Source organism: Microbacterium sp. JZ37 (assembly GCF_035188445.1).
GTDB classification, from domain to species: domain Bacteria; phylum Actinomycetota; class Actinomycetes; order Actinomycetales; family Microbacteriaceae; genus Microbacterium; species Microbacterium barkeri.
This window is the reverse complement of the sequence record NZ_CP045253.1, coordinates 1,081,241-1,311,926: the sequence shown is the minus strand read 5'-3', so window position 1 is coordinate 1,311,926 and position 230,686 is coordinate 1,081,241. Positions and strand designations below refer to the sequence as shown.

General features: G+C 72.0%; 185 protein-coding genes and 1 tRNA gene (2 of these 186 cut by a window edge). 94 read left to right on the top strand and 92 right to left on the bottom strand.

What is annotated here, in order from left to right:
* Positions 1–48: the start of a sensor histidine kinase gene (locus GC092_RS05780; RefSeq protein ID WP_309299973.1), read on the bottom strand. The gene continues 1,449 nt to the left of window position 1, outside the view; 48 of the gene's 1,497 nt are visible here — the first part of the coding sequence; the start codon lies at positions 46–48; its stop codon lies beyond the left edge, outside the window.
* A complete protein-coding gene (locus GC092_RS05775; RefSeq protein ID WP_271173807.1) occupies positions 45–785 on the bottom strand; it encodes a response regulator transcription factor in 741 nt (246 codons plus the stop codon). The genes GC092_RS05780 and GC092_RS05775 overlap by 4 nt, the downstream gene beginning before the upstream one ends.
* Before the next feature lie 170 nt (positions 786–955).
* Here GC092_RS05775 and GC092_RS05770 point away from each other — a divergent pair, with 170 nt between their 5' ends.
* Complete coding sequence (locus GC092_RS05770) at positions 956–2,416, top strand: ABC transporter permease (RefSeq protein WP_324014395.1); 1,461 nt, start codon at positions 956–958, stop codon at positions 2,414–2,416.
* 26 nt (positions 2,417–2,442) lie between these two features.
* Complete coding sequence (locus tag GC092_RS05765; RefSeq protein ID WP_324014394.1) at positions 2,443–3,126, top strand: ABC transporter ATP-binding protein; 684 nt, start codon at positions 2,443–2,445, stop codon at positions 3,124–3,126.
* A 51-nt stretch (positions 3,127–3,177) separates the two neighbouring features.
* Here the strand turns inward: GC092_RS05765 and GC092_RS05760 are convergent, their stop codons facing one another.
* The 6 genes from GC092_RS05760 to GC092_RS05735 all read right to left on the bottom strand — a co-directional run bounded on the left by GC092_RS05760 (position 3,178) and on the right by GC092_RS05735 (position 8,720).
* Positions 3,178–4,725: an FAD-dependent oxidoreductase gene (locus GC092_RS05760; RefSeq protein WP_324014393.1), complete on the bottom strand. Its 1,548-nt coding sequence runs from the start codon at positions 4,723–4,725 to the stop codon at positions 3,178–3,180.
* Complete coding sequence (locus GC092_RS05755) at positions 4,722–5,585, bottom strand: FAD:protein FMN transferase (protein WP_324014392.1); 864 nt, start codon at positions 5,583–5,585, stop codon at positions 4,722–4,724. Before GC092_RS05755 ends, GC092_RS05760 begins: the two co-directional genes overlap by 4 nt.
* A 1-nt stretch (position 5,586) precedes the next feature.
* Positions 5,587–6,039 (bottom strand): hypothetical protein, encoded by a 453-nt coding sequence (locus GC092_RS05750; protein ID WP_324014391.1) that lies wholly within the window; start codon positions 6,037–6,039, stop codon positions 5,587–5,589.
* 108 nt (positions 6,040–6,147) lie between these two features.
* Positions 6,148–7,182, bottom strand: a complete 1,035-nt coding sequence (locus GC092_RS05745) for a ribose-phosphate diphosphokinase (protein WP_324014390.1) — start codon at positions 7,180–7,182, stop codon at positions 6,148–6,150.
* On the bottom strand, positions 7,157–8,617 hold the full coding sequence (gene glmU, locus GC092_RS05740) for a bifunctional UDP-N-acetylglucosamine diphosphorylase/glucosamine-1-phosphate N-acetyltransferase GlmU (protein WP_324014389.1): 1,461 nt from the start codon (positions 8,615–8,617) through the stop codon (positions 7,157–7,159). The genes GC092_RS05745 and glmU overlap by 26 nt, the downstream gene beginning before the upstream one ends.
* A gap of 31 nt (positions 8,618–8,648) precedes the next feature.
* Positions 8,649–8,720: transfer RNA gene (locus GC092_RS05735), tRNA-Gln, on the bottom strand.
* Between the two features lie 101 nt (positions 8,721–8,821).
* Between GC092_RS05735 and GC092_RS05730 the strand changes: the two genes are divergently transcribed.
* Complete coding sequence (locus tag GC092_RS05730; protein WP_271173815.1) at positions 8,822–9,325, top strand: MarR family winged helix-turn-helix transcriptional regulator; 504 nt, start codon at positions 8,822–8,824, stop codon at positions 9,323–9,325.
* Positions 9,326–9,331: 6 nt separating this feature from the next.
* Here the strand turns inward: GC092_RS05730 and GC092_RS05725 are convergent, their stop codons facing one another.
* Complete coding sequence (locus tag GC092_RS05725) at positions 9,332–10,276, bottom strand: aldo/keto reductase (protein ID WP_324014388.1); 945 nt, start codon at positions 10,274–10,276, stop codon at positions 9,332–9,334.
* 53 nt (positions 10,277–10,329) lie between these two features.
* On the opposite strand from GC092_RS05725, the gene GC092_RS05720 reads away from it, so the two are divergent.
* On the top strand, positions 10,330–10,692 hold the full coding sequence (locus tag GC092_RS05720; RefSeq protein ID WP_324014387.1) for a MerR family transcriptional regulator: 363 nt from the start codon (positions 10,330–10,332) through the stop codon (positions 10,690–10,692).
* Positions 10,693–10,810: 118 nt separating this feature from the next.
* On the opposite strand, the gene GC092_RS05715 is transcribed toward GC092_RS05720, so the two are convergent.
* Entirely contained in the window at positions 10,811–11,254 is a 444-nt protein-coding gene (locus tag GC092_RS05715) for a hypothetical protein (RefSeq protein WP_324014386.1), read from the bottom strand.
* 240 nt (positions 11,255–11,494) lie between these two features.
* Entirely contained in the window at positions 11,495–12,955 is a 1,461-nt protein-coding gene (locus GC092_RS05710) for an HNH endonuclease signature motif containing protein (protein WP_324014385.1), read from the bottom strand.
* Between the two features lie 142 nt (positions 12,956–13,097).
* Here GC092_RS05710 and GC092_RS05705 point away from each other — a divergent pair, with 142 nt between their 5' ends.
* Genes GC092_RS05705 through GC092_RS05695 form a run of 3 tightly spaced genes read left to right on the top strand, consistent with a single transcriptional unit; the run spans position 13,098 to position 14,803 of the window.
* Positions 13,098–13,550, top strand: coding sequence for a GNAT family N-acetyltransferase (locus GC092_RS05705; protein ID WP_324014384.1), 453 nt, complete (start codon positions 13,098–13,100; stop codon positions 13,548–13,550).
* Between the two features lie 54 nt (positions 13,551–13,604).
* On the top strand, positions 13,605–14,258 hold the full coding sequence (locus GC092_RS05700; protein WP_324014383.1) for a GNAT family N-acetyltransferase: 654 nt from the start codon (positions 13,605–13,607) through the stop codon (positions 14,256–14,258).
* Complete coding sequence (locus GC092_RS05695) at positions 14,255–14,803, top strand: GNAT family N-acetyltransferase (RefSeq protein ID WP_324014382.1); 549 nt, start codon at positions 14,255–14,257, stop codon at positions 14,801–14,803. Before GC092_RS05700 ends, GC092_RS05695 begins: the two co-directional genes overlap by 4 nt.
* A gap of 11 nt (positions 14,804–14,814) precedes the next feature.
* Here GC092_RS05695 and GC092_RS05690 read toward each other — a convergent pair whose 3' ends face one another.
* The 3 genes from GC092_RS05690 to GC092_RS05680 all read right to left on the bottom strand — a co-directional run bounded on the left by GC092_RS05690 (position 14,815) and on the right by GC092_RS05680 (position 18,952).
* The gene (locus GC092_RS05690) at positions 14,815–16,620 is read right to left on the bottom strand and encodes an ABC-F family ATP-binding cassette domain-containing protein (protein ID WP_324014381.1); all 1,806 of its coding nucleotides are present in this window, start codon (positions 16,618–16,620) and stop codon (positions 14,815–14,817) included.
* A 67-nt stretch (positions 16,621–16,687) separates the two neighbouring features.
* A complete protein-coding gene (locus tag GC092_RS05685) occupies positions 16,688–17,788 on the bottom strand; it encodes a ScyD/ScyE family protein (protein WP_324014380.1) in 1,101 nt (366 codons plus the stop codon).
* A gap of 144 nt (positions 17,789–17,932) precedes the next feature.
* Positions 17,933–18,952 (bottom strand): ABC transporter substrate-binding protein, encoded by a 1,020-nt coding sequence (locus GC092_RS05680; protein ID WP_324014379.1) that lies wholly within the window; start codon positions 18,950–18,952, stop codon positions 17,933–17,935.
* Between the two features lie 92 nt (positions 18,953–19,044).
* Between GC092_RS05680 and GC092_RS05675 the strand changes: the two genes are divergently transcribed.
* From GC092_RS05675 to GC092_RS05665, 3 genes are read left to right on the top strand one after another with little or no spacing between them, the layout of a single operon-like run.
* The gene (locus GC092_RS05675; RefSeq protein WP_271172690.1) at positions 19,045–20,106 is read left to right on the top strand and encodes a FecCD family ABC transporter permease; all 1,062 of its coding nucleotides are present in this window, start codon (positions 19,045–19,047) and stop codon (positions 20,104–20,106) included.
* Positions 20,103–21,173 carry a FecCD family ABC transporter permease gene (locus GC092_RS05670; RefSeq protein ID WP_324014378.1) on the top strand — a complete coding sequence of 357 codons (1,071 nt, stop codon included), beginning with the start codon at positions 20,103–20,105 and terminating at the stop codon, positions 21,171–21,173. The genes GC092_RS05675 and GC092_RS05670 overlap by 4 nt, the downstream gene beginning before the upstream one ends.
* Positions 21,170–21,961 carry an ABC transporter ATP-binding protein gene (locus tag GC092_RS05665; protein ID WP_324014377.1) on the top strand — a complete coding sequence of 264 codons (792 nt, stop codon included), beginning with the start codon at positions 21,170–21,172 and terminating at the stop codon, positions 21,959–21,961. Before GC092_RS05670 ends, GC092_RS05665 begins: the two co-directional genes overlap by 4 nt.
* 60 nt (positions 21,962–22,021) lie before the next feature.
* On the opposite strand, the gene mmsB is transcribed toward GC092_RS05665, so the two are convergent.
* From mmsB to GC092_RS05620, 9 genes are all read right to left on the bottom strand, one after another.
* Entirely contained in the window at positions 22,022–23,239 is a 1,218-nt protein-coding gene (gene mmsB, locus GC092_RS05660) for a multiple monosaccharide ABC transporter permease (RefSeq protein ID WP_271172693.1), read from the bottom strand.
* Complete coding sequence (gene mmsA, locus GC092_RS05655) at positions 23,226–24,752, bottom strand: multiple monosaccharide ABC transporter ATP-binding protein (RefSeq protein WP_271172858.1); 1,527 nt, start codon at positions 24,750–24,752, stop codon at positions 23,226–23,228. The genes mmsB and mmsA overlap by 14 nt, the downstream gene beginning before the upstream one ends.
* Before the next feature lie 99 nt (positions 24,753–24,851).
* The gene (chvE, locus tag GC092_RS05650) at positions 24,852–25,970 is read right to left on the bottom strand and encodes a multiple monosaccharide ABC transporter substrate-binding protein (protein ID WP_324014376.1); all 1,119 of its coding nucleotides are present in this window, start codon (positions 25,968–25,970) and stop codon (positions 24,852–24,854) included.
* A gap of 176 nt (positions 25,971–26,146) precedes the next feature.
* Complete coding sequence (locus tag GC092_RS05645; protein ID WP_271172859.1) at positions 26,147–27,136, bottom strand: LacI family DNA-binding transcriptional regulator; 990 nt, start codon at positions 27,134–27,136, stop codon at positions 26,147–26,149.
* Positions 27,137–27,290: 154 nt separating this feature from the next.
* Positions 27,291–28,223: a 4-(cytidine 5'-diphospho)-2-C-methyl-D-erythritol kinase gene (locus GC092_RS05640; RefSeq protein ID WP_324014375.1), complete on the bottom strand. Its 933-nt coding sequence runs from the start codon at positions 28,221–28,223 to the stop codon at positions 27,291–27,293.
* Positions 28,220–29,092: a 16S rRNA (adenine(1518)-N(6)/adenine(1519)-N(6))-dimethyltransferase RsmA gene (gene rsmA / locus GC092_RS05635; RefSeq protein ID WP_324014374.1), complete on the bottom strand. Its 873-nt coding sequence runs from the start codon at positions 29,090–29,092 to the stop codon at positions 28,220–28,222. The genes GC092_RS05640 and rsmA overlap by 4 nt, the downstream gene beginning before the upstream one ends.
* Positions 29,089–29,982: a TatD family hydrolase gene (locus GC092_RS05630; protein WP_271172699.1), complete on the bottom strand. Its 894-nt coding sequence runs from the start codon at positions 29,980–29,982 to the stop codon at positions 29,089–29,091. The genes rsmA and GC092_RS05630 overlap by 4 nt, the downstream gene beginning before the upstream one ends.
* 19 nt (positions 29,983–30,001) lie before the next feature.
* Positions 30,002–31,579: a methionine--tRNA ligase gene (gene metG, locus GC092_RS05625; RefSeq protein WP_324014373.1), complete on the bottom strand. Its 1,578-nt coding sequence runs from the start codon at positions 31,577–31,579 to the stop codon at positions 30,002–30,004.
* Positions 31,580–31,621: 42 nt separating this feature from the next.
* The gene (locus GC092_RS05620) at positions 31,622–32,635 is read right to left on the bottom strand and encodes a LacI family DNA-binding transcriptional regulator (protein ID WP_324014372.1); all 1,014 of its coding nucleotides are present in this window, start codon (positions 32,633–32,635) and stop codon (positions 31,622–31,624) included.
* A gap of 139 nt (positions 32,636–32,774) precedes the next feature.
* On the opposite strand from GC092_RS05620, the gene GC092_RS05615 reads away from it, so the two are divergent.
* From GC092_RS05615 to GC092_RS05595, 5 genes are all read left to right on the top strand, one after another.
* A complete protein-coding gene (locus GC092_RS05615; RefSeq protein ID WP_324014371.1) occupies positions 32,775–34,778 on the top strand; it encodes a beta-galactosidase in 2,004 nt (667 codons plus the stop codon).
* 103 nt (positions 34,779–34,881) lie between these two features.
* Positions 34,882–36,111, top strand: coding sequence for a sugar ABC transporter substrate-binding protein (locus GC092_RS05610; RefSeq protein ID WP_324014370.1), 1,230 nt, complete (start codon positions 34,882–34,884; stop codon positions 36,109–36,111).
* Between the two features lie 58 nt (positions 36,112–36,169).
* Positions 36,170–37,768, top strand: a complete 1,599-nt coding sequence (locus GC092_RS05605; protein WP_324014369.1) for an ABC transporter permease subunit — start codon at positions 36,170–36,172, stop codon at positions 37,766–37,768.
* Complete coding sequence (locus GC092_RS05600; RefSeq protein WP_324014368.1) at positions 37,765–38,664, top strand: sugar ABC transporter permease; 900 nt, start codon at positions 37,765–37,767, stop codon at positions 38,662–38,664. The genes GC092_RS05605 and GC092_RS05600 overlap by 4 nt, the downstream gene beginning before the upstream one ends.
* Before the next feature lie 58 nt (positions 38,665–38,722).
* Entirely contained in the window at positions 38,723–40,678 is a 1,956-nt protein-coding gene (locus GC092_RS05595; protein WP_324014367.1) for a glycosyl hydrolase 53 family protein, read from the top strand.
* A gap of 6 nt (positions 40,679–40,684) precedes the next feature.
* On the opposite strand, the gene GC092_RS05590 is transcribed toward GC092_RS05595, so the two are convergent.
* Positions 40,685–41,545: a LysR family transcriptional regulator gene (locus GC092_RS05590; protein ID WP_324014366.1), complete on the bottom strand. Its 861-nt coding sequence runs from the start codon at positions 41,543–41,545 to the stop codon at positions 40,685–40,687.
* 70 nt (positions 41,546–41,615) lie between these two features.
* On the opposite strand from GC092_RS05590, the gene GC092_RS05585 reads away from it, so the two are divergent.
* The gene (locus tag GC092_RS05585; RefSeq protein WP_324014365.1) at positions 41,616–42,947 is read left to right on the top strand and encodes an FAD-binding protein; all 1,332 of its coding nucleotides are present in this window, start codon (positions 41,616–41,618) and stop codon (positions 42,945–42,947) included.
* Between the two features lie 15 nt (positions 42,948–42,962).
* On the opposite strand, the gene rsmI is transcribed toward GC092_RS05585, so the two are convergent.
* Complete coding sequence (gene rsmI / locus GC092_RS05580) at positions 42,963–43,778, bottom strand: 16S rRNA (cytidine(1402)-2'-O)-methyltransferase (protein ID WP_324014364.1); 816 nt, start codon at positions 43,776–43,778, stop codon at positions 42,963–42,965.
* Positions 43,775–45,232: a DUF4407 domain-containing protein gene (locus tag GC092_RS05575; protein WP_324014363.1), complete on the bottom strand. Its 1,458-nt coding sequence runs from the start codon at positions 45,230–45,232 to the stop codon at positions 43,775–43,777. The genes rsmI and GC092_RS05575 overlap by 4 nt, the downstream gene beginning before the upstream one ends.
* A 113-nt stretch (positions 45,233–45,345) precedes the next feature.
* Between GC092_RS05575 and GC092_RS05570 the strand changes: the two genes are divergently transcribed.
* On the top strand, positions 45,346–46,893 hold the full coding sequence (locus GC092_RS05570) for a dolichyl-phosphate-mannose--protein mannosyltransferase (RefSeq protein WP_324014362.1): 1,548 nt from the start codon (positions 45,346–45,348) through the stop codon (positions 46,891–46,893).
* A gap of 57 nt (positions 46,894–46,950) precedes the next feature.
* On the opposite strand, the gene GC092_RS05565 is transcribed toward GC092_RS05570, so the two are convergent.
* The 9 genes from GC092_RS05565 to GC092_RS05525 form a co-directional block, all read right to left on the bottom strand.
* Positions 46,951–48,126: a glycoside hydrolase family 1 protein gene (locus GC092_RS05565; RefSeq protein ID WP_324014361.1), complete on the bottom strand. Its 1,176-nt coding sequence runs from the start codon at positions 48,124–48,126 to the stop codon at positions 46,951–46,953.
* A 44-nt stretch (positions 48,127–48,170) separates the two neighbouring features.
* Positions 48,171–49,874: an ABC transporter ATP-binding protein gene (locus GC092_RS05560; RefSeq protein ID WP_324014360.1), complete on the bottom strand. Its 1,704-nt coding sequence runs from the start codon at positions 49,872–49,874 to the stop codon at positions 48,171–48,173.
* Complete coding sequence (locus tag GC092_RS05555; RefSeq protein WP_282978545.1) at positions 49,871–50,785, bottom strand: ABC transporter permease; 915 nt, start codon at positions 50,783–50,785, stop codon at positions 49,871–49,873. The genes GC092_RS05560 and GC092_RS05555 overlap by 4 nt, the downstream gene beginning before the upstream one ends.
* A complete protein-coding gene (locus GC092_RS05550) occupies positions 50,782–51,762 on the bottom strand; it encodes an ABC transporter permease (protein WP_282978547.1) in 981 nt (326 codons plus the stop codon). Before GC092_RS05550 ends, GC092_RS05555 begins: the two co-directional genes overlap by 4 nt.
* Positions 51,759–53,420, bottom strand: a complete 1,662-nt coding sequence (locus GC092_RS05545; RefSeq protein ID WP_324014359.1) for an ABC transporter substrate-binding protein — start codon at positions 53,418–53,420, stop codon at positions 51,759–51,761. The genes GC092_RS05550 and GC092_RS05545 overlap by 4 nt, the downstream gene beginning before the upstream one ends.
* A gap of 154 nt (positions 53,421–53,574) precedes the next feature.
* Entirely contained in the window at positions 53,575–54,675 is a 1,101-nt protein-coding gene (locus GC092_RS05540) for a LacI family DNA-binding transcriptional regulator (RefSeq protein ID WP_324014358.1), read from the bottom strand.
* 145 nt (positions 54,676–54,820) lie between these two features.
* The gene (locus tag GC092_RS05535; RefSeq protein ID WP_282978551.1) at positions 54,821–55,657 is read right to left on the bottom strand and encodes an aldo/keto reductase; all 837 of its coding nucleotides are present in this window, start codon (positions 55,655–55,657) and stop codon (positions 54,821–54,823) included.
* A gap of 49 nt (positions 55,658–55,706) precedes the next feature.
* Complete coding sequence (locus GC092_RS05530) at positions 55,707–56,981, bottom strand: glycosyltransferase (RefSeq protein ID WP_282978552.1); 1,275 nt, start codon at positions 56,979–56,981, stop codon at positions 55,707–55,709.
* Between the two features lie 136 nt (positions 56,982–57,117).
* Positions 57,118–59,388, bottom strand: a complete 2,271-nt coding sequence (locus tag GC092_RS05525) for a glycoside hydrolase domain-containing protein (protein ID WP_324014357.1) — start codon at positions 59,386–59,388, stop codon at positions 57,118–57,120.
* A gap of 85 nt (positions 59,389–59,473) precedes the next feature.
* On the opposite strand from GC092_RS05525, the gene GC092_RS05520 reads away from it, so the two are divergent.
* On the top strand, positions 59,474–60,202 hold the full coding sequence (locus tag GC092_RS05520; RefSeq protein ID WP_324014356.1) for a ribonuclease H family protein: 729 nt from the start codon (positions 59,474–59,476) through the stop codon (positions 60,200–60,202).
* On the opposite strand, the gene GC092_RS05515 is transcribed toward GC092_RS05520, so the two are convergent.
* Positions 60,168–61,058, bottom strand: coding sequence for a DUF817 domain-containing protein (locus GC092_RS05515; protein WP_324014355.1), 891 nt, complete (start codon positions 61,056–61,058; stop codon positions 60,168–60,170). The two genes, GC092_RS05520 and GC092_RS05515, sit on opposite strands and share 35 nt — an antisense overlap.
* Before the next feature lie 61 nt (positions 61,059–61,119).
* Between GC092_RS05515 and hrpA the strand changes: the two genes are divergently transcribed.
* Positions 61,120–65,079 (top strand): ATP-dependent RNA helicase HrpA, encoded by a 3,960-nt coding sequence (hrpA, locus tag GC092_RS05510; protein ID WP_324014354.1) that lies wholly within the window; start codon positions 61,120–61,122, stop codon positions 65,077–65,079.
* A gap of 5 nt (positions 65,080–65,084) precedes the next feature.
* Here the strand turns inward: hrpA and GC092_RS05505 are convergent, their stop codons facing one another.
* From GC092_RS05505 to GC092_RS05495, 3 genes are read right to left on the bottom strand one after another with little or no spacing between them, the layout of a single operon-like run.
* Positions 65,085–65,807 (bottom strand): DUF1361 domain-containing protein, encoded by a 723-nt coding sequence (locus GC092_RS05505; protein ID WP_324014353.1) that lies wholly within the window; start codon positions 65,805–65,807, stop codon positions 65,085–65,087.
* Between the two features lie 23 nt (positions 65,808–65,830).
* Positions 65,831–66,628, bottom strand: a complete 798-nt coding sequence (locus GC092_RS05500) for a MerR family transcriptional regulator (protein WP_271172723.1) — start codon at positions 66,626–66,628, stop codon at positions 65,831–65,833.
* Positions 66,618–67,157 carry a VOC family protein gene (locus GC092_RS05495; RefSeq protein WP_282978558.1) on the bottom strand — a complete coding sequence of 180 codons (540 nt, stop codon included), beginning with the start codon at positions 67,155–67,157 and terminating at the stop codon, positions 66,618–66,620. The genes GC092_RS05500 and GC092_RS05495 overlap by 11 nt, the downstream gene beginning before the upstream one ends.
* A 161-nt stretch (positions 67,158–67,318) precedes the next feature.
* Between GC092_RS05495 and GC092_RS05490 the strand changes: the two genes are divergently transcribed.
* From GC092_RS05490 to GC092_RS05405, 18 genes are all read left to right on the top strand, one after another.
* Complete coding sequence (locus tag GC092_RS05490; protein ID WP_271172725.1) at positions 67,319–69,529, top strand: NADP-dependent isocitrate dehydrogenase; 2,211 nt, start codon at positions 67,319–67,321, stop codon at positions 69,527–69,529.
* Between the two features lie 147 nt (positions 69,530–69,676).
* The gene (locus tag GC092_RS05485; protein WP_282978560.1) at positions 69,677–70,642 is read left to right on the top strand and encodes an acetylxylan esterase; all 966 of its coding nucleotides are present in this window, start codon (positions 69,677–69,679) and stop codon (positions 70,640–70,642) included.
* Between the two features lie 111 nt (positions 70,643–70,753).
* The gene (locus GC092_RS05480; protein ID WP_324014352.1) at positions 70,754–71,758 is read left to right on the top strand and encodes a LacI family DNA-binding transcriptional regulator; all 1,005 of its coding nucleotides are present in this window, start codon (positions 70,754–70,756) and stop codon (positions 71,756–71,758) included.
* 131 nt (positions 71,759–71,889) lie between these two features.
* The gene (locus GC092_RS05475) at positions 71,890–76,887 is read left to right on the top strand and encodes a rhamnogalacturonan lyase family protein (RefSeq protein ID WP_324014351.1); all 4,998 of its coding nucleotides are present in this window, start codon (positions 71,890–71,892) and stop codon (positions 76,885–76,887) included.
* 128 nt (positions 76,888–77,015) lie between these two features.
* A complete protein-coding gene (locus GC092_RS05470) occupies positions 77,016–78,782 on the top strand; it encodes an ABC transporter ATP-binding protein (protein ID WP_324014350.1) in 1,767 nt (588 codons plus the stop codon).
* Between the two features lie 97 nt (positions 78,783–78,879).
* The gene (locus GC092_RS05465; protein ID WP_324014349.1) at positions 78,880–80,004 is read left to right on the top strand and encodes a Gfo/Idh/MocA family protein; all 1,125 of its coding nucleotides are present in this window, start codon (positions 78,880–78,882) and stop codon (positions 80,002–80,004) included.
* The gene (locus tag GC092_RS05460) at positions 80,001–80,927 is read left to right on the top strand and encodes a DUF6807 domain-containing protein (protein WP_324014348.1); all 927 of its coding nucleotides are present in this window, start codon (positions 80,001–80,003) and stop codon (positions 80,925–80,927) included. Before GC092_RS05465 ends, GC092_RS05460 begins: the two co-directional genes overlap by 4 nt.
* Before the next feature lie 110 nt (positions 80,928–81,037).
* The gene (locus GC092_RS05455) at positions 81,038–82,315 is read left to right on the top strand and encodes an ABC transporter substrate-binding protein (RefSeq protein ID WP_324014347.1); all 1,278 of its coding nucleotides are present in this window, start codon (positions 81,038–81,040) and stop codon (positions 82,313–82,315) included.
* A gap of 170 nt (positions 82,316–82,485) precedes the next feature.
* Positions 82,486–83,790 carry an ABC transporter substrate-binding protein gene (locus tag GC092_RS05450; protein ID WP_324014346.1) on the top strand — a complete coding sequence of 435 codons (1,305 nt, stop codon included), beginning with the start codon at positions 82,486–82,488 and terminating at the stop codon, positions 83,788–83,790.
* A 54-nt stretch (positions 83,791–83,844) separates the two neighbouring features.
* Complete coding sequence (locus GC092_RS05445; RefSeq protein ID WP_271172733.1) at positions 83,845–84,828, top strand: carbohydrate ABC transporter permease; 984 nt, start codon at positions 83,845–83,847, stop codon at positions 84,826–84,828.
* Positions 84,825–85,724, top strand: a complete 900-nt coding sequence (locus tag GC092_RS05440) for a carbohydrate ABC transporter permease (protein WP_324014345.1) — start codon at positions 84,825–84,827, stop codon at positions 85,722–85,724. Before GC092_RS05445 ends, GC092_RS05440 begins: the two co-directional genes overlap by 4 nt.
* A 2-nt stretch (positions 85,725–85,726) precedes the next feature.
* Positions 85,727–86,368: a DUF624 domain-containing protein gene (locus GC092_RS05435; RefSeq protein ID WP_324014344.1), complete on the top strand. Its 642-nt coding sequence runs from the start codon at positions 85,727–85,729 to the stop codon at positions 86,366–86,368.
* Positions 86,369–86,395: 27 nt separating this feature from the next.
* A complete protein-coding gene (locus GC092_RS05430) occupies positions 86,396–88,462 on the top strand; it encodes a beta-galactosidase (RefSeq protein WP_324014343.1) in 2,067 nt (688 codons plus the stop codon).
* A 163-nt stretch (positions 88,463–88,625) separates the two neighbouring features.
* Positions 88,626–89,753: a Gfo/Idh/MocA family protein gene (locus tag GC092_RS05425; RefSeq protein WP_271172862.1), complete on the top strand. Its 1,128-nt coding sequence runs from the start codon at positions 88,626–88,628 to the stop codon at positions 89,751–89,753.
* A 5-nt stretch (positions 89,754–89,758) separates the two neighbouring features.
* Positions 89,759–90,964 (top strand): dihydrodipicolinate synthase family protein, encoded by a 1,206-nt coding sequence (locus GC092_RS05420; RefSeq protein WP_271172737.1) that lies wholly within the window; start codon positions 89,759–89,761, stop codon positions 90,962–90,964.
* The gene (locus GC092_RS05415) at positions 90,961–91,827 is read left to right on the top strand and encodes a sugar phosphate isomerase/epimerase family protein (RefSeq protein WP_324014342.1); all 867 of its coding nucleotides are present in this window, start codon (positions 90,961–90,963) and stop codon (positions 91,825–91,827) included. Before GC092_RS05420 ends, GC092_RS05415 begins: the two co-directional genes overlap by 4 nt.
* Positions 91,828–91,885: 58 nt before the next feature.
* Positions 91,886–92,917 (top strand): LacI family DNA-binding transcriptional regulator, encoded by a 1,032-nt coding sequence (locus GC092_RS05410; RefSeq protein WP_324014341.1) that lies wholly within the window; start codon positions 91,886–91,888, stop codon positions 92,915–92,917.
* An 86-nt stretch (positions 92,918–93,003) separates the two neighbouring features.
* Positions 93,004–93,678: a nucleoside/nucleotide kinase family protein gene (locus GC092_RS05405; RefSeq protein WP_324014340.1), complete on the top strand. Its 675-nt coding sequence runs from the start codon at positions 93,004–93,006 to the stop codon at positions 93,676–93,678.
* A gap of 216 nt (positions 93,679–93,894) precedes the next feature.
* On the opposite strand, the gene GC092_RS05400 is transcribed toward GC092_RS05405, so the two are convergent.
* Positions 93,895–94,872 (bottom strand): LacI family DNA-binding transcriptional regulator, encoded by a 978-nt coding sequence (locus tag GC092_RS05400; RefSeq protein ID WP_324014339.1) that lies wholly within the window; start codon positions 94,870–94,872, stop codon positions 93,895–93,897.
* A gap of 47 nt (positions 94,873–94,919) precedes the next feature.
* On the bottom strand, positions 94,920–96,245 hold the full coding sequence (locus GC092_RS05395; RefSeq protein WP_324014338.1) for an MFS transporter: 1,326 nt from the start codon (positions 96,243–96,245) through the stop codon (positions 94,920–94,922).
* Positions 96,246–96,511: 266 nt separating this feature from the next.
* On the opposite strand from GC092_RS05395, the gene rhaI reads away from it, so the two are divergent.
* From rhaI to GC092_RS05370, 5 genes are all read left to right on the top strand, one after another.
* The gene (gene rhaI / locus GC092_RS05390; protein ID WP_324014337.1) at positions 96,512–97,690 is read left to right on the top strand and encodes an L-rhamnose isomerase; all 1,179 of its coding nucleotides are present in this window, start codon (positions 96,512–96,514) and stop codon (positions 97,688–97,690) included.
* Between the two features lie 33 nt (positions 97,691–97,723).
* Positions 97,724–98,491, top strand: coding sequence for a DeoR/GlpR family DNA-binding transcription regulator (locus GC092_RS05385; protein WP_324014336.1), 768 nt, complete (start codon positions 97,724–97,726; stop codon positions 98,489–98,491).
* Between the two features lie 120 nt (positions 98,492–98,611).
* Complete coding sequence (locus tag GC092_RS05380; RefSeq protein WP_324014335.1) at positions 98,612–100,648, top strand: bifunctional aldolase/short-chain dehydrogenase; 2,037 nt, start codon at positions 98,612–98,614, stop codon at positions 100,646–100,648.
* Positions 100,649–100,736: 88 nt separating this feature from the next.
* The gene (locus tag GC092_RS05375) at positions 100,737–102,149 is read left to right on the top strand and encodes a rhamnulokinase (protein ID WP_324014334.1); all 1,413 of its coding nucleotides are present in this window, start codon (positions 100,737–100,739) and stop codon (positions 102,147–102,149) included.
* On the top strand, positions 102,146–103,105 hold the full coding sequence (locus GC092_RS05370) for a serine hydrolase domain-containing protein (RefSeq protein ID WP_324014333.1): 960 nt from the start codon (positions 102,146–102,148) through the stop codon (positions 103,103–103,105). Before GC092_RS05375 ends, GC092_RS05370 begins: the two co-directional genes overlap by 4 nt.
* 56 nt (positions 103,106–103,161) lie before the next feature.
* Here GC092_RS05370 and GC092_RS05365 read toward each other — a convergent pair whose 3' ends face one another.
* Complete coding sequence (locus GC092_RS05365; protein ID WP_324014332.1) at positions 103,162–104,763, bottom strand: HNH endonuclease signature motif containing protein; 1,602 nt, start codon at positions 104,761–104,763, stop codon at positions 103,162–103,164.
* Positions 104,764–104,940: 177 nt separating this feature from the next.
* Positions 104,941–105,855 (bottom strand): pseudouridine synthase, encoded by a 915-nt coding sequence (locus GC092_RS05360; RefSeq protein WP_324014331.1) that lies wholly within the window; start codon positions 105,853–105,855, stop codon positions 104,941–104,943.
* Positions 105,856–105,924: 69 nt separating this feature from the next.
* Here GC092_RS05360 and GC092_RS05355 point away from each other — a divergent pair, with 69 nt between their 5' ends.
* The 11 genes from GC092_RS05355 to GC092_RS05305 all read left to right on the top strand — a co-directional run bounded on the left by GC092_RS05355 (position 105,925) and on the right by GC092_RS05305 (position 118,445).
* Entirely contained in the window at positions 105,925–106,659 is a 735-nt protein-coding gene (locus GC092_RS05355) for a FadR/GntR family transcriptional regulator (RefSeq protein ID WP_324014330.1), read from the top strand.
* A complete protein-coding gene (locus GC092_RS05350; RefSeq protein ID WP_282978589.1) occupies positions 106,628–107,902 on the top strand; it encodes an alpha-hydroxy acid oxidase in 1,275 nt (424 codons plus the stop codon). The genes GC092_RS05355 and GC092_RS05350 overlap by 32 nt, the downstream gene beginning before the upstream one ends.
* A 62-nt stretch (positions 107,903–107,964) precedes the next feature.
* Positions 107,965–108,906 (top strand): quinone oxidoreductase family protein, encoded by a 942-nt coding sequence (locus GC092_RS05345; RefSeq protein ID WP_324014329.1) that lies wholly within the window; start codon positions 107,965–107,967, stop codon positions 108,904–108,906.
* A gap of 79 nt (positions 108,907–108,985) precedes the next feature.
* Positions 108,986–110,293 (top strand): O-acetylhomoserine aminocarboxypropyltransferase/cysteine synthase family protein, encoded by a 1,308-nt coding sequence (locus tag GC092_RS05340; protein ID WP_324014328.1) that lies wholly within the window; start codon positions 108,986–108,988, stop codon positions 110,291–110,293.
* A gap of 211 nt (positions 110,294–110,504) precedes the next feature.
* On the top strand, positions 110,505–111,566 hold the full coding sequence (locus tag GC092_RS05335; RefSeq protein WP_324014327.1) for a M24 family metallopeptidase: 1,062 nt from the start codon (positions 110,505–110,507) through the stop codon (positions 111,564–111,566).
* A 105-nt stretch (positions 111,567–111,671) separates the two neighbouring features.
* Positions 111,672–112,667: a LacI family DNA-binding transcriptional regulator gene (locus GC092_RS05330; RefSeq protein WP_324014326.1), complete on the top strand. Its 996-nt coding sequence runs from the start codon at positions 111,672–111,674 to the stop codon at positions 112,665–112,667.
* Between the two features lie 71 nt (positions 112,668–112,738).
* Positions 112,739–114,076 (top strand): Gfo/Idh/MocA family protein, encoded by a 1,338-nt coding sequence (locus tag GC092_RS05325; protein WP_324014325.1) that lies wholly within the window; start codon positions 112,739–112,741, stop codon positions 114,074–114,076.
* The gene (locus GC092_RS05320) at positions 114,073–115,014 is read left to right on the top strand and encodes an NAD-dependent epimerase/dehydratase family protein (protein WP_324014324.1); all 942 of its coding nucleotides are present in this window, start codon (positions 114,073–114,075) and stop codon (positions 115,012–115,014) included. Before GC092_RS05325 ends, GC092_RS05320 begins: the two co-directional genes overlap by 4 nt.
* Positions 115,007–115,918: a 5-dehydro-4-deoxyglucarate dehydratase gene (locus tag GC092_RS05315; RefSeq protein WP_324014323.1), complete on the top strand. Its 912-nt coding sequence runs from the start codon at positions 115,007–115,009 to the stop codon at positions 115,916–115,918. Before GC092_RS05320 ends, GC092_RS05315 begins: the two co-directional genes overlap by 8 nt.
* Positions 115,915–117,003 carry a mandelate racemase/muconate lactonizing enzyme family protein gene (locus tag GC092_RS05310; RefSeq protein WP_324014322.1) on the top strand — a complete coding sequence of 363 codons (1,089 nt, stop codon included), beginning with the start codon at positions 115,915–115,917 and terminating at the stop codon, positions 117,001–117,003. The genes GC092_RS05315 and GC092_RS05310 overlap by 4 nt, the downstream gene beginning before the upstream one ends.
* On the top strand, positions 117,000–118,445 hold the full coding sequence (locus GC092_RS05305; protein ID WP_324014321.1) for an aldehyde dehydrogenase (NADP(+)): 1,446 nt from the start codon (positions 117,000–117,002) through the stop codon (positions 118,443–118,445). The genes GC092_RS05310 and GC092_RS05305 overlap by 4 nt, the downstream gene beginning before the upstream one ends.
* Before the next feature lie 79 nt (positions 118,446–118,524).
* Here GC092_RS05305 and GC092_RS05300 read toward each other — a convergent pair whose 3' ends face one another.
* The 5 genes from GC092_RS05300 to GC092_RS05280 form a co-directional block, all read right to left on the bottom strand.
* Positions 118,525–119,688, bottom strand: coding sequence for an ROK family protein (locus tag GC092_RS05300; RefSeq protein ID WP_324014320.1), 1,164 nt, complete (start codon positions 119,686–119,688; stop codon positions 118,525–118,527).
* A gap of 160 nt (positions 119,689–119,848) precedes the next feature.
* Positions 119,849–122,254 (bottom strand): beta-xylosidase/alpha-l-arabinosidase, encoded by a 2,406-nt coding sequence (locus tag GC092_RS05295; protein WP_324014319.1) that lies wholly within the window; start codon positions 122,252–122,254, stop codon positions 119,849–119,851.
* Positions 122,255–122,280: 26 nt separating this feature from the next.
* Positions 122,281–123,174 carry a carbohydrate ABC transporter permease gene (locus GC092_RS05290; RefSeq protein WP_374727737.1) on the bottom strand — a complete coding sequence of 298 codons (894 nt, stop codon included), beginning with the start codon at positions 123,172–123,174 and terminating at the stop codon, positions 122,281–122,283.
* Complete coding sequence (locus GC092_RS05285) at positions 123,171–124,163, bottom strand: carbohydrate ABC transporter permease (protein WP_282978610.1); 993 nt, start codon at positions 124,161–124,163, stop codon at positions 123,171–123,173. Before GC092_RS05285 ends, GC092_RS05290 begins: the two co-directional genes overlap by 4 nt.
* Positions 124,164–124,171: 8 nt before the next feature.
* Positions 124,172–125,449 (bottom strand): ABC transporter substrate-binding protein, encoded by a 1,278-nt coding sequence (locus GC092_RS05280; protein ID WP_271172765.1) that lies wholly within the window; start codon positions 125,447–125,449, stop codon positions 124,172–124,174.
* A gap of 188 nt (positions 125,450–125,637) precedes the next feature.
* Between GC092_RS05280 and GC092_RS05275 the strand changes: the two genes are divergently transcribed.
* Complete coding sequence (locus tag GC092_RS05275; RefSeq protein ID WP_324014318.1) at positions 125,638–126,681, top strand: LacI family DNA-binding transcriptional regulator; 1,044 nt, start codon at positions 125,638–125,640, stop codon at positions 126,679–126,681.
* A gap of 495 nt (positions 126,682–127,176) precedes the next feature.
* On the opposite strand, the gene GC092_RS05270 is transcribed toward GC092_RS05275, so the two are convergent.
* From GC092_RS05270 to GC092_RS05250, 5 genes are all read right to left on the bottom strand, one after another.
* Positions 127,177–130,056: an endo-1,4-beta-xylanase gene (locus GC092_RS05270; RefSeq protein WP_324014317.1), complete on the bottom strand. Its 2,880-nt coding sequence runs from the start codon at positions 130,054–130,056 to the stop codon at positions 127,177–127,179.
* A gap of 176 nt (positions 130,057–130,232) precedes the next feature.
* Positions 130,233–132,560 carry an alpha-xylosidase gene (gene yicI, locus GC092_RS05265; RefSeq protein ID WP_324014316.1) on the bottom strand — a complete coding sequence of 776 codons (2,328 nt, stop codon included), beginning with the start codon at positions 132,558–132,560 and terminating at the stop codon, positions 130,233–130,235.
* A gap of 105 nt (positions 132,561–132,665) precedes the next feature.
* Positions 132,666–133,673, bottom strand: coding sequence for a LacI family DNA-binding transcriptional regulator (locus GC092_RS05260; RefSeq protein WP_324014315.1), 1,008 nt, complete (start codon positions 133,671–133,673; stop codon positions 132,666–132,668).
* 75 nt (positions 133,674–133,748) lie between these two features.
* Entirely contained in the window at positions 133,749–135,869 is a 2,121-nt protein-coding gene (locus tag GC092_RS05255; protein WP_324014314.1) for a beta-galactosidase, read from the bottom strand.
* A 146-nt stretch (positions 135,870–136,015) separates the two neighbouring features.
* Entirely contained in the window at positions 136,016–138,349 is a 2,334-nt protein-coding gene (locus GC092_RS05250) for a glycosyl hydrolase family 95 catalytic domain-containing protein (protein WP_324014313.1), read from the bottom strand.
* A 56-nt stretch (positions 138,350–138,405) separates the two neighbouring features.
* Between GC092_RS05250 and GC092_RS05245 the strand changes: the two genes are divergently transcribed.
* The 3 genes from GC092_RS05245 to xylB are packed head-to-tail and all read left to right on the top strand — an operon-like array spanning position 138,406 to position 141,777.
* Positions 138,406–139,134: an alpha/beta hydrolase gene (locus tag GC092_RS05245; RefSeq protein WP_324014312.1), complete on the top strand. Its 729-nt coding sequence runs from the start codon at positions 138,406–138,408 to the stop codon at positions 139,132–139,134.
* Positions 139,135–139,183: 49 nt separating this feature from the next.
* Complete coding sequence (xylA, locus tag GC092_RS05240) at positions 139,184–140,374, top strand: xylose isomerase (RefSeq protein ID WP_282978627.1); 1,191 nt, start codon at positions 139,184–139,186, stop codon at positions 140,372–140,374.
* Between the two features lie 11 nt (positions 140,375–140,385).
* Positions 140,386–141,777: a xylulokinase gene (gene xylB, locus GC092_RS05235; protein ID WP_324014311.1), complete on the top strand. Its 1,392-nt coding sequence runs from the start codon at positions 140,386–140,388 to the stop codon at positions 141,775–141,777.
* Positions 141,778–141,837: 60 nt separating this feature from the next.
* Here xylB and GC092_RS05230 read toward each other — a convergent pair whose 3' ends face one another.
* A complete protein-coding gene (locus GC092_RS05230; RefSeq protein ID WP_416383294.1) occupies positions 141,838–144,312 on the bottom strand; it encodes a rhamnogalacturonan lyase in 2,475 nt (824 codons plus the stop codon).
* A gap of 195 nt (positions 144,313–144,507) precedes the next feature.
* Between GC092_RS05230 and GC092_RS05225 the strand changes: the two genes are divergently transcribed.
* The 3 genes from GC092_RS05225 to GC092_RS05215 all read left to right on the top strand — a co-directional run bounded on the left by GC092_RS05225 (position 144,508) and on the right by GC092_RS05215 (position 146,976).
* On the top strand, positions 144,508–145,527 hold the full coding sequence (locus GC092_RS05225) for an NYN domain-containing protein (protein WP_324014310.1): 1,020 nt from the start codon (positions 144,508–144,510) through the stop codon (positions 145,525–145,527).
* Positions 145,527–146,276, top strand: a complete 750-nt coding sequence (locus GC092_RS05220; protein ID WP_374727774.1) for a sulfite exporter TauE/SafE family protein — start codon at positions 145,527–145,529, stop codon at positions 146,274–146,276. The genes GC092_RS05225 and GC092_RS05220 overlap by 1 nt, the downstream gene beginning before the upstream one ends.
* A 97-nt stretch (positions 146,277–146,373) precedes the next feature.
* Entirely contained in the window at positions 146,374–146,976 is a 603-nt protein-coding gene (locus GC092_RS05215; protein WP_324014309.1) for a DUF624 domain-containing protein, read from the top strand.
* Positions 146,977–147,047: 71 nt separating this feature from the next.
* Here GC092_RS05215 and GC092_RS05210 read toward each other — a convergent pair whose 3' ends face one another.
* From GC092_RS05210 to GC092_RS05185, 6 genes are all read right to left on the bottom strand, one after another.
* Positions 147,048–148,811 carry a type 2 periplasmic-binding domain-containing protein gene (locus GC092_RS05210; protein ID WP_324014308.1) on the bottom strand — a complete coding sequence of 588 codons (1,764 nt, stop codon included), beginning with the start codon at positions 148,809–148,811 and terminating at the stop codon, positions 147,048–147,050.
* A gap of 28 nt (positions 148,812–148,839) precedes the next feature.
* A complete protein-coding gene (locus tag GC092_RS05205) occupies positions 148,840–149,805 on the bottom strand; it encodes a carbohydrate ABC transporter permease (protein WP_271172779.1) in 966 nt (321 codons plus the stop codon).
* Between the two features lie 10 nt (positions 149,806–149,815).
* Positions 149,816–150,817 (bottom strand): ABC transporter permease, encoded by a 1,002-nt coding sequence (locus GC092_RS05200; RefSeq protein ID WP_324014307.1) that lies wholly within the window; start codon positions 150,815–150,817, stop codon positions 149,816–149,818.
* Between the two features lie 279 nt (positions 150,818–151,096).
* Entirely contained in the window at positions 151,097–152,044 is a 948-nt protein-coding gene (locus tag GC092_RS05195) for a nucleoside hydrolase (protein WP_324014306.1), read from the bottom strand.
* Positions 152,045–152,053: 9 nt separating this feature from the next.
* Positions 152,054–153,130 (bottom strand): 3-deoxy-7-phosphoheptulonate synthase, encoded by a 1,077-nt coding sequence (locus tag GC092_RS05190; protein WP_324014305.1) that lies wholly within the window; start codon positions 153,128–153,130, stop codon positions 152,054–152,056.
* A 223-nt stretch (positions 153,131–153,353) separates the two neighbouring features.
* Entirely contained in the window at positions 153,354–155,879 is a 2,526-nt protein-coding gene (locus tag GC092_RS05185) for an ATP-dependent Clp protease ATP-binding subunit (RefSeq protein WP_324014304.1), read from the bottom strand.
* A 180-nt stretch (positions 155,880–156,059) separates the two neighbouring features.
* Here GC092_RS05185 and GC092_RS05180 point away from each other — a divergent pair, with 180 nt between their 5' ends.
* The 3 genes from GC092_RS05180 to GC092_RS05170 are packed head-to-tail and all read left to right on the top strand — an operon-like array spanning position 156,060 to position 157,545.
* A complete protein-coding gene (locus tag GC092_RS05180) occupies positions 156,060–156,545 on the top strand; it encodes a DUF2975 domain-containing protein (RefSeq protein ID WP_324014303.1) in 486 nt (161 codons plus the stop codon).
* Positions 156,546–156,755: a helix-turn-helix domain-containing protein gene (locus GC092_RS05175; protein WP_271172785.1), complete on the top strand. Its 210-nt coding sequence runs from the start codon at positions 156,546–156,548 to the stop codon at positions 156,753–156,755.
* Positions 156,756–156,789: 34 nt separating this feature from the next.
* The gene (locus tag GC092_RS05170; RefSeq protein ID WP_324014302.1) at positions 156,790–157,545 is read left to right on the top strand and encodes an EI24 domain-containing protein; all 756 of its coding nucleotides are present in this window, start codon (positions 156,790–156,792) and stop codon (positions 157,543–157,545) included.
* On the opposite strand, the gene GC092_RS05165 is transcribed toward GC092_RS05170, so the two are convergent.
* Entirely contained in the window at positions 157,521–157,916 is a 396-nt protein-coding gene (locus GC092_RS05165) for a histidine kinase (RefSeq protein ID WP_271172787.1), read from the bottom strand. The genes GC092_RS05170 and GC092_RS05165 overlap by 25 nt on opposite strands.
* 222 nt (positions 157,917–158,138) lie before the next feature.
* Between GC092_RS05165 and GC092_RS05160 the strand changes: the two genes are divergently transcribed.
* On the top strand, positions 158,139–158,387 hold the full coding sequence (locus GC092_RS05160; protein ID WP_271172788.1) for a WhiB family transcriptional regulator: 249 nt from the start codon (positions 158,139–158,141) through the stop codon (positions 158,385–158,387).
* A gap of 82 nt (positions 158,388–158,469) precedes the next feature.
* Here the strand turns inward: GC092_RS05160 and GC092_RS05155 are convergent, their stop codons facing one another.
* The 3 genes from GC092_RS05155 to GC092_RS05145 are packed head-to-tail and all read right to left on the bottom strand — an operon-like array spanning position 158,470 to position 161,924.
* The gene (locus GC092_RS05155; RefSeq protein ID WP_271172789.1) at positions 158,470–159,963 is read right to left on the bottom strand and encodes a sensor histidine kinase; all 1,494 of its coding nucleotides are present in this window, start codon (positions 159,961–159,963) and stop codon (positions 158,470–158,472) included.
* 9 nt (positions 159,964–159,972) lie between these two features.
* A complete protein-coding gene (locus tag GC092_RS05150) occupies positions 159,973–161,271 on the bottom strand; it encodes a CpaE/TadZ family protein (protein ID WP_324014301.1) in 1,299 nt (432 codons plus the stop codon).
* On the bottom strand, positions 161,268–161,924 hold the full coding sequence (locus tag GC092_RS05145; protein ID WP_324014300.1) for an SAF domain-containing protein: 657 nt from the start codon (positions 161,922–161,924) through the stop codon (positions 161,268–161,270). Before GC092_RS05145 ends, GC092_RS05150 begins: the two co-directional genes overlap by 4 nt.
* 98 nt (positions 161,925–162,022) lie before the next feature.
* Here GC092_RS05145 and GC092_RS05140 point away from each other — a divergent pair, with 98 nt between their 5' ends.
* Positions 162,023–162,286: a helix-turn-helix domain-containing protein gene (locus GC092_RS05140; protein WP_271172792.1), complete on the top strand. Its 264-nt coding sequence runs from the start codon at positions 162,023–162,025 to the stop codon at positions 162,284–162,286.
* A 4-nt stretch (positions 162,287–162,290) separates the two neighbouring features.
* Here the strand turns inward: GC092_RS05140 and GC092_RS05135 are convergent, their stop codons facing one another.
* On the bottom strand, positions 162,291–162,905 hold the full coding sequence (locus tag GC092_RS05135; RefSeq protein WP_324014299.1) for a hypothetical protein: 615 nt from the start codon (positions 162,903–162,905) through the stop codon (positions 162,291–162,293).
* 130 nt (positions 162,906–163,035) lie between these two features.
* Here GC092_RS05135 and GC092_RS05130 point away from each other — a divergent pair, with 130 nt between their 5' ends.
* Positions 163,036–163,476 (top strand): Rv3235 family protein, encoded by a 441-nt coding sequence (locus GC092_RS05130; protein WP_324014298.1) that lies wholly within the window; start codon positions 163,036–163,038, stop codon positions 163,474–163,476.
* On the opposite strand, the gene GC092_RS05125 is transcribed toward GC092_RS05130, so the two are convergent.
* From GC092_RS05125 to GC092_RS05115, 3 genes are all read right to left on the bottom strand, one after another.
* Positions 163,477–164,706 (bottom strand): pyridoxal phosphate-dependent aminotransferase, encoded by a 1,230-nt coding sequence (locus GC092_RS05125; RefSeq protein ID WP_271172795.1) that lies wholly within the window; start codon positions 164,704–164,706, stop codon positions 163,477–163,479.
* A 90-nt stretch (positions 164,707–164,796) separates the two neighbouring features.
* Positions 164,797–167,571 carry a preprotein translocase subunit SecA gene (gene secA, locus GC092_RS05120; protein WP_282978643.1) on the bottom strand — a complete coding sequence of 925 codons (2,775 nt, stop codon included), beginning with the start codon at positions 167,569–167,571 and terminating at the stop codon, positions 164,797–164,799.
* A gap of 116 nt (positions 167,572–167,687) precedes the next feature.
* A complete protein-coding gene (locus GC092_RS05115; protein ID WP_324014297.1) occupies positions 167,688–168,161 on the bottom strand; it encodes an SRPBCC family protein in 474 nt (157 codons plus the stop codon).
* 246 nt (positions 168,162–168,407) lie between these two features.
* On the opposite strand from GC092_RS05115, the gene GC092_RS05110 reads away from it, so the two are divergent.
* Complete coding sequence (locus tag GC092_RS05110; RefSeq protein WP_324014296.1) at positions 168,408–169,388, top strand: epimerase; 981 nt, start codon at positions 168,408–168,410, stop codon at positions 169,386–169,388.
* Between the two features lie 205 nt (positions 169,389–169,593).
* A complete protein-coding gene (locus GC092_RS05105) occupies positions 169,594–171,126 on the top strand; it encodes a stealth family protein (protein WP_324014295.1) in 1,533 nt (510 codons plus the stop codon).
* Between the two features lie 3 nt (positions 171,127–171,129).
* Here GC092_RS05105 and GC092_RS05100 read toward each other — a convergent pair whose 3' ends face one another.
* Positions 171,130–172,098, bottom strand: coding sequence for a phosphodiesterase (locus tag GC092_RS05100; RefSeq protein ID WP_324014294.1), 969 nt, complete (start codon positions 172,096–172,098; stop codon positions 171,130–171,132).
* A 141-nt stretch (positions 172,099–172,239) separates the two neighbouring features.
* Between GC092_RS05100 and GC092_RS05095 the strand changes: the two genes are divergently transcribed.
* The 10 genes from GC092_RS05095 to GC092_RS05050 all read left to right on the top strand — a co-directional run bounded on the left by GC092_RS05095 (position 172,240) and on the right by GC092_RS05050 (position 182,972).
* The gene (locus tag GC092_RS05095) at positions 172,240–172,833 is read left to right on the top strand and encodes a PadR family transcriptional regulator (protein WP_324014293.1); all 594 of its coding nucleotides are present in this window, start codon (positions 172,240–172,242) and stop codon (positions 172,831–172,833) included.
* A 198-nt stretch (positions 172,834–173,031) separates the two neighbouring features.
* A complete protein-coding gene (locus GC092_RS05090; protein ID WP_271172802.1) occupies positions 173,032–174,345 on the top strand; it encodes an ABC transporter substrate-binding protein in 1,314 nt (437 codons plus the stop codon).
* A 23-nt stretch (positions 174,346–174,368) separates the two neighbouring features.
* Positions 174,369–174,518 (top strand): hypothetical protein, encoded by a 150-nt coding sequence (locus GC092_RS05085; protein ID WP_324014292.1) that lies wholly within the window; start codon positions 174,369–174,371, stop codon positions 174,516–174,518.
* A 26-nt stretch (positions 174,519–174,544) separates the two neighbouring features.
* On the top strand, positions 174,545–175,363 hold the full coding sequence (locus tag GC092_RS05080) for a carbohydrate ABC transporter permease (RefSeq protein WP_324014291.1): 819 nt from the start codon (positions 174,545–174,547) through the stop codon (positions 175,361–175,363).
* Positions 175,360–176,217, top strand: a complete 858-nt coding sequence (locus GC092_RS05075; RefSeq protein ID WP_282978652.1) for a carbohydrate ABC transporter permease — start codon at positions 175,360–175,362, stop codon at positions 176,215–176,217. Before GC092_RS05080 ends, GC092_RS05075 begins: the two co-directional genes overlap by 4 nt.
* On the top strand, positions 176,214–178,682 hold the full coding sequence (locus GC092_RS05070; RefSeq protein WP_324014290.1) for a glycoside hydrolase family 2 protein: 2,469 nt from the start codon (positions 176,214–176,216) through the stop codon (positions 178,680–178,682). The genes GC092_RS05075 and GC092_RS05070 overlap by 4 nt, the downstream gene beginning before the upstream one ends.
* Complete coding sequence (locus tag GC092_RS05065; protein ID WP_324014289.1) at positions 178,679–179,620, top strand: glycoside hydrolase family 113; 942 nt, start codon at positions 178,679–178,681, stop codon at positions 179,618–179,620. Before GC092_RS05070 ends, GC092_RS05065 begins: the two co-directional genes overlap by 4 nt.
* Positions 179,621–179,637: 17 nt before the next feature.
* Positions 179,638–180,543, top strand: coding sequence for an N-acetylglucosamine kinase (locus GC092_RS05060; protein WP_324014288.1), 906 nt, complete (start codon positions 179,638–179,640; stop codon positions 180,541–180,543).
* Positions 180,544–180,577: 34 nt separating this feature from the next.
* On the top strand, positions 180,578–181,624 hold the full coding sequence (locus GC092_RS05055; protein WP_282978656.1) for a LacI family DNA-binding transcriptional regulator: 1,047 nt from the start codon (positions 180,578–180,580) through the stop codon (positions 181,622–181,624).
* A 10-nt stretch (positions 181,625–181,634) separates the two neighbouring features.
* Positions 181,635–182,972, top strand: coding sequence for a hypothetical protein (locus GC092_RS05050; protein WP_324014287.1), 1,338 nt, complete (start codon positions 181,635–181,637; stop codon positions 182,970–182,972).
* Positions 182,973–183,036: 64 nt separating this feature from the next.
* Here the strand turns inward: GC092_RS05050 and hpf are convergent, their stop codons facing one another.
* The 5 genes from hpf to mtrA all read right to left on the bottom strand — a co-directional run bounded on the left by hpf (position 183,037) and on the right by mtrA (position 188,629).
* Positions 183,037–183,702, bottom strand: coding sequence for a ribosome hibernation-promoting factor, HPF/YfiA family (hpf, locus tag GC092_RS05045; protein ID WP_271172810.1), 666 nt, complete (start codon positions 183,700–183,702; stop codon positions 183,037–183,039).
* 110 nt (positions 183,703–183,812) lie between these two features.
* The gene (locus tag GC092_RS05040; protein WP_271172811.1) at positions 183,813–184,484 is read right to left on the bottom strand and encodes a ComF family protein; all 672 of its coding nucleotides are present in this window, start codon (positions 184,482–184,484) and stop codon (positions 183,813–183,815) included.
* Positions 184,485–184,581: 97 nt separating this feature from the next.
* Entirely contained in the window at positions 184,582–186,285 is a 1,704-nt protein-coding gene (locus GC092_RS05035) for an LpqB family beta-propeller domain-containing protein (RefSeq protein ID WP_324014286.1), read from the bottom strand.
* Positions 186,282–187,943: an MtrAB system histidine kinase MtrB gene (mtrB, locus tag GC092_RS05030; RefSeq protein WP_324014285.1), complete on the bottom strand. Its 1,662-nt coding sequence runs from the start codon at positions 187,941–187,943 to the stop codon at positions 186,282–186,284. Before mtrB ends, GC092_RS05035 begins: the two co-directional genes overlap by 4 nt.
* A gap of 5 nt (positions 187,944–187,948) precedes the next feature.
* Entirely contained in the window at positions 187,949–188,629 is a 681-nt protein-coding gene (mtrA, locus tag GC092_RS05025) for an MtrAB system response regulator MtrA (RefSeq protein ID WP_271172814.1), read from the bottom strand.
* A gap of 179 nt (positions 188,630–188,808) precedes the next feature.
* Between mtrA and GC092_RS05020 the strand changes: the two genes are divergently transcribed.
* From GC092_RS05020 to GC092_RS05000, 5 genes are read left to right on the top strand one after another with little or no spacing between them, the layout of a single operon-like run.
* Positions 188,809–190,245, top strand: a complete 1,437-nt coding sequence (locus GC092_RS05020; RefSeq protein WP_324014284.1) for a DUF7847 domain-containing protein — start codon at positions 188,809–188,811, stop codon at positions 190,243–190,245.
* The gene (locus tag GC092_RS05015; RefSeq protein WP_324014283.1) at positions 190,242–190,919 is read left to right on the top strand and encodes a DUF4129 domain-containing protein; all 678 of its coding nucleotides are present in this window, start codon (positions 190,242–190,244) and stop codon (positions 190,917–190,919) included. The genes GC092_RS05020 and GC092_RS05015 overlap by 4 nt, the downstream gene beginning before the upstream one ends.
* The gene (locus GC092_RS05010) at positions 190,916–192,094 is read left to right on the top strand and encodes a DUF4350 domain-containing protein (RefSeq protein WP_324014282.1); all 1,179 of its coding nucleotides are present in this window, start codon (positions 190,916–190,918) and stop codon (positions 192,092–192,094) included. Before GC092_RS05015 ends, GC092_RS05010 begins: the two co-directional genes overlap by 4 nt.
* 41 nt (positions 192,095–192,135) lie before the next feature.
* Complete coding sequence (locus GC092_RS05005; RefSeq protein WP_324014847.1) at positions 192,136–193,059, top strand: AAA family ATPase; 924 nt, start codon at positions 192,136–192,138, stop codon at positions 193,057–193,059.
* 16 nt (positions 193,060–193,075) lie between these two features.
* On the top strand, positions 193,076–194,380 hold the full coding sequence (locus tag GC092_RS05000) for a DUF58 domain-containing protein (RefSeq protein WP_324014281.1): 1,305 nt from the start codon (positions 193,076–193,078) through the stop codon (positions 194,378–194,380).
* A gap of 187 nt (positions 194,381–194,567) precedes the next feature.
* On the opposite strand, the gene katG is transcribed toward GC092_RS05000, so the two are convergent.
* Both katG and GC092_RS04990 read right to left on the bottom strand, forming a co-directional pair.
* Positions 194,568–196,832 (bottom strand): catalase/peroxidase HPI, encoded by a 2,265-nt coding sequence (gene katG, locus GC092_RS04995; protein ID WP_324014280.1) that lies wholly within the window; start codon positions 196,830–196,832, stop codon positions 194,568–194,570.
* A 33-nt stretch (positions 196,833–196,865) separates the two neighbouring features.
* Positions 196,866–197,327, bottom strand: coding sequence for a Fur family transcriptional regulator (locus tag GC092_RS04990; RefSeq protein ID WP_416383293.1), 462 nt, complete (start codon positions 197,325–197,327; stop codon positions 196,866–196,868).
* A 127-nt stretch (positions 197,328–197,454) separates the two neighbouring features.
* On the opposite strand from GC092_RS04990, the gene GC092_RS04985 reads away from it, so the two are divergent.
* Positions 197,455–198,210: an aquaporin gene (locus GC092_RS04985; RefSeq protein ID WP_271172821.1), complete on the top strand. Its 756-nt coding sequence runs from the start codon at positions 197,455–197,457 to the stop codon at positions 198,208–198,210.
* A gap of 7 nt (positions 198,211–198,217) precedes the next feature.
* Here the strand turns inward: GC092_RS04985 and GC092_RS04980 are convergent, their stop codons facing one another.
* Positions 198,218–199,039, bottom strand: a complete 822-nt coding sequence (locus GC092_RS04980; protein ID WP_324014279.1) for an RDD family protein — start codon at positions 199,037–199,039, stop codon at positions 198,218–198,220.
* Between the two features lie 16 nt (positions 199,040–199,055).
* Between GC092_RS04980 and GC092_RS04975 the strand changes: the two genes are divergently transcribed.
* Entirely contained in the window at positions 199,056–200,051 is a 996-nt protein-coding gene (locus GC092_RS04975) for a stage II sporulation protein M (protein WP_324014278.1), read from the top strand.
* Positions 200,052–200,068: 17 nt separating this feature from the next.
* Here the strand turns inward: GC092_RS04975 and GC092_RS04970 are convergent, their stop codons facing one another.
* On the bottom strand, positions 200,069–200,275 hold the full coding sequence (locus GC092_RS04970) for a DUF3499 family protein (RefSeq protein WP_271172823.1): 207 nt from the start codon (positions 200,273–200,275) through the stop codon (positions 200,069–200,071).
* 71 nt (positions 200,276–200,346) lie between these two features.
* On the opposite strand from GC092_RS04970, the gene GC092_RS04965 reads away from it, so the two are divergent.
* Positions 200,347–200,805, top strand: coding sequence for a hypothetical protein (locus GC092_RS04965; RefSeq protein WP_271172824.1), 459 nt, complete (start codon positions 200,347–200,349; stop codon positions 200,803–200,805).
* A gap of 4 nt (positions 200,806–200,809) precedes the next feature.
* Here GC092_RS04965 and GC092_RS04960 read toward each other — a convergent pair whose 3' ends face one another.
* From GC092_RS04960 to manA, 4 genes are all read right to left on the bottom strand, one after another.
* On the bottom strand, positions 200,810–202,186 hold the full coding sequence (locus tag GC092_RS04960) for a DUF5719 family protein (RefSeq protein WP_324014277.1): 1,377 nt from the start codon (positions 202,184–202,186) through the stop codon (positions 200,810–200,812).
* Positions 202,183–204,972, bottom strand: a complete 2,790-nt coding sequence (locus GC092_RS04955) for a glycosyltransferase (RefSeq protein WP_324014276.1) — start codon at positions 204,970–204,972, stop codon at positions 202,183–202,185. The genes GC092_RS04960 and GC092_RS04955 overlap by 4 nt, the downstream gene beginning before the upstream one ends.
* A gap of 74 nt (positions 204,973–205,046) precedes the next feature.
* Positions 205,047–205,367, bottom strand: a complete 321-nt coding sequence (locus tag GC092_RS04950; protein WP_271172827.1) for a WhiB family transcriptional regulator — start codon at positions 205,365–205,367, stop codon at positions 205,047–205,049.
* Between the two features lie 197 nt (positions 205,368–205,564).
* The gene (gene manA, locus GC092_RS04945) at positions 205,565–206,722 is read right to left on the bottom strand and encodes a mannose-6-phosphate isomerase, class I (protein WP_324014275.1); all 1,158 of its coding nucleotides are present in this window, start codon (positions 206,720–206,722) and stop codon (positions 205,565–205,567) included.
* A 49-nt stretch (positions 206,723–206,771) separates the two neighbouring features.
* On the opposite strand from manA, the gene GC092_RS04940 reads away from it, so the two are divergent.
* The 5 genes from GC092_RS04940 to GC092_RS04920 are packed head-to-tail and all read left to right on the top strand — an operon-like array spanning position 206,772 to position 212,946.
* Entirely contained in the window at positions 206,772–208,199 is a 1,428-nt protein-coding gene (locus tag GC092_RS04940; RefSeq protein ID WP_324014274.1) for an O-antigen ligase family protein, read from the top strand.
* Positions 208,196–209,509, top strand: a complete 1,314-nt coding sequence (locus tag GC092_RS04935) for an O-antigen ligase family protein (protein ID WP_324014273.1) — start codon at positions 208,196–208,198, stop codon at positions 209,507–209,509. The genes GC092_RS04940 and GC092_RS04935 overlap by 4 nt, the downstream gene beginning before the upstream one ends.
* A 56-nt stretch (positions 209,510–209,565) precedes the next feature.
* Positions 209,566–211,476, top strand: a complete 1,911-nt coding sequence (locus tag GC092_RS04930) for a glycosyltransferase (RefSeq protein ID WP_324014272.1) — start codon at positions 209,566–209,568, stop codon at positions 211,474–211,476.
* A complete protein-coding gene (locus tag GC092_RS04925) occupies positions 211,473–212,486 on the top strand; it encodes a glycosyltransferase family 2 protein (RefSeq protein ID WP_324014271.1) in 1,014 nt (337 codons plus the stop codon). Before GC092_RS04930 ends, GC092_RS04925 begins: the two co-directional genes overlap by 4 nt.
* Positions 212,487–212,490: 4 nt before the next feature.
* On the top strand, positions 212,491–212,946 hold the full coding sequence (locus GC092_RS04920; protein WP_324014270.1) for an acyltransferase: 456 nt from the start codon (positions 212,491–212,493) through the stop codon (positions 212,944–212,946).
* Between the two features lie 8 nt (positions 212,947–212,954).
* Here GC092_RS04920 and GC092_RS04915 read toward each other — a convergent pair whose 3' ends face one another.
* From GC092_RS04915 to GC092_RS04900, 4 genes are read right to left on the bottom strand one after another with little or no spacing between them, the layout of a single operon-like run.
* On the bottom strand, positions 212,955–214,112 hold the full coding sequence (locus tag GC092_RS04915) for a glycosyltransferase (RefSeq protein WP_324014269.1): 1,158 nt from the start codon (positions 214,110–214,112) through the stop codon (positions 212,955–212,957).
* Positions 214,109–215,830, bottom strand: a complete 1,722-nt coding sequence (locus GC092_RS04910) for a DUF6020 family protein (RefSeq protein WP_324014268.1) — start codon at positions 215,828–215,830, stop codon at positions 214,109–214,111. The genes GC092_RS04915 and GC092_RS04910 overlap by 4 nt, the downstream gene beginning before the upstream one ends.
* On the bottom strand, positions 215,827–217,713 hold the full coding sequence (locus GC092_RS04905; RefSeq protein ID WP_324014267.1) for a DUF6020 family protein: 1,887 nt from the start codon (positions 217,711–217,713) through the stop codon (positions 215,827–215,829). The genes GC092_RS04910 and GC092_RS04905 overlap by 4 nt, the downstream gene beginning before the upstream one ends.
* Positions 217,714–217,716: 3 nt before the next feature.
* Positions 217,717–219,531, bottom strand: coding sequence for a glycosyltransferase (locus tag GC092_RS04900; RefSeq protein ID WP_324014266.1), 1,815 nt, complete (start codon positions 219,529–219,531; stop codon positions 217,717–217,719).
* A 145-nt stretch (positions 219,532–219,676) separates the two neighbouring features.
* Between GC092_RS04900 and GC092_RS04895 the strand changes: the two genes are divergently transcribed.
* Both GC092_RS04895 and GC092_RS04890 read left to right on the top strand, forming a co-directional pair.
* Positions 219,677–221,323, top strand: a complete 1,647-nt coding sequence (locus GC092_RS04895) for a glycosyltransferase (RefSeq protein WP_271172838.1) — start codon at positions 219,677–219,679, stop codon at positions 221,321–221,323.
* An 8-nt stretch (positions 221,324–221,331) separates the two neighbouring features.
* Positions 221,332–223,368: an acyltransferase family protein gene (locus GC092_RS04890; protein ID WP_324014265.1), complete on the top strand. Its 2,037-nt coding sequence runs from the start codon at positions 221,332–221,334 to the stop codon at positions 223,366–223,368.
* Between the two features lie 4 nt (positions 223,369–223,372).
* Here GC092_RS04890 and GC092_RS04885 read toward each other — a convergent pair whose 3' ends face one another.
* From GC092_RS04885 to GC092_RS04870, 4 genes are read right to left on the bottom strand one after another with little or no spacing between them, the layout of a single operon-like run.
* Positions 223,373–224,782: a glycosyltransferase 61 family protein gene (locus GC092_RS04885; RefSeq protein ID WP_324014264.1), complete on the bottom strand. Its 1,410-nt coding sequence runs from the start codon at positions 224,780–224,782 to the stop codon at positions 223,373–223,375.
* Positions 224,783–224,809: 27 nt separating this feature from the next.
* Complete coding sequence (locus tag GC092_RS04880) at positions 224,810–225,556, bottom strand: ABC transporter ATP-binding protein (protein ID WP_324014263.1); 747 nt, start codon at positions 225,554–225,556, stop codon at positions 224,810–224,812.
* On the bottom strand, positions 225,556–226,353 hold the full coding sequence (locus GC092_RS04875; RefSeq protein ID WP_271172842.1) for an ABC transporter permease: 798 nt from the start codon (positions 226,351–226,353) through the stop codon (positions 225,556–225,558). Before GC092_RS04875 ends, GC092_RS04880 begins: the two co-directional genes overlap by 1 nt.
* Positions 226,350–227,327, bottom strand: coding sequence for a glycosyltransferase (locus tag GC092_RS04870; protein WP_271172843.1), 978 nt, complete (start codon positions 227,325–227,327; stop codon positions 226,350–226,352). The genes GC092_RS04875 and GC092_RS04870 overlap by 4 nt, the downstream gene beginning before the upstream one ends.
* A gap of 133 nt (positions 227,328–227,460) precedes the next feature.
* Here GC092_RS04870 and GC092_RS04865 point away from each other — a divergent pair, with 133 nt between their 5' ends.
* Complete coding sequence (locus GC092_RS04865) at positions 227,461–227,922, top strand: GtrA family protein (protein WP_324014262.1); 462 nt, start codon at positions 227,461–227,463, stop codon at positions 227,920–227,922.
* A gap of 201 nt (positions 227,923–228,123) precedes the next feature.
* Here the strand turns inward: GC092_RS04865 and GC092_RS04860 are convergent, their stop codons facing one another.
* Positions 228,124–230,175: a DUF6541 family protein gene (locus tag GC092_RS04860; RefSeq protein WP_324014261.1), complete on the bottom strand. Its 2,052-nt coding sequence runs from the start codon at positions 230,173–230,175 to the stop codon at positions 228,124–228,126.
* A gap of 28 nt (positions 230,176–230,203) precedes the next feature.
* Positions 230,204–230,686 carry the 3' portion of a UDP-galactopyranose mutase gene (glf, locus tag GC092_RS04855; RefSeq protein WP_324014260.1) on the bottom strand. The gene runs 657 nt beyond the window's last position, so 483 of the gene's 1,140 nt are visible here — the last part of the coding sequence; its start codon lies off the right edge, out of view; the stop codon is at positions 230,204–230,206.

The following is a 230,686-nucleotide window of genomic DNA, read 5'->3' as shown; positions in this document are numbered from 1 at the left end:
CTGCCGGCGCGGCGGCGCGGCCAGCTCGTCGCGCGGCGCATCGGTCACTGCGGTGCCTTGATCATGTAGCCGGCCCCGCGCACCGTGTGGATGAGCGCCTCGCGTCCGGCGTCGATCTTCTTGCGGAGGTACGAGATGTAGAGCTCGACGACGCTCGACTTGCCGCCGAAGTCGTAGTGCCAGACCCGATCGAGGATCTGCGCCTTCGAGAGCACGCGCCGCTGGTTGCGCATGAGATAGCGCAGCAGCTCGAACTCGGTGGCCGTGAGCTCGATCGGCGTCCCCGCGCGCTCGACCTCGTGGCTGTCCTCGTTGAGGGTGAGGTCCGCGACGCGCAGGATGGGCTCGACCTCGGCCGCGAGAGCCGTGCCGGAGCGGCGCATGAGGGCGCGCAGACGCGCGACGACCTCCTCGAGGCTGAACGGCTTCGTCACGTAGTCGTCGCCGCCGGCCGTCAGCCCCGCGACCCGGTCGCTCACGGCGTCCTTCGCCGTGAGGAAGAGCACGGGCACGTCGTTGCCGTTCTGGCGCAGCCGCTGGAGGACGCCCATCCCGTCGAGATCGGGCATCATGACGTCGAGGATGAGCGCGTCGGGATCGAACTCGCGCACCGCCTGGAGCGCCTCGAAGCCGCTGCCCGCTGCGCGCACCTCCCAGCCCTCCATGCGCAGCGCCATCGACAGCAGGTCGGTGAGCATCTGCTCGTCGTCGACGACGAGGACGCGCACGGGGCTGCCGTCGGGACGGGTGAGGGCGGGCGACGGAGTGCGAGCGGGCGTTGTCATGCGACCCATTGTGCTCCGCTTCCTATGGGTCTGCTATGGCACGCGCTATGCGCGGGCTGTGAGTGCGCGCGGCGCCGCATAGCCCGTTCATACGCCGCTCATGCCCCCTCCATCGCCGCGCTCCCTACGGTCGCAGCTGGCCGCTCGCGGGGAGCGGCGAAGGGAGATCCATGTTCGGAACGTACCTGCGACGAGAGCTCGCGGGCCGGAAGCGGCAGACGATGATCGTCGCCTCCGGACTCGCGGTGGCGATCGCGCTCGTGATCATCGTGAATGCGCTGTCTGCCGGCGTCCGCGACGCCCAGAACGCGGCCCTCGAGTCGGTCTACGGCGTCGGCACCGACCTCACGGTCAGCGGGGCGGCGGCCGAGCCCGGCGAGGGCCGCGGCCAGCGCTTCGAGTTCGGCGAGGACGACGGCGAGACCGCCGAGGACGGGACCACGCAGGTGAGCCAGTCGCGCCTCGCCGTCGAGATGGGCCGGAGCACACTCGCGTCGTCCGCGGTCGAGACGGCGGCCGGCACCGAGGGCGTCTCCGCCGTGTCGGGCGCGCTCGCGCTCACCAACATCACGTTCGACGGCGAGCTCCCGAGCGCGCCGGAGGACGCCGGGGACGCCACGCAGGCCGCGCCCGCGGAGGGAGAGGCGCCTCCGGGCGGCGGAGGCGGGGGCTTCGGCGGCGGCGCCTTCGACCTCGACTCGATCAGCGTCCTGGGTGTCGACGACGCCGCGACGACGGTGGGCCCGCTCTCGTCGGTCGAGGTGTCCGACGGGCGGGCGCTGGAGGCATCCGATGCGGGTGCCGCCGTCGCCGTCGTCGACGCGACCTACGCCTCGACGAACGAGCTCGCGGTCGGAGACGCCGTCGAGCTGGGCGGCGAGGAGTTCGAGATCGTCGGGATCGCGGCGTCCGCGACCGACTCCGCCGACACCGCGGCCGACGTCTTCATCCCGATCGACATCGCGCAGGAGCTCTCGGGCGCGGGCGACGTCGTCTCGACCGTCTACGTGCAGGCCGTGTCGGCGGGCGACATCGCCGCCGTGCAGGCCGCCCTCGAGGAGGAGCTGCCCGAGGCGACCGTGAGCTCGCAGTCCGACCTCGCGTCGACGGTCTCGGGGTCGCTGTCGAGCGCCTCGAGCCTCATCTCGAGCCTCGGCACGTGGCTCTCCGTCATCGTGCTCGCGGTCGCCGTGCTGCTCGCGGTGCTGTTCACGCTCTCGGGCGTCTCGCGCCGCACGCGCGAGTTCGGCACGCTCAAGGCGATCGGATGGACGAACGCGCGCGTCGTGCGCCAGGTCGCCGGCGAATCGGTCGTGCAGGGGCTCATCGGCGGCGCGGCCGGCGTGGCGCTCGGCGTGATCGGCGCCGTGATCATCGACCTCGTGCGGCCGACGATCTCGACGTCGTCCGCTGCGACGGCCGCCGGCCCCGGTGCGGGAGGCGGCATGGGCGGTCCGTTCGGCGCGATGGCCGAGACCGCGAGCGACATCGCGCTGACGGCACCGCTCGACGCCGTCGTCATCATCGCCGCCGTGGCCCTCGCGGTCGCCGGCGGCCTCGTGGCCGGGGCGATCGGCGGATGGCGCGCCGCGCGCCTGAGCCCCGCCGAAGCGCTGCGCTCGGTCGGCTGAGCGCGGACGGAACAGAGGAGAACATCATGACCACGCTGTATGCGCTCGAGGGCGTCCAGAAGACCTACCGGGCGAAGGGGCGCGAGATCCGCGCGCTCGCCCACGTCGATCTCTCGATCGAGCAGGGCGACTTCGTCACGATCCAGGGGCCGACCGGCGGCGGCAAGTCCACGCTGCTCCAGCTGCTGGGAGCGCTCGACACGCCGACGAAGGGCTCGATCTCGATCGCCGGATCCGAGCTCGGCCGGGCGTCAGCCGGGGAGCTCAGTGCGCTCCGCGCGGGCGAGATCGGCTTCGTCTTCCAGGGGTTCAACCTCATCCCCACCCTGACGGCGCGGGAGAACGTCGCCATGGGTCTCGAGCCGCTGCGCCTGTCGAGGGACGAGCGCGACGCGCGCGTCGCCGAGGCCCTCGCGCAGGTCGGGCTGGCCGAGCGCGCCGACCATCGTCCCGCTGAGCTGTCGGGCGGCCAGCAGCAGCGCGTCGCGATCGCTCGTGCGATCGCGAAGCGGCCCCGGGTGCTGCTCGCCGACGAGCCGACCGGGAACCTCGACGAGCGCACGCGCGACGAGATCATGGACCTGCTCGAGCGCCTGAACGCCGATGGCCTGACCCTCGTCCTCGTCACGCACGACTCGGCCGTCGCGCGTCGCGCCCGCCGTCGGCTCCGCCTCGACCACGGCGCCGTGCATGACATCACCCGGCGCTGAGCCGGGCCGAGCGGCGGCGCGCCCTCTCGTCGGGTGCGCCGCCGCTCAGCGTCAGTAGCCGGCGAAGGCGTCGGTCGTGAGCGACCGCGCCCTGCCGAGCGCGGGCGCGAGATCGGCGATCAGGGCCGGCGGGCCGGAGACGTACGCGTGATGGGCCGCGATGTCCGGGACGGCAGCGGCCAGGCCATCCGCCGTCAGCCGCTCCCCTCCTGCCCACGCCCAGTGCGCGGGCAGGCCCGCGGGCTCATCCGGGGTGAACACGACCGTCCGGACGCCGGTCTGCTCGAGCTCGCGTCGATACGCGAGCTCGTCGGCGCGGGAGGCCACGAGCACGAGCACGGCATCGCGCCGCGCGCCCGAGAGCTGCAGGTGCCGCAGCTGCGACACGAAGGGCGTCACGCCGATGCCGGCGGCGACCATCAGCACCGGCGCATCCGCCGACCGCGGCAGCACGAAGTCGCCCCACACGCCCGTCACCGCGAGCACGTCGCCCTCGCGCGCCTCCGCGAGGGCGCGCTTGTAGCTGGAGAGCGCTCCCCCGCGGCTCTCGCGGAAGGCGATGCGGATGGTCGGGAGCTCCTCGGGCGCCGAGGAGATCGAGAACTCGCGGCGCGTCCCGCGCGCATCGGGCCGACGGTGCGGAACGTCGAGCTCGAGGTACTGCCCCGGCACGAAGGCCAAGCGCCGCTGGGCGGCGAACGTCAGCTCCTGAACCGTCGGCGTCAGGGCGACGCGCCGGACGAGGGCGAGACGGACGGCGCCGCGCGCCGCGAAGGCGAAGGCGATGAGGTTGCCGATGAGGAGCGCGCGCTCCTGGCCGAGGGTGATGATCCCCAGCGGTATCGGCCAGCCGGCGAGCACGCCGACCACGACCGCGACGAGGTACTGCTGGCGTCGGCGCGGCGGGAGCGTGAGCGGCTCGGACAGCATGAACGCGCCGAGGAAGAGGAAGGGCGACTGCACCACCAGGCCCTGCAGCAGGGTCTCGAGCGGAAGCGAGAGACCGGCGGCGAGGAGCTGCACGATCATGCGGGCAGCGCCGACGACCATCGCCACGACGAGGAAGAGGCCGACGACGCGGAGCTTCTCGGTGCGCCAGAGCACGAGGACGGCGAGGACGAGGAGCGGGGCGAAGAGCGCGGGGGTGCCCACCCACCACGCCGAGGTCGTGAGCGTCGAGAGCGTCGCGACCGTCGCCCCGACCGCCGCGGGATTCAGGATGTGGCGCCCGCGCCAGACGATCAGGTACTTCGAGAGCGACGCGGCCGCCGCGGCGATCGCCGCGCCCGCCAGGCCTGCGGCGTTGAGACCGGGGCGCACGACGAAGAGCAGGATGCCCGCGGTGATGAGCGTCGACTCGGGCCGCCAGACGAGCCCGAGGATGCGGTGCGCGGTGGCGTCGACGATCGCGCCGACGCCGACGAGGACGGCGGCGGTCGCCAGGAGGGCTCCCGGTGAGGGCAGCACCAGGCCGAACACGGACAGGGCGAGCGCGATGGCCGCGAGCACCGCGAGGGCGACGAGGACGAGCCGGTACATCGAGAACCGCCCGAGCGCGCGCATCCCCCGCTGGTAGACCGAGGTGAGTCGTCCGATCATGTGAACAGCTCCGCTTCTCCCCGCTCCCCGCGGGAGCCCCAGGACCACTCGGCGCGGCCATCCGACAGCACGCGCACCCAGTGCACGCCGTGCGCGTGCGCGTACTCGGGCCCGCCGTCGAAGAACAGCGCGGTCGCGGCGGCGTCGGCGACCATCGCCGTGGGGGCGATCGCCCACGTGGCGACGACCGTGCGCACCGGAAGACCCGTCCGCGCATCGAGAACGTGGTGGAGCCCGTCGCCCCACGTGCGGCGGTTGGCGGCCGACGCGCACAGGGCCTCGTCCTCGACGGTCACGATGCCGATCGCGCGCCGCGGGTCGTAGGGGTGCTCGAGGGCGACGCGACGGCGGCCGCGGACCCGCAGGTCGCCGCTCGCGTCGACGACCCCCTCACCCGGAACGCGGTCGGCGACGAGATCGACGAGGCGCCCCTTGCCGAGCGCCCCCACGTCGACGACGCCAGGGCCGCGCAGGCGGAGCTCGCCGTCGCCCCACGTCAGCCGCGCACGCCAGTCCGCCGGAGCCGGGAGGGGCTCCCCCGCACGCAGGCTGTACGACGCGTCGTACCCCAGCTGCTCGAGCGAGCCGCCGACGAGCGGGTTCACCGCGCCATCCGTCGCCGCGGAGAGCTCCGCGCACGCGTCGAGCATCGCCCCGGCGTCGGGCGGCGCCGGCGCAGCGCCGCCCGCGGGGGCGAGCCGGGAGACGAGGGAGTCGGGGCGGAAGCGCGACCAGGTCGCATCGAACGCCTCGACCTCCGCGGTCACCGCGTCGCGCACGTGCGCGTCGAGCGGCTGCGCCGACTCGATCTCCCAGCTCGTGCCGATGGCGTCGAAGCGCCACACGGCCGACGCGGACACGTCAGACCGCCGCGTCCTGCTTGATCTGCTCGATCGCCGCGTTGAAGCCGCCGCTCGTGAGCGACGACCCGGCCACGCGGTCCACGGCGAGGTCATCGAGGGCGACCCCCACGACCTCGTCGGCGATGCCGCCGATGAACTGGGACTGGTACTGCCGGCTCTCGGCCGCCTGCGGGTCGCCGGTCACCTCGACCGCCGTCACCACGTCGTCCTGGATCGTCACGGTCACGCTGACCGTCTCGACCGTCTCCGGAGTCTGGTAGCTGCCCTCGGCCGTGTAGGTGCCGTCGGCGTACGCCACCGTGCCGGAGTCGGTCGCCTGGCCGCTCGACGCGTCGGTCGTCGCGGTCTCGTCGTCCGCAGTGGCTCCCACGGTGACGGCGCCGCAGCCCGCGAGCGCCACGACGCCCGCGACTCCTGCGAGTGCGGCGCCGGTGCGAATGGATCGGTTCATGTCGGTCCCCTGTTCATCGGTGCCGCGGTGCGGCCGTGTGAGGCAACCCTAACCAGGCACGATGCGGGAACCGCTTCGCGGACCTTATGAGTCTGCTGTGACGGTCGCTCAGGCGGCGCCGTCGAACATGCTCGTGACCGATCCGTCGTCGAACACCTCGCGGATGGCACGCGCGAGCAGCGGCGCCGCGGAGAGCACCGTGAGCTTCTCGAAGCGGCGCTCCGGCGGGATCGGCACGGTGTCGGTGACCACGACGCGGTCGACGGACGCATCCTGCAGCCGCTCGACGGCGGGGTCGCTGAAGATCGCGTGGGTCGCGCCGACGATGACCTTCTTCGCGCCGTTGGCCTTGAGCGCCTGGGCGGCCTTCACGATCGTTCCGGCCGTGTCGATCATGTCGTCGACGAGGAGGCACGTGCGGCCCGACACCTCGCCGACGATCTCGTGCACGGAGACCTGGTTGGCGACCTTCGGGTCACGGCGCTTGTGGATGATCGCGAGCGGCGCCGAGAGGCTGTCCGACCACGTGTCGGCGACGCGGACGCGGCCCATGTCGGGCGAGACGACCGTGAGCGTCTCGCGCTCCTCCTCCGTGAGGGTGTCCTCGAAGTGGCGCAGCAGCACCGGCTTCGCGAAGAGGTGGTCGACGGGACCGTCGAAGAAGCCCTGGATCTGGGAGGCGTGCAGGTCGACGCTCATGATGCGGTCGGCGCCGGCCGTCGTGATCAGGTCGGTGACGAGGCGCGCCGAGATCGGCTCGCGGCCGCGCCCCTTCTTGTCCTGGCGCGAGTACGGGTAGTACGGCACGACCACGGTGACGCGCTTCGCCGACGCGCGCTTGAGGGCGTCGAGCATGATGAGCATCTCCATGAGCTCCTCATTGACGCTCTGGCTGAACGACTGGATGAGGAAGACGTCGCTGCCGCGCATCGAGACCTCGAAGCGCGTGTAGATCTCACCGGACGCGAAGGTGCGGTGCTCGGTCGGCGCGATGCCGATGCCGAGCTGCTCGCCGACGGCCTGGGCGAGCTCGGGATGCGAGCGCCCCGCGACCACCACCAGCCGCTTCTTCGTCTTGGTGACGACTCCCGGGGCGATGCCCCGTTCGAGGTCGAGGTCAATGGTCTTCTTCGTGCGCGCCATCGGCTGCTTTCTCCGCCGCTCGGGCACGAGCCGCGGCCTCTGCCGCTGCGGTGCCCGCCCTGTTCGTCTCGACCCACCCGGCGATGTTCCGCTGGGGTGCCACGCTGAGAGCGAGAGCGCCCGCCGGCACATCCTTGCGGATGACCGCGCCCGCTCCCGTCTTCGCGCCGTCACCCAGTGTAACGGGGGCGACGAAGACGTTGTGCGAGCCGGTGTGCACCTCGTCGCCGATCACCGTGCGGTGCTTGGCGATGTCGTCGTAGTTCGCGGTGATCGCGCCCGCGCCGAGGTTGACGCCGCGGCCGATCGTCGTGTCGCCGACGTACGAGAGGTGCGGCACCTTGCTGCCCTCGCCGATCGTCGAGTTCTTCACCTCGACGAACGTGCCGACCTTCGCGTCCGCGGCGAGCTCCGCGCCGGGGCGCAGGAAGGCGAACGGACCGACGGTCGCCCCCGCGCCGATCACGGCGAGCGTCGCGTCGGTGCGCCGGACGGTCGCGCCCTCGCCGACCTCGCAGTCGAGGAGGGAGGTGTCAGGGCCGATCGTCGCCCCCTCGCCCACGCTCGTCGCGCCCAGGATGAAGGTGCCGGGCAGCACGGTCACGTCAGGGGCGAGCGATGCGGTGTCGTCGATCCACGTGGACGCGGGGTCGAGGATGGTCGCGCCCTCGACCTGCCAGCGGCGCACGATGCGCGCATTGAGGATGGCCGCGGCCTCCGCGAGCTGCACGCGGTCGTTCACGCCGAGCGCGATGCGCGCGTCGGGTGCCGTCTGGGCGGCGACGCGTGCGCCCTCCTCGCGGAGCAGGCGGACGACGTCGGTGAGGTACATCTCCCCCTGCGCGTTCGCCGTGCCGATCCGCGCGAGCTGCGCGCGCAGCGCCGGCGCACGGAAGACGTAGACGCCCGCGTTGATCTCGGCGATGGCGAGCTCGTCGTCGCTCGCGTCCTTCTGCTCGACGATGCGGGCGACCGCGCCGTCGGCGTCGCGGACGACGCGCCCATAGCCCGACGGATCGTCGAGCGACGCGGTCAGGAGGGTCGCCTCGGCGCCCGAGCTGCGGTGCGTCTCGATGAGCGACGCGAGGGTCTCCGCATCGAGCAGCGGCACGTCGCCGCTCAGCACGAGGACATCGCCGCCGAACGAGTCCGGGAGGTTCTCGACCGCGACCTGGACCGCACGCCCCGTTCCCGGGATGTCGTCCTGGTCGACCGGCTCCACGCCGGGGAAGTCGGCGATCGCCTCGACCACCCGGTCGCGCTCGTGGCGCACGACGACGCGCGTCACGACCGCGTCGAGCTGCTGCGCCGTGTGCAGGACGTGCCCGACGAGCGGGCGGCCGCCGATCCGGTGCAGCACCTTCGGGAGCTTCGATCTCATGCGCGTCCCCTGCCCCGCGGCCAGGATGACGATCGCCAGTTCGCTCTGTGTCACGTGGTTCTCCGTCACGTCGCTCTCCGTCACGCTCCGCCACCAGGATTCGAACCTGGTCCTCACAGCTCCAAAGGCTGTCGTGCTGCCGTTACACCATGGCGGACCACGGCCCCTGGCCGCCCCACAAGTCTGCCACGTGGCGTCGTCGGGCTCGGGTCGTCGGCCGGCGTCTGACCGATGGCGCGCGTGCGTGATACTGGACGGATGGCCACGGATACCGACGAAGTCGACCGCATCGTGGGCGCCTGGGCGACACAGCGCCCCGATCTCGACTTCTCGCCGATGGAGGTGCTCTCGCGTGTCGACCGTCTCTCGCGGCATCTCGACCGCGCGCGCCGCGAGGCGTTCAGCCGCACGGAGATCGAGCCGTGGGAGTGGGATGTCCTCTCGGCCCTGCGCCGGGCCGGAGCCCCGTACCAGCTGAGCCCCAAGCAGCTGCTGCAGCAGACGCTCGTGTCGAGCGGCACCATGACGAACCGGATCGACCGCCTCGTGACGCGCGGGTTCGTCCGCCGGGAGTCCGACCCCGGCGACGGCCGCAGCGTGCTCGTCACGCTCACGGACGACGGCCGCACGCGCGTCGACGCCGCCATCACACGACTCATGGACGCCGAAGCCGAGCTGCTCGGCCGCCTGTCGGCGGCCGAGCGGACGCGGCTGGCCGCGCTGCTGCGCCGCCTCAGCCTCAGCTTCGACGGCGGGGTCTGACCGGGCTCAGCCCTCGACGTCGAGCCGCTCGAGCTGCGCGGCCGTGAGCTCGAGCGCGACGCCGTCGAGAGCGGCGTCGAGCTGGTGCAGCCGGCTCCCGCCGAGGATCGGGCGGATGCCCTGCGACACGAGCCACGCGAGGACGACCTGCCCGCGGGTCGCGCCCGTGTCGCGGGCGACCTCGTCGAGGGCCTCGAGTCGGCGCGCGTTGCCCGGGTGGTCGTATACCGGGTCGATCTCCTTCTCTGGGTCGTCGTAGGCGCCCCCGAGGAGGGGTGTGTAGGCCCAGATCTCCATGCGGTGCTCGCGCGCGATGTCGCGCTGCTCGTCGCTCAGGAGGCCGAAGGGGTGCACGACTCCCGCCGGCCGCACGCCCGGGCGCGCCCGCAGGTAGGTCGCGTTGAGCTGGAGCGCGTCGATCGGAAGGGCACCCGACGCCGATGCGTGCCGCCTCGCGCGCTCGACACGCCAGGCCGGATGGTTCGACGCCCCGACCCTGCGCACCTCGCCGCGCTCGACGAGCTCCTGCAGGGCGTCGACGGTCTCCTCGATCGGCGTCTGCCGGTCCTCCTGATGCAGCCAGAGGAGATCGACGGAGTCGACGCCGAGGCGCGAGAGGCTTCCCCGGAACGCGTCGTGGATCGCGCGACGGCTCAGGCCCGCGCGGTGCTCGGGCCAGGACCCGGCCCAGAGCGGCTCGGCGCCGACCTTCGTCGAGAGGCGGACGCGCTCGCGCATCCCCGGCCGTGCCGCGAGCCACCGGCCGAGGACGGTCTCGCTCGCGCCGCCGCGGCCATCCGCGCTCTCCCAGAACGCATAGCAGTCGGCGGTGTCGATCCACTCGCCGCCGCGTTCCACGAAGCGGTCGAGAAGGGCGAAGGACGCCTCGTCGTCGAGACGGGTTCCGAAGGTCATGGCGCCGAGGACGAGGGGCGTGGTGGTGACGGTCATGAGGACACGATGCGACCTGGAGCGCGCTCCAGGTCAAGCGCTATCGTGCGAGCATGACGACCTACTCCCCGGCAGAGGCCTCCACGCGCTCCGGCCTCTCCATCGACACGCTCCGCTACTACGAGCGCGAGGGGATCCTGCCGCCGGTCGCACGCGACGGCGGCGGGAGGCGCGTGTACACCGACGGCGACCTGTCGACGCTCGACTTCCTCAAGTGCCTGCGCGACACGGGGATGCCGATCGAGCGGCTGCGCCGGTACGGAGAGCTCTGCCGCGACGCGTCCACCCTGCGCGCCCGCGTCGACCTGCTGCGCGAGCACGCGGACGACGTCGATGCGCAGCTGGAGCTCCTGCGGCAGCGCCGCGCGAGACTCGACGAGAAGATCGCGTGGTACGAGGAGCAGATCGGCGCGTGATCGACGACGCCCCGAACGCCGCGACCGCCGACGCGCTGACAGCCGGACGTGCGGGAGCCTCGCCGGATCCGATCCGACGAGGCTCCCGTGCGGGATCGGCCTCACGGCCGCGAGCTCACTACTCCTCGTAGGAGCCGCTCTGCTCCGAGGATCCGCCGAACGACGACTCCGATGACGACTCGCCGCCGTATGCGGAGCCGCTCTCCTCGCCCGACGACTCGCTGCCGTAGGAGGACTCGGACGACTCATCGCCGAACGCGGTCGACTCGCTGCCGTAGGAGGACTCCGACGACGACTCACCGCCGTACGAGGACTCGCTTCCATACGACTCGCCGGACGACTCGCTTCCGGTCGACTCGCCCGACTCGCCGCCGTACGACGACTCCGACGACGCGCCGCCGTATGACGAATCCGACGAACCCCCGTCGTAGGAGCCGCCCTGCTCCGACGACTCGCCGTACGACTCCGAAGCCTCTCCGGAGTACTGGTCGCCCGACCCGAACTCCTCAGCCCCCTGCCCCTCGGACTGGTCGTTCTGCCCGAACTGATCCGAATTGCTCATGTTGTTCCCCCAACTGATCTGGATGTGAACGGCGCCGACGACGAGCGGTCGTCGTCAACCGACGCGAGCACGCCGATCCGAGCGATTCCCCCTCGCCTGGGTCAGGAAGACCCCGGCTCCCCCAGGCCTACTCAGGGCGCACGGGAGCGTCAACCCCTCCCGCGCACTGTTCCCCGAACCTTCAGTCAGGTGCCCGCTCGTACACCGCGCAGGCTCACCGGGCAGCCCCTCCTCCACCGTTCAGAAGGGTGGCGGGTCGCCGTCGTGGATGAAGCGGACGACGGGCGGCGGCATGTCGGTGCAGGTGCGTCCCGTCGGCGACGTCCATTCGAGGACGCCGCCGGGTCTCTGCACGACCGTCCATGCGGAATGGTGCTTGAGGGTGTGGTGATATTCGCAGAGGTAGGCGAGGTTGCACACGCAGGTGGGCCCGCCGAGGCAGTGATCGATCGTGTGATCGGCGTCGGAGAGGCGCTTGCGGATGGGGCGACGGCATCCGGGGAACCGGCAGTGCTCGTCGCGCGCTCTCAGGTATCGACGCTGCGCGGCGTTCGGGAAGCGCAGATCCACCGCGAGCAGCGCTCCGGTGTCGGCGTCGACGAACAGCCGCTCCCACACAGGGGCGGTCGCAGCGAGCTCAACCGCCTGCACGACGGGGATCACCCCGTGCCCGCACAGCACGGCCGCCCCGCCCACGAGGCGCTCCGTCGGGCGTCCGAACGCGTCACGCCCAGACCCCTGAGGGGTCGCGTCCGCGGTGTCATCGTCGGGACACGGGTCGGCGAGCTCGTCGTCGCCCTCTCCGCCGATCTCCGCGGCGCCGGCGGCGCGGTGCTCCGCAGCGGCGATGAACGCGCGGGCGGGGATCGTGATCTGCACGCTCGCGCGGATTCCCGCGAGTCCCGTCGGCACTCCCTGCGGGCCGGCTGTGGGCGCCCCCGCGAGAGCGAGATCGCACAGCACATCCACCTGCCGCTGCTCGGCGGTGCGCTCGTCAGAGCCGTCGACATCCGCCGCCGCGAGCTCCTCAGCCAGCCGCCGGGAACGATCCACGATCCCCTCGCCGACCAGCGCGGACACGTACATCCGCACCCAGCCCATCCCGTGCCGGCCCCGCTGGAACACCACTCGACGCCGCCCAGCCTCCTCCTCGTGCCGCTCTCGCAGCGACCGCGGCTGCAGCCGCTCCGCCACGGCCTCCGCCACGGGACGCAGCCGGCCGGGTGTCAGCGCGTGCTCGGCCAGCACGCCCAGCACCAGCTCCTCGAACCGCGCCCGCGCCGTCGCGGACTCCAGCTCATCCCCGAGCTCCACGATCACGCGCGCCTGCCCTGCCGAGACGCGCCCCGCCTGCATCGACGCGAGGACCCGCGGATACCGATTCACCAGCGCGACCGCGTCGGCCATCCGCGCCTCGGCCGTCGCCCGCGCGCATCCCAGCACGCCCGCGATCTCCTCTGCCAGCGCCCGGAAGGACCACCCTCGGCCCTCCTCGCCGTCGGCCAGAGCCCGCGCCTCCCGCGCGTACTGCTCCTGCGCGACCTCCACCATGTGCGCGATCAGGAGCGCCTGCATCGCCTCCAGCGACGCCAGGGACCGCCCGTTCACCTCCAGCGCATCCGCGAGCGCCCCCAGCCGAGCGCGCTCATCCGACGTCGGCAGCCACCCCGCCGACGCCCGCGCACTCGAACTGATCTCCATATATCCATCATCACAAGGACCACCGACATTCGCAGATCCAGACGACGCAGGCTCGGTGGAGATCGATCACGAAACGGCAACGGATCGTGCGGCGAGGGCACTGCCGTCGGGGTCAGCCCCCCGTGCAGGGGACGATCTGAGGATGACACTGAGCGTTCGCCCCGTCGATGCGCGTGACTCCGACGAGTGGGCCGCCCTCTACCGCGGATATCGCGCCTTCTACCGGCTCCCCGATGATCCCGACGCCGTCGCCACGACGTGGACCTGGGTCCGCGAAGGAGCGCATGGCCTCGTCGGGCTCGTCGCCGTGGATGAGCGCGATCGCCCCGTCGCGCTCGCGAACCTGCGATGGTTCGCTCGGCCATCCACCGCGACGACGGGCCTCTACCTCGACGATCTCTTCACCTCTCCGGATGCCCGCGGAGCCGGCGCGGCAGGCATGCTGCTGAAGCACGCTGCCCAGCTCGCCGCTGCGGGAGGGGCGAGCGTCGTCCGCTGGATCACGGCGGCGGACAACGAGGTCGCCCGGTCCGTGTACGACGCCCATGCTGTCGCGACGCCCTGGGTGACCTACGACATGACGCCGTCGGGGTGAGCGCGACGCGCGTCCTGATCGCACGCACGCCGCCGCGTCGCATAGCCTGACCGGATGGGGATCGAGACCGTCTGGCCGCTGTTCGCGCTCGAGCTCGCCACGCCGCGCCTCACCCTGAGACCGCTGCGCGACGAGGATCTCGCACCGCTCACGGATGCGGCGATCGAGGGGATCCACGATCCGGACCGCATGCCGTTCAGCGCGCCATGGACCGACGCTGAGCCCGAGGTCCTGCGGCGCGAGTTCGCGCGGTTCCACTGGAGCCGGCGCGCGCAGCTCCGGCCGGAGGCATGGGGCATCAGCTTCGCCGTCCTCGAGGACGGCAGGCCCATCGGGATCCAGGATCTCGACGGACGCGACTTCCCCGCCCTGCGCACGGTGCACACCGGCTCGTGGCTGACCCGCTCCGCGCAGGGGCGCGGGCTCGGGCGCGAGATGCGGGCCGCGGTCCTGCTCTTCGCCTTCGACGTGCTCGGCGCGGAGTGGGCGGAGTCCGGAGCCGCCAGCTGGAATGCGGCGTCGCTCGGGGTCTCGCGCGCACTGGGCTACCGCGAGAACGGCATCGAGCGCGTCCGGGCGCGTCCCGACCAGGTCGACGATCTCGTGCGCCTGCGCCTCTCGGCCGCGGAGTTCGGGCGCCCCGACTGGGACCTCCGCGTGAGCGGCGCGGAGGCGGCGATCGGCGCGCTCATGCCGGACCAGGCATGAACGCGCTGCCCGATGAGGTGATCCCCGTGCGGGCAGGGGTCGCCCTGACAGCCTTCGCGTCCGACGACGCGGCCGCCATCCACGCCGCGGTGGACGACGTGGAGATCCGCCGCTGGCTCCCGCTCCCCCGTCCGTACCCGCTCGAGCTCGCAGCCGACTGGAGCACCCGCGTCGCCGAGACCATCCGCGCGTCGGGATCCGGGCTCGTCCGCTGCATCAGAGAAGGCGAGCGGATGGCCGGCTGCATCGACGTCAAGCGCGTCGACTGGCGGGCGCGCACCGCCGAGCTCGGCTACTGGCTCTCGCCTGCGCACCGAGGCCGCGGGCTCGCCGCAGGCGCCGTCGATGCCCTCGCCTCCTGGCTGATCGACGCGCAGGCGTTCGAGCGCGTCGAGCTCCGCATCGCGACCGGCAACGCGGCGTCCACGCGGGTCGCCGAGCGCGCCGGGTTCGTCTACGAGGGCACGGCGCGCAATGCGGGGTTCACGGATGGCGGCCGCGTCGACCTCGGGATCTGGTCGCGGATCGCCTCCGACCGGCGCTGACCGCGGGCGCGCTACTCGACGAGCTCGCTGAGCTCGAGCCAGCGCTCCTCGATCTGCGCCGTCTGCTCTTCGAGCGCCCGGATCTCGGCCGACAGCGCGCCCAGGCCCTCGTAGTCGCTCTGGTCGTGCGCGGCCATCCGGTCGTGCACCTTCGCGATATCGGCCTGGAGCTTCTCGAGCTTGCGCTCCGCGGCGGCGAGCTCCTTCTGCGCGGCCCGCAGCTCGGCGCCTGACAGCCCCGCGGCAGGCGTCGCCGCGGCGGCCCCCGCCGCGGCAGCCGGGGCACGGTCACGCGCGGACTCCTGCGCATCACGCAGTCGGAGGTACTCGTCGACGCCGCCGGGAAGATGCCGCAGTCGCCCGTCAAGAACCGCGTACTGCTGATCGGTGACGCGCTCGAGGAAGTACCGGTCGTGCGAGACGACGAGGAGCGTGCCCGCCCAGGAGTCGAGGAGATCCTCCATCGCCGCGAGCATGTCGGTGTCGAGGTCGTTGGTGGGCTCGTCGAGGATGAGTACATTGGGCTGATCGAGGAGGATCAGCAGCAGCTGCAGGCGCCGCTTCTGCCCGCCCGAGAGGTCCTTGACGGGCGTCGACAGCTGCACCGACGAGAAGCCCATGCGCTCGAGCAGCTGGCCCGGGGTGAGCTCCTGCGCCTTCGAGCCCGACCCGATCGTGTAGCTCGTGCGCAGGTTCGAGATGACCACGCGCACCGGGTCCTGCATGTGCGGCTCGAGCTCGTCCATCCGCTGCGTCAGCGTCGCGACCTTCACGGTCTTCCCGCGCTTGACCCGGCCTGCCGTCGGCTCGACGGTGCCCGCGATCAGACCGAGCAGCGTCGACTTCCCGGCGCCGTTCACGCCCAGGATGCCGGTGCGCTCGCCCGGTGCGATGCGCCACTCGATCCGGCGGAGCACCTCGCGGTCGCCGTACGAGACGGAGGCGTCGAGCAGGTCGACGACGTCCTTGCCGAGGCGCGAGACGGCGAGCGACTGGAGCGCGACCTTGTCGCGCACGTCGGGGACGTCGGCGATGAGCTCGTTGGCCGCGTCGATGCGGAACTTCGGCTTCGACGTGCGCGCGGGCGCTCCCCGGCGCAGCCACGCGAGCTCCTTGCGGGCCAGGTTCTGGCGCCGCTGCTCGATCGCCGCGGCCTGCCGGTCGCGCTCGACGCGCTGGAGGATGTACGCGGCATAGCCGCCCTCGAAGGGCTCGACGATCCGGTCGTGGACCTCCCACGTCGTGGTGCACACCTCGTCGAGGAACCACCGGTCGTGCGTCACGACGAGCAGCCCGCCCGCGTTCGCGGACCACCGGCGCTTGAGGTGCGCGGCGAGCCACGCGATCGCCTCGACGTCGAGGTGGTTCGTGGGCTCGTCGAGCGCGATGACATCCCAGTCGCCGGCGAGGAGCCGCGCGAGCGCCACCCGTCGGCGCTGACCGCCCGAGAGCTCCGCGAGCCGGGCATCCCACGGAAGGTCGCGCAGCAGGCCCGCGATGACATCGCGCACGCGGGCGTCGCCCGCCCACTCGTGCTCCGGGGCGTCGCCGACGACGGCGCTCCCGATCGTGTCGTCGTCGTCGAGCGTATCCGCCTGGTCGAGCACGCCGATCCGCACGCCCCCGCGCACCGTCACGCGGCCGCTGTCGGGTTCGAGACGACCCGCGAGCATCGCGAGCAGACTCGACTTTCCGTCGCCGTTGCGGCCGACGATGCCGATGCGGTCGCCCTCGTTCACGCCCAGCGTGACGGAGTCGAAGACGATGCGGGTGGGGAACTCGAGATGCAGGGCCTCGGCCCCGAGAAGATGCGCCATGTCCCTACCAGGGTAGGCGACCGGCCTGGGCGGAGGGGATGGCCGGGGCCGGCCATCCCCTCGCGCATCAGCGGTTCACGTGTCCGATCACCTTCACGGCACCGTCCGAGATGCTGACGATGGTGCCGGGAGCGGGCGGCTCCTCGCCGCCCATGGTGGCAGCCCACAGCGTCCCGTCCGCCGACGTCGCGACCGCGAGCGCGCCGGGGAGCTCGGCGACGGTCGAGACGCTCCCGCCGTGCACCGCGGATACCCGCCCTCCGAACAGCTCGGCGACGTACACGGTGTCGCGCACAGCGGCGATGCTCGTCGGGCCAGCGAGACCGGATGCGAGCCGGGTCGCCGCTCCCGTCTCGGCGTCGATACTCCAGAGCCCGCCGCGTGCGCCGACCTCGGGCCCGCCCGGCAGGGTGCTGACGAGGATCTCGCCGCCGCGGCCGACCGCGACGCCCGTCGGCACCGACTCGAAGGCGTAGGTCACCCCGACGACGCAGTCCGGCATGCCGAACATCGCCGCCATGTCCGCCGTGATCTCCATGGGCTGGGGCGGCAGCACGGCGAGGGGCTCGATCGCCCCGTCGTCGGTCACGGCGTAGACCGTGTTGGCCCCGGCATCCGCGACGATCCACCCGCCCTGTCGTGCGGTGACGCCGTAGACATGCGAGTCGACGATGCCCGTGTAGCTCGCGGGGATGCCCACCTCCGCGAACGCGTCCTCGACGCACGGGCTCGGGTCGGAGACGCCGTACGACACCTCGCCGTCGGGGTTGTGCGCGCTCTCGAACGCGTGCAGGTCGACGTACACGGTGTCGCCCTGCGCCGACCGGATGTTCAGGCCGCTCTCGAGGTTAGTGAAGGTGCCGAAGTCGGTGACGGTCGATCCGTACGCGGTCCGCCCGCCGCGGATCGCGAGACCGGCGAGCCCGGGGACGCCCCCGACGATCGGGACGACCGATCCGTCGGGCTGGAGCTGGCCGACCGCTCCCGTGCCCCCGTCGGCGACGAGGACGCGCTTGCCGTCGACCGCGAGGCTGAACGGCGCCGCGAGCTGCGTCGACCAGACCCGGGGTTCCGATGGCGCGGGCGGCGCGGCGGATGCGGCAGGGGGTGCCGTGAGTGCGAGCGCTGCGGCTGCGGCGGCCGCGAGAAGCGCGCGGGATGTGCGCATGGTGCCCTTCCGTTCCCGGTCCAGCGGCACGCTGAACCGTGCTCGACCGGGCGGTGCCCCCTTGCGTCCGGGTGCGGTGGAGCGCCGGTCGGCGCTCCACCGCAAGTATGCTCCCGGGCGACGGCCCGGGCAACGGATCCGGCGTCAGTCCTCGAGCTGCGGGTCGACCCCGAAGTGCTCGGCGAGCGTGGTGATGACCTCGTGCGCGCCCTGGATCGACACCGACGCGAGGAAGACCGCGTCGTCGACGTAGAGCTTCTCGCCCTCGAGGCGGTCCCACAGGGGGTTCGACTCGAACTGCTCGCGCTGCGCGCGCGACGCGTCACCCTCTGCTCCCTCGGGCTCCCACGAGCTCACGAGGATGAGCCCGGCGTCGACGTCCAGGATCTGCTCCTGCGAGATGGGGACGAAGATCTCCTCCGTCGTGTCGGGCGCCGTCTCGGGGCGCGGGAGGCCCATGTCGGTGAGGATCTCGCCGATGAAGGAGTTGCTCGAGTAGAGCCGCGCGGTGTCCTCGCCGGCGAAGCGGACGAGGTCGACCGTGAGGTCGGGCTGCGCCTCGAGGATCTCGGCGCCGACCGCTGCGGCGCGCTCCTCGTAGGCGGCGACGGCGGCCTCCGCCTCGTCCTTCTTGCCGAGCGCCTCGCCGAGGAGCACGACGTTCTCGCGCCAGGTCGGGCCCGTGCTCTCCGAGAACACGGTCGGCGCGATCTGCGACAGCTGCGGGTAGAGCGCCTCCTGGCGCACCTTCGCGGAGATGATGAGGTCGGGCTCGAGCGCGAGGATCGCCTCCAGGTCGGGCTCGGCCATCGTGCCGACGCTCACGGCGTCGCCCGCGAACTCGCTGACGTCGCCGAGGTAGGGGGCGAACGGGTCGTCCGGGTCCTGGCGGTACTGGGCGTAGCCGACGAGGTGCGAGCCGAGCAGCAGGGTCGCGTCGACGTAGCTCGGGTCGAGCGCGACGATCCGGAGGGGCTCCTCGGGGATGGTCGTCTCGCCCATGGCGTGCTCGATCGTGATCGGGAACTCGGACGCCTCGGCGCTGGCCGCCGGGCTCTCCTCGGGGGCGGATCCGCTCTCGGCGGTCGCGGGGGCGCAGGCGAGAAGGCCGAGCGCGAGGCCGGCGATGCCGAGGGCGGACGCCGAGGTGCGCAGGGTGTTCATGCGGTCTTCCTCTATCGGGTGTCAGGAGGCCGTCGCGGGGACGGCGCGCGGACGGGGTCAGCGCGAAGGGTAGACTAACCTAAGAACTCCCGATGTCCCGACCGCCGGAGGCTCCCCTGACATCCGTCTCCGCGATCGCGCGCCCGAGCGAGCGCCGTGCCCGACCCCGCTCCCGACCGGCGGCCGCGCTCCTGTGCGCACTGCTCCTCCTCGTCGCGGTCGTCCTGAGTCTCGCCGTCGGCGGCCGGGTGACGTCCGTCGGCGAGCTCCTCGGCGCCCTGTTCGCGCCGACCGGAACGGACGCCGACGTGACGATCCTCGGCCTGCGCCTCCCCCGCACCGTGCTCGGGCTCGTCGTGGGTGCGTGCCTCGGCATCGCCGGCACGCTGACGCAGGGGCACACGAGGAATCCGGTCGCCGACCCGGGACTCCTCGGCATCTACCAGGGGGCGGCGCTCGCGATCGTCGTCGTCACGGCGTCCGGAGCGAACCCGCCGGCCCTCGCCCTCGCTCTCTGCGCCTTCGCGGGCGCCCTCACCGTGGCCGTGCTCGTCTTCGCGATCGCGCGCGTCGCCCCCGGGCGCGAGGGCACCCTGTCGTTCGTGCTCGCTGGCGTCGCGATCTCCGCGCTGGCGTCGTCGCTCGTGACGGCGATCTCGCTGCTCGATCTGCAGGCGCTCGACCAGCTCCGGTTCTGGCAGGTCGGCTCCCTCGCCTCGCGCAGCGGCGCGATCGGCGCCGTCTGGCCGCTCATCGTCATCGGCCTCGTCCTGGCCATCGCCAACACGCGCGCCCTCAACGTGCTCGCGCTGGGCGACGACGCCGCATCCGCTCTCGGCCAGGCGCCCTGGCGCGCCCGCGCCGTCGGCATCGCCGCGATCGCCCTGCTCGGAGCATCCGCCGTGACCCTCGCCGGGCCGATCGCGTTCGCGGGCCTCATCGTCCCGCATCTCGCGCGCTCGCTCGTGGGGCCCGACTACCGATGGCAGCTGACGGTGTCGGCGCTGCTCGGACCCGCGATCGTCCTCATCGCCGATACGGTCGGCCGCGTCGTCGCACGGCCGGGCGAGATCTCGGTCACCGTCGTCCTCGCGGTCGTGGGCGCCCCGCTGTTCGTCGCGATCGCCCGCTCGCGCAGGAAGATCGCGCTGTGAGCGCGCGGATGGCCGTGCCCGCGCCAGTCAGGATCGGGCGCCTCTCGGCGCTCGTGCGGATGCGCGCCGTGGTCGCGACGGTCGCCCTCGCGCTGCTCGCGGGCGCCGCGTTCGCGCTGCATCTCTCGATCGGCACGACGGTGATCCCGCCTTCCGAGCTCGTCGCGACACTGCTCGGGAACCCGCCCGACGATGCGACGGCCCTCGTCGTCCACGGCTTCCGGCTCCCGCGCGCGACGGCCGCGCTCACCGCGGGCCTCGCGCTCGGCATGTCGGGCGCCCTCACGCAGACCATCGCCCGGAACCCTCTCGCGAGCCCCGACATCCTCGGCGTGACCTCCGCCGCCGCGCTCGGCGCGGTCGCCGTCCTCGTGCTCGCGGGCGGCGCGAGCGCGGGCGCGAGCGGCATCGCGGCGTCCGTGCTCATGCCCGCCGCCGCCCTCGGCGGCGGCATCCTCGCGGGACTCGCGACCGCCGTGCTCGGATGGCGCGGCGGAATCGACCTGCACCGCACGGTGCTCGCGGGCATCGGAGTGTCGTGGCTTGCCACGAGCCTCACGACCTGGCTGCTCACGCTCGGCGACGTCACGAACGCCGCGATCGCCGTGACCTGGATGAGCGGCTCCCTCAACGGGCGCGAGTGGAGCGCGATCGCGCCGAGCGTCGCCGCGATCGCCGTCCTGCTCGTCATCGGATCGGCGCTCGCGCACCAGCTCGCGCTCACCGCATTCGACGACCAGACGGCAGCCGGCATCGGCGTGCGCCTGGGCCCCGTGCGTCTCGCCGTGCTCGCGACGGCCGTGCTGCTCGCCTCGTTCGCGGCCCTCGTCGCGGGCCCGATCTCGTTCGTCGCGCTCGCGGCGCCGCAGATCGCGCGCCTCGCGACGCACACGCCCACGCCTCCCCTCTGGGCGAGCGCGCTCGTGGGCGCCGTCCTGCTCCTCGCAGCCGACGTCGTGACCGCTCATCTCTTCCCCATCCCGCTTCCCGCGGGCATCGGCACGGCGCTCGTCGGCGTTCCGTACCTGCTGTGGCTCATCGTCCTGAACCGGAGGAGGATCGCATGACGTCCGCTCGCCTCGAGGCCTCGGCGCTCTCGCTCGCCTACGACGGCCGCGTCATCGTCGGCGACCTGTCGCTGGCCATCCCCGCCGGTCGCGTCACGGCGATCATCGGGCCCAACGGATGCGGCAAGTCCACGCTCCTGCGCGGGTTCGGGCGGCTGCTGCCGCCGGCCGCGGGCGAGGTGCTGCTCGACGGCGTCCCGCTCGCACGGCTCGGACACCGCGAGATCGCGCGTCGCATCGCGCTCCTCCCGCAGGCGCCGTCCGCGCCATCGGGGCTGACCGTGCTGGAGCTCGTCGCGCGCGGACGGACGCCCCATCAGCGCTGGTACGACCGGTTCTCTCGGGAGGACGAGCACATCGTGCGCGAGGCCCTCGCCGCGACCCGGCTCGACGACCTCGCGGACGCTCCGCTCGACGAGCTGTCGGGCGGGCAGCGTCAGCGCGCGTGGATCTCGCTCACGCTCGCGCAGCAGACCGAGACCATCCTGCTCGACGAGCCCACGACGTACCTCGACGTCGCGCACCAGCTCGAGGTGCTCGAGCTCGTGCGGTCGCTCAACCGCACGTCGGGGCGCACGATCGTCATGGTGCTCCACGACCTGTCGCTCGCCGCGCGCTACGCGGACTGGCTCATCGCCATGCGCGACGGCGCCGTCGTCGCCGCCGGCGAGCCCTCGGAGATCGCGACGCCCGAGACCCTGCAGCGCGTGTTCGGCATCCGCTCGGCGCTCGTCGCGGATCCCGACGGCGGCGCGCCGCACGTGCTCCCCCTCGGCCTTCCGGTCTGACGGACGCCGAAGGGCCGGAGCGTCCGAAGACGCCCCGGCCCTTCGCGGTCGGATGGCCGATCAGCTCGCGCGCGTGCGGCGCTTGTTCCAGACGTCGAACGCGACGGCCAGCAGGAGCACGAGGCCCTTGATGAACTGCTGGTAGTCGGTGCCGATGCCGAGCAGCGACATGCCGTTGTTCAGGACACCCATGATGAGACCGCCCGTGATCGCGCCGATCACGGTGCCGACGCCGCCCTGGACGGCCGCACCGCCGATGAACGCCGCCGCGATCGCGTCAAGCTCGAACAGGTTGCCCGCGCCGGGGCCCGCCGAGTTGAGGCGGCCCGTGAAGACGAGGCCAGCGAGCGCGGCGAGCACGCCCATGTTGACGAAGAGGTAGAAGTCCACCTTCTTCGACTTGATGCCCGACAGGTCGGCCGCGTGGCGGTTGCCGCCGATCGCGTAGATGTGGCGGCCGAAGACCGACCGGTTCATCACGAGCGAGTACGCGAGGATGAGCACCGCGAGCACGATCAGGACGATCGGGGTGCCGCGCGATCCGGGGGCCACGCCGAGCAGGTACGTCATGTAGGCGATGAGCGCCGAGATGAAGACGAGCTTCGTGTAGAACCACGACGCGGGCTCGCTCTCGAGGCCGAGCTTCACGCGCTTGCCGCGCTCGCGCAGCGAGTTGCCGATGTAGAGCACGAGGGCGAGGATGCCCAGGCCCACCGTGATCCACTCGGCGGGCGAGCTCGACGCCGGGAAGAGCTCGGGGAAGAGGTAGCCGCCGCCCAGCTGGCGGTACTCCGTCGGGAACGGGGTGATCTGCGTGTTGCCGAGCACGATCTGGGTGAGACCGCGGAAGAGCAGCATGCCCGCGAGCGTCACGATGAACGCCGGGATCCCCACGTACGCGACCCAGAAGCCCTGCCAGGCTCCCACGAGCGCTCCGATGAGGAGCGAGACGAGGATGCCCGCCCACCACGGCCATCCCCAGTGCACGATGAGCACACCCGAGACGGCGCCGACGAAGGCCGCGACCGATCCGACCGACAGGTCGATGTGGCCGGCGATGATGATCATCACCATGCCGATCGCGAGGATGAGGATGTAGCTGTTTTGGACGACGATGTTCGAGACGTTGCCGGCCGTCAGGAGGCGACCGCTCGTGACGATCTGGAAGAACAGCACGATCGCGATCAGCGCGATGAAGATGCCGATCTGCCGGAGCCGTGAGGTCAGGAACGCGATCGCACCGCGCACGGGCGATTCGGTGGCGCTAGCTGAGGACATGGTCGGCTTCCTTCTCCTTGGTCATGAGCTGCATGAGCGACTCGGGCGTCGCCTGCTCGATCGGCAGCTCGCCGGTGATGTGCCCCTCCGAGATCGCGTAGACGCGATCGCTGATGCCGAGCAGCTCGGGCAGCTCGGACGAGATGACGATGATGGCCTTGCCCTGCGCCGCCAGCTCGTTGATGAGGGTGTAGATCTCGTACTTCGCGCCGACGTCGATGCCGCGCGTGGGCTCGTCGAGGATGAGCACCTCGGGGTCGGAGAACAGCCACTTCGAGAGCACGACCTTCTGCTGGTTGCCTCCCGAGAGCTTGCCGACGACCGAGGCGACCGACGGCGCCTTGATGTTCATGCTCTTGCGGTACCGCTCGGCGACGGCGAACTCCTCGTGCGCGTCGACCCACCCGCGTCGGGCGAGCTTGCCGAGCGACGCGAGGGAGATGTTCCGCTTGATGTCGTCGATGAGGTTGAGCCCGAAGACCTTGCGGTCCTCGGTCGCATACGCGATCCCCGCGTCGATCGCGTCGGCGACGGTCTTCGTGTTGACCTCCTTGCCGCGCACGTACACGCGGCCGCGGATGTTCGATCCGTAGGAGCGGCCGAAGATGCTCATGCCGAGCTCCGTGCGCCCCGCGCCCATGAGGCCCGCGATGCCGACGACCTCTCCCGCGCGGACCGAGAGGTTCGCGCCGTGGATGATCGTGCGACCGGACTCGGTGGGGTGGTCGACCCACCAGTCCTCGACGCGGAAGACCTCTTCGCCGACATCGACCGTGCGGTCGGGGTACCGGTGCTCGAGGTCGCGTCCGACCATCCCCTTGATGATGCGATTCTCGGAGACGTCGTCGGTCTTGAGCTCGAGCGTCTCGATCGTGCGGCCGTCGCGGATGATCGTCACCCGGTCGGCGATCGCCTTGATCTCGTTGAGCTTGTGGCTGATGATGATCGACGTGATCCCCTGGCCCTTGAGGTGGCGGATCAGGTCGAGCAGGTGAGCGGAGTCCTCGTCGTTGAGGGCCGCGGTGGGCTCGTCGAGGATGAGCAGCTTCACGCTCTTCGACAGGGCCTTCGCGATCTCGACGAGCTGCTGCTTGCCGACGCCGATCTCCTTGACCGGGGTCGCGGGGTTGTCGCCGAGCCCGACGCGTGCGAGGAGCTTCTGCGCCTCGACGTTCGTGTCGTGCCAGTCGATGAAGCCGTTCTTCTGGCGCTCGTTGCCGAGGAAGATGTTCTCGGCGATCGACAGGTGCGGGCTGAGCGCGAGCTCCTGGTGGATGATGACGACGCCTGCGCGCTCGGAGTCGCGGATGTCGCGGAACTGGGCGGTCTCGTTCTCCAGGACGATCTCGCCGTCGTAGGTGCCATGCGGGTAGACGCCCGACAGCACCTTCATGAGGGTCGACTTGCCGGCGCCGTTCTCGCCGCAGATGGCGTGGACGGTGCCGCGCTCGACCTCGAGCGTCACGTTCTGCAGTGCCTTGACGCCCGGGAACTCCTTGGTGATGCCGCGCATCTCGAGGATGGTGTTCACAGGTTCGCTTTCTCGCCGTGAGGATGAGGGGTGACGGGCGCGCGGGTCCGCCCCGCCGTCGAGGCGGACCCGCGCTCCGTGCTACTCGAGCTCGCCGGCCTCGTAGTAGCCGCTGTCGATGAGGACCTCCTCGTAGTTGTCGGCCGTGACGATGACCGACTCGTGGAGGTACGAGGGCACGACCTTGACCGTGTTGTCGTACGTCTCGGTGTCGTTGACCTCGGGCTCCTCGCCGTGCATGAGCGCATCGACCATGTCGGCCGCGGTTTCGCCGAGCAGGCGCGTGTCCTTGAAGATCGTCGAGTACTGCTCGCCCGCGAGGATCGACTTCACGCTGCCGACCTCGGCGTCCTGGCCGGTGATGACCGGCAGCGCGTCGGCCGAGTAGCCGCCGCTCGTGAGCGCCGAGATGATGCCGATCGAGAGGCCGTCGTACGGCGAGAGCACGCCGTCGAGCTTCGTGTCGCCGATGATCGTGAGGATGTTCTCCATGCGCTCCTGGGCCGTCTCCGGCAGCCAGCGCAGGATCGCGGCCTGGTCGAAGTCGGTCTGGCCGGACGGAACCGCGAGAACACCCGAGTCGAGGTAGGGCTGGAGGGTGTCCATCGCGCCGTCCCAGAAGAAGTTCGCGTTGTTGTCGTCGGGGCTGCCCGCGAAGAGCTCGATGTTGAACGGGCCCTTCTCGCCGGTCTCCTCGCCGTTCTCGTCGAGCACGCCGAGACCGGTCAGCAGGCTCGTCGCCTGCTGCACGCCGACCTCGTAGTTGTCGAACGTCGTGTAGTAGTCGACGTTCTCCGTGCCGTTGATGAGGCGGTCGTATGCGATCACGGGGATGTCCTGATCGGCGGCCGTCTGCAGGACGTCGGTGAGGGTCGTGCCGTCGATCGAGGCGATGATGAGCGCGTCGGCGCCGCTCGAGATCATGTTCTCGATCTGCGACACCTGGGTGGGGATGTCGTCGTTCGCGAACTGGAGGTCGACCTGGTAGCCCATCTCCTCCAGGGTGGCCTTGACGTTCTCGCCGTCCGCGATCCATCGCTCGGACTGCTGGGTCGGCATCGCGACGCCGATGGTCAGCGAGCTCGTGTCGACCTCGCCGCCCTCCTCAGCGGCTCCGCCTCCGGTGCGGTCGCCGCTGCAGCCGGCGAGGGCCAGTCCGCCGACGGCCACGATGCCGACGAGCAGAAGGTGCTTCTTCACGGGTGTTCTCCTCTGAATCCAGGACGTGTGCCTCCGCGTCACAGCGGGGGGATGCGCCGTCGAGGAGTCGCGGGACATCCTCGTCGGGGTCGCACGTCTCCGTGTGACCGTTCACATCGCGTCTTATCGTGCACCCGCCGCGCCGGCCTGTCAAGCCGACGCCGTGTCACATCTCGCTAACGGCGCGGTGCGGCCGAGTCGCGCACGACGAGGGCGGGAGCCGGCGGCTCCTCCGCCGAGGGGGCCTCGCCGCGGAGGGATGCGAGGAGTCGCGCGATCGCGCGACGGCCGAGGTCCGCGAAGTCGATGTGGACCGTGGTGAGGGGCGGCCAGACATGTGCCGCGACGGGAATGTCATCGAAGCCCACGATGCTCACATCGCGCGGCACATCGAGGCCCGCATCGCGGAAGCCGTGCATGAGCCCGATCGCCATGAGGTCGTTGGCCGCGAAGACGGCGGAGAAGTCCTGCCGCCGCGCGAGCTCGAGCCCCGCGTAGTGGCCGAAGTCCGCCGTCCAGTCGCCGCGGATCGGCGGGATCGTGGGCAGATCCGCGTCGCGCAGAGCCTGCAGGTACCCGCGCATCCGCGAGTCCGCCTCGATCCAGTCCTGCGGGCCGGACAGATGGAGGATGTCGACGTGCCCCAGCTCGATGAGGTGCCGCGTCGCCATCCGCGCCCCCTCGAGCTGGTCAGGTGCGACGCTCTCCTCGAGCGCGCCGGATGCCGTCTGCAGGCTCACGAACGGCACGCCGATCGCCATGCCGCGAAGGACATGGAACACGCGCACCTGGGGGGCGAGCACGACGATGCCGTCGACCTGCTCGCGCAGCAGCTGCCGCACGGCGCCGCCGATCGCCTCCGGCGACGTGTCGGGGAGGTTGAGGGTGGTGACCGAGTAGCCCTCCTCGCGCGCGGCCTCCTCGATCGCCGCGATCGACGCGGTCGGGCCGAACTCGCCGACCGTGGCCGACAGGATGCCGATGAGATTCAGCTTGCTCGTGACGAGCGCGCGCGCGGCCTGGTTCGGCCGGTAGTCGAGCTGGCGGATCGCATCGAGGACGCGCTGCTTCGTCTCCTCGCGGATCGACGGATGCTCGTTGAGCACGCGCGAGACCGTCTGATGGGACACGCCGGCGAGGCGCGCCACATCGCGGATGCTCGGCATCCGCGGTCGCTCCGTTGCGTGGGCCACAGCCGTCTCGTCCTCACCTGATTCCACGATGCGCACGGTCACATCGCCTCCCACAGTATGGCGCACGGACGCGCACGAGGCCATCCCGGGCACGACGGGGCGTGGCGCGAGGGCGCCGCGGCGGCGCTCAGCCGACGATGCGCGCGCCGCGCACGGGGCCGTGCGCGAGGAGCACATCCCGACCGGCGGCGTCCAGCACGTCGCGGAGCTCCGCGGCATCCTCGGGCGATGCCGCGAGGAACGCGACGGTGGGTCCTGAGCCCGACACGAGACCCGCGAGCGCCCCCGACGACTCCCCGAGCTCGAGCGTCTCGGCGAGATCGGGGCGCAGCCCGAGCGCGGCCACCTGGAGGTCGTTGCGGAGCGTCTCGGCGAGCATCGCCGCGTCGCCCGCGCGCAGCGCCTGCAGCACGCCGGCGTCGACCTCGGGCACGGCGCGCGTGGGGGCGATGTCGAGCCGGTGCCGTTCGCGGTGGCGGTCGAGCGCCCCGTACACGTCGGGCGTCGAGAGGCCCTCCTCGTTCACGACGAGCACCCAGTCGAAGCGCCCGCGTGCGAGGGCCGGGCTCAGCTCATCGCCGCGACCGGTCCCGATCGCGGTGCCGCCCTTGAGCGCGAACGGCACGTCGGCGCCGAGCTGCGCTGCGAGGCGATGCAGCTCGGCCTGCCCGACCCGCGTGCCCCAGAGCGCGTCGCACGCCACGAGCGCGGCCGCGGCATCCGCCGAGCCGCCGCCCATGCCGCCAGCGACGGGGACCTCCTTGAACACGTCGAGATGGACGCCGCCCGCGTACCCGGTCTCCGCCGCGAGCAGGCGGGCTGCTCGGAGCGCGAGGTTGCGGTCGTCGACCGGCACGCCCGAGACATCGACGGTGCCCTCGACCGCGAGCGTGAAGCCGTCGGCATGCGTCGCGACGACATCCTCGTAGAGCGAGACGGCCTGGAAGGCGGTCGCGAGCTGGTGGTAGCCGTCGCTCTGACGGCATCCGACCTCGAGGAAGACGTTGATCTTGCCCGGTGCGCGCACGCGCACCTGCGGCTCCGACGACGCGAGGCTCATGGCGCCGTCGCCTCCGCGCCGCTCGTCTCGGCGAGCGCGCGTGCGATCCGCAGGAAGTCGTCGATGTCCAGCGACTCGCCGCGCGCGGTCGGCGCGACGCCCGCGCGCTCGAGCACCTCGGTCGCGCCCGCCGAGCCGCCGAGCTCGCCGGCGAGCGCCTGGCGCAGCATCTTGCGTCGCTGCTGGAACGCGAGATCGACGATCCGGAAGGTCCGCAGCCGCTCATCCTCCGTGCCGCGCGCCTCGGCGTCGCGCTGGAACGCGACGAGCACGCTGTCGACGTTCGGCACCGGCCAGAAGACCTGCCGGGAGATGTTGCCGGCGAGCCGCCACGCGCCGTACCAGGCGGCCTTCGCGCTCGGGGCCCCGTAGACCTTGCTCCCCGGCTCGGCCGCGAGGCGCTCGCCGACCTCGGCCTGCACCATGACGACGCCGCGGTCGAGCCGGGCGAACGTCTCGAGGAAGTGCAGCAGGACAGGCACCGACACGTTGTAGGGCAGGTTCGCGACGAGGATGGTCGGATCGCCGGGCAGCTCGGTGACGCGCAGCGCATCGGCGTCGACCACCGTGAGCGCGCCGTCCGGGACGCCGCGCTCGGCCGCCGTGCGCGGCAGCCGCTCGGCGAGCCGGTGGTCGATCTCGACGGCGGTCACGGTCGCGCCGGCCTCGAGGATGGCCAGCGTCAGCGAGCCGAGCCCTGGGCCGATCTCGACGACCCGCTCCCCCGCCTCGACGCGCGCGGTGTGCACGATGCGCCGCACGGTGTTGGCGTCGACGACGAAGTTCTGGCCCAGCTTCTTCGTGGGCGTGACATCGAGCTCGGCGGCGAGCTCCCGGATGTCGCCGGCCCCGAGGAGCCGCACGGTCATGTCCACTCCCCGTACACGGCGCGCGTGTTCGCGGCCAGCTGCGCGGAGAGCTCGTCGACGTCGGCACCCAGCTCCGCGGCCATGAAGCGGACCGTGACGGGCACGAGGTACGGCGCGTTCGGGCGCCCTCGGTGCGGCGTCGGAGTGAGGAACGGCGCATCCGTCTCGACGAGGATGCGGTCGCGCGGCGTCACCCGCAGGGCGTCGCGCAGGTTCTGCGCGTTCTTGAACGTGATGTTCCCCGCGAACGACACCCAGTAGCCCGCGTCGGCCGCCTCGTGGGCCATGTCCTCGTCGCCCGAGAAGCAGTGGAAGACCGTCCGCTCGGGGGCGCCGACGCGCCGCAGCGTGTCGAGCACGTCGCGATGGGCGTCGCGGTCGTGGATCTGCAGTGCGACGCCGTGGCGCTTGGCGATGTCGATGTGCGCCTCGAAGGAGGCGTGCTGTGCCGGTCGCCCCTCCTCGCCCGTGCGGAAGTAGTCGAGCCCCGTCTCGCCCACGGCGCGCACGCGCGGGTGCCCCGCGAGCTCGTCGATGACTCCGAGCGCCTCCTCGAGGCGCCCCTGCTCGGCGTACGTCGGCGCGTCGTTGGGATGGATGGCGACGGCCGCGAGCACGCGCGCATCCCGCTCGGCGGCGGCGACGGCCCACCGCGAAGAGTCGATGTCGCCCGACGACTGCACGACGCCGGCGATGCCGACCGCGCTCGCCCGATCGAGCTGCTCCTCGAGCGAGAGCGGCTCGTCGCCGTCCTCGATCTCGAGGTGGCAGTGGTTGTCGTACACGGGCACCGCGAGCGGCTCGGGCGCGGCCGGGTAGCGCAGGTCCTTCCGCCCGTCCCGGCTCCGCTCGCGCACGTAGACGGTCGGGTCCGCCCCGTTGTCCTTCACGCCATCCCCCTCGATCGGATCACTCCGGCTGCTCGACCCGCGGGAAGAGCGGCTGGAGCGTGGACGTCGCCGTGCCGGCGGGGATGCCGCCCCACGCGCCGGCCTCGCGCACGGGCTGCTCGACGAGCGCACCCAGGGCGCTCTCGACGCCCAGTGCGTCCCAGAGCTTGCCGGTGGCCTGCGGCATCACGGGCGAGAGCAGCACGGCGAGCGCGCGCAGCCCCTCGGCGCACGTGTAGAGCACGGTCGCCAGGCGGTCGCGCTGCGCGTCGTCCTTCGCGAGCGCCCACGGCTCGTTCTCGGTGATGTAGCCGTTGAGCTCGTCGACGATCGTCCAGATCGAGCGGATGGCCTCGTCGATGCGGAAGCGGCCGATCGCCGCATCGGCCTTCCGAGCCGCTTCCGCGACGGTCCGCTGGATCGCGAGGTCGCCATCCGCGTACTCCGCGGGAGCGGGGACGACGCCGTCGAAGTACTTGCCGATCATGGCGATGGTCCGCGATGCGAGGTTGCCGAACCCGTTCGCGAGCTCCGCCTGGTACCGCGCAGACAGGTCCTCCCAGGAGAACGAGCCGTCCTGGCCGAACGAGATCGCCGACAGGAAGTAGAACCGGTACGCGTCGGAGCCGAAGACGTCGGTGATCGCGTTGGGCGCGATGCCCGTGAGCTTCGACTTCGACATCTTCTCGCCGCCCACGAGCAGCCAGCCGTGCGCGAAGACGTTCTCGGGCACCTCGATGCCCGCGGCCATCAGCATCGCCGGCCAGATCACGGCATGGAACCGGAGGATGTCCTTGCCCACGACGTGGTGCGCGGGCCAGCGGCGCGCGAAGTTGTCGGGGTCGGAGCCGTACCCCACCGCGGTCGCGTAGTTGAGGAGGGCGTCGACCCACACGTAGATGACGTGCGACTCGTCCCACGGGACGGTGATGCCCCAGTCGAACGTCGAGCGCGAGATGGAGAGGTCCTTCAGGCCCTGCTGCACGAAGGCGACGACCTCGTTGCGCGCGGATTCGGGCTGGACGAAGTCGGGGCGCTCCCGGTAGAGCTCGAGGAGGCGGTCCTGGAACTCGCTGAGCTTGAAGAAGTAGTTCTTCTCCTGCAGCAGCTCGAGCGGCTTCGAGTGGATCGCGCACACCTTGAGCCCCTCGAACGGCCCGGTGCCGTCGACGATCTCGCTGTCGGGCTTGAACTCCTCGCACCCGACGCAGTAGAGCGCCTCGTACTCGCCCGCGTAGATGTAGCCGCGGTCGTACACCGCCTGCAGGAACAGCTGGACGCTCTTCTCGTGACGCTCCTGCGTCGTGCGGATGAAGTCGTCGTTGGCGACATCCAGCGTCCGCAGAAGCGGCTGCCACGACTCCGCCACGAGCTTGTCGACCCATTCCTGCGGGGTCGCGCCGTTCGCGGCGGCGGCGCGGATCATCTTCTGGCCGTGCTCGTCGGTGCCCGTCAGCATCCAGGTGTCGTCACCGGCCTGGCGGTGCCAGCGCGCGAGCGTGTCCACCGCCACGGTCGTGTACCCGTGCCCGATGTGCGGGACATCGCTCGGATAGTAGATCGGCGTGGTGATGTAGAAGGAACGGTCGGAAGTCACCAGGAGAGTCTATTCCGGGCCGCGCGTGCTCCGCGCCGAGCGTTACGCGCTCTCGCGCACGACGAGCGACGCCGGGAGCATGAGATCGCGGCCCGGGCTCCCCGCCACGACGTCGAGCAGCAGGGCGACCATCTCCTCGCTGATCCGGGCCCACGGCTGACGCATCGTCGTGAGCGGCGGATCGTGGGTCTCGGCGAGGCCCGAATCGTCGAACCCCGCAACCGCGATGTCGTCGGGCACGCGCAGCCCCTCGCGGCGCAACGTCGCGACCGCACCGGCGGCCATCCCATCCGAGGCCGCGAAGACCGCGTCGATATCGCGCCCGCGTGCGAGCAGGCGCGCCATCGCGCGCGAGCCGGACTCGCGCGAGTAGTCCCCGCGCTCGACGAGCTCGGCGTCGTAGTCGCCGCCCATCTCCTCGCGGAACCCGGCGAGACGGAACCGGCCGCCCGGCGTGTCGTCGGGCCCCGCGATATGCGCGATGCGACGGTGCCCGCGGGAGCGCAGGTAGGCCGTCATCTCGCGCGCGGCGCGCGCCTCGTCGATGCCGACCGACGGGACGAGCCCCTCGAGGCCGAGCGGGACGCCCGTGCTGACGATCGGGATGCCGGCCTCGTGCATGCGGCCGAGGAAGGGGTCGGATGCATGGCTCGACACGAGGAGCACACCGTCGACGTGCCCCGCGCGCACGTACTCGAGCACGTTCGCCTTCTCGGCATCGGTTCCCGCCACGAGGAGCACGAGGGTCATCGACCGCTTCGAGAGGGACTCGGCAGCGCCGCGCAGCAGCAGGCCGAAGGTCGGGTCCTCGAACAGCAGGTGGTGCTCCTCGGTCAGGAGGAAGGCGAGCGATCCGGAGCGGCCCGTCGCCAGGCTGCGCGCGTGGTGATTCGCCGTGTAGCCCGTCCGCCGAATGGCGTCCTCGACCGCGGCACGCGCGTCGGGCGAGACCCAGTGCCCTCCGTTGATGACGCGGGAGACCGTGCCGCGCGAGACGCCCGCGACCGCCGCGACGTCGCGGATCGTCGGCTTGCGCGCGGGCGGCGTCTGCTCCATGGATCAAGACTCTAGCGCGGGCCGCGGGTGTGACTGGGACCGGTCACAGTTCGATAACGGATGGGCGATCGCCTTGGCGCTCCGACGACGCCGCGCCACACTGGGACCGGTCACAGTCTCTCGACCCGATGGAGCGTCCATGCCCGACCAGACCCCCCTGCGCGCCCTGCCCGGCATCGCCTTCGGCGGCGACTACAACCCCGAGCAGTGGCCGCGCGAGACGTGGCAGGAGGACGTCCGCCTGATGCGCGAGGCGGGCGTCAACCTCGTGAGCGTGGGGATCTTCTCGTGGGCTCTGCTCGAGACCGCCGAGGGCGAGTTCGACTTCGCCTGGCTCGACGAGGTGATCGACCTCCTCCACGCGAACGGCATCGCCGTCGACCTCGGCACGCCGACCGCCTCACCGCCCGCCTGGTTCTTCGCCGCGCACCCCGACGCGCGCGTCGTCACACGAGACGGCACCGTCATGGGCTTCGGATCGCGCGGGATGGCGTCCCACTCCTCCCCCGCCTACCGGGAGGCGATCGTCCGCATCGCGAGCGCGCTCGCCGACCGCTACGGCGATCACCCCGCCGTCGTGCTGTGGCACGTGCACAACGAGTACGGCGTCCCGGTCGGCGAGGACTACTCGGAGCATTCCGTGCGCGCCTTCCGCGGATGGCTGCGCGAGCGCTACGGGTCACTCGACGCTCTCAATGCCGCATGGGGCACGGCGTTCTGGGGCCAGCACTACACGGCCTGGGAGCACATCGGCGCCCCGGCCGCGGCGCCGTCGGTCGTCAATCCCGCACAGCGCCTCGACTTCCAGCGCTTCACCGACCATCAGCTCCGCGCGTGCTTCATCGCCGAGCGCGACGCGATCCGCGCCCGCGCCCCGCAGCCGATCACGACGAACTTCATGGCGAACCAGAGCTGGACGACCGACCTGTGGGCGTGGGCCAGGGACGTCGACGTCGTATCCGACGACCACTATCTGTGGGCGGCCGACGAGGACGCGCACATCGGGCTCTCGATCGCCGCCGATCTCTCCCGGTCGGTCGGCGGAGGGAAGCCGTGGATCCTCATGGAGCACTCGACGTCGGCCGTGAACTGGCAGCCGCGCAACATCGCGAAGCGTCCCGGGGAGATGGCCCGCAACTCGCTGACGCACGTCGCACGCGGCTCGGACGCCGTGCTCTTCTTCCAGTGGCGCGCGGGACGCTCGGGCGCCGAGAAGTTCCATTCGGCGATGCTCCCCCACGCCGGCACCGACTCGCGCGTCTGGCGCGAGGTGGTTGCGCTCGGTGAGGGGCTCTCCCGGCTCGACGCGGTCGTCGGATCGCGCGTCGAGGCCGACGTCGCCGTCCTGTGGGACTTCGAGTCGTTCTGGGCGCAGGACCTCGAATGGCGCCCGACCGAGGACCTCTCCCACCAGGAGCGCGTGCGCGCGTTCTACGAGCGTCTCTGGCGGGACGGCGTCACGGTCGACTTCGCGCTCCCTGGCCACGACCTGTCGCGCTACCGGCTCGTCGTCGCACCCGCGCAGTACCTGCTCACGGCGGCAGACGCCGCGAACCTCACCCGGTATGTCGAAGGCGGCGGAACGCTCGTCGTCTCGTACTTCTCGGCGGTCGTCGACGAGAACGACGCCGTCCACCCCGGTGGGTTCCTCGCTCCCCTCCGCGACGCCCTCGGCGTCGACGTCGAGGAGCACCTGCCGCTGCGCGAGGGCGCTGCTGCCGCGGTCGAATGGAGCGACGGCGCCCTGCTGGGCGCCGACCACTGGCAGGAGAGCCTCCGTCTGCACGGCGCCGACGTCGTCGGCGCCTACGCCGAGGGCCCCGCGGCGGGAGGCGCCGCCATCACACGTCACAGGCACGGCGCCGGAACGGGGTGGTACATCTCCACGCGCCTGGACGCGGAGGGGCTGCGCGCCGTCCTGTCCGACGTGTACGCCGATGCGGGGGTCGTCCCGTCGTCGACTCCGGATGGCCTCGAGGTCGTCCGGCGCCGCGCCGACGATCGCACGTTCCTCTTCGCGATCAACCACCGCGACGACGACGTCACCATCGACGCCGTCGGCCGCGAGCTGCTCACCGGCGCCACGGCGTCCGGATCCCTCGTCGTCCCCGCCGGGGGCGTCGCCGTCATCGAGACCGGCTGACCCGCCCTCCGGGGCACCCCGGGGCCGCCCGGCCCGACCGATCCACCACCACCAGGTCGTGACGACGCGACCGCATCGCACGACCATCGAGAAGGAGACAATCATGCGCACGCAGATCGCATTCGCCGGCATCGCCGCCGCGTCGGCACTGCTGCTGGCCGGCTGCTCCGGCAGCGCCCCCGAGACGGCCGAGGAGCCGGCCGACGAGGGCTCGACCGCCGAGCTCGTCGTGTGGACCGACGAGGAGCGCGAGGACGCGATCGCCGCGGCCGCCGAGCAGTTCGAGGCCGACACGGGAGCGACCGTCACGCTCGTCCAGAAGAACTTCGAGGACCTGCGCAACGACTTCATCGCGCAGGTGCCCACGGGCGAGGGGCCTGACATCACGGTCGGCGCGCACGACTGGCTCGGGGCGCTCGTCACCGCCGGCGTCGTCGACACGATCGATCTCGGCGACGCGACGGGCGACTTCGAGCAGGTCGCGCTCGACGCGATGACCTACGACGGCCAGCTCTACGCGCTGCCGTACTCGCTCGAGACGGTCGCGCTCATTCAGAACGTCGACATGGTGGGCCCCGACGCCCCGGCGACCTGGGACGAGCTCGTGTCGATGGCGCAGGAGGCCGGGGCCGAGCGCCCGATCGCGGTCAACACGGCCGGCGAGACGGGCGACGCATACACGATGTACGGGCTGCAGACCTCGTTCGGCGCGCCGGTGTTCGTCCAGGACGAGACCGGCTCGTACACGGCCGAGATCGGCATGGGCGGCGCGAACGGCGAGGCGTTCGCGCAGTGGCTCCACGAGAACGGGTCGGCTGGCACGGGCTACATCTCGACCACGGTCGACTACGACATCAACAACGAGCTGTTCAACAGCGGCACGGCGCCCTTCACGATCCAGGGACCGTGGGCGATGAGCGCCTATGCCGACGTCCCGAACGTCGCGGTGCACCCCATCCCGTCGGCCGGCGGCGAGACCGCGGCGCCCTTCGTGGGCGTGCAGGGCTTCTACCTCAGCTCGCAGAGCGAGAACGCGCTGCTCGCTCAGGAGTTCCTCGTGAACTACCTCGCGAAGGAGGACGCGCAGCGTGCCCTCTACGAGGCCGACCCGCGCATTCCCGCGTTCACGGCGCTCGCCGATGAGGTCGCCTCCGACCCCGTCATCGCGGGATTCCTCGCCTCGTCGCAGAACGGCGTGCCGATGCCGAGCATCCCCGAGATGGGCTCGGTGTGGGACCTCTGGAACGCGGCCGAGGTGCAGATCATCGGCGGCGCCGACCCAGGAGCGACCTGGAAGCAGATGGTCGCCGACCTCGAGGCCGAGCTGGGCTGACCGGCTGCGCCGGGGCGGGCGGACGCGCGCCCCGGCGTTCCGGCGGAAGGAAGACGGAATGACGGATGTGACGACCGCCCCTGCGCGGCGCGGCGAATCGCACGCGCGCGGCTGGCGCGGGCTCGGATGGGGCTTCGTCGTGAAGCTCGTGCTCATGGGGATCGTCAACGCGCTCGGCATCGCGGTCGCGCTGTCGGCGTGGCAGGCGGAGTCGTGGATCGTGCTCGGCGCGTCTCTCGTGCTGCTCGCGATCGCGGACGCGGTGTACTTCTCACGACGGGCTCTGCCGCTCAAGTACCTGCTTCCCGGGCTCGTGTTCCTCGCCGTCTTCCAGGTGTTCGTGCTCGGCTACACGGCCTACGTCGCGTTCACGAACTACGGCACCGGGCATGCGGGCTCGATGGAGCAGGCCGTCGACGCGGCGCTCATCCAGGACGAGCGGCGGGATCCCGATTCTCCGTCCTATCCCCTCGCGGTCGTCGAGCAGGACGGCGAGCTCGGCTTCGCGATCGTCGACGAGGACGGCGTCGTGCGGGCCGGGACCGCCGACCAGCCGCTGGAGGCCGTCGCGGGCGCACGCACCGGCGGATCAGGCGCCCCCGAGACCGTGCCGGGGTGGGCGGTCGTGCCGCGCGCGGACATCCTCACCGACCCCGATCTGCAGGAGCGCGTCGCGAGCCTGCGCGTCCCCGTCTCGGACGAGGCGGAAGACGGCTCGCTCCGCACCCGCGAGGGCACGACCGGCGCGGTCTACACCTCGGGCCTCGAATGGGATGCCGCCGCGCGGACCTTCACCGACACAGAGACCGGGGTCGTCTACGCGGCGTCCGATGACGGCCGCTTCGTCGCCGAGGACGGGTCGGCTCTCCCGACCGGCTGGTACGTCAACGTCGGGTTCGACAACTTCGTGCGCGCCGTGACGGATCAGAGCCTCGCCGGGCCGCTCCTCCAGGTCGCGGCGTGGACGTTCGCGTTCGCCATTCTGACCGTGCTCACGAGCTTCGGCCTCGGGCTCCTTTTCGCTCTCATCTACAACGACCCCCGTGTCCGCGGCCGAAAGGTCCTCCGGACGCTCATGATCCTCCCGTACGCGTTCCCCGCATTCATGTCCGCGCTCCTCTGGCGGGGCATGCTGAACTCCGAGTTCGGCGTCGTCAACGACCTGCTCTTCCTCGGCGCCGACATCGCCTGGCTGGGCGATCCCCTGCTCGCCAAGGCCGCCGTCCTCTGGGTGAACCTCTGGCTCAGCTACCCCTACTGGTTCCTCGTGTGCACGGGCGCGCTCCAGGCGCTCCCCAGTGACACGCTCGAGGCCGCCACGATCGACGGGGCCGGACGCTGGCGCCGATTCCGATCCATCATCCTGCCGCAGCTGCTCGTGTCGACGGCACCGCTCGCGATCTCGTCGTTCGCGTTCAACTTCAACAACTTCACGATCATCTACATGCTCACCGAAGGCGGCCCCGCGTTCCTCGGCAACTCGGGACTGGGCGAGACCGACATCCTCATCTCCGCGATCTACCGGATCTCCGGCGTTGCGGGCGGATCAGCCGACTACGGCCTCGCGAGCGCCCTCTCGATCGTCGTGTTCATCGTCATCGGCGTGATCTCGGCGCTCGCCTTCCGACAGACCCGCAAGCTCGAGGAGTTCCAGTGAGCACTGTCACCGAACGCATCACGTCCGCTACCCCGGGGCGTCGCACCGCACGTCGCTCCCGCTGGTGGGCCGAGGTGGGCTGGAAGTACCCGGTCGCGGCGGTCATCCTCGTCTACGCGATGTTCCCGCTGCTCTACATCGTCTCGGCGTCGGTGAACCCGCGGGGAAGCCTCGCCGGGTCGAGCGCAATGTTCTCGGCGGTGAGCGCCGACAACTACGCCGCGCTCGCCGAGACGCGCTTCTGGACCTGGATGCTCAACACCCTCTACGTCGGCGGCGTCGCCGCGATCGGCGCGGTGCTCATGGGCGCAGCCGCAGCGTACGCCTTCTCGCGCTTCCGCTTCGCGGGACGGCGCGCGGGCCTCACGAGCCTCCTCATCATCCAGATGTTCCCGCAGACCGTCGCGTTCGTCGCGGTGTTCCTCCTGCTGCTCGCGCTCGGCGAGGTCGTGCCGGCCCTCGGAATCAACTCGCGCCTCGCGCTCATCTGCGTCTATCTGGGTGGCGCGCTCGGCGCGAACACCTTCCTCATGTACGGGTTCTTCAACTCGATCCCGATCGAGCTCGACGAGTCGGCCAAGATCGACGGCGCCTCGCACGCGCAGATCTTCTGGCGCATCATCATGCCGCTCGTGACGCCCGTGCTCGCCGTCGTCGCGCTGCTGGCCTTCATCTCGGCGTTCGGCGACTTCATCCTCGCGAAGATCGTCCTGACCAGCGAGGACAACTGGACCCTCGCCGTGGGCATGTACCAGTGGGTCTCGAACCAGCTCACGTCGCGCTGGGGCATCTTCGCCGCGGGCTCCGTGCTCGCATCGATCCCGGTCCTCGTGCTTTTCCTGTCGCTCCAGCGCTACATCGTCGGCGGCCTCACCGCGGGCTCCGTGAAGGGCTGAGCGCGCGCATCGAGTCGAAACCGATCCTCCATCCATCCACCCGCACGAAGGAGTGCCCATGCCATCCCCCATCCGAGCGGCCATCGCGACGGCCGCGGCCGTCTCCCTCGCCCTCATGGCGTCGCCCGCGCATGCCGATGACGCGAGCATCGACATCTCGCTGCCCGCCGTCGACGGCCTGTCGGCCGACTTCATGACCGGCGTCGACGTCTCCTCCGTCCTCTCGCTCGAGGAGTCCGGGGTCGTGTTCCGCGACGACACCGGCGCGCCGGCCGACCTGTTCCACGTGCTCGCCGACCACGGCGTCACCGACGCGCGGGTCCGGGTGTGGAACGACCCCTTCGACGCCGAGGGACGCGGATACGGCGGCGGGAACGTCGACGTCGCACGCGCGATCGAGATCGGCGAGCGCGCGACCGACGCGGGGCTCGGCGTGACGGTCGACTTCCACTACTCCGACTTCTGGGCCGATCCGGGCAAGCAGCAGGCGCCGAAGGCGTGGGAGGGACTGACGGCTGCCCAGACCGCGGATGCGGTGCACGACTTCACCGCCGACGCGCTCGCGCGCTTCGCGGATGCAGGCGTCGATGTGCGGATGGTGCAGGTCGGCAACGAGACGAACAACGGCGTCGCCGGCGTCACGGGCTGGGACGGGATGGCGGAGGTGTTCCGGGCCGGGTCGGCGGCAGTCCGCGAGACGCTCCCTGACGCGCTCGTGGCCGTGCACTTCACGAATCCCGAGACGCCCGGGCGCTACGCGGGCTACGCCGCGGAGCTCGCCGCCCGCGGCGTCGACTACGACGTGTTCGCATCGTCGTACTACCCGTACTGGCACGGCACGATCGCGAACCTCACCGATGTGCTCTCGCACGTCGCGGAGGTGCACGACAAGAAGGTCGCGGTCGTCGAGACCTCCTGGGCCTACACGCTCGAGGACGGCGACGGCCATGGCAACACGATCGACCTCGCAAGCGAGGCCACGGCGTATCCCGTCAGCCCTCAGGGCCAGGCGACGGCGTTCCGCGACGTCGTGCAGGCGGTCGCCGATGTCGGCGATGCGGGGATCGGCGTGTTCTCGTGGGAGCCAGCGTGGCTCCCCGTCGGCCCTCCGGAGCAGCTCGAAGCGAACCGCCTCCTCTGGGAGCGCGACGGCTCGGGGTGGGCGACGAGCTACGCAGGCGCGTACGACCCCGCGGACGCGGGTCGCTGGTTCGGCGGGTCGGCCGTCGACAACCAGGCGCTGTTCGCGTTCGACGGCACTCCCCTGCCGTCGCTGCGGATGTTCGAGTACGTCCGCACCGGAGCGCAGGGGCCGCGCGTCGTGACCGGCGTCGAGACGGTCGCGCTCGAGATAGAGGAGGGCGAGGACGCCGCGCTGCCGGAGACCGTCACGGTCTCGTACAGCGACGGCACGACAGAGGATCAGCCCGTGGTCTGGGATGCTGTCGAGATCGACGGGCCCGGTGTCTACACGGTGGCGGGGCGCACGTCGGCCGGCCACGAGACGTCCGCGACGATCGAGGTCCTCGCCCGCTCGCACCTCCCCGGCGGCGGCTTCGAGGGAGACGGGGCTGCGCTGTGGACGCTCGCCGGCGACGGCGGCTCGATCGGATGGCAGGCCGACGCCTCGGCAGGGACGAATGCGCTCCATGTGTGGCTCGACCGCGACTTCACGGGTTCGGCGACCCAGGTCGTGACGGGTCTCGAGCCTGGCCGCTACGTCGCGACGGCGACGTCGCAGGGCGGCGGCACGCTGCCCGGCGACACGGTGACCCTCCGCGTCACGGCGTCGCCGACGCACCTGCCGGCGACCGCGGCTGACCGGGCGGCGCAGGCGCAGACGCGCACCGCGGAGGCGCTGCTCGCGTTCGACGGATGGCGCGCGTACGCCACCTCAGAGACCGACGCCGTGCGCGTGCAGCGTGGGCAGGAGGTCACGGTCGAGATCGCGTGGGAGCTGTCGGCCGGCGCGTGGGGAACGGTCGACGAGGTGCGTCTCGTGAAGGTCGGCTGAGGCGGCTCAGCGCGCGGCGGCGTCCGCGTCGCCGCGCGCTGCCGCCTCGGCGAGCGCAGCGACCTGCGCCGTGAGCCGCCCGGTGCGCCAGCAGAGCACCCAGCTCACGGGCGGCGCCGATGACTCGAATGGGATCATCCTCAGGCTCGGCCGCGCGAAGTAGTCCGCCGCGTGCGCGGCCAGAGGGCAGACGCCCTCGCCCGCGGCGATCATCGTCAGGAGGTCGAGGAGCGTCGCGGCCGTGCGATCCGGCTCGCGCCGGTACGGCGCAGCGCGGCGGCCCGCGCGGAACACCGTCTCCCCTTCGAGATCGGCCAGGGTCACGGTCTCGCGCTTCGCGAGACGGTGACCGTGCGCGACCGCGAGCACGACCGGCTCGCGCAGCACCTCCGGTCCCTCGACGAAGCCGTCCTCGTCGATGGGCCCGTTCGTGACGACCACGTCCACCTCCCCCGTTCGCAGGAGGTCGAGCGGATCGGCGAACCCCGTCTCCCGGAACGCGAGATCGACGGCGGGGCGGCGCGCGCGGAAGCGGTCGAACAGGTCCGCCGCCAGCTCGGCGACCGCCGGTGCCTCGAGTCCGACGACGAGCCTCCCGGCGACTCCGCGGCCGGCGGCCATCGCGTCTGCCACAGCGCGCTCGATGCGCTCGTGGCCTTCGCGCACCTCGGCGTGCAGTGCCGCGCCCACCGGGGTGAGCGCGACGCGCCGGCTGGTGCGCTCGAACAGGGCGACGCCCAGCCGACGCTCGAGACCCGCGATCGTCTGACTCACCCTGGCCTGGGAGATGAGCAGGCGCTCCCCCGTCCGTCCGAAGTGGAGTTCCTCGGCGAGCGTGAGGAAGACCTCGATCTCGCGCCGTTCCATAAGGCTCACGTTATCAGTCGATGCCGGATCCGTCGTTGTTCGCAGGTTCCGCCGAGCCGAGGGTGGAGTCATGACCGAATTCCTCTTCCCCTCGGATCCCCGCTTCGACGCCGAGTGCGTCGGATACAACCTCTCTGTCACCCATCGCCCCGACCTCGTCGTGCCCGCCTCGACCGTCGAGGATGTCATCGACGGCGTCCGCTTCGCGGCGGAGCGCGGTCTCGGCATCGCCGTCCAGGCGACCGGGCACGGCCCGTCGCTTCCCGCCGACGGCGGCGTGCTCATCCGCACGTCGGGCCTGGATGCCGTCGAGATCGATCCCGTCCGCCGCATCGCGCGCGTGGGAGCAGGCGTCCGCGGCGGCGACCTCGTCCGGGCGGCGGCCGCGCACGGACTGGCTCCCGTGAACGGCTCATCTCCCGAGGTGGGGGTGATCGGATACCACCTGGGCGGGGGCGTCGGCATCCTCGGCCGAGCCCTCGGCTGGGCGGTCGATCACGTGCGGGCGCTGGACGTCGTCACGGCCGACGGCGCTGTGCGCCGTGCGAGCGCGACCGAGGAACCCGAGCTGTTCTGGGCGCTGCGGGGCGCGGGACGCGGGACCCTCGGCGTCGTCGTCGGCATGGAGGTCGCGCTGCATCCGATCAGCCGGCTGTACGGCGGCGGGATGCACTTCGCCGCCGAGGACGTCGAGCGCGCGCTGAGGGCGTGGGCGGAGTGGACGCAGACTGTTCCGGAGGCCATGGGAACCTCCGCGCTCCTGATCCGGATGCCCGACCTGCCGCAGCTCCCCGACGCCCTGCGCGGCCGCTCGGTCCTGCACCTCCGCTTCGCGTTCACCGGGAGCGCCGACGAAGGCGCGCGGCTCGTCCAGCCTTTCCGCGACCTGGACCCGGCGACGGACACGGTGGCCGAGATGCCGTACGCCGAGGTCGGGTCCATCCACGCCGAGCCGACCGCTCCGGTCCCCTTCCACGGCCGCAACACCGTGCTCGCCTCGCTCGATCCGGCCGCCATCAGCACGCTCCTGCGGCACGCCGGGCCCGAGGCGGCCGCCCCGTACCTCGTCGAGCTCCGGCTCCTGGGCGGCGCCCTCGCTCGGCCCGCCGCCGTGCCGAGCGCGATCGGGAGGCGAGACGGCGCCTTCGTCCTGTATGCGGGCGGTGCGGCACACGGCGATGGAGCGCCCGCCCTCGGGTCCGCGCTCGCCGGACTCATCGGCGACATGTCGCCATGGAGCACGGGCGGCGTGCTCGCCAGCTTCCTCTCGGGCCCCGGGGTGACGCGCGCCGAGCTCGCCACGGCCTACCTGCCGGAGGACACCGCTCGCGTGGAGCGGATCAAGCGGGCAGTCGACCCGCACGACCTGTTCCGCGCACACCACGGGCGCGCGGACGGCTGAGCCCGCGGGCGCGCGTCAGCGCGCCGCGAGCGCGGCCTGATACAGCTCGCGCGATGAGCGCCCGGTCGCTGCGGCGACCTCGGCGGCCGCCTCCTTGAGGCGGCCGCCGTCGGCGACGAGCGCGAGGACCTGGGCGACCGCGTCCTCGAGGGGCGTCTCGCGCCGCTCCGACCCGGCCACGACGATCGCGAGCTCGCCGCGCACACCGGCCTCGGCCCATCCGACGAGCTCGTCGAGCGTGCCGCGCGCGACCTCCTCGTGCAGCTTGGTGAGCTCTCGCGCGACGACCGCCCTGCGGTCGCCGCCGAACGCGGCAGCCATGTCGGCGAGCGTCTGCGCGACGCGCGTGGGCGCCTCGAAGAACACCATCGTGCGCGGCTCGGCCGCGAGCGCCGCGAGGGCGCGACGGCGGTCACCGGGCTTGCGCGCGGGGAAGCCCTCGAAGGTGAAGCGATCGGTCGGGAGACCGGACACCGCGAGGGCCGCGAGCACGGCCGACGGGCCCGGAACGACCGTGACGTCGACTCCCGCAGCGGCCGCGGTCTGCACGAGTCCGTAACCCGGGTCGCTCACGGTCGGCATGCCCGCATCGGTCAGCACGACGAGATCCTCGTCGCGCGCGAGCTCCACGAGCTCGGCCGCCTTCTGCCGCTCGTTGTGGTCGTGCAGGGCGATGAGCCGCGGACGGTTCGCGATGCCCAGCCCGGCGAGAAGGCGCTGCGTCGTGCGCGTGTCCTCGGCGGCCACGACGGGCGCCTGCTCGAGCAGCTCGACGAGGCGGCGCGACGCGTCGCCGAGATTGCCGATGGGCGTCGCGGCGAGGATGATCACCCCGCCAGCCTAGGCGCCGAGATGATGTCGGCGCGGTCGCGGAACCCGTCCGCGTTCACGCGCTCCTCCGCGACCTGCTTGCGCACGGCGGCCGCCTTCTCGTACAGCGAGGGATCGCCGAAGCTCGTCAGCACCTTCACGAGCACGGGGAGGAGCTCGATCATGAGGAAGAGCGCGGCGATGAGGAGATGCGCCCACCAGATCGCCGGCTCCTTCTCCGCGAGCCGGTTCAGCCCGCTGATCTGGCTGAGGAGCCCGATCGCGCCGGCGTTCGTCTCGGCGACGGATGCCGCCCGCGCGTTGTACGCGGCGAGCGCCGCGTCGTACTCCTGCTGCGCCGCGGGCAGCTGGTCCTCCGCCGCCTGGCGGTTCGCGGCCTCGGATGCCGCGGCGTTCTCGCCCGCAGCCGTCTCGGCTGCCGCGAGGGCCTCGTACGCCTCGCGCAGCTGGGCGGCGAGGTCGTCATAGGTCGCCTGAGCCGCCGCGAGCTGGTCCTGCGCGGCATCGGAGCTCGCGCCCTCCCCCTGCACGCCCGTGCAGCCGGCGACCTCGCCCGCTCCTGTACCGTCGAGCTCGCACTGGTAGAGAGCGCGCGCCTCATCGATCACGGTCTGCTGCGCCGCGAGCTTCTCGGTGAGGTCGTCGACCGTCGCCTGCGCGGCGGCCTGCGTCGCAGAGGCCGAGTCGGTGCCCGCGACGATGCCCGTCGCGGCCTGGTTCTGCAGCTCGCCCAGGCGCGCGGTCGCGGCGTCGAGCGCCTGCTTCTCGGGACCGGAGTCGAGGGCCGCCTGGTCCTCCTGCGACTGCACGATGTTCGTCGACGCGACCTCCTGCGCGATGTCGTTGCGGAAGGCCTGCAGCACGACGGGCTCCGCGACGACGACGCCGATGAGGAGCGCCATGATGACACGCGGCAGCGCGAGCCCGACGAGGCGCGCGATGCTGCGGGTCGCGGTCATCGTCGACGTGAGGAACCGGTCGAGGTTGAAGATGATGCCCGCCCAGACGATCGCGAGCGGCACCGCGAGCCACACCGAGACCTGCACGCCGGTCGTGAGGGCGAAGAGCATCGACAGCGCGGACACGAGCGCGGTGCCGAGCAGCACGAAGAACATCTGCACGAACCGGGGCGTCTCGGTCGGGACGGTGTCGAGCACGTGCCCGTCCGCGCCGCCGAGGATCGCGAGCATGCGCAGACGCGAGCCGGGCGTGCGCGGCGCACGCGCCGCGCGACGTCGCGGAGCGCGCGGCGTCGGCTCGGGCTCGGCAGACACCTCAGCGGGGCGCTCGTCGACCTCGATCGGCTCGGTCGGGGCGGTGGCGGTCTCGGGGAAGAACTCCCGTTCGAGGTACAGGGCTTCCTCGTCGGGAGCGGCGCCGTTCGGGTCGTCGTCGGGGAGGATGATCCGCCCCTGCGAGTCGTAGCGTCCCGGGCGATGCGCGGAGTAGGACATCCCGTCAACATACGAAGCCCGCCTGGGTGAGCGTTGTCAGGACCCTTGGAGCGGACCCGGCCGGGGAGTCGCCCGCCCCCGGGCGCCTCGCGCCCGCGCACTACGCTGGAGCCGTGACGCACGCGCTGCCCGAGGCATCCCCCCGCGACAGAGCCCTCACGGCCATCCGCCAGCACGCGGGCTGGCTGGTGCCCTCGGCTCTCACGCTGCTCGCGGGCCTCCTGCGCATCGTCGGACTCGGCCATCCCCACGAGCTCGTCTTCGACGAGACCTACTACGTCAAGGACGCCTGGACGCTTCTGCATCTCGGCTACGAGGGCACATGGCCCGAGGGCGCGAACGAGAGCTTCCTCGCGGGCGACACCGACGTGTACTCGGCGGATGCCTCCTTCGTCGTGCACCCGCCCCTGGGCAAGTGGATCATCGCACTGGGGCTCGCGGTCTTCGGCGCCGACTCGGGATGGGGCTGGCGGATCTCGACCGCCGTCGTCGGCACCCTCCTCGTGCCGCTGCTCTCCCTCGTCGCGCGCCGCCTCACCGGCTCCATCGCGGTCGCGGGTGTCGCGGGGCTCCTGCTCGCCATCGACCCGCTCGCGGTCGCGATGAGCAGGGTCGCGCTGCTCGACGGCATCCTCGCTCTCTTCGTGCTCCTGGGCTTCTCCTTCCTGCTGCGCGATGTGCAGGAGACGCGCGATCGCGTCCTCCGCGATCAGACCGAGGCGTGGGGGCCCGTCGTCTGGGCGCGCCCCTGGCTCCTCGCCGCGGGCGCCGCGTTCGGCGCCGCGACCGCCGTCAAGTGGTCGGGCATGTACGTCATCGCGGGCGTCGGGATCGGACTCGTCGTCCTCGACGCGCTCTGGTGTCGCCGCGCGGGCGTCCGCGAGTGGTACTTCTCCGCGATCCTCCGCCAGGGCCCCGTCACCTTCCTGCTGCTCGTGCCGGCCGCCGCCGTGGTGTACCTGCTCTCGTGGAGCGGGTGGCTCGTCACGACCGGCGGGTACGACCGCGCGAGCGACGCGAACCCGCTGGTCGCCCTGTGGAACTACCATCAGGCGGTCTACGGGTTCCACGTGGGGCTCAGCGCGAGCCATCCGTACGCGAGCCCCGCGTGGCAGTGGCCGCTCCTCCTCCGCCCGACCGCGATGTGGCTGACGCGCCCCGAGGTCAGCACGACGACCTGCGCGTGGTCGACCGACTGCATCGGCGTGATCGGCAGCATCCCGAACCCCGTCGTCTGGTACGCGGGGATCGCGGCCGCCCTCTTCCTCGTCTGGCTGCTCATCCGCACCCGCGACGCCCGATTCGGCTTCCCGCTCGCGGGGATCGCCGTGACCTACCTGCCCTGGCTGCTCTACCCCGAGCGCACGGTGTTCCAGTTCTACACGGTCGTCATGCTGCCGTTCGTCGTGCTCGGACTCGCGGTCGCGCTGCAGCATCTGACCCGCTCGCGGCAGCCCGACCTGCTCCCGTTCCCGACGGATGCCGAGGTCGCCTTCGCGACGGAGGCCGCCGATCGCGAACGGCGCGCGTGGCGCATCGCGGCGGCCGTGTTCCTCGCGGTGGCCGTCGTCGTGGGCGCGTTCTACCTTCCGCTCGCCCTCGGGATCGTCGAGCCGTTCCCGCTCTGGCAGCTGCACAACTGGCTGCCCAGCTGGGTCTGATCCCGCATGCGCGAGACCCCCGGAGCGCGCGCTCCGGGGGTCTCGTGCGTCACGCGCTCAGCCGTCGAGGCCGTTGCGGCGCGCGACCTCGCCGAGCCAGGCCAGGCTCGGCTTCGGCGTGCGCGCGAAGGTCTCGCGGTCGAACGCGATGAGGCCGAACGTCGGCCGGTACCCGCTCGCCCACTCGTAGTTGTCGAGCGCGCTCCAGTGCTGGTAGCCGCGCACGTCGATGCCGTCCGAGATCGCGCGGTGGAGGCCCTCGAGCGCTCCCCGCGTGTAGGCGACGCGTCGCGTGTCGTCCGACGTCGCGATCCCGTTCTCCGTGACGAGGATGGGCGTCCCGCCGGACAGCTCCCATGCCGAGCGGACGCCGAGCTCGAGCGCGTCGGGGAAGAACTCCCAGCCGGTGAGCGTCGTCTCGACGCCCTCCGCGACGGGCAGCGGGCCCTCCGGCCCGATGAACGTCCGCGTGTAGGCCTGCACCCCGACGAAGTCGTCACCCGCGGACTGCTCGAGGTACCAGAAGTCGCGCGGATGGCCGTACTCCTGCAGCTTCTCGTCCGCGCCGAGCTCGCCCGTCGAGTGGAACGCCTGCGTCGCGATGGTCCAGCCGGCCTTGATGCCCGGCACGGACCGGAGGATCTCGGCGGATCGACGGTGGGCGGCGAGCAGGGTGTCGGCGACGCCGAGGTCGGGATGCGGGAGCCCGTACGCGACGAGGTTCGCGGCATCCTCCCCGCCGGCGAGCATCGCGGCGATGTTCGGCTCGTTGATCGTGCACACGTGCTCGACCCCCTCGAGGATCGGCAGCACGGTCTCGGTGTAGCGCGCGAACAGGTCGACCGCGTCGTCCGCACGCCAGAAGCCGTCGTCCTGGAACCAGCGCGGCACCGTGAAGTGCATGAGCGTCACGGTCGGGTCGAGCCCCGTCTCGCGCGCCGTGTCGATCATCCGCCGGTAGTGGTCGAGCGCGGCGCGCGAGACGAACCCGCGCTCGGGCTCGATCCGCGCCCACTCGATCGAGAACCGGTAGGAGTTCAGGCCCGCTTCCGCGAGGAGGCGCATGTCCTCCGGGTAGCGGTGATAGTGGTCGGCGGCGTCGCCCGAGGGCTCCACCATCGGGGAGCCGGGAGCGTGCTCCATGACCCACCAGTTGCTGCCGACGTTGTTCCCCTCCACCTGATGCGCCGCGGTCGCGGCGCCCCAGAGAAAGCCATCGGGGAATGAGAGCACGGATGCTCCTCTCGCTGTTTCAGTTTCGGATGCCGCCCGCGCGCTCAGCGCGCGCGAGCGGGGTTCGGCACGGCGTCCAGGAGGCCGATCGTGTACGGGTCCTGCGGATGCTGCAGCACGTGCGCGGTCTCTCCGCGCTCGACGACGCGCCCCTGGTCGAGCACGAGGATGTTCTCGGTGACGAGGCGGGCGCTCAGGAGGTCGTGCGTGATGTAGAGCATGCTGATGCCCCAGCGCTCGCGCAGGTCCTCGAGGAGCGCGAGCACGCCGGCGCGCAGCGACACGTCGAGCATCGACACCGGCTCGTCCGCGATGAGCACCTGCGGATCGCTGGCAAGCGCACGGGCGATGACGACGCGCTGCCGCTGCCCGCCCGAGAGCTGGTGCGGGAGCTTGGCCGCGAACTGCTCGACGGGGGTCAGCCCCACGGTCTCGAGGAGCTCGAGGACACGGGCGCGCGCCTCGACTCCGCGCAGCCCCGTGTAGTTCACGACGGGGCGCGTGAGCGTGTACTCCACCGTGTGGAGCGGGTTCAGCGCCGCGTAGGGGTCCTGGAACACCATCTGCACGTCCTTGCGCAGGTCGCGCAGCCCCTTCCGGCGCAGCGACGGCACGTCGACGTCGCCGAAGCGGACGACGCCCGACGTCGGCTTCTCGACGCCCGTGATGAGCTTCGCGAGGGTCGACTTGCCCGACCCCGAGGCGCCCACGAGGGCGAGCGACTCCCCCGGCTCGAGCCGGAACGACACGTCGTCGACCGCGGTCACGGGCGGCTGTCCGCGGCGCGGAGCGGGGTAGGTCTTCGACACGCTCTCGACCGCGATGGCCGCATCCGCGCGGCGGGTTCCGCGCGACCCGACCGTGGGCACGGTCTCGGTGCCCTCGGCACGCGTGGCGCCCTGCGCCTTCCGCGTCGCGAGGTCGACGAAGCCCGGGATCGAGATGTGCGCAGCACGCGGATCCGCGTAGTGGCTCAGCAGCATGCGCGTGTACGGATCCTGCGGGCGCTCGAGGATGTCGCGGCTCGGCGCGTCCTCGACGATGCGGCCCTCGTGCATGACCAGGACGCGGTCGGTGGCCTCGAGCACGATGCCGAGGTCGTGGCTGATGAGGATCGCGGTGAAGTCCTCGGCGCGCTGGAGAGCCTGGATCGTGTCCATGACCGCGTGCTGCACGAGCACATCCAGCGCGGTCGTCGGCTCGTCGAACACCATGAGCTGCGGCTCGAGCGACAGGGCGATCGCGATCGACGCCCGCTGGCGCATGCCGCCCGAGAGCTCACCCGGGTAGCGGTCGAGCGCCTCGGGCCTCAGCCCCACCTTGGCCACGAGCTCGCGCGCTCGCGCCTCGCGCTCGGGGCCGGCGACGTGGCCGTGCGCGGCGAAGACGTCGAGGAAGTGGCTCCGGATCGTGCGGACGGGGTTGAGCGCGTTCATGCCCGACTGGAGCACCATGGCGAATCCGCCCTGCCGCTGCCGGCGCAGCTCCTCGGCGTCGAGCTCGCGGATGTCGCGACCGCCGAAGAGGATGCGCCCGCCGCTGATCCGCGCCGGCGGCTTCTGCAGCCGGGTGAGCACGAAGCCGAGCGTCGACTTGCCCGACCCCGACTCCCCCACGAGGCCGACGAACTCCCCGCGCCGCAGCGTGAACGAGACGTCGTCGACGGCCGTGACGGGCGCCGCTCCCGGCGACGCGTACTCGACCGACAGTCCCTGGACATCCAGCAGGATCTCGCGCTCCATGCTCATCGCCCCTTTCCTTCCCGCAGACGCGGATTCGAGATGCCGTCGACGCCGAAGTTGATGAGCGTGAGGCTCAGGGCGAGGAGGGCGATGCAGAGGCCGGGCGCGAACAGGAGCAGCCACTGGCCGGTGAGGAGGGAGTTGGAGTTCTGGGCCCAGTAGAGCATCGTCCCCCAGCTCACGATGCTCGAGTCGCCGAGCCCCAGGAACTCGAGACCCGCCTCCGCGAGGATCGCCGCCGTCGCGGCCCCGAAGAGCGTTCCGGCGATGATCGAGGTCATGTTGGGGAGGATCTCGCGGAACACGATCCGCGCGGGACCGTCGCCCGAGAACTGCGCCGACGCGACGAAGTCCCGTCCGCGCAGGGACTGCGTCTGGCTGCGCAGCACCCGCGCTCCCCACGCCCATCCGGTCACGACGATGACGGCGACGATCATGAGCATCCCGCCGTTCTGCAGGTAGGCCGCGATGACGATCATGAGCGGGAGCCCCGGGATCACGAGGAAGAGGTTGACCACGAAGCCGACGGCCTCGGCCGCGAACCCGCGCAGGTAGCCCCAGCTCAGTCCGATGAGCACCGCCACGACCGTGGAGAGGATGCCGGCAGCGAACCCGACCACGAGGCTCACCTGCGCGCCGTAGAGCAGCTGGCTGAGCACATCCTCGCCGGCCGCCGTCGTGCCGAGCCAGTGCTCCCACGATGCGTCGGCATTGCGCGGGAAGCCGTTGTCCTTGGGGCCGTACGGCGCGAGCACCGGCGCGAAGACGGCGGCGAGCGCGAACACGGCGAGGATGCACAGCCCGAGGCGCGCCTTGCCGTTGCCCCACAGGGTCGCGACCATGCGGCCGGCGGAGCGCCATGGGCGCGGCCCGGCGATCGAGCGCGGGGGCATCTTGACGTTCATGGTGGAGGTCATCGGCGAGTCCTTGGGTCCAGCACGCCGTACAGGATGTCGACGAGGAAGTTGGCGATGAGCACGCTGACCGTGATCATCAGGAAGAGCGCCTGCATGAGCGGGTAGTCCTGCCCGATCACGGCGTTGAAGAGCAGGTATCCGATGCCGGGGTACCCGAAGACCTGCTCGACGAGGATCGACCCGCCGACGACGCCGCCGAGCGTGAGGCCGAAGCCGGTGAGATTCGGCAGGATCGCGTTGCGCGCCGCGTAGCGGATGGCGATCGTCCGACCGCGCAGGCCGTTGGCCTCGGCGAACGTGACGTAGTCCTCGCCGAGCGTGTTGATCATCGCGTTGCGCATGCCGATGATCCACCCGCCGAGCGAGGTCAGCAGGATCGTGAGCGCCGGCAGCGCGGCGTGCCGGACGAGGTCGGCGACGAACTCCCCCGTGAATCCCGGTGTCGTGGTCGCCGCGTACGCGCCGGTGGTCGGGAACCAGTGCAGCACGTACCCGAGGAAGAACAGGAGCAGGAGCGCGGTCCAGAAGTACGGGAACGTGCTGAGGAAGGAGCCCGTCAGCGTCGGCAGCGCATCGAGCCAGGTCCCGCGCTTCCACGCCGCGAGCACGCCGATCAGGGTGCCGATGACGAACGCGAGCACCGTGACGATGCCGACGAGCCCGATCGTGTAGGGCAGCGCCGTCGAGACCATGCTCGAGACCGTCTGCGGATAGAACGTGTACGAGACGCCGAAGTCGAGCGTGACGACCTGGCCGAGGTACGCGACGTACTGGTCCCACAGGGATCCGCTCGGCACGCCGAGCTGCGCCTCGATCGCCGCCCGCGTGGCCTCGGACACCGGGCCGTTCTGCGAGAGCTTGGCGAGAGCGGCATCGGCGGGAGAGCCCGGCATCAGGCGGGGCAGGAAGAAGTTCAGGGTGATCGCGGCCCACAGCGTGAGAGCGAACAGGCCGAGCTTCTGGAGCAGGTACTTCACTGGTCTCCCTCCACCCGGTCCAGGCGCGGGAAGATCGCGAGCGGGGCCGAGTCGTAGTTCTGGGGGATCATGTACGGGTCCTCCGCCGAGGGCCAGCCGGTGAACTTCGCGTCGTTGAAGAGCCCCCAGCTGCCGCCGTAGTAGAGCCCGATCACCGGCAGCTCGTCGTAGACGATGCCCTGCAGCTCGTGGACGATCTCGGTCTGCCGCTGCGGGTCGACCGTCGAGCGGTACTCGGTGAGGAGCGCATCCGCCTCGTCGGAGCGGAACCGCTCGAAGTTGTTCGCGGTCGTCTCGCCGCTCGGCACGTAGAAGTCGCTCGAGAGCAGGCTGTTGAACGACTGGTACACCTCGCCGTTCCCCATGCCGCCGATCGCCATCTCGAAGTCGCCGTTCGCGATCGCGCTCTGGTAGCCGGCCGGCTGCGGCAGCTCGAGGGAGACCTTCACGCCGACCTCGGCGAGCTGGCGCTGCACGGCCTGCGCGGCGCGCGTCCAGTCGGAGTAGCCGTTCGCCGTCGTGAGCGAGAACGAGAGCTGCTCCCCCGCGTCGTCGACGAGGCGGTCACCCTCGAGCTCGTAGCCGGCCTCCTCGAATGCCGCGAGCGCCGCGTCCTGATCCTGCGCGAGGACGCCGCTGTCGGGAATCGTCGGATCGAGGTACTCCTCCTGATTGGGGAGGATGAGGCCCGTCTGTCCGGCGGGCTCCATGTAGCCCTCCGACGCGGTCTCGGCGATCTCCTCGCGATCCAGCGCGAGCGCGATCCCGCGTCGCACGCCGACGTCGTCGAACGGCTCGCGCTCGAGATTCGGCACGAGCGAGATGATGCCGACGGGAGGGAACCACCAGCGGTTGTGCGCGCTGGCAGCGCCCCAGGTGCCCTCGACGTCCGAGATGAAGGAGTAGGCCCAGTCGTAGCCGCGCGTCACGGTGTCGAGCTGGGTGTTCGTCGCGGGCAGGATGATGTGCTCGATCTCGATCGAGTCGGCCTGCCAGTACGTCGGGTTCCGGTCCATCGAGTACTGCTGGTCGCTGTAGTTGCCGAGCACGAACGGCCCTGTGCCGACCGGGTGCTCGTTGCGCCAGGTGCCGGGATCGTCGACCTCGGCCCAGATGTGCTCGGGGACCATGAAGGTCTTCCCGATGATCGACAGGGCGGGTGCGTCCTCGCCCTGCAGGCGGAACGTCACCGTCTGCCCGTCGGCCTCGACGCTCGCGAGGTGCTGCCACGCGCCGTAGATGTCGTTCGCGGGCGTCTTCTTGAGCATGTCGAACGTGAACGCGACATCGGCTGCCGTGAAGGGCTCGCCGTCGCTCCACTCGACGCCGTCGCGGAGGGTCATGACGATCGTCTCTGCGTCGGGCTGCTCCCACTCCGACGCGAGCCACGGCGTCAGCGACCCGTCGAGCGGGTTGACGAGGACGAGCGGCTCGTAGATCCACCGCGACGCGGTGCGCGTGTTCGTGAGATAGGGGTTGAAGGTGCGCGTGAACAGCGGGTTCCCGTGGTCGGCGTTGATGAGCATCGTGTCGTCGCCGATCGAGGGATCGGGCTGCGACGTGATCTGGATGCTGCATCCGCTCACCGCGAGCGCGACGGCGGCGAGCCCGGCGGCCGCCGCCCGCCGCCAGCGGCGGAGTCTGTGCGTCTTCGGCACGGTGTGACCTCGATGTCGTGTGTGTCTGGAGCACGGCTCCTCGTGAGGAGGAGGCGTTCGCGGAGGGTGTCCGCACGACGAGTGTAAGCGCATACATTGCCGCGCGCAACGGTCTGCGGGGTGCTCCGATCCGCACGACGGAGGCGAGCGCGCGTCAGCTCGCGCGCAGCGAGCTCTCGCGCAGGAGGATCTCGACCGGCAGCCGGACCGACACCGGCTCGGCGTCCGGCGCCTCGAGACGGTGCGCGAGCACCTGGATGGCGGCGCGCCCGAGCTCGATCATGGGCTGCCGCACGGTCGTGAGCGGGGGCGAGACGAGAGCGGAGGCGTCGATGCCGTCGAAGCCCGTGACGATCACGTCCTCGGGGACGCGGATGCCCGCGCTCGCGAACGCGTCCAGGGCCCCGAGCGCCATCTGGTCGTTCGACGACATGAGGGCGGCGGGAAGGCCGTGCGCGACGAGCTCCTCCCCCACGCGGCGCCCCGATGCCCGCGTGAAGTCCCCCCGGCGCACGTCGATCTCGTCGATGCGGAGTCCGGCCGCCTCGATCGCGCGACGGAAGCCCTCCCAGCGCTGCGCGCCATCTGGCGAGTCCGCCGGGCCGGCGAGGTACGCGGGAGGGCGCCCGTCGGTCTGCGCGAGGACGTGGCGCGTCAGCTCGGCCATGGCCTCGGTGTTGCTCACGGTGACGTGGTCGTGTCGGTCGCCGCGGCGGGGCCCTGCGAGCACGACGATGGGCACGCGCCGCGAGAGCCAGTCCAGCGCGTCGTCGGGGATGCTGCTGGCGAGGACGACGAGCCCGTCGACGCGACCGGCCATGTCGCGCACGGTCGAAGCTGACGGGTCGCCCCGCCCCACGCCCACCATGAGCACGAAGCCGCGCCGCCAGGCCTCGAGCTCGGCGCCGCGCAGCACCTCGTCCTGGAACAGCATCGATGCGCGGGCGTCGTCGCGCGGACCCGCGCCGCGGACGACCGTGAACGGCTCCCTGACCTCGTTCGCGAGCACGTCGAGAGCCGAGACGTCGTCGATCGCGTCGAAGCCCGGGAAGTACATGCCGAGCACGCCCGTGCGCCGCTCGGCGAGCCCGCGCGCGCTTCCGCTGGGCACGTACCCGAGACGCGAGACGGCATCGAGGACGCGGTCGCGCGTCTCCGGGCGCACCGCCTCGGGGGTGCGCAGCACGCGGGACACGGTCGCGATCGAGACACCGGCGCTCTCCGCGACGTCGTAGACGGTGGGCGCCTTCGACACAGACCGCTCCTCCCGCATGCGCGCCGGACCACCCGGGCGCAGTTCAGGCTAGCCGCAACCCGGCGGACGCCCGGGGAGGAGGTGCGGCGGTGCGCAGACAGCACGCGGCCGCCGCCTCCGGGGAGACGGCGGCCGCGCGGTCGGCTCAGTTGAACTCGAGCGGGTGTGCGCCCACGCGCCCCGACCCGTCGAGGGGGTCGATGCCGTCGATGCGGGCGACCTCGTCGGCGGTGAGCTCGAAGCCGAACACGTCGAGGTTCTCGGCCATCCGCTCCTTGCGCGTCGACTTGGGGAACACGATGAAGCCCTTCTGCAGGTGCCAGCGGATGACCGCCTGAGCGGGCGTCACGCCGTGCGCCGCCGCCGCCTCGGCGACCGCCGGGTTCTCGAACAGCGGGTACTTGCCCTGGCCGAGGGGGCCCCACGACTCGATCTTCGTGCCGTTCTGCTCGGCCCACGCGAGCACATCCCGCTGCTGGTAGGCGGGGTGCAGCTCGATCTGGTCGACGGCCGGCACGACGCCGGTGTCCTTCACGATCCGGTCGAGGTGCTCGGGCAGATGGTTCGAGACGCCGATCGAGCGCGCCAGGCCCGCGTCGCGGATCTCGATGAGCTTCGCCCACGCGTTCGAGTAGGTGTCCTTCTCGGGCGTCGGCCAGTGCGTGAGGTAGAGGTCGACGTACTCGAGGCCGAGCTTGTCGAGGCTCTCGCGGATGGCGTCGTGCGGCTGCTCGCCCGACTGGCGGTCGTTCCAGAGCTTCGTCGTGATGAACAGCTCCTCGCGCGGGATGCCGCTCTTCGCGATGGCGGCGCCCACCCCCTCCTCGTTCCGGTAGATCGCCGCGGTGTCGATGTGGCGGTAGCCGAGCTCGAGGGCCTCGCTGACGGCCTGCTCCGCCTCCGCCGGCGGCACGAGGAAGACGCCGAAGCCGAGCTGGGGGATGTCGTGGCCGGAGTTCAGAGTCACTGCGGGAATGTTCATGTCTCCACCTTATTGAGCGCGAGGGCGGTCGGCGCCGGAAGATGCGGATTCACACCGCCGCCGCCTGGAGCGCGTCGACGCGCGCGAACAGCGCGTCGAACACGCTGCCGCGGTCGAACTGGAGCGCGTGCGCCCTGGCCCGCTCCTCCCACTCCGCGCGCTCGAGCACGTCCATCCCGATCGCGCGGTCGATCGCGGCCGCGATCTCATCGGGCGCGTCGACGCCGATGATGATCGCGGTGTCGCCGACGGCCTCGCCGACGCCGCCCGTGAGCGTGGTGATGGCCGGGCCACCGCCCGAGAGCGCCTTCTCGGCGAGCGCGATGCCGAAGGTCTCGATGAACTCCGGCCGCGGCTTCGTCGGGAGCACGTACGCGGCCGCGCCGGCGAAGAGATACGGCTTCTCGGCGTCGTCGACGTCGGTGAGGAACGTGATGCGGTCGGCGACCGGAGACGCCGCGGCGAGCGCGCGCAGCTCCTGCTCCTCTGGACCGCGACCAGCGATGACGAGCCGGCGCGTCGCGGGGGCGCTCGATCGCGCGAAGCCCTCGATGAGGTCGTCGACGCCCTTCGCACGAGCGAGCCGCGAGAGGTAGAAGACGTAGCCGTCGCGCTCGAGGCCCCGCTGGGCGAGGCGCCGATCGACCTCGGCGCCGTCGAGATCGAGGAACAGCGAGGCGTCGATCGCAGGGTACGAGATCGCGATCCGCTCCTCGCAGCGCGCGGCGTACCGCGTGCCGTGGCGCGCGTCGAGCACGCGCGCCTCCTCGACGATGAGGTCCTTCGTGTACTGCGACACCGCGACGCACACGTCGCTCGCGAGATACGACTCGAGCACGTGCGCCGCCGCGCCGAAGCGGCCCTCGTTCACGCACTGGCGCACGACGTTCGTCACGTCGGATCCGACGGCCTCGGCCACCGTCACGACGTCGACGGGAAGCCCCGTGCGGCGCGCGACCGAGACGGCGTCGCTCACGGCCGTCGTGTGCGGGCTCAGGTAGAGCGACATCGCGACGGTCGGCACGCCGTCGGTGAACAGCTCGACGAGGCGCCCGACGAGACCTCCGATGTACCGCCCGTCGACGACCTTGTAGTCGCCGACCGGCTCGGGGCGCTCGACGAGGATCCCGGGGCTGTACGGGAGCACCGACTCGAGCGGCTTGAGCGGCAGCCCGGCCGACTCGAGGCGCTCGATGGGCCAGGTCACGATGCGCACCTCGTCGAAGCCGCGGGCGATGGCGGCCTCGGCGAGGTTCCGGGCCTCCCCCGAATGGCCGCAGATCACCGGATCGGCGCGGACGACGATGACGAGTCGACGGGTCATGCTGGCTCCTGTCCGAGGGGGCGGATGGTCGTTGATCGCGGGCGATCTGCGCGCGAGTTCGGGCGATGATACGACACGCATGTGTCGGCTGCGTGCGCGGTCTGTGTCGCGCGGTCGATCGACCCCGCCGCCCGGCTCAGCGCAGCGACCGCGAGCTCGGCGAGGCCTCGTGCGGATGCGACGGCGGCCGGCTCTCCCGGCCCCAGTCGCCCGGCTCGTCGCCCAGGTCGACCTCGAGCACTCCGCCCGCGCGCAGCTGGGCGCCGGAGAGCCACGGCGCGTGATGCGGACGGCCGTCGAGGCGCATCCCCTGCACGTACTGGGGAGCCGTGTCCCGCCCCACCCGCCGGAATCCCGTCGTCTGCACGACGAGCTCGCTCTCGCCGCCGAGGTCGATGCGCGCCTCGGGCCAGGCCGGGGCGTTGAGGAGCACGAGGTCCTGACCGGCGACCGGGAACATCCCGAGCGAGGCCCACACGACCCACGACGAGAGCCCGCCCGAGTCGTCGTTCCCCGGGAGGCCGCCGGGGCCCGTGCCGAACATCTGGTGCAGCGCCGCGTGCACGATCTCGGCGGTGCGGTCGGGGCGGCCAGCGTAGGTGTAGGCCCACGGCGCGTCCATGTCGGGCTCGTTGTTGAGCCCCTCGAAGCGGCCGAGCGCGTACCCGCCCTCCATCTCGACGTCGCCGGGGCCCACGCCGGGCTGGCGGACGGGAGCAGCGCCGAACCCGAAGAAGCGGTCGAGCATGCCCACGAACGCCTCGTCTCCGCCGGCGAGCGCGATGCGCCCCGCCATGTCGTGCCCGATCCGGAACGAGTAGTTGTACTTCGTGCCCTCGTAGAACGTGGAGTCGCGCAGCAGCCCCGTGTCGAGATCGAACGCGTTGCGCCAGCGTCCGGCGAGCGCGAGGCACTCCTCGCGCACGCGACGGTCGCCGACGGCGGCGGCCACCTGGGCCGTGCACCAGTAGCCGAAGGCGATGTCGAGCGTGTGCGTGATCGGCTCGGCGCGACCGTGGGTGAGGAAGTCCTCGCCGTACGTGCGGCGCAGGTCGGAGAGCATGTGCACGAGCGCCCAGTCCCAGTCGATGCCCTCGAAGCCGGCGAGGCAGAGGTCGGAGAGGAACGTGTGCGCGAGCGCGCTCGCCTGGCGCGCGAAGCGGTCCGAGCCCTTGGCCATCCGGTACCCGATCGGGAAGTTGCCCTCCTCCTCGCAGATCGTCACGAGGGCGTTCCCGAGCTCGACCGCCCGATCGGGGCGCAGCAGGGTGAGCAGCGGCAGCTGCGTGCGGTAGATGTCCCACATCGTGCAGAGGTCGTAGACGAACGGGCCCTCCGACGGCCAGAACGGGCTCTCGCCCATCGCGAGCGACGGCTTGATGAGCGAGTGGTACAGCGCGGTGCCGAAGACCGTGCGGCGCTCGCGCGTCTCGGCCTTCCGCGCCTCGCGGTCGGGCTCGCGCGGGTGCTCGGGCGGATCGGAGAGGCGGATGGCCCCGAGGTGCTCGGTCCATGCGAGCTGCGTCGCGGTGCGACGGTGGGCGAAGCCGCTGCCCTCCGGGCAGTCGGCGCGCAGGTTCCGCGCCGCGCGCTCCACGCCGCGCAGCGAGAACCCGATCCTCAGCTCGATCGTCTGCCCCGCCGCGGCCGGTCCCGCCCACATGAGCCCGAAGGGGCGGAGCGTGGTCGGGCGGATGGCGTCGAAGTCGAGCCGCTTGCCGCCCGGCATGAGCCGGCGGTCGTACCAGAGCAGCTGGCGCCATCCCGGTGCGTCGGCCTCCATGTGCATCGCGAGGGGCGCGCCCTCGACGACGATCTCGCCCTCGGCGTGCCCGGGGGCCGTGGACTCGAGGTGCGCGCGCAGCGGCACGGTCGCGCCGTACGGGATGTCGAGGCCGCCGAGGGACAGGTCGACGACGAGCCGCGCGTCGCGGTGCTTCGGGAACGTGTAGCGGTGCACGGCGCTGCGCGGCCCGACCGTCACCTCGCAGCGGATGCCGCTCGAGAGCGTGCAGGCGTAGAAGCCGGGCGCGGCGGCCTCGTCGGACACGTCCCATTGCTCGCCGAGCGCGTCGAGCGAGCCGAGCATGGGCGTCACGCGGACGTAGTTGTAGTACTTGCGGATGGCGCCGGTGCCGCTCTGCTGGAAGTGCGTGATGCCGCTCGCCACGGGCCGGTCCCGCAGGCGCGGGGGCACGCCCTCGGTCGCGAGGTCGTACTCGCCGTACCCCGTGGGATACGCGCCCGAGTATGCGCACGCCGAGACCATCCCGAGCGGGAAGGTGGCGCCCGGATGCGTGTTGCCGATCTGCGGCTTGGGCCACCACCACGACGCCGCGATGCCGCGGGGCTCGGGGAGATCGGCCGGCTGGGTCCCGATGAACGGATCGACGTCTGCGAGCTTCACGCGCCCGACGCTACCCCCGCCCCGCGTCGGTCGTGTGACGAACCGTCGCGCGGGAGATGTCAGCGCAGGAAACTACGCTGGCGGGATGAGAATCACCGCCGCCGCAGACGGCTCCGCCCTCGGGAACCCCGGTCCGATGGGGTGGGCCTGGTACATCGACGACGAGCGCTGGGCGGCGGGCGGCTCGCCCCACGGCACGAACAACCAGGGCGAGCTGCAGGCCGTGCTCGAGCTCCTGCGCGCCACGGCCGACGCCGGCATCGCCCTGCTCATCGAATGCGACAGCCGGTACGTGATCGACTCCGTGACGAAGTGGATGCCCGGGTGGAAGCGGAAGGGATGGCGCAAGGCCGACGGCAAGCCCGTCCTGAACCGCGAGCTGCTGCAGGGGATCGACGAGGCCATGCAGGGCCGCGACGTCGTGTTCTCGTGGGTGAAGGGCCACGCCGGCCATCCGCTCAACGAGGCGGCCGACGAGCGCGCGAACGCGGCCGCCCAGGCGTTCCAGCGCCGCGCGGAGCCGAACCGGGGCCCGGGCTTCGCCGCCGACCCGGTCGAGGGCGTGTCGGGCGGTGCCGTCGTCGCTCCCGAGCCGCCTGCCGCGTCCGGGCCGTCTGCCTCCGCGGCTCCGGCGCCGACCGCGGTGGACGAGGCGCTGTGGGGTGCCGACGACGAGCTCGCCCTCTTCCCGGCCCCCGAGGAGGAGATGGTCGAGCTGCGCCTTCTCCTCGCACCGGACGAGCTCGCGCGTCTGCGCGCGCGGGCCGCCTCGTGGGGCATCAGCCCCGAGGATGCGCTGCGTCGTCTGATCTGACCGGAGGCTGCGGGCGGTACACGAAGGTCACGAGGACGACCGAGATCATCATGAGCAGCAGCCACGCGACGAGCTTCGAGATCGAGACCGGCTGCCATCCGTCGGCCTGATCCGGGTAGATCCACGCGCCCGCCGCCGTCCCGACGTTCTCGGCGATCCAGATGAAGAAGGCGACGCCGACGAACGCGGCGAGCACGGGCATCCGCCGCCAGGGCCGCGTGCGGTGGTTGCGGAAGTGCATCGTGCAGCGCGCATAGAGCGCGACGACGACGGCGAGAAGCACCCACCGCGCGTCGGGCAGGAAGTGGTGCGCGAAGAAGTTCGCGTAGATCCCGATCGCGACCACCGCGGTCGCCCAGATCGGCGGGTAGCGCTCGAAGCGCAGCTCGAAGAGGCGGAAGACGCGCACGAGGTACGAGCCGACGGCCGCGTACATGAATCCCGTGTAGAGCGGCACGCCCGCGATGCGGAGCACGCCGCCGTCCTCGTACGACCACGACCCGACGTCGGTCTTGAAGATCTCCATGGCGGTGCCGACGACGTGGAACAGCAGGATGACCCACACCTCGCGGCCGCTCTCGAGCCGCGCGAGGAGCATGATCGCCTGGATCGCCACGGCCGCGATGACGAGCGCGTCGGTGCGCGCGAGCGCGGCGTCGTCGGGGTACCACAGGCGCGCCGCGACGAGCGCCGCGAGCATCGCCGCCCCGAAGATGCACGCCCACGCCTGCTTGAGCACGAACACCGTGAACTCGACGAGGCCGCGGAGCAGGGCTCCCCCGGGCTCGAGCCGCTCGAGCCGACGGTGCGCCCAGGCATCGATCCGCTGCTCGACCGAGGTGAACGCCCGTGACATGCGGTCGATCCTAGGGTCGGCGCGTGCACGCGCTCCCAGCGCACCTCTAAACTGGAAGGCTATGTCCTCCCCCGTCATCGCCTACCCGCCCGAGCTGCCCGTCAGCGCGGCGCGCGACGAGATCGCCGCGGCCATCCGCGACCACCAGGTCGTCATCGTCGCGGGCGCCACGGGGTCGGGCAAGACCACCCAGCTGCCGAAGATCGCCCTCGAGCTCGGGCGGACGTCGATCGCGCACACGCAGCCGCGCCGCCTCGCCGCGCGGACCATCGCCGAGCGGGTCGCCGAGGAGATGCAGGTCGAGCTCGGCGGACTGGTCGGATACAAGGTGCGCTTCACCGACCAGGTGTCGGACGCGACGCGCATCGCGCTCATGACCGATGGCATCCTCCTCAACGAGATCCACCGCGACCGGCTGCTGCGCCGCTACGACACGGTCATCGTCGACGAGGCGCACGAGCGGTCGCTGAACGTCGACTTCCTCCTCGGCTATCTCAAGCGCATCCTGCCGGAGCGGCCCGATCTCAAGGTCGTCATCACGTCGGCGACGATCGACCCCGAGTCGTTCGCGAAGCACTTCGCGGAGCCGGACGGCACACCCGCCCCCGTGATCGAGGTCTCGGGGCGCACGTTCCCCGTCGAGATCCGGTACCGGCCGCTGCTCGCGGACACGACCGAGGACGGCGAAGCGCCGACACCCCGGGCGTCGACCGAGGGCGGCGACGAGCCGAGACCCGACGAGCGGCCGTACGACGTCGAGGACGACGTGTCGGCGATCGTGCAGGCCCTGCGCGAGCTCGAGCGCGAGGCCCCGGGCGACGTGCTCGTGTTCCTGCCCGGCGAGGCCGAGATCCGCGACGCGGCCGACGCCGTCCGCGGCGCCTTCCGCAGCGAGACCGCGCCCGTCGAGGTGCTCCCCCTCTACGGCCGCCTGAGCTCGGCCGAGCAGCATCGGGTCTTCGAGCGCTCGACGGTCGCCGGCCTCAGGCGCCGCATCGTCCTCGCGACCAACGTCGCCGAGACCTCGCTCACCGTGCCCGGCATCAAGTACGTCGTCGACACCGGCACCGCGCGGATCTCGCGCTACAGCAACCGGGCCAAGGTGCAGCGCCTTCCGATCGAGGCGGTGTCGCAGGCGTCGGCCCAGCAGCGCTCGGGTCGCGCCGGCCGCACGAGCGCGGGCATCGCCATCCGCCTCTACGCGCACGACGACTTCGCGCGGCGCCCCGCGTTCACCGAGCCGGAGATCCTGCGGACGAGCCTCGCCTCGGTGATCCTGCAGATGCTGTCGCTCGGGTTCGGCGACATCTCCGAGTTCCCGTTCCTCACCCCACCCGACTCCCGCGGCGTGCGCGCGGCCCTCGACCTGCTCGTCGAGCTCGGGGCCGTGCACCCGGCGCGCGATGGCGGGCAGCCGCGGCTCACGCGCATCGGCCGCGACCTCGCCCGGCTCCCGATCGATCCCCGCTTCGCGCGGATGCTCGTGGAGGCGCAGCGGAACGGCACGCAGCGCGAGGTGCTCGCGATCGTCGCGGGCCTGTCCATCCAGGATGTCCGCGAGCGCCCCGAGGAGCAGCGTGAGCAGGCCGATCAGGCGCACGCGCGGTTCGCGGATCCGACGAGCGACTTCCTCACGCTGCTCAACCTCTGGGACCACCTCCAGGAGCAGCAGCGCGCGCTCGGCTCGAGCGCGTTCCGGCGCCTGTGCCGCACGGAGTTCCTCAACTACGTGCGGGTGCGCGAGTGGTTCGACGTGCACCGCCAGCTGCAGGGGCTCACGCGCGGGCTCGGCCGTCGCGGCGAGCGCGATTCCGCCCCGCGGCGGGAGGGCGCGGCGGACCCCGCCGCCGTGCATCGCGCGATCCTCGCCGGCCTGCTGTCGCAGATCGGCGTGCTCGACGAGCGCGAGGCGAAGAAGGACCCGCGCTCGCGCGGCGCCGAGTACCGCGGCGCGCGCGGCGTGCGCTTCTCGGTCTTCCCCGGCTCCGTGCTGCGCAAGCGGCGCCCGCAGGCCGTCATGGCGGCTGAGCTCGTCGAGACCTCGCGCCTGTTCGCGCGGACCGCGGCCGCGATCGATCCGGCCTGGGCCGAGGACCTCGCAGGCGACCTCGTGAAGCGCCAGGTGTCGGAGCCGCACTGGTCGAAGGACTCGGGCGCCGCGATCGCGTACGAGAAGGTCACGCTGTTCGGCGTCGAGATCGTCCCCCGCCGACGCATCCCGTTCGCGCGCGTGGATCGGCCGGCCGCCCGGGAGGTCTTCCTGCAGCACGCGCTCGTCGAGGGCGAATGGGACGCGCATGCCCTGCCGCAGCAGGTCACCGCGTTCCTGCGGCAGAACGCCGACCTCCGTCGGCGCCTCGAGCGCCTCGAGGACCGCGAGCGCCGCCGCGACATCCTCGCCGGCGACGAGGCCGTCTACGCCTTCTACGACGCGCGGATCCCCGCTGAGGTGTTCGACGTCCGGTCGTTCGAGAAGTGGTGGACCGACGCGCGCGCTCGCACGCCGAAGCTCCTCACGATGCGCGAGGCCGACCTCGTCGACGGCGCGGCGACCGCCGACGCGCGGGACTTCCCGACGCGCTGGACGCAGGGCGATCAGACCCTGAACCTCGCGTACCGCTTCGAACCGGGCGCCGAGGACGACGGCGTCACGGTCGTCGTGCCGCTCCCGCTGCTCGCATCGCTGCGACCCGACGGCTTCGACTGGCAGGTGCCCGGCTTCCGCGACGAGCTCGTCACGGCGCTCCTCAAGGCGCTGCCCAAGGCCATCCGCCGCCACGTCGTGCCCGCGGCCGACTGGGCCGCGAAGCTGTCGGAGGAGCTGGCAGGACGGGGCCCCGAGGACAGCGCGGGTCTTCCCGCCGAGCCGCTGCTCGACGCCCTCGCGCGGCTCGTGCAGCGCGCGGCGAGCCAGCCGGTGTCGCCCGCCGACTTCGATCTCGAGCGCGTGCCGTCGCACCTGCGGATGTCGTTCCGGGCGGTGGATGCGCGCGGGCGCGCGATCGCGTCCGATCGCGACCTCGCGTCGCTTCAGAGGCGGCTCGCCGAGCGCACGCGCGACAGCGTCGCGAAGCAGATCGCGCGCGGCGGAGCCCGCGGCGAGCGCCGTCGCGGCGAGGCCGCCGTCGCGGCGGCGTCGGGCATCTCCGCGCCCTCCGCGGGCATCGAGCGCGCCGGCCTGTCGGACTGGACCTTCGGCGAGCTGCCGCCGGTCGTCGACACGCGCGTCGCGGGCGGCGTCGTCCGCGGCTACCCCGCACTCGTCGACGAGGGGCAGACGGTCGCGCTGCGCGTCGAGGCGACACCCGAGTCGGCCGCCCGTCTCACCCGCGCCGGTCTGCGCAGGCTCGTGCTGCTGCAGGTGCCCTCGCCCGCGTCGTACGTGCAGGAGCACCTCACGGCGAACGAGAAGCTCGCCCTCGCCGCGTCGCCGTACGCGTCGGCCAAGGCCCTCATCGAGGACTGCCGAGCGGCGGTCGCCGACGCCGTCCTCGCGCGTCATGGCGAGGTGCGCGACCGCGCGGCATTCGAGCGCGTGCGCGACGAGGTCTCGCGCGGCTCGGTCGACGACGTCTTCGCGTGCGTCTCGCTCGTCGCGCGCATCCTCACCCTCGCGCGGGAGGTGGAGCGTGCGATGAAGGGCGCGACGTCGATGGCGCTCCTCGGCGCACTGAACGATGTGCGCGGTCAGCTCGCTGGCCTGATCTTCCGCGGCTTCGTGTCGGCGACGGGCGTCGAGCGCCTGGCGCACCTGCCCCGGTATCTCGAGGGCGCCCGGATCCGCCTCGAGGCGCTCCCCGACAATCCCGGCCGCGACCGCGCCTGGATGACGGAGTTCGAGCGCGCGCGGGCCGTCTTCGACGAGGCGGGCGGGGCCATCCCCCTGCCGCAGGATGCTCCCGCGCACCTCGAGCGCGCACGCTGGCTGCTCGAGGAGTTCCGCGTGAGCCTGTTCGCGCAGCGTCTCGGCACGGCCGAGGCGGTGTCGCTCCCGCGCATCGCGAAGGCGCTGAAGGGCTGAGGGGCTCAGGCGGCCAGGGCGCCGAACCCGAGGAGGTACGTCGGGACGTAGATGAGGGCGATGAGCACCGCGTGCGTGAGCACGAACCCGCCCGCTTCGAGGGCCTTCCCGCGCTGGCGCAGGTGCGCGCGCAGCTTGCGGAGCAGCGAGACCGGATGGCGCACATCCCAGCTGTTGAACCGGAGGTAGCGCCCGAGGTAGACGCCCACGGCGCCGAGCACGATGATGACCGCCGCGAGCGCCCAGCTCGACGCGGGCACCGCGCCGAGCGCGTTGGGCTCGACGAGCGCGAGGAAGGCCGTCTGCACGACCGCGAGGCTGAGCACCGCGTTCGCGATGCCGGAGAGCGTGAGTGTGAGGGTCTGCACGATGTCGTACCAGAGGGGCACCGGGTCGCCGTCGCGGCGGTGACTGAAGTTCAGCTCGGTGATGAGATAGATCGAGTTCGGGAAGAGCAGCACCCACACGATCGCGCCCACGACGACGTACACCCACACCGCGACCGCCGCGGCCCGTGGCCGCAGCGCCGTGAGCGACAGCAGCGCGGGGAGCCCGAGGAGCCCGGCGACCGCGACGAGCGAGACGAGCACCGGAACGAAGGAGAGGCCGATGTTCAGCAGCATCGGCCGGTAGAGCGGCACGCCGTACACCGCCGATCGGAGCCTCACGAGCACGATCGCGTAGATGTTGAGCAGGACGACGGCGATGCACGCGACGAGGACGGCCACGCCACGACCCTAGTCGCGTCCCGCTACTCCCAGACCGCCGTCTCGGGGTCGATCCCGCGCGCGCGTGCGCTCTCGTCGACCGCGCGCCGGAACCAGGCCGCGAGGCCGACGCGGATGCCGTCGTAGTGCGCCGCGAACCCCGGGTCCGCCTCGTAGCGGCGGGCAAGGCACACCTGCATCTGGCGGCTGAGCGGGAAGTAGGCCGAGAACGCCTCGCGGTGGCGCTCGACGAGGTCATCGGCCTCGGCGCTGCCCGGTGCGACACCGCGGTCCATCGCGTCCGCGAGCGAGCGCTCGACGCCCGCGACGCGGTCGGCGACCTCGCGCCACTCCTCGGCGGTGCGGTCGGCGGCCGCCTCGGCGAACTGCCGCCACTGCCGTGTGCCGCCGTAGGCCTCGCGCGCGCCGCGCGCCTGCTCGGGGTCCCAGCCCGATCCGAACACCTCCCGCTGCACCTCGTCCGCGAGCGGGACGCCGCGCTCGTGCGCGGCGATCATCCGCTCGAGGCCCGATCCGAGCCGGTTCAGCCGCGCGATCCGCTCCTCGAGCTGGGCGTGCGCCGCCCGGAGCGTGCCCGCCGCCTCGGGCGACGCGCCGTCGAGGATCGCGCGGATGTCCTCGAGCGCGACGCCGATCTCGCGGTAGATCGCGACGCGGCGCAGCCGATCGAGGTCCGGCGCCGTGTACAGCCGATAGCCCGCCGGCGTCCGTTCCGACGGGCTCGCCAGCCCGATCGCGTCCCAGTGGTGCAGCGTCCGCACCGTGACCCCGAGCTGCGCAGCCGCCTGCCCCACCGTCAGGCCGTCGACGTCATCGCGCATGCTCCCCATTCTGCTCGCGGGCCGCATCGGGCGCCGTGATGCCGAGCTCCGCGAGGTGGCGCGCGGCGTCGCTCTCCGGGTCCCAGGGCAGGGGCGCGGTGAACACGACCCGGGCGTTCTCGGGTGTCCGGATCTCGAGGTCGCGCGTGCCCCACGGCGTGTCGCGCGGGCCGTCGACCGCGTCCGCCCTGAGGGCACGGCACGCGGCGGCGACCGGCTCGATCTGCCGGAGGACGCAGGCGAAGCTGACGCTCATCGCGGGAGGCGGCGCGGGGGCATCGCCAGCGGGCACGAGGAGGACGTCCTGGAAGGCCCAGCGCCGCAGATGCACGATCCCGCCCGGAACGCTGAACAGCTCGATGAAGCCGAGCCCTCTCGTCCAGAACTCCACGGACGCGGGCAGGTCGGGCGCGGGGATGGTGACGAAGGAGGGCATCGCGTAGATGCCGCGGAACGGCTCGGGCGCGACCGCGTCGGGGTCGCGCGGCGGCACGGGGCTGATCTCGAAGGCGTCGTAGTAGTCGGTCATGCGCTCCACCCTCGAGCCTGACGCTGCGTGAGGGTCAAGTCGCGTCCCGCTTTCGTCCGCGCAGAGCCCACCAGGTATCTTGATGTCGAGACAGAATCGCGCCATCCGCGTGCCATCCGTCGTTCCCCGGCAACACCCCACCGTCTGGAGTCGCCTCACCCATGTCAAAGATCATCTACACCCACACCGACGAGGCGCCGCTGCTGGCGACGTACTCGCTGCTGCCGATCATCTCGGGCTTCGCGTCCAAGGCCGGTGTGGAGTTCGAGACGCGCGACATCTCGCTCGCGGGCCGCATCATCGCGCAGTTCCCCGAGCGTCTCACCGAGGCGCAGCGCATCGGCGACGCACTCGCCGAGCTGGGCGAGCTCGCCAACGAGCCGAGCGCCAACATCATCAAGCTCCCCAACATCTCGGCATCGGTGCCGCAGCTGAAGGCCGCGATCGCCGAGCTGCAGGCGCTGGGCTACGACATCCCCGACCTCCCCGAGGACCCGCAGACCGAGGACGAGAAGGAGGTCGCCGCGCGCTACGACCGCGTCAAGGGCTCCGCGGTGAACCCCGTCCTGCGTCAGGGCAACTCCGACCGCCGCGCGCCCGGCGCCGTCAAGGCGTACGCGAAGGCGCACCCGCACCGCATGGGCGCGTGGTCGGCCGACTCGAAGACCTCGGTGGCCACGATGGGTCACGACGACTTCCGCTCGAACGAGAAGTCGTTCGTCTCGCCCGCCGACGACGCGCTGCGCATCGAGCACGTGGCGGCGGATGGCACGGTGACGGTCCTCAAGGACAAGGTGGCGGTTCTCGAGGGCGAGGTCGTCGACGCGACCTTCATGAGCGCCAAGGCGCTCGACGCGTTCCTCGCCGACGCGATCGCGCAGGCCAAGCAGGAGGGCGTGCTGTTCTCGGCGCACCTCAAGGCGACGATGATGAAGGTCTCCGACCCGATCATCTTCGGCCACATCGTGAAGGCCTACTTCGCTCCCGTCTTCGCGCAGTACGGCGCCGACCTCGAGGCGGCCGGCCTCTCGGCCAACGACGGCCTCGGCGGGATCTTCGCCGGCCTCGAGAAGCTCGAGAACGGCGCCGAGATCCGCGCGGCGTTCGACCGCGCCCTCGCCGACGGCCCCGAGCTCGCGATGGTCAACAGTGACAAGGGCATCACGAACCTCCACGTGCCGAGCGACGTGATCGTCGACGCGTCGATGCCCGCGATGATCCGCATCGGCGGGCACATGTGGGGCCCCGACGGCGCCGAGAAGGACACGCTCGCCGTCATCCCCGACTCGTCCTACGCCGGCGTGTACCAGGCCGTGATCGACGACTGCAAGGCGAACGGCGCCCTCGACCCGACGACGATGGGCACCGTGCCCAACGTCGGCCTCATGGCGCAGAAGGCCGAGGAGTACGGCTCGCACGACAAGACCTTCGAGATCGCCGAGGCCGGCACCGTGCGCGTCGTCAACGGCGCAGGCGAGACGGTCCTCTCCCACGAGGTCGAGCAGGGCGACATCTGGCGCGCCTGCCAGACGAAGGACGCCGCCATCCGAGACTGGGTGAAGCTCGCCGTCACGCGCGCGCGCCTCTCGAGCACGCCCGCCGTGTTCTGGCTCGACGAGACCCGCGCGCACGACGCGAACCTCATCGCGAAGATCGAGCGCTACCTGCCCGAGCACGACACGGACGGCCTCGACATCCGCGTCCTCGCGCCCGCCGAGGCGACGACGTTCTCGCTCGAGCGCATCCGCCAGGGTCTCGACACCATCTCGGTGACGGGCAACGTGCTGCGCGACTACAACACCGACCTGTTCCCGATCCTCGAGGTCGGCACGTCGGCGAAGATGCTCTCGATCGTCCCGCTGATGGCGGGCGGCGGCCTCTTCGAGACCGGCGCGGGCGGCTCCGCTCCCAAGCACGTGCAGCAGCTCGTCGAGGAGAACTACCTGCGCTGGGACTCGCTCGGCGAGTTCTTCGCCCTCGCGGCGTCGTTCGAGCACCTCGCCCAGACCACCGACAACGCGCGCGCGCAGGTGCTCGCCGACACGCTCGACGCCGCCACGGGGACGTTCCTCGAGCAGGACCGCTCCCCCGGTCGCAAGCTCGGCACGATCGACAACCGCGGTTCGCACTTCTACCTCGCGCTGTACTGGGCGCAGGAGCTCGCGCGGCAGACCCAGGACGCCGACCTCGCTGCGGCGTTCGCGCCGCTCGCGGAGAAGCTGGCCGCCGACGAGGAGAAGATCGTCGAGGAGCTCCTCGCCGTCCAGGGCAAGCCCGCCGACATCGGCGGCTACTACCGTCCGGACGCCGAGAAGACGGCCGCCGTGATGCGCCCCTCCGCGACGCTCAACGCCGCGATCGACGCGCTCTGACCATCCGCTCGACGACGCCCGCCCCTCGCCGGGGGCGGGCGTCGTCGCATACCGGGCCGGATGACGCTTTCCGTCGAGCGCACGCGGCGCGCTAGGCTCGCCCTCGGTCCTTCCACTGCAGCCCCGACCTCAGGAGGAACGCCGACGATGGCGCACTTCGATCTCCCCCTCGACCAGCTCCGCACGTACCGGCCCGAGCTCCCCGTGCCCGACGACTTCGACGCCTTCTGGGAGCGCACGCTCGCCGAGTCGCGGGATGCCGCCTGGGCTCCGCGCCTCGAGCCGGTCGACACCGGGCTCACGCTCGTCGACGTGCACGACGTCGCGTTCGCGGGCTTCGGCGGCGACACGATCCGCGGCTGGTGGCAGGTGCCCGCCGCGAGCGCGCCCCGTGCGATCGTCGTCGAGTTCGTCGGCTACTCGGGCGGCCGCGGCCCCGCTCACGAGGTGGGCTCGTTCCCGCTCGCGGGATGCGCACGGCTCATCGTCGACACGCGCGGCCAGGGCTGGGGCCACTGGAGCATGGGCGGCGCCACGGCCGACCCGCACGGCAGCGGCTCGCAGGCGCCGGGCGTCATGACGCGCGGCATCGAGAGTCCCGAGACCTACTACTACCGCCGCGCGTTCACCGACGCAGCGCTCGCCGTCGACGCCGCTCGCGCGCTCGCACCCGGGCTCCCGGTCTTCGTCGCGGGCGGAAGCCAGGGCGGCGGCCTCTCGATCGCAGCGGCCGCGCTCGCCGGCGATGTGGCGGGCGCCATGCCCGACGTGCCGTTCCTGTGCGACTTCCCGCGCGCGACGACCCTCGTCGACTCGATGCCGTACGGCGAGATCCGCACCTACCTCTCGGCGCACCGCGACCGGATCGACGACGTCTACCGCACGCTGTCGTACTTCGACGGGGTCACGCTCGCGTCGCGGGCGACGGCTCCCGCGCTGTTCTCGGTCGCGCTCATGGACACGATCTGCCCGCCCTCGACGGTGTTCGGCGCCTTCAACGCGTGGGGCGCGGAGGACAAGGAGATCGAGGTCTATCCGTTCAACAACCACGAGGGCGGGGGCGGCGCGCAGCGCGCGGCGCAGCTGGCGTGGCTCGGGCGTCGCCTCGGCTGACGACACGGCATTCGCCCGCGCCGCCTGGCGTCGCGCGCCGCGGCGCTGTGCCACACTGATCTCGTAAAGCGTTTACCGAGCCGTCGCAGAGGACGGCGGGACGGGGGTCGGATGAAGCGGGTGGGCATCCGCGACGTCGCCGTCCTCGCCGGCGTCTCGATCAGCTCGGTCTCGAACGCCCTCAACCGGCCGGAGGCCGTGAGCGATCACGTGCGCACGCGCGTGCACGCCGCCGTCGACCAGCTCGGGTACGTGCCGCTGCGTGCGGCGCAGCAGCTCCGCGCGGGGCGCAGCGGACTCATCGGCATGACCGTCATCAGCATCGGCAACCCCTTCTTCGCCGAGATGCTCGAGGGCGCCGAGGAGGCGACGTCGGCCGCGGGCTACCAGGTCATGCTCGGCAACAGCGACGACAGCGCCCAGCGCGAGAGCAGCTATCTCGAGCTGTTCGAGCAGGCGCACGTGGAGGGCATGCTCATCTCGCCGTTCGGAGACGTCGGGCCCGCGCTCGAGCGCCTGCGCGCGCAGCAGATCCCCGTCGCACTCGTGGACGGCGTCGACGAGAAGGGGCTCACGCCCTCCGTCTCGCTCGACAACGTGCTGGGCGGGCGGATGGCCGTGCAGCACCTCATCGAGCTCGGCCGGCGGCGGATCGCGTTCGTGGGCGCGCGCGAGGAGGTGCGCCAGACGCGCGACCGCCTGCGCGGAGCCGCCACGGCGGCGCAGGACGCGGGCCTCTCCCTCGACGTGACGCTCAGCGGGCGCACGACTCCGCGAGTGGGCGCCGAGATCGGCGAGCGCATCGCCGCGCTGCCCGCGGCCGAGCGCCCCGACGCGGTGTTCGCCGCCAACGACCAGCTCGCGTGCGGGATCGTCCACGCCCTCGTCTCCGCAGGCATCCGCGTTCCCGGCGAGATCGCCATCGTCGGATACGACGACATCCCCTTCGCCTCGATCGCGGCCGTGCCGATCACGTCGGTGCGGCAGCCGGCGCGCGCGATGGGACGCCGCGCCGCGGAGATGCTCGTCGATGCCGTGCGCGGCGCGGCGCCCGCCGCAGCGCCGGCCGAGGTGTTCGCGCCCGAGCTCGTCGTCCGGGCGTCGACGCGCGCCTGACTCCCCGCGCGTCAAAACGTTTCATGTCCTGTCTTGACGGTCGCCGTGGCCGACGCTATGGTGCCCGGGAAGCGCTTTCCTGAAACGTTTCCGTGCGATGAAGCACGACGTCCCCCACGATCGGAGTTGATGTGAAGGGCAGAACCCTGCGCGCCGGCGAGCCCGCCGGCGAACCGACGGATGGCCGGGGGCCGCGCGCGCTGCGCGGCCTCGCGATCGCGACGGCGGCTGCCGTCGCCTTCGGATGCATCGGCGGCGCGAGCGCCGCGCACGCCGCGACGACACCGGCCGACACGGCGGCGGCCGGCCAGCCCGTGCGATTCGACTTCGGCCCCGGCGCCGTGGCCGACGGCTACACGCAGGTCACGGCGGGCTCGGCGTACTCCCCCGAGGCGGGCTTCGGCTTCGCCCCGGGCGCGACGGTGACCGAGACCGACCGCGGCGGCGATCCTCTGAAGGGCGACTTCGCGACGGTGAGCGGCTCGAGCTTCGTCGTCGATCTCGCGAACGTCGACTACACCGTCTCGATCGTCGCCGGCGACACCGGCGGCACGACCGAGATCGCGATCGCGAGCGAGCAGATCCAGAAGGTCCAGACGACCTCGAAGACCGCGGGCGCCTTCCTCGAGATGAACTACGACATCGCCCTCGTCGACGGGCAGCTGTCGTTCGACTTCACGGGCGCGGCCGCCAACATCAACGCGATCGTCATCACGCCGCAGGCTCCGCGCGAGGCCGCGGCGACGCCCACCGCGTACCTCACCGGCGACTCCACCGTGCAGACGTACGACCCGTACTGGGAGCCGCAGGCCGGCTGGGGTCAGATGATCGACCAGTTCCTCACCGACGCCGTCGCCGTGGACAACCGCTCGATCGGAGGCCGCTCGTCGCGGTCGTTCGTGCAGCAGGGCCGCCTGGACGAGATCCTCCGCGTCGTGCGACCCGACGACTACGTCTTCGTGCAGTTCGGCCACAACGACGCGACCGCGTCCGTGCCCGAGCGGTACACGCCGCCGGACCAGTTCGACGACTACCTCCGCATCTACGTCGAGGGCACTCGCCAGCGCGGGGGCATCCCGGTGCTCGTGACGCCGGTGAACCGGCTCGACGTCGACAGCGAGACGGGGCTCTTCAACGAGAGCTTCCCCGAGTACGTCGCGGTGATGAAGGCCGTCGCCGCAGAGCTCGACGTCCCGCTGGTCGATCTCTCCGCCTCGAGCCGCGCCTACCTCGACGCGATCGGCGCCGAGGCCGCGAAGTCGGTCTTCCTCTACGCCGACCCCGGGGTGTACCCGAACCGCCCGAACGGCGTGCAGGACAACACGCACTTCCAGGAGTACGGCGCGATCCAGATGGCGCGCCTCGTCGCGCAGGGCGTGGCCGAGCTCGGCCTGCCCATCTCGGAGGCGGTCGAGGTCACCTCGCCCTCCGAGCTCCCCGCTGCGGTCACGGGTCTCGCCGTGGCCGGAACCTCGAGCACCTCGGTGTCGCTCGAATGGGACGAGACCGCGGGCGCCGACATCTACCGGATCTACCGCAGCGAGGCCGGAGCCGACGCGTTCACCCTCGCGGCGACATCCACTGTGCCGCAGAAGAGCATCGGCTCGCTCGCGGAGGGCGGCGCGTACGACTTCCGCGTGAGCGCCGTCAACGGACTCGGCGAGGGTCCGTCGAGCGACATCGTGACCGCGACCACCCGCGCCGCGGCGTACCGCTACGACTTCCAGCCGGCCGGCGCCCCCGTCGGCGCGGGCTACACGGAGGTCAACCGCTCCACGGTCTACTCGGCGGAGCGGGGCTACGGCATCGTCGACCCGACGGGGATGATCGACCGCGACCGCGGCGCATCGGCCGGCGACGACGTCGCGCGCGACTTCGTCGCGTACTTCAACGGCAGCTACGAGTTCGCCGTCGACGTGCCCAACGGCGAGTACGCGGCGAGCGTCACGGTCGGCGACCTGCTCGGCACCGTCCGCACGAACGTCGAGATCGAGGGCAGCGACGAGGGCGGCCTCTCGGTCAGCCGCGGCAGCACGACGAAGGCGATCGACGGCATCACGGTGAGCGACGGGCAGCTCAGCACCGTGATCTCGGGAGCGACCGGCCACCTCAACGGCCTCACGCTCACGCCCATCCTCGTCGCGCCCGCGGCCATCCGGCTCGACGACCTCGCATTCGACGGGGCGTCCGCGACGGCCGCGCTCTCCTGGGATGCCGCGCCTGAGGCTGCGGCCTACCGGCTGTACCGGACGACCGATGACGGCACCGTCCTCGTCGGCGAGACGGAGGGCACCTCCTTCGTCGACGAGACGGCGCAGCCCGGCCAGACCGCGACCTACGCCGTCACCACCGTGACCGCGCGGGGCGACGAGTCGGTGCCCTCGGTCGGCGTCGAGGTCGAGGTCATCGACCCGGATGTCGCGGTCCCCGCGGCGCCCACGGGCCTCGCCTACGGCGACGTGCTCAAGAACTCCGTGGCGCTCTCGTGGGACGCGTCCGACGGCGCGCTGTTCTATCTCGTCAGCCGTCAGGACAAGAAGGGCGAGTGGCAGGTCATCGCGCGGGCGGATGAGCCCGCGTACGTCGACGAGGACGTCCTCACGACGATCGCGTACACCTACCGCGTGCAGGCCGTGAACGCGGGCGGGGCGTCCGAGCCCTCCGAGCCCGTCACCACGCCCGCGGTCACGACGCTCGATCGGGCCGCCGAGCGGCTCGATCGCGCCCCTGTGGCCGTCGCGCAGGAGCAGGGCGTCTACGTCGGATGGCGCCTGCTGGGCGACGATGCGCAGGATGCCGCGTTCCACGTCTACCGCGACGGCGAGCGCATCACGGAGGAGCCGATCGTCGACACGACGAACTACCTCGATGCGGCGGGCTCGGCCGACTCGACGTACCGCATCGCGATCGTCGAGGACGGGGTGTCGTTCTGGGCGACCGAGGAGTTCCGGCCGTGGGAGGACGGGCAGTCGCTCGACATCCCCCTGAACAAGCCGGCCGACGCGTACTCGAAGGACGGGCAGCCGTACTCCTACCGCGCCAACGACACGTCGGTCGCGGACCTGGATGGCGACGGCCAGCTCGAGTACGTCGTCAAGTGGGATCCGACGAACTCGCAGGACAACTCGAAGGCCGGCTACACGGGCAACGTCTACCTCGACGCGTACGAGCTCGACGGCACGCAGCTGTGGCGCATCGACCTCGGCATCAACATCCGAGCGGGAGCGCACTACTCGCAGCCGATGGTCTACGACCTGAACTCCGACGGCCGCGCGGAGGTGGTCGTGAAGACGGCCGACGGCACCGAGGACGGCCAGGGCACCGTGATCGGCGACGGCAGCAAGGACTGGCGCAACTCGTCGGGCTACATCCTCACCGGACCCGAGTACCTCACGGTGTTCGAGGGCACGACGGGCCGCGCGATCGACACGATCGACTACGTGCCCGGCCGCGGCGACGTCGCCTCGTGGGGCGACAGCTACGGCAACCGCGTCGATCGCTTCCTCGCGACCGTGGCGTACCTCGACGGCGAGCACCCGAGCGTCGTGTTCTCGCGCGGCTACTACACGCGCGCGGTGATCGCCGCGTTCGACTTCGACGGCGAGAGCCTCAGCCAGCGCTGGGTGTTCGACTCCTCGACGAAGGGCAACGGCGACTACGCGGGTCAGGGCAACCACGCCATGATCTCCGCCGACGTCGACGCCGACGGGAAGGACGAGATCGTCTTCGGATCGGCGACGATCGACGACGACGGAACGGGCCTGTACTCCACGGGTCTCGGCCACGGCGATGCCGAGCACGTGAGCGACTTCGACCCGGCGCGCCCGGGCCTCGAGGTCTACGCCGTGCACGAGGACATGGGCCGGTCCGGCAGCATGGGCGCGACCTACCGCGACGCGGCGACCGGCGAGGTGCTGTGGTCGGTCCCCGCGACGAAGGACACCGGCCGCGGCGCGATGGCCGACATCGATCCGCGCTACGACGGCGCCGAGGGCTGGAACATCGGCGGCACGGTGGCGTGGGACTCCCGGGTGGGCACCCTGCGCAACGTGTCGGGCGAGGAGATCTCCACGGCCATCCCCGCCGCCAACTTCGTCGCCCAGTGGGACGGCGACCTCCTCAGCGAGATCGTCGACCACGCGTTCGACACGACGACGCGCCTGGGCTCGCCCGTCGTGTCGAAGTGGGACTACGAGAACGGCGTCGAGGTGCCGATCTTCGAGCCGGAGGGCGTCCTGACGAACAACGACACGAAGGGCAACCCCGCTCTCCAGGCCGACCTGTTCGGCGACTGGCGCGAGGAGCTCGTGTACCGCACGACCGACTCGACGGCGCTGCGCATCTTCACGACGACGGACGTCACGGAGCACCGCCTCCGCACCCTGATGTCCGACGCGCAGTACCGCCTCGCCGTCGCGTGGCAGCTCACGGGATACAACCAGCCGCCGCACACGAGCTACTACCTCGGCGAGGGCATGGAGACGCCGGCCGCTCCCCGCCTGGCCTACACGACCGACGCCGCACCGGCCGAGGTCGTGCCCGGGCCGGCGACGGCGGCGCCCGCCAAGGGCGTGCTCTCGACGACGAGCGGATGGGCCTACGGTCTGAAGGACGGCGACTACACCGTCACGATGAACCTGTGGCACGGCCAGAACGCGCACACCATCCGCCTGTTCGAGAACGGCGAGCTCCTCACGGAGGCGCACCTCGCCGACCGCACTCCCGACGCGCAGGAGTTCTCGTTCGACGTGACGGGCCGCGTGAACGGCACGTACGAGTACACGTGCGAGCTCGTGAACCAGCACGGCACGACCCCGTGCAAGCCGGTCACCGTGAAGGTCGTCGACGCGAACCCCGGCACGGCCGTGCTCTCGCACGACAACCACGACCGCGACGGCGACTACACCGTCACGGCCAACCTCTGGTGGGGCACGAACGCGACGTCGTACCGCCTGTACGAGGACGGGCAGCTCGTCGACGAGCAGGAGCTCACGGCGGCGACGCCGGAGGCCCAGACCGCGTCGACGCACCTGACCGGCCGAGCCGCGGGCGAGCACGTGTACCGCGCCGTGCTCGCGAACGCCGCGGGCGAGACCGAGACGAAGGAGATCCGGGTGACCGTGAAGTGACCCGGCGCCCGGTCGCCGCGAAGCGGCGATCGGGCGTTCCTTCGACGCGTTCCGGGGCAGGGCTCGACGAGCCCTGCCCCGTCTCGCGTCGAGGCCGGATGGCCCACGACGGCCGTAGCATGGCTGACGTGACCGAGAAAACGCTTCCCCGGCCCGTCCGCATCGACGGATCGCACCCCGCCCGCTCGGTCGTCAGCCTGCTGCTGCGGCGGAAGGGGCGGATGGCCGTGGCCGTCGGCGCGTTCGCGCTCAAGGAGATCCCCCTGTGGGCGCTCCCGGTCGTCACGGCCGCCATCGTCGACATCGTCGCGTCCGACGGCGAGGTCATCCACGTGCTCGGCTGGTTCGCGGTCGCGGCGCTCCTGCTGCTGCAGAACTACCCGAACCACATCGTGTACAAGCGGATGTTCATGACGGTCGTGCGCGACACCGGGGCCGAGCTGCGCAACGCGCTCGCGCAGCGGCTGCAGAACCTGTCGATCGGCTTCCACACGCGCCAGAGCGCGTCGGTCGTGCAGACCAAGGTCGTCCGCGACGTCGAGAACATCGAGGTCATGCTGCAGCAGGTCATGCACCCGCTGCTGTCGGCCGCGATGGTCCTCCTCGGCGCCGTGACGATGACCGCGTTCGTCGTGCCGCAGTTCCTGCCGATCTACCTCCTCGCCGTTCCGCTCGCCGTGCTCATCCGCTGGGGCACCTCCCGCCGCTCGCGCGCGAGCAACGAGCGCTTCCGGCGCGAGGTCGAGGGCTTCTCGGCGCGCGTCGGCGAGATGGCCTCGCTCATCCCGATCACCCGCGCGCACGGGCTCGAGCAGACGGCCGTCACGCGCGTGGCCGCAGGCGCCGACGAGGTGCGGCGCGCGGGCTTCGTGCTCGACCTGCTCAACGGGCGCATCGCGTCGATGTCGTGGGTGGCGATGCAGCTGCTCGGCGCCTCGTGCCTCGTCCTCGCCGCGGTGTTCGCGCTGACGGGCATCGTCCCGATCACGCCGGGCGAGGTCGTCATGCTGTCGTCGTACTTCGCGCTCCTCACGCAGGGGATGACGCAGCTCCTGCTCCTCCTCCCCGTCGCCGCACGTGGGATGGAGTCGGTGCGCTCGATCGCCGAGGTGCTCGAGGAGCCCGACATCGAGGTCAACGAGGGCCGGCGACGTGTCGACGCCGTCGTCGGCGCGATCGCGCTCGAGAACGTGACGCACCGCTATCCGGACGCCGACGTCGATGCGATCCGCGACGTCTCGCTCGACATCCGCCCCGGCGAGACCGTCGCCTTCGTGGGGTCGTCCGGCTCGGGCAAGTCGACCATGCTCAACCTCGTGCTCGGCTTCGTGCGCCCCACGGGCGGTCGCATCCTGCTCGACGGGGCCGACACGCGCGAGCTCGACCTGCGGACCGTCCGCCGTCACGTGTCGGTCGTGCCGCAGGAGTCCGTGCTGTTCGAGGGCACCATCCGGGACAACGTCGCGTACGGGCTGGAGCACGCCGACGACGAGCGCATCCGCGCGGCCCTGCGCGACGCGAACGCGCTCGACTTCGTCGACGCGCTGCCCGACGGATGGCACACGATCGTCGGCGAGCGCGGCGCGCGCCTGTCGGGCGGGCAGCGTCAGCGGATCGCGATTGCCCGCGCGCTCGTGCGCGACCCGCGCATCCTCCTGCTCGACGAGGCCACGAGCGCCCTCGACCCCGAGTCGGAGCGACTCGTCAAGGAGGCGCTCGATCGCCTCATGTCGGGGCGGACGACGCTCGTCGTCGCGCACCGGCTGTCGACGGTCCGCAGCGCCGACCGCATCGTCGTCCTCGAGCAGGGCAGGATCGTCGAGCAGGGCGCGCACGATGAGCTCCTCGCGCGCAACGGCCGCTACGCTCGGCTCCACCTGACCCAGGCGCTCTGACCCGCGAGCGGCGCCTCGGCTCGCTCGCGCGGCCGAATCGCGATACCCTGTCGGCAAGCGCTTTCCCACCGGGCGCCCTATGCGAAGGAGCAGCACCATGGCCATCCGCGTCGCCGTCATCGGAACGGGAGCGATCTCCCGTGTGCAGCACCTGCCGAGCCTGCGCGCGCTCGGCGATCGCGTCGAGGTCGTCGCGGTCGCCGATCTGAGCGCCGAGTCCGCGGCGTCGGCCGCGGCCGAGTTCGGCGTCGCGAGCTGGTACACCGACGTCGCCGAGCTGCTCGAGCGCGAGCGCCCCGACCTCGTCACGCTCGCGACGCCGCCGATCGCCCACAAGGAGGCCGCGATCGCCGCTCTCGACGCCGGCGCGTGGGTCCTGTCGGAGAAGCCGCCGACCCTCTCGCTCGCCGACTACGACGAGATCATGGCGCACGAGGGCGAGAACGGCCCCTACGCCGCCTACATCTTCCAGCACCGGTTCGGCTCAGCGGCCGAGCGACTCCGCACGCTCATCGCCGAGGGATCGCTCGGCCGGCCGCTCGTCGCGAAGTGCGACACGCTCTGGTACCGCGATCCGTCGTACTTCGCCGTGCCGTGGCGCGCGAAGTGGGCGACCGAGGGCGGCGGCCCGACCATGGGCCACGGGATCCACCAGATGGACATGCTCCTGTCGCTCCTGGGCGAATGGACCGACGTCACGGCCGTCATGTCGACGCTCGCGCGCGAGACCGAGACCGAGGACGTCTCGTTCGCCGTCGTGCGCTTCGCGTCGGGCGCCCTCTGCTCGATCACGAACAGCCTCCTGTCGCCGCGCGAGACGAGCCAGGTGCGCATCGACTTCGAGCACGCGACCGTCGAGGTCGAGCACCTCTACGGCTACGGCAACGCGCACTGGACGTGGACGCCCGCGCCGCACGTCGCCCCCGAGACGGCGGCGGCCTGGGCGCCGACGGACGATGTGCCGAGCTCGACCCACGTGCCGCAGTTCAAGCAGTTCGTCGACAGCATGGAGCGCGGCGAGCGGCCCCGCGTGAGCGGCGCGGACGGTCGGCGCGTGATGGAGCTCGCGGCGGGCATGTACAAGTCCGCCCTGACCGGTCAGGCGGTCGCGCGCGACGAGCTCTCCCCCGCCGACCCGTTCTACGCGTCGATGCCCGGCGGCGATCCCGTCGGGGCGACCGCGCGGATCCATGCCGGCACCATCCGATCGGCGCGCGCATGACCGGCTTCGCCCTGCACGAGGAGGAGGCCTCGGTCGTCGTCCGCGCGGGCGGGAGGGAGGTCGCACGATACGTCTTCGCCGAGGACGCCCCGGCATTCGAGGGCCCGAAGCCCTACCTCCATCCGATCCGGGCCCTCTCGGGGGCGCCGCTCACGGGCTTCCGCCCCTGGGACCACCGCTGGCACAAGGGCCTGCAGATGACCCTCACCGACGTCTCGGGCCAGAACTTCTGGGGCGGCAACACCTACGTGCACGGGCGCGGCTACATCCCGCTCGACAACGTGGGGCGCATCCGCCACGACCGCTTCCGGGCGCTCTCGGATGGCCCGGCCGCGGTCATCCGCGAGGACCTCACGTGGATCACGGCTTCGCGCGACGCGTGGCTGAGCGAGGCGCGCGAGCACCGATTCCACACCCTCGACCCCTCGCGCGGGCTCTGGGCGCTCGACATCGCGTCGACGCTGCGGAACACGAGCCAGCGCGAGCTCGTGCTCGGGAGCCCGACGACGAACGGCCGCGAGAACGCGGGCTACTCCGGCCTGTTCCTGCGCCTGACGCGCTCCTTCACGGGCGGCACGGTCGTCGCACCCGACGTCAGCGGCGTCGCCGCCGCCCGTGCGGGCGCCGAGGCCGATGAGCTGATGGGATCGGAGGCGCCGTGGCTGGCGTTCTCGGGCCTGCACGACGAGATCGACGGGGGCGGGACCGTGCTCGCGTTCGCCGGGCGCTCGAGCGGCTCGCCGGCCATCCGCTGGTTCGTGCGCGCGGAGCCGTTCCCCGTGCTCGCGCCGTCGCCGACCTTCGCCGAGACCGTGGTGCTCGCGCCGGGTGCGGAGCTCGCGCTCGCGCACCGTCTCGCGTTCCTCGACCGCGTCTGGGAGCCCGACGAGGTCGCGGCGCTCGCCCGTGAGCTCGCGCCGTGACATCCGGCTTGTAAAACGTTTCTGACTGCACTAGCGTGCCCGAAGGGAAGCGCTTTCCAACGTGGGAAGCGCGCCCTTCACACAGCGAAGAAGCAGACAGGAGAGCAGCGATGAAGCGACGGCTCATCCGCGTGGCCGCGGTCACGGCGGCGATCGGATCCCTCACCCTGGCGGGATGCGCGAGCTCGGGCTCCGGCTCGACCGAGTACGACCCGGACGAGAAGGTCGAGCTGACCTTCACGTGGTGGGGCAACGACGACCGCGCGCAGCGGTACGAGAAGCTCATCGAGGCATTCAACGAGGAGCACCCGAACATCACCGTCAACGGGTCGTTCACCGACTTCCCGTCGTACTGGGAGAAGCGCCAGACCGAGGCCGCCGGCGGCGGCCTCCCCGACGTCTGGCAGTTCTCCGACACGTACCTGCGTCAGTACGCGCAGAACGGCATGCTCGCCGACCTCAGCGAGTACGCGGAGTACGTGGACACCTCGGCGATCGACGAGGGCCTGCTCGCGACCGGCCAGCTCGACGGCGCGCAGTACTCGCTCCCGCTCGGCTACAGCACGTGGGCCGTCTTCCTCAACGACGACATCCTCGCCGAGCACGGGATCGAGCCCTACCCGGGCGGCACGAGCTTCGAGGACTACTCGGCGTGGATGGCCGGGGTCACCGAGGCGACCGGCGGCGCGGTGTACGGCGGCACGGACTACACGCAGCGCATCCAGAACTTCGAGAACGTGCTGCGCGCGCAGGGCGGCAACCTCTTCACCGAGGACGGCGAGCTCGGGTTCGACGAGGACGACCTCCTCGCCTTCTGGGAGAGCGGCGCCGCCGACCGCGACGGCGTCGTCGTGCCCCAGCAGAAGCTCGAGGAGCTGAGCCCGGTCTCGGGCTTCGGGGCGAACGTCACGGCGAGCGAGGCGAGCTGGAGCAACTTCGTCGCCGCCTACCTCGCGGACTCCGGCGCATCGAGCATCTCGATGGTCGCGCCGCCCACCGCCGAGGAGGGCGCACAGGACCTCTATCGGCAGGCCGGCCTGCAGATGGCCGTGTCGGCGAAGAGCGAGCACCCCGAGGCCGCCGCGATCTTCCTCGACTTCGTCGTGAACAGCCCCGAGGCCGGCGAGATCTTCGGCACGTCGCTCGGCTTCCCCGCGTCGGAGACGAAGCTCGAGGGTGCGACCCTCGAGGGCCCCGACAAGCAGGTGGCCGACTTCCTCGCGTCGGTCGAGGAGCGCATCGGCGATGCTCCGCCCGCGCCCGTCGTGGGCTACGGCTCGCTCGAGCAGAAGTTCTGGGATCTCGGCAAGGAGCTCGGCCTCGGCACCGTCTCGGTGGACGACGCCGTGTCGCAGTTCTTCTCCGAGGCGAAGGTCATCCTCGGCTGATCCGCCCGCCCCTTCCCGCCCTTTGTCACGGTACGGCCACGACACGGGGCGGGAAGGGGCCTCCCTCTTGTGAAACGTTTTTACGCGCGCTAGAGTCTCGGGCAAGCGCTTTCCACCCCATGGCGCCCGCCCGCTCCGGGCATGGACGATGTCGTTCTGAGAGGACAAAGATGTTCCCCACCAAGAGGCTGGCCGCGACGGCGGCCCTCGTCGCGATCGGCGGCCTGACACTCGCCGGCTGCTCCGGCGGCTCCCCCGAGGCCGTCGAGACCGTCGACCCCAACGAGGAGGTCACCCTGACCTTCGCGTTCTGGGGCAACGACGTCCGCGCGGCGCTCTACGAGGAGGCATTCGCCGCCTTCAACGAGGAATACCCCAACATCACCATCCAGAGCTCGTTCCTCGACTATCCCGCCTTCTGGGAGAAGCGGCAGACCGAGGCGGCCGGCGGCGGCCTGCCCGACGTCATGCAGTTCGACTACTCGTACCTGCGCCAGTACTCCGAGAACGGCCTGCTGCTCGACCTCACGCCGTACGTCGGCGACATCATCGACGACTCCGCGCTCTCGGAGGAGATCCTCGCGATCGGCCAGGTCGGCGACGGCAACTACGGCATCACGACCTCGACGAACGCGTGGGCGATGTTCCTCAACCCGACCCTCCTCGAGGAGATCGGCGTCGAGGGCTTCGCCGGCGGCACCTGGGAGGACTACAACGCGTGGATGGCCGAGGTCACCGACGCCGCGGAGGCCAAGGGCATCGAGGCGTGGGGCGGCGGCGACTGGACCGGCCGCATCCAGAACTTCGAGCTGCAGATGCGCGCACAGGGCGAGGACCTCTTCACGGAGGACGGCGAGGCGAACTTCACCGAGGACGACCTGCGCGCGTTCTGGGAGCAGGGCTCGGAGATCCGCGAGGACGGCACGACCATCGAGCAGCAGCGCGTCGAGGAGCTGACCCCGCTCGGCGGCTTCGACTCCGCGCTCACGACGAGCGAGCTCGTCTGGGACAACTTCGGCGCGGGCTACCTCGCCAACCTCGGCGAGGGGTACTCGACGCTCGACCTCGTCGCCCCGCCGGTGACCGAGGAGGGCGCGAAGGACCTCTACCTCAAGCCGTCGATGCTGCACGCGATCTCGGCGAACACGGACCACCCCGAGGCGGCCGCCACACTCGTGGACTTCCTCGTGAACAGCCCGGAGTCGGGTGAGATCTTCGGCACGAACCGCGGCCTGCCCGCCTCGCAGACGGCCCTCGAGGCTGCCGAGCTCGACGAGTTCAGCCAGAAGGTCGCCGACTACGAGGCGTCGATCGCCGACCGCCTCGGCGACGCCCCGCCCGTGCCGATCGTCGGCTACGGCAGCCTCGAGGAGAAGTTCCGCCAGCTCGGCACGGAGCTGAACTTCGGCACCGTCACGGTCGACGAGGCCGTGGACCAGTTCTTCTCCGAGATGGACGTCGCCCTCAACCAGTAACCCCGTGGCGGCCCGGACGCACGCGTCCGGGCCGCCCCACCCGATCGGGAGATCATGACCACCACCCTGACGAGAACGGTCGTCACCGCCGACAGCGGCGGGCGGCGATCGCGTGCGGGGGCTCCGCCGCTGCGGCCGGGCCTCAAGAAGAAGAGCCTGCGCGAGACGCTGGCCGGCTACGCCTTCCTGGCGCCCTGGCTCGTGGGCTTCCTCGGGCTCACCCTGGGCCCGATGGTCTACTCGCTGTACCTGTCGTTCACGTCGTACAACCTCTTCACCGACCCGAAGTGGATCGGCCTCGAGAACTACGTGCGCATGTTCACGGACGACCCGCAGTTCGTGCAGTCCGCGACGATCACGCTCGTGTACGTGCTGGTCGGCACGCCGATCAAGCTCGCCGCGGCGCTCGGCATCGCCCTGTTGCTGAACTACCGCGACCGCGGCGCGGCGTTCTTCCGCTCGTCGTTCTACGCCCCCTCGCTCATCGGCGCCTCCGTCTCGGTCGCGATCGTGTGGCGCGCGATGTTCAACACCGACGGCCCCGTCGACTCGACCCTCTCGATCTTCGGGATCGACCTGGGCGGATGGGTCGGCAACGTCGACCTCGTCGTGCCGATGATGATCCTCCTCGCCGTGTGGCAGTTCGGCGGCACCATGGTGATCTTCCTCGCGGGCCTCAAGCAGGTTCCGAAGGAGCTCTACGAGGCCGCCGAGATGGACGGCGCGGGGGCGCTGCGCCGCTTCAGGGCCGTCACCGTCCCGATGCTCTCGCCCGTCATCTTCTTCAACCTGCTGCTCGAGCTCATCGGAGCGTTCCAGGTGTTCGCATCGGCGTACATCATCTCCAACGGCACCGGCGGCCCCGCCGGGATGACGAACTACATCACGATCTACCTCTACAAGCGCGGCTTCACCGACGGCCAGTTCGGGTACGCCTCGGCCATCGCGTGGATCGTCATGCTCGTCGTCGCCGTCATCGCCGTGATCCTGTTCCGCACCCAGAAGTCCTGGGTCCACTACGCCGGAGAAGACCGATGACCTCCACCGTCTCCACGCACCTGGTCACCACCGGGCGCCCCGCGCCCCGCAAGCGCGTCACGCGCCGCGGCTGGCAGACGATCATCTGGTTCGTCGTGCTGCTGGCGATCACCCTCATCGTCATCTACCCGCTCATCTGGCTGGTCGCGTCGACCTTCAAGCCCAACAGCGAGTTCGGCCAGAACCCCGGCCTCATCCCGTGGGCGCCCACGCTCGACAACTACGTCAAGGTCGGCGAGGGCATCGCCGGCATCCCGCTGTGGCGGTTCTTCGCGAACTCGCTCATCCTCGCGGTGTCGGCGGTGATCGGCACGGTCCTGTCCTCCGCCCTCGCGGCCTACGCGTTCGCGCGCGTGAAGTTCAAGGGCCTCGGGATCCTCTTCTCGGCGATGATCGGCACGCTCCTGCTGCCGTTCCACGTCGTGATCATCCCGCAGTACATCTGGTTCCAGAAGCTCGAGCTCGTCGACACCTTCGTGCCGCTCATCCTGCCGAAGTTCCTCGCGACCGAGGCGTTCTTCGTGTTCCTCATCGTGCAGTTCATCCGGCAGATCCCGCGCGACATGGACGAGGCGGCGCGCATCGACGGCGCAGGACACGGGCGCATCTTCTGGTCGGTCATCCTGCCGCTCATCAAGCCCGCCCTCGTCACCTGCGCGATCTTCACCTTCATCTGGACGTGGAACGACTTCATGGGGCCGCTGCTCTACCTCAACAGCCCCGAGAACTATCCGCTCCCGATCGCCCTGCGCCTCTACAACGACCAGACGTCCGCGTCGGACTACGGCGCGACCGTCACGGCCAGCCTCGTCGCGCTCGTGCCCGTGATGCTCTTCTTCATCGTGTTCCAGCGCTTCCTCATCGACGGCGTCGCGACCCAGGGCCTGAAGGGCTGACCATGAGCAGAGGCGAGCGCGCCGCCCGCCGCGCGGCGGCATCGGGTTCGGGCCCGACGCACGACGAGCCCGGGCGCAACCCGGGCGCGGCAGGCGCGCTCGCCCTGTTCGGCGAGGTGCTCCTCACGGGCGTGCTCGTGACCGTCTGCGGGCTCCTCGTCGTCACCCTGCCCGCCGCGCTGGCGGCGGGCATCCGCCACCTGCGTCGGTACGCGCGCGCCGAGGGATCCTCGATGCGCGCGTTCTGGGGCGACGTCCGCGCGGCGCTGCCCGGCGGGGTCGTCGTCGGCCTCGCGTGCGCGCTGATCGCGGGCGTGCTCGCGATCGACATCCTGCTCGCCTCGTCGGGGCGGCTGCCCGGCGGCGAGCTGATCGCCGGATTCGGCTGGCTGCTCGCGGCCGCCGTCGCGGGGATCCTGCTCACCGCGTCGGGGGCGTGGTCGCCCGAGAGCGGATGGCTCCGCGCCATCCCCTCGCTGCCGTCCGCGATCGGCCGGGACATCCCCGGATTCCTGTACCTCGTCGTCGCGGCCGCATTCGTGGGCCTCGCGACCTGGATGCTCCCTCCCCTGCTCATCCCCGCACTCGGGTGCGCGGCCCTCGCGGCCGTCGCCGTCCCCGAGCGCCCCCGCCGTCGGCGCTGACGCCGACGTACCCCGGATTCGAGGACCATGCTCTACGGCGCCGACTACAACCCCGACCAGTGGCCGGAGCACGTCTGGGACGACGACGTGCTGCGCATGAAGGAGGCCGGGGTGACCACCGTGAGCCTCGGGATCTTCGCGTGGTCGCGCATCCAGCCCGCGCCCGACGTGTGGGACTTCGCGTGGCTCGACACCGTGATCGGCAAGCTGCACGCGGGCGGGATCGGGGTGAACCTCGCGACCGCGACCGCCTCGCCGCCGCCGTGGGCCACGGTCGCGCACCCCGACATCCTCGCCGCAGACGAGAACGGCGCGCCGTACTGGCACGGCTCGCGGCAGCACCACTCCCCCGCCTCGCCGACCTACCGGCGGCTCGCCGCCGAGCTCGTCCGCCGCCTCGCCGAGCGCTACGCGCAGCACCCCGCCGTCGTCATGTGGCACGTGGGCAACGAATCGGGCTGCCACCTCCCGGTGGAGTACTCGGACGCCGCGCGCGACGCATTCCGCGGCTGGCTGCGCGCGCGCTACGAGACGATCGCCGCCCTCAACGCCGCGTGGGGCACCGACTTCTGGGCCCAGCGATACGGCGCGTGGGAGGAGGTGTTCCCGCCGCGCAGGGCCCCGTACAGCCGGAACCCGTCCCAGGTGCTCGACTACCACCGCTTCATGTCGGACATGTGGCTGGAGTGCTACCTCGCCGAGCGGGACATCATCCGGGCCGCCGGCGCGACGCAGCCGATCTCGACGAACATGATGGGCCCGTTCAAGCCCGCCGACTACACGACGTGGGCGCCGCACATCGACGTCATCACCGACGACTGCTACCCGGACCCGCTCGATCCGCATCGCGTGCGCAACACGGCCTTCCAGCGCGACCTCGTCCGCTCGCTCAAGCGCGGGCGTCCGTGGCTGCTCATGGAGCAGGCGGCCGACGCGGTGAACTGGCGCCCGGCGAACCCGTCCAAGCGCGACGGGCAGCTCGCCGCCGAGACCGCGCAGTCGGTCGGCCGCGGGGCCGACGGCATCTTCTTCTTCCAGTGGCGGCAGTCGCGGGCGGGCTCCGAGAAGTTCCACTCGGCGATGCTCCCGCACGCGGGCACGCGCACGCGCACCTGGCGGGAGGTCACCGCGCTCGGGGCGACCCTCGCGGCCCTCCCCGAGCTGCCCGCTCCGGGCGACGACGCCCCGGTCGCCCTCGTCTTCGACTGGGAGAACTGGTGGGCGGTCGAGGCGGCCGACCACCCGAACCGCATCGACTACCTCGCGCTGCTGCGCGAGTGGTACGGCGCGCTCCACCGCCGCGGCATCATGGTCGACATCGTGAAGCCCGAGCACGTCGACGGGCGGTATCGTCTCGCGATCGCGCCGTTCCTCTATCTCCTGCGCGACGAGGGCGCCGCGGCGCTCGAGGGCTTCGCGGCCGCGGGCGGGGTGCTCCTGACCGGGCCGTTCAGCGACATCGTCGACGCCAACGACCGCTTCCGCGAGGGCGGGTTCCTCACGCAGCTCGGCCCCGTGCTCGGCGTCGCGCTAGAGGACTTCCGCCCGCTCGTGCCGCCCGCACTCGATCACATCGCCGAGCGCGCCGGTGAGGAGGGCTCGCACGGCTCGGGGGCGGAGACCTGGGTCGCCGAGGATGTCCGCGAGGCGCGCTTCGCGCTCGGAGACGGTCGCGAGGCGGTCGGGACGTTCTTCGCGGAGGCGCTCTTCGCCGACGACTCCGCGGTCGTCGCCTCGTTCACGACGGGTCCCTCGCGCGGGCGTCCTGCGCTGACCCGCCGCGCACACGGCGAGGGATCGGCCTGGTATCTCGCGACCATGCCCGACGACGCCGGACTCGACCTCATCCTGGGGCTCGTCATCGAGGAGGCGGCGGTCGAGCCGGTCCTCGGAGACGCCCCGCCCGCCGGCGTCGAGGTCGCGCGCCGCGGCGACCTCGTCACGCTCATCAACCACGGCGAGACCGACGTCGTCGTGGATGTCGCTGGCACCGACATCCGCTCGGGCGCGGCGATCTCATCCGTGGCTCTCGGTCCGCAGGAGTCGGCGTTCCTCCTCGCTCCCGCGCGCGTGCTCACGACCGCCGCTCCCTGATTCCCACCGGGTGAGAAAACGCCATCCGGAGGGGTTGCACTCAGGATATCCAGTGTGCCACACTCTTGGAAAGCGTTTACCCAACGAGGGGCAGCCCTCGATGAGAGCAAGGAAGCACATCGTGACCACCGCCACCCCCGCCGTCCGCGAGATCGGCATCATCATGAACGGCGTCTCCGGGCGCATGGGCTACCGTCAGCACCTCGTGCGGTCGATCCTCGCGATCCGCGACGCGGGCGGCGTCGAGCTGCCCGACGGCTCGAAGGTGACGGTCCGCCCGCTCCTCGTCGGCCGCAGCGAGGCGAAGCTCGCCGAGATCGCCGCCCAGCACGGCATCGAGGACTACACGACCGACCTCGACGCGGCGCTCGCCGACCCGACCTGGGAGATCTACGCCGACTTCCTCGTGACGAAGGCCCGCGCGACGGCTCTGCGCAAGGCGATCGCGGCCGGCAAGGCCATCTACACCGAGAAGCCCACCGCGGAGTCGGTCGAGGAGGCCGTCGAGCTCGCCCGCCTCGCGAAGGAGGCCGGCGTCAAGACGGGCGTCGTGCACGACAAGCTCTACCTCCCCGGCCTCCAGAAGCTCAAGCGGCTCATCGACTCGGGCTTCTTCGGCCGCATCCTCTCGGTCCGCGGCGAGTTCGGCTACTGGGTCTTCGAGGGCGACTGGCAGCCGGCCCAGCGCCCCAGCTGGAACTACCGCGCCGAGGACGGCGGCGGCATCATCGTCGACATGTTCCCGCACTGGAACTACGTGCTCGAGAACCTCTTCGGCGAGGTGAAGAGCGTCTACTCGCACGCGTCGATCCACATCGCCGACCGCTGGGACGAGAAGGGCGAGCACTACGACGCGACCGCCGAGGACGCCGCGTACGGCATCTTCGAGCTCGACGGCGGCGTGATCGCGCAGATCAACTCCAGCTGGACCACGCGCGTCAACCGCGACGAGCTCGTCGAGTTCCACGTCGACGGCACGCACGGCTCGGCGGTCGTCGGCCTCTTCGGCGCGAAGATCCAGCCCCGCAACGCCACGCCGAAGCCGGTGTGGAACCCCGACCTCGAGGACACGCACGACTACGACGCCGACTGGCAGAAGGTCCCGACGAACGACGTCTTCCTCAACGGCTTCCGCCAGCAGTGGGAGGAGTACCTCACGTCGTACGCGCTCGGCACCGACTACGCGTTCGACCTGCTCGCGGGCGCGCGCGGCGTGCAGCTGGCCGAGGCCGGTCTCGAGTCGAGCCGCACGGGCGCCAAGGTCGTCCTGCCCGAGCTGACCCTGGAGTGAGTCGGATGACGGAGCACTTCACCCTCGTCGCCGCCGACGGCGGCCTGAGCCGCGTCGCGCTCAACGACGCGGGCGTCTACACGAAGCCGCAGAAGGCGCTGCGCAGCCGCGTCGCCTACGCGGCCGCGCACGTCGTGCCGGTCGTCTGGGGCGACAACACCCCCGGTCAGCCCGCCCAGATCGACTGGGACGCGACGCTCGGCTTCCGCCGCGCCGTGTACTCGTGGGGTCTCGGGGTAGCCGACGCCATGGACACCGCCCAGCGCAACATGGGTCTCGACGCGACGGCCGTGCGCGAGCTGATCAGCCGCAGCGCCGAGGTGGCGCGCGAGGAGGGCGGCTCGGTCGTCGTCGGCGTCAACACGGATCACGTCGAGGAGCACACGATCTCGCTCGACGCCGTGATCGACGCCTACAAGGAGCAGCTGCACTTCACGGAGGAGCAGGGCGCCGGCCCCGTGCTCATGGCGTCGCGCCACCTCGCGCGCGTCGCGACGAGCGCGACCGACTACCTGCGCGTCTACGGCGCCGTCCTGCAGGCCGCGACGACCCCGGTCGTCCTGCACTGGCTCGGAACGGCGTTCGACCCCGAGCTGGCCGGCTACTTCGGCGCCGACGACTGGGAGACCGCGTCGAACACGCTCGTGCGCATCATCGAGGAGAACCCCGGCAAGGTGTCGGGCGTCAAGATGAGCCTCCTGAACGCCGAGTCCGAGGTGGCCGTGCGCGAGCGCCTGCCCGAGGGCGTGCGCATGTACACGGGCGACGACTTCAACTACGTCGGGCTCATCGGCGGCGCGGACGTCCCCGCGGCGACCCAGCCGGCGGCGACCCCGGGAGCGACGCGGACCCACTCCGATGCCCTGCTCGGCGCATTCGCGGCGATCACCCCGGTCGCCTCCGCGGCCATCCAGGCGCTCGACGCGGGCGACCCCGACGAGTACCTGCGCATCCTCGGCCCCACCGAGGAGCTCAGCCGCCAGGTCTTCGCCGCGCCGACGTACTTCTACAAGACGGGCGTCGCGTTCCTGTCGTGGCTGAACGGCCACCAGTCCGCGTTCCAGATGGTCGGAGGCCTCCACTCGGCCCGCAGCATCCCCCATCTCTCCCGCATCGTCGAGCTCGCGAACGCCGCGAACGCCCTCGAGGACCCCTCGCTCGCGGCCGCCCGGTGGAGCGACTACCTGCGTCTGAACGGAGTCGGAGCATGAGCGTGCCGCACCCGCGCCTGTCGATCAACCAGGCGACGATCAAGTACACGACGGTCGCCGAGGCCGTCCGGGTCGTGCAGGATGCCGGCATCGGCGCGATCGGCCTGTGGCGCGAGCAGGTGCAGGAGGCGGGTCTCGCGGAGTCGGCGCGCATCATCGCCGACTCCGGCCTGCGCTACTCCACGCACTGCCGCGGCGGATGGTTCACCGTCGAGGAGGGCCCCGCACGCCGCGCGGCGATCGACGACAACCGCCGCGCGATCGAGGAGACCGCGACACTCGCCGCCGCAGGCGCCGAGGGCTCGCGCGCCGTGCTCGTCCTCGTCGTCGGCGGGCTGCCGGAGGGGTCGCGCGACCTCGTCGGCGCCCGCGAGCGGGTCCGCGACGCGGTCGCCGAGCTCGCGCCCGATGCGCGTGCCGCGGGCGTGACGCTCGCCCTCGAGCCGCTGCATCCGATGTACGCGTCGGACCGCTCGGTGCTCTCGACGCTCCCCCAGGCGCTCGACATCGCCGCGGACTTCGACCCGTCCGTCGTCGGCGTCACGGTGGACACGTTCCACATCTGGTGGGACCCGGATGTGCTCGCGCACATCGAGCGCGCGGGTCGCGAGGGCCGCATCGCGACCTACCAGGTGTGCGACTGGAAGACGCCGCTCGAGGCCGACAACCTCCTGTCGCGCCACTACCCGGGCGACGGCATGATCGACTTCGGCCCGATGACCCGCGCCGTCGAGGCGACCGGGTACGACGGCGACATCGAGGTCGAGCTGCTCAACCAGTCCATCTGGGACACCGCGCCGGCCGAGGCCGTGCGCCGCACGATCGCGGGCTTCGAGTCCGCGGTCGCCCCTCACCTCGTGTGACCCGCGGGGGGGTGCGCCGCGCGCACCCTCCCGCCCCCTCCGGCGATAGGCTCAGCGGATGACCGACACCACGGTGCGCACCGGCGGAGCGCCCACGCTCCATGACGTCGCGCGCGAGGCCGGCGTCTCCCTCGCCACGGCGTCGCGCGTGCTCAACGGCTCCACCCGCAAGGTGGCCGAGGCCTATCGCGAGCGCGTGCAGGCCGCAGCGGACCGCCTCGGCTACACCGCGAACCTCTCCGCGCAGGCGATCGCCCGCGGGACGTCGGCGACGGTGGCCCTGCTCGTCGCCGACATCGCGGACCCCTACTTCGGCCAGATCGCCTCGGGCGTCGCGCAGGCGGCCGACGAGGCCGGCCTCATCGTCACGATCGCGATGACCGAGCGCGACCCACAGCGCGAGGTCGCCCTCGTGCGGGCGCTGCGCGGCCAGCGGCCCCGCGGCATCGTACTCGCGGCGTCACGCGACACGGCGAGCGACGCCGACGCGCTCACCGCCGAGATCGCCTCCGTCCAGTCGACCGGCGGACGCATCGTCACGCTCGGCGCCGCCCTTCCCGGAACGCGCGTCGTCGCGTACGAGAACGAGGCCGGCGCCCGCGCGCTCGCCGGGAAGCTCACCGCCCTCGGATATCGCGACGCCGTCGTGCTCGCCGGCCCTGAGGGCCTGCGCACCTCGGACGACCGTCTCGCCGGCTTCACCGCCGGCTTCGCGGATGGCGGCGGCGCGACGCCGCGGATCGTCCGCGGCCAGATCTCGCGCGATGCCGGCTACGAGGCGACCGCGCGCCTCCTCGAGGAGGGCCTCAAGCCCGGGACGCTGCTCTTCGGGATCAGCGACGTCGTCGCGATCGGTGCGATCTCGGCCATCCGCGATGCCGGGCGCGCGCCCGGCTCGGATATCGCCGTCGCGGGTTTCGACGACATCGCCACGGGACGCGACGTGACCCCCGGTCTCACGACCGTGCACCTTCCCCTGGAGGAGCTCGGCGCCCAGGCGCTCCGCGCCGCCGTCGAGGACGACTGGACGCCGCCCGCGCCAGTGTCGCTCGAGGTGCTCGTCCGCGACAGCACGCCTCCGCGCCAGTGACCTGGCGGCGTCGTGGGGCAGACGACGCGACTCCGGGCCATCCTTTTCCCTCGCTCCTGGACGGCCTCTCCGACCGGCTCCGCGCCGTGAGGACGGGAGAGCGCGCGCTCGTCGGCATCGACGGCGTCGACGGCAGCGGCAAGTCCGTGTTCGCCGATCGTCTGGCCGCCCGAGTCGACGGACGACCCGTGATCGTCGTGCACGTCGACGACTTCCATCATCCGCGTGCTGTCCGATACCGCCGGGGTCGGGACTCGCCGGTGGGCTTCTGGCTCGACAGCTACGACTACGATGCCCTCACCCACCGCGTGCTCGCACCGCTTCGCACAGGCGCCGCTTTGTACCAGCATGCGGCACATGACCTCGTTCGCGACGCGAGAGTTGATCCACCGCTGAGCAGAGCGCCGCGGGATGCGATCGTGCTCGTGGAAGGGCTGTTCCTTCATCGTCAAGAACTTCGTCACTGGTGGGATTTCTCGATCTTCCTCGACGTCCCGTTCGAGGAGACGGCGCTCCGGATGGCCGAGCGCGATGGGACACCGCCCGACCATCGCGCCCCCGCGCTGCAGAGATACGTCGGCGGTCAGCGGCTGTACTTCCGGGCGGCGCGCCCGTGGGAGCACGCCTCGATGGTCATCGACAACAGCGACGTCACCCGCCCCAGGACCATCAACTCGGCTTCAGCAGCAGCCTCACGCGAAGTTCGTGAGCCCGGCGGCGGGTTGCATGTCTCACCACGCGCCGGAAACGCCCCCGCATAACCACGTCAGGCGAGACACAGACACCCACCCCGGCCACCCATGTCTCACCACAGGCCGAAAACGCCCCCGGATAACCGCCGCGCGTGAGACACGGAAGCCGCCCCGACCTCCCATGTCTCACCACGCGCCGGAAACGCCCCCGGATAACCCACGCACCCGCACCTCGGGCTCGCGGTCGCGTCGCTGTGGCTGATCCTCGCGGCGTGACCGCCCGGACTACGCCGTCGCGCGGACGACGACCTGCGGCTCGAAGCGCACGTGCTCCCCGGGCTCCTGCGCGAGCAGCTCGATCGCCGTCGCGCCGAGCAGCTCGGCGGGCTGGCGCACCGACGTGAGCGGAACGACCGTCGACGCGGCGAAGTCGATGTCGTCGTAGCCGACGAGCGCGATGTCGTCGGGCACCCGCACGCCGCCCGTCATCGTGAGCGCCTGCAGCAGGCCGACCGCGACGAGGTCGTTCGCGGCGAAGATCCCGTCCGGTCGCCTGCCGGTCGGGCGGCGCAGCAGCGCCTCCCCCGCTGCGCGGCCGTGCCGCACCGTGAGGTCGTCGATCTCGACGCGCTCGAGCGCGGCACCCGCAGCGGATGCCGCGGCGCGCGCCCCCTCGAAGCGGTCGCGCACCTGACGGAGCCCGCTCGGGCCGCCGACGAACGCGATCCGCGTGCATCCGCGCGCCAGCAGGTGCTCTGTCGCGAGCCGCCCGCCCTTCCGGTCGTCCACGGAGACGGTCGACAGACCATCCGAGTCGCCCTCGTGATCGACGAGAACGACCGGCACGCCGCGCTCCGCGAGGCGCTCGAAGTGCTCGAGGTCGCCGGTCAGCGGCGTCGCGATGACCCCGCTCGCGCGCTGCTCGGCGAACAGGGCGACGAGCCGGCGCTCGCGCTCGCCGTCCCGCGCGCTGTCGGACACGAGCACCGACAGGCCGTCCTGCTCCGCACGCGCGTCGGCACCGCGGGCGACATCGGCGTAGAAGGGGTTGCGCATGTCGAGCACGATGAGCCCGACGCTGCGACTGCGGCCCGCGCGCAGCTGCCGCGCGGCGTCGTTCCGCACGTATCCGAGATCGCGGATGGCGCGGCGCACGCGCTCGACGGTCTCCGGGGCGACCCGCTCGGGATGGTTGAGGGCGTTGGACACCGTGCCGGCCGAGACGCCGGCTGCCGCGGCGACATCCTTCACGCTGACGGTCATCCGCCACCTCCCCGATCATCGTATCGGGGAGGCGTCGGATGGCCCGGTCAGCGGACCTTCTTGATCGGGATGATGACGAGGGCGCCGACGAGCGCGAGGATGCCGGCCGACCAGAGCAGGAGCGGATAGTTCGGCGTCTCGGCGGCCCCGATGCCGACGAGCACCCCGCCGAGGATGGGGGCGATCGTCTGCGGCATCGCGTTGGCCATGTTGAAGACGCCGAGATCCTTGCCCGCGTCGTCGGGGTTGGGCAGCACGTCGACGACGAGAGCGAGGTCGACGCCGATGTAGACGCCGTACGCGACGCCGAGGATGGCCTCGACGATGTAGAACATCTGCACATCCTGCGCGTGGGCGAGCAGGATGGTGCCGACCGCGAAGAGCGCGGTCGATCCGCCCACGAAGATCTTCCGGAGGCCGGTCCTGTCGGAGATCTTCCCGGCGACCCATCCCGTGAGGACCAGCGCGACGGTGTAGATGAGCACGCTCGTCGTGATGACGCTCGCGGCCTGCTCCTCGGGGACTCCGAGCTGCCGGTTCACGTAGAAGATCCGGAATGTCGTGAACATGAACGTCGCGAGCGTGATGAGGAAGCGCGACCACCAGGCGAGCGCGTAGTCCGGGTGGCGGCGCGGGCTCACCCAGAAGGTCTGGGCCCATTCGCGCAGGTTCATCCGCGGCGGGCGTGTGGGCAGCACCTGATCGGGGAGCACGAAGGCGAACACGGCCATCGCGACGATCGCGAGGATGGACGGGCCCACGAACATGATGAGCATCTGATCCTGGAAGAGCTCGGCCACGTACGTGCCGCCGAGGATGCCCACGTTCTGCGCGATGCCGAGGAGCGCCGAGACGCTCGCCCGCTGGAACTTGGGCACCTGGTCGGAGATCGTCGCGATGAACGGAGCGAGCGTCGCGTTCGCTCCCAGCTGCGCGATGAGCCATCCGATGGCGACGACGGGGACGTCGGGCCCCAGCGCCATCACGAGGAAGCCGATCGTCATCACCACGGTCCCGCTCACGATCCACGGGCGACGCCGCCCCCAGCGCGCCGTCGTGCGGTCGGAGAGGCGCCCGAAGACGACATTCCCGACCAGGGCGCCTGCGGCTCCCAGGCCCGCGATGATCGCGGTGGCGGTCTCGCGCTCCGTGCCCTCGGCCGGGATGATCGAGATCACCTTGATGCCCACGCCGATGATCGCGGGGCCGAGCAGCGCGACGAAGAAGACGAACTGGGCGATGATGAGGCCGACGATGTATCTCATCGGCGCCTTCTGCGTCGGCTCGGGGAACCAATGATGCTCACGTGCGACGGCGCTCGCCCTCGTCATCCCAGAGGGCACTCCGGCAGCTGAGCCGCTCGATGTCGACATGTCCGCCTCCTTCGGCAGATCGGCGGCGCGCGCGGGCCCACATCGTCGTGGTCGCGCGCCCTCCGCCCCGTGGAGCGAAAGGTATTCCCGGTCGCCGCGCGCGGTGATCCGGCACGCCGGATCGTGCCCGCGTCGTGACCGCACGTCAGCGACGACGACCGCGTGCGGATCGGGTCGGACGGCCGCGCCGGTTGACCTCGCGCCGGCGCTGTGCCACCATGAACACGACGATCGATTGAATCGTTTTAAAGCGAAAGGCACTGTCGATGACGACCCCCTCCTCCGTCCTGAGCGACGAGATCCTCGGCCAGCTCGAGAAGCAGGCGATCGAGCTCCCGTCCTGGGCGTTCGGCAACTCCGGCACCCGCTTCAAGGTCTTCGCGACCGCCGGCACGCCGCGCGACCCGTTCGAGAAGATCTCCGACGCCGCGCAGGTGAACAGGCTCACCGCGCTCGCGCCATCCGTCGCCCTGCACATCCCGTGGGACCTCGTCGACAGCTTCGACGACCTGCGCAAGCACGCCGAGGACAACGGCGTCGCGCTCGGCACGATCAACTCGAACACCTTCCAGGACGACGACTACAAGTTCGGCGCCCTCACGCACGAGGACGCGGCGATCCGCCAGAAGGCGATCGACCACCACTTCGCGTGCATCGACGTCATGAACGCGACCGGCTCGCGCGACCTCAAGATCTGGCTCGCCGAGGGATCGAACTACCCCGGCCAGGCCGACATGCGCGGCCGGCAGGACCGCCTGAACGACTCGCTCCAGAAGATCTACGAGCGCCTCTCGGGCGAGCAGCGCCTCGTGCTCGAGTACAAGTTCTTCGAGCCCGCGTTCTACCACACCGATGTGCCCGACTGGGGCACGTCGTACGCGCAGGTGGTCACGCTCGGCGAGCGCGCGATGGTGTGCCTCGACACGGGACACCACGCGCCGGGCACGAACATCGAGTTCATCGTCATGCAGCTGCTTCGCCTCGGCAAGCTCGGCTCGTTCGACTTCAACTCGCGGTTCTACGCCGACGACGACCTCATCGTGGGCGCGGCCGACCCGTTCCAGCTCTTCCGCATCCTCTTCGAGGTCATCCGCGGCGGCGGCTACGCGAACCCCGACGTCGCGTTCATGCTCGACCAGTGCCACAACGTCGAGAACAAGATCCTCGGCCAGATCCGCTCGGTGCTGAACGTCCAGGAGATGACGGCCCGCGCGCTGCTCGTCGACCAGGACGCGCTCCGTGCCGCGCAGGTCTCGGGAGACGTGCTCGCCGCGAACGCGGTGTTCATGGACGCGTTCTACACCGACGTGCGCCCGGCCCTCGCGCAGTGGCGCGAGTCGCGCGGCCTGCCCGCCGACCCCATGGCCGCCTACCTCGCCTCCGGCTACCAGGAGCGGATCGAGGCCGAGCGCGTCGGCGGCGTGCAGGCGGGCTGGGGCGCGTAAGCGGCCTCGCCCTCCGGAGATAGCATCGGCGATATGGCCACCACCGGGACCGTCGACGCCGAGGCGCGCCGCGCGCGCATCCTGGACCTCCTCTCGAAGAGCGGCCGGGTCCGGATCGACGAGGCGGCCTCGGCGCTCGACGTCTCGGCGATGACCGTGCGCCGCGACCTCGCCGACCTCGAGGCGGAGGGGATGCTGCGGCGCGTCCGCGGCGGCGCCGTCGCATCCGCGCGGCCGCGCTCGTTCACCGAGCGGATGGCCACGGGCGCGGAGGCGAAGCTCGCCATCGCACGCAAGGTGCAGCACCTCCTCCCGCTCGACGGCGCGATCGCGGCCGACGCATCGTCGACGGTCGGGGTGCTCCTCTCGCAGCTCCCCGACGACACCGCGCGCGAGCTCCTCGTCGCGACCAACTCGCACGAGAACTTCCAGGTCGCCCGGCGCGCACCGGGCGTCACCGCCATCCTCGTGGGCGGCGAGGCCGAGCCGCGCACGGACAGCTTCGTCGGCCCGATCGCGTGCGCCGCCGCCCGGAGCCTGCACTACCGGCGCTTCTTCACGTCGGCGTCGGCGCTCGAGCCCGAGCGCGGAGCGTTCGAGGTGACGATGGCCGAGGCGCAGGTGAAGGCGGCCTTCGCGGAGTCGGCGGACGAGACCATCCTCCTCGCCGACAGCGCGAAGCTGGGGCAGAACGCCCTGGCGCTCGGCCTCCCGTGGCAGCGCATCTCGCTCCTCGTGACCGAGCTCGACCCCCGCGACCCCGCACTCGCCCCCTATCGCGAGCGGGTCGCCATCCTCTGACCGGCCGCACGGCCGATTCCGCGGACGACCATTGCCTCGCGTGTTACTTCGTGAGATAATTCACAACAGAGCACACGACGCGGTGCCTCCGACGCGTCCGACATCCCTCGAAGGATCCTCATGACGAACCCCACTGTCGCTGACCTCATCGCCCGGTCGAACCGGCTGGGCGCCGACCCGAAGAACACGAACTATGCCGGCGGCAACACGTCGGCCAAGGGCACGGACACCGACCCGGTGACCGGCGAGCCCGTCGAGCTGCTCTGGGTGAAGGGCTCGGGCGGCGACCTGGGCACGCTCACCGAGAAGGGCCTCGCCGCGCTCCGCCTCGACCGCATGCGCGCGCTCGTCGACGTCTACCCCGGCATCGAGCGCGAGGACGAGATGGTCGCGGCTTTCGACTACTGCCTGCACGGCAAGGGGGGTGCGGCGCCGTCGATCGACACGGCGATGCACGGCCTCGTCGACGCCGCGCACGTCGACCACCTGCACCCCGACAGCGGGATCGCGATCGCGACCGCGGCGGATGGCGAGGAGCTGACCGCGCGGATCTTCGGCGACAAGGTGGTCTGGGTCCCGTGGCGCCGCCCCGGCTTCCAGCTCGGCCTCGACATCGCGGAGATCAAGAAGGCCAACCCGCAGGCGGTCGGCACGATCCTCGGCGGTCACGGCATCACGGCGTGGGGCGACACGAGCGAGGAGAGCGAGCGCAACTCGCTCTGGATCATCGAGACCGCGCAGAAGTACATCGACGAGAACGGCAAGGCCGACCCGTTCGGCGGCGTCCGCCCGGGCTTCGAGGCCCTCCCCGAGGCCGAGCGCCGCGCGAAGGCCGCCGCGCTCGCCGCGACGATCCGCGGCCTCGCGTCCACCGACAAGCCGATGGTCGGCCACTTCACCGACTCGGACACGGTGCTCGACTTCCTCGCCTCGGAGAAGGCGCCCGCGCTCGCCGAGCTCGGCACGAGCTGCCCCGACCACTTCCTCCGCACCAAGGTCAAGCCGCTGCTGCTCGACCTGTCCGCAACCGCGTCGGTGGAGGAGTCGATCGCGCGCCTCAAGGAGCTGCACGAACAGTACCGCGCCGACTACACGGCGTACTACGAGGCGCACGCGACCGCCGACAGCCCGGCCATCCGCGGCGCCGACCCGCTCATCGTTCTCGTCCCCGGCGTCGGCATGTTCTCGTACGGAGCGAACAAGCAGACCGCGCGCGTCGCGGGCGAGTTCTACGTCAACGCGATCAACGTCATGCGCGGCGCAGAGGCCCTCTCGACGTACACGCCGATCTCCGACGCGGAGAAGTTCCGCATCGAGTACTGGGCGCTCGAGGAGGCCAAGCTCCAGCGCATGCCGAAGCCCAAGACCCACCAGGGTCGCATCGCGTTCGTCACGGGCGCCGCATCGGGCATCGGCAAGGCCATCGCGAAGCGCCTCGCCGCCGAGGGCGCGTGCGTCGTCGTCGCCGACCTCGACCTCGAGAAGGCGCAGGCGGCGGCCGCCGAGCTCGGCGACTCGGACGTCGCGATCGGCGTCGCGGCGAACGTCGCCGACGCGGAGGGCGTCCAGGCCGCGATCGACGCCACGCTGCTCGCATTCGGCGGCATCGACCTCGTCGTCAACAACGCCGGCCTGTCGCTGTCGAAGCCGCTGCTCGAGACCACCGAGAAGGACTGGGACCTCCAGCACGACGTCATGGCGAAGGGCTCGTTCCTCGTCTCGAAGGCGGCCGCCAAGGCGCTCATCGAGCAGGGCATGGGCGGCGACGTGATCTACATCTCGTCGAAGAACTCGGTCTTCGCGGGCCCGAACAACATCGCCTACTCGGCGACCAAGGCCGACCAGGCGCACCAGGTGCGTCTGCTGGCGGTGGAGCTCGGCGAGCACGGCGTCCGCGTGAACGGCATCAACCCCGACGGCGTCGTGCGCGGCTCGGGCATCTTCGCCGCCGGCTGGGGCGCCAACCGCGCCGCCACCTACGGCGTGAAGGAAGAGGACCTCGGCCAGTTCTACGCGAACCGGACCATCCTCAAGCGCGAGGTCGTCCCCGAGAACGTGGCCGACGCGGTCTACGTGCTCACGGGCCCCGAGCTCAGCCGCACCACGGGTCTCCACATCCCCGTCGACTCGGGCGTCGCAGCCGCCTTCCTGCGCTGACCCGTCCCGGAGCCCGGCGCGCGCGACCGCACACGCGCGCGCCGGGCTCCTCCCCCGCCATCCCCTTCCCCTGAGGAGCGTCCCGCCCATGACCGTCACCGTCGCCGCCGTCGACCTCGGAGCCACGAGCGGCCGGGTCATGCTCGGCCACGTCGGCCCCGACGAGCTGCGCCTGGAAGCCGTCGCGCGCTTCCCCAACACCCCGGTCGAGACGATCGACGGGCTGCACTGGAACATCCTCGAGCTCTACCGCTCGATCGTCGAGGGCCTCCGCGCCGCCGCGCAGACCGGCGACGTCGCCGCCATCGGGATCGACTCGTGGGCCGTGGACTACGCTCTCCTCCGCGGCGGCCGCATGCTCGGCACGCCCTATCACTATCGCGATGCCCGCACCGCCGCCGGCGTCGACGCCGTCCACGCGGTCGCTCCGTTCGAGGAGCTGTACGGCGAGAACGGTCTGCAGTTCCTCGCGTTCAACACGCTCTACCAGCTCGCCGCCGACCGCATCGCCGGCACGCTCGACCTCGCCGACGAGGCCCTGCTCATCCCCGACCTCATCGCCTACTGGCTGACCGGCGAGAAGGTCGCCGAGAGCACGAACGCGTCGACCACGGGACTCCTGCGCGTGGGCGGTGGAGACTGGAACCGCCCCCTCGCCGAGAGCCTCGGCATCCCCTCGCGCCTCCTGCCGACCCTCGTGCAGCCCGGCCACCGCATCGGCCCGCTGCGCGACGCCGTGCGCACGGCCACGGGGCTCGACGCGCCCGTCATCGCGGTCGGCTCGCACGACACGGCCTCGGCCGTCGCGGCGATCCCGATGACCGACCCCGATGCGGCGTACATCAGCTGCGGCACGTGGGGCCTCGTCGGCGTCGAGCTCGACGCGCCGGTCCTCACCGAGGCGAGCCGCGCCGCGAACTTCACGAACGAGGGCGGCGTCGACGGCCGCGTGCGCTTCCTGCACAACGTCATGGGCCTGTGGCTCCTCTCGGAGTCGGTGCGCGCGTGGGAGCGCGAGTCGGGCGAGACCATCGACCTGCCCGCCCTGCTCGCCGAGGCCGCGGCCGTCGAGACGCCGCAGCCCGTCTTCGATGCGAACGACCCCGTCTTCACGGCGCCGGGCGGGATGCCCGACCGGATCGCGAGCTGGCTGTCCGAACGCGGGCTCGCCGTGCCGCAGTCCCGTGCCGCGTTCGCGCGCTGCATCGTCGAGAGCCTCGCGTCGGCGTTCGCCGACGCCGTCCACGCCGCCGCCGAGCTCTCCGGCAAGCGCGTGAACGCCATCCACCTCGTGGGCGGCGGCTCGCTCAACGAGCTCCTCTGCCAGCTCACCGCCGATCGCGCCGGTCTCCCCGTGCTCGCCGGGCCCGTCGAGGCGACCGCCCTCGGCAACGTGCTCGTCCAGGCCCGCGCGCTCGGCGAGATCTCCGGCTCCCTCGAGGATCTTCGCGAGCTCGTGGCGCGCACGACCGCGCCGCGACGCTTCGCGCCCCGCGCATGACCGGCTGGGGCGCGGCGTTCGACTGGACGCGCCGCCACGTCGACGCGGGCCGCATCCCGACCGCGGTCCTCGGCATCGCGACGGCCGACGGCGTCGTCGCGCTCGATGCCTTCGGCGCGACGGATGGCCGCACCGCGCGGATCGACGATCCGTACCGCCTGTTCTCGATCACGAAGGTGCTCACGGGGCTCGCCGCCGCGCGCGCGATCGAGCGCGGCCTGCTCACGTCGCAGACCCCGCTCGCCGACGCCGTGCCCGAGGCGGCCGCCGCCCGCGACGACGTCGTGCGCCTCGAGCACCTCATGGCGCACACCTCGGGGCTCATCGAGCCGGCGCTCGACCCGGTCGAGGGGCTCGCCGCGGCGCTGCGCCGCCCTGGCCGCGACTTCGCCGTCGGCACCGCATCGCGCTACTCGTCGATCGCGTTCCAGGGCGCGGCCGAGCTCATCCGCCACGCGACAGGACGGTCGTGGGAGGACGAGGTGCGCGCCTTCGCGCCCGGACTCGTCCTGGACGAGGACGCGGACCCGCACCGCATCCCCGACATCGAGGCGAGTCTCGACCTCGACCGCTTCGCCGCCTCGCGGCACCCGGGCGCGGGCGCCATCGGCACGGCGGGAGCGCTCCTGGCGCTCGGCTCGGCCCTGCTCCGCGGCGGCGCGGACATCGTGCGCCCCGCCACCCTCGAGATGATGCTCCGCCCACTCACGACCGGCGTGCCGCGCCTCGAGCCGTACCCCGCGGAGCGCGGACAGGACTGGGGCTTCTCGTGGAACCTCCGCACGCGAGCGCCCGCCCTCATCGACCGCGATGTCTACGGGCACGCGGGATGGTCGGGCACCGAGTTCTGGATCCATCCGACCGCGGGCATCGCGTGGACGCTGCTGACCAACCGCGCGAACGGCCACGGCCTCGACGCCGATCAGCTCGACAACGCGATCGTCTCGGGGGTCTGAGCGCTCAGGGCGCGCATGACCGAGGGCAGAGTTCTCCCCTGAGACGCGGTGTCGTGTCAGAAGGGTGGTGGTTCGTCGTCGGGTGGGGTGAAGCGGGCGACGGGTGGTGGGGTGTCGGTGTAGACGTGCCCGTTGGGGGAGGTCCATTCGAGCACGCCGCCGGGGCCCTGTTTCACGGCCCATTGGGTCATCTGCTCGAGCATGTGGTGCGTCTCGCAGAGGTACTCGAGGTTGGCCACGTTCGTGGGCCCGCCGCGGGAGTGGGGGTGGGTGTGGTCGATGTCGACGTAGTGCTTGCGGATGGCCTGCCGGCACCCGGGGAACCGGCACCGCTCGTCTCGGGCCTTCAGGAACCGCCGCTGCGCGGTGGTGGGGAATCTCTGATCGACGGTGAGGAGGACCCCGGTGTTCGCGTCGGTGAACGCACGGTTCCAGATCGTCGCGTCCGCGGCGATCTGCTTGGCGTCGATGATCGGGATCGGGCCTGCCCCGGCAAGGGTGGCGCCCTCGGTCCGGTTCGTGGGGTCCGCCAGTGCGGTGGCGGGGATGGTGATGTGCACGCTCCCGCGGATCGCGCCGAGCCCGACCGCCGGAGATTTCCGGGAACGGAACGCCGCACCCGATCCCGCGGTCGAGGCAGCGTCCGAACCGGATCCGGCGGTCGCGCCGGGTGACCTGCGCGCGTCCGCGCGAGCGCCCGCGTCAGCGCTTGCGCCCGCGTCGCCGTCGACGCCCATGACGCCCAGGCCCACATCACCCGCCTTCACGTCCGCATCCGCGCCGCTTGTGCCTGTGGCGCCGAGTCCGACATCGCCGGCTTTCGCATCCGCACAGTTGAAGGTGGCGCCGTAGAGGTGGTCGTGGCCGGTGGGGGTGCCGGTGAGGGTGAGGTCGGTGAAGATGTCCGCCCGGATCTCATCCAGCGAGCGGTCATCCGCGAGCGCGACCGGGTCGCCAGCGCGGCGGGCGGCGGCGCGGGCGGCGATGACGGACTTCGCCATCTGGTCGATGCGGTCCATCATCCCCACCCCGAGCACGTTCGCCACCTCCGCATCGAACGCGCCCATCGCGTCCTCCCCGGGACGGAACCCCACCCGCCGCCTCCGCCTGGCCGCCTTGTGGCGGTCGCTGATCGAGACCGGGTCCAGCTCCTGCGCGACCTTCCGCGCCACCTCCGCCAACGCCGCCGCGGTCATCGGCACCCGGTCCAACCGCTCCAGCACCCGCACCTCATACGTCGCGCGCACGGCAGGGTCGTCGATGCGGTCCGCGCACAGCACGATCGTGCGCGCGTGCGGGAGCGACACCGTCCCCGCCGCGAGCCGGTCCCGCACCACCGGGAACCGGGAGACGAGGACCGTCGCGTCGTTCATCTGCCGCTCCACCGACCGGCCCGGGGTGTGCGTGGCCGCGGCGATCTCCTCCGCGATCGCCCGATGCGCCCACGCCCGCGACGAGCCCCCGGCCGCGACCTGCCGCTCATGCTGCGCCCACGCCACCTGCGACGCCGACGCCAACGCCATCTGACGCGCCGCCTGCGCATGAGCGATCACCCTGTCCGCCGCCCGGATCGCCTCGATCGCCGACTCCACCGCCGCACACTCCGCAGCCGTCGGGCACGGACCATCCCCTTCACCCCACACGGCCCCATCGCTCATGACACCAGTGTCCCGCCCACCACCGACATTCGAAGACCCCTACGACCCCGAACGAAGCACAAAAGGTCACAGAACGATAACGAAGCGGGCGTGGGATCGTCGCTCCCAATCCCGGCGTCAGGCCTCAGACACCGCGCCCGCGGGGCACGGACGTGCGTCGCCCAACGCACCGCGCCGTCACTTCTGCGCTGGGAACGCCTCCAGCACCCGTCGGCTCTCGAACTCCCGCTCCGTGCCGTCGACGGGGTCGACGAACCGCAGCGTGCGCGCGAGCAGCTGCAGAGGGGATGAGAAGTCGTCGATGTCGACCTCCTGCACGCGCGGGTAGATGGGGTCGCCGACGATCGGCCGCCCGATCCGGTTCATGTGCAGGCGGATCTGGTGGGTCTTCCCCGTGAAGGGCGTCGCTCGATAGCGCGCGAGGCCGCCGCGCTCCTCGATGAGCTCGATGAGCGTGTGCGCGTTCGGCGGGCGGTCGTCGTGCTCGAACGCCTGCATGACGCCGTGCTCCTTGGTGATGCAGCTGCGCACGTGCGCGGGCAGCTCGAGGTCGCCGGGCGCCGCGGCCACCGCCTCGTACTCCTTCTGCGGCACGCGCTCCTCAAACATCGACTGGTAGGCGCGCCGCCACCGCCGCTCGGTCATGAGGAGGAGGACCCCCGCGGTCACGCGGTCGAGACGGTGCGCCGGCGAGAGCTCGGGGAGGCCGAGCATGCGGCGAGCGCGCACGACGACGCTCTGCTGGACGTGCCGGCCGCGCGGGATTGTCGCGAGGAAGTGCGGCTTGTCGACCACGACGATCCGCTCGTCCTGGTGCAGCACCTCGAGCGGGAACGGCACCTCCGCCTCCTCGCGCAGATCGCGGTGGAACCAGACGAACATATGGGGACGGAACGGCGCATCCGGGGCGAACGGGCGCCCCTCGTCGTCGACGAAGGCGCCCTCGTCGAGCATCTCGTCGAGACGCTCGGGCCGCAGGCGCGGCATGTGCGCGGCGAGGTGGTCGCGCAACGAGGCGTGCGGGCTCGTGCGCGGCGTCCGCACCCACGCCGCATCGAGGCCGTGACGCTGCGGAAGCGGGGAGCGGGGCATCCCTCGACGCTACCCCGCAGACGTGATAACGTGTGGTCTGACCACAGTGGTCAGACCACAGGAGACGTCATGGCAGACGATCAGCGCGCCTGGGAGAGCGTCCTCTCCCACCTCGAGCGCGCCCTGCTCGACGGATCGCTCGCCCCCGGCGACCGCCTCCCCGGCGAGCGTGCGCTCGCGGCCGAGCTCGGCGTCGGGCGCTCGAGCGTGCGCGAGGCCATCCGCGTGCTCGAGGTGCTCGGCCTCGTCCGCACGGCGACCGGCTCAGGCCCCTCGTCAGGCGCGATCATCGTCGCGGTCCCCGGCGGCGGGATGTCGGCCCTCATGCGGCTGCAGCTCGCGGCCACCGGGTTCCCCGTGTCCGACATCGTCGACACGCGCCTCGTGCTGGAGACGCACGTCGCGCGCCACCTCGCGCGCATCTCCCCCGACCTCTCGGCCGCGACGTCGCTCCTCGACGCGATGGACGAGCCCTCGCTCTCGGAGGCCGAGTTCCTCGCGCTCGATCAGCAGTTCCACCTCTCGCTCGCCGAGGCCTCGGGCAACCAGGTCATCACGGCGACGATGGCGGGCCTCCGATCGGCGATCGAGTCCTATGTGACCGCGGGAGCGCACGCGGTCGGCGACTGGACCGCGACCTGCGCGCGGCTTCGCGATGAGCATCGCGGCATCCTCGCGGCGATCGCCGACTCCGACGAGGACGCCGCCGCCACGGCCATCCACGACCACATCACGACCTACTACGACCAGATCACCATGGAGAGGGAGCAGAATGCTCAAGCGCCAGCTGCCCAACCCCGCTGAGCTCCTCGAGCTCATGCAGTTCAAGAAGCCCGACCTCAACGGCAAGCGACGCCGTCTCGAGGCGGCGCTCACGACGTACGACCTGCGCGCGATCGCCAAGCGCCGCACACCGGCGGCCGCGTTCGACTACACCGACGGCGCCGCCGAGGGAGAGCTCTCGATCGCGCGCGCCCGCCAGGCCTTCGAGGACATCGAGTTCCACCCCGACATCCTCCGGCCGGCCGAGCACGTCGACACGTCGACGACGATCCTCGGCGGGCCGAGCGCGCTCCCGTTCGGCATCGCGCCCACCGGGTTCACGCGCCTCATGCAGACCGAGGGCGAGTACGCGGGCGCGGGCGCCGCCGCCGCCGCGGGTATCCCGTTCACGCTGTCGACGCTCGGCACGACCTCGATCGAGGACGTCAAGGCGACGAACCCGAACGGCCGCAACTGGTTCCAGCTCTACGTGATGCGCCAGCGCGAGATCTCGTACGGCCTCGTCGAGCGCGCCGCCAAGGCCGGGTTCGACACCCTCATGTTCACGGTCGACACCCCGGTCGCGGGAGCCCGCCTGCGCGACAAGCGCAACGGCTTCTCGATCCCCCCGCAGCTCTCCCTCGGCACGATCGTGAACGCCATCCCGCGCCCGTGGTGGTGGTTCGACTTCCTCACGATGCCCAAGCTCGAGTTCGCGTCGCTCTCGTCGACGGGCGGCACGGTCGGCGACCTGCTCAACGCCGCGATGGACCCGACCATCTCGTACGACGACCTCGACATCATCCGCTCGATGTGGCCCGGCAAGCTCGTCGTGAAGGGCGTGCAGAACGTGCCGGACGCCAAGCGCCTCGTCGACCTCGGCGTCGACGGCATCGTGCTGTCCAACCACGGCGGCCGTCAGCTCGACCGCGCCCCCGTGCCGTTCCACCTGCTGCCGAACGTCGTGCGCGAGGTCGGCTCCGACGCGACCGTGATGATCGACACGGGCATCATGAACGGCGCCGACATCGTCGCCTCGGTCGCGCTCGGGGCGAAGTTCACGCTCGTCGGCCGCGCGTACCTCTACGGGCTCATGGCGGGCGGCCGTGCGGGCGTCGACCGCATGATCGCGATCCTGCGGACCGAGATCGAGCGCACGATGGCGCTCCTCGGCGTGTCCACCCTCGAGGAGCTCGAGCCGCGCCACGTGACGCAGCTCAGCCGCCTCGTGCCGGTCGCCCCCGCGCACGTCGCGGCAGCCGAGGCCGCAGCCGCGCGCGCCTGACCTCGAGCGGAAGGGGCGTCGGGATCGGTCCCGGCGCCCCTTCCGCGCGCTACCGTGAAGGCATGGCGAAGGCGATCCAGCACACCGAGCTCGGCGGCCCCGAGGTCCTGACGCTCGCAGACGTCCCCGATCCCGTCCCCGGACCCGGCGAGGTCGCCATCCGGGTCGAGGCGGCCGGCGTGAACCCCGTCGAGTGGAAGCTCAGGACCGGGCTGCGCCCCACTCCGCCGATCACCGAGCCCCGCCGCGTCGGCAGCGACGGCGCCGGCCACATCACCGCGGTCGGCGCGGACGTCGACGGCTTCCGCGTCGGCGACCCGGTCGCGTTCACGGGCGCGCAGGGCGCCTACGCGACGGATGTCGTCGCACCGGCCGATCACGTGTTCGCGCGTCCCGCGGGCGTCACGGCCGCACAGGGCGCAGCGCTCGGCATCCCGATCGGGACGGCGTACCAGGCCCTGCGCTCGCTCGGCGTGCGCGCCGACGACACGCTCCTCGTGCACGGCGGCTCGGGCGCCGTCGGACAGGCGGTCATCCAGTTCGCCGTGCTCGCCGGCGCACGCGTCATCGCCACGACGAGCGACGCGCGGGCCGACCGCGTGCGCGGGCTCGGCGGCGAGCCGGTCGCGTACGGGCCGGGCCTCGTCGACCGTGCGCGCGCGCTCGCCCCGCACGGTCCGACCGTGATCCTCGACGCCGTCGGCACCGACGAGGCGCTGCACGCGTCACTCGAGCTCCTCGACGACCGCACGCGGATCGCCACGCTCGTGCAGGGCGCGAAGGCCGACGCGCTCGGCATCCGCGCCTTCAGCGGAGGCTCGCCTCGGCCGCTCACGCCGCAGCAGGAGGCCTGGCGGCTGGAAGCGGTGCCGGTCGCGCTCGCGCTCCTGGCCGCCGGGCGGTTCAGCGTCGAGATCGGCGAAGCGCTCCCGCTCGCCGAGGCGCCGCAGGCGCATCGGCTCGTCGAGGAGGGCGCGAACGGCAAGGTGCTGCTCATCCCCTGACCCAGCGCGGCATTCCCGCGCCGAAACACGGCGTCATACGGATTCCGGGCGACCCCGTGCGGGTCGACAGAATGGCCGCATGACACAGGCCGAGCCGACGGCGGGATTCGCCACGACCCAGCTCCACGCGGGCTACGTGCCGGGCACGCCCGAGTTCACGGTGCTCCCTCCCGTGTACCAGTCCTCGGCCTACGCCTTCTCGTCGCTCACCGAGGCGCGCGAGAAGTTCGCGCTGCGCGAGAAGGGCTACATCTACAGCCGCAACAACAACCCGACGCAGGCCGTGCTCGAGCAGCGCCTCGCGCGTCTCGAGGGCGGCGTGGCCGCGGCGGCCGTCGCCTCGGGCCAGGCCGCGGTCGCGCTCGCGACGCTCGCCCTGCTGGGGCGCGGTGGCCACATCGTCGCGGCGAGTCAGCTGTACGGGGGCACGGTCGACCTCTTCGACGACACCTTCCGCGACTTCGGCCTCGACGTCACGTTCGTCGACCAGGACGACCTCGACGGATGGCGCCGCGCGGTCCGTCCGAGCACACGCGCGTTCTTCGCCGAGTCGGTCGCGAACCCGATCGCGCAGGTGCTCGACATCTCGGCGGTCGCCGACATCGCCCACGAGGCCGGCGTGCCCCTCGTGATCGACAACACGGTCGCGACGCCGTTCCTCCTCCGCCCCCGCGACTTCGGCGCCGACATCGTCGTGCACTCCGCGACGAAGTTCATCGGCGGACACGGCTCGTCGCTCGGCGGCGTCGTGGTCGACCTCGGCACGTTCGACTTCTCCGCCGAGCCCGAGAAGTGGCCCGGCCTCTTCGTGCCGCACTGGCGCTACGGCGACGTCTCGCTCTGGGAGGCCTTCGGGCGCGAGCGCGCCTTCACGACCCTCGTGAAGTCGAAGTTCGTCGGCGATCTGGGCCCCGCGCTCTCCCCCTTCAACGCGTTCCAGCTCATCCAGGGGCTCGAGACCCTCGACCTGCGCGTGAGCCGCCACGTCGAGAACGCGAAGGCCGTCGCGGCCTTCCTCGACGCCCATCCGTCGGTCGGCGTCGTCTTCCACCCGTCGATCGAGACGAATCCGTGGCGGGCGCGCGCCGAGACGTACCTCCCGAAGGGCTCGCCGAGCGTGTTCGCGTTCGAGCTCGCGCCGAGCGACGAGGACACGTTCGACCGTGTGGAGCGGGTGATCGACGCCCTGCGGACCATCCGCCTCGTGGCGAACATCGGCGATGCGCGCACGATCGTCGCGCACCCCGCCTCGATGACGCACAACCACATGACGCCCGACCAGCTCGCGGCCGCCGGCATCTCGCAGGGCACCATCCGCATCTCGGTCGGCCTCGAGGAGGCCGCCGACATCATCGCCGACCTCGACCAGGCTCTCGCCCGCGCCTAGCGCCCTCGTCCGCACAGCCGGTCGCAGCGCGTCGCACTGCGCGTCCCGCGCAGCCCGGTCGAGCGCAGGACTTTCCGCCCGGAGCAGGACCATCCGCGCGTTCGCGTCCTGCAGCCGCGCGATTCTCCTGCTGTGGCGACGGCACCGGCCGTGCCGTCGCACCGAGAAACCGGTTCCTCGCGTAGAGTGTGTGCCGAGCAAGGGAGCGCCCATGACCACGCTGACCGGCAGAGCCGCCGTCTCGACCGACCGTCCGCACAAGCTCGCGCGCATCGCGGACCTCCTCGACCGGCGCGGCGCGACCGCCGTGCAGCTGACATCCGGCGCGAGCCTGTCCTGGCTGCTCGACGGGGCGCGCACCTCGGTCCCGCTCGGCGGTCCGCCCGTCTTCTCGGCGGTGGTCCGCGTCGACGGCGAGATCGTCGTGACCGCCCCGCGCAACGAGGCCGAGCGTCTCGCGGAGGAGGAGATCGGCGGCGCCGAGGTCCGGCCCGTCGACTGGTTCGCGCCCCTCGCGCCGCCCATCGAGGGCGTCGTCGACGAGGCCGAGCTCGAGGCCGAGCTGCGCGCGGCGCGCGCGAGCCTTCTCCCGGTCGAGCACGAGCGCTACCGGCGTCTCGGCGCCGACGCCGCGCGCGCGATGACCGAGGTGCTCGCCGAGGCGTCTCCCGAGATGTCCGAGTTCGAGCTCGCCGGGCGACTCGCGCACGCCATCCTTGCCCGCGGCGCCGAGCCGGCGGTCGTACTCGCCGCGGGAGCCGCCCGGGGCGGGGTGCAGCACCCGCTGCCGACGGCGGCCCCGCTCGGCGACCGCGCGATGGCGGTCGCGACCGCGAAGCGCGACGGCCTCCACGTGAGCCTCACGCGCTGGGTGCGCTTCCGCGGGTCCGAGCCGGATGGCGCGCCGCGGGTCCTCGAGGTCGAGGCCGATGCCTGGGCGGCGACGCGCGCGGGCCGCGCGCTCGGCGACGTGCTCGACGACATCGCCGCGAGCTACCGGCGCCATGGCTTCGGCGAGGACGGCTGGCTGCGCCACCACCAGGGCGGGCCGACGGGATACGCGGGACGCGACCCCAAGGCCGTGCCCGCGTTCCGCGACCGCGTGGTGGAGAACCAGGCCTTCGCCTGGAACCCCTGGGCCCCGGGGGTGAAGGTCGAGGACACCGTCGTGCTCGATGGCGCGGGCGGCGTCGAGGTCCTGAGCGTCGACCCCGCCTGGCCCCGCATCGACGTGCGCGGCGTCGCGCGTCCCGCGACGCTCGAGGTCGGATGACCGGCTGGACGACGGCATCCGCGCACGGCTTCGCACGTCTACCGCCTGTCGACCCCGGACGACCACTGACGGGATGATCGCCCGACGGCGGATACGCTCGAATCCATGACGGCCAAGCTGCGCATCTCGGATGTCGCGAAGCACGCGGGAGTGTCGCCGGCGACCGTGTCGCGGGTCATGAACGGCAACCCGAAGGTCGACCCGGCCCTCGTCCAGCGCGTGCAGGACGCGGCGGCCGAGCTCGGGTACACCGCGAGCCCCCTCGCGCGAAGCCTGGCCCTCGGGAAGACCCAGACGGTCGCGGTGCTCGTGCCCGATCTCGGGAACCCGACCTTCCAGGCCATCCTGCGCACGCTGAGCCGGGCCGCGGCGGGCGACGGCTACCACGTGCTCGTCGCCGACTCCGCCGAGGTCGCGGCCGACGAGGCGGCGCTTGCGCTGCAGGCCCGCCGGCGCACCGACGGCATCGTGCTCGTCGCGCCGCGCATGCCCGACGATGAGCTCGCCGCGGCGCTGCCGCGTCTCGCTCCCGCCGTGCTCGTGAACCGCGGAGGGGACGGCGCCCCCGTCGTCGCGGCCGACTACGGCCGCGGACTCCGCGAGCTCATCGAGCACCTGCGGATGCTCGGCCACCGTCGACTGCTCTACCTCGCGGGCGTCCCGGGCAGCGCGTCGAACGCGCGGCGCGTCGCGGCGATCGCCGAGGCGAGGGCCGCCCATCCGGATCTCGACATCGCCGAGGCGCCCTGCGGGACGGGCTTCGCCGACGGCTCCGCGGCGGTCGCGACCGTGCGCGCCCACGAGGCCACGGCGGTTCTCGCCTACAACGACCTCGTCGCCATGGGCCTCCTCAGCGCACTCCACGAAGAGGGGGTCGCGGTCCCGCACGAGGTGTCCGTGACAGGCTTCGACGACATCCCGTTCGCGCGCTACACGACACCGCCTCTCACGACCGCGAGCGTTCCGACCGATCGGATGGGCGAGCTCGCGTGGAGCGCGATGCGGGCGCTTCTCGAGGATGACGCGGCCGCGCCGCCCGTCGTGCTCGCGCCGACGCTCGCCGTGCGCGGCAGCACCGCCGCCCCTCCGCCCGCTTCCTGAGCCACACGCTGGCCTCCGCAGGCGACCTCGTGGTATCGTGAGAAACCGCTTTCTCAGGAAGGGACTCACCGATGAGCCAACTCCGGTACGCCGTCGTCGGAACCGGCCACCGCGCCCAGATGTATGTCGACGCGATCACCGACAGCTACGCCGACCGGGCGGCGCTCGTCGCGCTGTGCGAGCCCAACCCGGTCCGCGCCGACGTGTACGCGCAGCGGGTCGCAGGCAAGGGACTGCCGACGCCGAGCGTCTGGACGCCCGACCGCCTCGAGGACATGATCCGCGACGAGCGCATCGAGCGGGTCGTCATCTGCTCTCGCGACGACACGCACGCCGAGATGATCGTGCGCTCGCTCGAGGCGGGCGTCGACGTCGTCGTGGAGAAGCCGCTCACGATCGACGCCCCGAGCGCCGCGCGCATCGAGGAGGCGGTCGCGCGCACCGGCCGTCAGGTCGTCATCACCTTCAACTACCGCTACTCCCCGCGCAACAGCGCGCTGCGCGAGGTCGTGCGGTCGGGTCGGATCGGGCGGGTCACGTCGATCGACTTCTCCTGGATGCTCGACACGAAGCACGGCGCAGACTACTTCCGCCGCTGGCACCGCGAGAAGGCGCATTCGGGCGGGCTCCTCGTGCACAAGTCGAGCCACCACTTCGATCTCGTCAACTGGTGGATCGCGAGCGAGCCGCGGCGCGTGTTCGCCTCGGGCGGTCTGCGCTTCTACGGTGCACAGAACGCGGCCGCGCGCGGGCTCGGCGAGCGACCCGAGCGCGGCACGCACGAGGGCGCGCACGATCCGTTCGAGCTCGACCTGCGCGAGGACCCGCGTCTGAAGACCCTGTACCTCGAGGCCGAGCAGCACGACGGCTACGTGCGCGACCGCGACGTCTTCAGCGACGGCATCACGATCGAGGACAACCTCGCTCTCGTCGTGGACTACGCGTCGGGAGCCACGCTCGGCTACTCCCTCAACGCCCATGCGCCGTGGGAGGGCTACCGCGTCGCGATCAACGGCACCGAGGGCCGCGCCGAGCTCGAGGTCGTCGAGCGCGGATCCCTCGTGCCCGACGAGGGGCTCCATCCCGTGCTCGACCCGAGCGCGGTCGACGCGGAGACGTCGGTCCTGCGCCCGAGCGGCGAGCGCCTCATCGTGCAGCGGCACTGGGAGGAGCCCGTCGAGATCGAGATCCGCCGGTCGGGCGAGGGGGGCCACGGGGGCGGCGACGCGCTGCTCCTCTCCGACGTCTTCGTCGGCCCCGGCGACGACCCGCTCGGGCGCCCTGCCGACTGGAGCGACGGCATCCGCTCGATCGCCGTCGGGATCGCCGGGAACCGCTCGCTCGAGACGGGACTCCCCGTGCGCGTGTCCGACCTGGGCATCGCGCTGCTCGCCGAGGACCGGCCGTGAGCCGCATCCTCGTGACCGGCGGCGCGGGGCGCCTCGGCCGCACGCTCGTCGCGGGCCTCGCGGCCGCGGGCCACGACCTCGTGTCGGTCGACCGGCAGGTCTCCGACGCCCCCGAGCTCGCGGGCGTCGAGCAGGTCGCCGCCGACCTCGGCGCCCCCGGCGCGGCGGCCGACGCGATCGCGCAGACGCGCCCGGACGCCCTCATCCACCTCGCGGCGATCGCCGTCCCGTTCAGCGCTCCCGAGGACGTCATCATGCGCGCGAACGCGGGCCTCGCGGTGTCGGTGATGGGAGCCGCGGCGGCGGCCGGCGTCGGGAGGATCGTCGCGGCGTCGAGCCCGACCGTGCTCGGCTACGGCGCGCCGACGGGCTGGACTCCCGAGCGGCTTCCGCTCGACGAAGACACGCCCCCGCTCCCCTGGAACGCGTACGCGCTGTCGAAGCTCATCATCGAGCAGTCCATCGGCATGCTGCGTCGTCAGACCGGCGACGCCGTCCGCTATGCGGCCTTCCGCCCCTGCTACGTCATCGCCCCCGAGGAGTGGGCGGGCGCGCCCACCCAGCAGGGCCACACCGTCCGCGAACGGCTCGACGACCCGGCCCTGTCGGCCCCCGCGCTCTTCAACTACGTCGATGCGCGCGATGTGTCCCGCTTCGCCGACACGCTGCTCGCTGCCATGGGCGACATCCCGAACGGCGAGGTGTTCTTCGTCGGCGCCGACAACGCCCTCGCACGCGAGCCGCTCTGCGACCTCCTCCCGCGCTTCCACCCGGGCACGGCCCGCGCGGCCGCCGAGCTCACGGGCACCGCTCCGGCGTTCTCGAACGCCAAGGCGCGGCGCCTGCTCGGGTGGCGCCCCCAGCACGCGTGGCGCGACGAGCTCGGCGAGCGCGTCGCGGTGTCCGCATCCCCTCGACAGGAGAACCGCCTTGACTGACCTCGCCATCCCCGACCGCGTCCTGTTCTTCCCGGTGACCGCCTTCGATGCGCACGACAGGGTCGACGCCGACCTCGTCGAGCAGCACGTCGCGGGCGCTCTCGCCCACGAGCCGGGCGCCGTGTTCGCCGCCTGCGGCACGGGCGAGTTCCACACCCTGTCGCTCGAGGACGTGCGCGCGGCCGTCGCGGCCGCCGTGCGCGCGACGGCAGGACGCGTGCCCGTCATCGCGGGAGCCGGCGGCCCGCTCGGCCACGCGGTCGCCTGCGCGCGCATCGCGGCGGAGGCCGGCGCCGACGGCCTGCTCGTCATGCCCCCGTACCTCGTGGGCGCACCGCAGGAGGGCCTCATCGCGTACGTCGAGCAGATCGCCGCGGCGAGCGACCTCCCCGTGATCGTCTACCACCGCGCGAACGCGCAGTTCTCCCCCGGGTCGGTCGCGCGCCTCCTGCAGAACCCGCGCGTCGTCGGCATCAAGGACGGCGCGGGCGACGTCGCGCTCGCGCAGCAGTTCGTGCTCGAGGCGGCCCGCGCCCAGCGCGACGTGCTCTTCTTCAACGGGCTGCTCACGGCCGAGCTGTCGCAGGCGGCGTACACCGCGATCGGCGTGCCGATGTACTCCTCGGCCGTCTTCGCGATGCTGCCGGAGGTGGCCGTCGCGTTCTTCTCCGCGCACCGCTCGGGCGACACCGCGCGACAGCGCGCGCTCCTCGAGGGCTTCTACGCGCCTCTCGTCGCGCTCCGCGACGAGACGCCCGGCTTCGCCGTCTCGCTCATCAAGGCCGGCGTGCGACTCTCGGGCCTCGACGTCGGCTCCGTGCGCGCGCCGCTCATCGACCCGAGCCCGGACCAGCTCGCGCGCCTCGCGGCCCTCCTCGAACGCGGGCGGGAGCTCGCCGCGTGACGACCATCCGCTCGCTCACGGCGCGCCTCGAGCGCGTGCCGCTCGTGCGCCCGTGGGCGGCCGACGTCACGAGCGTCGGCGTCATCGCCACGACCGTCGTCCGCTCGGACGGCGCCCGCGGATGGGGCTTCTCGTGGACGCCGCAGATCGGCGCCGAGGCGGTGCTCGCGATGCTCGAGCACGACATCGCTCCGGCCGCGATCGGCCGCCCCGCAGACCCGACGCGGACGTGGGATGAGCTGTGGCGGCACCTGCACGAGGCCGGAGGCGGCGGCATCACGACGATCGCGCTCGCAGGGCTCGACCTCGCCCTGTGGGACGCCGAGGGCCGCGCTCACGGTGCCCCGCTCTCGACGCTCATCGGCCGCCGTCGCGACAGCGTGACTGCGTACGGCAGCGGCGTGAACCTGCACTACACGCAGGACGAGCTCGTCGCGCAGGTGCGCCGCTGGGTCGATGCCGGCTTCGACGCCGTGAAGATCAAGGTCGGCCGGCCCGACCCCGCCGAGGACGCCGACCGCGTCGCCGCCGTGCGCGAGGTGCTCGGACCCGACCGCGGCCTCATGATCGACGCGAACCAGCGGTGGGACCTCGGCCGCGCGGCCGCCGCGATGGAGCTGCTCGCCCCGTTCGCGCCCGCATGGATCGAGGAGCCGCTGCGCGCCGACGACCTCGCGGGTCATGTCGAGCTGTCGCGGCGCATCCCGACGCCGATCGCGGTGGGCGAGAACCTGCACACCGTGCATCGATTCGAGGAGTTCCTCGCGAGCGGGGCCATCCGCTTCGCGCAGCCGAACGTCGTGCGCGTGGGCGGCATCACGCCCTTCCTCCGGATCGTCGAGCGCGCGCACGCGCACGGCGTGCAGGTGCATCCGCACCTGCTGCCCGAGCTGTCGGGGCAGCTCGCGCTCACGCTCCCGGGCGACCCGCTCGCGGAGGACGTCGAGGACGCCGGCTTCGGCGATCTCGGGGCCCTCGCCGATCCCAGCCCGGTGCGCATCGCAGACGGGCGCCTCACGGAGGCGCCGCACCTCGGCCTCGGCCTGCGCTTCCGCTCCCATCCCGATCTGGAGGCCGCCTCATGACCACGACACCCGACCAGCTCGACGAGATCGTCGCCCGCGCGCGCACCGCGTTCCCCGCATGGCGGGACGCCGACGCGGCCACCCGCGCGCGCTGGCTGCGCGCACTCGCCGACGCGCTCGACGCGGCCGCCGACGAGCTCGTCGAGATCGCCGACCGCGAGACGCGGCTCGGCGGCACGCGCCTGCGCGGCGAGGTCGCCCGCACGACCGGGCAGCTGCGCCTCTTCGCGGGCGTCGTCGAGGAGGGCTCCTACCTCGAGCTCACCGTCGACGACGCCGACCCCTCGGCCACGCCGCCTCGGCCCGAGCTGCGCCGTCTGCTCGTGCCGCTCGGCGTGGTGGCGGTGTTCTCGGCGTCGAACTTCCCGTTCGCGTTCTCGGTCTGCGGCGGCGACACGGCATCGGCCCTGGCCGCCGGGAATCCCGTCGTCGTGAAGGCCCACTCCGGGCACCCCGAGCTCTCGCGGCGCACCGCGCAGATCGCCGCCGCCGCGCTCGAGGCCGCGGGGGCGCCGAGCGGCTCCCTCGCGCTCGTCGAGGGGCGCGCGGCGGGGAACGCGCTCGTGGTGCATCCGGCGGTGCGCGCCGCCGGCTTCACGGGCTCGGTCGCCGGAGGGCGCGCGCTGTTCGACCTCGCCTCCGGACGACCCGACCCGATCCCCTTCTACGGAGAGCTCGGCAGCCTCAATCCCGTCGTCGTCACGCGAGGCGCGGCAGCCGCCCGCCGCGACGAGCTCGCCGCAGGGCTCGTCGGCTCGTTCACGCTGGGCTCCGGTCAGTTCTGCACCAAGCCCGGCGTCGTGTTCGTGCCGCGCGGAGCGGGCTTCGAGGACGCCGTCGCGGCGCAGGTCGCCGACGCGCACGGCGGGCCTCTCCTCACCGACCGCATCACCGAGGCCTTCCCCGAGGGCGTCGACCGGCTCGCCGCCGACCCGTCCGCGACGGTGATCGCGCACGGCGCCGCATCGGATGGCGCGCGCCCGGTCGTCATCGCGACGGACGCCGCCGCGATCGCCGAGCGCCCCGACGTGCTCCTCGAGGAGGTCTTCGGCCCCGCGACCCTCCTCGTCGCGTACGACGACGAGGAGCAGCTGCTCCGGGCGATCGCGGCCGTCCCCGGCAGCCTCACGGCGACCCTGCATGCGGAGGAGGACGAGGAGGTCGACGCGCTCGTCGACGCGCTCACGGCGGTCGCCGGGCGCGTGCTGTTCGCGGGCTGGCCGACGGGCGTCGCGGTCACGTGGTCGCAGCACCACGGCGGACCGTGGCCCGCGACGACCTCGCTGCACACCTCGGTCGGAGCCACCGCCATCCGGCGGTTCCTGCGCCCCGTGGCGTACCAGGATGCGCCGCAGCGCCTTCTGCCCGCGCCCCTGCGTGACGAGGCGCTCGCGCGACTGCCGCATCGCCGCAACGGCGGGCTCGTCGTCCCGCGCGGCTGAGTGCCGCGGGGGCGGGGGCGGCGCGGCTCGGCGGCGGGTTTCGGGGCCGGGCTCCGGGTCCCGCGGCGACCGTCGGCCCTCAGGCGAGCGGATCGGCGAGCAGCGGAGCGAATGCGGCCTCGGCGGCGCCGATGAGGAGACGGTCCTCGGCGAGCGCCGCAGGACGGATGTCGAGCGCCTCGGCAGGCGCCGCGAGAGCATGACGCCGGACGGCCTCGTCGAACCCCTCGGGGTCGGCGGCGACGATCATGCCGAGGAAGCCGCCGAGGACGATGGCCGACGGGTTCAGCACGTTGACCGCATTCGCGAGCGCGGTCGCGAGGATGCGCCGCTGGCGGGCGACCTCGTCGACGACTCCGGGAGCGGACGACTCGGCGAGCGCGGCGGCGAGGGTCGGGTCGTCGGCCGAGGACAGGCCGAGGGCCGCGAGGAGCCGCGCCCTGCTCACCTCGTCCTCGAGCACGCCGCCGGGCGTCGCGCGATCGGCTCCGTCGAGGATGCCCGGCGTGTTCTGCCCCCACTCCCCCGCGTAGCCGCCTGCGCCGGCGATCACCCGCCCATCGAGGATGAGCCCGCCGCCGATGCCGCTCGCACCGCCGTTGAGGTAGACGACGTCGCGGTGCCCCTCGGCCGCTCCGAACAGGTGCTCGGCCCGCGCGCCGAGGGTCGCGTCGTTGCCGACGACGACCGGCAGCCCCACGCGGTCGGCGATGAGGGCCCCGACGGCCGCATCGCGCCAGCCGAGGTGCGGCGCGAGACGCACGACGCCGTCGTCCGCGCGGACGAGACCCGGCACGGCCACCCCGACCCCGACCATCCGCACGTCGCGCAGGGTGCCCTCTCGCCATCCGCTCACGATCCGCGCGATGGCGTCGGCCGTCTCCTCAGGGGTCAGCAGGTGGTCGACCTCCTCGCGGGCGCGGGCGCGCACGGTGCCGTCGAGGGCGATCGCGCCGATCTCGAGCGCGTCCACCTCGGGGTTCGCGGCGATCGCGACGACATCGGCGCTGGGTGCGACGATCGGCGACGGACGGCCCACGCGCCGCGTGGGGTCCGGCTCGCGTTCGACGACGAGGCCGGCGTCGACGAGCGCGCCCACGAGGTCGGCGACCGTCGAGCGATTGAGGCCCGTCGCGGCCGTGATACGGGCGCGCGACTGGGCGCCCTCCTCGTGCACGAGCCGCAGCACCTCGCCGAGGTTGCGGCGCCGCACGCCCTCGACGCTCATCGCCCGTTCCGCCATCGCGATCCCCTCGCCATTTGTCGTTCCGATCACGATATCCGGGTCCCGTGGCGCGCGCGGTGCGGCGTGCCGGGCGGCGCGCTCTGCCCTCGCGCGGATCGGCGGTGCCGGGCGGTGGCCATCCGCTCCGGATGGCCACCGCCCGGCACCGCGGGAGCGCTCAGCTGACGGGCGCCTCGGCCGGCTCGAGGGCGTCGACGCGCACCTCGACGAGCCGGGGGTCCGCGCCCGTCACCTCGTGCACGTCGCCCGTGAGCACGACGGTCGCGCGCGCGGTCGCGTCGCCCGGGAGCGTCCGCTCGACCCGCGCCCGCGTGCTGCTGATCGAGCCGTCGCCGTCGGCGCGGACAGACGACGCCTCGGCGTGAGCCGCGACCCACAGCTCGACGTCGCCGGGCTCGACGACGCGGACGAGACGGCGGTCGCTGAACGCGAAGCGCTGAGCGGGCACGTCGAACACGACGCGCGCGGACGCGCCGGGCTCGAGCGCGACGCGCGCGTAGCCGAGCAGCTGCGCCACGGGGCGCGCGATCGACCCGACGACGTCGCGCCCGTAGAGCTGGACGACGTCGACCCCTGCGCGCTCGCCCGTGTTCGTGACGGTCACGGCCGCGCGGATCACGCCGTCGGTCGGTGCCGCGGCGTCGACCTCGAGGTCGGCGTACGCGAACGTGGTCCCGGTCAGGCCGAAGCCGAACGGACGCAGCGGCGTCGAGTCGGTCGACGTCACGTCGGACGGGCCGCCCAGACGCGGGTGCAGATAGCGGTACGGCTGTGCGCCGGTCGAGCGCGGAAGCGACACCGGCAGACGTCCCGACGGGGCGGACGCCCCCGTGAGGACGTCGGCGATCGCGAGCCCGCCGCCCTCTCCGGGGAAGAACGCCTGCAGGACAGCGGTGGGCGCGGTCTCCGCGTCGAGCGCCCACTCGATCGCATACGGGCGGCCGGTGAGGAGCACGAGCACGACGGGCGTGCCGGTCGCGACCGCGGCCTCGACGAGCGCGCGCTGGGGGCCAGGCAGGTCGAGCGACTCGACGTCGTTGCCCTCGCCGACCGTGCCGCGCCCGAACAGCCCGGCCTGGTCGCCCGCGACGACGACCGCGACGTCGGCCGAGCGCACGAGCTCGACGGCCTCCGCGAAGCCCGAGCGGTCGTCGCCCTCGACCTCGCAGCCGCGCGCGTGCACGATCTCCGCCTGCGGGAGCGCCGCGGCGAGCGCCTCGCGCACGGTCGGGATCTCGAATCCGAGCGGATGGTCGGGGTGATGCGCGAGGACGTGGTTCGCGAACGAGTAGCAGCCCTGCAGCGCCTCGGCGCGGTCGGCGTTGGGGCCGATCACGGCGACGCGGCGCGCGGCTGCGGGAAGCGGCACCGCTCCCTCGTCGCGGAGGAGGACGATCGACTCCGCGGCCAGTCGCCGGGCGATCGCGCGGTGTCGCGGCGAGTCCACGTCGATCTCGACGGGCGGCTCGTCAGAGAAGGCGTCCTCGTCGAGGAGGCCCAGCTCCTCCTTCTGCGCGAGCACCCGCAGCACGGCGCGGTCGACGAAGCGGATGTCGATCCCGCCCGACCGCACCTGCTCGGCCAGCGGCGCGAGATAGGCGTCGCCCGCGGGCAGCTCGACGTCGATGCCGGCCTGGAGCGCCTGGACGGCGGCTTCGCCGCGGTCGGCCGCGACGCCGTGCATGACCTCGAGGAACGCGACCGAGAAGTAGTCCGAGACGACGACGCCGTCGAAGCCGAGCTCGTCCCGCAGGACGGTCGTGAGCAGTCCGGGATGCGCCGCGACGGGCTCGCCGTCGATGTCGGTGTAGCTGTTCATCACCGATCGGGCGCCGCCGTCGCGGAGCGCCATCTCGAACGGGGGCAGGTAGACGTCGGCGAGCTCTCGCGGCCCCGCCGAGACGGGGGCGTGATTGCGCCCCGCCTTCGACGCCGAGTAGCCGAGGAAGTGCTTGAGCGTCGCATGCACGCCCGCGCTCTGCAGGCCGCGCACGTAGGCGGAGCCGACCGTGCCGACGAGGTACGGGTCCTCGGCGATGCACTCGTCGACGCGGCCCCAGCGCGGGTCGGCGATGACGTCGAGCACGGGCGCGAGCCCCTGGTGGATCCCGAGCTCGCGCATCGTGTCGCCGATCGCGGCGCCCATCTCGGCGACGAGGTCGGGATCGAAGGACGCGCCCCACGCGAGCGGCGTCGGGAAGGTCGCGGCCTTCCACGCGGCGAGCCCGGTGAGGCACTCCTCGTGGACGATCGCGGGGATCCCGAGGCGGGTCTCGGCCTTCAGCCGCCGCTGCTCCGCCCACAGCCACGCGGCGCGCTGTGCCGGGTCGACGGGCCGCGTGCCGTACACGCGCGTGTAGTGGCCGATGCCGTCGCGCGTGATCTCGGCGAGTGTGGCTCCCGCATCGTCGCCGGCCATCTCGCCCTGCATCGGCGCGACGACCTCGCCTCCGCGGTCGAGCCAGTAGCCGACGAGCTGGGCGAGCTTCTCCTCGAGCGTCATGCGCTCGAGGAGAGCGCTCACGCGCTCGGACACGACGGGCAGAGGGGGCAGTTCGGTCATGGCGTTCCCTGCGGATCCGGAGGCGGTCATCCCTTGACCGCCCCGCTGAGGCCGCCGACGATGCGGCGTTCGAAGAGGCTGAAGAAGATGAGCGCGGGCAGCATCGACAGCGACGTGAACGCGAGCACGCGCGCCGTGTCGACGGAGTACTGCGACGCGAAGTTCTGCACGCCGAGGGGCAGCGTGAAGAGGTTCGGGTCGCTCAGGATGAACAGCGGCAGCATGTACCCGTTCCACGACCCGATGAAGGCGAGGATGCCCGTCGTGATCACGCCGGGGAGGCTCAGCGGCAGCACCATCCGGAAGAAGAAGCCGAGTCGGCTCGCCCCGTCGATGGAGGCCGCCTCCTCGATCTCCGCGGGGATGGCCCGCAGGAACGGCACGAGGATGATGATCGTCGTCGGGAGGGCGAAGGCGATCTGCGGCAGGATGACGCCGAGCAGGCTGTTCGTCAGGCCCAGGCTGCGCACGAGCAGGTAGAGCGGCGTGATCGCGACCGTGACGGGGAACATGAGTCCCGCGGCGAAGAGCGCGTACAGCGCGCCCTTCCCCATGAAGTCGTAGCGCGCGATGACGTAGCTCGCCATGAGCCCGAGGGCGACCACACCCGCGGTCGTGGCGAGGGCCGTGATCGTCGAGCTCGCCATGGCCTGCCAGAAGGTGCCGCTCGCGAGCACCTCGGTGTAGTTCGTCACGACCCACGGGGCGGGGAAGCCCGATGGGTCGGCGGTGATCTGCGAGTTCGTGCGGAAGCCGCCGAGCACGATGTAGAGGACCGGCCCCATGCAGATGGCGATGAGGACGACCGCGCAGAGGTAGGTGATCGCGCGGCTGCCGTCGCCGGGGCGGCGTGCGATGCCGCTGTCGACGCGGCGCCGCCGGCGTGCCGACGGCACGACGAGGAGGGTGGTCGAGCTCACTTCCTCCGCTCCTTCCCGCCCGTGAGGGCGCCTTCCGTGTCGCGTCGCAGCACGAAGCGCTGGTAGACGAGCGCGACCACGAGCGAGATGACGAACAGCACGACGGCGACCGCGTTGCCGAAGCCGTAGTTGCCCGCCATGTGGCCGTTGAGGTACATGTACGTCGCCATGGTCGAGGTGCCGGCCGTCGCGGAGACGTACTGGCCCCAGATGATGTTGACGAGGTCGAACAGCTGCAGCGATCCGATGATCGACAGGAACGCCCAGATGCGGATGGTCGGTCCGAGCAGCGGCAGGGTGATCCGCAGCTGGATCTGCCAGAACGACGCGCCGTCGATCGCGGCGGCCTCGTACAGCTCCTCAGGGATGCCCTGCAGGCCGGCGAGCATGAGGATGACCGCGAAGCCGATGTACTTCCACGTGATGATGAGGATGAGCGTCCACATCGCGAGCGCCGGATCGGCGATCCACGACGCACCCTCGATGCCGAGCTTCCCGAGCAGGCTGTTGACCGCGCCCGCGTCCTGGAGCATGAGGCTCCATCCGGTTCCGACCACCACCTCGGCGATGACGTACGGGACGAAGATGAGGACGCGGATGATCGACCGCCCGCGGATCCGCTGGTTGAGCAGGAGGGCGAACAGGATGGCCAGGGGCCCCTGCAGCACGAGCGACGCGACCACGATGACGCCGTTGTGGATCACGGCGTCGCGGAACGTCGGGTCCTGCAGGATCGTGATGTAGTTCTGCAGCCCGATGAAGTTCGTGGGCGGGCCGAACCCCTTCCAGCTGAAGAAGCCGTAGTAGGCCGCCATCAGCACGGGGAAGATGACGAACGCGAGGAAGACGACGACCGCCGGACCGGCGAGGAGCGCGATCTCGCCGCGCTTGCGCCAGTCCGCGGCGCCGCGACGCGCTCGGGCGGGCCGCCCGGCGGCCGACGCGGGAGCGTCGGCCGCCGGGGGCACCTCGATGAGGGAGGAGCTCATGACGTTCCTCAGCCGCGCGCCGCCGCGCCCTCGACGGCCTCGACGATGCCCTCGGGCGAGCCGTTGCCGGAGAGCAGCTCGACGACCGCCGTGTTGAGCGCGTTGCCGACGCTCTGGCCGAGCAGCGTGTCGAGCCACACCGTGACGTACGCGGCCTCGTTGTAGGCCTCCATGAGCGGCTGCAGGGCCGGGTCGGTGACCGCGCCCTGAGCGGCCTTCGAGGCGGGGATCGTCTGGTACGCCTCGGCGTACTTCTCCTGCCACTCCTGCGACGCGATGAAGTTGAGGAAGTCCTCGCATGCCGACGGCGAGTCGACCGAGCACGAGTAGCCATCGACGCCGCCCATCATGGCCGTCGGGTCGCCGTCGCCGCCGTCGACCGCCGGGAAGGGGAACCAGCTCAGGTCTGCGAGGGGCTTCTGGTCGGGCGTGAGCGAGGCGATGACGCCCACGTCCCAGCCGCCCATGAGCTCCATGGCCGCCTGGTGGTTGGCGAGCAGGCCCGCCGACGAGCCGGCGCCCTGCTGCGCCGAGGTCGTCAGGTAGCCCTCGTTGAACGGCTGGGTCTCGGCGAAGTCGGCGAGGTCCTCGCCCGCGGCGAGCCAGCAGTCGTCCGAGAAGTCGAGGGTCGTCGCGATCTCCGACATGACCTCCTGGCTGCACTCGCGCAGCGCGAAGAAGTAGTACCAGTGCGCGGCCGGCCAGGCGTCCATCGCGCCGAGCGCGATCGGGGCGACGCCCGTCTCCTTGAGCTTCTCGGTCGCGTCGACGAGCTCGTCCATCGTGCCGGCCGGCTCGACGCCCGCGTCGGCGAAGAGGTCCTGGCTGTAGAAGATGCCGCCGGGCAGCACCGCCGTGGGGACGCCGTAGGTCGCGCCGTCGATCGTGAAGGCATCGAACACGCCGTCGCCGTAGTCGGCGCGGACCTCGTCCGAGATGAGGTCGGAGAGGTCCTTGACCGCTCCGGCCTCGACGACATCCGCGAGCTTGCCGCCGCCGCGCGCCATGAAGAGGTCGGGCATGTCGCCCGAGTTCACGGCAGTCTGCAGGCGGCCATCCATGTCCTCGTTCTGGATCGACTGGACGTCGATCGTGACCCCTTCGTTCTCGGCCTCGAACGCGGCGGCCGCGTCCTCCCAGTACTGCTTGCCGGGTCCGGTGGTCGAGTTGTGCCAGAGCGTCATCGTGACGTCCCCGTCGTCCCCGCCGCCGCTGCCGCCCGCGCAGCCCGTCAGGGCCACCGCGCCGGCGACGGCTGCGATCGTCAGGATCCTGTGTGCTCTCATCGCGTCTCTCCTCGTCCTCGAGTGGGAACATCCCGGGCATCCGTCGGACATCGACGGTCACCCCGCGAAGACGAGAATGTCATCGCTCACGACAAATTGTCAATCGTTATCGACATCGTTTTCGATAACGATTGAAACACGGCCGTGTCCGACCGCCATCCGGGGCCGACCGGCAGTAGCGTTGACGCGTGACGTTCCCGCCGACCCCGGAGGCCGCGCCGAGCGGCCGCGCGACCATCCATGATGTCGCGCGTGTGGCCGGCGTGTCGGTGTCGACCGTCTCGAAGGTGATCAACGGGCGGTACGGTGTCTCGGCCAAGACCTCGGCGCACGTGCTGCGCGTGGTCACGGAGCTCGGCTACGAGTCGTCGCTCATCGCCGCCTCGCTCCGGCGCGGCCGCACGCACGTCATCGGCGTGCTCGTCGCGGAGTTCGAGCCCTTCGCGCTCTCTCTTCTCGAGGGGATCTCGGAGGCCCTGCAGGGCACGGGCTACGATCTGCTCTCGTACGCGGGAAGCCTCTCGGGGCCGACCGAGGGGCAGCATGAGGGCTGGGAGCGCCGCTCCCTCTCCCGCCTGGGCGGCACGCTCATCGACGGCGCCATCATCGTGACGCCGACCGTCGAGGCGCCCTCCGCCAGCGTGCCGGTCGTCGCGATCGACCCGCACACCGGCCCCGCGGGCGCGACGACCGTCGACAGCGACAACCTCGAAGGGGCGATCGCCGCGACCCGTCATCTCATCGAGCTCGGTCACAGGCGGATCGCGCACGTCCGCGGTCGCCGCGACCTCGAGTCCGCCCGCCTGCGCGAGGAGGGGTACCGGACGGCCCTCGCGGAGGCTGGCATCGCATTCGACCCCGCGCTCGTGGTCGACGGCGGGTATCGATCCGAGGAGTCGACACCTGCCGCCGAGCAGCTCCTGTCGCTCGCCGACCCGCCGACGGCCGTGTTCGCGGCGAACGATCTCTCGGCCATCCGCACGATCGAGATCGCACGCGCGCACGGGATCTCCGTCCCCGACGATCTGTCGGTCGTCGGCTTCGACGACATCCCCGCCGCCGCCTCGCATGAGCCGCCGCTGACGACCATCCGGCAGCCTCTGCGCGAGATGGGCGCCGCCGCCGTGCGGATCCTGCTCGGCAAGCTCGACGGCGGCGACGACGCGAGCGACGCCCATGTCCGGATGCCCGCCCAGCTCGTCATCCGGGCATCCACCGCGCCCGCCCGCTAGCTCCTGCCCGCCCCTGCCCGGGTGGCAGTCACCGGCACCCCGGTTGCATGTCTCACTTGGTGTGGGAAAGAGGCGCCGTATCCCGCGGCATCTGAGACACGCGGGCGATGCCCCGGTCGCATGTCTCACTTGGCGTGGGAACCGGGCGCCGTATCCCGCGGAACATGAGACACGCGGGCGCCACCCCGGTTGCATGTCTCGCTCGACGTGGGAAAGAGGCGCCCATACCCACCGCACGTGAGACACGCGGGCGCCACCCCGGTTGCATGTCTCGCTCGGTGTGGGAAAGAGGCGCGCATACCCACCGCACGTGAGACATGCGAACACCGTCGCCGCGATCACTCCCTCAGCGTGTCTCACGCCCGGCGGGAAACCCGGGCGGATTCCGACCGCGTGTGAGACACGGAAGCGGGCGGGACGCCGTCGACGCCCCGCCCGCTCTCGCCGCCGCTCAACGGGTCGGCCACCCGCACTCCGCGGGTCAGCCGCCGCCGCTCAGCGGCTCAGCTTCACCCGCGTCTGGGCGAGGATGTCGCCGTCCGCGCTCGCGGTCAGCTGCCACACGCCGGGGCGGTCAGGGAGGGCGACCGTCACCTCCGCGACGCCGCGCGCGTCGGCCGCCGCCGTGCCGATCACCTCGCCCGTGCGTCCCTCGCCGCGCGCGGCACGCACCTCGACCGTCTCACCCGGCGCAGCGCCGGTGACCGTGACGACGGCCTCCGCCCCCGCCTGGGCACCGGCGGGCACCGTGATCGACGGCTCCTGCGGCGCGGCGACGAGCTGGACGACACCCCAGCGCGCGGTCGACTGGTAGCCCAGCCCTGTCGGGTCGGCCCAGTTGCGGATGCCCGTGCGGGCACCGGCGGCCGCGTCGTTCACCTGGACGTCGAGGCCCTGGAAGGTGCCCGGCTCACCCGCGCCCTCGAGGCGGATCGCCGCCTCGACGACGTAGCCCGTCTCGGTCCGCGCGGCTGCGGTGTCCGTGCGCGCATCCTGCGCGGCCTCGTCGCCGGCGCCGAAGGAGACGACGCCGTCGGCGTTCACGCGCAGCTGCATGTCCTGCGCACGGTAGGCGCCGTTCTTGGCGTTGCCGGCGTCGACGTAGATCTCGACCGAGTCCTGGATCCAGGGGTCCACGCCGCTGACGTCGACCACCGGGTCGGCGACCTCGGCGCGGACGTACAGCACGTCGTCCCGCCAGAGGAGCCGCGCCTGGGCGGTCGCACCCGCCTCGCCGTCGACCTGGATGTCCGTCGCGACCGTCGCGGCGTCCGCCCACACGTCGTCCGGCGCACCGTCGATCACGGGCGCCGATGCGGCCTCAGGGACCTCGGCGTACGCGAGAGCGCCGACGAGCGCGAGCGAGCCCTGCGTGCCCTCCGCGCTCCAGCCGCCGCGGGGCGATCCGTCGTCCACGACGCGCACGTCGAACAGGACGCTGTCGCCCTCGGCGGCCGCGAGCGGCAGCGCCGCGACCACGGCGTACCCCGTCGCCGTCTCCGAGACCACCGCCTCGACCTCGGCGCCTCCCCCGCGCGGGACATCCGCTGTCTCGTCGTTCCAGGAGAGCACCACGCGATCGTCGCCCGGCGTGGTGTCGTCGACCTCGACATACACGGTCAGCCGGTCGGAGTCCCAGCGCAGCTGGAAGCGCGCGGCGTCACCCGCCTCGTGCAGAGGGAGCTGGCGCCAGGCGACATCCGAGGCGGCATCCGCGTCGAGCGGCACCGCACCCTGGAAGACCGACGCGCTGCGCGCCGGCGGCGGCAGCTCTCCCCCGGCGGCCCCGTGGAACGCGGGCTTCGCCTGCAGGGCGTCGTCGAACAGAAGGGGCGCCCCCGAGTCCACGCGCCACGAGCGTCCGTCGGTGAGACCCCAGACCGACACGGAGAACAGCTCGCCCGCCCGCTCGCGGAATGCGTCGAAGACGGCGCGGTAGTAGTAGCCCTGGTCGACGAGCAGCGCGTCCGTGACCGGCGTGCCGGTCGTCACGTCGAGCTCGGTGACGGCCTGCGTCACCCCCACGTCGGCGAACCGGTCGAGCGCGCCGGCGAGCGCGGAGACGGGCGTCGACAGCGACACGTGGAACTGATGCCCCACGCCGTCCACGGGCACGCCGCGCGCGAGAAGGCGGTCGACGAGGGCCGCGTACCGGTCCTGCTTGCCCGCCTGCTCGGTGTTGTAGTCGTTGATGAAGAGCGTGACCGGGCGGTCGGCGCCGTCCGCGGCGTACACGTGGTTGAACGCCTCGTCGGCGTACTGGAACGCGAGGTCGACGAACTCCTCGCCGAGCACGTCGTACCAGCGGCTGCGGCGCATCCCGTCGGCGTACTGCGCGCCGTCGTCGATGACCTCGTTGACGACGTCGAGCGCGACGAGCGGGTTCTCCGCTCCGAACGCGCCCCATCCGGACGAGAGGTACTCGGCGACCGCGAAGATGTGCGTGCGCATGCGCTCGGCGAGGATGGCCTGATCGGCTTCCGAGTTCGTGAGCGGCGTGCCATCGTCGTGCTCGAAGAACCAGGCCGGCGTCTGGCCGTGCCAGACGAGCACGTGGCCGTAGAGCCGCAGGCCCTCATCTCGCGCGAAGTCCATGAGAGCGATCGCCTCAGGATGCGGCGTGAACACGCGGTCCGCGTCGTACCAGGCCTCGGGCTTCATGTGGTTCTCGGGCGTGATCTGGTCGAAGTGCCGCGTGAGGAGCTCCGCTGCCGCGCCCGTCGTCTCTCGGCTGTCGATCGCGACGCCGACGGGGAAGTCGACCGTGTCCTTCAGCGGGACCACATCCTCGACCTGCGGGTCGCCGACCGGCGTGACGACGATGTCGTCGACGAGGAGGTCGGAGGTGTTCGTGCCGCCGTACGCCGTCTCGAAGTACAGCTGCGCACTCTCGGCTGCGCCCATCGTGAACCGCGCACTGAGCTGCGTCCAGCCCGTGTCGGTCGCTGCGGCGTGCTGCGCGATCGTGTCGTAGCTCGTCGCGCCCGCGGTCGTCCGCGCCATGCTCGCCCACACGGCGTCGGCGGGCTGTCCGGGCGCGAAGCGCACCCAGGCCGTGAGGTCGTACGTCTCGCCGGGGATGAGCACGCCCGTCACATCGCGGATGATCCCGCTGCCCTGCGAGGTGCGGTCCGCGATGAGGGCGGCCCCGACCCCCGCGTGGGCATCGGCGTCGGTCACGGTGACGGTCGGCGCGCCGGATCCGCTGTCGCGCGGCGCCCAGCCGTCGAGACCGCTCTCGAAGTCGGTCGCGATCACGGGCGGCGCCTCCTCGGCGGCGGCCGGAACAGCCGCGAGGGCCGAGGCGGCGAGCAGCGACGCGGCAAGCACGGCGAGCACGCCGCGGCGGCGTCTGCGAAGGGGTGAGGGCATCATGCACGCTCCTTTGCGCGGGACGGATGGTCGGCACCCAGGCTGGTGGACGCCGCGCGCTCCGCGCAAGGAAAAGTTGCGGTCCCAAACTTAGCGTTGCGAAATCGTTATCGATATCGATGCCCTCACCCGCCTGCGGAGAAGCGCTCCTCGTGCGACAGGACTGCGCAGCCGCCGGGTCAGAGGGCGAGCTCGGCGACCCCGTCGGACGCGCGGACGGTCTCGCCGCCGATCGCGCCGATCGAGAAGGCGACGACCTCCTCGGAGGAGATGCGGACGGATCCCGGCGCACGCTCGACGCGGAAGCGCGCCGTCCGGCCATCCGCCGCGGTCACCGTGAGGGCGCTCTCGCCGTCCGCTCCGCCCGGCGCGACCCGCAGCGTGAGGTCGTCGAGGTAGTCGTAGTCGGTCGTGTCGTCGCGCGCACCGACCGGCACGACGGCGCCGGGGCGGACGTACAGCGGCACGCTGTCGAACGCGTGGGTCTCGCGGCGCCATCCGCCGCTCACCGTCTCACCCGTGAGAAGGCTCGTCCACTCCCCCGCGGGCAGGTAGAGATCCACCGCGCCGTCCGCCGAGAACACGGGCGCGACGAGCAGGTCCGGGCCGAGCATGTACTGCCGGTCGAGGTACGCGGTCGCGGGATCGCCGGGGAACGCGAGCGGCATGGGCCGCATGACCGGCGTGCCGGTGCGGTGCGCCTCGAGTCCGGCCGCGTGCAGGTACGGCATGAGCGCGAGCTTGAGGCGCGTGAACCGGCGGGCGACCGAGACCGCGCTCTCGGCATCGGCCTCATCGCGCCCCTCCGCCTCGTCGAACAGCCACGGCACGCGGTAGCTCGTGGACCCATGCAGGCGGCTGTGACTCGAGAGCAGCCCGAACGCGAGCCAGCGCTTGAAGACCGCAGGGTCGGGCATGCCCTCGAACCCGCCGATGTCGTGGCTCCAGAAGCCGAAGCCGCTGAGCGAGAGCGAGAGGCCGCCGCGGAGGCTCTCGGCCATCGACGCGAACGACGACGTGTTGTCGCCGCCCCAGTGCACGGGCATCCGCTGGCCGCCGGCGGTCGCCGACCGCGCGAAAAGCACGGCCTCGCCCTCGCCGCGCTCGGCCTCGAGCACCTCGAACACGGCCTCGTTGTAGCGCTGGGTGTAGAGGTTGTGCATCCGCTCGGGGCTCGAGCCGTCGAAGTAGTCGATCTCGAGCGGGATGCGCTCGCCGAAGTCGGTCTTGAAGCAGTCGACGCCCTGGCGGATGAGCCGCCGGAGGTGGTCCTGGTACCACGCCGTCGCATCGGGGTTCGTGAAGTCGACGAGCGCCATGCCCGCCTGCCACAGATCCCACTGCCAGACCGAGCCGTCGCGCCGCGTGACGAAGTAGCCCTTCTCCTTGCCCTCCGCGAAGAGCGGCGAGCGCTGGCCGATGTACGGATTGATCCAGACGCACACGCGCAGCCCGCGCTCGTGCAGACGGCCGAGCAGCCCTTCGGGATCCGGGAACACGCGCGGGTCCCACTCGAAGTCGCACCAGTTGAACTCGCGCATCCAGAAGCAGTCGAAGTGGAACGTGCCGAGCGGGATGTCGCGCTCGGCCATCCCCTCGATGAAGCGCGTCACGGTCGCCTCGTCGTAGTCGGTCGTGAAGCTCGTGGTGAGCCACAGGCCGTACGACCATGCGGGCAGGCGAGCCGGGCGCCCGGTCAGCGCCGTGTAGCGCTCGATCACGCCGGCGGGGTCGCCGCCGGCGAAGACGTAGTAGCTGAGGGACTCGCCCGCGACCGAGAACTGCACGCGCTCGACGGCCTCGGACCCGACCTCGTAGGAGACGTGGCCCGGATGATCCACGAGCACGCCGTATCCCCGGCTCGAGAGATGGAACGGGACGTTCTTGTACGCCTGCTCGCTCGAGGTGCCGCCGTCGGCGTTCCAGATGTCGACCGTCTGGCCGTTCTTCACGAGCGGCCCGAATCGCTCGCCCAGTCCGTAGATGAGCTCGCCGACGTCGAGGGCCAGCTGCTCATGGACGTAGGCGCCGGCTCCCGTCGCGCCGAGCGGCCCCCGTTCGACCGCGGCGTCCGGGGCGAGGCGGATGTAGCCGAGCGACTTCTCGCCGCTCGACGTGAGCACCCGCCCGGTCTCGACATCGTGGAAGACGAGGCTCCACGGAGCTCCACGGGTGATGGTCGCGCGGATGCGGCCACTCGTGATGCTGCCGGCCGCGTCGTCCACGACGACGTCGCCGTGCCCGTCCTCGGCGCCGACGAGGTCGAACGAGACCTCGCCTCGGCCGCCCTGGTGGTGCTCGATGCGCACGCCGATCACCCCGGGCAGCGGCGAGTGCAGCGAGACCGTGAGCGTCGCGCGGTTCAGGGTGTCGCCGCGGCGCTCGATGACCTTCGTCGGCACGGTCGCGTTCAGCGTGCGCCCGTCGGCCCAGACGTCGTACGCCTCGCGCCCGTAGAGGGCGTCGACGCCCTGCCGCAGCTGCCAGAACCCGTCGGTGAACTTCATGGCGGGGATGCTCCTGTCGTGACGCCCGTCGGCGGGCGGATCGGGTGTGAACTTCTCGAAGCGCTTCGATGAACGGCGCGCAGACGCGCGTCGGTGCGGCGCGCCTCAGGCGGGCGGCGCGATCGAGCTGCGGTCGATGAACGCGGGCGGGAGCAGGAGCGGCGGGCCCGGCACGACGCCCTCGACCGCCGCGAGCATGCCCTCGACGGCGATCCTCCCCATCTCCTCGATGGGAAGCGTCGTTCCGCTCAGCCGGTGCTCGAGCCGCCCGGGGTCGTAGCTCGCCGCGGCCGCGAGGAGGGAGATGTCGTGCGGGACGCGCAGCCCGCGCTCGTCCAGGCGCCGCAGCGCCTCCTCCACGACCGGCTCGTTGCAGTGGAACACGATCGCCGTGACGTCGGGGGCCGCCCCGAGGATGAGGTTGACCGCCTCCGCACCCGTCCCCCGCTCGATGCCCGCCCATTGACGAACGATGCGCACCCCGCGGGCGTCCGCGGCCTCGCCGAGCGCGTGATCGAAGCGCCCGATGAACCCCGCGCGCCGATCCACGAAGCTGTGCGGGTGGCCGATCATGCCCACGACGCGATGCCCCGCATCCGCGAGCCGCGCTATGGCGTCGCGCGCCGCCGTCTCGAAGTCGAAGTCGACGCAGGCGACCCCCTGCGCGTGCTCGGAGATGCCGATGAGCGCAGCGGGGATGCGCCCCGCGCGGACGATCGGAAGCCGCTCGTCATCCTCGGCGACGCCCATCATCACGACGCCGTCGACGAGGGAGCTCGCGCTCACCCTCCGGATGCCGTTCACCTCGTCGTCGCGGGCGAGCAGCAGCACATCGTAGTCGCGCCCGCGCGCGGCCTCGACGACCGCGGAGGTGAACCGCATGTGCGTCGGCAGGTGCCCGTCGGCGCGCAGCGGTGCACTGAGGGCCAGGATCTGCGTCCGGGCCCCGGCGAGGATGCGCGCGGCGGCGTGCGGCTGGTAGTCGAGCTCTGCGATGGCCTGGTCGATCCGCTCGCGCGTCGAGCGCGAGATCGTGCGCTTGCCGGAGAGGGCGTACGAGACCGTGCTGATCGACACGCCGGCGAGCTTCGCCACCTCGTTGATCGTCGCCATCTTCACTCCGTTGTCTAAGCGCTTCGACTGTCCCGCGATCCTATCCGCGAGGTCAGGGCCCTGCAACTCCCATCATCACCCGACCATCCGCTCGATCTCCACCTCCGCTCCGCGCGCGACGCGCAGGACGGCGCTCGCTCCCGGATCGAGCGTGAGCCCGCGCGAGAGGTCGCTGGCGCGGATGAGCTCGCGCGCCTCGCCGCGCACCCGCACCGGCTCGGCGCCGTGGTGGAGGAGGAAGAGGAAGTCCGCCCGCGCCCCGCGCCGCCTCACGGCTTCGACGCCGAGCGCTGCGGCGCCCGCGACCGTCTCGCGCGCGCCCGCGCGCTGCGCGAGCTCGGCGAGCAGGATGTCGCGGGATTCCTGAGCGAGCCGGGCCGACACGTAGACCGCCGTCCCCGCGCCCCGGTCGGCCTCGGTGATGGCGGCGTGCCCTGCGAGCGGGCCGTCGACGTAGCGCGCGAGGACGCGCGCATCCGACGCATGCAGGCGCTCGGTCCACTCCTCCGCACGCAGGCCGCCCTCGATCGCGACGCCCGCGCCCGGCTCGAGCGGCACGATCTCGTCCGCGCCCGCGCCCAGGAGGTCGCTCAGCAGCGCAGGGTAGCGGCCGGCGGCGATCCGGAGGCTCTCGTCCGCGAACCCGGACGGCGTCGTGACGACGACGCGCCCGCCCGCGCGCACGAACCCCTCGAGCCATCCGACGGTCTCCCGCGCCATGGCGTACAGCGCGGGCACGACGAGCAGGCGCAGGTGCGAGATCTCCCCTCCCGGCCGCACGAACTCCGTCGCGATGCCCTTCCGCCAGAGCGCTCGATGCGTCGCCCGCACCTCGTCGGAGTACGACAGCGCGTCGTTCGGCAGGTGCGGCGTCTCGAGCGCCCACCAGCCGTCGGCGTGCCAGACGATCCCCACCTCGGCCGGAACGACCGGGCCATCGGCCGGCGGCTCGGCGACCTCGCCGATGGCCTCGAGGATCCGGCCGAGCTCGACCACGGGCTCGAACAGCGGCGAGTCGCCGCCCCCGTGCGGCACGAGCGCGCCGTGCCACTGCTCGGCTCCCGCCGCGCTCTGCCGCCACTGGAAGAAGAGCGAGCTCTGCGAGCCGCGCGCGATGTAGCCGAGGGAGTTGCGGATCATCCGATCAGCTGTCTTGGCGTGCGTGCGATCGCCCACGCGGATGCCGCGCGCGTTCTGCTCCATGAGCACCCAGGGCCCGCCCGCCCACGACCGGGTGAGGTCCGCGCCGTAGGCCACGTGCGCCTCACCGTCCGGGCCGGTCGTGTCCAGATAGTGGTCGATCGACACGATGTCCTGCGCGGCGGACCACGACCACTGCTCGAGGTGGTTCCAGGTGGGCAGCATGAAGTTCGTCGTGACCGGAGCGGACGAGCCGGCCGCGCGGATCTCCGCCTTCTGCTCCTCGAAGGCCGCGAGCATCTCGTCGGAGGAGAACCGCCGGAAGTCGATCAGGAGCGCGGGGCTGTGCAGGTACTGCGTGGCGCGCGGAGGGAGGATCTCCTCCCACGCCCCGTAGCGCTGCGACCAGAACGCGGTGCCCCACGCGGCGTTCAGCGCGTCGAGATCGCGGTAGCGTCTCCGCAGCCAGGCGCGGAAGGCGCGCGCCGCATGCGGCCCGTAGTCGAGCGTCCCGTACTCGTTGTGGATGTGCCATCCCCGCAGACCGCGGTGGCGTCCGTATCGCTCGCCGAGCATCCGCGCGATCCGCCGGGACGCCTCGCGGTACGCGGGCGCGCTCACCGCGTACGTGTCGCGGGAGCCGTGCGAGAGCACGACCCCGTCGGGCCCGACGGGCATCGCGTCCGGGTGCGCGAGCGTGAACCACGGCGGCGGCGACGCGGTCGGCGTGGCGAGGAAGAACCCGATGCCGGCCTCGTCGAGCAGGGAGATGACCTCGTCGAGCCAGCCGGTCTCGAACCGGCCCTCGCGCGGCTCGAGCAGCGCCCAGGAGAACACGCCGAGCGTCACGGTGTTCACCCGCGCGCGCCGCATGAGGGCGATGTCCTCCCGCCAGATCTCGCGCGGCCACTGCTCGGGGTTGTAGTCGCCGCCGAACAGGAGCATGCCGGGCGCATACGCGCTGCGCGTGCCGTCGGTCATCCTCGATCCCTCCTCGCCGTCGTCGGCGGGCCGCGCCGCCGCGACGAGGCGATGCGTCCCGGTCCTCTGCGGCACGGGTCCCTTCGGCCGATGGCGCGCAGACGCGGCCTCGTCGCGGCGGACGTTCTCGCACCCCATTGTCGAAGCGCTTCGCTTGACCCTAGCGCGCCCCTTCCGCCCTTTCAACCCCGGGCCGACCGCACGGGCGCCGACACGCGCGCTCAGTCGTCGAAGTCGGCGGCCGACACGACCGTGTCGGCCCCCGACGACACCTCGATCTCGATCTCGCGGCCGCCCCAGCGCAGCCGCATCCGGCCATCCCGCCCGGATCGCGCGCGCAGGCGCGCGGACACGAGACGGCCGTCCGCCCAGGCGATGTCGACGACGACGCCCGGCCGCGCGATGAGCCCGGCCACCCGACCGGAGGCGAGCGCCGTCGGCACGGCGGGCAGGAGGTCGATCCGCCCGCGATGGCTCTGCAGGAGGCACTCCGCGAACCCGCCCGTGAACCCGAGGTTCCCGTCGATCTGGAAGGGCGGGTGCGCTGCGAAGAGGTTCGCGTAGAGTCCGCCCGCCTCGCCGAAGCCGCTCCCGCGCGCGTCGCGGAAGAAGAGCCGCAGGAGATCCGCGACGCGGTCCGCGCGGCCGAGGCGCGCCCAGAGCGCCGTCTTCCACGCGAGCGACCAGCCGGTCGAGTCGAGCCCGCGGCGGTCGAGCGTCACGGCCGCCGCGCGCTCGAAGGCCTCGTCGGCCGCGTCGCCGGGATAGAGCGGGTAGAGATGGCTGACGTGGCGATGCTGCGGGTCGACCTCATCGACGACGGCGTCCCATTCGAGGACGCCCTCGTCGGTCGCACGCGACGAGACCTCGGGCAGCGCGTCGAGCGCGTCGCGGGCGGCGCCCACGAGCGGGTCGTCGTCGGGACCGAGCGTCACGACGGTGCCGAGCAGCTCGCGCGCGAGCGCGAGGTCCATCGTGCTCGTGGCGCCGACGCCGACCTCGTGGCCGCCCACCCGGAAGGTGTTCTCGGGGGATGTCGACGGCGCGGTCCCGAGGGAGCCGTCGGGCAGGCGGACGAGCCAGGCGAGGAGGAACTCCGCCGCGCCGCGGGCGAGCGGGCGGAGCGTGCCGTCGACGAAGCCGTCCGGCGCGGAGCCGAACGCGACGTGCTCGGACAGATGGCGGATGAGCCACGGTCCTGCGAACGGCCAGAACGCCCAGCAGGGAGAGCCGTGCCCCGCGCCCACCGTGGCGGTGAAGGCCCACGCGTCGCTGTTGTGGTGCGCCACCCATCCGGGCGCGCCGTAGTCGATCGCCGCCGTCCGCGCGCCGCGCTCGGCGAGGGCGCCGACGAAGCGGATGAGCGGCTGTGCGGTCTCCGGAAGAGCGGTCACCTCGGCCGCCCAGCAGTTCATCTCGGTGTTGATGTTGAGCGTGTAGTTCGAGCTCCACGGCGGACGCATCTCGGCATTCCACAGACCCTGCAGGTTCGCCGGGAGCCGACCCGGCCGCGAGGACGAGATCAGGAGGTACCGGCCGTAGTCGAACAGCGTCGCGACGAGATCGGGATCCGCCGCGGCGACGTCGCCTGCGCTGCGCGCGCGCTCGAGACGCTCGGAGGTGGACGCGTCGGGAGCGCGCCCGAGGTCGATCCGCACGCGGTCGAAGAGCTCGGCGTGCGCGCGGACGTGCGCTGCCCGCAGGCGCTCGTACCCGCTCGCGAGGGCGGCCTCGACGCGCTCGTGCGCCCGGCGGAGCGCGTCATCGGGCGACGAGAGCTCGGCCGTGGGCCCCGCATACGTGGTCTCGATCGCGAGAGCGAACACGGTCCGCTCCCCCTCCTCCCGGCGGCGGACGACGACGGCGACCTCGACGGTGCGCTCGCCGTCGTCGGGCCACGTCGCGGCGGGGAGGTCGGGCTCGTGTCCGGGCGCGACGTCGAGGGGCGCCGCGAGAAGGGCCGCGAAGCCGTCGGCGAGGTCCTCGCGCGCCGTCTCGCGCAGGGGCGTCGAGAACGACAGCTCGATCGGCGCGGCGGCGCCGGACACCGCGTGGACGAGCACGTCGTCGGCCGCCGACACGAAGGTCTCCGCGGTCTGGTCGCCCGCGCGCAGCTCGTGGACGGCCGCGCCGAGGTCGAGGGCGCGGACGACGGGAGTGCGATCCGCCCCCGCGCGCGGGCCGACGACGAGCGACCCGACCGGCAGGAACGCCTGGCTGTAGCCCGACTGACGGCGCTGGAGCAGCTCCTCCGCCTCGCGCGGCCGGCCCTCGAGCACGGCGCGCCGCGCCTCGGCGAGCAGGCGCTGCGATTCCTCGGGCGCGAGCGGACGCTGCCGCTCGTCTCGCCACGGCGCTCCCGACCAGACGCTCTCCTCGTTGAGGTGCAGCACGGCCCGCGCGCCGCCTCCGCACATCGCGCCGATGCGGCCGTTGCCGAGAGGAAGGGCCTCGAGCCACTCGCGCGCCTCCCCCTCGAAGACGAGCCGCCGGCCACCGCGCCGGCGCGCGCGTCGGGAGGTCTCGTCGGGGTCGGTCGTGCGGTCGGGCGTCATCGCATCAGGGCACACGCGGACCACGATACGGTGCGCGCGGATGGTAGGAAACGAGCATGACCCACGCCGACGAGATCGTCTTCCTGCCCGCCCGCGCCGAGGCTCCCGAGAGCCGGCCGCTCATGCTCGTGCTGCCGGGAGGCGGCTACGCGCATCACGCCCCCCACGAGGCCGAGCCCGTCGCGGCGTGGCTGAACGACGCCGGACTGAACGCCGTGGTCTTCCGCTACCCGGTCGCGCCGCGGCGCCATCCCGAGCCCATCGTCGCGACCCGGTCGCTCCTGGCCGCCCTCCGCCGCGGCGAGCACGGGGCCTTCGACGCGTCGCGGATCGGCGTCCTCGGCTTCTCGGCGGGCGGTCACCTCGCGGCCACGCTCAGCAATGCTCCCACGGCAGCGGAGCGCGCGGCGCACGACGTCGACGCGCGGCCCGACCTGGCCATCCTCTGCTACCCGGTCATCTCGATGACCGATCTCGTGCACCGGGGCTCCGTCGACGCGCTCCTCGGCCCCGACGCGCCCATCGCCGCCCGTGCGGCGCTCGACGCCGACGCCCTCGTCGACGAGCACACGCCGCCGACGTTCCTGTGGCACACGGCCGCCGACGAGGCGGTCCCGGTGACGCACGCCCTCGCCTACACCCGCGCGCTCGTCCGTCACGGGGTGCCCGCTGACCTGCACGTCTTCGCGGAGGGCGCGCACGGAAAGGGACTCGCAACCGGCCTCGGACCGCTCGAGGGATGGACACGCCTCGCGGTGGACTGGATCCGCGAGCAGGGTTGGTGATATGTTCATTCCCACAACATTTCACCGACGACGCTGAAGGCGGATCCTCATGTCGCTCACACCCACCAAGGACGACAAGTTCTCGTTCGGTCTCTGGACCATCGGCTACAACGGCACCGACCCGTTCGGCGGCCCGACCCGACCGGCGCTCGACGTCGTGCACGCGGTCGAGAAGCTCGCCGAGCTCGGCGCCTACGGCCTCACGTTCCACGACGACGATCTGTTCGCGTTCGGCTCGACCGACGACGAGCGGCAGAAGCAGATCGACCGGCTCAAGGGCGCGCTCGCCGACACCGGCGTCGTCGTCCCGATGGTCACGACGAACCTGTTCAGCGCCCCCGTCTTCAAGGACGGCGGCTTCACCTCCAACGACCGCCAGGTGCGCCGCTTCGCGCTGCGCAAGGTGCTGCGGAACATCGACCTCGCCGCCGAGCTCGGCGCCAAGACCTTCGTCATGTGGGGCGGTCGCGAGGGAGCGGAGTACGACTCCGCGAAGGACATCCGCGCGGCTCTCGAGCGCTACCGCGAGGCGGTCAACCTCCTCGGCGACTACGTCACCGACAAGGGCTACGACATCCGGTTCGCGATCGAGCCGAAGCCGAACGAGCCGCGCGGCGACATCCTCCTCCCGACCCTCGGCCACGCGATCGCGTTCATCGACTCGCTCGAGCGCCCCGAGCTCGTGGGCCTCAACCCCGAGGTCGGCCACGAGCAGATGGCGGGACTGAACTTCGCGGCGGGCATCGCGCAGGCGCTGTACCACGGCAAGCTCTTCCACATCGATCTCAACGGCCAGCGCGGCATCAAGTACGACCAGGACCTCGTCTTCGGTCACGGCGACCTGCACAACGCGTTCGCGCTCGTCGACCTCCTCGAGAACGGCGGCCCCGGCGGCGTCCCCGCCTACGACGGCCCCCGCCACTTCGACTACAAGCCCAGCCGCACCGAGGACGAGACGGGCGTGTGGGACTCGGTCTCCGCGAACATGCGCACCTACCTCCTCCTCAAGGAGCGGGCGGCCGCCTTCCGCGCCGACCCCGAGGTGCAGGAGGCGCTCGCGAGCGCGAAGGTGCTCGAGCTCGGCCAGCCGACCCTGAGCGAGGGCGAGTCGTACGACGACCTCCTCGCCGACCGCTCGGCGTACGAGGACTTCGACGCCGACGCGTACCTGGGCGGCCACGGCTTCGGCTTCGTGCGGCTCCAGCAGCTCGCGACCGAGCACCTGCTCGGCGCCCGCTGAGGACGGCGCGGATGACTCTCGTCGCGGGCATCGACTCGTCCACGCAGAGCTGCAAGGTCGTCGTGCGCGATCTCGCCACCGGCGAGATCGCGCGCACGGGCCGCGCATCGCACCCCGACGGCTCCGAGGTCGACCCCCGGCACTGGTGGGACGCGCTGCAGTCGGCGATCGCCGACGCCGGCGGGCTCTCCGACGTCGACGCGGTGTCGATCGCGGGGCAGCAGCACGGCATGGTCGCGCTCGACGCGCGCGGCGAGGTCATCCGCCCCGCCCTCCTCTGGAACGACACGCGCTCGGCCGATGCCGCGGCCGCGCTCACCGCGGAGGTCGGCGCCGAGGCCTTCGCGGAGCGCGCGGGGCTCGTCCCCGTGGCCTCCTTCACCGCGACGAAGCTGCGGTGGCTGGCGGATCATGAGCCGGAGAACGCCGCGCGCGTCGCGGCCGTCGCGCTCCCGCACGACTGGCTCACCTGGCGCCTGCGCGGCTTCGGACCGGACGGCGAGCGCGGCCCCGTGCTCGAGGAGCTCGTGACCGATCGCTCCGACGCGAGCGGCACGGCCTACTTCGACCCGTCGCGCGACGTCTACGACCGCGACCTGCTTGCACGCGCTCTGCGCCGCGACGCCGACGCGATCGTGCTCCCCCGCGTCCTCGCTCCCGCCGAGCACGTCGACGGCCCCGGCTTCGTCGTGGCGCCCGGTGCCGGCGACAACGCGGGCGCGGCGCTCGGCCTCGATGCCCGTGCGGGCGACATCGGGATCTCGATCGGCACGAGCGGCACCGTGTTCGCCGTGACGGATGTCGCGGTGCAGGACCGGACGGGAACGGTCGCCGGGTTCGCGGATGCCGCAGGCGGCTTCCTGCCGATCGTCACGACCCTGAACGCGGCGCGCGTCCTCGACGCGACCGCGGCTCTTCTCGGCGCGGACCACGCTGAGCTCGCGCGGCTCGCCCTCGCCGCCGAGCCGGGAGCGGGCGGGCTCGTGCTGCAGCCGTGGTTCGAGGGCGAGCGGACTCCCAACCTGCCCGATGCGACAGCGACGCTCTTCGGAATGACCCTCGCCTCGACGACCCGCGAGAACCTCGCCAGGGCCGCGATCGAGGGCGTGCTGTGCGGGCTCGCGGAGGGCCTCGACGCGATCCGCGCCCACGGCGTCGCCGCCGAGCGCGTGCTCCTCGTGGGCGGAGCGGCGCAGAGCGCGGCCGTCCAGGCGATCGCGGCGCAGGTCTTCGATGCTCCCGTCGTCGTGCCCGAGCCGGGAGAGTACGTCGCGCTCGGCGCGGCGGCCCAGGCCGCGTGGGCGCTCACCGGCACGCGCCCGGAGTGGCCGCTGCAGATCGCCGCGACCCTCCCCGTCGACACGCGACCGGTCATCCGCGAGCAGTACGCCGCGCGCCGCTGACCCGGACGCAGAGGAGGGCCGCCGCCGGCAGTCGCCGGCGGCGGCCCTCCTCTTTCGGGATCAGCGACCGGCGCGGAACGCGAACTCCCACGTCGACTCGACCTCGGGAGCGAGGGCGAACCACGCGTCGGGCACCGCGACGATCTCGACGGCGCCCTTCGCGCGATGGAAGCCGGGCGCGACCTCGGCGCCGTCGACGTAGTACGCGACGCCGTGCGCATCGGGGATCTCGTAGCCGTCGCGGCCGCGGCCCGCCTCGTCGACGAAGATCGGCGCCGGCGCGACGACCTCGCTCGTGTAGACGGGCACGTCGCCCCAGTCGATGTCGGAGGCGAGGCGGTAGCCCGTGTAGCTCGGCTGGTTGTACGCCGTGTTCTGCCGCGCCACCTCCGCACGGTACTGGGGCTCGTGCATGAGGGTGGTGAGCTTGCGGTCCGTCACCTCGGTGGAGAGGTGGATCCGGATCTCGGAGCTGTCCGCCGAGCGCACGAGGAGCTCCTCGCGCCAGTCGCCGAAGACGTCGGCGACGAGGGCGGGGTTGCCCTTCGTGCCGTTGTTCGAGCGCGTCCCCTCGGCCTCGAGAAGCACCTCGCCCGAGCCGTCGACGATCCGCACGTCCTCGTCGCCATAGCCCTCGACGATCTGCGTCGTCATGTCGGCCGCCCAGCGGATGGACTGGTTGGTGCCCAGCCCCTCGACCGGCGTGCCGGAACCGGGCGGCATCGACGCCCAGAACTCGAGCCCCGGCTGGTCGGGATCGACGTCGCCGACCATGCCGCGTCCCGTGTCGCGACCGGAGTACTCCCCCTCGAGCACCTCGCCGGTCGCGGCGTCGCGGAGCGCCCATCCGTAGGGTGCCCAGACGCCGCCCTCGTGCACCGTGAAGATCTCGAGGCCGCTGCGCTCGGGGAGGATGTCGGTCACGTGCATCGCGTCGCCGTGCCCGAGCCGCGCCGTCGTCCCTGGCGCCGCGCTTCCCTCGGGCATCTCGGCGAACGAGCTGTAGAGCAGCGACCCGTCGTCGTCGATCGTCGCCGACCCGTACACGATCTCCTGCCTGCCGTCGCCGTCGACGTCGGCCGCCGAGAGCGAGTGGAATCCCTGGGTCGTGAGCGTGCCGAACTCGGGGTCCGTGCCGTCCACGCCGTGCGGCGAGGCGTTGAACGGGTTGGCCATGGGCGCGTGCCCGCTGTCGACGTACCAGCGCTCCGAGAGGCTCTCGCCGTCCCAGTCGTAGGCGACGAGCGTGGAGCGCGTGTAGTAGCCGCGGGCGAAGATCGCGGAGGGGTGCGCGCCGTCGAGGTACGCGACACCCGCGAGGAAGCGGTCGTTGCGGTTGCCCGGCTCGATCCGCGCCATGGCATAGTCGCCCCAGAGCAGGCCGTCGTCGCCGCGGCCCGGCTTGTAGTCCACCGTCTCGAGCTCGGCGCCGGTCAGCCCGTCGAACACCGTGAGGTACTCGGGGCCCGTCAGCACGAAGCCCTCGAACTTCCGCAGCTGGTTCCGCGCGGACCGCGACGGCGCATAGACGTCGATGAAGTGGTCGACGAGCGCGGTCGCGTCGGCCTCCGAGAGGGGGTAGTCGTAGCGCGGTTCGATCCCGAAGGCCTCCTCGAGCGTCGCGGGCCACTGACCGGACACGACCTCGTCGCGCTCGCTCCATCCGCGGAACATCTCCACGAGGTGCGCGCGGTAGTCCGCCGCCGACATCCGGTAGTCGTCCGCGTCCGTCACGCCGGCGGCCGCGTCATCGGCCGGGATCGTGACGTAGGTCGTCTGCCCCTGCGCGGTCACGCTCGTGCCCGGCGCGGTCTTCATCATGATCTCGGAGCGGCCGTCGCCGTCGAAGTCGTAGACCATGAACTGCGTGTAGTGCGCACCCGAGCGGATGTTCACGCCGAGGTCGATGCGGTGCAACAGGGTGCCATCGGCCTCGTAGGTGTCGATGTACGTGTTCCCCGTGTAGCCGACCTGCGAGACGTCCTTGGCGTTCGACGGATACCACTTCACGACGTACTCGTAATCGCCGTCGCCGTCCATGTCCCCCACCGACATGTCGTTCGCCGAGTAGGTGTACGCCTCGCCCGCGGGCGTCACGCCGTCAGCCGGCTTCTGCAGCGGCAGCGTCGCGGAGGCGCCGTTCCACGGTGCGGTGCTGCCGCTCGCCTCGAGCTCGACGCCGTTCACGATGGGAGCCACGCGGTAGGCGGAGGACGCCGTGCCCTCGGGATCGAGGAGGTTCGTGCTGTCCGTCACCGTCGCGATCCGCTCGCCGTCGCGGTAGACGGCGAAGTCCGGTCCGGTCATCCCCGCCTCTCCTGCGCCCGAGGTCTCCTCGGCGAGGAGGCGCCAGCTGAGGAAGACGCCGTCGTCGGTGCGCGCGGCGACGAGGCCGCGGTCGAGCCGCTCGAGCTGCGGCACGGGCGGCTCTCGATCGTCGGCGTGCGCCGCGATGCCGGGCATCGCGGCGACCAGTGCTGCGGCCAGCGCGCCGACGCCGGCGCGCGCGGCCCAGCGGGCGGATGGTCGGGTCATGTCGGACTCCTCATCGTCGTCGATGGATGTGAAACGTTTCAGATTTAAGAGAAAACGCTTTCCGCACATCAGACCGTAGCGGCGTGCGCGCCATCCGACAACCCCTCACCACCCGGGTGATGGGCACCCGGCGCGACGCACAGCCGACGCGGCTACGCTCGGAGGAGTCCCATCCGCCCCATCTGAGGAGCCGCCGTGCCCGAGACCCACGATGACGGCCGGGTCGCCGTCTACCTCGACTTCGACAACATCGTGATGTCGTGGTACGACCGGGTCCACGGGCGCAACTCCTACAGCCGAGACCGCGCACGGATCGCCGAGAACCCGCAGGATCCCGAGATCGCCGACCAGCTGTCCCGCGCGATGGTCGACGTGGGCGCGGTCATCGACTACTCGGCGTCGTACGGAACGCTCGTGCTCACGCGCGCCTACGCCGACTGGTCGTCGCCCGTGAACGCCATCTACCGCCAGCAGCTCGTCGCGCGCGCGGTCGACCTCGTGCAGCTCTTCCCCGCCGCCGCGTACGCGAAGAACGGCGCGGACATCCGCCTCGCGGTCGACGCCGTCGAGGACATGTTCCGCCTCCCCGACCTCACGCACGTCGTGATCGTCGCGGGCGACTCCGACTACGTGCCGCTCGCGCAGCGCTGCCGGCGCCTCGGCCGCTACGTCGTCGGCGTGGGCGTCGCGGGCTCCACCGCGAAGTCCCTCGCCGCGGCGTGCGACGAGTTCGAGCCCTACGACTCGCTCCCCGGCGTGCAGCTGCCCGCGAAGCCCGCCGCCAAGGCGAAGACCGATGACAGGGGCGAGGCCGCCGACAAGGCGGAGGGCGCGAAGGACGCGACGAAGGCCGCCGGGGCCGAGGCGAAGGATGACGCCGAGCCGAAGGCGAAGCCGCGCACGCGCCGGGCGTCGAAGTCCAAGCCCGCCGAGGAGCCGGAGACGTTCCTCGCCTTCGATGAGACGCCGCCGGAGGACCTGCACGCGGCCGCGTCGCGCCTGCTGGAGCGGGCGCTGCGCGTCGGCCAGGGCAAGGGCGATGACGCGGGATGGCTGCACAGCTCGGCCGTGAAGCAGCACATCCGCCGCATGGACCCCTCGTTCAGCGAGAAGGCCCTCGGATACCGCTCGTTCTCCGACTTCCTCAAGTCGCGCGAGGACCTCGCGGAGCTCGAGGAGACGGGCCACGAGCGCCTCGTGCGGCTCAAGGCGTGATCGCCGACCTCTCCCCGATCGTCTGGGCGGCGCTCGCGATCGGCGCGCTCGTCGTCGGCCTGTCCAAGACCGCCGTGCCGGGCGGCGCGACGCTCTCGGTCGCCCTGTTCGCCGCGGTCCTGCCCGCCAAGGAGTCGACCGGAGCCCTGCTCATCCTCCTCATCGTGGGCGACATGTTCGCGCTGCTGTCGTACCGGCGGCACGCGGACTGGAAGGTCATCGTCCGGATGGCGCCCGCGGTCGTGCTCGGTCTCGTCGCAGGCTGGGCGTTCCTCGCCCTCGCCGACGACGCCTGGGTGCGGCGCGTCATCGGCGTCCTCCTGCTGCTCGTCGTCGCCGTGACGCTGTGGCGCCGATGGCTCCAGGCCCGGTCTGAGGCCGAGCCGGGAGCGCGGTCGGGCGCGGTCGCCGCGGCGACCTACGGCGCGCTCGGCGGATTCACGACCATGGTGGCGAACGCGGCGGGCCCCGTGATGTCGATGTACTTCCTCGCGGCGAAGTTCCCCGTGAAGGCGTTCCTCGGCACATCCGCCTGGTTCTTCGCGATCGTGAACATCGCGAAGCTGCCGTTCTCCGTCGGGCTCGGCATCATCACGCCCGGCTCGCTCCTGCTCGACCTCGTCCTCGTGCCGGCCGTCATCGTCGGAGCTCTCGTCGGCCGCCGCGTCGCGTCGCGGATGGACCAGCGCGTGTTCGATCGGCTCGTCATCGCCCTGACGATCGCGGGCGCGGTGTACCTGCTCGTCTGAGGCCGCGGCGGAGAATCGAAGCGCTTCGCCGGTTTCCGGCTAGAATCCGACGAGGAGTTCGCCGGGGCCGCCGCCCCCGAGGAGAGGCCGATCCGCGATGAAGCTCGACCCCGAAGGCAGGGCCCTGAGCGGCCTCTCGACGTTCCTCACGTTCGTCGGGCTCAACGTCGCGTACCTCGTGGCCTGCCTTCCCGTCGTGACGATCGGCGCCGCGACCTCCGCTCTCTTCGAGGTCGCGATGCGGTACTCGGACGACGAGCAGGGCCGCCCCCTCGCGGACTTCTTCCCGGCGCTCGCACGCGACGCCGCCCGCGGCACGGTCGTGCTCCTCGTCTTCGGCGTCCCGACCGCTGCGCTGGTCTTCAGCGGCGTGTTCTGGATGGCCCTCGGCAGCGTGCTCGGCTCGGTCGCGGGCATGCTCTCGTTCCTCGGCGCCGTGTGGCTCTTCGCGGCCTTCCTCTACGGCTGCGCGCTCGTGGCGCGCTATGCGCAGCCCCTGCGCCAGACCCTGCGCAGCGCACTCCTCCTCCCGGCGGCGGAGCCCGCGCGCACCCTTCTCCTCCTCGCCCTCCCCGCGGGCTGCGCGAGCCTGGCCTTCGTGCTCCCGCCGTTCTGGATCATCCTGCTCACCATCGGGTTCTCCGTAGGCGCCTACGCAGCGGCCTTCGCGTTCCGCAGCGCCTTCGCACGGCACGACTGAGCGCCCTCGCCCAGCGCCGGAGGGGCCGGTCCCGCGCCATGCGCGGGACCGGCCCCTCCGGCGCGAGACGGTCAGCCGAACTGCTCGGCCACCGCGACGCGCGCGTCGTTCTGCGCCTCGGCCTTCTCCATGTCGAAGGCGAGCACCTTGTCGTAGCCGAGCCCCTCGACCGTGGTCTGCAGGTCGTCGAGCAGGGCGTCGAACTCCGCGTCGTCGCGGGCGAAGACCATCTGCCATGAGTACTGCACGATCTGCGCCTTGATCTGGTTGCGGAGCGTCTCGATCTCCGACGTGTCCGGGGGCGACGTGTACCCGCCGCCGGGGGCGACGAGGATCTGGTCGTGCGTCTCGAGGAAGTCCATCGTGGAGGTCGCGCCGTCCATGTGCGACGACCAGTCCTCGGTGAACGGGTTCGACTGGGTCTCCTGGAAGCTCGGCCAGAACGTGTAGCTGTACGGGAAGCCGGTGTCCGGGTCGACGTCGGCGGGGAGCACGACCGTGACGTTGAGCGCCGACACGCCGTCTCGGTAGGTGCCGCCGCCCCATTCCTCCGGAACAGCGGCCTCCCCGGTCAGGAGCGCCTCCATGCCGAACTCGGTGAGCTCGGGCTCGCCGTCCGCCCCGACCTCCCAGGTCAGGCCCTGCGGTCCGGCCGCGGCGCCCGTCTGGCTGCCGTTCACGTACGCGCCCTCTGTCGAGTAGAGCCAGTCGATGAAGGCCGCGATGCGCTCCGGATCCTCGGCGTCCGCGCCGATCGCGAGCACCTGCTTGCCGCCGTAGATCTCGGCGCCGTACGAGAAGATCTGCTGGTCCTGCATGTTCACCATGCCGAAGCCCTTGCCCTCGGCGGTGTTCTCCGGCGTGTTGAAGGCCGACTGGCCGAGCCACGGCCAGAACGAGAACAGCACCTGCCCGTTCTGGTACTTCGTGAACATCGTGTCGTAGTTCTGCGTGGTCGACTCGGGGTCGACCAGGCCGAGCTCGTTGGCCTCGTGGAAGAAGCGCAGCGAGCGCACGTACGCGGAGTCGTCGTCGATGATGCTCTGGTAGTCGGACCCGTCGGCCTTCGCCAGCGCGAAGCCCATCTCGTCGTACCCGTAGAACGTCGCCGGCTGCTTGGCGTTGTTCATGAAGTTGCCGTCCCAGTCCTTGAAGAGGGACAGCCCGTAGACGGGCTGCCCGTTCTCGGCGGTCGGATGCGCGGCCTGCATGTCGGCGAGGATCGGGAGGAGGTCCTCGAGCGTGCCGACCTCGGGGTAGCCGAGCTCCGCGTAGTAGTCCCACCGGACGTAGGGGCCGAAGGTCGGCTCGAGCCCCTCCGACGACTCCGTCGGAGGGATCGAGGAGACGCTCGTCGGGAAGGCGTAGACGCCGTCCTTCCCCTCGTTGAGCTTGTCGACCGCGGCGTCGAACCGGGGCGCGTGCTCCATCCGGTCGTAGTACCCGCCCGCGTCGAGCACAAGCCCGCCCTCGATGAGCTCGTCGAGCTTCTCCCCCTTGTCCGTGATGATGAGGTCGCCGAGATCGCCCGCCGAGACGCGGGTGTTGTAGAGCGTGTCGCCTCCGCCCGCGACGTTGGGGGCGATGATGTTGAGCTCCATGTTGAACTTGTCCTTGACGATCTTCGCGAACCATCCGCTCTGCACGCCCATGTAGTTCGCGAGGCCGTCGAAGACGTCGATCGTGATCGTCTCCTCCCAGGCCTCGGGGAAGCTCCCGCTGCCCGAGTCCTGCGCATCGGACGGCTGCTCGCCCGTGATGAGGGAGCAGCCCGCGAGCGACGCGACCGCGAGGGATCCGACCGCGACTCCCGCGGCCAGTCTGGTGAGCTTCATTGCCTGTCCTTTCCTCTGAGCCCGGCCGTCAGCCCTTGACGGCGCCGAGCATGATGCCCTTGACGAAGAACCGCTGGAAGAGCGGGTAGATGAAGATGATCGGGAGCACGACGATCACCGAGATGGTCATGCGGATCGAGGTCGCCGTCTGCGTCGTCGCGGCACCCGCGATCGCGCTGAGGTCGCCGCCCGCGTTCTGCGCCGCCTGGGCGAGCGACGACGCCTGATTGAGGAACATGTACAGCTGGTACTGCAGCGTGTACAGGCTCTGGTCGGTGATGTAGATCAGGGTGTCCTGGAACATGTTCCACTGGGCGACGGCGGAGAAGATGGCGACGGTCGCGAGGATCGGGGTCATGTTCTGGAGGTAGACCCGGAAGAACACCTGCAGGATGTTCGCGCCGTCGACCTCCGCCGCCTCCTGCAGCGAGCGCGGCATCGACTCGACGTAGGTCTTGACGAGGATGATGTTGAACGGCTGGACGACGAACGGCAGGACGTAGACCCAGAAGTTGTTCGTGAGCCCCAGCGCCTTGACGATGATGAAGACCGGGATGAGTCCCGCGCTGAAGTACATCGTCACGACCGTGAACCGGTACCAGAAGCTGCGGCCCCACATCCGCTCCTGCGTGAACATGAAGCCGAGGAAGGCCGACGCGAGCACGGTCGCCGCCGTGCCGAGTACCGTGCGCGCGACGGTGACCGCCGCGGAGGTCGCGAGTCCCTTGAGCTGGAAGATCTCGGCGTAGTTCTCCAGGTGGAACCCGACGGGGAAGAGCCGCACATCGCCCAGAGCCGAGGCGTCGTTCGCACTGACCGAGTTGATGATGAGGTAGTAGAAGGGGTACGCGCAGAGGATCGCGAGCACCGTGAACATCGCGTAGTTCAGGATGTGGAACGCGAGGTCGCCGGCCGACCTGCTGCCGGTGCGGGGCGCGCGTCGATCGGGCGCGAGGCCGGGCGCGACGAGTGCGGATGTCTCGGTGACGGTCATGTTCGCTGCCTCAGATGATCGACGAGCCGCGCGTGCGCTTGGCGATGGCGTTGACGGTGAAGAGCAGGACCACGGAGATCAGGCTCTTGAGCATGCCGACGGCGGTCGCCATCGACAGGTTGTTGCCGGTCAGGCCGATGTTGTAGACGTACAGGTCGAGCACCTCGATGTGCTCCTTGTTGAAGGCGTTCTGGAACACGAAGTACTGCTCCATGCCGTTGTTGAGCAGGTTCGCGATCGAGAGCATGAGCAGGACGATGTAGGTCGGCATGAGCTGCGGCACCGTGATGTGCCACATCGTCTGGAAGCGGCCGGCGCCGTCGAGCTTGGCGGACTCGTAGAGGGAGGGGTCGATGCCCGCGATGGCCGCGAGGTAGATGATCGCGCCCCATCCGAGTCCCTTCCAGAGACTCCAGAGCGTCATCGTGATCCAGACGCCCTCGCCGCCCGAGTCGAGGAACTTCATGGGCGCCGTGATGAGGCCGGAGTCGACGAGGACGTCGTTCACGAGCCCCGTGCTCGAGAACAGGGAGAACGCGATCATGTACACGAGCACCCACGAGATGAAGTTCGGCATGGTCGTGAGCGTCTGCACGGAGTTGCGGAACCACGGCGCCTTGATCTCGTTGAGGAAGATCGCGAACGCGACGGGGAGGACCGAGGTCGCGATCCCGAGGAAGCTCATCGCGAGCGTGTTGGTGAGCACCTGCCCGATCTGCGCGATCTGCGCGGGCGAGTTGAACATGAGCTCGAACCACTGCAGGCCGACGAACTCGCTCCCGGCGAGCCCGAGCGCCGGCCGGTAGTCGTACAGGGAGTAGATCCACCCGTACAGCGGGAAGTACGAGAACAGGAAGATCAGCACCATGAACGGCACGATGCACAGGAACATCCCGAACGACGTGCGCCGACCGCGCCGCCGCGCCCGCGACCGCCCGCGCGGCCCGCCGGCACCTGCGGCGAGAGACGCGGTCTCCGGAGCCGCGCTTCCGACCTCCGTGAGCACGCTCATCGCGCGCCTCCTCTGCACCGGCTCATCTCACTCCTTCGTGTGACCCGCGACGTGCCCTCTTCCGAGGAACAGTCGAATCGCTTCGATAAAGCTACGCAGAGACGTCGCGGGCGTCAAGGGCAAATGTGGCGAGCGCACACGATAGGCGCGATCAAGCCCGGAATCACGCGGGACTCACGGCGCGAGGCGACATCGCCGCCCTGGCTCGATCGACCGTCAGTTGTCGAAGCGCTCCGCGAAACCCGTCCGAGGCGGGTCGCGGCGGGCTGCGGAGCGCGGTCAGGCGCTCGCGATGAGATCCACCATCCGGTCCTCGAAGCCCGGCTCGACCTCGAGCACGACCCGATGGCGCGCGCCGTCGACCTCGGGCCATCCGCGCCACATGCCGCGCAGATCGGCCACCGTGCGACCGCGGCTCGGACCGTGCGTCGTGTCGACCTCGACGTGCACGACGGGCGCGCCGACGGTCGACACGAGCCCGCACCCGACCGCGACCGCGAGCGCGTCGTGGTTCGCCGAGGTGCGCTCGCCGGTCACCTGCGCGTAGTACCCGAAGTAGTGGTCGAGGATGTCTGCCGCGTAGCGCCCGGCGCGGCCGCCCGCGGCGAGGCGCGCGCGATGCTCCTCGGTGAGGAGCGTGCGCATCGTGACGTCGAGGCCCACCATCGTGACGGGCCACGCGGCGTCGAACACGCGCTGGGCCGCCTCGGGATCGTGCCAGATGTTCGCCTCGGCCCCCGGGGTGACGTTGCCGGGGACGAACGACGCGCCGCCCATGATCGTCACGGCGCGCACGCGGGACGGAAGATCGGGATCCGCGTCCAGGGCGAGCGCGAGGTTCGTGAGCGGCCCGACCGCGACGATCTCGAGCTCGTGCGCGTGCTCGCGGCTGAGCCGCAGCAGCAGATCGACCGCGCTCTCGCGCGCGAGGACCGGCGCGAAATCGAGGTCCGCCCTGCCGCCCTGCCCATCGGCACCGTGGACCGCCGTCGAGAACTCCGGCGCCGTCCCGTCATACGGACCGGCGGCCCCCGCGGCAACCGGGACGTCGGAGCGCCCCGCGATGTCGAGCACGTACGCGGTGTTCCGCGCGGCCTGCGCGACATCGATGTTGCCCCAGGTCGCCGTGCACGCGAGCAGCTCGATCTCGGGCGCCCGGCACGCCGTGAGGATGGCCAGGGCGTCGTCGATGCCGGTGTCGACGTCGAGCACGATCTTGGTCGTCACCGCTCGAGCCTACCCGGCGCGTCCGCCCCGCCTCGCGCGCGCGGCTGCCGCCAGCAGGCCGAGCGCGTCGACCGTGGTCTCCCAGGACAGGCATGCATCCGTGACGCTCTGACCGTAGACGAGCCCGGCGGGTCCGCGGGCGACGTCCAGCGGCTGCGCGCCCGCGACGAGATTGCTCTCGAGCATGACACCCGCGATCGCGCCGCCCGCGGCGACCTGCTCGGCGATCTCGCCGGCCACCGCGAACTGCCGCACGTGGTCCTTCCCGCTGTTCCCGTGGCTCGCGTCGACGACGAGACGCGGCGCGAGACCGGCAGCTGCGAGGCGCGAGGCCGCGGCCTGCACGTGCTCGGGGCCGTGGTTCGGGCCGTCCGCCCCTCCGCGCAGGATCACCGAGGTGTCGGGGTTGCCGGTCGTCGCGACGAGACTCGCGCGGCCGTCAGCGCCGATTCCGAGGAACGCCTGCGGTGCGGCCGCCGCCCGGGCCGCGTCGATCGCAACCTGGATGCCGCCGTCCATCCCGTTCTTGAACCCGATCGGCATGGACAGGCCGGAGGCGAGCTGTCGGTGGATCTGACTCTCGGTCGTGCGCGCGCCGATCGCTCCCCACGTGACGAGGTCGGCGATGTACTGCGGGCTGATCGGCTCGAGGAACTCGGTCGCGCAGGGCAGACCGAGCGCGGTGACGTCGCGGAGGAAGCGGCGGGCGAGACGCAGTCCGGTCGCGATGTCATGGCTTCCGTCGAGGTGCGGATCGTTGATGAGGCCCTTCCAGCCGACCGTCGTGCGGGGCTTCTCGAAGTAGGTCCGCATGACGACGAGGAGATCCTCGTCGTGGCGCCGGGCCTCCTCCGCGAGCCGTGCGGCGTAGTCGAGCCCCGCGGCCGGGTCGTGGATCGAGCACGGGCCGACGACGACGAGCAGGCGAGGATCGTCTCCGGTCATCACCGAGCGGACGGCCTCGCGCGCGGCGCCGACGAAGGGGGCGCTGTCGGCGCCGGGCAGCTCTGCGGCGATCTCAGCGGGGCTCGGGAGGGTCGTGAACGAGGCGACGTGGATGTCGGATGCGGCCTCGATGGTGTCCATGGCAGGTCCTGTCCCTGGTCGGGGCGGACCCTCTTGCGCAGAGCCCGCCGATACGGCGAAGGGCAGAGCGATCGCTCTGCCCTGTCGGCTCTGGAGGTGTCGGCACGCTACATCCGCGACGGCCCCTCCGGAGCCGACTCGTCATACGCATACCAACGGGTTGTCATGCCGCCACTCTAGTGCACGGAGGGCGGGCGGGTCGCCCCGTCCGCCCTCCGATCTCTCACGCGGCTGCCGGAGCCATCCGCTCCGCACGGACGACGAGACCGTCGTCGATCGCATCGACCGTGACCGAGCCGCCGTCCGCGAGCTCCCCCGTCACGAGCAGATCCGCGATGCGGTCGTCCACCTCGCGCTGGATGAGACGGCGCAGCGGCCGAGCGCCGAACTCGGGCTCGTAGCCGTTGCGGGCGAGCCACGCCACCGCGGCATCGGTCGCCTCGAGGGCGATATCGCGCGCGGCCAGCCGCGCGCGGGTCGCCCCCAGCAGCAGGTGCACGATCTGCGCGAGCTGCTGCTCGTCGAGCTTGCGGAAGAGCACGATCTCGTCGATGCGGTTGAGGAACTCGGGGCGCATCGACTCGCGCAGCCGCCCCATCACGCGGTCGCGCAGATCCTTCTCGTCGAACTCGCGCCCCGCGGCCGAGAAGCCGATCGCGCCCGAGCGCGAGGTCAGGAACTCCGAGCCGAGGTTCGAGGTCATCACGACGACCGTGTTGCGGAAGTCGACGGTGCGCCCCTGCCCGTCGGTGAGCCGCCCGTCGTCGAGCACCTGCAGGAGCAGGTTGAACACGTCGGGGTGCGCCTTCTCGATCTCGTCGAAGAGCACGATCGAGTACGGGTTGCGCCGCACGCGCTCCGTGAGCTGACCGGCCTCGTCGTATCCGACGTATCCCGGAGGGGCCCCGACGAGGCGCGAGACGGTGTGCCGCTCGCCGAACTCGCTCATGTCGAAGCGCACCACGGCGCTCTCGTCGTCGAACAGGCTCGCCGCGAGCGCCTTCGCCAGCTCGGTCTTCCCGACGCCGGTCGGCCCGAGGAAGAGGAACGACCCGACCGGGCGGCGGGCGTCGCCCATGCCCGTGCGACTGCGGCGGACGGCCTTGGCGACCGCCGTCACCGCATCGTCCTGGCCGATCACGCGGGCGTGCAGCTCCTCCTCGAGACCGGCGAGACGCTCGCGCTCGCTCTCGGTGAGGCGGTTCACGGGGATCCCGGTGGCGCGGCTGATGACGGCCGCGATCTCAGGCTCGTCGACGATCGCGCGGCCGGCTCCGTCGGCCGAGGTGGCATCGGCGAGGCGCGCCTGCACGGTCGCGATCTCGTCGCGGATGCGGGAGGCCTCCTCGTAGTGCTCGGCCGACACCGCGGCGTTCTTCTCCGCCTCGAGCTCGGCGAGACGCGCGACGAGCTCCTGCGTGTCGACGGGAGCGCCCAGACGCAGCCGCACGCGGGCGCCGGCCTGGTCGATGAGGTCGATCGCCTTGTCCGGCAGCACGCGGTCGGACAGATAGCGGTCGCTCAGCTCGACGGCCGCCCGCAGCGCGTCGTCGGTGTAGGTGACACGGTGGTGCTCCTCGTACGCCGGGCGGAGCCCCTCGAGGATCGCGATCGCGTCCGCGGGCGACGGCTCGCCGACCCGCACGGGCTGGAAGCGGCGCTCGAGCGCGGCGTCCTTCTCGATCTTGCGGTACTCGGAGAGCGTCGTCGCGCCGACGAGGTGCAGGTCTCCGCGAGCGAGACGCGGCTTGAGGATGTTGCCCGCGTCCATGGCTCCCTCTCCCCCGCCGCCGGCGCCCACGAGGGTGTGGATCTCGTCGATGAAGAGGATGAGCTCGCCCTTCTGCGCGGCGACCTCCTCCATCGTCTTCGTCAGGCGCTCCTCGAAGTCGCCGCGGTAGCGCGTGCCCGCGAGCATCGCGGGGAGGTCGAGTGCGACGACCCGGCGGTTCCGCAGCTGCTCCGGAACGGCTCCCGCGACGATGGCGGACGCGAGGCCCTCGACGACGGCGGTCTTGCCGACGCCGGCCTCGCCCACGAGCACGGGGTTGTTCTTCGTCCGGCGCGAGAGGATCTCGATCGTCTGCTCGATCTCGTCGGCGCGGCCGATGACCGGGTCGAGCGCGCCGTCCCGCGCGAGCGCCGTGAGGTCGGTGCCGTACTTCTCGAGCATCGATCCGCCCGCGGTCCGCCCTGCACCCTGCTCGGGCGCGGCCTGCGGGTCCACGCTCTCGCGCGCGCCCTGGGTGAGGGCCTCCGCGGTCACGCCCGAGCGTGCGAGGATCTGCCCGGCGGGCGTGTCCTGTGCGAGCACGAGGGCGAAGAAGAGGTGCTCGGGGTCCACATAGGTCGAGCCAGACGAGCGCGCGACCTGGAACGCGTGGAACAGCGCCCGCTGCACGGCCGCCGTCACCGCGGCGGCGTCGACGTGGGCCGAGGCACCCTCGCGCGGAAGGCGCTCCTCGGCCTCCCGTGCGATCGCCTCGGGGTCTCCGCCGACGCGCGAGATCGCGTCGGCGACGGTCGGGTCGCCGACGAGCACGTGGAGGACGTGCAGCGCGTCGAGCTCGAGCTGCCCGCGACCGAGGGCGTAGCGCCCCGCCCGCTGCAGGAGTTCCTGCGTGCGCGAGCTGAGGAAGCGGCTGAGATCGATCGAGCGGCTCGCGCGAGCACGCTCGCCCTGCAGATAGCGCGCGAGGAACTCGTCGAACGAGCTCGGCCCATCCTGGGGGAAGTTGTTCTCGGGCATGTCCCGGCATCTCCTTGAAAGTTGCGTCGTTCCCTATCAAGTATGGAACTTGAGTCGGAGTCTATCAAGATCAACGCGATCCCGTGCGCGCTATTCCCGCCCGCAAGAATCTGTCGAGCGACTTGCACAATCGAACGACTATCGATAGATTTCCGCTGTGATTCAACGAACGGAGCGACCGTGAGCAGAGCGACGATCCTCATCCTGCGCGTCGTCATCGCCCTCGCCCTTGCGGGCTCGGTCGTCGTGCAGGCGTTCCTCCTCCCGCTGATCTGGGTCGACCTCGAGGGCGTGGAGACCGCATCGCGGGTCGCCTTCGTGGTCATCCTCGGGCTCGGCGTCGCGACGATGCAGGTCTTCGGGGTGTGCGTGTGGCAGCTCCTCACCAGGGTCCGGCGCGGCTCGATCTTCTCGGAGTCGTCCTTCCGCTACGTCGACGTCATCATCGGGGCGATCGCCGCGGCCGCCCTGCTCGCCTTCGCGCTCGCGATCCTCCTCGCCCCGGGCAGCGCGGCCCCGGGTCTCGTCGGCCTCGTCTGCGGTGCGTCGCTCGTCCTCGGAGGGATGGCGCTGCTCGTCGTCGTCATGAAGGCGCTGCTGCGGCAGGCGATCGCGCGCGAGCACGAGGCGCAGGCCCTGCGGGACGAGCTCGGCGAGGTGATCTGAGTGCCGATCATCGTGGACATCGACGTCATGCTCGCCCGCCGGAAGATGTCCGTCGGCGCGCTCGCCGAGCGGATCGGCATCACCCCCACCAACCTCGCCGTGCTCAAGAACGGACGCGCCAAGGCCGTCCGCTTCGCCACGCTCGACGCGCTGTGCGAGGCGCTCGAGTGCCAGCCGGGCGATCTGCTCCGCTGGGAGCCCGAGGAGTGAGCCCGCGGCGCACGGCGTTTGCTTTCATGGACGCATGAGCGAGTTCTGGGCGGGCGTGCGCACGCTGCTGGAGGGGTTCGGCTGGTGGCGGCGAGATCCGCGCGTGATGGCGGCCGCGCTCATCCCCGCCGCGATCGTCGGCGCGGCGATGGCAGCCGCGCTCATCACCCTCGGAGCGCTCCTTCCCGCGATCGCCGAGGGCCTCACCCCCTGGGCGGAGGACTGGGCCGCGATCTGGACCATCCTCGTGCGCGTGCTCATCGGCGCCGCCGTGCTCGCGGGTGGACTCGTGGTGGCGGTGACGACGTTCACCGCCCTCACCCTGCTCGTGGGCGAGCCCTTCTACGACCGGGTCTGGCGCTCGGTCGAGGCCGCGCGCACGGGCTCCGTTCCCGAGAGCGCGTACGGCTTCTGGCGATCGGTCGCAGACAGCGCGTCGCTCATCGCCCGCGGGCTCGCGATCGCCGTCGCGAGCGTCGCGCTCGGGTTCGTCCCGGTGGTCGGCGCACCGCTCGCCGCCGTCGTCGGAGCCGCGCTCTCCGGCTGGGTGCTCTCCGACGAGCTCACGGCCCGTGCGCTGTCTGCGCGAGGCATCGGGGCGCAGGAGCGACGGGCCCTGCGGCGCGGCTCCCGCGCACGGGTCGCGGGATTCGGGATGGCGACGCACGTGTGCCTGCTCGTGCCCCTGGGCGCGATCGTCGCGATGCCGGCCGCCGTCGCCGGCAGCACGCTCCTCGCGCACACGCTCCTCGAGCGGCGCTCCGCTCAGTCGTCGAGCGCGCGGGGCTGAGCCCGCCCGGCATCGCGGGCGGCGAAGAGCAGGACGGCGAGCACGATCGCGGCCGGGACCGCGAGGCCGACCGCGACGGCGACGTGCGCGTACTCCCCCGTCGCGGCGCCGATCGCGACCGCGATGATGAGCAGCTGCACGACGATCGCGCCGGATCGTCCCCAGGACAGACCCCGTGCGATGCCGCGCGCGAAGGCGCCCACGGCGAGGGCGCCGACGAGCGTGAGCAGGAGGAGGGCGATCGCGCTGGGCATCGAGGCGACATCCGCCGAGCCGAGGGCGAGCACCTGCCAGCCGGCGAGGGCGAGCACGCCCACCGCCTCGAGTCCGACGAGCACGGCAGCCGTCCGTGCGGTCGCGCTGGTGGCCATGGCTCTCCTCGCTCCCCGTGCCTCACACCGCACGCACGATCAGGGAACGGACAGAAAAAACCCTTGCCCGAGAACCTCGCGTGTATGACAATTGTTAACGGTGTGTTTCCCACAGCGTGGTGGGGCGGAACCTGCACAGGTCCGTCGCACATCCAGCGTAATCCACCCGTTTTGCCACGCTGTGCTTTCCCTGAGAAACCCCACCCCGCAAGGAGCATTCCTATGGACTGGCGCGACAAGGCCGCCTGCCTCACCGTCGACCCCGAGCTGTTCTTCCCCGTCGGGAACACCGGCCCCGCGATCGACCAGATCGAGAAGGCGAAGTCCGTCTGCGCTCGCTGCACGGTCACCGAGATCTGCCTGCAGTACGCCCTCGAGACCGGCCAGGACTCGGGCGTCTGGGGCGGGCTCAGCGAGGACGAGCGCCGCGCGCTCAAGCGCCGCGCCGCTCGTGCCCGTCGCGCCAGCTGACCTGAGGCACCGTCGCGCGAGCTGACCGCAAGCGCCGTCATCTGAAGAAGCCCCGCCTCGGCGGGGCTTCTTCATGTCCGGGTCAGCTGCGGATCCACCTCAGGGGAACCGCGATCGTGACCTCGGTCCCGCCGTGGAAAGCCGTGTCCGGCGCGTCGATCGTCGACCAGTCGATCGTCCCGGAGAGCTCTCCCTGGATGAGCGTGCGGACGATCTGCGTGCCGAGGCCGCGGCCGACCTGGCCATCGGGCAGACCGCTGCCGGTATCGCGCACGCGCACCTCGAGGCGGGTGTCGTCGCGGTCGGCGACGATCTCGACCTCGCCCTCGCGCCCCGCGAGGCCGTGCTCCACGGCGTTCGTGACGACCTCGGTGAGCGCGAGCGCGAGCGGCGTCGCGTACTCGCTGGGGAGCGTTCCGAATCGGCCCTTCGTGCGCGTGTGCGCGACCGTGTTCTGCGCGGCCGCCACCTCCGCGACGAGGCGCAGCACGCGCGCGAACACCTCGTCGAAGTCGACGTTCTGCGCGAGCCCCTCCGACAGCGTGTCGTGCACGACGGCGATCGCGGCGACCCGCTGCATGGCCTGAAGCAGCGACTCGCGCGCCTCCTCCGAGGTCGTGCGCCGTGCCTGGATCCGCAGCAGCGAGGCGACCGTCTGCAGGTTGTTCTTGACGCGGTGGTGGATCTCGCGGATCGTCGCGTCCTTCGTGATGAGCTCCTGCTCCTGGCTGCGCAGCTCGCTCACGTCGCGGCACAGGACGATCGCGCCCGTGCGGTGGCCGTGGTCCTTGAGCGGGATCGCGCGCAGCGACACGGTCACGCCGCGCGCCTCGATGTCGCTGCGCCATGGCGCACGGCCCGAGACGAGGATCGGCAGGCGCTCGTCGGTGTCATGAGACGCCGGCAGGATCTGGCTCGTCACGTCGGCGAGGTTCTCGCCCTCGAGCTCCTCCGCGAAGCCGATGCGGTTGAACGCCGACAGGGCGTTCGGGCTCGCGAACGTGACGATGCCGTCGACGTCGAGGCGGATGAGCCCGTCGGCGGCGCGCGGAGCGCCCCTGCGCGGCCCGGTCGGCGCCGAGAGGTCGGGGAAGTCGCCGGTCGCGATCATCCGGAAGAGATCGTCGGCGCAGTCGTTGAAGGTGATCTGCTGGCGCGACGGCGTGCGCACGTCGCCGAGGTTCGTGTGGCGCGTGAGCACGCCGATCGCGCGGAGGCCGTCGTCCTCGCGGATCGCGATCGGCACGGCGCGCACGCGTGTGGGCGTCTCCTCGAACCACTCGGGCGAGGACGAGTCGACGATCTGCGCGGTCTGGAACGCCTCGCGGACCTGCGCCTGCCACTGCGGTCGGACGCGTCCTCCGACGATGTCGCGATAGAAGAGCGTCGCGGCGCCGCCCGGGCGCGTGTGCGCGACCGCGATGTAGGAGTCGTCCGACGTGGGCACCCAGAAGACGATGTCCGCCGAGGCCAGATCGGCGAGCAGCTGCCCGTCGCCGGCGAGACGGTGCAGCCATTCGATATCCGATTCGCTCGAACGGCCCTGGGCGGAGACGAGATCGCTGAGGGTCGACACGCGTCGAGTCTATGCCGACCGCACGCCGTCCTCCCCGCGTCCGCGCGCTCGCCGCGCCGGGCGCGCGATGCGGCGACCCCGCTCCCGCCCGAGCGGGATGAGCGCCGCCTCCTCGTCGCCGCGGCGTCCGTCGACGCGCGCGACGAGACGGCGGACGGCCTGAGCCAGGGCCGAGCGCGGCATGACCTCTCCGACGGGGCGCGCCGCGAGGAGGGCGGCGTCGGCCGCGCGAGGATCGAGCGGCAGGAACGACACGTCGTCGACCCCGCCGAATCGCTCGAGCGTGCGCCGGACCTGGCCGCGGGCGTCGATGCCGAGCGGGCCCGGGCGCAGGCGGTTGACGGCGACGACGACCGGGGTCGCGCCGACGATCGCGCGCAGCTCCGCATATCCGCGGAGGAACCGCGCGATCCCGATCGGGTCCGCCGCGGCGACCGCGACCACGACGTCTGCCGACGAGAGGGCCGCGAGCGTCGCGGCGTTGCGGCGGGGCCCGTCGAGGTCGCTCATGATCTCCTCGTCGGACTCGAGCGACGCCGCCGTGTCGACGACCGTGACGTCGGCCCATCCGCGGCACGCCTCGAGAGCCGACGCCACGCGCCGCTCCGACAGCTCGGGCCACCGTGCTGCCCGGTTCAGCCCGGGCAGGACGTCGACGATGCCGTCGGCGCCGCCCACGGGCAGGCTCAGGCGCGTGAGCTCCGCGGCGTCGAGCCCGCCGAGCTCCGCCTGACGGCAGGCGGCCGCGAACCCGGGCCCCTCGTCGGCGAGCCCGAGGGCGATGGCGACCGCGGGCGCGTGCGTGTCCGCGTCGACCAGCGCGACGTGGCCGCGCGTGCGCGCGGTCTCGACGGCGAGCTCGATGGCGACCGTCGTCCGTCCCGGCGCGCCGTGCGCGCCCCACACGGCCACCACCCGCCCGCGCTCCGCGCCGACGGCGCGCACCGCCAGGGATCCGCTCCGGATGGCCTCGGCCACGCGCCAGCCCTCCACCGCGAGGGGCAGCGGATCGGCGAGGCCGAACGCGCGGGCGAGGCGCGCCTCGCCCGCGCGTTCGCCCAGGGCGACGATCCGGACGCCGTGCCGATCGCAGGCGCCCACCACGCCGTGCGTGAGCGCCGCGCGGGACACCGGCAGGACGAGCGCCTCGGCGGAGCGCAGGACGTCCCACACCTCGGCCGTCGGATCGCCGAGCGAGCGGGCGATCGTCTCGGACGGCCAGGTCGCGATGACCGAGAGGCCCTCGTCCTCGAGGGCCTCGGCGAGGGCCGACCCGCGCGGCTCGTCGAGCGCCACGACGACGTTCACGATCCGGCTCCGGACTGCGGGACGGCAGAGAGCGCGGCGCCCGAGGACACCGCCGCGAGCACGTCGGCGACGCGCGCCCGGTCGATCACGAGCTCGATCGACGCTCCTGCCGCGCCCATCACGGCGTCGTCGCGGAGCACGGCGGCGACCGTCGCGTCCGCCACGAGGATGCGCGGCTCGTCGTAGACCCCCTGCTCGAGGAGGGGCGCCGCCCAGAGCTCGACCGCCGTGCCCTCCCCGACCGACGACGGCACGTCGACGGCGCTCTCGACGACGACCGTCGTGACCGCCGCCTCGTCGGCCGGCGTCACGGCCGACGAGGGGACGAGCTCGCCGGCCTCGATCGTGCGCGTCGCGACGTACCCCTCCGCGAGCTCGTGGGGCGCGAGATAGGCGTCCTCCGCGCCGCCCAGGGCGACGTCGACGACCGCGAGATCGCCCGCGGTCACCGCCTCGCCCGGGACGATCGTCGTCTCGGCGGCGAGCACGGGCGCGGTCTGCCGGGCAGCCGACACGACCCACCAGACCCCGGCGATCGACGCGACGATGAGGGCGAGGCCGATGAAGAACCGCGCGTCGCCCCAGAACACGCGCCGGCGACGCGGAACGGGGGCGAGGGCGGCGACGTCGCGGATCGGGGTCGTCGTGGTCATGAGCCCATGCTGTCCGAATCGGCGCGACGCCTGAGAAAGTTATCCACAGGATGGCGCGTCCGGGTCCCTGGAGACCCGCCCCTGCCCATAATGGGGCCATGCCCGACAACTCCGACGTGCGCTACCTCGCGCCCGCTCAGGTCGCCGAGCTGCTGGGCATCGAGGCGGACGAGGTCGTCGAGCTCGTCCACGCCGGACGACTCCGCGGCGCGCGACTCGGCTCGCCCGCGCGCTGGCGCATCGAGCAGCTCAGCGTCGACGAGTACCTCGAGGACCAGCACGAGGAGACGCGGCGGATGGCCCTGTGGCGGGAGTCGAACGAGGCGAGCTTCCCCGAGCTCTGGGGCCGTCGGCGCCCCTGACGGCTCACGGCGCGACGACGCCGACCGCGGCCGCCACGCGCACCCAGGCGACGGCCTCGAACGACACGATGCGGAACGCCGTGACCGCGGCGGAGCGGCGGGGCGAATCGGGGTCGTGCAGCGCCAGGTCGAGGTGATCTGCGCCGACGCGGTCGATCGTGCCCGACAGCGCGCGCCCCGACGCGACGCCGATCGCCACGGCGGCCCTGCGCCGCGCGAGGTCGCGCAGAGCGAACCCGAAGGTGACCCGCTGCGCGAGGCGGCTCTCGGGCTCGGTCGGGCGGGCGCTGCGCAGGAGCTCGCCCTGCGCAGCGCCGATCGAGCGGATGGCCGGGAGCGGCACGAGCACCGCGCTCTCCGCCGCGCCGTGCGCGCGGAGCGGGCGAACGGCCATCCAGTCCGCCCCGACCGAGGTGACCGACGCCTCCAGTGACGATCCGTCGCGCAGCTCGATCGACAGGGGCGAGGCCGCCGACTGCGCGAACGCCACGAGGCGCTCGCGGAGGGCGAGGCGGGACACGCGCAGCCGCTCGGCCTCGGAGTCCAGCGCGGCCCGCTCGGCCTCCCACTCGGCCGCGAGCTGGTCCTCCAGGTCCTCGAAGAAGCGATCCCAGCGCATCTGCGAGAGCGTAGGGGAAAGCGCGCGGCCGCGTCATCCGCTCTCCACAGGCATGTATGCGGGGTTCCCGGCCGCGCGGGCGTGCTGGTTCACTCGGGCAACCCTTCTCCCCGACCGGAATGAGGCTGTCATGCCGCCGAACGCCGCGGGTGCGACCTCTCGCAGACGGTCCCACCGCACCGAGGAGGACGTCGAGGAGCTCTTCGCCCCGCAGCGCACGTCCTCCGCCGAGCTCCCCGATCCCGCGCCGCTCGTCGCGGCCCTCACCCGCGGCATCCTCGAGGCTCTCGCCGGCACCCGCGAGGTCGATCAGCTCGCGCGCTGGCTCGCCGAGGAGACGTACCTCAAGCTCGTCCAGCGCGCGAACCTGTCGCGCCGGGCGCGCAGCGCACGTCGGCTGCCGGCGCAGCGCCCCGTCTTCACGGTGCGCACCATGCGTCAGATGGCGCCGGCCGACGGCGTGGTGGAGGTCGTCGTCATCGTGGCGATGCCCGACCGCACCCGCGCGCTCGCGATGCGCCTCGAGGGTCTCGACCGCCGGTGGCGCGCCACCGACATCCGGATCCTCTGACTACCGCTGCCGGTAGGACGACAGGAAGTTCCCGAGCCGCTCGATCGCCTCGCTGAGCACACGCGCCTCGGGCAGGGTCACGACACGCAGGTGATCCGGCGTCGGCCAGTTGAACCCCGTGCCCTCGACGAGCAGGATGTGCTCCGACACGAGCAGGTCGTACACGAGCTGCTTGTCGTCGCGGATCTCGTGCACCTCGGGGTCGAGCCGCGGGAACGCGTAGAGCGCACCATCCGGGCGGACGCACGAGACGCCCGGGATGGTCGAGAGCTTCTCCCAGGCGACGTCGCGCTGCTCGTGGAGGCGCCCGGTCGGAGCGATGAGGGCGTCGATGGACTGCACGCCGGTGAGCGCGGCGAGCACGGCATGCTGTGCCGGCACGTTCGCGCACAGCCGCGTCGACGCGAGGAGCTGGATGCCCTCGAGGAATCCCTTCGCGTGCTTCTTGGGACCCGTGATGACCATCCATCCGGATCGGTACCCGGCGACGCGGTAGGTCTTGGAGAGGCCGTTGAACGTGAGGACGAGGAGGTCGGGGGCGACCGTGGCGGTCGGGATGTGCACGGCACCGTCGAAGAGGATGCGGTCGTAGATCTCGTCCGACAGGATCAGCAGGGAGTGCTCGCGCGCGATCTGCGCGATCCCCTCGAGCAGCTCGCGGCTGTACACGGCTCCCGTGGGGTTGTTCGGGTTGATGACGACGATCGCCTTGGTCTTCGAGGTCACCTTCGAGCGGATGTCCTCGAGGTCGGGCTGCCAGCCGTTCTCCTCATCGCACAGGTAGTGCACGGGGGTGCCGCCGGACAGGCTCGTCATCGCGGTCCACAGCGGGTAGTCGGGCGCGGGGATGAGCACCTCGTCGCCCTCGTCGAGGAGCGCCTGCATCGTCATCGTGATGAGCTCGGACACGCCGTTGCCGAGGTAGACGTCGTCCGGATCCACGTGCGGGAAGCCGGGGGTCTCCTCGTAGCGGCTGACGATCGCGCGACGCGCGGGCAGGATGCCGCGGCTGTCGCTGTAGCCGTGCGCATACGGGACGGCCTCGATCATGTCGCGCACGATCTGGTACGGCGCCTCGAAGCCGAAGATGGCGGGGTTGCCCGTGTTGAGCTTCAGGATCGAGTGCCCGTCCGCCTCGAGCCGCGTCGCCTCTGCCAGTGCTGCCCCGCGGATCTCGTAGAGGACGTTCTGGAGCTTCGCGGACTGGCCGAGGGGACGGAGGGAGTTCATCGCATCAGGATATGCCCGCGCGGGGCGTGGCTCGGTGCGACGAGGGCGGGCCACCGGAGATCCGGTGGCCCGCCCTCGTCGCGTCGCGCGCTACTTCTTCTTCGCGGCCCTGCGCTGCTCGCGGTTCTGCGGCACGGGCGCCGCGGCGCCGTCGTCGTCGGTCCGCTGGCCGAACGCGCCGCGCGGCGCGTCCTTCTGACGGGCGCGGTCGGTCTGCGACTTCTGCACCTGGCCGCGCTCGTTGCGCACCTCGACGTCGCCGTCCTCGCTGGGCGCCGAGTACTCGAGACGCTGCTCGGCCGGCGCTTCGGCAAGACCCTTGGCCTCCACCTGCGGCGCGGCCTGATCGTCCTCGCCGACCTTGCGCACCTCGACCTCGAGGTTGAAGAGGTAGCCGACGGCCTCCTCCTTGATCTGCCCCATCATCGCCTGGAACATCGAGTACCCCTCGCGCTGGTACTCGATGAGCGGGTCGCGCTGCGCCATGGCCCGCAGGCCGATGCCGTCCTTGAGGTAGTCCATCTCGTAGAGGTGGTCGCGCCAGCGGCGGTCGAGCACCTGGAGCACGACGCGGCGCTCGAGCTCGCGCACGGCCTTCTCGCCCAGCTGCTCCTCGCGCTTCGCGTACGCGATCTTCGCGTCGCTGAGCAGCTCGCGCTTGAGCGCCTCGGCGGTGATGCCGCCCTTGCGCGCCCCGGCCTCGGCCACGACCTCGTCGATCGTCACGCCGACCGGGTACAGCGTCTTGAGCTCCGTCCAGAGCGCGTCGAAGTCCCAGCTCTCGTTGTGGCCGCCCGACGTGTGGTCGTCGACGATCGCCGTGATGGCGTCCTCGATGAAGTGCTCGACGCGGTCCTTGATGTCGTCGCCGTGCAGGATGGTCCGGCGGTCGGCGTAGATCGCCTCGCGCTGGCGGTTGAGGACGTCGTCGTACTTCAGGACGTTCTTGCGGGCCTCGGCGTTGCGCGACTCGACGGCCGCCTGCGCGTTCTTGATGAGGCGCGAGACGAGCTTCGACTCGATCGCGACGTCGTCCGGGAAGTCGGTGCGCGACAGGAGCGCGTCGGCCGGGCCCGACTGGAAGCGGCGCATGAGGTCGTCGGTGAGGCTCAGGTAGAAGCGGCTCTCACCGGGGTCGCCCTGACGGCCCGCGCGTCCTCGGAGCTGGTTGTCGATGCGACGCGACTCGTGGCGCTCGGTGCCGAGCACGTAGAGACCGCCGGCCTCGCGCACCTTGGCGGCCTCCTCCTCGACGCGCTCCTTGACGGCGTCGAAGACGGCGGGCCACTCGGCCTCGTACTCCTCCGGCGTCTCCTCGGGAGAGAGACCCTTGGCCTTCATCTCCTGGACGGCGATGAACTCGGCGTTGCCGCCGAGCATGATGTCGGTGCCTCGACCCGCCATGTTGGTCGCGACCGTGACGGCGCCGAGCTGACCGGCGCGCGCGACGACCTCGGCCTCGCGTGCGTGGTTCTTCGCGTTGAGGACCTCGTGCCGGATGCCCTTCTTCGACAGCAGGCGCGACAGGTACTCGCTCTTCTCGACGCTGACGGTGCCGACGAGCACCGGCTGACCGTTCGCGTGGCGCTCGGCGATGTCCTCGACGACCTGCGCGAACTTGCCCTGCTCGTTCTTGTAGACGAGATCGGTCTGGTCCTTGCGGACCATGGGCCGGTTGGTCGGGATCGGGATGACCCCGAGCTGGTACGTCGACATGAACTCGGCGGCCTCGGTCTCGGCCGTGCCCGTCATGCCCGCGAGCTTGTCGTAGAGGCGGAAGTAGTTCTGCAGCGTGACGGTGGCGAGCGTCTGGTTCTCGGCCTTGACCGGGACGCCCTCCTTCGCCTCGATCGCCTGGTGCATGCCCTCGTTGTAGCGGCGGCCCACGAGGATGCGGCCGGTGTGCTCGTCGACGATCATGACCTCGTCGTTCATGACGACGTAGTCGGTGTCGCGCTTGAAGAGGGCCTTGGCCTTGATCGAGTTGTTGAGGAACGAGATGAGCGGGGTGTTCGCCGACTCGTACAGGTTGTCGATGCCAAGGTAGTCCTCGACCTTCTCGATGCCCGCCTCGAGAACGCCGACCGTGCGCTTCTTGATGTCGACCTCGTAGTCGACGCCCTCCTCGAGGGTGCGCGCGATCTTGGCGAACTCGGCGAACCAGCGGTTGGCCTCGCCCGACGACGGGCCCGAGATGATGAGCGGCGTGCGGGCCTCGTCGATGAGGATCGAGTCGACCTCGTCGACCACCGCGAAGAAGTGGCCGCGCTGGACGAGATCCTCCTTGCGCCACGCCATGTTGTCGCGCAGGTAGTCGAAGCCGAACTCGTTGTTCGTGCCGTAGGTGATGTCGGCCGCGTACTGCTCCCGGCGCACGGCGGGCGTCTGGCCCGACACGATGATGCCGGTGGTCATGCCGAGGGCGCGGTACACGCGGCCCATGAGCTCGGCCTGATACGACGCGAGGTAGTCGTTGACGGTGACGACGTGGACGCCCTTGCCGGCGATCGCGTTGAGGTACGAGGGGAACGTGGCGACGAGCGTCTTGCCCTCACCGGTCTTCATCTCGGCGATGTTGCCCAGGTGGAGCGCGGCCCCGCCCATGAGCTGCACATCGTACGCGCGCATCCCGAGCGTGCGCTTGGCGGCCTCGCGGACCGCCGCGAACGCCTCGGGCATGAGCTGGTCGAGCGTCTCGCCCTTCTCGTGGCGCGCGCGGAGCTCAGCGGTCTCGCTGCGCAGCTCCTCGTCGGTCAGCTTCGCGTAGTCCTCCTCGAGGGCGTTCACGGCGGTGACCACCCGCTGCAGCTGCCGTCGGACGCGTCCTTCGCCGGCACGGAGCAGCTTCTCGAACGGATTTGCCACGTATCACTCCTCGATCGGGTGCCTCATCCCGGGCGGATGGGCCAGGTCGCCGTCGAACGGCGACGGGCATACTCGCCCATGTTATCCGGCCGTGACAATGACCGGCCAGCAGACTCTCAGTCGGCGCGCTCACCCCATCCGCCCGACGCGCTCAGCTGTCGGAGGAGGTGCCCGTTTCGGCGGCGGATGAGGCGGCGCAGATACGGAACGAGGACGAGCCGCTCCGCGATCGCGCCGAGCACCGGCGCGGCGAGCTCGATCTCATCGATCATGCGCGACCCGGTGCCGTGCGGCTCGAACACGTGAACGTGACGGAACAGCCGGAACGGTCCGCGCATCTGCTCATCGACGAAGCGCACCCCCTCCTCCAGCTCGGTGATCGCCGAGGTCATCGTCCACGGGACGCCGAAGTGCCAGGCGCGCCAGGTGACCGTCTCCCCGAGGCCGATCGAGCCCGCCGTGACGCCCCCGATCGCGCGCTCGCGAGACGCGGCCATGGACGCGACGTGCGCATCGACGTCGAGCGACACCGCGAACAGGCGCTCCGGCGGGAAGGCGGTGTCCGTCACGATCGTGAAGCGGCTACTCATATCGCGATGCTCGCACGGCGCCTGCTCGAGACCGCGCAGCCCGCGCCAGGTGTCGACTCCGCGCCGAACGCCGCGCCCCTGCCGCCGTCATCGGCGCGGACTGACACACTCGCGCGCGCACCGCGACTTCGGCGCCGACGCGCACACTCGCGGCGGCGCCGCACCGATGTCTCGACGTTGAGAGACGATGCGCGGCTCCTTGAGAGGATGGCCACGAGCGGCTCGCGCCGCGGGAGGGGGATGCGGATGGCCGACACCGAGCGGATCGCGGTCGTCGCGGGAGCGAGCGGCTTCGTCGGACGCGCGCTCGTCCGCGCGCTCGAGGCGGAGGGGCGCACGGTTCGCACGATCGGCCGCGGCGGACCCGCCCGGTGGGACGACCCCGCGTCGATCGCCGCGGCGATCGATGGCGCGGATCTCGTCGTGAACCTCGCCGGGAAGTCCGTCAACTGCCGGTACACCAACCCCCATCGCGACGAGATCCTGCGGTCCCGCGTCGACACGACCCGCGCGCTCCGCGAGGCGATCGCCGCCTCAGCGCGGCCTCCGCGCGTGTGGATGAACGCGAGCACGGCCACCATCTACCGGCACGCGACGGACCGCCCTCAGACCGAGAGCACGGGCGAGCTCGGCACGGGCTTCTCGGTCGACGTCGCGCGGGAGTGGGAGCGCGAGCTCTTCGCGGGCGACCTCCCGGCCACGCGCCGCGTCGCGCTGCGGATGGCCATCGTCCTCGGCGACGGGCCGGCGACCCGGCTGCTCTTCCTCCTCGCCCGCCTCGGCATCGGCGGCCCGCAGATCGACGGATGGTGGTTCCCCCATCGCCGCTACCGCGGGATCGGCTCCGCCCCGAGCGGCGACGGACGCGCCCCGCGGCACCGCACGGGCGGCCGCCAGCGGTTCAGCTGGGTGCACATCGACGACGTGATCGCGGCCATCCGCTTCCTCGAGACGCACGACGACATCGACGGCGTCGTCAACGTCGCGTCTCCGAACCCGAGCGACAATCGCACGCTCATGCGGACCCTGCGCCGCATCGTCGGCGCGCGCTTCGGCCTGCCCGCGTGGCGCTTCATGCTCGAGCCCGCGATGTGGGTCATCCGCACCGAGCCCGAGCTCGTGCTGAAGAGCAGGTGGGTCGTTCCCGAGCGGCTCATCGCCGCCGGCTTCCGCTTCTCGCACCCCGCCCTCCTCGAGGCGCTGCAGGACGTCGCGCCGCGCCGCTGACCTGCGAGGATGCCGCGAATCGGCGACCGGATCCCTTACCGCATGGCGGTCGGCTTGTCGAGGGTGCATCCGCAGCGTCACGCGCTGTCTATCATTCAGTCAGGAGCTGTTCACGAGACGTCGTCCGGGAATCCCCGCCTCCGTCGGATCGGCTCCATGTTCCCCGTCCTGACGGCGTCCGCCGTAAGTAGATACGAGGTGATTGATGACGCTTCTGGGCACCCCTTCCGGTCGCACCGCACACTCCCCGCGCGAGGTCGCTCCCGACCATGCCGCCACGCGCCTTCATGACGGGATCCTGCATCTCGTCGAGGAGTCCACACCGGACGAGGCCCAGACAGCCGATCTCCTCGCGCTCGCCGATCTCCTCGAGCGCGCGGGTCTGCAGCCGCTCCTCCTGCGCCGGACGAGTGGGCGGCCCGCCCTCGCGCTCGATGTCGAGGACAAGCCCGCCGCGCTCGCCGCGCTGGCCGCCGACGAGGGTCCGTGGACGGCGGCGCGCTCGGCCCGACGCGTTCCCGTGCCGCTCTCCTCGGGGGTCGAGTCCGCGTTCGCGAAGGACGTCGCGGTGCTCTTCCGCCCGCGCATCGTGCCGTCGGGCACGCTGAGCTACGGCGCCGACTGCGGCGTGCGCCTCGAGTTCTGGCGTCGCGAGGGCGCCATCGTGCGCGCCCCGCGACGGAACGCGCTGACCCGCCACGTGATCGCGGCGGACGACCTCGCTCTGACGACCATCCGCCGGCATGGACGCGAGTGGCGCACGCTCGAGGGGATGTTCGATGCGGGTCCGCACGAGGTGACCTTCGACATCGACATGGTCTTCTCGTGGGTCGACGGCTCGTCCAACGACTTCCAGCGCGAGCGCGCGAAGCGCATGAACGCCTACGTCGTCGGGGAGGGCGACGCGCACGCCGCGCGCTACCGCCACGTCGACGAGCTGCGCTACGCCCTGCGCAGCGTGCACATGTTCGCCCCGTGGGTCCGCCGCATCTTCATCGCGACCGACAGCCCCGCGCCGCGCTGGCTCGCCGAGCACCCGCGGGTGACGATCGTCCGCAGCGAGGAGTTCTTCGCCGACCCGACGGTCCTCCCGACCCACAACTCGCACGCCGTCGAGGCGCAGCTCCACCGCATCCCGGGCATCGCCGAGCACTTCCTGTACTCGAACGACGACATGTTCTTCGGCCGTCCGGTCTCTCCCGAGATGTTCTTCACCGCGGGCGGGCTCACGAAGTACGTCGAATGCGGCGTGCGCATCGGCGTCGGCCCCTCGCGGCCGAGCCGATCCGGCCACGACAACGCGGCGCGCGTCAACCGCGACCTCCTGCGCGAGCGCTTCGGACGGGTCATCCTTCGAGACCTGCAGCACTGCGCCACGCCGCACAGCCGCGAGGTGATGTTCGAGCTGGAGCGCGAGTTCCCCGAGGAGTTCGCGCGGACGGCGGCGGCCCGCTTCCGCAGCGCGACCGACATCTCGGTCACGAACTCGCTCTACCACTACTACGCGACGTTCACCGGCCGTGCTCTCGCGACGACCGAGCCGCGGACGGCGTACATCCAGACGACGCAGCGCGATGCGCCCGCGCGGATGGGGCGACTGCTGTCCGGGCGGGACGTCGACATGTTCTGCCTCAACGACGGCAGCGAGCCCGAGCTGCCGGAGGAGCTGCGCGCACGGGTCGTCCGGGAGACGCTCGAGGCCTACTTCCCCGTCAAGGCGCCGTGGGAGAGCGACTGACCGTCACCCCACGAGCGGCAGCGGCTCCGTCGGCGGCGCGACCTGCTCGGCGACCGGCGCGTCGGATGCGACCGTGCGGGACGGGCTCGCGGGCGGGATGACCACGCCCGCGCGCTCGAGCCGGCGCGCGGTCTCCTCGGCCGAGGTGATCTCGGCGGGCGGCGCGTCCGAGAACGGCACCACCGAGTGGACGATCGTCTCGTCGTAGACGTGCACGAGGTTGTACGACTGCGCGCCGTCGCGCGGCTGCATGCCGCCGTCGGCGATGCGCAGGTCCTGCGTGTAGCAGGACGACGACGCGACCGACACCGGGATCCCGGCGAATGTCGCCGTCGACGAGAAGTGCACGTGGCCCGCGAGGATGGCCCGGACGTCGCTCCCCCGCAGCACCTCGGCGAGCGCCTGCTGATCGCGCAGCTCGACGAGCGTCGCGAGATCCAGCACGCACGGGATGGGCGGGTGGTGCATCGCGAGGATGGTCCCGCGCGGCGCGGGCAGGGCGAGCTCGAGTGACAGCCACTCGAGCTGCTCCGCCGACACCTCGCCGTGGTGCGCTCCGGGCACCGACGTGTCGAGCACGATGACGCGAAGCCCGTCGAGGTCGTGGACCGCGTCGACCGGTGCGTCGCCCGTCTCGCCGAGGAGCTCGCGTCGGAACGGGTCGCGGGCGTCGTGGTTGCCCATGACCCAGATCACGCGCGCCCCGAGGCGCTCCGCGGCGGGCGCGACGGCGTCGCGGAGCTGCCGGTAGGCGTCGCGCTCGCCGAGATCGGCGAGGTCGCCGGTGAAGACCAGCGCGTCGGGGCGCGCCCCGGACTGCTCGATCTCCGCGAGCATGCGGCTCACGTGCTCGGCGGCGTCGATCCCGAAGACGCCGCCCTCGGCTCTCAGATGCGTGTCGCTCAGATGGACGAGCACGTGACTCGGGCGCGCGTACTCGGATCTCCGTGGCGTCATCGACGGTCCGGCCATGTTCGCGATGGTAGCGAGGCGCCTCGCACTCTCAGCGCGACACAAGGCGATGTCCGGGAATCTCTGCGATCCGCCATCCGATCGGTACGCTCGTATCTGCATACGCGGCATCCCTTTTCGCCGCGCGGACCGGAGGTGCGGATGTCGGTGCGACACGGACTGCTGGCGATCCTGGATCAGGGCCCCTGCTACGGGTACCAGCTGCGCACCGAGTTCGCGCGCCGCACGGGGGGAACGCGCACCCTCAACGTCGGGCAGATCTACAACACGCTCGAGCGCCTCGAGCGCGACGGGCTCGTCGAGCGCGGCGAACCCGACGCGCAGGGGCACGTCTACTGGAGCATCACGCCCGCCGGCCGCGAGGCGGCGCAGCTGTGGCTCGAGACGCCCGTGGATCCATCGGATCGCGACGCGCTCGCGGTCAAGCTCGCCCTCGCCGCGACCCTCCCGGGCGTCGACGCGGGCGCCGTGCTCCGCGCCGAGCGCGAGGCCGTCGACGCCCGGATCGAGGGTCTGCGCGCCGCCGTGTACCCCGGTTCGGAGCAGGAGGGGCCCGAGCGGGTCGCGTGGTCGCTGATCTCCGACGCGCTCCTCTTCTCCGCGGAGGCGGATGCCCGCTGGCTCGCGCACGCCGAGGAGCGTCTCGCCGCGCATCCCGACCACGCGCTCGCGCTCGACCTCTCGACCGAGCGCCCGAAGCGCGGCCGCCCCGCGCGCCCCGTCGCCGCCGTCTGACGCGCGGCTGCTGCCGCGTTTCGCGGCAACCGCGACGCGAACCGGCCCGCGAATCGGCCCCTCCCGCGCACCCCCAGCACCTGCCACAACTAAAGCGCTTTACATTGCGCCGATTCTCCCGTACGCTCGCTCATCAGCACCCGGAGAGCGCGAAGGCGCGTGCTCCCGATGAGTGCCTCGAACACGAGGAGAAGGAACATGGCAAAGAAGGCATGGGCAGGCGCCGCGATGCTCGCCGGCGGTGCGCTGCTGCTGACCGCGTGCGGCGGCGGCGCGGCGAACGACGCCGACAACACCATCGACGGCGAGCCCTCGGGCGAGATCAAGGTCGTCACCTGGCGCACCGACCTCGTCGAGGACGGCACGTTCGAGAAGTACGCGGAGGAGTTCCAGAAGCTCCACCCCGACGTGACCGTGACGTTCGAGGGCATCACCGACTACGAGGGCGAGATGAAGACGCGCCTCAGCACGACGAACTACGGCGACGTCATCGGCATCCCCTCGATGCTGCCGAGCCAGTACGAGCAGTTCCTCGAGCCGCTCGGCGAGACCGAGGAGCTCGCCGACACGTACCGCTTCCTCACGACGCACACCTACGAGGGCACGCAGTACGGCCTCGCGATCGGCGGCAACGCCAACGGCATCCTCTACAACAAGCGGGTGTTCGAGGAGGCGGGCGTCGAGACGCTGCCGACGACCGAGGACGAGTGGCTCGAGGCACTCCGCCTCGTCGACGAGAACACCGACGCCATCCCGTACTACACGAACTACAAGGACGGATGGCCGCTGTCGCAGGCCTTCAGCAACCTCGGCGCGATCACGAACGACCCCGACGCGGGCATCACGCTCGCCGAGGACCCCGAGCCGTGGACCGAGGGCACCGACGTCTACGCGATCGACTCGCTTCTCTACGAGACCGTGGCGGCGGGTCTCACCGAGGACGACCCCCTCACGACGAACTGGGAGAAGTCGAAGGTCGACTTCGCGACGGGCCGGATCGCCACGATGGCGCTCGGCTCCTGGGCCGTGTCGCAGATGCAGGCCGCGGCCGAGGAGAACGGCGCCTCCCCCGAGGACGTCGGCTTCATGGCCTTCCCCGCGAACGTCGACGGCCAGCAGTACGCCACGATCGGCGGCGACTACAACCTCGGCGTGAGCCGCCACTCCGAGCACAAGGCCGCGGCGTGGGCCTTCATCCAGTGGCTCATCGAGGACTCGGGCTTCACCGAGACGCAGAACATGATCTCGACCGTCATCGACAAGCCCGCGCCCGACTACCTCGCCGAGCTCGAGTCCGCCGGCGTCGAGCTCCTCGAGACGAACCCCGCGCCCGAGGGCAAGGAGAACCTCCTCCGCGAGATCGCGGACACCGCGCAGATCGACCTGTGGGGCCCGCTGTACCGGCAGAAGCTCGTCGACATCGCCCGCGGCGCCGCCGACGGCGACAAGGAGACCTCCTTCGCCGAGCTGAACTCGACCTGGAGCGACGCCCAGGCCCGGGTCGGCGAGTAAGCCGACCACGAGACGGAGACACCATGACGACCTCGGCTCCCGCCGGCGCATCCGCCGCCACGCGCGCCGCCGTCATCGTGCCCTCGCCCGAGCGCCGGGGGCGCGGCTCGCGCCGCGACCCCGGCGCCCCGGGCGCGGGGCGCCGACGAGCCGGACCGCTCTGCAGCGACTGACCCCCTGGTTCTTCCTCTCGGGAGCGGTGGGCCTGCTGCTCCTCTTCAGCTACTGGCCCGCCCTCAACCTGCTGTACTACAGCGTCACGGACTGGGACGGCCTCGACCTCGAGAAGAACTTCGTCGGGCTCGAGAACTACATCGAGGTCTTCACGAACCCGCGCATCTTCAGCGTGTTCGGCGTGAGCCTCTACTACTTCGCCGCGTCCTTCGCGCAGATGGCGATCGCGCTCTACTTCGCCACCCTCCTGAGCTTCTCGACGAGGTTCTCGAACTTCTTCCGCGGCGTCCTGTTCTTCCCGTACCTCATCAACGGCGTCGCGATCGGCTTCGTCTTCCTGTACCTCTTCCAGCCGGGCGGCACGCTCGACACGGTGCTCTCCTGGTTCGGCGTGGCAGAGCCTCCGCAGTGGCTCGGCGACCCGGAGGTCGTGAACTACTCGCTCGCCGCGACGTCGGTGTGGCGGTACACCGGTCTCAACTTCGTCCTGTTCCTCGGCGCGATCCAGTCGATCCCGGGCGACCTGTACGAGGCCGCCGAGCTCGACGGCGCGAGCCGCTGGCAGCAGTTCTGGGCGATCATCTTCCCCGGCATCCGCCGCATCATCGGCCTCTCGTTCATCCTCGCCATCTCCGGCAGCCTGAGCGTCTTCGAGGTGCCGTTCGTCATGACCGGCGGCGCCAACGGATCGAGCACGTTCGTGATCGAGACCCTCTCGACCGCGTTCAGCTTCCGCAACGTCGGGCTCGCGTCCGCCATGGCGGTCGTGCTGCTCGCGATCGTCCTGCTGGTGACGTGGATCCAGCGACTGGTGTTCCCCGACGAGAAGGTGGACCTGACATGACCGCGATCGCATCCGCGCGCACCCCGCTCATGCGACTGCGCAGCATGAGCGCCACGACGGCCAAGTACGTCAGCCTGATCATCGGCGCGGTCCTCACGCTGCTCCCGCTGTCGGTCGTGCTCATCGCCGCGCTCAAGACCGAGCAGGAGTACCTGCAGACCGGTCCGTTCGACCCTCCGGCCAACTGGCTCAATCTCGAGAACTTCGCGACGGCGTTCGAGAGCGGCCGGATGCTCGAGGGATTCGTCAACACCCTCATCGTCCTCGGCGTCTCGCTCGTGGGCACCATCATCCTCGGCACGATGTGCGCGTACGCGCTCGATCGCTTCGCCTTCCGCGGGAAGAAGCTCATCTTCGGGCTCTTCCTCGTCGCGACGCTCATCCCCGGCGTGACGACGCAGGTGGCGACCTTCCAGCTCATCAACGGCATGGGCCTCTACGACACCAAGATCGCGCTGATCCTGCTCTTCATGGGCACCGACATCATCGCCATCTACCTGTTCATCCAGTTCATGTCGTCGATCCCCGTCTCCCTCGACGAGGCGGCCATGATCGACGGCGCGAGCCGGTGGACGATCTACTGGCGCGTCATCCTGCCGCTGCTGCGCCCCGCGATCGCGACCGTCGTCATCATCAAGGGCATCGCGGTCTACAACGAGTTCTACATGCCGTTCCTCTACCTGCCGTCCGAGGGGCTCATCTCGACGTCGCTGTTCCGGTTCAAGGGGCCGTTCGGCGCGCAGTGGGAGCTCATCGCCGCCGGCTCGATCCTCGTCATCATCCCGACCCTGGTCGCCTTCCTGTTCCTGCAGAAGTGGATCTACCGGGGCCTCACCTCAGGAGCCGTCAAGTGACCGACATCCTCGCCCTCGCCCCCGCCGTCATCCGCCGCGACCTGCACGAAGGCTGGAGCGCGCGCGCCGTGGCCGGTCCGGTCCCGGAGTCGGTCGCGGGCGCGACCATCCCCGCGACGGTGCCCGGGTGCATCCACACCGACCTGCTCGCGGCCGGCCTCATCGACGACCCGTATCTCGACGACAACGAGGCCGCCCAGCGGTGGATCGGGCTGACCGACTGGACGTACGAGACGACGTTCACGTGGTCGGCGGATGGCCATGAGCGGCACGATCTCGTGTTCGACGGTCTCGACACGGTCGCGACGGTGACCCTGAACGGGCGCGTCGTGCTCGAGTCCGCGAACCAGCACCGCACCTACCGCGTCGACGCGCGGGACGCGCTTGTCGAGGGCCACAACGTGCTCGTCGTGGCGTTCTCCTCGCCCGTGAAGTACGCGGGCGCCCGCAGCATGGAGTACGGCGCCCGACCGCGCCCGTACCCGCTGCCGTACGAGGCCATCCGGAAATCCGCCGCGAGCTTCGGCTGGGACTGGGGCATCGCGACCGCGACGAGCGGCATCTGGCGGCCCGTGCGGCTCGAGTCCTGGTCCATCGCGCGCATCGCCGAGGTGCGCGTGGACGCCGCGCCGACCCCGGATGGCGGCGCGCTGCGCGCGGATGTGCGCGTCGAGCGCGCGGACGCCGATCGCGCACTGCATCTCGCGGTCGAGATCGACGGCCGCACGGCCGAGGCGGAGCTCGCCATGGGAATGGACGCCGCGCACATCGAGGTCGCGGTCCCGGGCGCCGCGCTCTGGTGGCCTGCCGGCTACGGGGAGCAGCCGCTGTACGACGTGCGGCTCGCGCTGTCGGCCGATGACGCGCCGCTCGACGAGGCGACCCGTCGGGTCGGCTTCCGCTCGGCGCGCTGGGACACGACCCCCGATGCCGACGGCACGCCGTTCGCGCTGCACGTCAACGACGTGCCGGTGTTCGTCAAGGGCGTGAACTGGATCCCCGACGACGCGCTCGTCACGCGCGTCGACGCCGCCCGCTACGAGCGTCGGCTCCGTCAGGCGCAGGCCGCCGGCATCAACCTCATCCGCATCTGGGGCGGCGGCATCTACGAGTCGGACGACCTCTTCCGCCTGTGCGACGAGCTGGGGCTCCTCACCTGGCAGGACTTCCTGCTCGCGTGCGCGGCCTACCCCGAGGAGGAGCCGCTGCGCGGCGAGATCGAGGCCGAGGCGCGCGATCAGATCGTGCGGCTGTCCGCTCACCCCTCGCTCGTGCTCCTGTGCGGCAGCAATGAGAACCTCATGGGCTTCGCGGAGTGGGGATGGCAGACGGCCCTCGACGGTGCGACGTGGGGTGCGCACTACTACTTCGAGCTCTTCCCGTCGCTCGTCGCCGAGCTCGCGCCGCACATCCCCTACGCTCCCGGCAGCCCGTTCAGCCCGAACGGCGAGGGTCCGAGCGACGACGCCCACGGATCCGTGCACCTCTGGGAGCAGTGGAACCGCCAGGACTGGCTCACCTACCGCGACCACCGGCCGCGCTTCGTCGCCGAGTTCGGATGGCAGGGCCCGGCGACGTGGACCACGCTGCGCGACGCCGTGTCCGACGATCCGCTCACTCCGGAGTCGCCGGGGATGATCGTCCACCAGAAGGCGATGGAGGGGAACACGAAGCTCACGAACGGGCTCCTCCCCCACTTCCGCATGCCGCGCGACATGGAGGGCTGGCACTGGGCGATGCAGCTCAACCAGGCGCTGGCCGTCCGGACGGCTCTCGAGCACTTCCGGTCCTGGGCCCCGGTCACGATGGGCGCGATCGTCTGGCAGCTCAACGACTGCTGGCCGGTCACGAGCTGGGCGGCGATCGACGGCGCCGAGCGGCTGAAGCCGCTGTGGCACGCCCTCAAGCAGGCCTTCGCGCCGCGGATCGCCACCATCCAGCCGCGCGGCGACGGGCTCGCGGTCGTCCTCTCGAACGACACGGGAGAGACGTGGGAGGGCACGCTCGCGACGGCCCGGCGCGGCTTCGACGGGACGGCCATCGCGGAGGACGCGCAGCCCTTCTCGGTCCCGCCGCGCGGAACGACGACGCTCCCCCTTCGCCCCCAGCTCGCGACACCGGATGACGCGGCGGCCGAGCTCGTCGTCGCGTCGGCGGGCGACGTACGGGGCCTGTGGTTCTTCGCCGAGCCGCGCGACTCGCGCCTCGCTCCGGCCGTCCTCGACTTCGGGGTGCGCCCTGTCGACGGCGGCACCGAGGTGGAGATCACCGCGCGGAACCTCGTGCGCGACCTGTCCCTGCTCGTCGACAAGGCGCATCCCGACGCCGTCACGGAGGACGGGCTGTTCACCCTGCTGCCCGGCGAGACGGCCGTCTTCCGCGTGCGGCATCCGGAGCCGATCGATCTGCCCGCCCTCCTCTCCGAGCGGGTCATCCGCACGGCCAACGAGCTGGTCGCGCGATGACCCTCGACGACGGATACGTCTGCGGCATGACGTGGGGGTGGACCGGCGTGCGCGGCACGTGGGCGACTCCCGCCGCGGCCGACTCGATGCGGCGGATGGCCGACCACTCCGTGACCTGGACGGCGCTCGCGTACGGCGCCCTGCAGGACACGGCGATCAGCACCGACATCCGCTTCCAGGACGAGCCCACCGTGACCGACGACGAGATCATCTGGGCCATCCGCGAGGCGAAGGCGCTCGGGCTCAGAGTCTGCCTCAAGCCCGTCGTGAACGTCGCCGACGGGACCTGGCGCGCGCACATCGGCTTCTTCGACTGGGACGTGCCGGGCGAGCCGAGCTGGACGCAGTGGTTCGCGTCGTATCGCGCGTTCATCCTGCACGCCGCGCGCATCGCGGAGCGCGAGGGCTGCGAGATGCTCTGCATCGGCTGCGAGATGGTGCGCGCCGACGCGCGCGAGGCCGAGTGGCGGGCGCTCATCGCGGATGTCCGCGCGGAGTACCGCGGTCTCGTCACCTACAACTGCGACAAGTACCAGGAGGACCGCATCACCTGGTGGGACGCGGTCGACGTCATCAGCTCCAGCGGCTACTACCCCGAGGACGCGTGGGAAGCGCAGCTCGACCGGATCGAGCCCGTCGTCGCCGCCCACGGCAAGCCGTTCCTGTTCCTGGAGGCCGGATGCCCGTCGCGCGAGGGGTCAGCCGCCCTCCCGAACGACTGGAGCCTCGCGGGCGCGCCTTCGGGTGAGGAGCAGCTGCGCTACTACCGGACGATGTTCGCCGCGTGCGATGCGCGCGACTGGGTGCGCGGATTCATGCTGTGGGACTGGCCCGCCCAGCTGTACGCCCCCGACGAGGCGGCGCGCAACGACGACTACTGCCCCTACGCCAAGCCCGCGGGCGGATGGCTGCGCGACGCGTATGCGGAGCGCGGGTGACCGCCGGGAGGAGAGAGATGACCGTCCTGTCGATCGACGCCGGCCAGACCGGCGTCCGCGCCCGCGTGGCCGGAGGCGTCGCGCGCGAGTCCCCCGGGCTCCGCACCCACGAGCCCTTGCCCGTGCAGCTCGCCGCGGCCGCGCGGCGAGCGATCGACGAGGGCGCGACCGAGGTCGATGCCGTCGTCGTCGGGGCCTCGGGCCTCGTCGACGGCGGCGCCGATGCGGCCGCTCTGCACGCGCTCCTCGCCGATGCCGGCGTGCGCGAGGTGCGGCTCGCCCACGACTCCATCACGTCGTACCTCGGGGCCCTCGGCGATGTGCACGGAGCGGTCGTCGCCGCGGGGACGGGCGTCGTCACGCTCGCTGTGGGCCCCGAGAGCTCGTGCCGCGTCGACGGCTGGGGGCACATCATGGGCGACGCGGGCAGCGGCTACTGGATCGGCAGGGAGGCGCTCGACGCGGTCATGCGCGCGCACGACGGCCGCGGACCGGCGACCCTGCTGAGCGACGACGTGCGCACCGTGTGGCGCGACCTCGAGACCGCCTACATCCTGCTCCAGTCCGACCCGTCGCGCGTGAGCAGGGTCGCATCGTTCGCGCGCGTGGTCGCGCGCCGTGCGGCCGACGGCGATCCGGTCGCGCTCGACATCTCGCGGCGCGCCGGCGAGCAGCTCGCGCTGAGTGTCGTCGCCGGTCTCCGCCGAGCGGGGCTCGAGGGCGCGGACGCGCCCGTGGCCCCGATCGGCGGCGTCTTCGGCTCGGCTCCGATCGCCGATGCCTTCTCGGCCGCGCTCGCCGGGCGCGCTCCCCATGCGCGCATCGTGACCGCGCGGGGCTCGGGCCTCGACGGCGCGACCCTGCTCTCGGGCGTGGGCCCCGGCCATCCGCTCGCCGCCTCGGTCGCGGTCGTGCGACGCTGAGCCGGTCCGCGCAGGCGTGGCATAGGGTTCTCGTGTGGCGGGGACACGACGGCGCACGGGGCGGGTGACGATCAGCGACATCGCGGCGCGCGCGGGGGTGTCGATCGGGGCCGTGTCGTTCGCGCTCAACGGCCGCAAGGGCGTCTCTGAGGAGACCCGTGCGCGCGTGCTGCGGGTCGCCGACGAGATGGGATGGGCCCCGGCCAGCAGCGCCCGCTCGCTCGCGGAGGCGCGCACCGAGACGTTCGGGCTCGTGCTCGCACGCGATCCCCGCAACCTCGGCGTCGAGGCGTTCTACATGAAGTTCTTCGCGGGCCTCGAGAGCGAGCTCGCGGAGCGCTCGTACAGCCTCCTGCTGCAGGTCGTCCCCACACCCGAGGCCGCGTACGCGACCCTCTCGAAGTGGCACAGCAGCGGCCGCGTCGACGGCATCATCCTCACCGACCTCGAGCTCGACGACCCCCGCATCGGGCTCTCGAAGGCGCGCAATGCGCTGCCCACCGTCGTCGTCGGAGACCCGGCCGTCTCGGGCGGGCTCACGACCGTGTGGACCGACGACGCGACCTCGATGCGGTCGGCGGTCGGCCACCTGCGCGAGCACGGTCACACGCGGATCGCCCGCGTGTCGGGCCTCGCCGCGCTCGCCCACACGAGCATCCGCGATGACGCGTTCGTCGCCGAGATGACGCGCGCGGGGCTCGAGCCGACGCTCGTCCACACCGACTACTCCCCCGAGGACGGCGCACGGGCGACGCGCGCGCTGCTCACCTCGCCGCAGCGCCCCACCGCCCTCATCTTCGACAACGACGTCATGGCGGTGGCCGGGCTCACGGTCGCGATGGAGCTCGGCGTGCGGGTGCCCGACGAGCTGTCGATCATCGCGTGGGATGACTCGGTCCTGTGCGAGCACACGTTCCCGCAGCTCACGGCGCTCAGCCACGACGTCGTCGCCTTCGGCGCGCACGTCGCCCGGCGCCTGTTCGACCTCATCGACGGCGCCGCCCCGGCCGCGCACCTCGACTCCACCGCGCTCCTGCGCCCGCGCGGATCGACCGCCCGTGCGCCGCGGGAAGCGCCGTAGGATCGAGAGCATGGCAGGTTTGTGGGGTCGACGCCGACGGGAAGAGCGCGAGCAGCAGGAGTCGGCCGACGCCGACCTCGCACGGCGCGCCCGCACCGCGCTGGTGACAGCGGACGAGCGGATCCGGGCGACCGGAGACGAGCTGGTCTTCGCCGTCGCCGAGCTCGGTGAAGGCCCGACCGAGGATCTGCGCACCGGCCTGGCCGCAGTCAAGGAGCACATGGCCGAGGCCTTCCACCTGCACCAGCTCAACCACGACGAGATCCCCGACACCCCGGAGGAGCTGCGCACGCGCAACGCGCGCATCATCCAGCTCTGCGACTGGGCCGAGGACGTCCTCGACGAGCGCACGGCGGCGCTGCAGGCGCGCATCGCGCTCGTCCGGCAGGCCCCGCAGATCCTGCAGCAGGTCCGCGCCGACGTCGAGCGCCTCCGCGAGCGGCTCCCGCAGGCGCGCACGACCGTCGAGCGCCTCGCGCGTCACTACAGCCCCGAGGCCCTGCAGCGCGTGCGGGTGAACGCCGACGAGGCGGAGCAGCTGCTGGACTTCGCCCTGCACTCGGCCGACGTGTCGGAGCGCCGCCGCGAGGCGCGGCGCGGTGAGGAGGCGAACCTCGCCCTCGAGACCGCCACCGAGGCCGTCCGCCGTGCCACGAGCATCCTCGACGGTGTCGACGACTTCGAGATCGAGGCGATGCGCGCGCAGTCGACCCTGGCCGACGTCGTCGCCGACTCCCGCGGCGACATCGTCGCGGCGCGGCAGGCTCCGCAGACGCCCGAGGTGACCAGGGCCGTCGCCGACCTCGAGGCGGCGCTCGCCGCCCTGCCGGGCCCCGGCACGCCCTCCGACCCGTTCTCCGACCTCGCCTCGCTGTCCGACGCGAACGCCGCGCTCGACGCCGCCGTCGCGAAGGCGCGCGAGCGCGCGGCGCGCCCCGTGCCGTCCATCGCGCACGTGCGCCACGACATCGACGCCGCCGACCGCGCCATCGCCGTCGCGGGAAGCCTCATCAACGGCCACCGCGGCTGGATCGGCGCAGACGCCCGCACGCGCTACGCCGAGGCGCAGCGCGTGCGGATCGACATCGATCCCCTCGTCGCCGACGAGGACACGCGCGAGCAGGCGCAGCAGCTCGCCCGCCGGGCGGCGCAGCTGGCGCACGAGGCGCTCCAGCTCGCGCAGCGCGACATCGACTCGTCGCGCCCCGATGACGACGACTGGGGCTCGTGGGGCGGCGGCCGACGCGGGCCGCGCGGCGGGGGCTTCGGCGGCGGAGGAGGCGGCCTCCTCGGGCCGGTGCTCGGCGGCGTGCTGCTCGGCGGCCTCATCGGCGACGTCTTCGACTGATCCCGCGCAGACAGGCGGATGGCCCGGATCCTGGGATCCGGGCCATCCGCCTGTCACGAGGTCGTCACGACGCGAGCACGTCCTCCACGGGAGGGGCCTGCGTCGTGAGCGCGATGACACCGTAGTCCCAGCCGCGGCGCCGGTAGACGACGCTCGGGTGGTCGGTGCGCGCGTTGATGAAGAGGAAGAAGTCGTGGCCGACGAGCTCCATGCGGTCGACGGCCTCCTCGACGGTCATCCACTCGGGCTCGAAGGTCTTGCTCCGGATCACGACGGGCGTGTAGGCCTCGTCCTCCTCGGTCTGCTCGACGACCGGAACGGTGCCGGTCGCGACGGCCTGGAGCGTCTCGACGGTCGCCGGCTGCACGTCGAGCCCCTCGAGCGCCCCCTTCTCCTTCGCGAAGCGCGCGGCGCGCGGGTGCAGACGCCCGCTGACCTTCTTGTCCTTCGCACGGCGGATCTGCTCGCTGAGCTTCTCGATCGCCATGTCGAGCGCCGTGAACTTGTCGGCGTCGTGCGCCTCCGCCCGGATGACCGGGCCGTTCCAGAAGATCGTGAGCTCGACCGACTCCTCCTCGAGACGGCCCCCGCGATGCGCGTGGTGCGTGACCTTCACTTCGAGACGCTGGGCACGCGGGGCGAGCGACGCTATCCGCTCGCTCTTCTCCTCGACCACGGTGCGGAATCGCTCTGAGACGCTGACCCCCACGCCGACGATGTTCGTGTCCATCTCTGCCTCCCTATCCGGTCCGACCGGTGTGAGCGGCGGACCTGCGGTCGCCTTGGTGTCCCCCACCGTATCCCCGGCGCGGACGGGTGTCACGAACTATCTCGAAACGATCACGCGTGTCGTGTTCGCGGCGGGAGAACGCGCGGCGTCGCCGCGAGCGTCGCCGCGCCGAGCACGAGAGCACCGGCCTCGGCGAGCGCGCGACGGGCCTCGCGGAGCGTCGCCCCGGTGGTCACGACGTCGTCGACGATGACGACCGCGCGCCCCTCGACACGGCGGCGCACGGCGAGCGCTGCCGCGACGTTGCGCCCGCGCTCGGCCACGTCGAGCGCACGCTGGTCGTCGATGCGGCGCGCCCAGCGCAGCGCGCGCAGCGGGGCGACCCCCGCGTGGTGCAGCAGCAGCTCGACCGGGCGGTAGCCGCGCCGTCGCGACGAGGCGGCCGACGGCGGGATGGGCACGGCGTCGACGAGGCGCCCGCTCGCGACGGCGCAGCTCACGAGCGCCGCCCGCAGCGCCGGCGCGAGGACGCGGGCGAGGTCGGTGCGCCCGCGCTGCTTGAACGCGCGCAGGGACGACGCCGCGGCACCCTGATAGGCCAGCCCGCTGATCACCTCGAAGTCGTCGTCGAGGGTGCGGCGCACGACACACGGCCCGAGCGCCGCGCGGCAGCGGTCGCACACGGCGGCGCCGGGTGCCCCGCATCCCGCGCAGTCGACGGGCAGGAGCAGGGCGCCGGCCTCGCGCAGGGCGACGCGCAGGCCATCGGTCATCGTCGTCATGAGGACACCCTGCGCATGCCGCGCCCTCCGCAGGGACGCCGCCGTCGGCACACGGCGCGGCACGCCGGCGCCGCGCGCCTGTGCACGCGGCGTCGGCTCAGCCGGGCAGGCCGAGCTGCGTCGCGAGCACCTCGACGCCCTTGGCCGACTCGGTGGGATTGCGGCCGCGCATGACGAGCAGGCTCCCCTCCGAGGTCAGGAGGCGCACGGGCCATTCCTGATCCCCCGTTCCCACTGCGACGACGTTGAGCGGCGCGGTCGCGGTCGTCCCGGGCGCCCCGATCGGCTGCTGGATGAGCTGCGCGCTGTCGGTGCCGCCGGCCGCGATGCCGACCGTGTTGTCGTCGATCCAGGCGAGGTCGATACCCGGCATGCGCAGCTGCGCGATCCGCGTCGGCGCGCCCACCGAGAGCGGCGCGCCGTCGAAGTCGCGCTCGATCGCCGACACGATCACCCACTGCTCGTCGCCGATCGCGACGATCGCCGCAATCCGCGCGCCGTCGCGCGAGACGTCGATCGCCGTCACGCGGGAGACGTCGGTCCATCCGCCGGTCATCGGGGTCGGCTCGAGGTCGGCGCTCCAGGCCGTGAGCGAGCGCGGATCACCCGGCCGCACCGTCCAGATCCATCCGTGCGGGTCGAGCGCGGGCGCGATCGCCTTGCCGCCCGCGTCGATCTCCGACGGATGGTCGTCAGCCGTGACGCGCATGACGCGCCCGTCCGCGAGGCCCACGGCCGCGATCTGCTGGTCGGCCGACATCGCCACGGACGCGATGTCCTCGGGGAAGTCCGAGAGGACCTCCGACATCCCGTCGACGGCGACGACCTCGCCGCCGGACAGGTAGCCGAACCCGTCGTCCGTGAGCACGAGCGCGCGCGAGTCGATCCGCGTCGACGCGACCGGCGCCGCCGGCACGTCGACCTCCTGGCCCTCGACGGTGAGCGCGACCTCGCGCACGTCGGTCGACGCCAGGCTCTGCTCGAGCTGCGCGCGCATGCGGCTGAGCGTCTCGTCGTCCGCTCCCGCGGCGTCGGTGAGCTCGACGTGGGCGACGCGATCGGCGTCGACCTCGATCGTCCCGCTCGCGAGCTGGACGTCGTCGGCGAAGGCGGTCTCGACCCCGGGGGCCAGCCAGTCGCTCGGCGCGCCCTCCACGAGCTTCTGCACGATGCGCGTGGGCGCGTGCTGGAGCGTGAGGAACCACCGCCGGTCGGGCACGATGTGCCGCCACGTCGCATCGAAGTAGGCGAGGTCGTGCGCCGCGTACAGCTCGCGGAAGAAGAGGCGGTCGAGCACGATGCCGTCGGGAGCCGACACGATCCGCCACTCCCCCTCGGCGTCGCGCGCGAGCTCGAACGACAGCGAGGTCGTGCCGTCGGCGATGAGGCGGTATCGCCCGTCGGAGTCGACCACGGCCTCCCCGTGCACCTCGGCCGAGACGCTCGCGGCGTCCTCCGATGCCGAGACCTCGCTCACCTCGCGGTCGTCGGTCGTGTCGATCGTGACGCTCGCAACGGGGTTCCAGGTGTCGGCGAGATCGTCGGAGAGGTACTCGCGCGCGGTCGCCCAGCTCTGCTCGGGCGAGATCGACGCGCGCAGGAAGCCGTCGACGATCTCCTGCGGCGAATCGCCGGGGCGCGGCGACTCGGCGTCGTAGCTGCCGCCCGTGACGTCCTCGACGACGTCGCCGGGGGCGTTGCCGACCGAGACCGGGCCGCTCATCGGCAGGCCCGAGCACGCGGCGAGCGCGAGAGCGGGAACGAGGACGAGCGCGGCGAGCACGCGGCGGAGGCGGGTCATGCGGGGTCCTCCTCGTCCTCGGTGCGGATGGGCTGGGTCAGCCCGAGCTCGTCGGTCACGCTCTCGGTGGGCTCGACGGGGATCGGCGAGCGCTCGACCGGCTGCCCCGGCACACGCGGGACGGTGAGCACGAAATGCGACCCGCGCCCCGGCTCCGACCACAGCTCGAGGGCGCCGCCGTGGAGCTTCGCGTCGCCGAGCGCGATCGCGAGGCCGAGGCCCGTGCCCCCGAGCGTGCGCTTGCGCGACGGATCCGCGCGCCAGAACCGGTCGAAGACGCGCGCAGCCTGCTCGGGCGACATGCCGAGGCCGTAGTCGCGCACGCCGATCGCGACCGCCCTGGCGTCGCTGTCGATCGTGATGACGATCGGCCGTCCCTCGCCGTGCTCGATGGCGTTGCCGATGAGGTTGCGGAGCACGCGGCGGACGCGCCGCGGGTCGACGTCGACCGGCGAGTACCCCCCGGGCGCCACGATGCGCAGCTCGCTGCCGTGCTGCGCCGCCACCTGCCGCATGGAGGCGGCCACGTCCTCGGCGAGCTGCGCGAGGTTCGTCGACTCCAGTTCGAGCTGCACCGAGCCGGCGTCGTAGCGGCTGATCTCGAGCAGATCCGTGAGCAGCTGCTCGAAGCGCGCCACCTGATCGTGCAGCAGCTCGGCCGCGCGCGCCGTCGCCTCGTCGAACTCGGCGCGACGGTCGTTGATCATCTCGGACGCGAGCCGGATGGTCGTGAGCGGCGTGCGCAGCTCGTGCGAGACATCCGACACGAACCGCTGCTGCACCTGCGAGAGCTCGGCGAGCTCGGTGATCTGCGCCTCGATGCTGTCGGCCATGGCGTTGAACGAGCGGCCGAGAGCCGCGAGCTCGTCCTTGCCGCGGACGGGGAGCCGCACGTCGAAGTAGCCGGCGGCGAAGCGCGCGCTCGTCTGACTCGCCTCGATGAGCGGCTGAGCGACTGTGCGCAGCACGAACCACGAGATCGCCGCGACGAGCACGACGAGCACCATGCCCGTGACCCACAGGGTGCCCTGCACGAAGCGGAGGGTGCGGTCCGCCTCCTGCAGGCTGTACGCGAGGTACACCTCGTACGCGCCCGCGTTCTGCACCTGGAGCTGCTGGCCGACGACGATGCCGGGCACCGGCTCCTCGTCGTCGTCGAGCTGCAGGGCGACGGACTGCCACCACTGGTTCTCGTCCGAGGCGCGCACGCGCTCGCGGAGCCCCTCGCTGAGGATGGCCTCCTCGCCGTCGGCGAGGAGGAAGGCGAAGTCGGGCGGCGCGATCGCCGACGGCGCGTCGTCGATGCGGAAGTAGGCGAAGTACGGCGTGCCGCCCTGGCTCGTGAACGCGGTGCGGGCGTCGAAGAGCACCTGCTGGAGGGCCGCGCCGTCCGCGGCGACCTCGGCCGTGTCGATGACGTCCTGCGCGGCGAGCACGGCGCGCTGCGCCTGATCGAGCACCTCGTCCCTGCTCGTGGAGAAGAGGTTGTTGTGGATGGCCAGGGCCGTCCACACGCACGTCACGGCGATCGCGAGCGCCGTCGCCGCCACCGTCATGAAGGTCGTGCGGAAGCGGAGCGAGCTCGTCCACTGCGCCCGGATGGCCGGCACCCAGGTCGACGGGCGCCGGAGCGTGATGCGCGCGGGCCCCTGCGACATGCGCGCTAGATCGCCGCGCCGGCGCGATAGCCGACGCCGCGCACCGTCATGACGATCTTCGGGTTGTCCGGATCGATCTCGATCTTCGCGCGCAGGCGCTGCACGTGGACGTTCACCAGGCGCGTGTCGGCCTTGTAGTGGTATCCCCAGACCTGCTCGAGGAGGGCCTCGCGCGAGAAGACCTGCTGCGGCTTCGAGGCGAGCGCGACGAGCAGCTCGAACTCGAGGGGCGTGAGCGAGATCGGGGTCTGACCGCGCCGCACCTCGTGCGCCGCGACGTCGATCGTGAGGTCGCCCGCGCGCAGGACGTCGCCCGACGACTCGGGGGCCGGTCGCAGGCGCGTGCGGATGCGCGCCACGAGCTCCTTCGGGTTGAAGGGCTTGACGATGTAGTCGTCGGCGCCCGCCTCCAGGCCCGCGACGACATCGGCGGTGTCGGAGCGGGCGGTCAGCATGATGATCGGGACGCCCGACTCTCCCCGGATCTCGGAGCAGATCTCGATGCCGTCCTTGCCGGGGAGCATGAGATCGAGCAGCACGAGGTCGGGGCGCTCCTGCCGCCAGCTGTCGACGGCGAGCGCTCCGTCCGCGCAGAAGGCCGTGTCGAAGCCCTCCGTGCGCAGGACGATGCCGATCATCTCGGCGAGGGCCGTGTCGTCGTCGACGACGAGGATGCGGGCGCTCATGAGGCTGGTCCTTTGCTCCGGTTGCGCGCCGACGCGCGTCGTTCGCGCGGGCGAGGCGTCCTCGACAGCCTAGACGAACGGTCGCGCCGAGCGGCGGCGACACGGGGCCCTGCGCGTGTGACACGATGAGAGCGGGGGCGGCAGCCGTCCGCTCGCAGGCAGGTCGAGGGAGGATCGACGTGACCGCAGAACCGTCGTGGACGCCGGCGCCGCGGGGCGGGCTCATCCCGCTCCAGCCGCTCGGGTTCGGCACGATCCTCGGCAGGTCCTTCTCCGCCCTGCGCGGCAACCCCCGCGTGCTCCTGGGCTTCGCGATGGTCGTGCAGCTGGCCGCGTCGATCGTCGGGGTCGTCGTGATCGGCTGGGTCACGTACGCGGCGATGTCGCGCCTCGACACCGTGAACGAGTTCTCCGACGACTTCGGGCTCATCGCGGCCGGCTCGACGCTCATCGCCGTTCTCACGACGATCGGCGTCGCGCTCGTGATGAGCGTCCTCGGCATCATCGTCCAGGCGGTCGTCGTGGGCGAGGTCGCCCACGCAGCGCTCGGCGAGCGCGCGACGCTCGGCGCGATCTGGCGCCGGGTGCGCCCGGTCGTGTGGCGTCTCATCGGGTACTACGCCCTCGTCACGATCGCCGTCTCCGTCGCCGTCGGCGTCCTCATCGCGGTCGGGTTCGCGCTCGGCTCGGTCGAGATCTGGATGGCCGTGGTCTACGGGGTGCTCGCCGCGCTGGCGGCCATCGTGCTGTACGCGTGGCTCGGCACGAAGCTCTTCGTCGTGCCGAGCGCGATCATCCTCGAGCACGCCACGGTGATCGGCGGCATCCGCCGCTCGTGGCAGCTCACGCGCGGCCGGTTCTGGCCCACGTTCGGCATCATCGTGCTCATCGGCCTGATCATGAACACCGCCTCGTACGTCGTGGGCATGCCGTTCACCTTCCTCGGCTCCGCGATGTCGAGCATCTTCGCCCCGACGGGGTCTCCCGACGCGGCCGCCGGGATCGGCTTCGTGCTCGCGATCGCCGCGAGCCAGATCGTGACGCTCGTCATCTCGTCGGTGACGGTGGTCGTGCAGGCGACGTCGTCGGCGCTCGTCTACATCGACGCGCGCATGCGCCGCGAGGGCATCGACCTGCGGATGCAGTCCTACGTCGAGCGCCGAGACAGCGGCCGCACCGACCTCGACGACCCCTACGCCTTCGACCCCGACGCGGTCGCGCCGGTGCGGGCGCCCTGGCCCGCATACGCGGGCCCGGCATACGGCTCTCCCGCCGCGCCCTACGGCGCGCAGCCGCCGTACGGGCAGCCGGCACCGCAGTACGGGCAGTACGCACCCCAGTACGGTCAGCCGGCACCCCAGTACGGGCAGTACGCACCCCAATACGGACAGCCGGCACCCCAGTACGGTCAGCCGGCACCCCAGTACGGGCAGTCGGCCCCGCAATACGGGCAGTACGCACCGACCTCCGGACAGCCGGCGCCGTCGGAGCGCACCCCCGACGCGTCCGGCGCCCCGGCATCGGCCGAGCGCCCCACCGCCCCGCCGTACGCGCGTCCCGTCGACACCGGCTCGGCGCCCGACGCGGGGCGGACGGACGCCGCGGACGGCTCGTGACGGGCGCGCAGCTCGCGACCGGCGCGCTCCGGCTCGTCCTCGCGACCCTGCCGGACGGCGACGAGGCCCGCGACTGGGCCGAGGACGAGCTCGGCGACCCGGTCTACGACGCCGCCCAGCCGACTCTCCTCGACCGCATCGCCGGGGCGATCGCCGACTTCTTCGCGCGGCTCTTCGACACCGAGCTCGGCGCCGAATGGAACCCGCTCCTCGCGATCGTCGTCACCGGCGTCATCGCGATCGTCGTCGTGTGCGCCTTCCTCATCTGGGGTCGCCCCCGCTCCGCGCATCGCGCGCCGTCGCGCTCGGCGCTGCTTTTCGGCGAGGACGAGCACCGCACGGCGGCGGAGCTCCGCGCCTCGGCGGCTCGCCGAGCCGAAGCGGGCGACTGGACCGGCGCCGTCGTCGACCGGTTCCGCGCGCTCGCACGGTCGCTCGAGGAGCGCGACCTCCTCGATGCTCCCCCCGGCACGACGGCCCAGCGCTTCGCCGTGCTCGCGACGGCGCCGTTCCCCGCTCACGCGGACGCGCTGTCGCGGGCCGCCGCAGCGTTCGACGACGTGCGCTACCTGCGCCGCGAGGGCACCTCGGACATGTACGCCGCCGTCGCGCAGCTCGACGACGCGATCTCGGCCGCGCGCCCCGCGCGCCTGCGCGAGGGGGTCCTCGGATGACCGAGCTCCGCGACAGCGCGCCGGAAGCCGCACCCGCGCGCCGCGGCCGGCGCGCCCTCGGCTGGATCGCCCTCGTCGCCGGGTTCGTCGTGTTCGGCCTCGTGCTCGTGCTCGTCGCGGGTCGCGAATGGTCGCAGCGGCCGGCGCTCGACGCGGAGTCCGCGGGCCCGGACGGCGCACTCGCCGTCACCCGGCTGCTCGAGGAGCGCCTGGGCGTCGACGTCGTCATCGTGTCGAGCCTCGACGAGGCGCTCGACGCGGTCGACGACGGAACAGGGCTCGCACTCGGCTCGACGGCCCCGCTCGCCGATGACGACGTCGAGCGGCTCGTGGCGCAGGCGGGCGACACCGTGCTCCTCGCGCCGACCTCGCGCGATCTCCGCATCCTGTTCGCCTCCTCCGGCTTCCAGGCCTTCGGCGACGGCACGCCCGCCGCGCCGTCCTGCGGGCTCGACGTCGCCGTGAACGCAGGCGATGTCGTGCCCGGAGAGGCGTACGACCGCGGCGGCGCCGACGTCGCCTGCTACCCGGTCGCCGACAGCGGGTTCGCCCTCCTGCAGCAGGAGGGCGACGGCCGGACGGTGTCCGCGGTCGACGGCGCGTCCCTGCTGGTCAACGAGCACCTCGACCGCGAGGGGAACGCGGCGCTCGCACTCGGGCTTCTCGCAGCGCGCGACGAGCTCGTCTGGTACCTGCCCCGCATCGCCGACGCCGCGAGCACGGCCCCCGCGACGCTCGGCGAGCTCACGCCGACGTGGGTCACCCCCGCGATCGTCGCCGCCGCACTCGCCGCTCTCGCGGCCGGCATCTGGCGGGGCCGGCGCTTCGGCCCGCTCGTCGCGGAGGATCTGCCGGTCACGGTGCGCGCGAACGAGACCCTCGAGGGGCGCGCGCGGCTCTACGCGCGCGCGTCCGACGCCGCGCACGCCGCCCGGCTGCTGCGCGCGGGAGCATCCGCCCGGATGGCCGTGCGACTCGGCCTGCCTCGCACCGCGCCGCCCGCCGAGGTCGCCGACGCCGCGGCCATCCGCCTGCGCGCACGCGCCGACGCCGTGCGCGGCATCCTGCTCGCCGAGCCCCACGACGACGCATCGCTCGTGGCCTTCGGCGAGCGCCTCCACGACCTCGAGACGGCCGTCGACGCGGCCGTCCGCACCGAAAGGACACCATCGTGACCGAGACCCCGAACGGCGATCCCGCGGCGCTCCGCGAGGCGATGGGGCGCGTGCGCCAGGAGATCGGCAAGGCCGTCGTCGGCCAGGACGGCGCCGTGAGCGGCCTGCTCATCGCGCTGCTCGCCCGCGGCCACGTGCTGCTCGAGGGCGTGCCCGGCGTCGCGAAGACGCTCCTCGTGCGCACCTTCAGCCGGGCCCTGGGCCTCGACACCAAGCGCGTCCAGTTCACGCCCGACCTCATGCCGGGCGATGTGTCCGGCTCGCTCATCTACGACGCCCGCTCGGGCGAGTTCGAGTTCCGCGAGGGCCCGGTGTTCACGCACATCCTCCTCGCCGACGAGATCAACCGCACACCTCCGAAGACCCAGGCCGCCCTGCTCGAGGCGATGGAGGAGCGGCAGGTCTCGACCGACGGCGTCACGCGCCCGCTGCCGGCCCCGTTCCTCGTGGCGGCGACCCAGAACCCGATCGAGCACGAGGGCACGTACACGCTTCCGGAGGCCCAGCTCGACCGGTTCCTCATGAAGCTCGTCGTCGAGGTGCCCGCGCGCGATGCCGAGGTCGCCGTGCTCCGCCGCCACGCCGACGGCTTCTCGCCGCGCGCGCTCGATGGGGTCGAGGCGGTCGTGACGGCGTCCGACATCGCGTCCGCGCAGCAGGCGGTCGAGGCGGTGACGGTCACCGACGACGTGCTCACCTACATCGTCGACCTCGCGCGCGCGACCCGGCAGAGCCCCTCCGTGCAGCTGGGCGCGAGCCCGCGCGCGGCGACCGCTCTGCTCGCGGCGGCCAAGGCATGGGCCTGGCTCGGCGGCTACCCCGCGATCACGCCCGATCACGTGCAGGCGATGATCGTGCCCGTGTGGCGACACCGCATCCGCCTCCGAGCCGACGCCGAGATCGAGGGCGTCTCGGTCGAGGCCCTGCTGACCTCCGTGCTGCAGCAGACGCCGGTCCCGCTCTGAGCGCGCGGAGGTCGCCATGTACCTGACCGGCCGCTTCGCCGTGCTCGTGGGCTGCGGGATCGTGCCCGTCGTCCTGCTGGGCGGCTCGGCGCCATGGGCCGTGCTCGCGATGTGGCTCGTCGTGTGCGCGGCGGTGCTCGTCGCCGACGTCGCCGCCGCGGCCGACCCGCGCGCCCTCCGCGTGCTGCGCGAGGCCCCGGCCCGCGTCCGGCTGGGCGAGCCGGCGTCTGCCCTCGTCCGCCTCGTGAACACGGGCCAGCGCCGCCTGCGCGGGCGCGCGCGGGACGCGTGGCAGCCGACCGCGGGGGCTCCCGCCGAGCGCCTGGCGATCGACGTGCCGCCCGGCGAGTCCCGGGCCTACCGCGTCCCGCTCCTCCCCCGGCGGCGCGGCGAGCTGCGCTCCGCGTTCGTCGCCGTGCGCAGCGCGGGCCCGCTGGGCATGGCGGGGCGCCAGGCCGTGATCGCGGCCCCGGGAGCCATCCGCGTCCTGCCGCCCTTCCACAGCCGCCGCCACCTCGCGAGCCGCGTCGCGCGGCTGCGCGAGCTCGACGGCAACACGAGCATCCAGGTCCGCGGTCAGGGCACCGAGTTCGACTCGCTCCGCGAGTACGTGCGCGGGGACGACGTGCGCTCGATCGACTGGCGGGCCACAGCCCGCGCGTCGACGACCATGCTCCGCACGTGGCGACCCGAGCGCGACCGCCACGTCGTCATCGTGATCGACACGGGCCGGACGTCCGCTGCGCGCGTCGGAGACAGCACGCGTCTCGAGGCGGCGTTCGAGGCCGCGCTCCTCCTGTCGGCGCTCGCGCAGCGCGCGGGAGACCACGTGCATCTCGTCGCGTTCGACAGGGTCGTGCGCGCGCGCGTCACGGGCGTCGAGGGGCCGGCGCTCCTGCCCGCGCTCGTCGACGCCCTCGCCCCCGTGGACGCCCAGCTCATCGACACCGACTGGGATGCCGCGCTCGCGCAGGCGCGCCGGCTCGCCCCGCACCCGTCGCTGCTCGTGCTGCTCACGGCCCAGGAGTCCGTCGACGCCTCGCGCGCGTTCCTCGGCGTCCTCCCGTCGGCGGCGCGTCGCGGCACGGTCGTGCTCGTCGGCGCCGCCACCGACACGACCCTCGAGAGCGCGGCGCGCGAGCGGGGGTCGGCCGACGCCGTGTACCGGGCAGCCGGAGCCGAGGCCGGGCTCTCGGCCGCGCGGCGCGTGGCGCGGGCGATCGAGCGGGCCGGCGCCGACGCCATCTCGGCGTCGCCGGACGACCTCCCGCCGCTCGTCGCCGACCGGTACCTCGCGCTCAAGCGGGCCGGGCGCCTGTAGGGACACCCGCGACCGGGAGCCGGCCGCCCTCGCGCGCCGCCGCGCCGGGTCCTTGCCCCGGGCCCTTGCCCCGAACGGCCGCCACCGCCATCCGACACCGGCCCTTGGCGGCAAGAACCCCGCTCCGGACGCCGGACACGGCGGAGCGGCCCGCCCCCGACGGGGACGGGCCGCTCCGCGGCGGGGCTCAGGCCAGGTCGAAGCGGTCGAGCTCCGTGACCTTCGTCCACGCCTTCACGAAGTCGCGCACGAACTTCTCGTGCGCGTCGTCGCTCGCGTAGACCTCGGCGAGCGCGCGCAGCTCCGAGTTCGAGCCGAACACGAGGTCGACGCGCGTGCCGCGCCCGAAGACCTCTCCCGTGACGTCGTCCGTGGCCTCGAACGCGTGCTTGCCCGGGTCGAGCGGGCGCCACGTCTTGCCGAGATCGAGCAGGTTCACGAAGAAGTCGTTCGTGAGCGTGCCGGGGCGGTCGGTGAACACGCCGTACGGCGAGCCGTCCCAGTTGGCGCCGAGCACGCGCAGCCCGCCGACGAGGACCGTCATCTCGGGCGCGCTGAGCGTGAGGAGGTTCGCCTTGTCGATGAGGAGGTACTCCGCGGGGAGCGTCGCGTCAGGCCCGGTGTAGTTGCGGAAGCCGTCGGCGATGGGCTCGAGGTAGCCGAACGACGCGACGTCGGTCTGCTCCTGCGTGGCGTCGGTGCGACCCGCGTGGAAGGGGACCCGCACCTCGACGCCGGCGTCCGCCGCGGCCTTCTCGACACCCGCGTTGCCCGCGAGCACGATGAGGTCGGCGAGCGACACCCGCTTGTCGCCCGTCTGCGCGGCGTTGAACGAGGCCTGGATGCCCTCGAGCACGCCGATCACCTTCGCGAGCTGCTCGGGGTTGTTGACGTCCCAGTCCTTCTGCGGGGCGAGGCGGATGCGCGCGCCGTTGACGCCGCCGCGCTTGTCGCCGCCGCGGAAGGTCGACGCGGCGGCCCAGGTCGTCGAGACGAGCTCGGCCACCGTGAGGCCCGACGCGAGGATCTGCTCCTTGAGCACGACGGCGTCCGCCGCGTCGATGAGCTCGTGGTCCACCGCGGGGAGCGGGTCCTGCCAGATGAGGTCCTCGGCGGGCACCTCAGGGCCGAGGTAGCGGGCCTTGGGGCCCATGTCGCGGTGCGTGAGCTTGAACCACGCACGGGCGAACGCGTCGCTGAAGGCCTCCTGGTCGTCGCGGAAGCGCAGCGAGATCTCGCGGAACGACGGGTCCTCGCGCAGGGCGAGGTCGGTCGTCAGCATGCGCGGTTCGCGCTTGCCCTCCGAGTGCGCGAGCGGAACCATGTCGCTGCCGCCGCCGTTCTTCGGTCGCCACTGCTTGGCGCCGGCGGGGCTCTCCATGAGCTCCCACTCGTAGCCGAAGAGGATGTGGAAGAACTCGTTGTCCCAGCGGGTCGGGTGGTAGGTCCACGTGACCTCGAGACCCGACGTGATCGTGTCGTCGCCCTTGCCCGAGCCGTGCGAGCTCTTCCAGCCGAGGCCCTGCTCCTCGAGGCCCGCGGCCTCGGGGTTGTCGCCCACGTGCGTGTCGGGTGCGGCGCCGTGCGTCTTGCCGAACGTGTGACCGCCCGCGATGAGGGCGACGGTCTCGTCGTCCTCCATGCCCATGCGGCGGAAGGTGGTGCGGATGTCGTCGGCCGCGGCGAGCGGGTCCGGCACGCCCTCGGGGCCCTCCGGGTTCACGTAGATGAGGCCCATGTGCGTCGCCGCGAGCGGCTTCTCGAGCTCGCGGTCGCCCGAGAAGCGCTTGTCGCTTCCGAGCCAGATCTTCTCGGCGCCCCAGTACACGTCGTCGTCCGGCTCCCAGACGTCGGCGCGGCCGCCGGCGAAGCCGAACGTCTTCAGGCCCATCGTCTCGAGCGCGACGTTGCCGGCGAGGATCATCAGGTCGGCCCACGAGAGGCTCTTGCCGTACTTCTTCTTCACGGGCCAGAGGATGCGGCGCGCCTTGTCGAGGTTCGCGTTGTCAGGCCAGCTGTTCAGCGGAGCGAAGCGCTGCTGTCCGGCTCCCGCACCGCCGCGGCCGTCCGTCGCCCGGTAGGTGCCGGCGCTGTGCCACGCCATGCGCACGATGAGCGGGCCGTAGTGGCCGAAGTCGGCGGGCCACCAGGGCTGCGAGGTCGTGAGCGTCTCCGCGATGTCGGCCTTCACCGCGGCGAGGTCGAGGGACTGGAAGGCCGCCGCGTAGTCGAAGTCCTCATCCGCGAACGGGTCGGAGACCGCGGGGTTCTTCGCGAGCAGCTTGAGGTTCAGGCGCTCTGGCCACCATTCCCGGTTCGGGTCGCCCTGGGTCGGGTGGACGAGGTCGGCGCGCGGCTCGCTCGCCGGCAGGTCGGCCGCGGGCAGGCGGGTCGTGTCGTCGGCGGAGCCGTCGTGGATGACGGGGCAGCCCGTGATCGTGTCGCTGCTCATGGATGTCCTTTCGTTCGCGGAAGGAGGGGTCGGTCAGGAGTCGCCGGACGAGGCGTCGCAGTCGGGGCACACGCCCCAGAACGTCACCTCGGCGACCTGGATGCGGAAGCCGGTCTCGTGAGCGGGGTGCAGGCACGGCGCCGCCCCCTGCACGCAGTCGATGTCGTCGACGCGTCCGCACGACGTGCACACGACGTGGTGGTGGTTGTCGCCGACGCGCAGCTCGAAGAGGCCCGGCTGACCGCTCGGCTCGATGCGCCGCGCGAGTCCGGCCTCGACGAAGTCGCCGAGGACGTTGTACACGGCCTGCAGGCTCGTGCCCGGCACGGTGTCGCGCACGCGGTCGAACACCTCGTCGGCGCGCGCATGCGGCATCGTCGCGAGGGCCGTGTAGACGGCTCGTCGCGGAGTCGTCACGCGCAGCCCGACGGCGCGGATGGCGGCCTCGGCGTCGGGGGCGGGCGGGGTGAGGGTCACGTCGTCCATGCTAGCCATCGTTTTGAACTCTTCAAAACAAGGGCCGCTCCCGGCGTGTCCCCCACCATGCACGCGCCCTGCCCCGCTCCTCGGCACCGTGTGCCACGATGCAAGCGAGAGCAGACCATCCGCCCGAGAGGATGTCATGTCCGAGAGCACCTCCCCCGCCCCCACGACGCCCGCTGCGCGCCTCATGGCCGAGGCCGTCGGGACCTTCCTCCTCGTGTTCGGCGGCGTCGGCACGGCCCTGTTCGCGGCGCATCTCGCCGACGCGGGCGACGCGTTCGCACCGGGCATCGTGTACCTCGCCACCGCGGCGGCCTTCGGCCTCTCCGCCGCGGTGGGCGCCGCCGCGTTCGCGGGCGTCTCGGGTGCGCACTTCAATCCCGCGGTCACCCTGGGCCTCGCCGTGGCAGGACGGTTCCCGTGGGCGGAGGTGTGGAAGTACGCCCTCGTCCAGGTGATCGGCGGTGCGGTCGCGACGACCCTCCTCGTGCTGATCGGCCTGTTCGGGCCCGCCGGATGGCTCGAGGCCGCGCAGAACGGAGGGTTCGCGAGCAACGGCTGGGGCGAGCGGTCGCCGGGCGGGTTCGACCTCCCGGCCGCGATCATCGCCGAGGTCGTCCTGACGGCGGTGCTCGTCCTCGTAGTCCTCGGGGCGACCCACCCCGAGCGCGGCACGGCGCTCGCTCCCGGCGCGATCGGCCTCGCGCTCGCGCTCATCCACCTCGTCGGCATCGTCGTCGACGGCGCGTCCGTCAACCCTGCCCGCTCGATCGCGACCGCCGTCTACGGCGGCGGCGCGGCGCTCGCGCAGCTCTGGCCGTTCCTCGTCTTCCCGCTCGTGGGCGCCGTGCTCGCCGGCTTCGCCTGCCGCCTGATCTTCCTCGATCGCCGCTGAGCCGAGGTCAGCGGGCGAGCCGCGCGACGCGCTCGTCCTGCAGAGCCAGGGCGCGCAGCTCCCGATCGCGCCGCGCGGCGACGACCGCGCGCAGCAGGATCTCGGGCGGCACGGGCGGAAGCGGGCTGACGAACGGGGCGATCTCGCGTGCGAGGTCATGTGCGACGCGCTCGCGCGCGGCGGGGAACATCCGGCCAGCGCCGGCGACGAACTGCGAGACGCGGCGCCCGAGCCGATCCGGCATCCGCCCGACGTCGGCGATCGCGGCCCACGACTCCATGCCCGCCGGGAGGGAGAAGTCGGCCGGCGGCAGCCGCGGCGTGCGGGTGCGCTCGGCGTAGGTGCCGGCCACGAGATCTCCGAGACGCTGCGAGCGCGGCGTGAACATCCCGACGAGGAGCGCCGTCCCCCCGGCGGTCATGTACGTCTCGAAGACGCCGACCAGGGCGCGGATGAGCGCGTGCCGGAACCCGATCGCCCCGCCGTCCGAGCGGACGACGCGACCGCCGACGACGAGCTTGCCGAGGCTGCGCCCCTTCGTGAGCGTCTCGACCGTCGTCGGCAGGAGGACGAGCACGATCACGAGCATGACGACGAGCGCGATGCGCATCGTGGCATCGTCGAGGACGCCGAGGTCGAGCAGGCGCCAGACGGCGAGCGCGAAGAGCACGTAGAGCGCGATCGACACGAGCACGTCGATGAGGGCGCCGGTGGCGCGCAGCACGAGCCCGACCGGCTGGATGTCGAGCGCGACGGCCTCTCCCGTGAGCACCTCGTCGTCACGGACCGCCTGCACCGTGGCGCGCGCCGGAGCGGATGGCGTCGACATGCGTACAGTTAATCAGGTGAACCTCGACGCGCTCACGGCCGCTCGCGCCCGCGAATGGGCGCGGCTCGACGCGCTCTCGAAGAGCCGTCGGCTCACGGGTCCCGAGGTCGACGAGCTCGTCGCCCGCTACCAGGCGGCGTCGGCGGACCTCGCCGACATCAAGACGAGCGCGGGGCGCACGCCGCAGGGCGACCACGTCTCGACGATGCTGTCGCGTGCCCGCCTGCGGCTGACGGGCGCGCCGGAGAACGTCCTGCGGACCCTTCCCCGGTTCTTCGCCCTCCAGCTCCCCGCGGCCCTGTACCGCGTCCGGTGGACGACGCTCGTCATCGCGGTGCTCTTCGTCGCGGTCGTGGCCCTCGTCGCGGCGTGGGTCTCGAGCGACCCGGCCCTCGTCGCCTCGCTGGGGCCGCAGGCCGCTCTCGAGCACTACGCGCGCGAGCAGTTCACCGAGTACTACACCGAGAACCCGGCCGCCGTGTTCGCGGGCATGGTCTGGACGAACAACGCGTGGATCGCCGCGCAGTGCGTGCTGTTCGGCGTCACGGGGGTGTTCCCCGTCTACGTCCTCATGCAGAACGCGGTCGGACTGGGGACGGCGGCCGCCGTCATGTTCGCGTTCGACCGGGGCGACGTGTTCGTGCTGTACATCCTCCCGCACGGTCTCCTCGAGATGACCTGCATCTTCGTCGCGGGCGCGGCCGGGCTCCACATCTTCTGGGCTCTCGTCGCGCCGGGCCCGCGCACCCGGCTCGCCGCGCTCGCGGACGCCGGGCTCTCGCTCGCGACGATCGCCATCGGGCTCGTGTTCGCCCTCGCCCTGTCGGGCGTCGTCGAGGGATTCGTGACCGGCCAGCCCTGGCCGTGGTGGCTCAAGATCGGCATCGGCGCGCTCGCGCTCGGCGTCTTCCTCTTCTACATGCTCTTCGTGGGGCGGAGGGCGGCCAGGGCCGGCGAGACCGGAGGACTCACCGAGTACGAGGCGGGAACGCCGCGGCTCGTCTCCGGATAGGGATGGCCGGGCGCCCGCTAGGCGCGCAGGGTCTCGTGGCGGAAGACGACCCACCCCTGCGGGACGGACAGCCGCTCGGTGTGGAACGCGCAGAGATCGTGCGCGTGCGGGTCGTCGCCCGCGCCGAGCGGTCCGACGGCCGCCATCTGGTCGGCATAGTCGTAGGTCATGGTCGTCACGGCCTCGCGGGCGCAGCCCACCTTCGAGCACAGTCTCTCGCGCATCCCGGACAGCCTATCGAGGCCGCGGCGCCGGACAGCGACGACGCGCAGCGCGCGAGCCTAAGCTGGGAGGCATGAAGTGGTGGAATCGCGCACCCCGTCCCGTCGCGCGGCGCTCGACGGCACGGCACGGCCGCCACGGTCGGACGGGCCGCAGCTCGATCGTGCGCCCTCCGCTGCCGCCCGTCGACACCCGCTACGAGCGGTTCGACGTCGCCGTCGGCTCGGCCGCCGAGTACCTGCGCGGGGCGTGGCCCGAGCTGCGCGACGTGAGCTTCGAGATCGCCGGCCTTCCCGTCGAGCCATCGGAGGACGGCATCCCGCGGTGGCGCATCGACCGCGCGGCGCGTCGGATCATCCTCTTCCGCATCCCCGTCGAGCGGCTCAGCCGCATCCACGGCTCGATCGGCCTCGCGCGCGCCGACGACTTCCACCGCCGGCTCGTGATCGAGGGCGCGGTGTTCCGCGCGGCGGCCGACTACCTCGACCGCGATCCGTGGGACCTCGCGCCCGACCGCTACCGCTGGTTCTGACCGGTCACGGGTAGACGCGGACGTCCTGCGGCGCGGCCGCGTCGCGCTCGACCGGGAGACCGGCGAGGGCCGACCCGCTCTCGAACCCGACCGACGCGTGCACGGCCGACCCCCCAGGGTCGAGCACGAAGACGCCCGCCTCGGCGAGCTCGACGGACGCGAAGCCGCCCGCCGGCACCTCGACGGTCTGCGACTCGTCGCCGCGCGTGATCGAGACGGCGGTGTCCTCGTCTCCGGGGTTGTAGACGCTGAGGCGCGCGCCCGGACCGTCGGGGACGGCGAACGCGGTCGGCGCATCGAGCGCGGGAGCCGCCGCGTACCACGCGTAGTCGGAGCCCGCGCCGAACCCCGTCGCCTGCCACGCCGCCGCGACGAGCGGCTGATCCGACTCGACGAGCACCGTGTAGCGCCCCTCGGGGAGTCCGCCGATGTCGACCGACATCGGCTGGTCGGCGGTCAGGGCGACCTGCTCGGGCGCGCGCGCGGGCGATCCCCCGCCCTCGGGCAGCACGGTCACGGTCGCCGTCGCGTCCGACGTGGAGAGCAGTCGCACGAGCCCCGCCGAGTTCTCGCTCTCGCTCGCCTCGCGCGTCACGCTGATGCCGGGGATGGCCTGGACCGGTGCGGGCGCGACGGATGGCTGCAGGTCGATGCCACCGGGCTCGAGCGTGCGCACGAGGCTCGACTGCAGCGTGACGCGCACGGGGGCGCCGTCGGCGGTCACCCGGACGGACGGCGCCTCCTCGCCCTCGGCGATCCCGGCGAGCGGGATGGCCACCTGCTCGCCCGCGGGGATGGCGATCGCGTCGGACCCGACGGGCGTGCGCCGGCCGTCCACGCCGAAGACGTCGAGCGCGACGACCGCGTTGACGTCGGTCGGGTTCGCGATGAGGAGGATGCCCGTGGAGCCCGTCGTGACATCGCCCCCCACGATCCAGGACTCCATGAGGGGTCGGCGGCACTCGGACGCCGCGAAGCCGCCGAGGTCGAGGTCGTCGGTCTCGAACGAGGAGGCGGCCGCGACCGGAACCGCCTCGCGCCCGTCCGGACTCTGCCGGAAGACGGGCACGGCCGCTCCGTCGACGCCCGCGACGGTGAGGTCGACGCGCTCGGGCTCGCCGTCGGCCGTGCTGCCCGAGACCACGCGCGGGTCGGCGGCCGCGGTGAGCCCGCCCGCGTCCTCGGCCGAGCGCCCGAGCGCGAGCAGGGGGCCGTCGCATGCGAGCACCGTCTCGGCGGGCGCCGGCGCCACGTCGACCGCGGGGGCCTCGCCTCCCACGACGGGCCACGGGACGACTCCGGCGCCGAGCGCGGCGGCGACCGCCGCCGCCGAGACGACGGCGCCGATGCCGATGCGCGCCGACACGGTCGCCCTGCTCATGAGACCTCCTCGTACTCGGCGGCGATCACGCGCGGCTTCCGGCGAGCCGCGCGATGCGACGCGGGCGTCGGCACGGCGAGCAGCAGCGCGACGGCGACCGCGATGAGCTGGATGAGCGCGATGCCCCGAGCGGTCTGCGCGTCGTCGTCCGAGATCGCCGGTCGCGGCGCGCGATCGACGTCGACGCTCCAGAGCACGCCGCGCGGCGTCTCCCCCACGCGCACGAGCCCGGCCCGCTGATCGATCGCGGTCGCGGCGGAGAGGCGCAGCACGCGCGCGGCGTCGGTGTCCTCGCCCTCCGCGGCCAGCAGCACGAATCCCACGCCGCGCTCGGCGAGCGCCCCGGTCGCGTCGGCCGAGGACCCGGCCACGAGGTCGGTCGCGATCTCCGCGATGCGCCGGTCGCCGTCGGAGAGAGCGGGCTGCGTGGACTGCAGCGTCGACTGGCCGCCGAGCGTCTCGCTCGCCCCCCAGACGACGGATGCCGCGACGCCCCCGTCGGGCTGGGGCGCGAGCACGAGGGTCGCGACGTCCTCGGCGATCGCGGCCTGCGCCGAGACGTACGCGGGCAGGGTCGTGTCGGTTCCGCTGCGCAGCGCCGCCTGCCCGCGGTGGACGGCGGTGAGCGAAGGGATGGCGGCCAGCAGCACGCACGCGGTCGCGATGAGCGCGGCGGCGCGCAGGACCGCGCGCGGCGCGAAGCCGACGTCGAAGGCGATGACCGCTGCCGCGACGATGCCGAGCCACGCGAGGCTGAGCCCCGCACCGGGCCAGACGGCGACGGGCTGCGACTGCGCCCACGCGACCTGGACGGACAGTGCGGCGCCGGCCGTCGCGAGGCCGAGCACGGCGATCACGATCATCGCGATCCCCGCCCGCCAGCGGCGGGTGAGCGGCGCGACGAGCGCGGCGAGCGCGACCGGCGCGAGCAGGATCGGCACCCACCACGTCTCGGCCGGGAGCCCGAGGCCGGCGAGGAAGCCGCCCCATCCGCCCGGGTCCGACGTCGGGAAGCCCAGCGCGATCCGCCAGCGCTCATCGGCCGCGAGCACGGGTCCTGCCCACGGTCGCCCGGGATCGGCCAGCAGCGCCCACGGCGTCCCGCGATCGAGCTGCGCGAGGACGACCGGGAACGCGAGCGCCGCGCTGGGGACGAGCGTCCACACGACGCGCGCGATGCCCCGCGGGCGCAGCGCGCAGGTCAGGACGAGCCCGAGCGCCCACACGACGACGAGCGCAGGTGCCAGCGACGGCGCGCACGCGACGACCGCGGCCAGCAGGAGCGACGCGGTGCCGGCAGCACCCCAGGATCGGTGCGCCGCGGCGCCGGCGAAGAGCAGCCACGGCAGGAGCAGGTGCACGAGGACCGCCGCAGGACGGGGGTCGACGAGCGCCGAGAGGAAGCTCGGGGCGAGCGCCCACAGCGCCGCCATCACGACACGCAGCCCCGAGCGCACCGTGACGCGCGTCGCGGCGAACCAGGCCCCGAGCACCGCCAGCGGGAGGGCGAGCAGCCACAGCGCGAGCAGCGCGAACGACGGGCTGCCCGGCCACAGCGACCCCAGCAGGGCAGTCACGGCCGCGAACGGGTCGGCCGGCGACACGACGTCGAGCCCGACCGCGCGGCGGCCGAAGGCGGCCTCGGCCCACAGCCCCGACACGGTGCGCGCGAGGGGCAGCAGAGCGCCGCCCGCGACGCCCGGCCAGGACAGGAGCGCGAGGAAGGCGACGACGCTCACGACGCCGGCGGCGAGCACGGCCCACGCGCCGCCGCCGCTGAAGAAGCGCAGCTCGCGGCGGACGATCGGATGGTCGTGGGAGGCCTGTCGCTCGCGCAGGCTCTCGCGGGTGGCCCGGAGGGCGTCGACCGCGGCCCACGAGGCACGGCGCGTCCGGCGGATGCGCGCGCGCGCCACGGCCGGGATCCGGGCCATCGCGACGATCGCGGCCGCCCATTCGGCGGGCACGAAGGCCGGGTTCTTCGCGATGAGCTGGACGGCCGTCTTCCACAGGGCGAGCGGCAGGAAGGAGAGCCAGTGCAGCAGGACGGCCCAGGCGGGCGCGTACGCGAGTCGGCGATGCAGCTGGGCGGTGCGCTGACGGAAGTCGTCGCGCATCCGCTTCCGCGCCGGTCTCGGCACGGCGACGCGGGCACGCGGGACGAGCGCGACGCGCCGGCCGGCGAGGTGCGCGCGCACACCGAGGTCGAGGCCCTCGTCGACGCCGAGGAGCGCGCGATCGGGCACGAGGTCGGCGACGACCTCGCCGCGGACGAGCACGCCGCGGATGTCGGAGCCGAGCACGTCGTCGAGCGCGTCGTACTGCCCCTGATCGAACTCGCCGTCGGCGAGCTCGACGGCGCGGCCGAACCGGGTCATGCTCTGCCCGAGGGAGACGATGCGGTCGACGTCGTCCGCGTCGACGAGCTTGGGGGCGGCGATCGCGATCGACGGCCCGCGCTCGAGCTCGCCCGCGAGGGCCGCGAGGGCGGTGGCATCGGGTGTCGCGTCATGGGCGAGCAGCCAGACCGACGCCCCGGGCGTGACGCGTCGCATCGCGAACTCCACGGCGGCCGCGAACGGCGTCGCGGCGGACGCCTCGATCACGCCCTCGGCGCCGGACGCCGACACGAGCTCGCGCACGGGAGCGATCGGACCGCACACCACGATCGTGAGCGCGTCGACCGGACGGGTCTGCGAGCGGACGGCCTCGAGGGTGCGGCCGAGCACCTTCACGGCTTCCGGGGATGAGCGCGCGACGAGGACGGCGTGGACTGCGGCGGGCATGACCCGGCAAGCCTAAGCCGGGGGCCGCGTCGAGCCGTCCACCGGCGCGCCGGGCGGGCGGATTCCCAGGCGGGTCAGCTCGCGCGGCGCTTGAGCTTGCGGCGCTCGCGCTCGCTCAGGCCGCCCCAGATCCCGAACCGCTCGTCGTTCTGGAGCGCGTACTCGAGGCACTGGGCGCGCACGTCGCACGTCGCGCAGATGCGCTTCGCGTCGCGGGTCGAGCCGCCCTTCTCGGGGAAGAACGCCTCGGGGTCCGTCTGGGCGCACAGCGCGTCGCTCTGCCAGGCGAGCGCCGTGTCCTCCTCGGTCGCAGGCCGCACTCCGGGAACACCGAGGTCGACCGGATCCACGAACCAGTTGTCGGGAACTCCGGATCGATACTGCGAAGTCGCCATCGTCGCTCTCCCACCCCTTGTCCTATCCCCCCACGCGGGCAGCGTGTGCACCTAATTACAACCGTGTGATTCGGATAGGTCAAGTCGCGGATCGTAAACCCTGAAGGGGAGATTGAAGGTTCACCGGGCGTGTCGGCGTGTCGGCGAGGCGTGTCGCCGACATCGGGACGCGCCGTGCTGCAGCGCGTCCCGCCGCGTCAGGCCGCAGCGCCCGGCTCGGCGACGAAGACCTCGCCGTCGCCGTCGAACCGCAGCTGCGCCGTGTCGGGCGTCGCGAACAGAGCGCGTCCCGGCACGAGCTCGACCGCGTCGCCGCCGTCGGACACCGTGACCGCGCCGGCCGTCGCGAGCACGATCGCGGGGCCAGCGGGGCGCAGGCTCGCCTCCTCGTCCTCGCCCGCGCGCACGCGCAGGAGCCGGAAGTCCGCGACCGGCACCGGGAACGCCTCGACGCCGCGGCTGCCGTGGTCGACCGCGACGGGGAGCACGACGGGCACCTCGCCCGGGGTCGGGTCGACGACCGCGAGGAGCTCGTCGACGTCGATCCGCTTGGGGGTGAGGCCACCGCGGAGCACGTTGTCGCTCGCGGCCATGAGCTCGACGCCGAGACCCGAGACGTACGCGTGCAGCTGACCCGCGCCGAGGAACAGCCCCTCGCCGCGCCGCAGGAGCACGTAGTTCATGAGGAGCGCGACGACGACGCCCGGGTCGCCGGGATAGATCGACGCGACGCGACGCGCGTTCGCGAGCTCGGCCGCGAACTCGGTCGACTGGGCCTCGTCGAGGGCGCCGATGATCTCCGAGACCGTCTCCCCCGCCTCGCCGCCCAGCAGCCAGCCGAGCGCCTGGCGCAGGCCCTCCGCGTCGACGAGGCGATCGCGCAGCGGCGCGGCTGCGGGGCCGATCGCATCGAGCAGGCGCCGCGTCGCGTCGAGGTCGCGCAGCCCGCAGAGCGCCTCGAAGCGGTCGCTCAGCGCCACGATGATCTCGGGCTTGTGGTTGTCGTCGACGTAGTTGCGGGGAGCGTCGGCGTCGAGCGACGCCTCGCGCGCGAACCCCTCCTCGGCCTGCGCCTTGGTGGGGTGCACCTGGATCGACAGCGGCGACCCGGCCGCGAGCAGCTTGAGCAGGTACGGCAGGCGCCCGGTCGGCGAGACGTGCACGCCGTTGTCCGCGATCCACGCGTCGAGGGTGCGGCCGCTGCCGTCCGCGAGGTCAGCGGGATCCGACGGATGGTCTCCGAACCAGACCTCGGCCTCCGGCCCCTCGGCCGGCTCCCGGCCCTCGAGAGCGGCGAGCAGCGAACGCGATCCCCAGGCGTAGTCGCGCGGGACATTGGTGAGCGGTACGAGCACGATCCCACCTTAGGGTGCCCGCACGCGGCGGACGGTAGCCTGGTGCGCGATGACGCAGCTGAGCCGCCATCCGGTCGCGGACCCGCCCACCGCGCCGGAGCGCGAGAAGACGGGGCATCTCCTGCTGCGCGCATACGCGGTGCTCGTGGTGTTCTCCGCGCTCGCCCACTCGTTCTGGTACAACCTCGCCGGGATGGCCGGGGCCGCGGTCCTGCTCGGAGCGCTCACGCTCGCGACCCTCGCGATCTGGCTGCCGCGCCTGCGGCGCTCGCGGCGGACGACGCCGTTCGCGTGGCGTCGGCTCCCCTGGCTCGGGCTCGCCTATGCGGCCTTCGCGCTGCTGTCGCTCCTGTGGTCGGCGTGGCCGGCCGCGACGGCGGTGACCTGGCTGCTCCTCGCCTCCGCGACGCTGCAGGGGCTGTTCCTCGCCGACGCCCTCACCTGGCGCGAGCTCGTCCGCTGCCTCGAGATCTCCCTGCGCTGGGTGCTCGGCCTCTCGCTCCTCCTCGAGCTGTGGGTCGCGGGCATCCGCCGACGGCCGCTCCTGCCGAACTTCTCCGACGCCCCCGCCGATCCGGACCCGCACTGGTACTGGGTCCGCGGCAACCTCCTCGACGGCGTGCTCGATCCCGGGCGCGTGCAGGGCATCGTCGGCAACGCGAACCTCCTCGGCATCCTGTGCCTGCTCGCGCTCATCGTGTTCGGCATCCGGCTGGCCGACCGGGCGCCGTCGCCCGCCGTCCGCATCGTCTGGATCGCCGTCGCGGCCTTCCTCCTCCTCCGCTCGGGATCCGTCACGACGCTCGTCGCGCTCGTCGCGGTCGCGGGCGTCCTCTGCGCCGCCCTCCTCATCCGCCGCGCCGCGCTGCCGCGCGGTCGCACGCCGCTGTATGCGGTCTTCGCGGGCGTGGCCGTCGTCGGGATCGTCTCCGCGGTGCTCCTGCGCGAGCGGCTGCTCGCGCTCGTCGGGCGGGAGGGCGACCTGACCGGCCGCGGCGACATCTGGCAGGCCGTGCTCGAGCGCGCGAGCACGCGGCCCGTCGCCGGCAACGGCTTCGCGAGCCCGTGGCTCCCATGGGACCCGGCCTTCGACGGCTGGATCCTCGACCACGGCATCACGGTCTTCCACGCGCATGACATGTGGCTCGACGTCTACCTGCAGCTCGGAGCGATCGGCGTGGCCCTCGTCGCGGGCGTGTTCGCCGCGCTCACGTGGCGCGCGTGGTTCTTCGCCGTCGACCGCCCGCGCTGGGACATCCGCGCTGACCGCCCCTATCAGGCGATCACGCTGCTGCCGATCCTCGTCGTCGCGATGCTGCTCGTGCAGGGCCTCACCGAGTCCGGGCCGATCATGCTGTGGGGCTGGATGCTCGTGACGCTGCTCGCCTTCAAGATCAAGTCCGTCCCGCTCGTCGACGTCGGGGTCGCCGAGGCGTCGGCGCCGGAGAGGCGTCCGCTGCGGGTGCGGCGCGGATGAACCCGTACTCGCCCGTGCGGATGGCGGCGCGCCTCCTGCGCTCGGCCGATGTCGCGCGCGCCTACACGCTCGCGACGCTGCTGGCGGCCTTCGGGTCGCACGCGGTCGAGCGCACCGCGGGGCGCGTGACCCTCGCGACCGTCATCGTGTCGCTCGTCGTGCTCGGCATCGGCATCATCGCGGCACGGCGGCGCGAGCTGCGCCCCCTCGGGTTCGCCCCCACGAGCTTCGTGGTGTTCCTCGTGTGGGCGCTCGTCTCGACGATCTGGTCGAACGACGACGACGCGACCCTGGGCGAATGGATGTCGCTGGTCGCTTACGGGTTCCTCGCTCTCGTGATCGCGCACATCCGCGACACGCTGCAGACGGTGCGCGCCATCGGCGACGTCCTGCGGTGGCTGCTCGCGGCATCCCTCGCCCTCGAGATCCTCTCCGGGATCCTCCTCGACATGCCGTTCCCGTTCCTCGGGATCGCGGGCCAGATCGCGAACGGAGGCCCGATCCAGGGCCTCTTCGGCACCCGCAACATGCTCGGGTTCGTCGCGATCGTCGCCCTCGTCACGTTCCTCGTCGAGTGGCGCACGCAGTCCGTCCCGCCGCAGAAGGCCGCGTTCTCGATCACGCTCGCGGCCCTGCTCGCGGTGCTGTCGGCCTCCCCGACGGCGGTCGTCCTCGCGCTGTCCGTCGCCGTGGCGCTGCTCGCCCTGACCCTCGTGCGCCGCGCGGCCCCCGAGCGGCGCCGCTCCCTGCAGTGGACGCTCGCGATAGCGCTCGTGCTGTCGCTGTCGATCGCCTACGCTCTCCGCCATCCGATCCTCCGCTGGCTCGACGCGACGGCGGGCTTCTCGCTGCGCGCCGACCTCTGGAACGCGATCCTCACGTGGGTGGGCAACCGTCCGATCCAGGGCTTCGGCTGGCACGGCGGCTGGGATGCCGACGCGTACCCGATGAACGTCATCAACGTGCTCCTGGGCGAGTCGCACCGCTCGGCGCTCAACGCCTACTTCGACGTGCTGCTCCAGCTCGGCTGGGTCGGCCTGCTGCTCTTCGCCGCGCTCTGCGGCGTCGCGTTCGTGCGCTCCTGGCTCGTCGCGAGCGAGCGGAAGTCGACGGTGTACGCGTGGACCCCGGCCGTGCTCGCGGCGCTCATCGTCGACTCGATGTTCGAGAGCTTCACGCTCGAGGGCGCCGGCTGGCTGCTGCTCGTGCTGTGCGCCGTCCGCGCGGGCCAGTCCCGCTCGTGGCGCGAGAGCCTCGATCTCGTGGCGAGCGGGGGCGAATCACAGGATCCCCTGGCACCGCCGCGATAGGCTCGACGGCGGCCCGAACCCGGCGCCGATCCCGTCTCGCACCCGGAGCTCTCGCCGTGACACACGTCCTCCAGAGCGTGGTCTTCCCGCTCGACCGCGATCCCGACCTCCTGCCGCTGTACATCGATCCCGAGGTCTGGTCGACGATCGACGAGGAGCCGGTCCGCGTCTCCGACGTCGCGCATCTCTCCGACATCCTCGGCCGCACGCGCGCGGGGATCCCGGCCGGGACGCGCGTGTCGTTCGCGACGTACTTCAACGCCTTCCCTGCGTCGTACTGGCAGCACTGGACGAGCGTCCGCTCGGTGCGCCTCGCGGTGCGCACCGAGGGCACGGCGACCGTGCTCGTGTACCGCTCGACGGGCGACGCCGCCCAGCAGCGCATCGACACGAAGGACGCGTTCGGCGACGCCGAGACCGTGTTCGACATCCCGCTCACGCAGTTCAGCGACGGCGGATGGCTGTGGTTCGACGTCGTGGCCGGCGCGGAGGACGTCGTGCTCGCCGGCGGCGAGTGGACGACCGAGCAGGAGCCAGCGCGCACGGGCAAGGCGTCGCTCGGGATCACGACGTACAACAAGCCCGACTACTGCGTCGCGACGCTCGGCGCGCTCGCCGACGCCCCCGAGGCGCTCGAGCTCGTCGACCGCATCTTCATCGTCGACCAGGGCACCCAGAAGGTCGCGGCCCAGGACGGGTACGACGAGGTCGCCGCACGCCTGGGCGACCAGCTGCAGGTCGTCGAGCAGCCGAACCTCGGCGGCTCCGGCGGCTTCGCGCGCGCGATGCACGAGACGCTGCAGCGCCCCGAGAGCGACTTCATCCAGCTCCTCGACGACGACGTCCGCATCGAGCCGGAGTCCATCCGCCGCTCGATCACGTTCGGGCGCTTCGCGACGCAGCCCGTGCTCGTGGGCGCCCACATGTTCGATCTCCTCAACCGCCCGCGGCTGCACGCGTGGGCGGAGGTCGTCGACGAGCAGCCGTTCATGTGGCGCAACCTGTATCAGGAGAGGATGCCGCACGACTTCCGTCGCGCGAACATCCGGCAGACGCCCCTGCTGCACATGCGCATGGACGCCGACTACAACGGCTGGTGGATGTGCCTCATCCCGACCCAGGTCATCCGCGAGGTGGGCCTCGCACTGCCCGCGTTCATCAAGTGGGACGACGCCGAGTTCTGCCTGCGCGCGCGCGAGGCCGGCTACCCCACGGTGTCGCTGCCCGGCGCCGCGCTGTGGCACGTGTCCTGGATCGGCAAGGACGACTCGATCGACTGGCAGGCGTACTTCCACGCCCGCAACCGGATCGTCGCCGGCCTCCTCCACTCGAATGCGCCGCGCGGCGGGACGCTCATCCGCCACTCGCGCCGGGTGGACCTCAAGCACCTGATGATGATGCAGTACTACCCCGTCGCGCTGCGGAACCGCGCGCTGCGAGACGTGCTGCGCGGGCCCGCGCACCTGCGGGAGAACCTCGCGACCGCGATGCCCGAGGCGCGCTCCCTCGCCGCCCGCTTCCCCGAGACGGTCGTGCATCGCGACCCCGAGGTCGTCATCCGCTCGCGGCGCGGGCGCCAGGTCTTCCAGCGGCTCAAGCAGCATGTCTTCGACAGCCCCACCGGATGGCGGCTGCGGCTCTTCACCGCGCAGACGCTGGTCTCGCACTGGCTGCGGGAGCCCGACCCGGCCAACGTCGAGCGCCCCGAGGTCGAGTTCGGCAAGTCCGACGCGCACTGGTGGCGCGTCCCGCTGTACGACTCGGCGCTCGTGAGCGCGGCGGACGGCTCGGGCAAGAACATCTACACGCGCGACCGGCTGCTGTACCGGCGCATGCTCCTGGACTCCGTCCGGCTGCACGCGCGCCTGCGACGGGAGTGGCCGCGCCTGCAGCGGGAGTACCGTGAGGCGCTGCCCGGCCTCGTGTCCGAGGGCGCGTGGCGCGAGATCTTCGAGAGGCAGTCATGAGCGAGAAGACGTCCGTCGTGGAGCAGAGCTACGACCCGCGCGCGTTCGACCCGGCGACCGCGACCATCGTCGTCGTCACCTACAACCGCTCGCACCTCCTGTCGAAGCTGCTCGTCTCGATCGGCGAGATGGACCCGAAGCCGGGCCACGTCGTCATCGTCGACAACGCGTCGTCCGACGACACGACCGAGGTCGTCGAGTCGTTCCGCGCGGAGATCGGCACCGAGATCGTCTACCGGCGTCTCGAGGAGAACACGGGCGGCTCCGGCGGGTTCAGCGAGGGCATGCGCGTGGCGTACGAGCTCGGCTCGACCTGGATCTGGCTCATGGACGACGACGTCGAGGTGCTCCCCGACGGGCTCGCGCGCATGGGCGTGTGGGCGCCGCGCTTCAAGAGCATCCAGGGGCGCCGCTACGACTACGACGGCAGCGAGTTCTACTGGCAGTACCGCCTGTCGATCCCGCTCGGCATCCCGATCCCCTTCGCCCCGGCCGGCTTCGATGCCACGGGGTACCGCGAGATGAACTCCGGGTGCTTCGAGGGGATGTTCATCCACCGCGACATCGTGCAGAAGGTCGGGCTGCCCGATCCGCGCTTCTTCATCTACTGGGACGACTCGGTGTACGGATGGCTCGCGTCGCTCCAGACGACATCCGCGATCGTCAACGAGTTCGTGCTGCGCCGCACGCGCGAGATCAAGCAGTGGGACATGGGCGTGCGCCATCTCAACGCCTCGAGCAACGCGTACCGCTACTACATCATGCGCAACCGCGGCATCATGCGGCACTACTTCGCCGAGCACGGTGCGTACCGCCCCGTCCTCTTCGCCCTCGGCACGGCGCTGACCTTCGCCAAGGAGCTCATCCGCCTCATCGCCGTGGAGCGGACCGTGCGGGGAACGAGCAACCTCTTCCGCGGCATGCGCGACGGACGCCGCATCGCGAAGGACCGCTCGTGGCGCACCATGCCGCCGCTCGACGCCCCTGCCGCGCAGGACGAGAAGCGCTGAGCCCGTGCTGACCATCGCCGAGGACGCGGTCGTCGACCCGTCGGTCACGCTCCTCCACCGCGACGGCGATCGCGACATCGCGATCGGGGCCCGGACGAAGATCTACCGCGGGGCCGAGATCCTCGGCCCCGTCGAGATCGGCGAGGACGTCTTCATCAACCGCGACGCGTACATCCGCCCCGGCACGCGCCTCGGCGACCGCGTGAACCTCGGGCCGTTCGTGCGCCTCATCACCGACACGCATGAGATCGGCGGGCACGACAAGCGCGCGGGCGACGTGCGGCACGAGCCGATCTCGGTCGGCGACGGCACCTGGATCGGCGCGGCCGTCACGGTCGTCGGGGGCGTCCGGATCGGCGCCGGGTGCGTCATCGCGGCGGGCGCGGTCGTGACCTCGGACGTGCCGGACGACACCATGGTCGGCGGCGTGCCGGCCGCGGTCATCCGCCGCCTGCGCTGACGCGACCGCTACAGCTCGCCGGGCGCGGTGACCTGCTCGTCGATCTCCTCGAGCACGCGCTGCGTCCGCGCGGAGCGGCCGCGCCGGGGCGCGTACACGACGAGAGCGTGGAACGCGTAGCGGGCGACGAACGCGACCGCGAGCGTGATCGCCGCCGCGACGACGCTCGAGATGTGCCACGTCTCGACGAGCAGCGCGAGCACGGGGATCCGCACGAGCGCCTCGGTGTTGTTGAACGCGAACGACTTCGCGAACCGCGTGCGCCCGCTCGAGGCCTCGTCGAGCATCTCGCGGAAGACGAACCGCTCCTGCAGGAGGAAGTTCCCGATGATCGTCGCCTCCGCGGCGATGATCGCCGCCCAGATGTAGGGCATCCCGAGCTGCGTGAGGGTCCACATGATCGCGAGGTTCGCGACCGCGCCGAGCCCGCCGATGATCGCGAACGCCGACATCTTGCCGAAGCGCAGCGCCGCGAGCTGCACGAGGAAGCGGGCCCCCTGGCGGATCGACGCCTTCGACGCGCCCGCAGCGCGCTCGGCGAAGTCGAACGGGATCTCGGCGACGCGCAGCTGCTGCCGCGCGAGGATCTCGAGGAGGATCTTGAAGCCGCGCGGGCGCAGGAGCGCGAGGTCGACGCGCGTACGGTCGACGAGGAAGAACCCGGTCATGGGGTCGGAGCAGTCGCGCAGTCGCAGCGGGAACATCGCCTTCGTGAGCGCGGTGGTGACGCGCGAGACGAGGTTGCGGGTGAGATCGGCGAGACCCGCGGCCGAGCCGTCGCGCACGTAGCGCGACGCGACGACCGCGTCGACGTCTCCCGCGCGGAAGCGCGCGACGAGCGCGGGGATCCGCTCGGGCGGGTGCTGGAGGTCGCCGTCGATCACGACGCACGCGTCGTGGGCCGCCTGCTCGAGGCCCAGGATCACGGCGCCGCTGAGCCCGCCGACCGGCTCGTCGCGGTGGATGACGCGCACCGGTGTGTCGACGAGGCCGGCGACGCGGCGCACCTCGTCGGCCGTTCCGTCGCTCGAGTCGTCGACGAACAGGACCTCGCACGCGACACCGTCCATGGCGGCGACGATGCGCCGCACGAGCGGCTCGACATTCGGAGCCTCGTTGTAGGTGGGGACGATGATCGTCGCGCCGGCGAAGTGGTCGATCGTCATCCGGGGGTCGCGTCGCTCTCGGTCAGGGGCGCCGGGGCGGCCGGCGCGAGGTCGTCTTCCCGATTCTGCCAGCGGACGGGGGTGAGCATCATGCCGATCGCGAGCACGCTCCCGTACACGAGCGGCAGGATGTACCGCGGCAGCGCGACCGGGCTCGCCACGAGGAAGGCGAGGTTGACGAGGAGAGGCGACACCGCGAGGACGTGCAGCGGGCTGCGCCGGCGGATGGCGTACGCGAGCGCGATGAGCGGCACCCACGACGCGTAGAACGCCTTCGAGGAGAGGAGGTTGCCTTCCGCGAGCGACTCGGTCGCGCGGTTGACCGCGAGGCGCGCGTCGTCGAGCGCGGCCGGCTCGTGGAGGTCCTCGATCGCGGCCTCGATCTCGGCGCGCGTCGTGGTCGGCAGAGCCCTGGCCTCCCAGAAGTCGAGATAGCGGTCGAGCACGATCCCGCTCTGGAAGATCATCGGCGTGACCGGGGCGAAGTACTCGAAGGTGTTCGCGGCCGTCGCCGACAGCGCGGTGCCCGGATAGCGGATCACCTGCGCGAGCCACACCCGCGCGTAGGCGAGACGCTCCTCGGAGCCGGCCTCGAGGTTCCAGCGGCCCTTCACCGCATCCGAGCGCCGCGGCACATACGCCTCGCCGAGGCCGTCGTAGCGCAGCACGGCGTCGATGACCGCCCGCTCGTCTGCGGGGATCTCGTCGCCGTGCTCGGCGACGATGCGCGCGGTCTGCTGGACGGGGATCGTGAGCATGTCAGTCGCTGTGCCGGGCGCGATGCCGATCGCGGGGAGGACGAGGAGCGGCCACACGACGTTCGTCACGAGGAGCGCTCCCGCAGTCCCCGCTGCGACGCGCAGGCGGGCCCGCCGCGCGCAGATCACCAGCAGGACGACGGCGCACACGACGACGAGGTAGACGTTGGTGCGCTTGGCGAGGATGAGCGGGATGACGATGGCGAGCGCGACGACACCCACGCGCGCGCTGAGCAGCACGCGCCCGCGCGTGCGCACGGCCTCGACGAAGAGCACGAGGAAGGGGAGCCAGAACACGGCGGCGAACGCGTCCTTGCTCATGACCGACGGCGCGGCCATGAAGACCGGCAGGACGGCGACCGCCGCTGTCAGCGTCCAGCGGATGGGGCGCGCCATCCCGAGCCATCCGAGGTAGGTGAGCACGAGGGCCGCACCGGCCGCCGTGGCGGCCTCCTGCAGGAGGAGGAAGGCGAACAGGCCGATCCGATCGTCGCCGAGCGCGGATCCGAGATCCCAGAACCATCCGAAGACCATCGTGTCGAACCACGGATGGTGGTCGGTCTGCTCGAGCAGCCCCATCCACTGGAGCCGCTGCGTGATGGTGTCGCTGTCGACGTTGCCCGGCGCGTGCACGAGCAGCCACGGCAGCCAGCCGGCGAGGATGGCGCCGGCTGTCGGCAGCAGGCGCCGGCGCGCGGTCTCGCGGAAGGACGCCGGCTCGGGCACCGCGCGACGCCCGTCGAGCCAGCGGAACAGCAGGGTCAGCGGGACGAAGAGCGCGGCGCCGAGTCCGAGGACGACGAGGCCGCTGCCGACCGCGGCGCCGACGGAGCCGGCGAACCACACCGCGCTGTCGTTCGCGTCGAACGACGCCCCCACGACGACGAACGCCGCGAGGACGAGCGCCGTGGCCACGGCATGCGGATCCCACAGGGCCCGCAGCGCGGAGGGGCGGTTCACGCCTGCGCCCGCTGCGTCTCGGCCGACGGGGAGGACGCGTCGCTCCTGTTCCGCCGACGGGCGACGAGGGCGACGGCGACCGCGAGCGGCGCCGTCGCGAAGAACCCGAGCGCGTAGCGCATGCCGCCCGAGACCGGGCCGGCGAGGAAGGTCGCCATGAGCGCGGCGGCCGGCAGGGCGAAGGCCGCCTCGAGCCCGGCGCGCTTGCGCCAGAGCACGACGAGCGCGAGGATCCAGATCCACGTGACGAAGCCCGGAGACAGCGTCATCCCGATCACGGGGATCGCGAGATACCCCTCGTCGAGGAGACCGTGACGCTCGATGAGCGCGCGGATCCCCGTGAGGGGCTCCCCCTGCTCGCGGTCGCCCGTGATCTGATACGGGATGTCGAGGACGATCCCGCGGATGTCGTTCCACGACTCGTGCACGACGCCGTCGTACGAGGGCGCGCCCGGCGCCCAGTAGCCGACCGTGTTCGCGAGCGTCGCGGTGATCGCCGACCCGGGGTACTCCGCGACGAGCCGCAGCCATCCGCTCACGAACTCCCCCGTCGTCCGCTCCTCCCATGCCGCCCGCGCGTCGAGCTTGATCGGGTCCGCGAAGCCGGGGATGTAGTGGTCGCCGACGTCGTCGACGCTCCACCACGTGAAGACGTCGTCCACGAACGCCCGGTCCTCCTCGCTCATCGTCGCGTGGTGGTCGTGCGCGATCCGCGCGATCTGCTGCAGCGGAACCGACCACGCCTCGGTCTTCGGGCCGGGCTGCACGTCGAGCGCCGCCGAGAGCGGCCCCGCATAGAGTCCGTACGCGACGACGCATGCCGCGAGCACGGCGCCGACGCGCTTCCACTGGCGGCGGAACGGGATGATGAGCAGTGCGACGCCGAGCAGGACGACGTGGACGCCGTTGTTCCGGAGGACCATGGTCGCGATGCCCGCCGTGAGCAGGAGGACCCACGGCCACCGCGCGCGATCCCCGCGTCGGACGGCGCGCGAGACCTCGACGATCCCGATGAGGAAGAGCACGAAGGCCGACATGAAGGGGATGTCCTTCACGACCGTGATCGACGACAGGCTGAGCACGGGCAGCAGCGCGATCCACGCCCAGAGCGCCCACCACATGCGCGGCCCGACGCCCCATGCCGCGATGCGCCAGAGCAGCACGGCGAACACCGCGCTGGTCGACAGCATCTGCAGGACGGCCGCGAACGCGAGCGCCGCGGAATCGCTCAGGCCGAGCAGCTGCCACACGCCGTTCCACGCCGCGATGAGGAGGGAGTGCCCGACCGGCTCATAGGACTCCCAGGGGCCGAGCCCGCGCGCGTAGGAGAGGCTCCGGTAGGTGTCGAAGAAGATGAGCCCCGGCCACCACACGAGCAGGTACGGCAGTCGGCAGAGCACGATGAGCCCGAAGACGAGCCCGAGGGGGCGCCATGGCGTCGGCCCCGGTGCCCGCAGCGCCTCGACGAGTCGGCTGAGCCGCCCGCGACGGGGAGCGGGCACGGCGGCGGCGTCGGGCGTCGCGCGGTCGGCGAGATGCAGCAGGACCGCTGCGCCGAGGACGGCGGCGTACGCGGTGCCGAGGCCGTGCACGGCGCTCCAGCCCGACGGACGCAGCAGCCAGAGGTCGGCCTCCTCACGCAGGAGGGAGATGCCGGCCAGCTCCGCGACCGCGTAGGCGAGGCCCACCGGCACCGCCCAGCGCCAGACCTCGCGCGGCAGACGGCCGAGAGCGAGCCATCCGCCGTAGGCGATCGCCGCGAACGCCGCGATCGCGACGAGGCTGTTCCCCTCGAGCACGTCGCCGAGGGTCGCGGGCGTCGTGCCCGCGCACAGCGCGAGCGTCGTGGCGAACGCGCCCGCCACGGCGATGAGCACGCGCACGGCTCAGACCTCGGGGGCGCGCCAGCCGCGCCACTGCTCGAACGAGCCGTTCAGGAGCTGCGAGTCGGTGCGCTCCCACGTGTGCTTGGACGAGTGGCGGATGTACATGTAGCCGAGCGAATGCGTGCGGTACCCGATGCCGCCCTGCGTCTCGACGCGGATGAGCACCGAGCGGTCCGTGGAGTTCGGCGTGGGACGCCATCCGCCGAGCGCGTCGAAGGCCGCCCGCGACAGGAGCATCGCGCCGCCGGCGACCTGGTCGTGGTAGCGCTCGGTCGCGAACGTCCGGTGCACGGTCTGCGCGACCTCCTCGAAGAAGAGGTACTCCGTCGTCTTCCCGACGATGTCGGCACGGGAGTAGAGGTGCGCGAGGACGAGGTCGAAGACGTGGTGCTCGCTGTACCAGTCGTCGTCGTCGAGCTTGGTGATGAGGTCGCCGCTCGAGCGCCGGACGCCCTCGGCGAGGGCCGCGCCGAACAGGACGGTGCTCGGGACCTCGACCACGGTCACATCGAGCCCGCCGAGCTCGACCCCCGACAGGTCGGGAGCGGGGATCCCGTGCGCGACGACCACGACCTCCATGTGCGGGTACGTCTGCCGCGCCATCATCTCGAGCACCCCGGGGATCAGCTCGCCGCGCATCGTCGAGAGCACGACGCTCACCGAAGGGAGGTAGCGCGAGCCCGTGCGATGCTCGACGGCCGATGCGAGGCGCAGGAAGCCGGCGTGGTCGTGCATCGCGGCGCGCCGCAGCGCGACCGAGCGGCGCTCGCGCTCGAGCCCCATCGCGGGCCGATACGGGCGCCGGATGGCCTCGGCGATCCGCGGCGAGAGCTGCTCGGGCGCGATGGCGACGCTGTCCGGCAGCGAGTGCAGGATGACGCCGGCCGCCGCGAGCTCGGCGAAGCGGGTCGTGAGTCCCTCGGGGACGGGGCCGGCGAGCCCTGCGAGCGGCGAGAGGTCGACCGCCTCGACATTGCGGACGGCGGCGACGTCGCGCGCGCTGAGCGGCTCCGCGATGGCGAACTCGATGGGGCGGAGGTCGGGGTCGGTCGCGCCGAGGAGCCGGACGACCCCGCGCGGACGGTCGATGACGAGCCGTCGCGCCGGCGGCGACGGCTTGAACCCGAGGATGCGCCCGATCGGGTTGTGCACGTTGAGGTCGATGACCGGGCGCTCGACGCGCGGGTGCCCGAGGAGCGCCTCCCCCACCGTGAGCTGGTGGACGGCGTCCTCCTCCTCGCGCGCGAGATCGGTGCGGGCGGTCAGCAGCACATCGGCCTTGCGCAGGTGCCGTCCCTCGAGGGCAGGGGCGATCGGCTCGAGCTGCGGGATGCGCCGGCTCGGCAGGAGCGGCAGCGCCTCGGCGCCCGCGCTCGGATCGACCGCGAGAAGCGGGAAGCCCGCCCCGACGACCGGCGCGTCCGGGACGAAGGCGGGGATGAGGGCGTCGAGCACGCGCGCGACGGGAAGCGGCGCGTGCAGCGAGACGTGCGCCGACGCCGTGCGGCGCGCGGGGTCGTGCGAGAGCGTGACCGTGCGCGTGTCGCGCAGCGGCGCCATCCGGCCGCGCCAGCGCGGCGAGGGCGCCTCCCAGCGCTCGATGTGGACGCGCAGGTCCTGCGTCATCGCGCCGTCGGCGGCCATCACGAGGTGACGGAGCGCGTCGACGTCCGGCACCCGCAGGCGCACGGGCAGCGGCTCGTCCGCCGTCGGCGCGAGCGCCGGCGCCTGACGCGGATCGGTCACGACGTGCTCGCCGTCGCGGTCCGGGGCGTCCTGCTCATCGGGGCGACGGAACCAGCGGCGGACGGGCATAGATCGATCGGCTCCCCGAGTCGGCGGACGGATGGCCGCGAGCGCGGCGCGAGGAGTCTATCGTGCGCGCCTTTCGTCCCCGTGAGAGCGCGTCCGGCGGGCCGCGTCCACCGGTCTCGGAGAAAGCGCACCGTAGAATGACGCGGTGACCAGGCCCGCCGCATCCCCCGAGCCCGCCCCGATCGTCTACCAGAACCAGTGGCGCGACGTCTTCGACGGCACGCTCCCCGACGGCTGGGAGCCGACGAAGTCCGTCTCCGTCGTCATCGCGTCGTACAACAGCAAGACTCTGCCGCTCACGCTCGCGTCGCTCGCCGCGCAGGACTACCCCGAGGACCTGCTCGAGGTCGTCGTCGTGGACGACGGCAGCGAGCCGCCCGTCGAGCTCGGCGAGGTCGTGCCGAAGAACATCCGCCTCATCCGCGTCGAGGAGGGCTGGGGCCGCTCCAACGCGACCGACATCGGCATCAAGGCCACGTCGGGCGACATCATCTACTGGGTCGACTCCGACATGATCCTGTTCCGCGACAACGTGCGCCAGCACGCGAAGTGGGCGCACTTCATCCCCGAGGCGGCCACGATCGGCAACAAGGGCTTCATCGAGGAGTGGGACTACACCCCCGAGACGGTGTACGAGAAGGTCCTCGACGGCACGATCGGCGACGACTACGACCGCTCGACGCTCCACGAGCACTGGTCCATCCAGATCTTCCGCGACACGGACGACCTCAACACGTCGCACGGCCGCAACTACTCGACGCACATGGGCGCGTGCGCCTCGGTCACGCGCGAGGTCTACGACCGCACGTTCGGGCAGGACACCCGTCTCCACCTGGGCGAGGACACCGAGATCGCCTACCAGCTCTGGCAGGCCGGCGCCGTCTTCATCCCCGTCGAGGAGGCGCTCACGTGGCACCTCGGCCGCGGCACGGTGCAGGACCACGCGGTCAAGGTGGCCTGGCACAACGACGTGCACTTCGCCCAGCGCATGCCGATCCCGCGCTACCGCCGCAAGGCTGACAACCGCATCTGGGAGGTGCCGCTCGTCAAGGTCGTCGTCGAGGTGACCCCCGAGACCGCGTACCTCGCCCGCAACTGCGTCGACCGCATCCTCAACAGCACCCTCACCGACGTGCACGTCGTGCTCGTGGGCCCGTGGTCGCAGCTCCACGAGGGCCGGCGGAAGATGCTCGCCGACCCGCTGAACGAGCTCTACCTCGTGCGCGAGTGGCTGCGCACCGACAACCGCGTGATCTTCGCGGAGGAGGTGCCCGAGACGGTGTTCCCGGCCCCGTACCGCGTCGACCTGCCGATCACGGTGGGCGTCACGAGCGACAGCCTGATGCAGATGTACCGCCAGATCGACGGCAACCGGCTGGGCGCGGTGCGCTACTTCACGCCCGGTCACACGAAGGACGACTCCGTGACGATCTGGGACTCGGCCGCCGTGGCCCGCGCCAAGCGGTACCTGCGCGAGGGCGACGCGATCGAGGACCTCGTCGACCGGGTCTGGGGCTTCCAGTGGGGCTCGAACGACACGGCGCAGCTCATCGACCTCCGCGAGGCCGACCTCTCGGAGCGCGTGACGCGCGTCGACCCGCGGGTCGCCGAGCTCGAGGCCGAGGTCGCCGCGCTGCGCGCGCGCATCGCGCCGCCGCCGTCGCTCGCGCGTCAGATCGCCCAGCGGCTCAACGCCGCATCGGGCGGGCGACTCGCTCCCGTCGTGCGCGGCGTCAACGCCCGGCTCGGCGGCGCGCCCGCCGCGGCCATCCGGCGTCTGCGCCGAGGCTGATCGAGCGGATGACGTCCCGCACAGACGCATCGCATCAGTCCGGCTTCCGCCCGGACATCCAGGCGCTCCGCGCGATCGCGGTGCTCAGCGTCCTCCTCTACCACCTGTGGCCGAATCGGCTGACGGGCGGCTTCGTCGGGGTCGACGTCTTCTTCGTCATCAGCGGCTACCTCATCACCTCTCACCTCGTCCGCGAGCGCGAGAAGACGGGGCGGATCGCGGTGGCGCGGTTCTGGGCGCGACGCGCGGTGCGCCTTCTCCCCGCGTCGCTCCTCACGCTCGCGGCGACCGCGGTGGGCGTCCTGCTGTGGGTGCCGCGCTCGCTGTGGGACCAGTTCCTCGGCGAGGTCGGCGCGGCGGCGCTGTACGTGCAGAACTGGCGCCTGCTGTTCGACAGCGTCGACTACCTCGCGGCCGACAACCAGCCGTCCCCCGTGCAGCACTTCTGGACCCTGTCGGTCGAGGAGCAGTTCTACGTCGCCCTGCCGCTCCTGCTCATCGCCGCCATGGCGCTCCTGCGCCGCGTCGCGTGGCGGAAGGTCGCCGTCGGCGTGCTCGCCACGGCGACCGCCGCCTCGTTCGCATACAGCCTGTGGCTCACCGCCTGGTCGGCGAGCGAGGCCTACTTCTCCACGCTCACCCGCGCATGGGAGTTCGGCGTCGGCGCCCTCGCGGCCTTCCTGCCGCTCATCGCCTGGCGCGCGATGTCGAACGCGCTCGCCGTCGCCGGCGTCGCGCTGATCGCCGTGAGCACGGTCGCGCTGTCCGGCGCCACGCCATTCCCGGGCGCGGCGGCGCTGCTGCCCGTCGTGGGCACGGCCCTCGTCGTGTGGGCGGGCGGCGGCTCGTTCCTCGCGCAGGTCGGGGCCTCGCGCCCGGTCGCGTTCACGGGCGCCGTGTCGTACGCCGTGTACCTCTGGCACTGGCCGCTCATCGTGCTGCTCCCCTACGCCACGGGGCATCCGCTGACGACCGTCGAGAAGGTCGCGATCGCAGCCGCGGCGTTCGCCCTCGCTTGGGCATCGACGCGCTTCATCGAGAACCCGGTCCGCCTCTCGCCGAGCCTGCTCGCGCGTCGCCGGCCCCGCACGGTCGCGGCGTGGGCCGCGGCCGGCATGGCCTGCGTGCTCGTGTTCCCCGTGGCCGCATCGGCGACCCTCCGCGCGGAGGAGGAGCGCGTGCTCGCGGCCACCGAGTCGCTCGTCGAGACCCTGCCCGACTGCTTCGGCGCGCAGGCGATGGACCCCGAGCTCGCACCGTGCGAGAACCCCGAGCTCGACGCCTACCCGCTCGTGCCCGCTCCGATGGACGCGGCGAGCGACGACGCCAACCGCGACGCGTGCTGGTCCGGCCCGGATGAGACCGTGCTGCGCGTCTGCTCCCTCGGACCCGACGCCGACTGGGACCGGCACCTCATGGTGATCGGCGACTCCCACAGCAACGTGTTCGTGGGCGCCTACGCGCGCATCGCCGAGGAGCGCAACTGGCGCATCGACATCGCGGGGCACGGCGGCTGCTACTGGACGGACGCCCTCGTCGAGCGCTCGACGCCCGTGTCGACCGACGCCTGCACCGCGTGGCGCGGCGAGATCGCGGACTACGTGGCGGAGAGCACCGACGGGATCGATGCGTTCGTCGTGACGCGCTCGTCCGATGGGCGGGACGCGGATGCGACCACGGTCGACGGCATGGTGTCGGCGTGGGGCGCGCGCCCGGATCCGACCGTGCCCGTGATCGCGATCCGCGACAATCCCCGCATGCCGGCCGAGACCATCCAGTGCATCGAGGCGGATCCGGAGACCGCGAACGAGAGGTGCGCGCAGCCCGCCGACGCCGTGCTGCACGACGACGGGCAGGCCGCGGCGGCGGAGCGCGACCCGAATGCCACGGTCATCGATCTGACCGAGTTCTACTGCGCCGACGGTACGTGCCCTGTCGTCATCGGCGGAGTCGTCGTCTATCGCGACGGGCACCACCTGACGGCGACCTACGCGGCGACCCTCGGGCCCTATCTCTCCGAGCGGCTCGCGGCCGCGCTCGGCTGACGCCTCAGCCGCGCGCGACCGTCCACGCGGTCTCGCCGCCGGCGCGCTCGTGGCGCACGACCGTGCCCTCGCGCTCGCGCAGCGCGGCGGCGGCCTCCCGCCCCGCGGCGTCGTCGTCGAGCACCCACACGGTGTCGGCGGTCGCGAACTCGGCGGACGCGTCGACGTCGCGGAGCACCTCCTCCGCCGTCTCCCCCGCGATGCGGATGAGGTCGTAGGTCCCCGGCGTCTCGACGAACAGCTCCCGGTAGCGTGCGAGCGGGAGCTCGTCGACACGGCCCTCGAGCGCCCGATAGGCGCGGGGGTCCTCCTCGAGGCGCGTGCTGACGACGAGCACCGTGCGCGCACCCGACGTCGCGGCCGCGAACGCCGTGCGCGCGCCGACCTCGAGCAGGCGCTGCACCTTCCGCTCGCGCGCGATCGCGGCGGCCGCCCGGTCGCCCGCCCGCGGCGCGAGCGGGAGCGCCCGCGGCACCTCGAGCGCGTCGAGCAGGGCCACGGCGCTTCGCGACAGCTTCGTGACGTCGCGTCCCTCGGCGTGGAGGATCCGCTCGCCCGCGAGCGAGTGGAAGCGCTGATCGACATCGCGCGCCTCGCCGATCGTGCGGAAGTTCCTGTGCTCGGGCCCCCGGCGACGCACGACCTCGAAGCGCCGCGCGCCGACATCGGCGAGCAGGAGGATCGCGTGGAACGCGGATCCCTCCTCTCCCCCGATCACCTCGGCGCGCGAGATCTGGTCGAGCTGCTCGCGCACAGACATCCGCTCGGGATTCACGACCGTCCATCCCGCCGCGCGCAGATGCCGCTCGGCCGCGTCGGACCCGAGGTCGCGGATGCCCGAGTCGATCGCGCCGCGCGAGAGCCACAGGCGGCGGCCCGGCTCGGCGGATGGGCCGCGGTGCTGCGCGAGGAAACGCGCGTGATCCGGGTGGATCCAGTCGTCGTAGCGGTAGCCGATGTCGGGCACGTGGAGCGTGCGGAACCGCGTCGGGCGGGTGATGAAGCGGATCGGGTTGCGGACGCCCAGGATGTCCAGGATCTCGCGCTGCCAGGGGCGGAAGGACTCGTCCTGCCAGTCGTGCTCCGCGGTCCAGACGATCTCGACGTCAGGGTGCGCCGCGGCCCACCAGAGCCGAGCAGCCGACTCCAAGATGAAGTGCCCGAAGTGCATGTGGAGTTTCCCGGCATACACGGCTTGGATCGGCTCGTCGTCCACGGTCTGGGCGTGCTCTTCACGCGGGAGCGGCGCTCCGCGCTCGCCCGAGCGCCGATCGGTCACCGTGCGCTCGACGTAGTCGCCGTTCGCATCGAACACCCCCATGAGGAGGATGTCGTGCTCGGACTCCGGTTCGCGTCGACGCAGGACCGGGTAGACGACGGCGTCGGAGACGACGCGGGCGGAGAGCGGTTCCATTCCGTTCACCCTACCGGCGGTGCCCGGTCAGACCGGGTTGTCGGCGTTGTACGCGGCGACGACGTCGTCGATCGGCGCGTCCATGACGAGCGCGTGATCGCGGATGTAGAGGCCGCGCGTGCAGAAGCGCCGCAGGTCGCGTTCGCTGTGGCTCACGAAGAACAGGGTGCGCCCTGACGCGAGAAGCTCGTCGATGCGGGCGTAGCACTTGGCGCGGAAGGCCTTGTCGCCGACCGCGAGCACCTCGTCCACGAGCAGGATGGGCTCGTCGAGCTGCGACACGACGGAGAACGCGAGGCGCACCTTCATGCCGTTCGAGAGGTGCTTGTAGGGGGTGTCCTGGAAGTCCTCGAGCTCCGCGAAGGCGATGATGTCGTCGTAGCGGGCCGCGATGTGGGCACGGCTCATGCCGTGGAGTCCCGCCGTGAGGCGGACGTTCTCGCGCACGGTGAGGTCGCCGACGAAGCCTCCCGTGATCTCGATGAGCGGGGCGACCCCGCCGCGCACGACGACCGATCCCTCGTCGGGCAGCAGGACCCCCGCGACGAGCTTGAGGAGCGTGGACTTGCCCTGGCCGTTGCGGCCGACGACGCCGATGGACTCGCCGGGGCGCACGCGGAAGGAGACGTCCCGCAGGGCCCAGAACTCGTCCTTGGGCGCGCGCCGCGAGGCGCTCGCGAACATCGACTTGATGCTGCGCCGCCCGCGCCGGTTCCGCCGGAACCGCACGCCGAGACCGTCGACCTCGATCGCGTAGGCGTCGTCGCGCTCCATCACAGCTCCTTCAGCAGCGGACGCTCGAGGCGGCGGAAGGTGAGGATGCCGACGCCGAGGAACAGCAGGCTCATGAGCGCTCCCGCGACGACCGCGAAGGTGTCCCACTGGCCGGGGAAGAAGCCCACGCGGTACAGCGTGAAGATGCCCGCGAGCGGATTGAGCGCGCCGAGGTCGCTCACGGCACCGGGCAGGTCGCCGATCCCGTAGATGATCGGCGACGCGTAGAAGAGCACGCGGAGGATCAGGCGGGTGGTGCGCTCGAGGTCGGAGAAGAGGACGCACAGCGGCGCGACGAGGAGCCCGAGCCCCACGAGCAGCACCGTCTGCAGGAGCACCCCGACCGGGAAGAGCAGCAGCTGCCATCCGACCGTCGCACCCGCGGCGACCGCGAACAGCACGAGGACCGGGAGCGAGCACAGGAACTCGACGCCCTTGCTCAGCACGATGCGGTTGATCCAGATCGAGCGGGGGATGGAGGTCGAGCGGACGAGCTTGGCGTCCTTGTTGAAGGCGCGCGTGAAGTCGGTGACGGCCGCGTTGAACCAGACCCACGGCAGCAGCGCGGTCATGAGGAACACGATGTACGGCTCCTCGCCGACCCGGCCGCCTCGATGGAAGACCTGCGTGAAGACGAACCAGTAGATGAGGCTCATCACGAGCGGATCGAGGATCGACCACAGGTAGCCGAGCCAGCTCGTCGCGTAGCGCACCTTGAGGTCGCGCGCCGAGAGCAGCCACAGCGAGTGAAGGTAGCGCCGCGGCGTGCCCGGCGCACCGACGACGCCCGAGCTCACGACGCGGTGCCCCTGAGCAGCGGGGGCTCGGATCCCGACGTGTCGGCCGCGGCGGGCGCGCTGTACTGCAGGTAGATGAGGCGGCTCTGCTCGCGCCGTGCCCTGAGCACGCCGTCGAGCACGAAGCCCACGGTCCAGGCGAGGGCGCCGGCGAGGCCGAAGCCGACAGCGAGGACCGCGGTCGGGAAGCGGGGCACGAGTCCGGTCTGCGCGAACTCCACGACGAGCGGGATGCCCAGGACGACCCCGACGAGCATCGCGACCGCACCCAGAAGGCCGTAGAAGAGGAGCGGCCGCTCGTAGCGGATGAGCTGGACGATGAGCGAGAGGATGCGGAATCCGTCGTGGTACGTGCGGAGCTTGCTCTCGCTGCCGGCCGGCCGGTCGCGGAAGCCGACGTGCACCTCGGTCTGCGGGACACGGATGCTCATGACGTGCACCGTCAGCTCGGTCTCGATCTCGAACTCGCGCGACGCCGCGGGGAAGCTCTTCACGAAGCGCCGCGACATGACCCGGTAGCCCGAGAGCATGTCGCTGACCTCGGAGCCGAAGATGCCGCCGACGAGCCAGTTGAAGCCGCGGTTGCCGAGCTCGTGCCCGGGACGGTAAGCGGTCTCGGTCTTCTGGTCGCGCACGCCGAGGACGTGGTCGTACGGCCCCTCCTGCAGCGTGCGGATCATCTCGGGCAGCGCGGCGGCGTCGTACGTGTCGTCGCCGTCGATCATGACGTAGATGTCGGCATCGACGTCGGCGAAGGCGCGGCGCACGACGTTGCCCTTGCCCTTGCGCTCCTCGCGGCGCACGATCGCGCCGGCCTCGCGCGCGACCTCGGCCGTCCGGTCGGAGCTGTTGTTGTCGTAGACGTAGACCGTCATGCCCGGGACGGCGGCGCGGAGATCGCGGACGACCTTCCCGACCGCGAGCTCCTCGTTGTAGCAGGGGACGATCGCGGCGATGACAGGGGACGACGTCATGGAGAGCACTTTCGGCGACGTAGGATCTTCGATGGACCGCATGGCGCCGAGACGGCCGCCGTCGGAGCCGGTTCAGGCTAACACGCGGCTCTGCCGAAACCCCTCGGCACACGCCGCCCTCACGAGGAGCACGATGCACGCGAACGCGGCGACCCGGAAGGCCAAGCAGGCGGGGGCCTTCCTCGTCATCGGCGGTCTCGCGTTCCTCGTCGATGCGGGCGTCTACAACCTGCTCGTGTTCTGGGTGACCGGCGACGGGCCGATGCACGGACAGCCGCTGGCCGCCAAGATCATCTCGATCGTCGTGGCGTCCCTCGTGACGTACGTCGGGAACCGGTACTGGACCTTCTCCGACCGGCATCTGCCGCACCGCTTCTCGCGCTACGCGATCTTCGTGCTGTGCAACCTCATCGCGATCGGCCTCCAGCTCGGCTGCCTGGCGTTCTCGCGCTACGTGCTGGGTCTCGACGACGTCGTCGCCGACAACATCTCGGGAACCCTGATCGGGCAGACCCTCGCGACCGCGTTCCGCTTCCTCACGTACGACAGGTTCGTCTTCCCGCACGAGGAGCCCTCCCCCGCCCCGCGCGCGTAGCGGGTCACGATCGCGCGCCAGGGGGTCGCATGTCTCACTCCCCGCCGGAATCCACCGCCCAATCCCGCCGCGAACGAGACATGCCGACCCCCACGTGTCTCACTCGACGAGGGAATCCGGGGCGAAAACGCGCCGCGAGTGAGACATGCAGGAGCGTGTGAGCATGCCGGGGCCGCGGGACGCGGCCGACCCGCCCCGCAGCTACTCCGCCGGCAGCGGGCCGCAGCGGTCGATGCGGTAGAGCGTCGACTCGCCGTCCGTCGCGACCTCCGTGAAGAGTCCCGCCTCCACCGCGGCGTGCGGTCCGGGGAAGTGGTTGCCCGCCGGGTCTCCTCCCCCGAACTCGTGCGGGTTGTAGAGCACGTGCCGCACGCGGAGGGCATCGAGCGCGCGGCACACCGCCGGGTCGCTGTCGATGTCCATGAGGCCCCATGCGAGCGTCTGCCGCAGCGGATCCCACTGGCCGTTGACGTGCGGGAAGACCGGCTCGCGTCCGGCATACAGCTGGGTCAGCGCCGAGCCGTCCCACGGGTCGCCGAGCACGCGCTCGCTCGCGGGCACCTCCTCGGCCACCTCGTGGTCCATGAAGTCGATCTGCTTCTGCGACACGACCTCCCACTGCGCACGCTCGTCGGGCATCGCGAACACGGCCGCGATCGCCGATGTCGTTCCGGTGAGAGCGAGCCCCGCAGCCGACACCACGGCGACGGCCAGCGCGAGCGGCGCGGCGAGGCGCGGGAGGGCTCGACGGGATCCGCCCGTCCGGATGGCGCGCTCGGCCGGGAGGGCACGTCGCGCGAGCGCGAGCGCGCCGAGCGTCGCGAGAGGGACGGCGACGACGGGCAGCGCGGCCGCGAGGCGGAAGCGGTCCTTGTACCAGACCCCCGTCGCGAGCTTCGCGATGACGCCGTCCGAACCGGCGGCGAGAACGAACAGCGCAGCGACGAGCACGAAGGCGACGACGAGCCACCGCGTGCGCCGGGTGCGGAGCGCGACCCCGGCGCCGACGATGACGAGGAACGCGAGGAAGGGCGCGACCGTCGTCACCGCGCCGCCCTCCCCCGTCATCGCCTGCAGCGTGAGAACCTGCACGACGCCCTCCCAGATGCCCTGCACCGCCTGCGCCTGCGGGCCGGAGAGACGGCTCTCGATCGGCTCGTCGAGGAGCCCGAACCGCAGGATGGCGATCGCGAGCGCCGCCGCCGACAGCGCGACGCCGCCGACGACGCCCGCGACGAGCACGATGACCGCGCGGCGGCGCTCGCGCCCGCCGCGTCGACGGGCGCGCGCGAACGCGCCGCCGAGAACCCACGCGACGAACGGGATGCCGATGAGCGCCCACGTCGGGAGGACCCGCGGATGAGCCACGGCGAGCGCCCCGACGGACAGGCAGCCCGACAGCGCCGCGAGCACGACGGCGCGTCCGCGCTTCCCGGGCCGCGCGAGCGCGACACCCCGGACGGCGAGGACCGACAGCGCGACCCCCGCGGGGAGCAGCGCGTGCGCGAGGCCCGTGGGGTAGATCGTGCCCCACGAGAGCAGCGCGTAGGGGAACGCGCCGAAGGCGGCGCCGAGCGGGAGCGCGACGAGGGCGACGGTTCCCGTGGAGCGCCCTGGGAGCACGACCTGGGCGAGCCAGGCGACCCCGGGCAGCCAGACGAGCCCCTGCACGGCGAGCCATGCGGCGTTGAACGCGACGGGAACCGGCACGCCGCTCCCCTGCACCGCCATCGCGACGAGCGCGTGCCAGGCCGACGGGTAGTACGCGATCCCCGTCGCGCCCGTCTCGATGAGCGAGCGCAGCGTGAGGGGCGAGGCGGAGAACCCGTCCAGGATGGCCGACACGGCCGAGAGGTGGAAGACGTTGTCGTAGGTCTGCGAGATCCGAGACGGGTCCGGCACTCCCGCGAACGCGACGACGCCCACGATCGCGGCGGCGAGGGCCCACACCGCGGCGAGCGCACGCGGCGGGATGGCCGCGCCCGTCACGACGAGGTCGGGATGCGCGCGCCGGACGAGGAGGGATGCCGCGAGCCCGACGAGCGCGACGGCGAGCACCTGCACGACATGGAACGGCGCACCGAGCGCGCCGAACACCGCCGCCGCGACGCCCGCGCAGCACACGCTCGCGAGCGACGCCACCGCGACGCGCGCGACCGCGCCCATGCGCAGGGGCGCGGTCGCGATGAGCCCGGGTGCGAGCACGGCGAGGAGCGCCGACACGAGGGCCGGCGCGACGACGACCCAGCTCATCGGACTCCTGCCGTCAGGCGGGCGCGGGTCAGCCGTTCAGCTGGTTCTGCCACATCGACAGCGCCGACCCGATGGCCATGTGCATGTCGAGGTACTGGTACGTGCCGAGACGGCCGCCGAAGAACACGTCCTTCTCGCCCTTCGCGAGCTCGCGGTAGGCGAGCAGACGCGCGCGGTCCTCATCGGTGTTGACCGGGTAGTACGGCTCGTCGGCGCGCTCGGCGAAGCGCGAGTACTCGCGCATGATGACCGTCTTGTCGGTCGGGTACACGTCGGCGCGCTCGGGGTGGAAGTGCTTGAACTCGTGGATGCGCGTGAAGGGCACGTCGGCATCCGGGTAGTTCATGACGCTCGTCCCCTGGAAGTCTCCGATGTCGAGGACCTCCTCCTCGAAGTCGAGCGTGCGCCAGCTCAGCGCGCCCTCGACGTCGTCGAAGTAGCGGTCGACCGGTCCCGTGTAGACGATCGGCACCTGGCCGACGAGCGCCTTCTTGTTGAGCGGCTGCGACTC

Bases quoted from the DNA above. Each gene is read 5' to 3' on its own strand.
- GC092_RS05230 (WP_416383294.1), bottom strand. From the start codon at position 144,312: ATGACCCGACCATCCGCCCGCTGGGCCGCGCGCGCCGGCGTCGGCGCG.
- GC092_RS05530 (WP_282978552.1), bottom strand. From the start codon at position 56,981: ATGACCCGTCGACTCGTCATCGTCGTCCGCGCCGATCCGGTGATCTGC.
- GC092_RS05695 (WP_324014382.1), top strand. From the start codon at position 14,255: ATGAACGCGCTGCCCGATGAGGTGATCCCCGTGCGGGCAGGGGTCGCC.
- hrpA (WP_324014354.1), top strand. From the start codon at position 61,120: ATGTCCTCCCCCGTCATCGCCTACCCGCCCGAGCTGCCCGTCAGCGCG.
- GC092_RS04900 (WP_324014266.1), bottom strand. From the start codon at position 219,531: ATGCCCGTCCGCCGCTGGTTCCGTCGCCCCGATGAGCAGGACGCCCCG.
- GC092_RS04950 (WP_271172827.1), bottom strand. From the start codon at position 205,367: ATGGCGACTTCGCAGTATCGATCCGGAGTTCCCGACAACTGGTTCGTG.
- GC092_RS05340 (WP_324014328.1), top strand. From the start codon at position 108,986: ATGACACAGGCCGAGCCGACGGCGGGATTCGCCACGACCCAGCTCCAC.
- GC092_RS05460 (WP_324014348.1), top strand. From the start codon at position 80,001: ATGACCGGCTTCGCCCTGCACGAGGAGGAGGCCTCGGTCGTCGTCCGC.
- GC092_RS05620 (WP_324014372.1), bottom strand. From the start codon at position 32,635: ATGGAGCAGACGCCGCCCGCGCGCAAGCCGACGATCCGCGACGTCGCG.
- GC092_RS04925 (WP_324014271.1), top strand. From the start codon at position 211,473: ATGAGCGAGAAGACGTCCGTCGTGGAGCAGAGCTACGACCCGCGCGCG.
- xylB (WP_324014311.1), top strand. From the start codon at position 140,386: ATGACTCTCGTCGCGGGCATCGACTCGTCCACGCAGAGCTGCAAGGTC.
- GC092_RS05365 (WP_324014332.1), bottom strand. From the start codon at position 104,763: ATGAGCGATGGGGCCGTGTGGGGTGAAGGGGATGGTCCGTGCCCGACG.
- GC092_RS05520 (WP_324014356.1), top strand. From the start codon at position 59,474: ATGAGAATCACCGCCGCCGCAGACGGCTCCGCCCTCGGGAACCCCGGT.
- GC092_RS04985 (WP_271172821.1), top strand. From the start codon at position 197,455: ATGTCCGAGAGCACCTCCCCCGCCCCCACGACGCCCGCTGCGCGCCTC.
- GC092_RS05185 (WP_324014304.1), bottom strand. From the start codon at position 155,879: ATGCCCGAGAACAACTTCCCCCAGGATGGGCCGAGCTCGTTCGACGAG.
- GC092_RS05585 (WP_324014365.1), top strand. From the start codon at position 41,616: ATGACCGAATTCCTCTTCCCCTCGGATCCCCGCTTCGACGCCGAGTGC.
- GC092_RS05730 (WP_271173815.1), top strand. From the start codon at position 8,822: ATGGCCACGGATACCGACGAAGTCGACCGCATCGTGGGCGCCTGGGCG.
- GC092_RS05335 (WP_324014327.1), top strand. From the start codon at position 110,505: ATGACCACGCTGACCGGCAGAGCCGCCGTCTCGACCGACCGTCCGCAC.
- GC092_RS05455 (WP_324014347.1), top strand. From the start codon at position 81,038: ATGAAGCGACGGCTCATCCGCGTGGCCGCGGTCACGGCGGCGATCGGA.
- GC092_RS05395 (WP_324014338.1), bottom strand. From the start codon at position 96,245: ATGTCGACATCGAGCGGCTCAGCTGCCGGAGTGCCCTCTGGGATGACG.
- xylA (WP_282978627.1), top strand. From the start codon at position 139,184: ATGTCGCTCACACCCACCAAGGACGACAAGTTCTCGTTCGGTCTCTGG.
- GC092_RS05675 (WP_271172690.1), top strand. From the start codon at position 19,045: ATGTCCCGACCGCCGGAGGCTCCCCTGACATCCGTCTCCGCGATCGCG.
- GC092_RS05330 (WP_324014326.1), top strand. From the start codon at position 111,672: ATGACGGCCAAGCTGCGCATCTCGGATGTCGCGAAGCACGCGGGAGTG.
- rsmA (WP_324014374.1), bottom strand. From the start codon at position 29,092: ATGACCGTGCGGCTCCTCGGGGCCGGCGACATCCGGGAGCTCGCCGCC.
- GC092_RS05100 (WP_324014294.1), bottom strand. From the start codon at position 172,098: ATGGCCGGACCGTCGATGACGCCACGGAGATCCGAGTACGCGCGCCCG.
- GC092_RS05065 (WP_324014289.1), top strand. From the start codon at position 178,679: ATGACCCTCGACGACGGATACGTCTGCGGCATGACGTGGGGGTGGACC.
- GC092_RS05350 (WP_282978589.1), top strand. From the start codon at position 106,628: ATGCTCAAGCGCCAGCTGCCCAACCCCGCTGAGCTCCTCGAGCTCATG.
- GC092_RS04870 (WP_271172843.1), bottom strand. From the start codon at position 227,327: ATGACGTCGTCCCCTGTCATCGCCGCGATCGTCCCCTGCTACAACGAG.
- mmsB (WP_271172693.1), bottom strand. From the start codon at position 23,239: ATGTCCTCAGCTAGCGCCACCGAATCGCCCGTGCGCGGTGCGATCGCG.
- katG (WP_324014280.1), bottom strand. From the start codon at position 196,832: ATGAGCAGCGACACGATCACGGGCTGCCCCGTCATCCACGACGGCTCC.
- GC092_RS05425 (WP_271172862.1), top strand. From the start codon at position 88,626: ATGAACGGCGTCTCCGGGCGCATGGGCTACCGTCAGCACCTCGTGCGG.
- GC092_RS05125 (WP_271172795.1), bottom strand. From the start codon at position 164,706: ATGAACTCCCTCCGTCCCCTCGGCCAGTCCGCGAAGCTCCAGAACGTC.
- GC092_RS05355 (WP_324014330.1), top strand. From the start codon at position 105,925: ATGGCAGACGATCAGCGCGCCTGGGAGAGCGTCCTCTCCCACCTCGAG.
- GC092_RS05095 (WP_324014293.1), top strand. From the start codon at position 172,240: ATGTCGGTGCGACACGGACTGCTGGCGATCCTGGATCAGGGCCCCTGC.
- mtrA (WP_271172814.1), bottom strand. From the start codon at position 188,629: ATGAGCGCCCGCATCCTCGTCGTCGACGACGACACGGCCCTCGCCGAG.
- GC092_RS05370 (WP_324014333.1), top strand. From the start codon at position 102,146: ATGACCGGCTGGGGCGCGGCGTTCGACTGGACGCGCCGCCACGTCGAC.
- GC092_RS05480 (WP_324014352.1), top strand. From the start codon at position 70,754: ATGAAGCGGGTGGGCATCCGCGACGTCGCCGTCCTCGCCGGCGTCTCG.
- GC092_RS05215 (WP_324014309.1), top strand. From the start codon at position 146,374: ATGAAGCTCGACCCCGAAGGCAGGGCCCTGAGCGGCCTCTCGACGTTC.
- GC092_RS05295 (WP_324014319.1), bottom strand. From the start codon at position 122,254: ATGACCGAACTGCCCCCTCTGCCCGTCGTGTCCGAGCGCGTGAGCGCT.
- GC092_RS05615 (WP_324014371.1), top strand. From the start codon at position 32,775: ATGCCCGACCAGACCCCCCTGCGCGCCCTGCCCGGCATCGCCTTCGGC.
- GC092_RS05465 (WP_324014349.1), top strand. From the start codon at position 78,880: ATGGCCATCCGCGTCGCCGTCATCGGAACGGGAGCGATCTCCCGTGTG.
- GC092_RS05720 (WP_324014387.1), top strand. From the start codon at position 10,330: ATGACGACCTACTCCCCGGCAGAGGCCTCCACGCGCTCCGGCCTCTCC.
- GC092_RS05700 (WP_324014383.1), top strand. From the start codon at position 13,605: ATGGGGATCGAGACCGTCTGGCCGCTGTTCGCGCTCGAGCTCGCCACG.
- GC092_RS05380 (WP_324014335.1), top strand. From the start codon at position 98,612: ATGACGAACCCCACTGTCGCTGACCTCATCGCCCGGTCGAACCGGCTG.
- GC092_RS05515 (WP_324014355.1), bottom strand. From the start codon at position 61,058: ATGTCACGGGCGTTCACCTCGGTCGAGCAGCGGATCGATGCCTGGGCG.
- GC092_RS05160 (WP_271172788.1), top strand. From the start codon at position 158,139: ATGGACTGGCGCGACAAGGCCGCCTGCCTCACCGTCGACCCCGAGCTG.
- GC092_RS05260 (WP_324014315.1), bottom strand. From the start codon at position 133,673: ATGGCGACGATCAACGAGGTGGCGAAGCTCGCCGGCGTGTCGATCAGC.
- GC092_RS05400 (WP_324014339.1), bottom strand. From the start codon at position 94,872: ATGACCGTCAGCGTGAAGGATGTCGCCGCGGCAGCCGGCGTCTCGGCC.
- GC092_RS05665 (WP_324014377.1), top strand. From the start codon at position 21,170: ATGACGTCCGCTCGCCTCGAGGCCTCGGCGCTCTCGCTCGCCTACGAC.
- GC092_RS05245 (WP_324014312.1), top strand. From the start codon at position 138,406: ATGACCCACGCCGACGAGATCGTCTTCCTGCCCGCCCGCGCCGAGGCT.
- GC092_RS05375 (WP_324014334.1), top strand. From the start codon at position 100,737: ATGACCGTCACCGTCGCCGCCGTCGACCTCGGAGCCACGAGCGGCCGG.
- GC092_RS05085 (WP_324014292.1), top strand. From the start codon at position 174,369: ATGACGACCTCGGCTCCCGCCGGCGCATCCGCCGCCACGCGCGCCGCC.
- GC092_RS04970 (WP_271172823.1), bottom strand. From the start codon at position 200,275: ATGCGCGAGAGACTGTGCTCGAAGGTGGGCTGCGCCCGCGAGGCCGTG.
- GC092_RS05765 (WP_324014394.1), top strand. From the start codon at position 2,443: ATGACCACGCTGTATGCGCTCGAGGGCGTCCAGAAGACCTACCGGGCG.
- GC092_RS05345 (WP_324014329.1), top strand. From the start codon at position 107,965: ATGGCGAAGGCGATCCAGCACACCGAGCTCGGCGGCCCCGAGGTCCTG.
- GC092_RS05005 (WP_324014847.1), top strand. From the start codon at position 192,136: ATGGGGCGCGTGCGCCAGGAGATCGGCAAGGCCGTCGTCGGCCAGGAC.
- GC092_RS05115 (WP_324014297.1), bottom strand. From the start codon at position 168,161: ATGAGTAGCCGCTTCACGATCGTGACGGACACCGCCTTCCCGCCGGAG.
- GC092_RS05040 (WP_271172811.1), bottom strand. From the start codon at position 184,484: ATGACGACGATGACCGATGGCCTGCGCGTCGCCCTGCGCGAGGCCGGC.
- GC092_RS05280 (WP_271172765.1), bottom strand. From the start codon at position 125,449: ATGAGAGCACACAGGATCCTGACGATCGCAGCCGTCGCCGGCGCGGTG.
- GC092_RS05775 (WP_271173807.1), bottom strand. From the start codon at position 785: ATGACAACGCCCGCTCGCACTCCGTCGCCCGCCCTCACCCGTCCCGAC.
- GC092_RS04960 (WP_324014277.1), bottom strand. From the start codon at position 202,186: ATGAGCAGGGCGACCGTGTCGGCGCGCATCGGCATCGGCGCCGTCGTC.
- GC092_RS05000 (WP_324014281.1), top strand. From the start codon at position 193,076: ATGTACCTGACCGGCCGCTTCGCCGTGCTCGTGGGCTGCGGGATCGTG.
- GC092_RS04940 (WP_324014274.1), top strand. From the start codon at position 206,772: ATGACGCAGCTGAGCCGCCATCCGGTCGCGGACCCGCCCACCGCGCCG.
- GC092_RS05690 (WP_324014381.1), bottom strand. From the start codon at position 16,620: ATGGCGCATCTTCTCGGGGCCGAGGCCCTGCATCTCGAGTTCCCCACC.
- GC092_RS04980 (WP_324014279.1), bottom strand. From the start codon at position 199,039: ATGTCGACGCCATCCGCTCCGGCGCGCGCCACGGTGCAGGCGGTCCGT.
- GC092_RS04935 (WP_324014273.1), top strand. From the start codon at position 208,196: ATGAACCCGTACTCGCCCGTGCGGATGGCGGCGCGCCTCCTGCGCTCG.
- GC092_RS05130 (WP_324014298.1), top strand. From the start codon at position 163,036: ATGCCGCCGAACGCCGCGGGTGCGACCTCTCGCAGACGGTCCCACCGC.
- GC092_RS04890 (WP_324014265.1), top strand. From the start codon at position 221,332: ATGACGTCCCGCACAGACGCATCGCATCAGTCCGGCTTCCGCCCGGAC.
- GC092_RS05705 (WP_324014384.1), top strand. From the start codon at position 13,098: ATGACACTGAGCGTTCGCCCCGTCGATGCGCGTGACTCCGACGAGTGG.
- GC092_RS05485 (WP_282978560.1), top strand. From the start codon at position 69,677: ATGGCGCACTTCGATCTCCCCCTCGACCAGCTCCGCACGTACCGGCCC.
- GC092_RS05285 (WP_282978610.1), bottom strand. From the start codon at position 124,163: ATGAGCTCCTCCCTCATCGAGGTGCCCCCGGCGGCCGACGCTCCCGCG.
- GC092_RS05105 (WP_324014295.1), top strand. From the start codon at position 169,594: ATGACGCTTCTGGGCACCCCTTCCGGTCGCACCGCACACTCCCCGCGC.
- GC092_RS04880 (WP_324014263.1), bottom strand. From the start codon at position 225,556: ATGGAGCGCGACGACGCCTACGCGATCGAGGTCGACGGTCTCGGCGTG.
- GC092_RS05490 (WP_271172725.1), top strand. From the start codon at position 67,319: ATGTCAAAGATCATCTACACCCACACCGACGAGGCGCCGCTGCTGGCG.
- GC092_RS05685 (WP_324014380.1), bottom strand. From the start codon at position 17,788: ATGCGCACATCCCGCGCGCTTCTCGCGGCCGCCGCAGCCGCAGCGCTC.
- GC092_RS05200 (WP_324014307.1), bottom strand. From the start codon at position 150,817: ATGAGCGTGCTCACGGAGGTCGGAAGCGCGGCTCCGGAGACCGCGTCT.
- GC092_RS05500 (WP_271172723.1), bottom strand. From the start codon at position 66,628: ATGCGCGATGACGTCGACGGCCTGACGGTGGGGCAGGCGGCTGCGCAG.
- GC092_RS05420 (WP_271172737.1), top strand. From the start codon at position 89,759: ATGACGGAGCACTTCACCCTCGTCGCCGCCGACGGCGGCCTGAGCCGC.
- GC092_RS05495 (WP_282978558.1), bottom strand. From the start codon at position 67,157: ATGACCGACTACTACGACGCCTTCGAGATCAGCCCCGTGCCGCCGCGC.
- GC092_RS05305 (WP_324014321.1), top strand. From the start codon at position 117,000: ATGACCACGACACCCGACCAGCTCGACGAGATCGTCGCCCGCGCGCGC.
- GC092_RS05415 (WP_324014342.1), top strand. From the start codon at position 90,961: ATGAGCGTGCCGCACCCGCGCCTGTCGATCAACCAGGCGACGATCAAG.
- GC092_RS05605 (WP_324014369.1), top strand. From the start codon at position 36,170: ATGACGGATGTGACGACCGCCCCTGCGCGGCGCGGCGAATCGCACGCG.
- GC092_RS05135 (WP_324014299.1), bottom strand. From the start codon at position 162,905: ATGCGCTGGGATCGCTTCTTCGAGGACCTGGAGGACCAGCTCGCGGCC.
- GC092_RS05410 (WP_324014341.1), top strand. From the start codon at position 91,886: ATGACCGACACCACGGTGCGCACCGGCGGAGCGCCCACGCTCCATGAC.
- GC092_RS04860 (WP_324014261.1), bottom strand. From the start codon at position 230,175: ATGAGCTGGGTCGTCGTCGCGCCGGCCCTCGTGTCGGCGCTCCTCGCC.
- GC092_RS05535 (WP_282978551.1), bottom strand. From the start codon at position 55,657: ATGAACATTCCCGCAGTGACTCTGAACTCCGGCCACGACATCCCCCAG.
- GC092_RS05560 (WP_324014360.1), bottom strand. From the start codon at position 49,874: ATGAGCATGGAGCGCGAGATCCTGCTGGATGTCCAGGGACTGTCGGTC.
- GC092_RS05170 (WP_324014302.1), top strand. From the start codon at position 156,790: ATGAGCGAGTTCTGGGCGGGCGTGCGCACGCTGCTGGAGGGGTTCGGC.
- rhaI (WP_324014337.1), top strand. From the start codon at position 96,512: ATGACGACCCCCTCCTCCGTCCTGAGCGACGAGATCCTCGGCCAGCTC.
- GC092_RS05590 (WP_324014366.1), bottom strand. From the start codon at position 41,545: ATGGAACGGCGCGAGATCGAGGTCTTCCTCACGCTCGCCGAGGAACTC.
- GC092_RS05010 (WP_324014282.1), top strand. From the start codon at position 190,916: ATGACCGAGCTCCGCGACAGCGCGCCGGAAGCCGCACCCGCGCGCCGC.
- GC092_RS05300 (WP_324014320.1), bottom strand. From the start codon at position 119,688: ATGGCGGAACGGGCGATGAGCGTCGAGGGCGTGCGGCGCCGCAACCTC.
- GC092_RS05430 (WP_324014343.1), top strand. From the start codon at position 86,396: ATGCTCTACGGCGCCGACTACAACCCCGACCAGTGGCCGGAGCACGTC.
- GC092_RS05250 (WP_324014313.1), bottom strand. From the start codon at position 138,349: ATGACGCCCGACCGCACGACCGACCCCGACGAGACCTCCCGACGCGCG.
- GC092_RS05640 (WP_324014375.1), bottom strand. From the start codon at position 28,223: ATGAGCCTCGCGTCGTCGGAGCCGCAGGTGCGCGTGCGCGCACCGGGC.
- GC092_RS05435 (WP_324014344.1), top strand. From the start codon at position 85,727: ATGAGCAGAGGCGAGCGCGCCGCCCGCCGCGCGGCGGCATCGGGTTCG.
- GC092_RS04885 (WP_324014264.1), bottom strand. From the start codon at position 224,782: ATGGAACCGCTCTCCGCCCGCGTCGTCTCCGACGCCGTCGTCTACCCG.
- yicI (WP_324014316.1), bottom strand. From the start codon at position 132,560: ATGAAGTTCACCGACGGGTTCTGGCAGCTGCGGCAGGGCGTCGACGCC.
- GC092_RS05210 (WP_324014308.1), bottom strand. From the start codon at position 148,811: ATGAAGCTCACCAGACTGGCCGCGGGAGTCGCGGTCGGATCCCTCGCG.
- GC092_RS05745 (WP_324014390.1), bottom strand. From the start codon at position 7,182: ATGGCGCGCACGAAGAAGACCATTGACCTCGACCTCGAACGGGGCATC.
- GC092_RS05725 (WP_324014388.1), bottom strand. From the start codon at position 10,276: ATGACCGTCACCACCACGCCCCTCGTCCTCGGCGCCATGACCTTCGGA.
- GC092_RS05050 (WP_324014287.1), top strand. From the start codon at position 181,635: ATGGCAGGTTTGTGGGGTCGACGCCGACGGGAAGAGCGCGAGCAGCAG.
- GC092_RS05035 (WP_324014286.1), bottom strand. From the start codon at position 186,285: ATGACCCGCCTCCGCCGCGTGCTCGCCGCGCTCGTCCTCGTTCCCGCT.
- GC092_RS05750 (WP_324014391.1), bottom strand. From the start codon at position 6,039: ATGAACCGATCCATTCGCACCGGCGCCGCACTCGCAGGAGTCGCGGGC.
- GC092_RS05165 (WP_271172787.1), bottom strand. From the start codon at position 157,916: ATGGCCACCAGCGCGACCGCACGGACGGCTGCCGTGCTCGTCGGACTC.
- GC092_RS04915 (WP_324014269.1), bottom strand. From the start codon at position 214,112: ATGACGATCGACCACTTCGCCGGCGCGACGATCATCGTCCCCACCTAC.
- GC092_RS05385 (WP_324014336.1), top strand. From the start codon at position 97,724: ATGGCCACCACCGGGACCGTCGACGCCGAGGCGCGCCGCGCGCGCATC.
- GC092_RS05610 (WP_324014370.1), top strand. From the start codon at position 34,882: ATGCGCACGCAGATCGCATTCGCCGGCATCGCCGCCGCGTCGGCACTG.
- GC092_RS05110 (WP_324014296.1), top strand. From the start codon at position 168,408: ATGGCCGACACCGAGCGGATCGCGGTCGTCGCGGGAGCGAGCGGCTTC.
- GC092_RS05770 (WP_324014395.1), top strand. From the start codon at position 956: ATGTTCGGAACGTACCTGCGACGAGAGCTCGCGGGCCGGAAGCGGCAG.
- GC092_RS05575 (WP_324014363.1), bottom strand. From the start codon at position 45,232: ATGTCCTACTCCGCGCATCGCCCGGGACGCTACGACTCGCAGGGGCGG.
- GC092_RS05450 (WP_324014346.1), top strand. From the start codon at position 82,486: ATGTTCCCCACCAAGAGGCTGGCCGCGACGGCGGCCCTCGTCGCGATC.
- GC092_RS05645 (WP_271172859.1), bottom strand. From the start codon at position 27,136: ATGCCGAGCATCCGCGATGTGGCGCGCCTCGCCGGCGTGTCCCATCAG.
- GC092_RS05270 (WP_324014317.1), bottom strand. From the start codon at position 130,056: ATGATGCCCTCACCCCTTCGCAGACGCCGCCGCGGCGTGCTCGCCGTG.
- GC092_RS05140 (WP_271172792.1), top strand. From the start codon at position 162,023: ATGCCCGACAACTCCGACGTGCGCTACCTCGCGCCCGCTCAGGTCGCC.
- GC092_RS05760 (WP_324014393.1), bottom strand. From the start codon at position 4,725: ATGATCGGACGACTCACCTCGGTCTACCAGCGGGGGATGCGCGCGCTC.
- GC092_RS05555 (WP_282978545.1), bottom strand. From the start codon at position 50,785: ATGACCTCCACCATGAACGTCAAGATGCCCCCGCGCTCGATCGCCGGG.
- GC092_RS05440 (WP_324014345.1), top strand. From the start codon at position 84,825: ATGACCTCCACCGTCTCCACGCACCTGGTCACCACCGGGCGCCCCGCG.
- GC092_RS05060 (WP_324014288.1), top strand. From the start codon at position 179,638: ATGACCGTCCTGTCGATCGACGCCGGCCAGACCGGCGTCCGCGCCCGC.
- GC092_RS05075 (WP_282978652.1), top strand. From the start codon at position 175,360: ATGACCGCGATCGCATCCGCGCGCACCCCGCTCATGCGACTGCGCAGC.
- GC092_RS05680 (WP_324014379.1), bottom strand. From the start codon at position 18,952: ATGAACACCCTGCGCACCTCGGCGTCCGCCCTCGGCATCGCCGGCCTC.
- mtrB (WP_324014285.1), bottom strand. From the start codon at position 187,943: ATGTCGCAGGGGCCCGCGCGCATCACGCTCCGGCGCCCGTCGACCTGG.
- GC092_RS04990 (WP_416383293.1), bottom strand. From the start codon at position 197,327: ATGGCTAGCATGGACGACGTGACCCTCACCCCGCCCGCCCCCGACGCC.
- GC092_RS05090 (WP_271172802.1), top strand. From the start codon at position 173,032: ATGGCAAAGAAGGCATGGGCAGGCGCCGCGATGCTCGCCGGCGGTGCG.
- GC092_RS04965 (WP_271172824.1), top strand. From the start codon at position 200,347: ATGAAGTGGTGGAATCGCGCACCCCGTCCCGTCGCGCGGCGCTCGACG.
- GC092_RS05360 (WP_324014331.1), bottom strand. From the start codon at position 105,855: ATGCCCCGCTCCCCGCTTCCGCAGCGTCACGGCCTCGATGCGGCGTGG.
- GC092_RS05715 (WP_324014386.1), bottom strand. From the start codon at position 11,254: ATGAGCAATTCGGATCAGTTCGGGCAGAACGACCAGTCCGAGGGGCAG.
- GC092_RS05595 (WP_324014367.1), top strand. From the start codon at position 38,723: ATGCCATCCCCCATCCGAGCGGCCATCGCGACGGCCGCGGCCGTCTCC.
- GC092_RS04865 (WP_324014262.1), top strand. From the start codon at position 227,461: ATGCACGCGAACGCGGCGACCCGGAAGGCCAAGCAGGCGGGGGCCTTC.
- GC092_RS05445 (WP_271172733.1), top strand. From the start codon at position 83,845: ATGACCACCACCCTGACGAGAACGGTCGTCACCGCCGACAGCGGCGGG.
- GC092_RS05710 (WP_324014385.1), bottom strand. From the start codon at position 12,955: ATGGAGATCAGTTCGAGTGCGCGGGCGTCGGCGGGGTGGCTGCCGACG.
- GC092_RS05145 (WP_324014300.1), bottom strand. From the start codon at position 161,924: ATGACCACGACGACCCCGATCCGCGACGTCGCCGCCCTCGCCCCCGTT.
- GC092_RS05205 (WP_271172779.1), bottom strand. From the start codon at position 149,805: ATGACCGTCACCGAGACATCCGCACTCGTCGCGCCCGGCCTCGCGCCC.
- GC092_RS04955 (WP_324014276.1), bottom strand. From the start codon at position 204,972: ATGCCCGCCGCAGTCCACGCCGTCCTCGTCGCGCGCTCATCCCCGGAA.
- hpf (WP_271172810.1), bottom strand. From the start codon at position 183,702: ATGGACACGAACATCGTCGGCGTGGGGGTCAGCGTCTCAGAGCGATTC.
- GC092_RS05190 (WP_324014305.1), bottom strand. From the start codon at position 153,130: ATGGACACCATCGAGGCCGCATCCGACATCCACGTCGCCTCGTTCACG.
- mmsA (WP_271172858.1), bottom strand. From the start codon at position 24,752: ATGCGCGGCATCACCAAGGAGTTCCCGGGCGTCAAGGCACTGCAGAAC.
- GC092_RS05325 (WP_324014325.1), top strand. From the start codon at position 112,739: ATGAGCCAACTCCGGTACGCCGTCGTCGGAACCGGCCACCGCGCCCAG.